This is a genomic window from Myxococcus xanthus (assembly GCF_006402735.1).
Taxonomy (GTDB): domain Bacteria; phylum Myxococcota; class Myxococcia; order Myxococcales; family Myxococcaceae; genus Myxococcus; species Myxococcus xanthus_A.
Window position 1 is genome coordinate 6,844,928 of record NZ_CP017174.1, and the last position, 230,686, is coordinate 7,075,613.

The following is a 230,686-nucleotide window of genomic DNA, read 5'->3' on the forward strand; positions in this document are numbered from 1 at the left end:
CCACGCCGCGGAGCACACGTACCGGTACACCGTATGGGCGGAGACGGCCGCGCCGTACCGCCCGTTCGACGGCCCCCAGGGGTCCGCCGGCTCGCCCTTCCCCCGGCAGGAACTGGACGGCTACGACGCCCCGCTGGACGTGGCGCCGAACGTCGTGGAGCTGCGGAACAGCCCCTTCTCGCGGAACGACCCGTGGCTGCCCGCCAACGCCACGCAGACCGTGGGCAACAACGTGGACGCCTACGTGGACCTGGTGGCGCCGGACGGCTACCAGCCAGGCTCGGACCTGCGCGCGGACATCACCGGTGAGCGCGCCTTCGACTACGTCTACGACCCCCACCGCGCCCCGGGCTCAAGCATCGAGCAGATGAAGGCCTCGGTGGTGAATCTCTTCTTCATCAATAACTTCCTGCACGACTGGTACTACGACGCGGGCTTCGACGAGGCCTCCGGCAACGCGCAGATGCAGAACTTCAACCGTGGCGGCATCGAGGGTGACCCGCTGCGCGTCGAGGGGCAGGACTACAACGGCCGCAACAACGCCAACATGTCCACGCCGGCGGACGGCATCTCGCCCCGCATGCAGATGTATGTCTTCGACGGCATGCCCATCCTCCAGGTGACGGCCCCCGCATCGCTGGCCCGCGGCTACGTGAACGGGGATAGCCGCTTCGGGGCCCAGGAGTACACGCTGGACGGTCCGGTGCAGGTGCTCGCGCCCACGGGACGGACCCTGGGCTGCACGCCCTTCGAGGCGGGCACGTTCGCCGGCCACGTGGCGCTGCTCGACCGCGGCGCCTGCGACTTCATCACCAAGGCGCTGAACGCACAGAACGCCGGCGCCATCGCGGTCCTCGTGGCCAACACCAATGCCGGTGAGGGCCCCCTCTCCATGAGCGGAGACGACGCGCGCGTCACCGTGCCCGTGGCCTCCATCTCCCGGGAGACGGCGGACCTCTGGAGGGCGGAGGTGGCCGCCAACGCGAGCACCCTCCAGGTGCGCATGCACCGCTCCAAGGACCTGGACCGTGACGGCACGCTCGACAACACCATCATCGCCCACGAGTGGGGCCACTACATCAGCAACCGCCTCATCGGTAACGCCAACGGCCTCACCAACAACCAGGGCCGCTCCATGGGCGAAGGCTGGGCGGACGTGCACGCGCTGCTGATGATGGTGCGTGAAGGGGACGACTACGCGCGCGGCGCCTACGCCGTCGGCGGCTACGTTTCGGGTGGTGGCGGCGGCGACGGCTACTACTACGGCGTACGCCGCGCGCCTTACGCCACCGCACCGACGTTGGCGGCGAGCCGCAACGCGCTGACCTTCCGGCACATCGAGAACGGCAATCCCCTGCCGATGAGCCACCCGCTCGCCTACGGCCAGACGGGCCTCGGCAACTCCGCCGTGCACAGCAGCGGCGAGGTGTGGGCCTCCATGCTCTGGGAGTGCTACGTGTCGCTCCTCCAGGCCCACCCCTTCCAGGAGGCCCAGGACCGCATGAAGCGCTACCTGGTCGCCGGGTACAAGGCCACGCCCGTCTCCCCCACCTTCCTCGAGGCGCGCGACGCGCTGCTCGCGGTCACCGCCGCGAGCGACCCGGCCGACTACCAGCGCTTCCTCCATGCCTTCGCCAAGCGCGGCGCCGGCATGGGCGCGAAGGCGCCGGACCGTGACTCCATGGACCACGTGGGCGTGGTGGAGAGCTTCGCGGCGGGCAACTTCATCGAGGTCACCTCCCTGCGGCTCGATGACTCCCTGGTGGGCTGCGACCGGGACGGCGTGCTCGACGTGGGCGAGACGGGCCTGCTGCGCGTGAGCGTGCGCAACGTGGGCAGCGGTTCGCTGAGCAGCTTCTCCGGCACCGTCTCCACCACCAGCAGCACGGCCACGCTGGAGTTCCCGTCGGGCAACACCCTGACCTTCAGCTCAATGGACCGCGCCGGCACGGCCACCGCCACCATCCCGGTGAGGCTGGCCGCCGCGCAGCCGAACGCACACGCCGGCCTGAGCATCACCTTCGACGAGCCCTCGCTCCCCGCCAGCGCGAGGAGCACGACGTTTGACCCACGGGTGAATTACGACGAAGTGCCCGGCGCGACGGCGGAGGACGACTTCGAGGGCGCCCTGTCGTCGTGGACCTCGTCCACGTGGCTCAACCCCTATGGCGAAGCGGACTGGAAGGTCCAGGGTCCGGAGGGCGGGCGCTACATGCACGCGCCCAACCCGGCGGTCCAGGCGGACCTCTTCCTCACCTCCCCGTGGCTGAAGGTGAATGAGACCGGAGCCTTCACGTTCAGCTTCCGCTACCGCCACTCGTTCGAGTCCGAAATCTACACCGGCGGCTCCATCTTCCCGTACTACGACGGCGCCGTCCTCGAGTTCACCCACGACGGCCTGCAGTGGTACGACATCGCCGCGATGGGCGTGACCTCCATCTACTCCATCGACCCGACGGACGGCTCCCCGGGCTACATCGAGCAGGGGCCCAACCCGCTGATGTACCGCAACGCGTGGGTGGGCCAGAACGTCACGCGGGAGAACGGCCAGACGGTGCGCTTCCCGGAGTGGTCCACCGCCGAGCTGCGGCTGGCGGACATGTTCGCCGGCAAGAACGTCCAGTTCCGCTTCCGCATCGGCACGGACACCGCGGTGGGCGCGTACGGCTTCGACCTGGACGACGTGCGCTTCACCAATGTGGAGCGCATGCCCTTCGGCGGCCGGGTGGACGAGCAGGGCGACGGCACCACCTGCAACCAGCAGCCGGTGGCCAACGCCGGGCGAGACCTCGGCAGCCCCATTGCCCCGGTGCTCGAACGCGTGAGGAACGCCGAGACGGGGGCACTGGAGCTCGTGCGCCACACGCTGGACGGCACCGCCAGCTATGACCCGGAGGGACAGCCCCTCACCTACCACTGGACGCAGGTGAGCGGGCCGGCGGTCACCCTGGTGGACGCGGACACGGCCACCCCGTCGTTCACGGCGGATGTGCCCGACGACTCCATCCTGACGTTCCAGCTCGTGGTGCGCGATGGCATGGAGACCAGCGCGGCACGCCAGGTCCAGGCCTGGGTGCTCAACGTCAACCGCGTCCCCACGGCGGTGGTGACCGCGCCGGCGGAGGTGGCGGAGTTCTCCTCGGAGCCCGTGACGCTGGACGCCCGCGGCTCGAGCGACCCGGACGGGGAGCTCATCACCTACAAGTGGGCGCAGACGTCCGGCCCCGCCGTCGCGCTCAAGGCGAGCTCCGGCGCCACGCCGAGCTTCGTGGTGCCCGAGGTGGCCTCCGATACGAAGCTCACCTTCACGCTGGTGGTGAACGACGGCAGGGCCCAGAGCAAGACGGCCACCGTGGCGGTGATGGTGCGCAACGTCGACCGGGCGCCCGTGGCGGATTCGGGCTCGGAGCAGGTGGTGGACCCGCTGGCCACCGCGAGCCTCAGCGCGACGGCGGTGGACCCGGACGGGGATGCCCTCACCTGGACGTGGCGTCAGGTGGAGGGGCCCGCGGTGGAGCTGCAGGGAGCCGACACGGCCACCCCGTCGTTCACCGCCCCTGAGGTGCGGGCGGAGACGGTGCTGCGCTTCGAGGCCATCGCCAGCGCGAACGGGCTGACCAGCGCCCCGATGACGGCGACGGTGACGGTGCGGCACGTCAACAAGGCGCCCCAGGCCCTTCCGCGGCTGGTGGGTGACGCTCGGTCGGGGGCGCAGGTGACGCTCGACGCGTCCGCGTCCAGCGACCCGGATGGCGACGCCCTCACCTTCGGGTGGAAGCAGGTGGCGGGACCGTCCGTCACCCTCTCCGCGTCCGCGGGTGAGCAGGTGACGTTCCGCGCACCCGAAGTGAAGCAGGCCGTGACGCTGCACTTCGAGCTCACCGCGACGGACGCCCGCGGCGGCGCCAGCACGGCGGTGCTCGGGGTGACGGTGCAGCCGTCCTCTAGCGGCTCCTCGGGTGGCTGCTCCAGCACGGGCGGCTCATCGCCAGGGCTGCTGCTCTCCCTGTTCGGGCTGCTCGCGGGAGCCGTTCGCACCCGGCGACGCGCGTAGCGGCATCCGTCCCCCTGTCGCGGTGGAGGGATTCGCTCCTCCGCACAGGGTGCACCGATGAAAGAAGAGGGCCGCGCCCCCTGGACGGGAGCGCGGCCCTCGCTACTTCAGGGGCGCGTCGCCAGCCTGACTACGGCCGGGCCGGGTTCTCCTCGCCGAAGCTGGACGTCTCCGAGAAGGCCCAGTCCACCATCGAGTGGGTGTCGGCCCCCTGATAGCGGAACACGCTCTGGGTGTTCTCCTCCACCACGCCCCAGTCCACCGAGACGTCGAGCGCCGTCAGCGGAGCGCTGTCGTAGGCGCACGGCACCGGGGTGGCCGTCTCACCGCGGCAGTCCACCGGACGCCAGTGGCCCTCCTCCTGGGCGGCCCGGAGGACGACGGGGTAGCTGGGCGGGCGAGTCGTGGTCATGCTCTTGTGGGAGAAAGCCACCACGTCCTGTGTGTCGCCCTGGGGATTCGCGAGGCGCAGCAGACGGTCATTGAAGGTCGGATGGCTGCTGGTCCCTGTCACGACGTCCCACGCCCCCGGGTAGAACGTCTCGTACGTCTTCTCGTCCTTGGCCAGGGTGTCATTGCCCGCCGCGAGCTCGGCCGCGTTCGGACGGAAGTGGATGACGATGAGGTCGCCCGCGGCCACCGTCACGTCCGGCAGGGTCGCCAGCCGGGACACGCTGGTGGCCTCCTCGGTGAGCGTGATGCCCTCGAGGGCGCCCGCCGTCACGGCCTTGAGCTCGATGAGGTCGCGGTTGTTCGTCGCGGAGACGCCCGTGGTGATGTTCGGGTTCACCTCGTTGATGACGAGCAGCGCCGGCACCCGGTACCCCTTGAAGGTGGCCGTCCCACTCACGCTGACGCCGGTGTAGCTCTTCACCGACGGGTCCACGGACAGCGTGTACTGCGTGCCGGGCTCCTGCGCGGTCGTGGTGAGCACCAGGGTCTTCTCGTCGAGGGTGTAGGCCGAGGCGGTCAGCCCGCTGTCGCCGAAGGTGAACTGGGTCGCCACGTCCGCGAGGGTGCCCGGGTCGATGCCGGGCTCGAAGGTCACCCGCAACTGCGTGGGCGACAGCGGGACCACGGTCTGCACCTTCAGGGTGACCGCCGTTCCCGAGCAGTCCACGGAGAAGTCCGACAGCGAGAAGGCCGTCACCAGGGGCATGGGGTAGTACGGCGTCTGGGGGTTGGGGGTGTTGGTCGCGTCGTCGTAGCGCCACATCACGCCCGCCTCGACGGAGACCCGGCAGTTCAGCCCGACGCCGACGAGGTCGGCCAGCCCGGTGGGCATGCGCAGCCGCGGCCCCAACCCGCCCGTGACCGTGGTCCCGTCCATCGCGAACTGCGCGATCTTATAGCCGGTACCCGCCTGCTTGCCGGAGCCCGCCGTGGTGGTCACCCTGCCCGTCACCCGGACGAGCCGGCTCTCGTAGGTGTCGAGGTTCACCACCGCGTCGTCGGTGACGTGCGTCACCAGGCCGCCGTCCGCCGCGAGCTTCCGCACGGGGTGGCCCGAGCTCAGCTTCTGGAAGTCGGAGATGACGCTCGCGGTGTCCAGCTTGTAATCCGCGGCGGCGTTGCCGGACTGGAGGAGCTTCGTGACCACCTTGAAGGAGACCCGGTCCCCCACTGCCACCTGCACCTCGTCGGAGTGGCTGACGAACAACGCGGGGCCTTCCGCCGTGGCCTGCACGAAGAAACCGCGGGGCTCAACGCTATCCGGAGTGATGGCGGTGACGAAGGCGCCGTGGAGGGACAGCGGCTCGGGCAGGTCGCCCGTGGGGGCCGCGTGGAAGGCGGCAATCTGCGCGTTCGCCTCGTCGAGCCCCGTCAGCGTCTCGCACCTTCCAGCGGCGTTGCAGCTCTGCCGCGCGGTGCACTGGCTGTTGTCGATGCACTCGACGCACTCGCCCTGCCCGTTGTCCCGAGCGGTGTCGCACAGTGGCGTCTCACCACCGCACTGCGCGCTCTCGGTGCAGCCGCACACGTTGTTGTCGCTGCACACCGGCTGGGCGCCGTTGGCGCAGTGGCTGTTCTCCAGGCACTCCACGCACACGCCCGGGGTCCCGGGCTTGCACTGCGGCGTGCCCTCGGCACACTCGGCGTTGGTGCCGCAGCCCTCGCACACGCCGAGACCGCCGTTGCCGCCAGCGTTGCAGGCCTGTCCCGGCAGACAGCCCTGGGCGCTGCCCTCGGTGCCCTCGCGACACGTCTTGCAGCTCTTGCTGGTGATGTCACATACAGGTGTATCACCGCCGCACTGCGCGTCGCTCAGGCACTGAACGCACACGCCACGTCCGTTGTCCGCCGCCTCGTCGCACACGGTACCGCTGCCACATCCTGCCGCGCAGGGAGAGTCGTCGGGCACGCATTTCTCCTCGACGCACACGTACGGGGTCGCCCCCGTCGACGCACAGTCCGATGAGGTCTCGCACTCGGGCGAGCAACCCGTCACCCCGAGGGCAACGGCCAGCACGCCGAGTGCAGCCAAGACACTTCGTTGTCTGCTCATGTTGTGTATCTCCAGGTTGGCTGCGTCATTCTCATACGCTCCGCCGCGACGAGCGTCCATGTGCTTGGCCGTTGACGCGAGCCGGCGGACGTGCCCCGCTCCGGAGTCACACCCTTCGTGCACCGGGAACCGCCAGTGAGTGCAGATGGAATGCGTGTCTTTGGCGCCCCTCAGCAGAGGGCACCACCACTGGATGTGTTTAGATTGAGAGTGACGCCAGACTTGCGACTCATGGAAGGCCGGAGCCCTCCAGCGCACGCCGCGTCACGGCCCATGGTCGCCACTTTCGGCCCCTACTTCTGCTTCTTGGGGCCCGCCTCATCGCCCTCCATCCATACGGGAGGCGGTGGCGGCTCGTCATCGCCACTCATGAGCTGGACCTCTTCATCCTCCTCGGCGCTCGCGGGCTCCCCCAGGAGCCTTTGTTTTTTGTTTCTCGACGGCGCAACCTGTCCCGAGCCCGAGAACGCTGCGGTCCCCCAGTCCGCTGGGCTCATCTCATCGGTGGCGTCGTCGTCGTCCTCCTCCTCGTCCTCATGGACGAAGCCGCGCTCCTTGCGCTTGACTCCCCTGGAGTTGTCCTCCAAGGCCTGCCACTCCTCGATGCCCTGCATCGAAGCGTCGTCCTCGACGACCTGCTCCTGCGACGCCACGCTCCGGACGTAGACCTCCGTACAACGCCAGCACAACGCCTCCAGGCGCTCGCGCAGATAATCCAGCGTCCGAGGCGCGTGTTTGTCGAGCTTCCCCAACTCCGTGCCAAGAACGATGCGCCCCTCATCGTCTCGTTCGAGCACGAGCCTGCGGTACTGGCCGCTCTCCACCTTCTGGGTGAGCACGTCCAGGTCCTCGTCGAGCATCGCCTTGTTCTTCTCGTAGTCCTTGTCCGACAGCAGCCCCGTCTCAGGGGAAGTCGCGCCGGAGAAGAGCAGCGTCCTCAACGAGACGACGTTCGGCTGCCCCAGGACGCTCGTGCTGGAGTCATCTCCCATGAAGGCCGCCTGGCTCATCACGACCGAGACCTCTTGCACGTGGAGGTCCGACGCCTGCTGCCGCACCACGGTAGGCACGAGCACGTTCACCTGCGAGACGACCAGCACCGTGCCCAGGTGCTTGTTTGCCCAGTCGATGAGTTCGTCGATCTTCTTCGTCAGGTGCGCCCACGTCCTGGGCGCCTTGCCCGGCAACCCGGCGACTCCCGTCCCGATGTCCACATGGCCCCGCGAGTGGTTCCACGGCACCACCAGCGTGGTGTACTTGCCGCTCTTCAGGAGTTGGACGGCCTCGGCACAGTCCTCATCGATGGCCTGCTGGTTCTTCGCGAGGTCCGTGTCCTCCATCCCCTTGCCCGGCACCCAGCACGTGCGAATCCCGAGCGCGTTCGAGTTCATCCGAATGACGGCCTGAGTGTTCGGCTGGGGGTATCTGGCCTTCTTCGCGACGGCGTTCTCCCCGAAGAGGAAGAGCGCGTGCGGGTGGTGGGTGGGGGTGTCGAACTGGAAGTAGCACGTGTGAGGCCACTTGCAGACCGGGCCCACCGTGTGCGGAGCCGACGCGGCGGTGGCGCTCTGCGTCGACGTCGCCGCTGTCCGCGGAGACTCGACCGTCTTCGAACCAGGCTGGGGTGCCTGCCCCTCGTCGCGGCGGCGGCGCTCGCTGAGCGCTCCCAGTTCGGCGGGGAATGCCGCGGCCGCGGGAAGCGGCGCATCCGCAGGCCCCACCGCCTCGTAGTGTGCGTTGCCCAGGTTCACCAGCCGGAGCAGCGGCCGCGCCGCGTGTCCCTCGGTGCGCGGCACGAAGTCCACCAGGTCCGTCCAGTACGAAGTCGCCCCCGTCCGGGCGAACATCTCGAAGCGAACCTGGAACAGGTGGGACGCCGCCGCCAGCACCACGTGGTCGCCCCAAACCCTGTCCCGGCTCATGGCCCGCAGGTACTGGCGCCAGGGGTCCATGCCCGCCACGCGGCGATAGGCGGGCTCCTGCGGCCAGGCCTCACGGTGCCAGTCGAGCAGCAGCCCCATGTCCTGCCGGAACGTCGCCGCCGTCGCGGGCCCCACCATTCCCCCATTGTCCAGCGACTGCCCGGCGAGCAGGTCCTCCAGGTGGTTGACCACCGCCTGGCGCACCTCGCGGTGGTGCTCCTCGGTGCCGAAGAGCAACTGGGATAGCGAGCGGAACAGACAGTCCCCCCCGCCCGCGTTGTAAACCCGCCCCTGGTGGATGGAGCCTAGGTAGCTGTCCAGCGAGATGCCCTGGCCGCCCCCCTTGTCCTTCCCCATCTCCGACTCCAGCGCGGGCCGATGGTCCCAGTACGCCTCCCGGTCGAAGCCCGCGCTCCGCAGCGCGGCGAACGTCTCCCGCCACTGCATGGCCTCCGCCACCAGCGCGTTGGAGCGGGCATGGTCCGAAGCGGGGACCTTCTCCGCGGCGTCCAGAATCGCGCCGAGCGCCTCCGTGGCTTCGTCATCCGCGACCTGGGACTGCTGATAGGCGGCACACAGTGCTTCCAAGTGGCCCAGCTCGGAGGACGCCGTCTCGGCGGCGACCTCCACCTCCACCTCCTCCACGACCAGCGCCTCCTCGCCGCTGTAGATGAGCCGCAGGTCGGAGACGAGCGGCATGTGGTCGCTCAGCTTCTTCGCGGCGGCCATGACCTCTTCCCAGCGCGCGTCCTCCGAGCCCGTGAGCTTCACGCCCGGGGCACGCAGCTGGTCGAAGATCCGCTTGTCCTCGGGCAGCTCCGCGTCCTCCAGTTGGATGAGCCGCCAGAACGGCTGGAGGTGCTTGGGCAGCAGGTCGCCGTGGATGAAGAAGAGCCCCTTCTCCTTCTCGTCCGCGAGCGCCATGGGAAACGGGATGACGTAGACCGACGACTGCTCCAGCATCCAGCCATCCGTCCGCCGCGAGTACACGAGAATCTTGTCGTAGCCGCTCGCCCCGTAACGCTGCTGCGGAGGAGTGATGAACGACTCGATGTGGGCCAGCACGTCCTCCGCGGACGAAAACATTGGCCGCAGCTCGTGGCCCGTCGACATCTTGAAGGGGGCGAACATCTCCGGCTTCACCCGGCTGTTGACGAAGCTTCGGAGCGTCTTGAGCGAGCCGTCCCCGAACGCATTCTCGCTGTCCACGGCCCAGCTGCCGAACTTGCTCTTGGCGATGGTCGAGAGTTGGGGCGCCATGTCGTACAGGTGGCTCGCATCCGCCTCCGGCCCCAGCAGCGTCTGGAAGAACTGGTGGAACGACAGGCGCTCCACGCAGGTGTCGATGTACGGCGTGCCATCCTTCGCGAGCTCGGCCTTGGGCCGCGCGGTGTCGATGTTCAGGTCCGAGAGCACCACGCCGAGCACCTTCTCCTGGCGCTCGTCCTTGCAGTACTGAAGGAAGGCGCGAAAGTCCGTGCCGCGCGCGTTCTTGTTGCGGTCTCCCGGCGCGGGGGGATGCCACGCCACCACGCTCACCTCGGGCGCGTTCCGCACCTGCGCCAGCCGCACCGGAATCCGGATGGGCTCCCGCTTGCTGTAGAGACTCTTGACGGTCTGCGCCTGCTCTTCCTCCGCTTCGTCCCCCATCGTGGTGTCGACATCCATTGACGAGGATTCGCCACCCGGCGAGCGCTTCGCCACGTAAGCACTGAGGTACGAGATGGCCGATTCGTCCACGTCCAACTTGGACTTGCGCCACAGGACACCGTACGCCTCATCCTGGGTGTAGAGCCCCTTGACGGGCTTGTCGGGCACCTCCGCGGGCCACGACGCATAGACCTCCTCACCGCGCGCCTTGCACTGGTCGTTCAGCGCATCACGGATGCGAAGGAACTCGCGCAGACCCGCGTGCGACTCCGGCGCGTCCTCCACCTCGCCCTTGCGCTCCTGGTACTCGGCGAGCTTCTTTTCGTAGACGCGCTGCAGATGCGCGTCGTTGGAGCGGTGCAGGCAGTTCTCGAGGACCTGCTCCTGCCTGGCTGGGACCTTCTTGGCGCCCAGGCCCGCGATGACCGCCAGGTAGCGGTGGAACAGGATGCCGCAGTGCTCGCGGAGAAGCGCGATGCCAAGCTTCGCCAACTCGTCCCGCTTCTCCTTCTCCTTCGCCTCCGCGCCTCCCTTCTTCGAGTCCTTCTCCTTCGACGTGTAGCGGTTCGCATGGGGCTGGAGCCAATCGTAGTAGCCCTCCTCCACGAGCAGCCGCACGCAGAGCAGGCAGTAGGCATCCAGCTTCGCCTGCTTCTTCCCGTGCACGTCGATCGACGTCGCGACGAGCGCCTCGGGCGGGTCCTCGTCTTCTTCGGCGTCCTCGTCCTTCGCCTTCTTCACCGGAGGCTTGCCAAAGCGCTTCACGAGGTCTGGCTCACAGGCCCCCCAGGCCGCATCGAGCCTGCCCGCGATGATGCCCAGCCTGTCGGGTCCCAGCGCCCGCGAGGTCTCGCTCCACTCGATATGGGAGGGGTCCCACGCCTCGGCGTCCGTGCCCTGTTCGTCACGTGGCCAGATGGTCCGCCGCACGTGCTCCGCGAAGTGCTTCGCCAGGTCGTTGAGGAGCGCCGCCTCCTGCTCCGCAATCTGACCGACCAGTGTGTCGGGGGCGGTCTTGACCTGGTAGCCATTGGGCTCGACGAATGCCGACGCCAGTCGCATCAACACCGGAAGCTTCGTTCCGCTGCCTCCGCGCCCCGTGTGCTGCTTCATCTGGACCGGCGGCTTGGGCTCCACCAGACGGATGCCACCCTTCTTCTTCAGCTCCAGGATGGTGACGATGTCGGCGTTCGCCGTGCGGATGACATGGGCCAGGGCGGCAATGGTCCACGGCTTGCGCACCGGGAGCGTTCCGCTCGGGCCTCCGCCCAGGTCCGCGATGTTCCACAGGAGCGTCCGCAGTGGGAAGCTCGGCGGAACCACGGGCTTGTCGGAGACGGTGGTCTCCGCACCCAACGGGACACAGCGCTCCTCGGCGACGTCGTCGCCCATCGTGTTGGACGGTGGCGACTCCGGAGGCGTGATGTCGTCGGTGACCAGCGATGCCCGGAGCGTCTCATCACGCATCTCGTTGCTGGAGAGCCGGTACGACTCCTCGTCGTCCAGGAAGTCGTCCAGGACGTCGTCGTAGTCGCCGCTCTCCAGCCGCTCGACCTCTTCCTGAGCGTCCTCCTCGAAATCGGCCCCCATCGAGTCGAGGGGGGGCGGAGTGCTGGGAGGGGCCGAGACCAGCACCGCGCCGCATTCCAAGCAGCGCGGCGGCGTCACGGACAGGTCGCGCATCGTGCCGAGCGCGCAGTTGGGGCACTGCATGACGAAAGACCTCCGGTGCTACGAGCGGTGCAACAGGCCCAACGCGGCGCAGGTCGCCTCGTCGGCCTCTCCGCTCGGAGGCAGCCCGAGCGCGTACTGGAACCACTCCACGGCCAGGCGCGTCTTCGGGCCGAACTGGCCACGCTCGCCGCCACAGGAGAACCCCAGGTTCTCCAGTCGCTCCTGCAAGCCCTCCGGAGCGCTCGTCGCACGCAGCGCCGCGAAGCGCAGCGTCACCTTGCGCTCGTCGTCGCGGCCGGGCGACACCGTCACCTCGCCCCGCGCCGCGCGTGCGGGCAGTACCTGCGCCATACGGCCCTCCGCGTCCGTCATGCCCTCGCGCGCGGGCAATTCCTCCTCGTCGTCCAGCCACACCTTCAACAGGTAGGGCTGGTGCGCTCGGGGGTGGTGCGTGCCGTCGCGCAGCACCACCACCAGGGACAGGGGAAGCCCGATGCGGTGAACCACATGCCGGAAGCCGGTCTCCACCGCCGTCCACTCGTGGGAGAACGGCCGCACCTCCACACGCGTTCCCGGCGCAGGGGCCACCTCCGGGGTGAGCGGCTGCCCCGTGCTCGAATCGATGAGCCGCGAGGGACGCACACCCAGCTTCGCCGCCAGCACCGCGAGCGACTCCGTCCCTTCGCACGTCCAGGACAGCGGCTTCGGTCGTGAGACGGAGCCCCAACGAGGCGCTGCGCCCGCGGCGCGCGGAGGCAGGGGAAGCCGGCCGAGCACCCGCCACAGCGCGGGCTCCACGTCGAGCAACCGGAAGCGGTAGCGCCCCACCTCGAGCCCCTCGAACAGCGCGACGCCGTGCTCGTCGGTGCGCGTGCGCAGCGCCGCGTCCGCCGTCTCCTGCGCCAGCTCCACCGCTACGCCGGACAGCGGCGTCTCGCGGTCATCGACGACGACCACCTCCACCTGCCCCTTGCCCGCCTGCAATGGGCATGGAGCAACCGCCGGGTCCTGCCGTGAAGTCGAGGAAGGGGGCATGAGGCATCCAGGGAGAGGAAAAGTCAGCGGCCCTCGCCGGGCGCGGCGTGGCGGAGGCGGAAGGCCGCTTCCTTCCGCTGGTTCTGCGCTGCCACGTCCTCGCGGCGGCGGCGCTCGCGCACCACGCGGTGCAGACGCGCGACAGGGTCCGAAACGGAGGCGTCATCCAGCCACGAGCGCATCCACGCGTGGCGACGCTGTGACTCGAAGTCATCCCCCAGCGACTCGGCGAGCTGCACGTACACGCGCACGTCGTCGAGCGAGAAGATGCCCCGGTCCACCACCCTGCGCACCACCGGCTCGAGCCGCTCGCGGGTCCATCCAGGCTCCGCCGCCGAAGGCTCCGCGAGGAGCGCCGTGACGAGCTGCGCGACGCGGCTGTCCATCGCGGCGCTGCGCAACGAACTCATCTGCGACTCGCGAATCCGCAACAACGTTGAAACCGTCCCGATGGAGTGACGCGAGATTATTTCTGTTTCACGCGAATCAAACAAGGTGCCACGACGCGCTCCGCACCGAGCACCACGGCCTCCTGGAATTCGTCGGATTCACGCGCGAAATACCGGAGTTCGACACCGCGCCGCGCGAAGGTGGCCCCTTCGCGGTTGGGCTACAACCGCGCCGCGCCTTCCTGCCCGCACGTCCGTGCCAGGACCAACGCCCCGTGGAGGAACAGCCGATGACGCCCGTGGACCGGACCTGGAAGTACCCCTCCACACGCAGAGACGCGCGGAGCGGCTACACGCTGCACGGCCAGCGCTTCGACGACCCCTACGCGTGGATGGAACAGCTCGATGCGCCGGAGACGCAGGCGTGGATTTCCGAGCAGGAGGCCCTCACGCAATCGGTGCTCCACGCCCTCCCTGGCCGCGAGGCACTGCGCGAGGCGGTCACCCGCTCCGCGCGGCAGGCACGCAGGTCCCCGCCCATTTCCGCCGGTCCGGGAGGGCGTGAGTTCCTCTGGCAGGCAGAGGCCCGCGACGACAAGCTCAAGCTCCTGCTCCGGCGCCACGAAGGAGCGCCGTTGGAGACGTTGCTCGACCCCAATACGTGGGCGAGCAACGAGGTGCTCGTCTTCGCGGTCCCCTCCCCGGATGGCGCATTCGTCGCGTTCGGCAAGGCCGTGGGAAGCGCCCACGGCGCATTGATTCACGTACTCGAGATCTCAACGGGGAGGCTGCTGCAGGACCGCCCCCGAGGCACCAGCCACGCCTCGGTGGCCTGGCGGCCCGATGCATCCGGGTTCTTCTACGCCGCGAACCCCGACCCCGGCGAGGTGCCCACAGGCGAAGAGGCTCACTGGAACGCCGTCTACGAGCACCGGCTGGGCTCGGGCGCACCCGCCCGGCGCGTCTTCGGTGATGACCACGAGAAGGAATACTGGTGCACCGTCAAAGTGAGCGAGTGCGGCCGCTTCGCCGTGCTCGCGAAGTGGGACTACGTCCACGCCAACGTCATCACCCTGCTGCGCCTCGTGGACGATGCGCGCATCCCCGTGGCCACGGGGATGAAGTCCCTCAATCAGGTGCAGGTCATCGGCGAGTCCCTGCTCATCCACACCGACCTCGAGGCGCCTCGCGGCCGGCTCTGCACCGCGCCGCTGTCGGCGCCCACGCAGTGGCGGACGCTCATCCCTGAAAGCGAGCACACGCTTCAGACGGTCGCGGGCGTCGGCGGCCGGCTCTACGCCGTCTACTCACGCGCGGCGGCGCACCACGTGCGCATCCACGCCGAGGACGGCACCTGGCTGCGCGACCTGAAGCTCCCAGCCCTGGGCGCCGTGAATCGCAACGAGGGCGAGGGAATCGTCAGCGGCGTCAGCGGCCCATGGCGGGGCGACGAGGTGTGGGTGAACTTCATGTCGTACGTGCAGGCACCCTCTGTCTATCGCTACGACTACGACGCAGACCTGCTGACGCCGTACCACGTCCCCGACGTCGGGCTCGACGCGTCCAAATACGTGACGGAGCAGGTCTGGTACCCGTCGCTCGACGGCACCCGGGTGTCCATGTTCCTCGTCCACCGGAAGGACCTGCCGCGCGACGGACAGTGGCCCGTGAGGCTGAGTGGCTACGGCGGCTTCAACATCTCCGTGGAGCCGCGCTTCACGCCGCTCCAAGCCGCCTGGCTGAAGTGGGGCGGCGTGCTGGCCTTCGCCAACGTACGGGGCGGCGGCGAGTACGGCCGCGCCTGGCACGAGGCGGCCCTCAAGACACGTCGGCAGAACGCCTTCGACGACTTCATCGCGGCGGCGCGCTGGCTCGTCTCGGAGGGCTACACGGTGCCCGCCCGACTGGCCTCGCGAGGAAACAGCAACGGTGGGCTGCTGGTCGCCGTCACCGCCCTGCAGGCCCCAGCGTCCTTTGGTGCCGTCTTCTGCCGCGCGCCCACGCTCGACATGCTGCGCTTCCCGAGCTTCGGCTACCTGAGCTCGGCCACCGTCGAATACGGCTCACCCGAGGACCCGGTTGAGGGTGCCTACCTCGCGGGGTACTCGCCCTACCACAATGTCAGAGCCGGGCTCCGTTACCCCCGGATGGCCTTCGTCGCCGCGCTGAACGACCGGACCGCCCCTCCCCACGACCCGCTGAAGATGGTCGCCAGACTTCAGGCAGACGGCACGCAGGGCGGGCCCTTTCTCCTGCTCCCGCTTCGCGACTCCGGGCATGGGGGCGGCACCACCCTGACGGCGCTCATCGAGCAGGACGTCGACGAGCTCTGCTTCTACTGTGGGGCGCTCGGCGTCTCACCGGGTTGAGGCACCTGCGCCGCAGGGCCCGGCCCCCAGAGGCCCCGAGCCCGCAGGAGAATTCTGCGCCCGACGACGTCAAGCGACCCACCACTCCGGGGATTCTTGATTCGAGAATCAACGCGCGTTATGTCGGAAATCCCTAAATTGACAGCCCTCAGGGGAAGTCTGGGGATTCGGGGCAGCCATGCCATCTGACGCATCCACCGTTAGCGATTCTCGCGCCCAGTCCCAGGATTGGCGGGCGCGCACCCAGCGGAGCGTGGTCCAGCTCGTGGGATGCGTGGGCGCCTATGTCCTGCTCGCGGGGGCCAGCTATGTCTTCTTCGCCCAAAGCCTGGTGGGCGGCGTGGCGCTGGCGGTGCTCGCGGGCGTCGTGCTCGTCCGGGTCTTCATCCTCCAGCACGACTGTGCCCACCGCTCGCTGTTCCAGCGTCCGGTGACGAATGACCGGGTGGGCGTGGTGCTGGGCATGCTGACGCTGGCGCCGCACGCGTACTGGCGGGCCATGCACCTGGTCCACCACAGCACCAGCGGCGACCTCGACCGGCGCGGCGTGGGCGACATCGTGACGATGACGGCCCAGGAGTACCTGGCGCTCAAGCCCTCCCAACGCCTGCGCTACCGGCTGTACCGGCACCCCGCGGTCCTCCTGGGCGTGGGGCCCATCTTCCAGTTCCTGCTGCGCTTCCGCATGCCGGGCATCGTCGCCAAGGAGCGCAGGCCCGAGCGCCGCTCCATCCTGGTGACGAACCTTGCGCTGGTGGCCGTCCACCTCGCGTTCCTGGCGCTGGGTGACTGGCCCCGGTGGCTGGTGGTGCACCTCATCATCACCCAGGTGGCCGCGGGCCTGGGCATCTGGCTCTTCTTCGTGCAGCACCAGGTGGAGCGGCCCTACTGGGTTCCCCGGGCGCAGTGGTCCCTGAAGGGCTCGGCGCTCCAGGGCAGCAGTCACCTGGTGCTGCCGCGCGCGTTCGAGTGGCTCTTCGGCGCCATCAACCTGCACCACGTCCATCACCTGAAGCCCCAGATTCCCAACTACCTGCTGCGCGGTTACATGGAGCAGCACGGCCTGGCCGAAGAGGGCGTGAAGCTGGACTTGCGCGACTCGGTGCTCGCCTTCCGCCTCAAGGTGTACGACGAGGCCACCGGCAGGATGACGGGCTTTCCCCCTGTCCACGCGGGCCATGCCAGGACACCGCTGGCCTCCCCGCCCTCCATCGAGCCGACAGGTCAGCTGGTCCGACTGATGACCTGCTCCGGCGAGGAACGCTGAAAATGCCTGATTACGTCCATGTCCTCCTCGGACTCGTGCTGGGGTACGTCATCTCCTCGTACGTCGAGTCCTTCATGCACGAGTACGTGTCCGACGCGCGTCCGAAGGCGGTGCGCTTCTGGAACCGCGCGCCGCGGCTGTTCCGGCCGATGATCAACACGCACTTCTCCCACCACACCATCCACCACGTGAGGACTTTTCGGAGCAACCACGTGACGCAGTTCCGGAGCGAGGAGGAGAAGCAGAAGCTCACCGAGGAGCTGCTCCAGCGGGGCAAGCACGGCCGGACCATCATCAACGGCGCCTTCGCCACCCGGCTGCACGGCGAGGGCGCCTTCGTCTTCGTGGCCCCGCTGGTCATCTTCTTCCCGGTGTTCTACTTCACGCTCAAGCCCATTGCCTTCCTGGCCGGCTGCGTGACGCTGCTGCTGCCGCCCTTCATGAGCCACTTCGTCCACCCGTACCTGCACCTGCCCTTCGAGGAAGGACAGCGCACCGCGCCCCGGTGGCTGGCGTGGCTGCTGCGGACCCGCTACATGCGCGCCGTCTACCGCAACCACTTCCTGCACCACCGCTATGGCGGCGTGTCCAACTTCAACCTGGTGCTGGGGGCGGACATCGTGCGGCGGCGCACCCGCGTGCTGACAGAGAAGGACCTGGCCGTCATGGCCGAGGTGGGCATGCCGCTGCCCGAAGAGGCCCACACGCGGACCGTCCATGGCTGAGCACGCGAACGCCTTCCACGTCCCCTGGTGGCTGCGCTTCTCCCATGTGCAGACCGTCGTCCCCCACCTGGACCGGCGCCGACACGACGTGCTCACCGAGCACATCCGCCACGAGCTGGCGGACGGCGACTTCGTGGACGTGTACTGGCTGAACCGGACGCGGCCAGGGCCCTTGTTCATCCTGCTGCCCGGCATGCAGGGCACGCAGGACTCCACCTACGTCCGCAGCCTCCTGTCGGAGCTGGCCCTGCGCGGCCTGCGCGCGGCGGTGTTGTGCCACCGGGGCGGCGCCGTGCCCAACCGGCGGGCCCCCTTCTATCACGCGGGTTTCACCGACCACCTGGCCTGGCTGGCGCGCTTCGTCCGTGAGCAGGAGCCCCACACGCCACTCTATGGCGTGGGCTTCTCCCTGGGGGGCAGCATGTTGATTCGCTACCTGGCGGAGACGGGCCACGCCAGCCACTTGTCCGCCGCGGCGGCCGTGTCCCTCACGTTCTCCCTGGGCAGCACGGCCCGGCGGGCCTGCGAAGGCATCAACCAGCTCTACCAGCTCCGCGTGTTGAACTCGTACAAGCGCGTCGCGCGGCTCAAGACCCACCTGCCGGAGTTCGCCTCACGCGTTGGGACGCTGAACGGGATGCGCAGCATCCAGGCCTTCGACGAGGCCTTCACCGCGCCCCTCCACGGCTTCAAGGACGCGGAGGACTACTACGAGCGGTGCAGCAGCCAGCAATTCCTGTCGGGCATCGAAGTGCCCTTCCTCGTCCTCAACGCCGAGGACGACCCGCTCGTCGCCCGGGACACGCTCCCTGACGCACGCGCGCTGCGGGAGCACGTGCGGCTGGAGCTGACGCCGCATGGCGGGCACCTGGGTTTCATGTATCAGCGTTCCTCCGGGCTGGGTTACTACCCGCCGGCCCGGCTCATCTCGTTCTTCCTGCAGGAGCCGTCCGAAGCACATGAATCTCTATCTCAGGATGTTGTGGGTCATGCTCTCCTCGCTCTGGAAGCCGGAGATGCGCGTGGACGCGCTGACGAGCACGCTGGAGCAGCGCGTCCTGCCCAATGACCTGGACCTGAACCTGCACATGAACAACGGACGGTTCCTCACCGTCTGTGACTTGAGCCGGGTCGACCTGTTCATCCGGACGGGCCTGCTGGCGCTCATGCTCAAGCAGAAGTGGGCGCCCATCATCGTGCGCCACACCATGGACTACAAAAAGCCGCTTCGCCTGTTCCAGAAGTACACGGTGTCCATGTCGATTACCCGTTGGGACGAGAAGTACTTCTATGCCACCCACCAGTTCCTCTCGCGCGGGAAGGTGGTGGCGGAGGGCGAATCCACCGCGGTGCTGCTCGGGCGCGAGGGCGTCGTCCCTCCAGCGACGGTGCTTGAGGCGGTCACCGCCCGGCAGAACCGGACGGCGGTGGAGAGCCGCTGAGCGGCCCGGGCCTGGGCCCGCTTCACGCCCAGGCCTTGCGGACTTCCGCGTAGTAGTTGCGGAAGAACGGCACCATGGCCGCGCGATTGCTGTCGACGATGGCCAGGAGCTCCGGGGGCATGACGAACTCCTCCTCTCCCAGCGCGTCGTAGAGCGAGTCCAGCATCTGCTGGTAGAAGCGCGGGAAGGCGCGGTGCCAGCCCACCTTGGGCAGCCGGATGCCGTGCTCCCACCCCATGGCCAGGTAGTGCTTGAGCGCCTCCGCGCGCGCCTCCTTCAGCGTGTAGAGGGAGATGGGCTTGCGCTCCGGCAGGAAGTCCTCGGCCACCAGGCCGCTCTGCCCGCACATCCGCCGCGCCATGTGCTGCCCCAGCAGCGGGGAGAGGAACAGCCCGTCGCGGTACGTGCCCGTGAGCAGCCACAGTCCGTCCACGGACGTCGGTCCAATGAGCGGGCACGTGTCCACGGTGACGGGCCGGTTTCCCGCCTGCCAGGCCACGAGCTGCGCGGCGCAGAGGTCCTGGTCAATCTGCTCCAGGACGCACTCCAGCAGGAAGTACATGTCGGCCGGCGTGGTGCGAAGCATCGGCCGAGCCATCAGGATGTTCGTCGCGCCGAAGTAGAGCTGGTCGCCCCCGCGGGGCATGCCATGAAGGCCACAGGCAAAGGCCCGGTTCGGCGTGCGCACCACGTGCTGGAGCGACGGCCGGGGCACCTGGAGCAGCAGCGACGTCCCGCCGCCGCTGAAGATGCGGGGGATTCGCCGCGCCAGCTCCGGCAGCTCGTCGAGGACCGCCTGCGTCCCCACGCCCATGGCGAGCACCACCTGCGCGGCGCTCAGCGCGCGGCCATCCTCCAACCGCACGCCCGTCACGCGGCCCCCCTGGACGTCCAGCGTCTTGACCGCCCCATCCACGACAGACACCTGCGGCGACTGCTCCAGGGACAGAGTGAGCGCCCGCAGCAGGCGGCTCGCGTCCACCGAGCCCTCGCGGGGAAGGAACAGCGCCTGCTTGGGCCGGCAGTCCTCCGCGGGATTCAGGCCCGGCACCTGGTTGGGGTCCAGCAGTTCGTGGGGCTCTTCCTCATCCTTCACCGCCTGCTGGATGGCGATGAAGTTCTCATCCTCAATCGTCCCGGACTTGGCGTTGCTGAAGACAATGGTGCCGGCGCGGACCTGGACGTGCGCGTCCTCGGGCAGCTCGCCATTGAGCTGCTCCAGCCATGAAGGCCAGAGGCGCGCGGCGAGCACGCCCTTGGCATGCTTCGCGCGGCCCGGCGCGGTCCGCAACAAGGGCGCCGTCACTTCCCCATAGCACCCCAGCATCGCCCCAGCGGCGGGGGACGCTCCCGCGGGGCGGCTGACGGGACCGACCACGGCGATGCGCAGACGGGGGTCCACCAGCGTCAAGGCGCGCGCGGTCGCCAGGCCCAGCGCGCCGTTGCCCGCCACCACGATGTCATAGGTGTCCATTCGCTCGCTGTCCTCGGTGGCATGGGGATACGGCACAGCGCCCGCCGCATCCGGCTCGAGAGAGCGCGGACACGGCGGGCAGAACGTCAGGGCTTCAGGCTGACCCGACGGGGGTCAGTCCTCCTTCTTGGACGTGTCGTTGACGACGTAGGGAGGCCACCACTGGCGCTCCGCGCTCGACCCACACGTCACGCTCGGCTCCTGGAGCAGGTCCTTCTCGGCCACCAGGTTCTTCACGGTCTCCAGCCACTGCGATCCGTTGTTCATGCCACGTCTCCTTGCTGCCGTGTTGGCTCTACGAGGGTACTGCGTACTAGTGAGTCGAGCCCCGAACGCAACTGCCGGCGCGCCTCGTCCGGGGCCACTCTCGCGCCGACAACCTCGAGGTAAGCCCGCTCCATGTCGGAGTACGTCCGGCCGTCGCTGAGTTCGAAAATCAGCCACGCATTCAAGTCGAGCCAGTGGATGCGCGGCGCGGCCGGTGAGAACACCATCAAGCACTCGCCCTGCTTCGACGGGCGGACCCGCAGCCCGTTGACCTTGCGGTACGCGGCCCGCTCCTGCTCACAGGCTCGGGGACCGGCGTCCTTGAGGAAAAGCTCGCGGTCCACGGGCGCCAGGGACTCGCGCAGCCACCTGACGAAGTCGCGCCCCTGCGGTGTGAGCAGGTGGGCCCACTCCGTCAGCAACATCTCCCCCAAGTAGCGGGCCCGGTCCACCGAGCGGCCGTAGCGCGAGGCACTGTCGTTGTTCACCACCGACATCGCATGCGGGCGGGACACATACGCCGAGGGGTCCCCGAACCGCTCCGTCAGGGTGCGGTCCGCCGTGAGCGCGGCCGCCTTGAAGAGCGAGAGGTGCACGTAGACGTGGTAGGCGAACACCGTGCGGACGATGGACCAGCGGATGTCACGCCAGGGGACCTGGATGGTCTCCTCCGGGCGGGCCGCGAGCGCCACCGAACGCGTCGCATCGAAGAGCTTCATGTGAAGCCCTTCGTGCAGCAGACATCCGGCGACGTCCCAGGGGTTCCCGAGCTCCTCCAGCGACAGGAAGATGGTGGAGGGCGTCAGGTCTCCCCCCGCGGCGGACAGGACGGTGCCCCCTTCGAGCCGAGCGCTGAGCAGCGCGATGGCCTCGATGTGGGTCAGCGCGCTGGCGCCCGAGTCGGGCAGCAGCAGGGAGAGCAGCTCGATGGAGTCGTTGATCTTCCGCTGCGCGGTGGCGTCCGGGCTCAAGAGCGTGCCGCCGCTCTTGGACTTCGCGCCGAAGACGCCGTCGAACGCGGCATGCAGCGCCCGGGAGTACGGGTCCGCGGGCCGAGCCACATCCCACAGCCACTTCGGCACCTCCGAGCCCACCCGCCAGCGCGACGGCATGCGCGACTCGCACAGGCCCACCGGCAGCGCCTCCAGCGCGCCCGGCAGCATCTCCTCCAGCGGGTGCGGCGACGCCAGGTGGCCCGCCTCCAGGTCGGAGAAGGCCTGCTCCAGCGTCAGGCGCACGAGCGGGTCGAAGAAGACGCGGCGCGCGTCGGCGTCGCTGAGCGACTCCACCGCGGACGCGGCGCGCGCCAGGGACGGCAGCCGCTCCGCGAACAACTCCACGCCAAAGCGGTAACGGGTCAGCACCTTCGCCAGGATTCGCGGCGAGTCCCCGAACACAGAGTGCCTCGACAGCGCCCGGTCCGCGGTCTGAACGACGCCCAGGACACTCGTCACGGTGCACCTCCCTCGGTGACCTGCTCAATCATCCCGCTTGACTCCAGGCCCCTGAGCGTGGGCGCCAGCTGGGCCCAGGCGCGCTCGGCCCCGAGCCCCAGCGACGACGTGTACGAGGTGAGAACCTCTTCCTCCGTCTTGCCGTCACACAGCTCGAAGGCGAGCCACGCCGACAGGTTCAGGGTGACGATCTTCTGCGACGAGGGGTCCAGCGCGAACAACACCTCCGACGCCGGAGAGCGGCGCAACGAGAGGTCCCGCCCCTGCCGGTAACGCACCGAGGACGGCGCCCTGCTGGAGTTGGACGGTGCCGGCGTGGAGGCCGCGGCGCGCGGAGCGGTGTCGCCCGTGGCGACTCCGTCCACCAGGGGACGAACCGTGTCCCAGAGCCACGCGACGAGCTCGCGCCCGTAGGGCGTCACCCGGGGCGACAGCGGGCCCGAGAGCTGCGAGTGCAGGTACGCCAGCCGCTCCTCGGCCCGGGAGTAGGGCTTGACGTCGTTCTTCACCACCGACATCGCGTGGGCCGGAGCGTCGTAGTCACGGGGCGCGCCGAACTCCGCGTAGCAGTCCGGCCCCAGGTGCTTCACCGCCTCGCGGAACACCTGCATGTGCGCGTACGCGTGGTAGGCGAAGACGCTGTTGGACAGGGCCGTCCGCCGTCCCCAGGGCAGCTCCACCGGGTCGTCATCCGTCACGATGGCGCCCGTGCGAATCAGGTCGGAGAGCTTGAGGTGAATCGCCTCATGCAGGATGTGGCCCGCCGTGTCCCACGGGTTCTCCAGCTCGTCCGGGTCGATGAAAATCATGCACGGCGTGCCGTCGCCCCCGGAGCCGGTGAGCATCCGGCCACGCGGGCCCCGGATGTTCGCCACGGCGATGCAGTGCAGGTGCAGGAAGACGCTCTGCGCCATCTCCGGCACCAGCCGCCGGAGCAGCTCACAGGCCCGCTCCAGGCCTTCCACCATGCGTGGCGTCGGACGGATGATTTCGACGCTGCTCTTGGCCCCAGGCATGAACCCGGTGCGGATGCTGTCGCGCAGCAGGTCCCCGACCCGCGACGGTGTGTCCGGGAGGTCCCAGACCCAGGTGCGGCCCGAAGGCCCCACCGTGAAGTCACGCCCCATCGCCTTGCGCGCGACGGACAGCCGACGGCTCTCCTCCAGCGAATCGAGTGCCTCTCCGAGCAGCGCCGGGAAGGTGTCACGCACCGCCCCTACCCGCCCCGTCGTCTCCAGCTTGCTGATGGCCGTCTCCAGCGCGGCGCGCACGAGCAGGTCACCGAACAAGACATTCACAGACGCGGTGTCCAGCGCCTCGACGCGCTCCGTCAGTGCTCGCAACCGCGCGTCCTGGCGCGACAACACCTCTAGAACGAACTTGTAGCGTTCGATGACACGCAACACGATTTTCAATGAGTTCCCAAACGGCTCCTGATGCTGGAACCGATGGTCGAGCTGCCGGATGACCTCAATCTGTTGCACGCTGCTCTCTCCTCGGACGACAGATTCATCAAAAAATCCGTATCCCGGCATAAACAGCATTTCGAAATTTCAAGGTACCAACCCTTGAAGCCTGTCACAAGCACCTGACGACGAAACAGCGTCCTGCCCTCGCTATTTCCCGCAAAAATCAGACAGCTATGTCTGGAAATAAATTGTCTCAGTGAAGTAGTGAAGACGCGTTGCGTTGGCTCGCCCGGAGCACCGCGCCCAACCCCAAAGACAGCCAGCAGCGCATCGACCGCAGGAAGCAGTTGGAGTTGGGCATGGAACGATTGTCGTGCCTACGGCCTCATCCTGCCTTCCCTTTCGCGCCCTCTTCTCGATTTCGGACATAGACGTCCGGGTCATGGCGCTCCATGAAGCGCGCGGGCGCGCCCAATGGCTGAAAGCCGTAACGCGCATAGAGTGAATGGGCATCTCGCGTGGCGAGCAAGAACCGCCGAAGCCCTTGCAGGTCGGGATGCGCGAGCAGCGCCTCCATCATCCACTGGCCCAGACCCCGCCCCTGGTACGACTCCAGGACGAAGACGTCACAAAGATAGGCGAAGCTCGCGCGGTCGGTGACGACGCGGGCGTAGCCCACCTGGCCTCCAGACGAATAGAGCCCAAAGACGAGCGAGTTCCGGGCGGCCCGTTCGACCGTCTCCCGGGGAATGCCCGCGGACCAGTATGAGCGGGACAGGTAGCCATGGACGACGTCCAGGTCGATGCGCGCGGGGTCGTCGGAGGCGACGAACCCGTCATCGCGGTGGACTTCGTAGGGAATGGACTCAGTGTGGGTGCGCATGAGCGTGACGCCATCCTACGTCCTCCCAGCGTGTCGCTCGCTGTGCTGCATCCAGGGAGCAGTACAGTTCGTCGCGCGCGTCAGGGACAGGCCACCACGACCTTGTCCACCTTGGTACGGCAGCGCGTCCGCGTGTGCCGCGCTGCCACACAGCAGCAGTCCCAACGTCAGCCAGTTCGATTTCGGCCTGACGCAGGGTGGTAACACCTGTCACCAGCCGAGGACGGCTGTCACCACCTGTCCGTCATAAAATTGCGAGTGGGGCATACGCCATCACCTCACTCCCCCCTGGAAGGCTCTGCACCCGCGTTGGCATGCCGCATGCTCATGCGGACTCCACATCACGCCAGGGAATCCCTCTCACTCCCACGCGCAGGCGATGTCCCCTGCCCTGGCGTTCGCTCTGCCGCGGGAACACTCCCCATCTACTTCCATGAATCGAATGTCTGATTGGCTTTCTACCGCAGCGATGTTCGCTGGCCTTGCCACCCTGACGGGCCTGCCGATGGCCGCCGAGGCCTCGAACGATGTGTCGCCAGAAATCGTCTCCGCGATGCGCCGGGACCTTGGGCTCACCGAGCAGCAGGTGCATCAGCGCCTGTCCTTCGAGGCGAAGGCGCCCGGGCTGGAGCAGACGATGCGTGAACAACTGGGCGACGCCTTCGGTGGCGCCTGGCTCGACGCGGAGGGCGGCCAGCTCATCGTCGGTGTCACCGACGAGTCCCGCCTCGCCAAGGCCCGGGTCGCCGGCGTGAGGACCGTGCGCGTGGCGCGGAGCCTGGCGCGGCTGGGGCAGGTGAAGGCGGAGCTGGACCAGAACGTCCAGGCGCTCTCGCCCGCCATCCACTCCTGGTACGTCGACCTGCCGACGAACAGCGTCGTTGTCTACGTGGACGCCTCCAGCCAGACGAAGCTACGCGCGGATGCCTTCATCGCGCAGAGCTCGGGCCTGAAGGACGGCAGCCTCCGCGTGGTGGCCTCCACCCACGCGCCCGAGCCCGCCTACGACCTGCGCGGCGGTGACCCGTACTACTTCAGCAACTACCGCTGTTCGGTGGGCTTCCCCGTCAACGGGGGCTTCGTCACCGCCGGCCACTGCGGCGGCGCCGGCACGCCCACCACGGGGCACAACGGCGTGGCCCTGGGCACCATCCGTGGCTCCGTCTGGCCCGGCTCCGACTACGGCTGGGTGGCCACCAATGGCTCGTGGACCCCACAGCCGTGGGTCAACAACTACAGCGGCGGCAACGTCACCGTCGCGGGCTCCCAGGAGGCTCCTGTGAATGCTTCCATCTGCCGCTCCGGCTACACCACCGGCTGGCGGTGCGGCGTGCTCCAGGCGAAGAACATCACCGTCAACTACTCCGTCGGGCCCGTGTACGGCCTGCACAAGACGAACGCGTGCGCGGACGGCGGAGACTCCGGCGGCTCCGTCATCTCCGGCAACCAGGCCCAGGGCGTGACGTCCGGCGTGGCGGGCACGTGTGCCAACGGCAATCCGCCGCAGACGTTCTACCAGCCCGTCAACCCCATCCTGGGCGCCTACGGCCTGACGCTCCGCACGACGGGCGGCGGCAGCAGCGGACGGTCCTTCGTGTCGCGCCTCAACGGCAAGTGCATCGACGTGCCCAACTCCAACTTCTCCGACGGCGTGCAGCTCCAGATGTGGGACTGCAATGGCACGAACGCGCAGCGGTGGACCTTCGTCAACGGCACCGTTCAGGCAGGCGGCAAGTGCATGGACGTGGCCTGGGCCTCCACGGCCAACGGCGCGGCCATCCAGTTGGCCAACTGCAGCGGCAACCCGGCACAGCAGTTCGTGCTGAGCGGCGCGGGTGACCTGGTCAGCGTGCTCGCCAACAAGTGCGTGGACATCGTGAACCACAACACGTCCAGCGGCGCCCGGCTCATCATCTACGAGTGCACGGGCAACCCGAACCAGAAGTGGGACTACCGCTGAACCCTCCGTCGCCTGAACGAGCGACCCGGGTGCCTGGAGGCGATTCAGGCACCGAGGGCCGCGCGGGCGTGACACGCTGAGGTCCTCCAGCGCGCCTGGGCCGGCCAGCCCAGGCGCGCCGTCTCACCAGAGGACATTCCCATGGCCCCCTCTTTGCTCCGCACGCGCCCCCTGCTCGTGCTCGTCCCGCTGCTCCTGGCGGCGGCACCCTCACCCCAAGCCCCAACGCCGCCTCGGCTGGAGGACGCGGTCCCCGACACCTTCACCGGCGTGGAGCGCGTGGTGGCGGTGGGGGACGTGCACGGTGACGTGGACGCCCTGAAGGAGGTGCTCCGGCTCGCCGGCCTCATCGACGCGAAGGACCGGTGGATTGGCGGCAAGACGCACCTGGTCCAGACGGGCGACGTGCCGGACCGGGGCGACCAGACGCGCGCGGCGTTCGACCTGCTCATGCGACTGGAGCAGGAAGCGCTCGCCGCGGGCGGACGGGTCCACGCCCTGCTCGGCAACCATGAAGCCATGAACATGCTGGGTGACCTGCGCTACGTGAGCCCCGGGGAGATGGCTTCGTTCGCCGACCAGAGCCCCGAGCAGGAGAGCGCCGGCTCCCCCCCCGGCCTCAACGGGCACCGCGTCGCGTACAGCCTCCAGGGCCGCTACGGCCAGTGGCTGCGCAAGCACGCCGCCGTGGTGCGCATCAACGACACCCTCTTCGTGCACGGCGGCGTCGCGCCCGGCGTTCCCGGCGGAAACCTGGCCGAGCTCAACCGCTGGGTGCGCCAGGACTTCTTCCCCGACCATCCGCCCGGCGGCGCGCGGGACGCACAGGGCCCCTTGTGGTTCCGAGGCTACGCACTGGGCGAGCCGCAGGACGCCGAACCCGCGCTGGACGCGGTGCTGAAGCGTTATGACGCCAGGCGCATGGTCATGGGGCACACCACGAACCGCGACGGCAAGGTGAAGGTGCGATTCAACGGCAAGGCGCTGCTCATCGACACCGGGCTGAGCACCGGGTACGGGCGGAACCTCGCGGCCCTGGAGCTTCGCGGCGGCAAGGTCAACGCCCTGTACCGCGAAGGCCCCGTCACGCTGGGCACCGTGGAGCCCCCCGCCGCGCCGGCTCGCCCCGCGGCCCCGAAGCCTCGGAAGAAATGAGTGGCTGCACAGGTGCGGCTGCTCAGCGTGCAGGCGCTTGCACACGCCGAAGTGCCGTCACCTCGAGAGGATGCAGGGCCCGGTGGTTGCATCCGGGCGGCCGCATGCGCCTTCCCGTCCCGCTCCTGGCGGCTACCGTGCTCTTCGCCCTGCCCGCGAGGGCGGACATCACGCTGTTCCCCAAAGAAGAGACCTGGCTGTCCGTGGGCCCCCTGTACAGCGCGGCCTTCGGGGCGGACGAGCCCGGCACGGGCGTGGGCGGGGAGTTGACGCTCAATTGGTTCAAGGGCGTGGGCGCCCTGGGCCTCTTCGCGCAGGCACAGAAGATGGAGCGCGGCAGCGCGCGGCTCTGCGCCGGGCTCCAGGGCACCCTGTTCTTCGGGGGCGTGGAGCTGGGCGTCATGCATGAAACGGCGAGCCGGACACGCGTTGCGACGACGGGCCTGCACGTCGCGCCCTACCTGGCCCTCGTGTTCGGCAGCCTGGGCGTGCGCTTCGGGATTCCGCTGGCCGGGGAGCCGGACATCGGCCCCGGCGGCGTGGAGCGGACGCGGCATGCCCGCGAGGTGGGGCTGGTGTTGACACTCAAGCTCCCCATCGCGCTGAGCCGGGACTCCGTCTGGGGCCCCGTCTTCCCCTGGAACTAGCGCTCAATCGAGCGGCATTTCGTCGCGAATCCACGCCGTGACGGAGTCGTGCCGGGGCTTCCACTCCAGCTCGCGGCGCGCGCGCTTGCCACACACCCGGCTGTTGGAGCCGAAGGAGTAGCGCGCGTGGCCTTCACCCCACTCGCGACTGGCTTCCTCCACCGACCAGGATTGGACGGGCCCCAGCCCGAGCCGCTGGGCGATGGCGGTGCCAATCTCCGCGAAGGAGGCCTCACCGTTCTCCACGAAGTAGAAGGCCCCGGCGGGAGCGCGCTCCAAGGCGAGCAGGTACAGCGCCACCACGTCATCGATGTGCACGTTGGACCAGCGGTTGACGCCCTTGCCGACGATGCGCACCACGCCGCTCTTGCGCGCCTGCTTCACCAGCGGGGGAATCTGCACGCTGTCCGGGCTGAGCCCGGTGCCCGTGCCGTAGATCATCGTGTTGCACAGGACGATGCCGCGCATTCCCTCGGCGGCGAGCACGCTGTTGTCGACCGCGTGCCGGGCCTGCTTGTCGGGCTCGACGATGAAGGGGGTGTCCTCGTCGAACACCTTGTCGGAGAGCACGTCGCCCCGGACGTCATCGCCAATCACGCTGGAACCACTGGTGTGGAGCAGCGGCTTGCCGGAGCCGCGCAGTCCCGCCAGGAGCGCCTCGACAGCCTCCGCGTGGTCACTGCTGGCCGCGTTGATGACCGCGTCCGCGCGCCGCGCCTCGGCCGTCAGCAAGGCGTGGTCCTCCAAATCACCCAGCACGGGCTCGATGCCGAGCGCCGCCAGCCGCTCCGCCTTCGCCTTGTCCCGGACCAGCCCCCGGATGGCGTGGCCGCGGGCCTTCAGCGAGTGAGCAAGGGAGCCGCCGATGAAGCCGCTCGCGCCCGTCAGGAACAGTTGCATGGAGGACCTCCAGGTTCAGGGATGCGTGCAGTCTGCGCATTCCTCACTGGAAACGCCGCCCGCCTCAACGGACCGCTGTCAGCTTCGGTGACTTCTGGGCGCGCTGGCCCAGGTAGCTCTCTCCCCAGGCGCGCAGGGCCAGCACCACCTTGCGGAGGGATTCCCCCAGCTCGGTGAGGCGGTACTCGACGCGGGGAGGCACCTCGGCGTGCACCTTGCGGTGCACCAGCCCGCTGGCTTCGAGTTCGCGAAGTTGTTGGGTCAACATGCGCGCGGTGACGCCAGGGATGCGCTTGCGCAGCTCCCCGAAGCGAAGCGTGCCGTCGAGCAAGTGGTAGAGGATGAGCCCCTTCCACTTGCCGCCAATCAAATCGAGCGTGGCCTCCACGGGGCAGCCCGCGGAGCAGTCGTAGGTCTTGTGCCGGGCCATTGGTTACCTTTTTGTACCTACGTGCGAAAATAGTGCGTACTTGTCGTCGAGGTCCACTGGGGCAATGGTGCACGCAAGGAGGCCCCATGCGAGCCGTTGCCCTGCACCAATACCTGCCCGTGGATAATCCAGAAGCACTCATCGACGTGGAACTACCCACGCCGGAGCCCGGTCCCGGAGAGCTGCGCGTCCGCGTCCACGCCATCTCGGTCAATCCCGTGGACGTCAAGGTCCGCGCGCCCAAGTCCCAGGTAGAAACCACGCCTCGCGTGCTCGGCTGGGATGCGGCGGGTGTCGTCGACGCCGTGGGCCCCGGCGTGAAGCTGTTCCGGCCCGGGGACGAGGTCTACTACGCGGGCTCCATTGCCCGGCCGGGGACGAACGCCGAGTTCCACGTCGTGGACGAGCGCATCGTCGGGCGCAAGCCGCGCTCCCTGTCGTTCGCCCAGGCCGCTGCGCTCCCGCTCACGTCCATCACCGCGTGGGAACTGCTGTTCGAGCGGCTGGAGATTCCGCAGGGCAACGCTCCGTCCCAGGATGTCCTGCTCGTCGTCGGCGGCGCCGGAGGCGTGGGCTCCATGGCGCTCCAGCTCGCGCGCAAGCTGGCGGGCGTGACGGTGGTGGCGACCGCGTCGCGCCCGGAGTCGACGGAATGGTGTGAGGCGCAAGGCGCTCACCACGTCATCAATCACAGACAGTCCCTGGTGCCGCAACTCCAGAAACGGGCGCCCCAGGGCGTGCGCTACATCGCGAGCCTGACGGCGACGGACACCCACTTCCCGGAGTTGGTGGAAGTGGCGACGCCCTTCGGGCGGCTGGGGCTCATCGATGACCCGACCAAGCCCCTGGACATCAGCGCCATGAAGCGAAAGAGCCTGTCGCTCCACTGGGAGTTCATGTTCACCCGGCCCCTGTACGAAGCGGCGGACCCGCTCGCGCAGCACCGCATCCTGAACCGGGTCGCCGACCTGGTCGACGCGGGGACGCTGCGGACGACGATGACCCAGGACTTCGGTCCCATCACCGCGGCCAACCTGCGGCGAGCCCACGCCGCCATCGAATCCGGCCGGACCGTGGGGAAGATTGTCCTGAGTGGCTTTCCTTCGTGAGGCACCCGACACGCGGCATTGGTGCTGCACGGATGCTGAGCCAATCATGATGGTTCCGTGAGGATTGCCCCGCCGCGGCTCCCTACCGTCGAGACATGACGGGAAGGCACATGTACAGCGGCGGGGCGTTCACGATTCTGGCCGTCGGTGTCCTCGGGCTGCTCGCTTGGGACGCGCGCTCCACGTCAGAGGCCGTTGGCCGCGGCGCAGACGTCGCTGCATCGTCGCAAGCCACGAACCGCATCGAAGGGACTGGCAACCAAGGCGCGGGGGACCTGGGCTCCACTCCTCGGCCCGAAAGGAGACGGCGCATTCGTGGCACCGTGGTGGATGCGCGAGGAGTGCCCCTCGCGGGCGTGCGCGTATCCGCCATGTCGCGGGATGAGGAGTCCCTGGCCGAACGGCCGTGCCCCGACTGGGCGTCTGGTCCATGGGATTCCCGCCGCGAGGAGAAACCCCGCCGGCTCTTGCAAGACTGCCAGTGGTCAGGCCGGGACATTCTGACTGAGTGGCTTTCCTCCCGACGGGGCGAAGCCATCCTCCAGGCAGAGACGGTCACCGACGGAGGCGGCGCCTACCTCTTGGATGGACTGGACGACGGAGCGCTGTCGATCTGGGCATTGAATGAGGATGGGGCGGCCGTGCAACAAGGCATCCAGGGGACGCACGATGACCTGAGGTTGGTGCTGACCCCGGGATTACGGGTGGAGGGAGCCGTCTCAGGAGAGGACGCGCCGCTTCCAGGCACCCGCATCACCTTGGCCTCCGTGGCAACGGACCGATACTTCGACGGCATCACAGGTCCGGATGGGCGGTTCCGCATCGGCCCGCTGCCGCTTGGGCCTTACGTCCTCATGGCGGTGCAGGATGGCTGGCGATCGGCACTCCTCCATCTCAATGAGGCAAACAGCCTTCCGGAGGAAGGTGTGCAACTCACCCGGCCGCTGAACCATGCAGGCAGGGTCCTCTCCCAGGGGAGCCCCATCGCGGGCGCTCGCGTCGAACTCAGCGCGGAATCTCCAGAGGGCTTTTCCTATCAGGTCGCCACGTCCGACGCGAAAGGACAGTTTCACTTCTCCGGGCTCAGCAAAGTCCACCGTCTCACGCTGTCAGCCTTCCATGGAGGAATGACTGCCAGTGAGCAAGTCACCCTGGACGAACGAGACGGGGCTGAGACGGTTCTCGAACTGAAGCCTGCACCATATCTCGAGGGACTCGTTCAAGACGAGGCGCGCCAGCCCGTTTCAGGCGCCCGTGTCTCCGCCATCATCAAGCGACACGGCAGTTCCCACCCAGACGCGGAGTCGGGCCTGGATGGCCGCTTCCGTCTGGGCCCTTTGGGCCCCGACACGCATGACTTCATGGTGTCGGCACCGGGGTACCTGGACACCCTCGTCAATCTGCGTTCCTCGACGAATACCTCCTCGGCCACCATCACCCTGTTCCGAGCGACGACCATCACCGGCGTGGCAGTCGACGCACACGGGTCGCCCGCCCCAGGTGTCGCGCTCACGTTGATGCGCGAATGCAACCCCGCGGCGCCGTACCATCTCCATGAGACGACGACGGACGAGACGGGCCATTTCGAGCTGAAGGCATGTCGCCCAGGTGAGTGGGAGATCCAAGCCCGTGACGAACGGTTCCTCCCAGAAACCGTTCCGGTGTACGCGCCCAGCAAAGACCTCCGCCTCTCGTTGCGACAAGGCCCGACCGTGCTGGGCACCGTGTCGGATGAACACGGCGCCCCCGTGCCCGATGCGAATGTCGACATCTCCGCGCGCAACGAGGAGGACCTGCCCAGCCGCCACGCGTATTCAGATGCCCAGGGCCGCTTTCAGCTCGGGGCTGTCCAGCCTGGACACTACGTCGTGCGAGTTCGAAAGGAGATTCTGGGTGTCGTGCGGACGGTCTCCCATGACCTTGAGTTGCGTGAAGGCACTCAGTCCCAGGTGGAGTTGCGCTTTCCCGAAGGTGTGACTGTGTCTGGCGTCGTGGTGACAGCGAGTGGCAAGCCGCTGGAGGGCGCGGTTGTCCGAGCGTACCGGGCGTCGCCTGTCGCGGAAACGGAGCCGCCAGCACTCAGCATCCACTGCGGCGGGTCCGGCGGCGCTCGCACAGGTGCGGACGGCCGGTTCATCCTGCGGCATCTGTCCTCCGCCCCGCACGCAGTCGAGGTCACGAAACGGGACCATGCCTTCGTCCCAGCGCAATCCTTGGGAGGAACCACCGACCCGGACGACACGTTTCTCGTGAGCCCCGGGGAGCACCCCATCCGCCTCGTCCTGCAACGATACTCACGGATTCGGGGCTCGCTCCTGAGTGCCGATGGAGCTCCCATTCTAGAGTTCACCCTCAACGGCCGCCTGGTCCGCTCCGAGGACGGCGCTTTCGAGTGGTCGACCACGAAATCAGGAACCCTGACGTTGGCCTTCGGCGCAACAGGGATGGCACCGCGCTCCCTCACGGTGGATGTCCCTCTGGAAGGCGACGTGGACCTGGGCGACCTCCACATGAGTCCGGGTCGTTCCGTCCAGGGCCGGCTGCTGGATGCCGCGACCTCCGCGCCCATCGAGGGCGCGAGGCTGACGCTCTATTTCAGGGCCGGCACCGCAGGACAACGGGTTTCGCATGACAGCGACGTGTCGAATCCGGATGGCACCTTCACCTTGGAGCATGTGAGTGATGCGCCCTCGGAGCTCGTCGTCGACGCCGTGGGCTACCATCGCTACATCGGCACCGTGACAGGAGGAGAGACTCCGCTGATTCGACTTGAGCCTGGCGTTGTCGCCGACGTGACGGTACGGAACCACCAAGGCGCGCCTGTCGAGGCGATGCTCCAGTTCTGGCGGGATGGCGCCCACCAATCAGACACGCTCCTCGTCCGGAACGAAAAAGCAACACATCCAGGCCTGGAGCCCGGATTCTACACCGTCAGAGCCAGCGCGACCTCGGCCGCGGACGGCGCCGTACCCCATTTCGCGCCTCAGCGCGTTCACGTTCCCGACGGCGGCCGACTGACGATTGACTTCGTCGAGCAGACAACAGGCGCGACGGTCACCCTCCTCAATCCCAGCATCAGGGGCGTGTACCTCTCCTTGCATCCCGGGCGGATTCCCGCGCCGACCACCGAGGCCGCCGCTGAGTTCCTCGCAAAGGGGCGGGGATTCATCAATCCCGGCGAGGAAGACGCATCGTTGGAAGAGCACGACGCGCCCAGTCGGACGACGCGCTTCCGCAATGTGCCTCCAGGTCCCGCCACCATCTTCCTGCTGAGCGGATACGTCCCCGTTCATTTCCACCGGGAGGAGTTGACGATTCCGGCCTCCGGAGAAATCGTCCACACGTTGGTTCCCAACTGGCAGCCACTGCCCTCACCTGTGGAATGACGGGACGGTCCATGAACGACTACGAGTTGATTGGCTCACCAGGGTGTGGTTCGGCCATCGTGGAGATGGCGCTGCGAATCACCGGCATCCCGCACCGGCTCACGGACCTGCCCTACCTGGAGCCGGGCCCTGGACGCGACCGGCTGCTGAAGCTCAATCCCCTGGGGCAGGTGCCCACCCTGGTCCTTCCCGATGGCGCGGTGATGACGGAGAGCGCGGCCATCATCCTGCATCTGCACGACCGCTCGCCCCAGAGCGGCCTGGTGCCGGAGCCCACGGCGCCCGAGCGCGCGCGCTTCCTCAACCTCCTGTTCCGCCTCGTGGGCGCGGTGTACCCGACGTTCACGTACGCGGACGACCCGCCCAAGTGGACCCTGGCCGGTCCCGCCGCGGACCGGCTGCGCGACACCGTCATGGAGCGCCGCGCCAACCTCTGGCGCGAAATCGAGGCCCAGGTGGGCAAGCCCCACGTGCTTGGCGAGCGCTTCAGCGCGCTGGACCTCTACGTCACCGTGATGACGAACTGGCGGCCCGGCAAGGACTGGTTCGCCCAGAACTGTCCCACCGTGGCAGCGGCCGCCACGCGGGCAAAGAAGAACCCGCACGTCGCTGCGGTGCTCGCGCGGCACTTCAGCTGACGGCACTGGCGGGCAGTCCACCCGCAGTGGGAGGCATCGAAGCACGTACCGCAGGCGCAGGAGCGCATGCTCAAGCCCCTGCTCCTCCTGCTCTGCCTCGTCCCCGCCACACTCCTCGCGAAGCCACGGCCCGCGGAAGAATGGGTGGTGACCACCCAACTCTACGGCGCTCTCATCCACCAACGGCTCGTCCTCGAAAGGGACGGTCACCGGCTGCGCGGCAGCCTGGACGGAGCCCCACTGGAGGGACAGGCCGCCGAGGGGCACGTCCAATTCGTCATCAGCAAGAACGGCGCGACCTACACGTACCTCGGCACGCAGCAAGGCAACCACCCACGCCTTCACGGCGAGGTCCGGCTCCGCGCGTCCCCCGCGGCCTCCACGCCATCACCGTTTCGAGCCGACGACGTTCTCCAACACCTTCTTCGCGGACCTCCCTCCGATGCTCACCACCCGCACCGTGGACTCCGGCGGCGTGAATGCCCAGGGCGTCACCCGGGCGGTTCGAGGAGACCATCAACCTCTTCGCCCGCCAGCTCCACGCGTCCGTGAAAGAGAACGAGCGGTCCATCCAGAAGCTCGATGCCGCGCGCCGGGAGATGGAGGAGGAGCTCTCCACCATCGAGCAGCAGCGGCTGGCCATCCGGGACTTGTCCACGCCCATCATCGAGCTGCGGGATGACATCCTCACGCTGCCCCTCGTCGGGGGTGATGGACACACAGCGCTCAGTGGACATGACGGAGCGGCTGCTGCACCGCCTCTCCCAGGGTAAGGCCCGCTGCGCCATCATCGACATCACCGGCATGGTGGTGGTGGACACGGCGACGGCCAATCACTGCATCAAGATGGTGAACGAGGCGCGCCTGCTCGGCACCTATTGCGTCGTCACCGGCATCAGCCCCTTCGTGGCGCAGACGCCCCCCAGATTGGCGTCGACCTCCACGACGGAGGCCGTGAAGTCCTTCACCGTCCTCCTCGACGTCCTGTTGGAGACAATGAAGGCGCAGACGCGCGACGCCCACGGCAACCTCACCGTCGACGTCAACGCCTGGTACCCCTTGGAGGACGACCTCAAGGCCTACAGGGAAATCGACAGCTTGCCCGCACCCGCGACACCTCAGCAGGGTGCCGCCGGAAGGGCGCGAATTCCTGCACCTATCTCGTCCACTGGTAGGTCAGCCCTCCCGGCGGCCCTGGGTTCAGCCTTCTGCCTGACCCGGGGTGTGGTCCGGGTCCGGGTAGGGGTGAACACGGTGCGGCGCGTCCTCGTCGTCGCCCTCCGCGCTCCCCGGCGTGTGGCCCGGCTCTTCCTCCATGTAGCGGCCCTGTCGTTCCTGCGCCTCGTCTGGCGGCTCGGACAGCGGCCGCGGCGCTTCCACATCTGGCATGGCGATGTCCTCCTCTTGGAGAACATAGGCAGTCGCCAGCCATGCGATGGTCGCGCCCATATGACGCTCCACCGATTCCTTGGCACCGCCCGGGGACTGCTGCGGAATGCTGTCGGCATTCCCCTGACGCTGTACAGGGTGCTCCGCCCCGGGAAGAAGGAGGCGGAACGCGCGCAACGCAACGCCGAGACGCTCATCGCGGCCTGCCGCGCCTACCAGGCCCGGCACGGACAGCTCCCCGACACCCTGGAACAGCTCGTGCCGGAGTTCCTCCCCCAACTGCCACCCGCCAGGTTCAGCGGCCCTCACTTCGGCTTCACCTACGACGTGAGCGGCCCGGCGGACGCACGCCGTCACGTGCTGGGATGGACGGATAGGATTCCCTTCGGGCGCCCCTACTTCGTCTTCGAGGAGGAGCGCTGGGGCTACCTGGATTGAACGCGCCCCGGGCTCGCGAGCAGGCGGGCGGTCCGCGCTTCGCCCTGGCTCCAAGGCGCGCTCGGGGCGCGTAGCGCCTCATCCGCCGCGTGCCTACCGTTCCCGGTGCGATTCACGGACCGAAGGGGGGCTCGGACGGTGCGCGGTGCAAGCCGTGTCGGAGTGTTGCTGTTCGGTTGGCTGGCCCTGCTCCTGGGGGCCTGTGGCCTTCCACGGGATACCCACGGGACGCAGGAGCGCATCGTTCGAGACGGCGTGCTGCGTGCGGGGCTCGTGCGCCATGAGCCCTGGACGGGCCTCCAGGACGGCAAGCCCATGGGGCCTGAAGCCGAGGCGGTGGCGAAGCTCGCCGAACAGCTGGGGGCGCGCGTGTCCTGGACGGTGGCGCCGGAAGCCGAGCTGATGCACGCCCTGGAGGAGCGAGCGGTGGACGTGGTCGTCGGAGGAATCACCGCGAAGTCCCCCTGGGTGAAGCAGCTGGGCGCGGGACAGCCCTACCTCACCACCCGGATGCGTGTGGGCGCGCCGCCGGGGCAGACCGTTCCGGAGTCCCTGGAGGGTGCTTCCGTCTCCGTGGCGCGGGGCAATGACGCCGGGCCGAAGCTCCAGGCATGGGGCGCCCGGGTTCGCGAGGTGGAGCGGCTGCATGAAGCCCCGGGCCTCCGGGCCGCCTGGGATTGGCAGCTCGATGCATGGGGCTATGTCGCGGGCGAAGACGTGCTTCGCGAGGAGCAGCGCATCTGGGTGGTGCCCGCGGGTGAAAACCGCTGGCTGCTCACCGTGGACCGCTTCGTCCTCGACCACGCGGAGCCCATCCGGCGGCGCCTCCTCGCCTCCGCCAGAGCCGGCGAGACACCCACGGCCCCCGACGAGGACCGGCGATGAGCTGGCGCCAACGACGGCACCGCGACGGACATGCGCGCGGCCCGGTGGACCCGGGAGATTTGCCTGACGACAAGCACCGCGTCCTCAAGCGCGCGCAGCGGCTGGAGGCCTGGTCGCTGGCGTATCTGGTGGGCTCGGTGGCGCTGCTCTTCATGGGGATGTGGCTGTTCGTGGAGTCCGTGCTCAAGCTGGTGCGCGCCGAATACCCTTCCATCGGTACCACGCAGCTGTTTGGCCACACCGTGTGGATGGGCTGGCTGATGCTCGCGGCCCTGCTGTGGTCGGCGGTTCCGTCCGTGTTGCTGGGCCGGGTGAAGCTGCCCTTGGCGGAGTCGCTCCACGACAAGGTGCTTCACGCCGACGCGCTGATGAACAAGGCGGACTGGCTCACCGCGGTCGCCGCCATGTTGGGCATACTGAGCATCGGCATGGGCTGGTGGTGGGCGGACGCGGTGGCGGCGGGAGTCATCGCGCTGGACATCGCCTGGGACGGACAGCGGCACCTGCGCACCGCGCTGGGTGACTTGATGGACCGCACACCGCGCACGCTCGATTCGAAGCACGCCGAGCCGCTGCCGCGCCGCATTCACGAGGCCCTCTGCGGCCTGGACTGGGTGGAGGCCGCCCAGGTGCGCGTGCGAGAGGACGGACACGTCTTCTGCGCGGACGTGCGCCTGGTGCCGAAGGAGCGGGGACCGGAGCTCGTCACCCGGCTGGGCAACGCCGCCGAGGACCTCAAGCGCCTGGACTGGCGCCTGCGCGACGTGCTGCTGGTGCCGGTGGACCGGCTCGGCTGACCCCGCCCGAGCCGCCGAGGGCACACCGTCAGCGCGCCCCGACGCCCGCGTCGCCGAAGGTGTCACAGGCATCCAGCGTGCCCTGCTTCAGCCCGCGCCGGAACCAGGTGACGCGCTGCTCGGACGAGCCGTGGGTGAAGGACTCCGGGACGACGTAGCCCTGGGCGCGCCGCTGCAAGGTGTCATCACCAATGGCGCTCGCCGCGGCCAGTCCCTCCTCGACGTCCCCCGACTCCAGCAACTGCCGCTGACGCTGGGCATGGTGGGCCCAGATGCCGGCGAAGCAGTCCGCCTGCAGCTCCTGGAGGACGGACAGGGCATTGGCCTCTTCCGGAGACAGGCGTCCGCGCAGCGACTGCACCTGCCTTGAGATGCCCAGGAGGTTCTGCACGTGGTGCCCCACCTCGTGCGCCACGACATAGGCCTGCGCGAAGTCGCCGGGCGCTCCGAAGCGCCGGTCCAATTCGTCGAAGAAGCCGAGGTCCAGGTACACGCGCCGGTCCGGAGGACAGTAGAAAGGCCCCACCGCGCTCTCCTGGAAGCCGCACGCGGACTGCACCGCATCCGTGAAGAGCACCAACCGAGGCTGCGCATATTGCACGCCCACGGGCGCGAGGACTTCCGGCCAGGTGTCCTCCGTGTCCGCGAGCACGACGGACACGAAGTCCTTGAGCTCTTCCTGTCGGGGGTCCAACGGCTGGCCCGAACCGCCCGTGCCGTCCACGCTCCGAGGGTCCTCGCCTCCGCCCAGCCCGAGCTCGGAAGGGTCGCCCCCGAGCAGCAGCACCAGCAAGGCCACGACGATGGAGGCCGCGCCGCCTCCCAGCGCCAGCGGGCGGCCCAGGCCACTGCCCCGCCTATCTTCGACATTCGAGCTGCGACGTCCCCCCTGCCACCGCATGCGGCGCTCCCCCTGGCTGGTCCCCGGCGGCCTCAAGATAAGCAGCCAGGGACACGGCGGTGGACGCCAGCCCCTGCCCGGCGGGACGGACAGCAGGCAGGGGGCCGGGGTGGCCTACGGCTGGGACATGGCCTGAATGGCGGACCGCGCCTGGCCCTCGTCGGCGGTGATGGAGACGACGAGCCGCTGGTAGCAGCCTTCGAACTCCTTTCGCAGGGACTCGGCCGTCACCGACTGGAGCAGCGCGGGCCGGCGCGTCACCGTGTCCGGTTCGAAGCCCCGGACGTGCGCGGTCAGCAGCGCGTTCACCCAGGCCTCCGAGCTGATGAAGGAGACCGCCTGAGCCGCCAGCATGCCCCTGCGGGCCCGCTCCAGCGTGTGCTTGGGTACCTCCTTCGCGAAGGACGCGAGAATCTGACGGACGGTGCTGATGCCTTCACCCATGCGCTGCGCATCCACCGCGCCCTCCAGCACCAGGTGGGCCGCGCCGCCGCGCCCCAGCCAGGGCCGCGCGGAGAAGCCGTACGTCGCGCCCCGGCGCGAGCGCATCTCCCCCGAGGCGTGGCCGTGGATCAGCTCCGCCATCAGGGCGTAGCGCGCCTCTGCTTCGGGTGTGGCCGTGGGCAGCCGGCAGGCCAGCTGCACCTGCGCCTGGCTCGCGCCGGGACGCGGCGTGAGCAGGGCCTTCGCGGCCGAAGCCGCCACCGGCAGCTCAGGCGAAGACGGCGTGGCGACGGGCTTCGCCTTCCCCCGGCTCCAACCGCCGAGGTACTTGCGCGCCAGCCCCTCCACTTCCTTCACGTCGAACTCGCCGGCGATGACGACCACCGTGTTGGCCGGCCGGTACACGTCCTTCAGCCACGCCTCGGCCTCCGTCCAGGACACCTGGGCCAGGTCCGCGCTGGTGACCTCCCGCGCATAGGGATGCGTGCCGTACAGCGCCTTCTGGAGGTGGCGCTCGGCCAGGAGCTCCGGATTCGAGTCCACCGCCTGGCGCCAGGGCAGCACCTGCTCGCGGTAGAAGCGCACCACGTCCTCGGAGGTCCGCGTGGAGTCGAGCTGCTCGGCCAGCATCGCCAGCATGTTGCCGACGTTGCCCGCCGTGCCGGAGATGCCGACGCGCAGGTGGTCGCGCTGGAACGACGAGGTCGAATGCAGGCCCCAGTCACTGGGGCGGCCCTCGAACCAGGACTCCCGGAAGGAGCCCCAGTTGGCCAGGTCCGCCACGCCCGGCTTCTCGCCGTAGGACGAACCACCGCCCAGCGCCGCGCCGATACGGACCACCGGGAGGCCCGGACGTGGAGCGAGCAGCACCTCCATGCCATTGTCCAGCTTGAGCACCTGCACGGGCGAGTCGAGCGCCGCTGTCATCGACGGCGTCACCTGCTCGGCGGGCGTGGTCCAGGGCTCCTCGTCCGCCGACAGTGTGGCGGCCGCCGTCGCCGCGCCGGGTACCTCACCCGGACGGACGACAATCATTCGAACCCGGTCCCGCTGCAGCCACTGGTAGGAGAAGTCCGTCACCTTGCCGCCGGCGAGTCCCATCAGCGCCACCTGCGAGCGGGTGTAGGAGCGCACGTCCTGCGTGAAGTGGGTGAGCAGCGCCCGGCGCTCGGTGCGGGACATGAGGTCCTCCGACTCCAGCACCATGCCCGTCACCACCTGCCGGCGCATCGCCTGGAAGTCGAACTCGCGGCCCAGCACGGAGCCGGGCTGAATCTCCTGCACCCACGCGTTCTGCACCTGGTCCAACACCTTCCCCGCCGAGCGCGCCGGGTCGTCTCCCCGGCTGAGCCGCACCCGCACCACCAACAGCGAGGCACGCGTCCCCGGAATCAGGTTGGTGGAGATGTCCGCGATGTCGCCGTCATTGCGCACCGCGCCCCAGAGGTTCTGGCTGAAGCTGGCGCGAACGAAGTCCTGGACCGCGCTGGACTCGTCGAAGCCGCGCGGCAGCACCCAGGACAGATACACCTCCGGGGTGGGCACGGCGGCGGTGAAGACGGGCACCGACTTCTGGGCGGGCGTGGTGGCCGGGGCCGCAGGCTGCGCGGGCAGGCGCGCCTCCAGAGCCAGGGGCGCGCCCGTGCCCACCCAGGCCTCGGGCAGGTTGGTGCGGAGCGTGGCCTCCACGGCCGCCAGGTCCACGTCACCGGCGATGACCAGCGTGACGTTGTCGGGACGGTAGTGCGCCCGGGCGAAGCGCTGCGCGTCCGACAGGCTGAGCGCGGACAGCGACTCGTGCGTCCCGGCGAGAGGACGCGCGTAGGGGTGGCCACCCGGGAAGGCCGCGGCGTTCATCCAGCTGAAGACCTGCCCCACGTAGCCCGTCTCGTTGCGCTGGCGGAGCTCGTTGCGGACCACCTCGCGCTCCACCGCGAACACCTCCGGGCTCACACCCGCGAGCGGCGCGGCCAGGCGCTGGCCCTCCAGCTTCAAGAGGACTGGCAGGGCCTCCTTGGGGGCCAGCGTCTCGTAGGACGTGTAATCCAGGCTGGTGGAGGCGTTGTAGAAGCCCGCGCCCGACGTCTCCAGGCGCCGCCACACCGACGGCCCACCCGCATGGCGGGAACGGAAGGCCAGGTGCTCCACGACGTGCGCCAGGCCCTCCTTGCCGCCCGGGTCACTGGAGCCCCCTGCGCCCACCACCGCGACCACCGCCACCACAGGAGAGCGGGCATCCTGCTCCACCACCACGCGGAGCCCCGAGGGGAAGCGGAAGTCCCGCAACGGGAAGGCCACGTCGCGCATGACGATCTGCCCTCGCTGCGGCAGCGTGGCGCACGCGCTCAGCAGCAGCGCCAGGGCAATGATGGCGGCACCGGGCCGCCAGGCGGGAGGAAGGGCAACACGCGGGGGAGACATCCAGGCTCCAAGGACGAGCCCGGGAGCAGCACGCAGGGGCATGCCCCACCGCCTCCCCCGAGCGGAAGTGATTCCTGGCAGCGACGAGGCGAAGGCAATGCGCGAACCGCGCCGGCCCTGGACTCAAGGCCACACGGACCGAATGCTCATACCATCCACGGGAAGACAGGCCAAGAGCCGGGACTTACAGGCGCGTTTGCCAAATCCAGGCACCTCCGCAATCCTGGCAATTCAAAATCCAGCAGGTCCGTCGTCGCGACGGGAGGCATCATGCGAGCAACGTGGATGGGCGTGGCGCTGGCTGCGATCTTCATGGGGACGGGCTGTGGCGGCATGGACCCGGTACTGAAGGACCCAGCCGGCACGGACGAGACTCACGGAGCCGAAGCCCAGACGCTGACCACCTGTGAAGACTGCCATACCACCTACACCGCCTGCATTCGCCAGGCCCTTGGGGACCCCGAGGAGACGCAGGTCTGCATCGACCAGCGGCACGAGTGCGCGCTGCAATACTGCCCGTGACGGCACGAGCTTGCCGCCAACGTGGCGCTAACGCGCGGGGCGGGAGAAGCGCCGCCCCGCCCCTGCCCTAATCCTACAACTGTAGTTTGAACCGCGCCCCTCGGGTCCAGTAGTGGCACTGCATGGCAACAGCCTGGATGTGGCGACGCCAGCGACCCCTCGCCCAAACCCGCGTGAGCGGTGCGACTGCACTCCATAGGAGAGCCAGGGGTTCCTCATCATTCCGCGAGAAACAGCGGGGACCCAGCTATGCACGGATGGCCTAGGCAAGACGTTCAATGCGGCCACGAGGCCCTACTGCCCCAATGGGGACAGTCGGCCTTCACGTCACGGCGAGGCAGCGCCCAATCGCGGCGACTGCCTGCATCGCGTCTGTATTAGTATTCCCATGCACACCCGCCCCTGAATGCTCCGTGACCATGAACCTTGTCAAAGTCATTTTGATTATCTCCGTCTTTTGGGCTGGCGAAGGACGTGCTCAGGTGTCTACGTCGGGGGCGCAGCCAGTGGCAAATCCGCCTGCTGCCGCGCCTGTACTTGTCGCTAGTTCCAGCACTGCGCACCTTCAAAAGGGGTGGCCGTTGGTCTTGTCGATAGGTCTGCTGCATCCACGCGCAGTCATGCCGGAAGGCCAAGTGCGTTCCGTGGGAGACTTCGTTATCGAGGCGCCTCACGGTGGGTGGGAACAGTATCTATCCATTGAAATTTTCTTTCGACAAAATCGAAATAGCAAACAAGTACAGTTGCCGCTACGGCGGGTGGATGGCCCTGTACGGCGACTGGTCCTGACTTCGGATAAGTCTAGATTCTTCCTGCGCTACACCTTACCACCAGATGAGACGGCGAATTTGACCGCGGGTCAGTATTTCATCGTTGCCAGACTAGATACGACTCGCGGTTCATCTGACAATGGCTGGAGGGGGGTTCTGAACGCCTCTCAGGTATTTTACATGATGGAACAGTCATCCGCCCTGCCATCCAGCGAAGGCTGCCGTCGTGCGCTGGCGCATAGTGACTATTTTGAAACAATCGGAAGCCCTGATGAGACGCTCAAGGCGCTGGACGATTATTTGCCAACGGCTCAGCCAGGGACGGCTGCAATGTGCTTGAATCGGCGGGCATCGTTCGCCGAAGCGGCGGGGGATTTGAAGTTGGCGCGGGACTACTATTGCAAAGCCTCTCATGACTCCACGGTGCATATTTGGGAGTTGGAGAAGTCGCGCAAAAAGGGAGAGCAGGCGCCGCACTATACTCGTTCCATTTTCGATGAAAACTGCGAGAGATTAACCAAGTTGTTCGGCAAGATGAAATAACGCCGCAACGAAGGCACGGGCTTCTTCAGAACTACCACTGTAGGGCCGAGCGCCACCGGCGTCCCGAGCTCCCCACCGTCTTTCCGAGACAGGCGCGGGACGGGCTCTGTTGACCGCTCGTCATCCGCACTCCCAGCGGCATCGAGGCGCGACGGGCACGTCGGGGCAGGCGGGTACATTGCGCCCCGCCCAGCACCACGCCCGTTCCGGCGTGCGCAGGCGAAAGGGAGCAACCATGGCCTTGCAGAATGATTACCAGGACGTGCTCGACGTGGCGAAGAACGTGGGCGCCAAGGTCGAGTCGCGCGAGGAGAACGGCAAGCTCATCATCAAGGGGTCGGTGGACTACGCCTGGGACCGGGACCGGATGTGGGACCAGATCAAGGCCAGACATCCGAACTGGCAGAACGAGGTCATGGTCATGCTCACCGTCACGCACGAGACGCCGTACGGCCTATACACCGTCAAGTCGGGCGACACGCTGAGCAAGCTGGCCAAGGACATCTACGGGGACATGAAGCTGTACCCGAAGATTTTCGAGGCCAACAAGGACCAACTCAAGGACCCGGACAAAATCAAGGTCGGGCAGGTGCTGAAGCTGCCGCCCAAGTCCATCGCGAACGCGTGACCTCGAGCGCGCCAGGCGGGAGCACCGGGACGTGCCCCGCCTCGGCCGTAGCGGCCCAGTGAAGGGGCGCCGCGACGCCTGGACTGCGAGGGAATGTCCCTCAGGTCAGGCGTCGAACGAGCCGGGCAGGAACGCCCGCCACAAATGTGTTCGGAGCGACATCCTCCGTCACCACCGCTCCGGCCCCCACCACCGAGTTCTCGCCCACCGTCACCCCCGGCAATATCGTGACGGCCGCCGCAATCCAGACGTTCCGCTGGAGCACAATGGGCTTCGCGACCGCGAAAGCACGCCGCATGGCGGGCTCCAGGGGATGACTCGACGTGATGATGTTCACCTTCGGGCCGATCATGACGTCGTCAGCGATGTCGATCCCCCCGATATCCATCAACGTGCAACACTGGTTGATGAACACATTCCGCCCGACGCGGATGTTGACTCCATGGTCGGTGTAGAACGGCGGGATGAGCGAAAACGTGCTGTCGACAGTCCTACCGGTCAGCTCACTGAAGAGCGCCCTGATTTCCTCGGCATCATCGAAGGTGCGCTTGTTCAATTCCGCGGTCAGGCGCATCGCTCGCCGGATGTTGCTGAACATGACCTCGGATTCAGGGGTGCCAATCCGCACCTCCCGAGGAAGGAATGGCTTCTCATTCTGCATGGGGCGGTCCTCGTCGGTGCCAGGCAGCCGCTGAACAACTGCGTGCCGTTCAACAGAACCCTAGCCAACGCTACGCGAGGACATCAAACAACTCGATATCCCTGAGACACAACCACTGGTTGTGCCGCCCTCCCCTGGGAGGACGCGAGCGCCGCGATACACTGCCCGGCGACACTGGGGCAACGCAGGCGGGGTGACATGGATTTCGATGGTGTGCGGACCTTCATTGCCGTCGCCGACGCGGGGCAGTTCCAAGAGGCGGCGTCGAGGCTGTCACTCACGCAGCAAGCCGTCTCCAAGCGCATCGCCGCGCTCGAGGCCACCCTCGGGGTACGGCTGTTCGTCCGAACTCCGCGCGGAATTCAGCTCACCATCGACGGCCAGGTATTCCTGCCTCACGCTCGCAGCATCCTCGAAGCGGCAGAGCGGGCAGCCGATTCCGTGCGCCCCGGCCGCCGTCGGCTCCGTGTCGACGTGGTCAAGCCGAACCTCGGGAGCGCACGCATCCTTCGTGACTTCCACAGCGCACATCCTGAGATTGAAATCGATGTCGTCACGCATCTCTTCGACGCGAAGACCGCGTTGGCCGCTGTGCGGGAAGGGAGCATCGACGCGACGTTTCGCGCCATCACCCGGCCCGCGCAACAACTGACCGACGGCGTCGTGGCGACCCGAGTTCTCGACGACGCCGTGGAGCTCCTCACGAGCGATACGCACAGGCTCGCCGCTGCGACTTCGCTGACGCCGGCCGAGCTCGCGAAGCACAAGGTCTGGATGCCCTTCATCGTCCCAGGAACAGAGTGGGCCGCCTATTACGACGAACTCGCCGCGAGATTCGGGCTCACCATCGACACCCTCGGTCCCGACTTCGGCATCGATGCGCTCCTGGAGGTGATTGCCGGCTCCTCCAGCCTGGCCACACTCGTAGGTGAACACATCCGGCTGGTGTGGCCGACCGAGTACAACCTCCGCCGCATTCCCATCCGCAACCCGATGCTCGTCTACCCACATTCCCTGGTCTGGCGTAGCGACAACGCGCACCCCGCGCTCACGAAGCTCCGCGCCTACCTCGACGCCCGGAAGGACCGCTATCGGCATCCCAAGGCGTGGTCCCCCCCATGGACGAACCGCTGAAGGCAGACGCGTCGATGTGAGGCAGGCCCTAGCCCCTACAAGCGCTCAGCGGACCTGCGCCGGCGTCGTCACAGACGCGGGCTTCGGCAGGTCCGCGTCCTTCAGCACCTTGCCCCGCAGCTGCCGCTCCGTCGCGTCCGTGTAGCCCCGGTCCACCAGCCCGCTCAAGTCGAACGGTACGCTCCGAGTACGCTCCAGCTTCTCCGCGCGCGCCTCCAGTGTCTTGGCGGCCACCTTCTCCTCGTACCCCACGCCCACCAGGATGCGGTTCGAGCTCTGCGGCACGATGAACTCATACAGCTGCGTGAAGGCCACCTGCCACGTGTGCACCATGGCGTCGTAGTGGCGGTTGGGCGGAAAGGCCCACACGTTGCCCACCACCGCGCCCTGGGGGCTCAGCTTCGCCCGCACCGCCGCCAGGAACTCCTGCGTGGCCAGGTGCTCGGGGATGCTGTCCGGGCCATAGGCATCCAGGAAGATGAGGTCATACGCGGGCCGCTCGGCTTCGATGAAGCGCCGGCCGTCTCCGACGTGCGCGCGCAGGAGCGGGTCCTCCCGGAATCCGAAGTAGCGCCTGGCCACCGTCACCACATCCGGGTCGATGTCCACCACGTCGATGTGCGCCCGCGGCACCACCTTGCGCAGGAACATGGGCATGGCCCCGCCCCCCAGCCCCACGATGAGGATGCGCTTGGGCGCGGGCACGTAGGCCAGCCCTACCATGGAGACCTGCGTGTACGGCAGCACCAGGTCCAGCGGCTTGCCCGGCCGGACCACGCTCTGCAGCGCCCCCGAGGCATCGAAGCCCAGATACCGGCGCCCCTCCTCGTCCTCCGTCACCGAGATGAGGGTGTAGGGCGATTCCTTCTCGTACAGGACCTTGCGGGACGCGGAGGCCGTACATGCCAGGAACACCAGCCCCACCAGCAGCAGCCGCTGGGTCACACCGCGCATGTCCATCCCTTCCTGGTACAGAGTACCAAAAAGACAGCATTTCTCTCAAGAAAAACAACAGGTTGACGCATACGGCGCCGAGGTTCACCTTGCCGCGCATGAGCCACGTCGAGGCGTCGCTGCCGGACCATGCCCGCGCCATCATCGCCGAGGAAGAGGCCTTGCTGGCCCGTGTTCAGTCCACGCTGGAAGTCGCGCGGCGCAAGTCCGCACGCGGACAGGACGCGCAAGGACTTGTCGCCCAGTTGCAGGTGCTGCGGGACGACGCCTCCACCGCGGCCGTGGCGGACCTGCCGCACATCTTCGCGCAGATGAACCAGATGCGCTCTCTCATGGAACGCCAGGAGGGCGTGAAGCTTCCGGACCCACAGGCCCCCTATTTCGCGCACCTGCGCCTCAATGGCGAAGGCGGCCCGCGCGACTACCTGCTGGGCCGCACCACGTTCGCGGACGTGGGCGCTGGCGTGCGCGTCATCGACTGGCGCTTCGCGCCCGTGGCCCGTGTCTTCTATTGCTACGAGGAAGGCGACGACTACGAGGAGTACTTCGGTGAGCGGCTCGCCGAGGGCAGCGTGGAGACGCGCCGGCTGGTCATCATCGAGCGAGGCGTGTTGACGCGCATCATCTCCGGCGCGCTGGTGCTGGAGCGATTGGCGGACGGCGCGTGGCGCAGCGTGAGCCGCGACTTCTCCACCCTTCAGTCTGGCGGCGCGGGGACGGCAGCGCGGCCGGAGTTCCTGGGCACCGGCAAGGGCGCGCGCCGCATCGAGGATGCCTTTGGCGTCACCGCCATGCTGGACGCCGAGCAGTACGAGGCCGTCAGCACCGGCCCGGACCGGCCGCTGCTGGTGCTGGGCAGCGCGGGCAGTGGGAAGACGACCGTGGCGCTGCACCGGCTGGCGAAGCTGGCCTTCGACGACCCGCGGACGTTCCCCCAGGCCCGCATGAAGCTCATCGTCCCGGAAGAAGGGCTGGCGCGGCTGTCCCGCCGGCTGCTGGCGCCGCTGGGCCTGGGCAACGTGGCCGTGCAGACGCGGGATGCCTGGCTGCTCGCCACCGCGCGCTCCGCCTTCAACGTGCCCGGCATCAAGCTGTGGAATGACACGCCGCCGCTGGTGTCCCGCCTCAAGCGCCACCCCACCCTGCGGCGCGCGTTGGCCGCCCGGGTGGGCGTGCCAAAGACAGACGCGGGCACCACGTTGGAGCGGCTGCGCACGCGGATGGCGGACGCGTACATGGACCGGCGCTTCCTGGAGAGCGTGGTCACCGCCGCCAAGGGTGAGATTCCTCGCACCGCCATCGACGAGACGCTGGAGCACACGCGCCTCCAGCTCGCCACGCCGCTGTCCAAGGTGCTCAAGGACATCACCGACGCGGAGCGGCTCATCACCGTGGATGGGCGCTCCATCGAGGACGACACGCCGGACGCCATGGCCGGCACGGTGGACCTGGACGACCTGCCCGTCCTGATGTTCCTCAAGGCCCAGCACTCCTCGCTGGGCCTGGAGCGGCTGGCGCACGTGGTACTGGACGAGGCCGAGGACTTCTCCCTCTTCGAGCTCTTCGCCGTCCGCCAGTTGCTGGGCAAGGGCAAGAGCTGCACGCTCGCGGGCGACGAGATGCAGCAGACGGACGCGGGCTTCGCGGGCTGGCCCGCCGTCCTCAACGAGCTCGACATCCGCGACGCCGCCACCTGCCGACTCCAGGTCTCCTACCGGTGCCCCCGGCCCGTGGTGGAGCTGGCGCGGCAGGTGCTGGGCGCGCAGGCCCCGGAGGCCGCCGCCACCGGCCGCGCGGGCGCTCCGGTGGGCTTCCACCACTTCCCCGACGAGGCCCAGGCGCAGCTCTTCATCGGCGAGGCGCTCCGGGACCTCGTCGCCCGCGAGCCCCACGCCTCCGTGGGCGTCATCGCCAGCAGCCCGGAGTCCGCGCAGGCCATCTACCGCGTCGTCGCCGACCAGCCCTGGGCGCGGCTGGTGAGCGACGGCGAGTTCACCTTCGAGCCCGGCGTGGACGTCACCGACGTGGGCAGCGTGAAGGGCCTGGAGTTCGACTACGTCATCCTCCCGGACGCGACGGCGCGGGCCTACCCGGTGGACGACGAATCACGCCGCCGCCTGCACGTGGCGGTGACGCGCACCTCCCATCAGCTGTGGGTGGTGTCCTCCGGCGTGCGCTCTCACCTGGTCACGCCGGGTGGCGCGGCAGCTCCACGGTGAAGGTGGAGCCCTGGCCGGGCACGCTCTCCACGAGGATGCGGCCCTCCATGGCGTCCACAATCTGCTTCACGATCCACAGGCCCAGCCCCAGCCCGCCATAGTGCCGCTCGCTGGCCAGCCGCTCGAAGCGCTGGAAGAGGCGCGCGCGCCCCTCCGGCGGAATGCCCACGCCCTGGTCCTTCACCGACAGACAGGCGCGCGACGCATCCGCCCCCACCCGCACTTCAATGGGGCGGCCCCGGCCGTACTTGATGGCGTTGGAGAGCAGGTTCTGCAGCACCTGCTCCAGCCGCAGCCGGTCCCAATGGCCGGTGGCGGCGCCCCCCGCGTCCAGGTGCAGCGCACAGCCCGCGCGCGCCAGGTCCTCGGTGAAGCGGGGCACCACCTCGCGGGTGAGCGCGGCCAGGTCCAGGTCCTCGCGCTCCAGCCGCAGCCGCCCCGCGGTGATGCGGGACACGTCCAGCAGCTCGCGCACCAGGCTCGACAGGCGGGAGACCTGCCGCTGCACCGCCACCACCTTCGTGGAGAGCGCCTCCGGTGACGCGGGGCCATTGCTGGCGCGCGGCTCCATTTCGCGCCGCAACGCCTGGATGTTGAGCATGAGCGAGGTCAGCGGCGTGTTGAGCTCGTGAGACGCCACGGACAGGAACGAGTCACGGGCGCGCACAGCCTCCTGCGCCTCCGTGTAGAGCCGGCCGTTGTCCAGCGAGGTGGCGGCGCGGCGGGCCAGGTCTTCCGCCAGCCGCACGTCCGCCTCCGTGTACCTGCGCCGGGACTCCGAATTGAGCAGCGTGAGCGCCCCCAGCACCCGGCCCCGGCTGATGAGCGGGACGATGATGTACGCGCTGATGCCCAGCGCCTCCACGGCCCGCCGGTACGCCGAGCTGCCCCCCTGGGCGGCGGCGAGCATGGCGGGAAAGTCCGGGGTGAACTCGGTGACGCCGGTACGCAGCACCTTGCCGATACCCGCCGCGTCCTCCAGGCGGATGGGATAGCGCGACTGGAAGTCCTGCGCGGGCGCCACCATCTCCTGCCTGGAGAAGGCGGCGGCGGCGCGGCGCACCTGCCCATCCGGCATGGGGAGGTCCACCGAGCACGCGTCCGCCAGGATGGGAACGGCGAGGTGAGCCATGCGCTGCAGGATGAGGTCGTGCTCCAGGGACGACGCCAGCACCTCGCTGGCCTGGGCCAGGAAGGCCGCGTGCCGCTGCGCCCGGCGCATCTCGTCGTAGAGGGCCCGAAGCGTCGCCTCCTGCTTCTTCTCCGCGCTGATGTCCCGCGAGAACAGGACGACCCGCTCATGGACGCGAAACAACCGTTTCACGAACCAGCGGTCCTGGGGCTCGGTATGGCATTCGAACTCGGCGGATTCGCCCGTCCGGGCCACCTGGCGGAAGCGCTCCTGGAAGGAACGTTCCGTCCACTCCGGGTGCAGTTCCCAGAGCCTCCGGCCGAGCAGCTCCTGGCGCGGCCGGCCCAGGTGCCGCTCCAGCGAGGGATTCACATGGACACAGACTGCGTCCAGCGAGCAGACCACGACCGCTTCCGGCATCTGGTCCAGCAGGGCGGTATCCAGCCCGCTGGCGTCCGACCCGCCGTGGCTGGCGCCACCAGGGTCCTGTCCGGTCGAGAGTGAGTCCACGCGGTCGGTGTGAGAACGGGCCAAGGCGATGTACCTGCCGCTTAACATTTCCGCCGCGCCCACCCCACTGTCACGCGCCGGAAATCTGCAAGGCAGCCGACATTCTCACAGCTCGGGGGAAACGCCCTTCCCGCCCCCGCGGCGTGCCGGGCGCGCTCGCGGAGGCACTGTCCGGAGGTGGACAGTCTCACCGCCCGCCCGGGAGCGCGCTCAGGGCGACTGGAGGCCTTGGCGCCAGGCCTCGCGGCGGCGCTCCTGGGCTTCCCGCCGGTCGAGCGCGTCCTGCTCCTGCGCCGGCAGCTCCGCCAGCCGCGTGCGGTGCATGTTGATGCTCAGCTCGTAGAGCCCGCGGTCCCGCTCCGGCAGCACGTCATTGAACCGGGACAACACCTCGGTGGAGAAGGTGATGAAGTCCTCGGACACCTGACGGCGGTGGCCGTAGTACTCGCGAATCTGCTCCACCGTGGCGTCGGCGGACAGCACCTTGCCGTAGAGCTCGTTCCAGCGGCGGGACTCCGATTCGCGGCGCTCCAGTTCGGCCGGGTCCTGCGTGGGCGCGCCCATCCGCCAGTAGAGGTTGTCGGGCAGCTTCGCGCGAATCACCTGCAGGTCCACCGGGTGCACCTTCGGCGCGTTGTCGTCCGGCACTTCCTCGGGCGGCCGCGTCAGGTCCAACGGCGGCGGCGTGGCCCGCGGAGGAGGAGGCGGCGTTTGCGCCACGGAATGCGGCGCCATGGGCGTGGCGGCCTGCTTGACGACGGCGGGCGACTCCGGCGTCACCGGCTCCGTGTCCTGGCGAAGCGCGTACACCAGCGCCGCCACCACGAGGCCCGTCGCCACGACAAGGCCGGGCAGGCCCTTCCTCCATGCATTCACGGCCATGCTGCTCCGAATACCGCGCACGGCGTGGGCGCGGCAACCATCCACCACGAGATAGCGCAACGCATTACATCAGATGCCGCAATGCGTCGCATCCTTGGCGCAACGCAGCACCCGCGTCCCGCTCGTCGGGAACGTGAAACAACCACAATCCTCCTGACTCTGATGCAACGCCATTGTATACACGGTTTTCCCAACTAAACCCGGAGGTCCCCGAATGAAGAACCTGGTCCTGGCTGGACTCACAGCCGCCGCGCTCGTGCCCGCAGCCGCACGCGCGGAGGTGGTGATGTCCTCCATCGTCGACGTGCTGGTGGACGGTGGCAACAACTACAACTGGCAGAAGGTGGAGCTGCCGGGAACCAAGTGTGGCAATGGCTCCCAGTTCAAGTTCTGGGTGCACCGCACGGGTTCGCCCAACCTGATGTTCCTGTTCGAGGGTGGCGGCGCGTGCTGGGATTATGACACGTGTAGCGGCCGCGCGGGCCAGCTGGGCGCCGCCAATCCGAACGGCATCGCCGACGACTACATCACCCAGTTCACGGCCAAGTACGTGTCGCCGCTCGTCAACGGCGCGGACCCGGGCCTGCCGGGGCGCAGCAAGACGGACCTGGTGACGAAGGGTTGGAACATCGTCTACGTGCCGTACTGCACCGGTGACGTGCACGTGGGCAACAACGTGGCCACCTACGTCGATTCGACGGGGCAGAACCCGCCGCTGACGTGGCACCACAACGGCTACACCAACACGCTGGCGGTGGCGAACTACGCGAAGACGCAGTTCCCCAACGTCCAGAAGATGCTGATGACGGGCTACAGCGCGGGTGGCACGGCGACGGCGGCCGGCTACTACTTCCTGCGCAAGGCCATCAACCCGGCGCGTGGCTACCTGCTCAACGACTCCGGCCCCATCTTCCTGGCGCCCAACGCGAACTTCCGCTCGCGCGCGCTGCACGACAAGATTCGCCAGTCGTGGGACCTGAACTCCGTCTTCTCCCTGCTGCCGGGCACGTTCAGCCAGAGCGACTTCGGCACCATCAACCGCATGGTGGCGCAGGAGTTCCCCAACGACCAGTTGGCCTACACGGGCTACTCGCGCGACTACAACTACTCGCGCTTCTCCTATGAGCGCTTCCACACGCCCAACGACAAGGAGTCCGTGCTGGGCCACTGGAAGCAGGACCAGGACGCGCTGGTCACCGAGCTGAACAAGTACAACAACTTCAGCTATTTCATCCCGCACGAGCGCGCCATCAACGCCAGCCACTGCAGCACCATCATCACCTTCATCGGCGCGCACGCCTGCCAGCAGATGGAGAAGAAGCGCCACTGGTACGAGTACATGGAGTTCCCGTGGAGCCAGACGTACAAGTGCTACAGCGAGTTCGTGGGCATGGACACGTTCCTGTCGCGGTGGATCAACGGCAACCAGCGCATCCGCATCTACGAGCCCGCCAACGGCTACAACGCCGAGGACCCGGGCATGCAGATTGTCGCGCCGCTCATCAACGGCGCGCTGGGCGGGTAGCCACCGTCTGACGCCGGGCCTGGCCCGGTGACGCCACACCTGGAGCGGGACGTCGGGGATTCCCGGCGTCCCGCTTCGCCGTTTCAGGAGCCGGGCGAATGGCGCCTCTCCTGCCGCTGGCCACGCGGCCCGTGGGGCGATAGACGAAGCCACGCCATGGACAACCTCACCCACGGACTGCTCGGGCTCGCCATTGGCGCCATGCGCAGGCCCGACGTGGGCCCCGGCGCCCCGGAGCGCGCCTCCCCCACGGACCGCGCGGTGCTGGTGGCGTCGGTGCTCGCCGCGGAGCTGCCGGACCTGGACACCCTGCTGGCGCGCGGTGACGCGGTGACGGTGGCGCTCCAGGCCCACCGGGGGCTGTCCCACGCGTTGGTCGCCGCGCCGCTGGTGGCGCTCACCGCCACGCTGGCCGCCCGCGCCTGCTTCCGCGGCGCGCGGCTGGCGCCCGTGTTCCTCACCAGCCTGGCCTCCGTCGTCTTCGCGCACCTCTTGCCCGACTTGTGGACGGGCTGGGGGACGCGGGTGCTGCTGCCCTTCTCCGACAGCCGCCTGAGCCTGGACTGGACGATGGTGGTGGACCCCTGGGTGACGCTGCCGCTGCTCGCCGGAGCCATCCTTGCCTGGCGCCGGCGCGCGGACTGGCGACGGACGCTGCTCTGGGGCGCGGCCTGCTCCGTGGCATACGTGGGCTTCCGCGTGGCCACCTGGGCCGTGCTGACGCAGCGGGTAGAAGCGGCCTACCCCGCCGCGCAGGCCGTGCGTGTCTTTCCCCTGCCCTTCTCCGTGGGCACGTGGCGCTACGTGGCCACCCTGCCCGGTGACGTCTTCGCCGCGGGAGATGTCCCCTTGCTGGGTCCACCGTCGGAGGCCCGGCGCGCGCAGGCTTTCGGTAGCATGCTGCCGGAGGACGTGCAGGCCGTGCCGACGGTGCGCGAGGCGCTCGCCTGGGCCCGCTTCCCGCTCGTCCACGTGGAGCCGCTAGCCGAAGGAGGCCGGAAGGTGCGCATCGCCGACCTGCGCTACCACCTGCGCGGCGAGCCGACGCTGGCCTTCGTCATCCACCTGGACGCGTCCAACGCGGTGACCCACGCGCAGTTGGAGCGCGGTGGCAGCGCCAGCGAGCTGCTGCGCAGGTGGCGGGGCACTGACACCGCGGCGCCCTGAAGAAACACGAAGGCCCCGGCGGAGGCACGCAGCGCCCACCGGGGCCCGGACTTCAAGCCCGAGCGCCGCTCAGGTGAGGCCCGGCAGCTCCCCCGTGTAATCGGGGTTGCCGAACGTATTCACATTCACGCCGAAGGCCCGGGCAATGGACACCAGCAGCTTGTTGTGCGCCACGGCGCCACGCAGCGGCGTGCCGGGGCCCGTCCAGCCGCCCAGCGGGTTGGAGCCCGCGGCGCGCACGCGCAGGAAGCGGCCCATGCGGAAGCGGCCGCCCGCCCCGCCCGCGAGCACGGTGGGGACGCGCACGTTCATGTGGCCAGACGCGTCGCCCAGCTCGTTGCCCCAATAGATGAGCGTGTTGTCCAGCGCGGTGCCGCTGCCCTCCGGGATGTTGGCCAACTGCGTCATCAGGTAGGCCAACTGCTCGGCGTACCAGCGCTGAATCAGCACCATCTTTCCGCGGATGGTGCTCCGGCGGGGCTCATCCTGCACGTCGAGCAGGTGGGCGATGTCGTTGTGCGTGTCCTCGTGGATGCGAAGCCAGGGCATGGACGGCCCCGGAATCGTCATGGAGACGACGCGCGTCAGGTCACACGCGAAGGCTCGCGCGATGAGGTCCATGTGCAGCCGCGTCAGCACCGGCATGTTGTTGAGGTCCCCCAGGCCGCCCAGGCCGTAGGACGGCGGCGCGGCGCCGCCACCGCAAGCGGCCTCGCCGGACTGCTGCTTGGGGAGCGGCGCCGGGTCAATGGCCAGCGCCCCCAGACGCCGCTCGATGTCGCGCAGCGCCTCCAGGTGCGTCTCCAGCTTCTGGCGCTCGGCGCCCGCCAGGCGGTTGCGCAGGCGCGTGGCGTCCTTCATCAGGAAGTCCAGCAGGCTCTTGCGGCGCGCCCGGTTGCTCGCCACCTGCGCCGGGTCGGCGGTCGGCGAGGGCGCGTCACCGAAGAGGCGCTGGTACACGTTGGCCGGGTCGCGCTCGAAGGGGACGCGCGAGCCGTTCGCCGTGAAGCTGATGCTGTTGTAGACGTGCTGGCCACCGAACTGCTCCCAGGCGTTGAGCTGCAGGGAGCGGAAGCGCGTGCCACCACCGATGTGGTTGCCCAGCACCTGGTCCAGCGAGGCGCTCTCCGGCAGGTGGTCCCCGCTGCCGGTGTTGACCTTGCTTCCGGTGAGGAACGTCACCGGGCCGCCTTCATGGCCCGTCAGGCCCTGCTCGTAGAGGACCTGGTAGTCCAGGCCGTCCAGCACCAGGAGCTTGTCCCGGTGTTCTTGGAGCGGCGCGAGCATGGAGTTGGGGAAGTCGAGCGTGAAGTTCGTCTCCGAGCCCTGGGGATTCCAGAGCTCCGGGAGGCAGCCGTGCGAGGTGAACAGGGCCACGAAGCGCAGCGGCGGCGTGGTGCCCTGGGCATAGGCGTCGGTGGTGCCGAGCAGGTTGGCCAAGGGGAGCGCCGCCGTCGAGCCGGCCAGCGCCTGGAGCAGGGAGCGTCGGGAAAGTTCGCGGAGCATGGGGGCTACTCGGGGGAAGAGGTACGCCGGTGGACGAAATACGGGGAGCGCACGAGGCCAACGAGTGCATCGCCCATGCGCCACTCCGGGTTGGCCCGGAACATGGACCGCATGTCGGCCAGCATGTGCTCGTCGACGGGGGCCTCGTCACGTCCCATGGCGAAGCGGAAGAGCTGGAGCGGCACGCAGTCCCCCACGTCGTCGCTGGTCGCCAGCACGCGCGCCAGCGCCGCGGCGCCCGTGAAGGGGACCGTCCCCGTGGAGAGCTCCACGGCGCCGGAGGCATCCACCGCCAGGCCGTTCTCCACCGTGCGGTGCTTGCCCAGGCCGTCGAAGTCCTCGAAGCCGAAGCCGATGGGGTCCAGGGTCCGGTGGCAGCCCGCGCACGTCGGATTGTTGGTGTGGGCGGCGAAGCGTTCGCGCGTGGTGCGGTCCAGCACCGGCTCCGGCGGGATGATGGAGATGGTCGCCGGCGGCGGCGGCACCTCGCGGCACAGCAGGCGGTGCATGATGAACTTGCCCCGGCGGATGGGCGAGCTGGAGTCGAAGAGCGCGTAGGTGGCCAGCACGCTGGCGTGGGTGAGGATGCCCGCGCGCTCGGACGGCAGCGGCAGCCGGCCCAGCGTGCCGTCCGGCATGGAGGGCTGGGTGCCGTAGAAGTACGCCATGCGCGCGTCGGCGTAGGTGTAGTCGGCGTTGAGCAGCTCGCGAACCGAGCCGTTGCGCTCCTTCAGGATGTGGTTGATGAAGGCCCGCGTCTCCGCCTGGCTGGAGACCTTGAAGGCCGCGCTGAAGACCGGGAACACCTGGTTGTTCTTGGTGAGGTTGGCCTGGCCGGTGATGCCAATCCACTCCTCGACGAAGCGGTACAGGTGCCTCTGCGCCGCGGGCGTGGCCAGCAGCCGGCGGGCGTGCTTCTCACGCTCGTCCGGAGCGTCGAGCTGGCCCGCCTCGGCCGCGGCCAGCAGCTCCGCGTCGGCGGGGCCGGCGGTGATGGCGAAGGCCAGCGCGGTGGCGACTTCATGCGGCGTCATCCGCACCACCTGATTGGCGCCGGCACCCTCCGCGCCCAGCTCGGTGCGGTACAGGAAGGAGGCCGAGGAGAAGATGCCCTGGAGCACCATGCGGGCCCCGGTGCCCGGGTCCGTCCCCCTGCTCGACTCCTGCCACAGCACCAGGAAGTCGGCGACCTCGTCGTCGGTGACGGGCCGGCGGTAGGCGTGCGAGGCGATGCCGCGGATGAACTTCTCCGCGCACTCCAGCTCCGGAACGTCCGCCGCGCACGTCCAGTCCGCGCGCAGTTGGACCTTGCCGTACTCCGCGAGGTTGTTGGCGGCCACGTCAATCTGGTCCGCCAGCAAGGACGTGACCTGCAGCCGGTCATGGGTGGAGAACCCGAGGATGGTGTCCTCCGGCGCGAAGGCGTACGTCATCACCAGCGGCACCGTCGTGGGGAAGATGGCATTGACGCTGTTGTCGTACTCCGCACGCGTCATGCGCCGCACACGCGTCGCCGAAGCCTCGTCGACTTCAGGAGGCGTCCCCCCTGGCGGGGTTTTGTCGGAAGAGCACGACGCTGCTGACAGCAGCAAGGCCGCGGAAACAGAGAAACGGAAGAGTCGCATACGCAAGGCACCCTCGGACCAGCCACCCCCAGATTGGCCCCCTCTGAAGTGCTGGCTGGCGGACGATTCTAACCGCTTCACCAACACGGTCCGTCACGATTCTAGCGCGGCGCTTCAACGCCCCTGAGCGTCCAGGCGAGCTGCGGGATTGCGCTCGGATTGGCTCCAAACGCCAGCGAATGCAAGGAATGCAGAATATACTGGCCACACAGCCGCCTACGTTGCCGCTGTTTGTCTTCTGGGTGCGAGAGGACTCCGGGTGCGCGAGCACACCGCGTTGACATCAGCGCGCGTGGTGCTCCACGCCCTTCGGACCGGCCACCACCAGGTCCGTGGTGAGGTTCAGGAACAAGCCGTGGCCCACGATTCCCGCGCGCGCGCCCAGGCTCGCGGCCAGCGACGCGGGCGCGTCGATGGGACCGAAGGCACAGTCGAGCACGAGGTTGCCCTGGTCCGTGAGGAAGGGCTCACCGCCAGCGCCGTGCCGGACGGTGACGCGCGCGCCGAGCGATTCGAGGAACCGCGCCTGGGAGCGCCAGCCGAAGGACAGCACCTCCACCGGCACCGGCCAGTGCGTGCCCAGCACGGGGGACAGCTTTCCCGCGTCCACCACGATGACGACGCGCCGGCTTGCTTGCGCGACGATCTTCTCGCGCAGCAGCGCGCCACCACCGCCCTTGATGAGGGACAGGTCCGGCGCCACTTCGTCCGCGCCGTCGATGGTGACGTCCAGCACGGGGTGCGCGTCCAGCGTCGACACGGGCACGCCCAGCGAGCGAGCCAGCGCCTCCGTGGCGCGCGAGGTGGGCACGCCCACGATGTCCAGCAGCCGCCCCTGCGCGCGCAGCGCGGCCAGCCGATGGACGGCGAAGGCCGCGGTGCTGCCCGTGCCCAGCCCCACCACCATGCCCGGCTGGAGGAAGCCGTCCACCGCCCATTCGGCGGCGGCTTGTTTGTAGCGGGCCGTCGCCGCGCCGTCGTCCTGCTGGCTCATGACGAAAGCGTAGCGCGGCGGCGCGCGGTGGCTGCTGGTGTCCCCGCGCGCGATGTCCCGTGCTGGACGGCGAACGGCTCAGAGGCCCTTGGAGTCCCCTCGGGGCCCCCACGGCCCTGGCTCATCCGGCAACGCGGCGCCATCCAGGAAGCGGTACAGCACCGCGTCGTAGCCCCCCGCGCTGGGGAAGCTGGACGTCTGCCCCAAGGTGTAGCCCACCAGATAGACGGCGCCGTCCTCCGCGGTGGCCACGCCCTGGCCACGGTCCGCCGACGCGGAGCCCACCTGCCGGAAATCCAGCCACGTGCCATGGCTGTCGTAGGTGGCCAGGAACATGTCGGTGCTCCCGAGCGACGGTTCGCCGCCCATGGCACCGGAGGTGAATCCCGCCAGGTAGACACGGCCCTCCTTGCCCACCGCCACTGACTGCGCGTAGTCGGTGGTCGCCGTGCCAATCTGCCGCGTCCAATGCCAGTTGCCTTGGGTGTCGTACTTCACCAGCACGGCGTCATAGGAGCCCAGGCGGGCGCTCCCCTCCAGCGCGCCCGACGTGTAGCCCGACACGTAGACGCTGCCATCGTCCGCCACCGCGACGCCGGTGCCGAACTCGTCATGCGAGGAGCCGAGCTGGCGAACCCACTGCGGCTCACCCAGGACGCTGTACTTCGTCAGGAACAGGTCCACCGTGTTGCCCGGGTTCGTCACGCCGTCGAGGCTGCCGTAGGTGTAGCCCGTGACGTAGACGTCCTCGTTGGGGCTCACGGCCACGCCCAGCGCCACGTCACTGCGCGCGGAGCCGAACTGGCGCAGCCAATAGGGATTGCCGCCCGCGTCGAACTTGGCCAGCACCACGTCGTAGTTGCCTTGCGGCGCCGAGCCATCGAAGCGCCCCAGCGAGTAGCCACTGACGAAGACGACGTCGTGCGACGCCAGCCGCGTGGCGGCGATGCCCGTGGCGTAGTCGTCCGTGGCGGTGCCGAACTGCCGGACCCACTGGAAGGCCCCCTTCGCGTCGTACTTCGCCACGAACAAGTCCGTGCCGCCGGCGTTCTCGTAGAAGCTGAAGCTGCCCCACGTGTAGCCCGCGACGTAGACGTTGCCGGCTTCATCCGCGGACACCGCGAGCGCACGGTCATTCGCGGACGTCCCCAGCTGCCGCGTCCACAGCAGCGCGCCCGAGGCGTCGTACTTCGAAACGTAGGCGTCCTGCCCCCCCGCCGAGGGCTCCGCGCCGAGCTGCCCGCTGGTGTAGCCCGCCGTATAGACGGCGTTGCCCGAGGTCGTGACGGCCTGTGCCAGCTCGTCCTGCGGGCCGCCGGACTGGTGCACCCAACTGGTGACCTGCTGCAGCGGAGGCGCCTTCGCGATTGAGGCCCCGGGAAGACTCAGCAGCGCCCATCCACCCAGGACTCCGCACGCGCTCCACCGCTGCCAACCACGAACCATGGGCGACTCCTCGGGATGAAAATCTCGCCCGCACTCTACGCAGCCAGCAGGCGTTGAGAATCCCGAACGACGACGTCCCTGATAGGGAAACATGTGACGCGGCGTGTTGGCACCGCGTCACTTGAGACTGCGCGTGAAACACAAACCCGGCTACTCCGGATTAGAGGTTCCAGGTCCCGCGAACCCCGAGCATGAGCAAGCCATAGGGGCCATCACCCACCTGCTCCAGCGGCGTCTCCTGCGTGAGATTGACGGCGGGGATGTTCACCGTCGTGGTGCCGCTGCGCGTGGTGTAGCGAGCATACGTGCCCGTCAGGTACGGGCCGAATGACAGCGAATCCGACAGCCGCCACTTGCCGCCGATGGTCAGGTTCACGAACTCAGGGCCGCGCGTCTGGCCGTCAATCTCCACCGTTCCGGGCGCGGGCTGGGTGATGGGACCGGAGACCTTGTTGTTGAGCAGGACCATGCCCACGCCCAGCCCCACGAAGGGGTCGAACGCGGCGTCCGGCGCGAAGTGATACTGCACGTGGGGACCGAAGCGGATTTGCGACGTGGAGCAGTCGTAGCCTTCCGGGCACGTGTACGGGTTCGTCTTCGTCAGCACGTGCGAGTACTGGCCGAACGCGCCCACGTACCAGCGCGAGTTGACGCGGTAGCCCGCCTCCAGCAGGAAGGCGATGCCACCATTGGCCGCGTCGCTGAGCTTCAGGTCGCGGACCTGCCGGTCCAGCCCCGCGCCATCCCGGTAGACGTAGCCGGCGCCCACCTGGAAGCCGACACCCACGGTGAGCTCCAGGCCACTGCGCTCATCTCGCGCGGAGGACTCCAGCGCCTGCGCCTCCTCCTGCGCGCTCGCGCTCGTGGAAGCCAGCAGTGACACCACAGCCAGGGCCCAAGACAGCTTTCCCGTCATATACCCCTCCGTCGAAGCGGGTGCTCTCGGAGCACCTCACTGTGAGGGACTGTAGGGCGGCCCGCACACCCGGCATAAGGCGCGCTGCGTCACGCATCATGAAGCAGCCGGCCCAGCGCAGAGGACGCGGCACGAGCACAGAGAACTGCCTGTATCTGTCTGAAGATTGCACAATGTCGGGCATGAACGTCACGTTAGAGCATGCCCGCGCCCTGGACGCCCTCGCCCGCCACGGCACCTTCACCGCCGCGGCGGAGGCCCTGCGAAAGGGACACACGGCGGTGATGTACGCGCTGCGCACGCTCGAGGCGCAGACGGAGCTGACGCTGCTCGACCGGCGCGGCTACCGCACCCGGCTGACGCCCGCCGGGGAACGGATTCTGGAGCACTGCCGCAAGCTGCTGGCCGCCGAGCGCGAGTTGGAGGCCGCGTGCGCGGAGATTCGCGCTGGCTGGGAGCCCGCGCTGCGCATCGTCTTCGACGGCATCTTCCCCGCCGAGCCCCTGCTGCGCGTGGTGAAGGAATTGCGCGCCGAGGGCGCCAGCACCCGCTTCCACGTCTCCGCGGAGTTCCTCTCCGGCGTGGAAGCGGCCTTCGTGCGCGAGGAGGCGGACCTGATGGTGACGCTGCTGCCGCCCACCGTGCCGGGCCTGCGCACGTACCGCCTGCCGGAGCTCAAGGCCATCCTGGTGGCCCACCGGGGCCATCCCCTGGCCCGGCGCCGGGGACCGTTGAAGGACGAGGATTTGGCCGAGCACCTGGTGCTCACGGTGCGCGGCTCGGACCCTCGGCTCCAGCTCAGCACCGGCGAGCTGGAGGCACGCTCCACGGTGCATCTCAATGACTTCGCGGGGAAGAAGGCGGCCATCCTGGAGGGGCTGGGCTTCGGGTGGCTGCCCGAATACATGGCCGCCCGCGAGCTGCGCCGGGGCGAGCTGAAGGCCCTGAAGCTGGCGGGTGACGCCACCCACGCGTTCCGCCCCCAGCTCCACCACCACGCGGGCATCCCCCTGGGACGGGCCGCCCGCCGAATCGTGCAAGCGCTCACGGAGACGGAATCCACCTCTTGAGTGCGCCTGGAATCAGCTCAGGGTGCGCGTGCTAGCTTCGCGCGCATCATGAAAGGCAGTGACCTCCGAGAAGGCGTCGTTCGCGTGTTGAGCCGGGATCGGCAGCGCGTCCTCGGGACAGGGTTCCTCGTCACCGAGCGCCTGGTGGTGACGTGCTGGCACGTGCTCGACACGCTCAGCGACACCGAGCGTGACGCCATCTGCCTGGAGGTGCTGCAGAGCCAAGAGAAGGCCACGGCGCGGCTGCGGCTGGATGCATCGAGCCCCACGGAGGTGGCGGACCTCGCGGTGCTGGCGCTGACGCGCCCGCTCCGAGGGCCGTCCACGCCGCTGCCCCTGGGCAGTGCGGAGCGGAGCGCGGACCACCGCTTCGCCACGTTCGGATTTCCACGGGGCTTCGATGACACGGGCACGTGGGCCCGCGGCACCATCGGCTACGCGACGGGGGACGGCGACTTTCGCAAGCTGCTGCTGCACGGCTCGGACATCCGGGAGGGCTTCAGCGGCAGTCCCCTCTTCGATGAGCAGACGCGGCGCGTGGTGGGTGTGGTGCGCTTCAAGGCCGTGGCCTCGGAGGCGCGGGAGGCGTACGCGACGCCCACGGAGCAGCTGCTCGCGCGCTGTCCGGAGCTGCGTGCTTCGGAGGACTGCCCCTACCGGGACCTGGCGTCGTTCCGTGAATCGGACGCGCGGTTCTGGAAGGGACGCGGGCGGGTGCTGGACGAACAGCTGCTGCCGCTGCTCGCGAGGCTGCCCCGATTCGTGGAGGTCTCCGGCCCTTCGGGCAGCGGCAAGTCGTCGCTGCTCCACGCGGGGCTGATTCCCGCGCTGCGGGACGGAACGTTCATTCCGGGCAGCCAGCACTGGGACGTCCGGACCCTGCGCCCGGGGTTGGAGCCATTCGCCGCGCTGGATGGCGCGGGCCTGCCCGCTGGAGAGGGGTTGGTGGCGCGTGCCCAGGCCTGGCGTGCCGCGAACGCGGAGCCAGGAAAGCGGTTGGTGCTGGTCATCGACCCGTTGGAGGACGTGCTCCTTCGCGGAAGCAGCGCGGAGCTGGCGCAACATCAACGCTTCCTCCAGCAGCTCTCCGCGCTCGCGGATGAGTCGCTGCCCGTGACGTGCGTGGTGGCGCTGCGCGAAGGCTTCGACGCGGTGCTGTCCGAGCGCGCGCCGAGGCTGCGCTCCTTGCTCGGTGAGCACCGGGTGCAGGTGCCATCGGTGCTGACGCCCTCGGAGCTGCGGGACATCATCGCCGGTCCGGCCCGGGAGGTGGGCCTGCGCTTCGACCCACCCGAGGTGGTGGACTCCATCGCCCTGGCCGCGCAGGAGGAGTTCCGCGTGGAGTCCGGCGCGGGCGCTCGCGTCACCGTGCTTCCGTTGCTGGAGGTCGCGCTGACGCAGCTGTGGCAGGCGTCGCGGGATGGCGCGATGACCTTGGAGGCCTTCAACGCCAGCGCGGGGCTGCTCGGTTCGCTGGCGCGCTGGGCGGACAGTGTCTACGAACCGCTGAAGCCCTCGGAGCGCCGGCTGGCGGACCGGCTGCTGCTGGAGCTGGTGCAGTTGGGCGAGGCGGACAGTGGCCTGGAGGACAAGGGGCGCCGGGTGCCGCTGGAGGTGCTGCGCGGGCGCCTGGGTGAGCAGGCCGAGGTGGACGCGGTGCTCCAGGTGCTCGTCAACGGACGGCTCCTGGTGACGGCCCAAGACGGGCACCGGCAGCGGGAGACGGTGGAGCTGATTCACGACGCGCTCCTCACGCACTGGCAGCGCTTCGTGAAGCTGCGCACCGTGGACCGGGCCTTCCGCCGCTGGCACGAAGCCGTGCAGGCCGACGCGGAGCGCTGGTGGGAAGCGGAGCGCGCTCAGCAGCGCCAGGAAGCCGAGCACCGGCTGCTGCGAGGCGAGGCGCTCACCAGCGCGCAGGCGATGATAACGCTCCATCCGCATCAAACGAGCGCGCTGGCCCAACGGTACGTCCTGCGGGGCCAGGAAGTGGAGCGCGGACGGCATGGCCGGGCCCGGAGAAACCTGTGGCTCGCCCTGGGGGCATCCGTCAGCGCGCTGCTGGGCGTGAGCGGGTTCTACCTCCGGGCGGTGGATTCCGAGAAGCAGGCCGTGGCCGCGAAGGATGCGGCCGAGATTGCCATGGCCGCCGAGGCCGCGACCTCGAGACAGCTCTCCCTGCAGTTGCGCATCTCCGAAGCCGACTCCGTGGTGAGCCTGTCGCGCAGCCCTGGCCGCGAGGTGGAGGCGCTCACCCAGGCCATCCAACTCGCGGGAAGCCCGCCGACAGGCGCGGACGCAGCCCAGGACGAAGTGACCGAAGCGCTGACCGAGGCCATCGCCGCGTTCCTCTACTCCGCCCCCTTGTCCACGGAGCTCGAGGCGCGCACCGTCGGCGCGTTCTCTCCAGACTCACGTCATCTCGTCACGCGAGGCATCGTGCTGTCTCCGTCCGTGCGGTTCGTCAGCCGGCTCTGGGACGTCCGCACCGCCAGCCTGCTGCGCGAGTTCGAGTCCGTCGACCTGTGCCCGAAAGGCGCGCTCGTGGAATGCACGGACGCGCTGTACGCCGACATTTCAGGGGAGGACACCCACGCCTTTGGCTTCTCGCCTGGAGATGGAACGCTTTGGCTGGGAGGGCGCCGAGGCACCCTGTTCAGGTGGAGCCACCAGGGCGCTGTGCCCTCCATTCCGGATGCCCACGATGACAGGGTCACAGCCATTTCGTTCTCGGACAGCGGCGACCGTGTGCTGTCCGCCAGTCGCGACCGCATGGTGAAACTCTGGGATGCGAACACCGGACGGACCTTGCGCGAGCTGACCTTCCAGGAGCCCTGCACCCAGGCCGTGCTGTCGGGCGACTCGCGTTACGCATGGGTGGGGGGTGAAGAAAATACGTGCCTCTACGACCTGACCTCCGATGTGCGCCTCATCCGGTGCATCACGACGCATGACCCGGGCCCTTCGGTCGCCTTCTCCCCTGCGAGCAGACTGGCTGTGCTCGGCGACCGGCGCGGCGAAGCCAGCCTCCGTCTGCTGGAGCTGCCCTCTGGTCAGGACCATCATCGCCCGCTCACGAAACTCGAAGGGCACGCGCTCATGCCGTCCTTCGAAGACGAATGCAGCCTCTCGGCCTTCGACGACATCTTCTCCTCGGCGCTCACCGTGCGCTTCTGTGACAGAGGGCATGGCAACGCCACCGGAAGCGCGGCCTCCCCGCGGATGCGAACACGCTGGACGCCCAATCCCCTCCATGGACGCCTCTTCGAAAACGGACGGCGCGCCGTCGAGTTCGCCGAAAATCCCGTGGGCGCCCATCCCTTCATCCGGGTTCCCCAGGCCACCCTGCGTTGGATGTTTCGCCAGGGGCCCCTGGACTCCCGGGCGGAGCGGGCCCTGGTCGCGCCGGATGGACGCACGCTCCTCGTCCAGGCCGAACCCGGCCTCACGCGGAAAACCATCGATATCTCCACCTGGAGCGAGTACGTGCCGGGCGGCTTCGCCGTGTCCAAGGACTTGCGTTGGATGGTGGTGAGGGAGCCGCAAAGCGGCCAGCTCTCACTCCTTGACAGGGACACCTCGCGCCAGACTGCGCTGGGCGCGTGTGACGTCAAGGGCGTGTATCCGCCCCTGGAGGGCGCCTTCTCTCACGACGGGAGGTCCCTCGCCGTCCGCTGCGGCGTGAAGGTCCGGTTCTGGGACGTGGCGCAGGCGAATCTTGGACCGCGCACACAGCCGCCGCCCATCGAAGAAGGAATCAACCTGACCTCGCTCCCCGCGCACTGGCGATGGCGACACGTCACCCTCACGGAGGACCACGCCACCGAGAGCTTCCTGGCGTCGCCTCGCGCCCGTGCGCACCTCCAGCGGACCAAGGTGCCTGGCGAGGACGCGTGCCAGACGCAGAGGACGTTCTCCCAGAGCGCCCTCGTCGAGTTCGCCCCCAGCGGCAGATACTTCGCGATCGAGGACGAGGGCTCCGTCTACCTGGGCGCTGCCCGAGACTGCCGGCTGACGCGGGATGCGCCTCTGGCCACCTCTGCGATTCCTTCCCAGGGCGCCTCGTTTTCACCGGACGGCGAGCGTTTCGTCACCATCTCCAACGTTCCCGAGTCCTCCGCGCTCTGGGAAAGCGCCACGGGGAAGTGGCTGGCGCCACTGCCCACGAGCCTGGGGGCCGCCGTCATGGCGTTCTCACCGGACTCCAAGTACTTCGCGGTCGCCAACCATCCCGACGTCTACTGGATGGGACAGGCCTACCTCTTCGACGCCACCCACGGCGAGAAGAAGCCGCTGGCGGCCATCGACGGGAAGGTCAAGGCGCTCTCCTTCTCTCCTGATACGTCCCGACTCGTCGCGGTGACGGACGATGCCATCCACCTCTTCGACCCGAACTCAGGCGCGCTCGTGCGCAGAATCGACCTGAGCACGGATATCCACGTGAAGGTCCGCCATGCACAAGAGCGCTTCGGTGTCTCGGACACGTCGGGCAAGCTCCACTTCTGGCGAACCTCCGATGGCCGGCACGTGGCCGAGTTGCACCAGGGCCACCGCTCCGGCCTGGAGATGGTGCCCGATGAGGCGGGCACGCGCGTCGCCACCTTCGACTCGGACGGAGCCTATGTCTACTCGCTCCGGCTGGACGACCTGCTGCGACAGGCCTGCACGCTCATGCGCGGACGGCGCGAGTACGCACCGGTCCAGTCCATCTGCGGCACCGTCCTTCTCCCAGCAGCCCCCCTGGCGGGCCGTCCGACGCCGTGAGGCACGACGTCTCCATGAGCACCACCGCGCAAGGCCGTGAGCCGTTGCACCGGGCACGCCGCACCCTCCGCGACCTGCCGAAGGTCCGCGAGTCGCTTCACCCCGAGGGCGTGGAGGCGCTCGTCGCCACGCACTTTCCACCGTCCTGGCGCGTGCCCACCTCCGTCGTCGGCAAGGTGACTGCCGACGCCCTGCGCGACGAACTTCGTGAACTGCTGACGACGGGCGCGCAGGTCCTCGCGCGGCTGGAGCATTCGGGGGAGGACACGGCCCTCTCCGAAACCGAGCGGACGGCGCTGGAAACGGTCGTCGCCTTCTTCGGGCGCCCTGCCCTCGCCATCCGGAACGGCAGCTTTGGTGCGCCGCCCGTGGGGTGGGAGATGTTGGAGCAACACCGCGAGCACATTGAGCGGACCATCGACGCCACCGGGCGCATCGAGCTGGCCGGAAGCGGCATGCTCGGCACGGGCTTCCTGGTGACCGATGAGCTGGTGATGACCAACCGTCACGTCGCGCAGCACTTCTGTCGGCAGGCGACGGACAAGTGGGTGCTGCGGCTCGGCGTGGTGCCTCGGGTGGACTGGCTGGGTGAGCACCAGCGTGATGCCCAGGCCACCTTCCCCATCCAAGGCGTCGCGGCGGTTCACACCGTGCATGACCTGGCGCTGCTGCGACTGGGCGCTCCCAAGGGAGCGGTGCTGCGTCCCGCCCCGCTGCGGCTCGCCACCCAAGCACCGGACGCGACGGACTCCCGCGCCTTGTACTGCGTGGGCTACCCGATGAAGGACCACAGCCGGACGCCGCCCGAGGTGCTGCTGCGCATCTTCGAGGACACCTTCGGCGTGAAGCGGCTCCAGCCAGGAGAGCTGCTCTCGCTCGACCCGGCCCGGCAGCAGCTCTCCCATGACTGCTCCACGTTGGGAGGCAGCTCCGGCTCGCCCATCGTGGATTTGGAGACGCACGCCGTGCTCGGCCTGCACTTCGGTGGCACCCGACAGGAGAACCACGCCGTCGCGCTGTGGCAACTGGCGGACGACCCGCTGCTGAGTCGCGCGGGCGTCCGCTTCGCCAATCCGTGACGGGCCGCTACTGCGTCACCACGCCGCAGTCGCCCGTCATGTTCGTGGCCGGCTGTCCATTCACCGTGTTGCCAGTGAAGACGTTGTCGCGGGTGATGGCCAGCTCGCCGGTGTTCGACCCGCGGTTGCAGGTGATGACACCTCCGGCCCCACCCCGGTTGTTCACGAAGCGGTTGCCTCTCATGACGACGGTCCGGGAGCCACCGATGTCCTCCAACTGGACGGCCGCGCCGGGGCCCAGCGGGATGAAGTTGCCGTCGAACACGTTGCCCTCCAGCAGGTCATTGTCCGGCTGGAAGTAGTGGATGGCGGCACCACCGCCCAGGTCAAAGATGCCCTGCGGGTTGGGCCACGTGAGGATGGGCCGGTCCCAGAGGTCGCTCGTCAGCGAGCCGCCGAAGGCCTGCACGAAGTTGCCCCGGAACGTGTTGTTGCGCAGCACCGTGTTGCGACCGTGGGTGATGCACACCGCGCCACCGCCAGCCATCGAAGATGTGCCCGGCTGCGCGAAGCGGTCGATTTCACGAATGCGGTTGTTCTCGAAGACGGTGTTCTCCACCCGCGAGCCGTCGGTGAACATCAGGTCCAACGCGCCGCAGTTGGCGGAGGACTCGTTGTCACGGAACACCGAGTCCGTAATCGTCACCGCGCCCGGGTAGTAGACCCACAGCGCGCCACGCGTCCAATCGCGGTCGCTGTTGTATTGGTTCTTGCGCACCTTCTCGAAAACCATGTGCTCGAACACCGGGTCGCCCGAGCCCACGGAGTTGGCGCCATAGAAGTTCATCCCCCACCAGCCATAGGGGTTGGTGGACGTCAGCAGCACGGGCGCATCCGCCGTTCCTCGGACCTGGATGGCGCCGTACACGCGGACCTCCACGCGACCCGCCTGGTGGTTCATCACGTTGTCGGGGGCGTCCGAATCCACGTCCCGCTCCGACACCTCCGGCCGGCCACGGAAGTCCAGGATGACGCCCGGCCCCACCGTCAGCACCTGCCCGCGGGGAATGGTGACGACCCCGTTTGAATCCCCCTCCACCCGGTACGGTGAGCCCTCCACCGTGAGCCGTCCCGTCAACGTCCCCCTGACAATCGTGCCGCCATCCTCGGGGACCTCGATGTCCGGCCCCGCGTCCGGCGTGCCCGCATCGGTGCCACTGTCCGGCGTGCCCGCGTCGGTGTCACTGCCCGCGTCACCATCACTGCCCGCATCCGCGCCGCCGTCCGGCACGCCCGCGTCGTCTCTGGGAGCGGGCCTGTCATCCGGCCCCGACGAACAGGCAGCAAGCACCAGGACCACAGGTAGCGCGAACAGCGAACGCGGGAAGCGGAAGGCTTTCATGTCCCTTCGCGCTAGCACGCGCTGCTGGCGGCTCGCAAACCGGGTCCGGACGACCCGGGGACTCATCGCTGGGAGGGACGCGGGTGCCCTGTTACAAGCGCGCGCATGGCGAAAGACGTCCTCGTACTCTCTTACTCGGGCTGTGGCACCTGCAAGAAGGCGCTGAAGTGGTTGCAGGAACAAGGTGTTGCCCACCAGGTGCGCCCCATCGTCGAGATGCCGCCCACCGTGGCGGAGTTGAAGCAATGGATTGCTCGCAGCGGTGTCTCTGTCCGCAAGTGGCTCAACACCAGCGGCCAGAGCTACCGCGCGCTCGGAAAGGCGAAGGTGGATGCCGCCAGCGACGCGGAGCTGGTCGAGTGGCTGTCCGCGGATGGAAAGCTGGTGAAGCGTCCCGTGCTCGTCACCGGTGACACCGTCCTCGTGGGCTTCAAGGCCGAGGCCTACGAGCAGCTCTTCGTCTCGCGCGGCTGAGCCCCGCCAGCAAGGCAGGCGACCTGGCGAGCCCACGGTGGGCTGCCTCTCGCCGGCCGGGGCGTCGAGTGAAGACTTCATGTCTTCATGGAGACTGGCTCACGACGTCTGCTCGGCGAGATTCTCCTGGAACAGGGAGTGCTCAACCGCGCCCAGCTCCGGGTGGGATTGGTGCATCACCATGAGGTGCATGTCCCGCTCGGGCGGGCCCTGGTGCGAGAGGGCCTCTGCTCCGAAGCCGACGTGCTTCGCGGACTCGCCGAGCAGTTTGGCGTGGACGCGGTGGACCTGGACCGGACCCCGCCAGACTCCAGGCTGCTGAACCACATCCCCGCTCGCGTGGCGCGCCAGTATCAGGTCGTCCCGCTGCGCATCGAAAAGGTGCTGCTGGACCAGGGCGAGCGGGAAGTGCTCCACATCGCGCTGCCCGCCCCCGTGTCGCTGGATGCGGTGGACGCCGTCCGCGCCGTGTCCGGAATGCCACGCGTCGAGGCGCACATCGCCTCGGACGCGGCGCTGACCCGTGCGCTGGCCGACCTCTATGGCATCGAGCCGCCCGCCGAGCCGCCCGCGCCCCCCTCACTCGCGCCCGGGGGCCCCCTGCTGCTCTATGGATGGCCGCCCGTCACGGCGGTGCTCATCACCCGGCTGCTGGCGAGGAACGGCCTCCAGGCCCGCACCGCCACCCCCTTGGAGGTGCTGCACACCGGGCCGGAGGACGTCGTGCTCGCGCCCCTCCAGGCCATGGAGGGCCTGCTGGCCGGGGAGGTCCACATCGAGGGCGCCCTCATCGTCCACGGCAGCGATGACGAGAGCTTCGACCGGGTCCGCGAGCTCGGCGCACGCGGCTTCCTGGCCAGCCCCCGGGACGAGGAGCTCCTGCTGCGCGCCGTCCGCCGGCTGAGGCCCCACCCGGGCTCGCCCGACTCGGTCCCACACTCACACTGAGTCCTACCCAGGCGCTCATGTGGTCACATTCACGCGCTGGGTGGGGCGAAAACTCACCCAGTTCGAGAAAACTCCGGGCCTCGATTCTCAAAAAATGAAGGGGCCAGGCAACTGGGGAATCGGATCACGGAAAATGGGGACAGATGGCGTCCTTCCGGGCGCCCCTGAATCTCGCTGGAGCCCCCATGTCCCCCCGCATTGGCAACCGTCCGCCGCCGCCCCCGCCGCCGCCCCCGCCGCCGGCTCGCGACACCCGGCCCCCTGCCCAGGGCGGACGTAACGGCCCGCGCGTTGACACCCAGGCTTCCGCGTCCGGTTCGGTGGAGCAGTCGCGGCACAATGCGCTGAGCGGCCAGTCCAGCTTCACGGCCGGCGGTGCCCGCGCCGATGTGAGCGGCACCGGTCCCGGTGGCATCGACACGCGCGCCCACGTCCAGGGTCCCACGTTCTCCGCGGATGCGCAGGTGGACGCGGACATCGGCCTGTCCGGCATCGACGTGAGCGTCGACATCGACATCGAGGCCAACCTCATCGAGGCGGGCGCCGGGGCCTCCAAGACAGTCGAATTCGAGATTGCCGGCGAGGAGTACTCCGTCGAGCTGGACCTGGAGGCGCTGGGCAAGATTGGCGCCGAGGGCAGCATCGAGCTGGACCTGCACGTGGGCACCGACGGCAACGTGTCCATCAACGCCGCGGCCTCCGGCTTCGCGGGTGCGCAGGCGAGCCTCACGGGCTCCATCGAGCTGAAGCACGAGGACAACACGCTCGCGTCCGGCAGCATCACCGCCAGCGCCAGCGCGGGTGTCAGCGGCGACGCGCACGCCAACATCGGCATCGAGAACGGCAACCTGGAGTTCGACGTCGGCGTGGAGGCCACCGCGGGCCTGGGCCTGGGTGTGGAGATTGAAGGTTCCGTCAATCCCGGCAACGTGCTGAAGGCCGTGGGTGAGACGGCCGCCGCCGCCGGTGGCGAAATCCTGGAGAACGTGGTCGACGGCGCCATCAACGCGGGCGGCGCGGTGGCCGAAGCGGCGGGCCAGGTCTTCTCCAACGCGGCGGACGCCGTGACGGACTTCGCGGGCGACGTGGGCAACGGCATCAAGAACGCCTGGGAGTCGGTCTTCTAGAGGTACCCACCTCGCGCCCCCCACCGCTAGAATCGGTGCCCATGGCCGTTTCCAAGCTGGCAGCCTCCGCCGCGCGTCTGATGAAGCAGGGCCTGCTGAAGGAGGCGGCCCGCGACTTCGAGCGCGCCATCGAACAGGACCCGAAGGATGCCAGCGCGTTGCTGGGACTGGCCCGGTTGCGGCTGGCCCAGCACGACGAAACGGCGGCCCGCGCGGTGCTCCAGCGGCTGGTGGCGCTGCACCCCACCCACCCGGAGGCGCTGAGCCACCTGGCCCGGTTGGACGCGGAGAAGGGTGATGCGCGCCAGTTGGACCTGCTGGCAGCGCTCGCCGCGCAACCCAAGGCGGGCTTCTTCGAGGTCATCAACTACGGCCGCGCCCTGCTGGGGCATGACCGGTACGCCGCCGCCATCCCGGAGCTGGAGCGCGCGCTGGCACTGCAGCCCGGCAATGCCCAGACGCTGACGTACCTGGGCATGGCCCTCCAGGGTGACAAGCAGTTGGACCGGGCACTACGGCGCTATCAAGAGGCCGCGGAGGCCAACAAGACGGAGCACCTGCCGCTCCAGCTCGCCGCGCGTGTGCAACTGCTGCAAGGGCACGTGGGCGCGGCCATCGTCACGCTTCGGCAGGCCATCCTGCGCAGCCCTCGGGAGACGGCCCTCTTCCGGGAGTTCGCTTCACTGTGCTTGATGGCCGGCGCGCCCGAAGCGGCGATGCGCGCCGCCATCGAGCTGCGCCTCCAGCTCCCCGACAGCGCGGACGCCATCTACCTGCACGGCATCTCCGCCTTCGTGGCCGGCAAGGACGAGGACGCGGACCGCATCCTCCGCGAGGCGCTGGCCAAGGCCCCGGAGTCCGTGCCCGTGCGCGTGGCGCTGGCCAAGGTGCGCCGCAAGCTGGGTGACGACGCGGAGGCCCAGAAACTGCTCGAGGCCGCCATGGCGACGGACCCGTCCGAGGCCGGCGCCGCCAACGATTTGGCGGTGCTGCACCTGTCGCGTCCCAGTGGTGCCGCCGCCGCGCGCGCCATCCTCACCGAGGCCTTGAAGCACCACCCGGATGACGCGGGCGTCCACCTCAACCTGGCGCTGGCCCTGGCGGACAGCGACAAGGCCCAGGCGCTCACGCACGCCAGGCGCGCCCAGGCGAGCACCCACCGCGACATCCGCGAGCAGGCCGAGCGGCTCGTCACCGCCCTGAGCCCGCGCTGACGCGGCCTTCACCGCGCCGCTAGCCCTGCTGGAGCAGGCCCAGCACGCCCAGCACCTCGGGGTACACCTTGTTGGCGAAGTAACGGCCGCCCGCGACGGTGAAGTGCACGCCGTCCTCCATGCGCAGGCGCATGGGCTTGCGGAAGCCATCCACCCGGGCCTGACGCAGCGCTCGCCCCTTCGCGTCGGTGAAGAAGGGGCGCGTGTCCAGGTGCACCGCATCCTGCCGGGAGGAGATGACCTCGCGCTGGAGGGCGCGGATGATGCTCAGCTTCTGCTCGAAGCGCTTGAGCCCCGTGGCCGGCAGCTCCAACCAGACAATCTTCCGGCCGGGCGAGGAGAGCACGGCCAGGAAGTCATTGATGCGCTGACGGTAGCCGGCCTCCCACTCCGCATGTCCCCAGTGGATGGCCTTGCCGCCCTTGGTGTCCTGGAGCGACTGTCCGTCGTTGCCCCCGAGGATGACGACGACGACGTCCGGCTGGTGACGCTCCACCTCCTCGCGGCCCACGTCCATCCAGTCGAAGAAGTCCGGACGGGCCAGGCCCGTGGAGGACTTGGCGCGGCGGGCCGACTGGATGCGCGGGTGCGCGTCCAACTGGGCCTGGAGGTACTCCCCGAAGCCGGTGGCGATGAGGCTGTCCCCCAGCAGCAGCACCTTGTGCTTGCGCGCCACTTCGGGCGACGGAGCGGGAGCCTCCGGTGCCGCGGCGGCCGGCGGTACGGCCGTGGGCGCCACGGTGGAGGGCGACGGCTCCTGCACGGAGGCAGCGGGCGCGGGCGTCGCGGAGACAACGAAGAGGGTGACGAGCAATCGCGTGAGGCGGTTCTGCATTGGCGCCCGAAAGGTAGCGATCCCGGCGCCATCCGTACATCCCCCATGTTGGCCCGACGGAGCCCCGCACCGCCCCTGCCGGGCTGCGTCAGGCGGCGCTGCTCTCCACTTCGGGCGCCGCCGCCGCGTCCAGGGCCGCCAACCAGGGCCGCAGGAGCCCCGCGCACGCCTCCGGGTGCGTGAAGTAGGGCACATGCCCCGCGCCCCGCAGCAGGTGCCGGGGCGTTCCCGGCGGCAGCGACGCGGCCAGGCGCTCCACCGTGGACGGCGGCACCAGCACGTCCCGAGTGCCCTGGATACAGACGCAGGACACGGGCAGCCTGCGCAGCTCCGGTGGGGGCGCCTCGCCCCGGATGGCCAGGGCGCGATGCCAGGTGGAGCTGCGCTCCAGCGCCGTGGTGGGAACGACTTCGGGCACACGGGCGAAGGACACCGGCGTCCAGGCCGCGAGCCCCGCAGCCACCGCGCCCGGCCGGGCCCACCGGGCGATGGGGCCCATCATGCCAATGGCGAGCCCGCGCACGCCCAGGTGCTCGGTGCGGGTAAAGGCGCCCAGGAAGGCCACGCCTCGCGCCGCGCCAGCCGCCGCCAGGTGCGCGGCCACCATGCCCCCGAAGGAGCTGGCCACCACCGCGTCCACCTCCCCCACGGCCCGCAGCACCTGCCGCGCCAAGGCGCCCGCGCCGCACGCGGCCGCCTCGCCTTCGGGGTACTCCACCAGGATGGGACGGGCCCAGGGTAATAACTGGTGGGCCAGCGCCTGGAAGCCGGAGCCACGCGCGCCCAGTCCGGGCAGCAGCAGCACCCGAGGCACCCGCCCCTGCCCCCACTCCATCCACTGGACCTCTCGACGCATGCCACTCCTTCGCGGGACGCGGCGAGGAACACCGCCGGTGCGCCGGTTCTGCCCGGCCCGTCCGTCAGCATGCCCGGCGGGCGGGCCGCGATGCCAGTGAGGCGCTCAGGCCCCCAGGGTGCGCAGCGCGGGGACTCGGCCCAGGCCCAGGAAGGCGCGCGTGCGCTCATGGTGTGGATTGGCGAGCACCCGGGCGGGCGGGCCCTCTTCGATGATGTGCCCACCGTGCAGCACCAACACGCGCGAGGCCAACTCGTACGCGAAGCGCATCTCGTGGGTCACCGCCACCAGGGTGAGGCCGTCCGCGCGCAACTGCTCCAACAAGTCAATCAGCGCCCCCACCCGCTCCGGATCCAACGCGCTGGTGGGCTCGTCCATCAGCAGCACCTCCGGCTCCATGGCCAGGGCCCGGGCAATGGCCACCCGCTGCTGCTCGCCGCCGGAGAGTTCGGAGGGGTACGCGTCCTCGCGGTGGGACAGGCCGACCTTCGCCAACAACGCCCGGCCCCGCTCGTTGGCCTCTTGCCGGCCCACGCCCTTCACGTGCATGGGGGCCTCCGTCACATTGCCCAACGCCGTGCGATGCGCGAACAGGTGCCACTGCTGGAAGACGAAGCCGACGCGGCGGCGGATGCGGCGCACCTTCTCGCCCTGCGCGCGGACGTCGCCCGGTGCCAGCGTGTCCGGCCCCACGCGCACCACGCCCCCGTCGAAGGACTCCAGCCCGTTGAGGCACCGCAGCAGCGTGCTCTTGCCTCCACCAGAGGGGCCCACCAACGCCGTCACCTCGCCCGGGGAGAAGACGGCGTTGATGCCCTCCAGCACCGGCCGTCCCTCGTAGCGCTTGCTCAGCTTCTCGACTTCAATCATCCGCGCTCCAGCCTCGCTTCCAGGTGCCTCGCCAGCCGGGACAAGGGATAGCTCATTGCCAGGTACATCAATGCGCACAACGCGCCAGGTATCAGCCAGCTTCGAACATCCACCGCGGTAATCGTCATCCGCTTCGTGAGCTCCACCACGGAGATGACGGATACCAGAGAGCTGTCCTTGAGCAGCGCGATGAAGTCGTTCGTCACACCCGGCAGCGCCACCCGGAAGGCCTGGGGGAGGATGACCCGCCGCAGCGCCAGCCGCAGGGGCATTCCCAGTGCCATCGCCGCCTCCAGCTGCCCTCGCGGCACGGCCAGCACGCCCGCCCGGTAGACCTCTGACTCGTAGGCCGCGTAGTTCAGGCCCAGCCCGAGGATGGCCGCGCTGATGGGGTCCAACCGGAGCACTCCGGCCAGCCCGTAGTAGAGGATGTAGAGCTGAAGCAGCACCGGCGTGCCGCGAAACAATTCCACGTAGCCGGTGGACAGCCGGGCCGCCCAGCCAGGCCCGTACAACCGCGTCAGCGCCAGCCCCACGCCCAGGGGAATGGCCAGCACCATGGCGCCCACGGACACCAGCAGCGTCACGCCCGCGGCCTGGAGGAACAGCACCAGCTGTCCCCAGCCCATGCGCGCCGTCTGCGAGGGCGCCAGCACCTCGCGGGTCTGCGCGTCCGTCCAGTCGACCATGCGCTGCTGTTCGGCGTTGTCGATGCCCCAGCGCTGGAAGATGGCGCGCAGCTCGCCCGAGCGAGCGATGTTCCCCAGCGCCGTGTCCAGCGCCTCCCGCAGGTCCTCCTCACCTGGCCGCACGGCGATGGCGTAGTAGCCTTCCCCCACGTCGCCCGCCACCCGGAGCCCTGGACGTGGCTGCCCGTAGCGCTGCGCGATGATGTCGTCCATCAATACGGCGCGCACCCGCCCCTGCCCCAGGTCGATGTAGGGCTCCTCCACGCCTTCGTAAGGAACCGCCTCCACGCCGCTGCGCTGGAGCAGGTCCCACGCCAGGGAGTTGGCCAGCGTCCCCACCCGCTGGCCCTTCAGCGCATCCAGCCCGGTGACGGCCGCATCGTCCCGCCGCGCCAGCAAGCGCAGGTGGAAGACGTAGTAGGGCCGCGTGAAGAGGATGCGCCCGGAGCGCGACGGCGTGACTTCGAGGCCGTTGAGCGCCACGTCGAACGAGCCGCGCTCCAACGAGGGGACCAGGCTGGACCAGTCGTTCTGGACGAACCGGGCCCGAACCCCCAGCTCACGCGCCAGGGCCTCCGCCAATTCCACCTCGAAGCCTCGCATGCCCCCGGGTGCGTCCGGGTCCTCCATGGCGTAGGGCTCTCCCCCTTGGGCATCCGCGCCCCAACGCAGCTCCCCCGTGCGGCGCACCCGCGCCAGTCCCGAGTCCTGTTCCGCGCCACACGCGCTCAGCAGCGCCAGCAGCACCAGCACGGAGGGCAGGAGGAATGAAGGCCTTCTTGCCTGGGACAGTGACGGGCTCCTTCTGGCGTGTGTGAAGCCCCCCGACATATGCCAGGAGCCGCCCCACCGCCAGTCGCTCCTGACAGCGCCGCCCCGCACTGGTAGGTCGATGACCATGAGCGGCATTCCGCCGGCTCCCGTACCTGGGGATTTCGATGGCGTGGTGGGTCTATGCACTGCTCTCCGCGGGCTTCGCGGCACTGACGGCGGTGCTGGCGAAGGTGGGCGTGGAAGGCATTCCGTCCACGCTCGCCACCGCCATCCGCACCGTCGTGATTCTGGTGTTCGCCTGGAGCATCTCCCTGGCGCGCGGGGAGCATCACGCCCTGCCTTCCATCAGCCGCAAGACACTCCTCTTCCTGGTGCTCTCCGGCGTGGCCACGGGCCTGTCGTGGCTGGCCTACTTCCGCGCGCTCCAGCTCGGGCCCGCCTCCCGCGTGGCGCCCCTGGACAAGCTCAGCCTGCCGCTCACCCTCCTGCTGGCGTTCCTCATCCTCCACGAACCCCTCACGTGGCGGATGGGTGTGGGCGTGACGCTCATGGCCGTGGGTGCATTGCTGACGTTGAAATGAACCCCAGGTGCAATGCGGCGAAGCAATCACACCCACCCTGTCGCAGGTGCGCGCATGACCCGGCATTCATTTTCCAGACCCTGGGATTTTCCGTAGGTGCCCGGTCTAGAGTGCGCGCCCGAGGAGCGACGTTGTCATGGATGCGTTCAAGGTTCTGGTGGTCGACGATGAGCAGCCCATCGCACGCGCGCTGCAGCGTCTGTTGAAGCGAGAGGGATTCGAGGTCCAGATTGCCTTCAATGGCAACGAGGCGCTGGAGCGGCTGGAAGGATTCAGCCCGGACATCGTCCTGACGGATTTCCGGATGCCAGGAATGACGGGCAGCGAACTGCTCCAGCGCCTCAAACGCAGCCATCCGCTGGCCCTGCGCCTCATCATCTCCGGCTATGCGGACTTCAAGTCCGTGGTGGCCTCCGTGAACGAGGGCGAAATCTGCCGGTTCATCAGCAAGCCCTGGGACGACGCGGAGCTGGTGACGTACCTCAAGGGCCTGCTGCGGCACCGCGAGACGATGGCGTGCCTCTACGCCCCCTTCCGGGAAGCGCCGGACGGAGTGAACGCGGAGGTGGGTATGTCGGCCGCGTCCATGGTGCTCAAGGTGCAGGTGGCCGACCCGTCCTTCCCGGCGGACCAGGCCGTTTCGCTCATCGAGCGCTTCGCGGGCCTGCTGGCCGACGACCGCCTCAAGGTGGTGGGTGGATTGCTCGAGCGCTACGGCGGGCGCCTGTCCTTCATGGCGGACGTCGGTGGTCCCCAGCGGCTCCGGCTGGAGGTGCCGGTGCCCACCCTGGAAACCGTCAACGCCCTCCGCCCTGGCGCGAGCGACGCCTGACAGCGACACCATCCGCCCGACATCCACACACCAACCTCGCCCGATAACGCATCGCGCCGTCCGATTTCACCGAAGGGAATCTCCCCGGCCCGTTCTCACCGTGCGCAGGGGGCAGCCCACCGGTGGAACGACACGAGAGCAGGACAACAGAGGGCCCCGCCGCGCCGGGCGATGGGCACCGCCGTCAATTCGACGCGTTCGCGCGAGCACGGCGGCCGGCGTTGGTTCGAATCGCCCGGCGATTGTGCTCGGGTGGAGCCATCGACCCGGAGGACCTGGTGCAGGAGACGCTGGAGCGCGCCTACCGCCACTTCGACAAGCTGGTGGAGGAGAACACGGGGGCGGTGAGCGTCTGGTTGAGCACCACGATGAGCAACCGCTTCCTGGACCACTGCCGGCGGCGGCGGACCGAGGTCATGGGCGCGCCCATGCTGCGCCTGGTGCAGGACCTGGACGCCGAAAGCGAAGCGGCGCCCCAGGAGCGGTGGGAACGCGTGTCTCGCGACGAGTTCCAGCGGGCCATCGACCAGCTGCGCCCGCCGCACCTGCGCGACGCCTATCGCCTGCACGTCGCGGGGTTGCGGTACCGGGCCATTGCCCAGCAACTCCGCTCGACGGAAGGGACGGTGGGACGGTGGCTCACGGAGGCGCGGCAGGCGCTGCGCGAGCTGCTGGGCGGCAAGGACGCCTCGCACGAAGGCATGGCTGAATCATGAGCAGCGTCTGCGACAACCTGGAGCGTTTCGTCGACGGGGAGATGCTCCCCGCGGACGCGGAGAACTTCCGCCACCACCTGGCCCGCTGCGCGGCGTGCGAGTCGCGGATGAAGGAGCTGCTCGCCCTGGAGTTGCTCTCCGACGACGCGCTGAACAGCCCGGGGCCGGAGCGCCTCGGCGCGACTTCGCGCTGGAGGAACAAGTCCTGGCTCATGGTGGTGCCGCTCGCGCTCGCCGCGGGCCTGGCCGCGCTCGTGCTGGTCCCCCAGACGCAGCCCACCGACGCCGCCCCCGAGCTCTGGCTGGCGGAAGCGGCCACCCGGCCCCTCGAAGTCCGCCTCACCCATCCCGGCGCGGACGGACACCGGCCCTACCAGGTGATGCGCAGCGGCACGGGCGCCCGGCCCCAGGCCCTGGCGCTGCGCGAGCTGGCCCGGCTGGAGGAAGCGGCGGACCACCGGGGCATCGCCTCGGCCTTCCTGCTGCGCGGTGACCTGGCCCAGGCCTCCGCGTTCCTCGACAAGCTGCCCGCCTCCGCCGACCTGGACACGGACCGCGCGGCCCTGGCGCTCCAACAGGATGAACCGGAGAAGGCGCTCGTCCTGCTGGAGCGCGCGCTGAAGCGGAAGCCTCGCCATGCCCAGGCGCTCTGGAACCAGGCGCTGGCGCTCCAGCGGCTCGGCCTGTCACTGCGCGCCGCGGAGTCCTTCGAACAGGTGGCGCAGCTCGGCGAGCGCGGTTGGAGCGACGAGGCCGCCCAGCGCGCCCAGGCGCTGCGAAACGCGGCGGAGCAGGAGCGGAAGGACTGGAAGGGCATGCGGCAGGACTGCCAACGCATGGTGGATGGCGGCGCGCCACTCTCCACCGCGCAGGCGGAGACACTGCCAGGCATGGCGCGCGTGTGCCTCTACAACGCCCTGCGCGCCGCTGCCTCGCCCGAGCGCGTGGAGTCCCTGCATCCCCTGGCGGTGGTGCTGGACCGCAAGGAGGACGGCACGCACCTGGAAGATGCCCTGCGTCGCACCGCGCGGCGGGACTTCTCCGCACGCACGCCCCTGGCCAGTGAGTACGCACGCCTCACCCGGGGCGAGGTGAAGGGCGCCGCGCTGGAGTCCTTCCTGTCGCGGCTGCGCGAAGCCCGGCAAGAGGACCTGCTGCTGGGCGCGCTCGCCTATGCGGACCCGCGCCAGTTCCCGGACGAGTACCGGGCGCTCGCGTTGGAGACGAAGGACCCGTGGTTCGCGCTGCTGGCCGAGGAGCGGCAGGCCCGGGCGGACGCCCTGGCGGATGCCCCGCAGCGCGCGCGGGAGCGGCTCCAGGCCGCGGTGAAGACGTGCACGGCCTCCGGGAGGCAGCTGTACCGGTGCATGTTGATGCAGCGGGAGCTGGGGCTGGTGATGGCGCGGCTGCACCGCCCCGTCGATGCACGCGCCCGCTTCGTGGGCGCCCTGCGCGCCGCGCGCGACAGCCGGGAGTGGGGTTCTCAGCGGAACCTGCTCCAGGACTTGGGACAGGTAGCCCGGACGCAGGGAGACCTGGTGCTGGCCCGGGCCTACGTGGAGGAGCTGCTGCTCCAGACGCCCGAGGGCTGCGCGGACTCCGAGGTGGCGCTCACCAGCCTGGCGCTCGCGCACCACCGCGCGCTGGATGTCGCGGGTGCCCGGGAGCTGCTCGACCGGGCCATCCAGTGCAGTCAAAAGCCCTCCATGGCGCGGCTGGCCCTGCTGGCCGACCTGGCCCGCACGCCCTTCCGTAAGCCGGAGGACGCGCGGCTGCTGGAGCAGGGCCTGGGGGCGCTGCGCGATTCGGGCACGCAGGACGCGGGGGACCTCGCGCTGCTGCGCCACATCGAGGGACGCTTCTACCTGGAGCAGGACGCGCACAGGGGGCAGGCGCTGTTACGGCAGGCGCTGGCCGACACAACCAAGCTGCCGGCGGCGAACGTGAGCGCGCGCAAGGCCCGCGTCTACAGCTACACGTCACTCATCTTCGACGCGGGCCGGACGGGCGAACTGGCGCAGGGGCTGGCCCTCTTCTCCGAGGAGCACGCCATGCCCGCACCGGAGCGCTGCGTGCTGGGCGTCACGGTGGACGACGAGCGGACCTTCGTCGTGGCCCGGGACGCGGAGGGACGCCTCCTCGGCCACCACGACACCGGCCGGACGGCGCCGCTGGAAGGCGTCGAAGGCCTGGTGCCCGGCGCGGTGGTGAAGGCCCTGCGCGCCTGCCCCAGCGTGGACATCCTCGCGAGGCCGCCGGTGCAGGGGCGCGCGGGGCTGCTGCCGTCCGATATCGCCTGGTCCTACCGGGTGGGCGGCCTGCCCAATACGCCGCCGTCCCAAGCGAAGGCCCAGCGGCTCATCGTGACGGACGTGCTGGCGCCCGCGTCGCTGCACCTGCCCACGCTGCGCGCGTGGAACCCGGCCAGCGACACGGGCGAGGGCCGCACCCTGCTCCGCGGAGCCGAGGCCACGCCGCCGCGCGTCCTCGCCGCCATGCGGGATGCAACCGAGGTGCAGGTCCACGCGCACGGCATCATCGACCCGTCGGTGGCGGATGCCTCCGTCCTCGTGCTCTCACCGGAGGCCACGGGCGGGCGCTTCGCGCTCACCACGGGCGACCTGAAGGGACAGCGGCTGCGGGGCCGGCCGGTGGTGCTGCTCGCGGCCTGCTACGCGGGCCATACCAGCGCGTACCTGCATGAGAACTTCGGACTGCCGCTGGCCTTCATCGAATCCGGAGCGCGGGCCGTCCTCGCCGCCACGCAGGAGATTCCCGACGACGAAGCGCACGCCTTCTTCGAGCCCGTCCTCGCGCGGATTCGCGAAGGCGTCCCCGCGACCGTGGCCCTGCGCGACGAACGTCAGGCATGGTTGCGGCGACACGCCAGCTCCTGGGTCCAGCAGGTGCTCCTCTTCGAGTAGTCCCCTCCCCTCATCCATCGAGTGAGTTCATCCCCATGAAGAAGTACCTGCTCCCCCTCTCGTGTCTGTTCCTGGCCTCGGCCTGCCGGCACATCGGCAACACGCCGGACTGGAACCCCTCGGAGGACATCCCGGCGGGCACCGATGTCCGCATCACCCTGCAAGACGTCCGCAATCCCCAACGGCGCTCCACCTACGTGGTGGACCCGCGCACGGGCACCGTGGTGGAGCGACGGGATGGCAAGCGTGCATACGCGGTCGCGGACCCCCAGTCGCTCGACACCGAGTCCACGGGCGAGGCCACGCAGGCGGCCCTCGCGCCCACCAGCAGCGTCACCGTTGCCATGTCCGTCAACTGCCGGGACTCCCTGACGTCGCCGGATGGCTGTGTGGACCTGGCCATCGACCCCAAGCATGAGACGTCCGGCGACCCGAACCCCATCAAGGAGGAGAAGCGGCGCATCGCCATCACGGAGCGCTACGTGAAGCAACTGGCCGTGAACGTCCTGCAGACGGCGCACCGCGCCGGCGTCCAGGTGCACGTGCCCGCGCCCCGGCGCATCTCGAAGTAACGGTCCACGCGGGGCTACCGCGCGTCCGCCCCCGAGGCTCCCTCGGGGGATGGAGCCGCCGGCACGAGCCCGCTCAACGTCTCCACGTAGGTGGCGGCCACGCGGAGGAAGCGCGCGCCCTTCACTCCGGTGAGATACTGCCGCTTCATCGCGCGCGTCGCGCCCACGTAGAACATGGCGCGGCGGATGCGCTCGTTCTCCCGGGCCGAGCGCTCGCGGGCACCGGCCATCCACTGCTCCGCGGTGTCCAGCGCGTCCAGGCCCGCGAAGAAGACGATGGGGCATTCGTGCCCCTTGCAGGAGAACACCGTGGTGGCGCGCACGTGGTCCACGCCGCTGACGCGGAAGTCCGTCACGTTGCGCCCACCCTTGCCGCCGTAGGCCTCCGCGGGCACGCCCGCGCGCTTGAGCGCCTCCGTGTACTGGGAGGGCATGACGGGGGCCACCACGAGAATGTCACTGGGGTGGACACCCTCCTCGCGGATGAGGCGGGCCACCTCGCGAGCCACCTGCCGCGCCTCGCTGGCGCTGGAAGCGAAGCCGCGCACCTGGGGCAGCACGCCGCCGCGCTCGGTGGACTGCACGCGGAAGAGGCCTTCCAGCGTCTCCTCCGGAAGCCAGACGAGCCCCTCGCGCGCCAGTTCGCCCACCTTCATGTATTCGCGCATGCCGGGCTCGGCCGCGGCGTGCTGGCGCAGCGGGTCCAGCACCACGTTGAAGGCCACGTCGAGGATGTCCCGGGTGGCGCGGAACGTCTCCTTGAGGACGCGGGTGCGGCCACGGAACGACAGCCCTTCAGGCAGCTGCTCCTTGAGCGCGTCGATGGGCACCTGGCCATAGACGTTCTGCGAGTCGTCCATGAAGAGCTGGAAGCAGCGCACCTCGCGCCCGTCCGGCAGCGTGTCCGGACGCACCAGCGCGTGGAGCATGGCCAGCGCCTTGGCGTCCATGTCCTGCGCCTCGTCCACGAAGACGCCGTCGAAGGAGGCGGGCGCATGACGGCGCAGCGCCCCCACGTGCCGCACCGTCACCCGCGCGCGCAGCTCGCGCACCCGCAAGCGGCCCGCGCGCTGGGCCAGCGCCTCCACCAACAACTTGTCCACCAGCGGGGCCAGCGCACGGTTGAAGAAGGACACCAGCACCTGCGCTTCGGAGTGCTCCAGCAGGTAGCGCGCCACCCAATGCGCCAGCACGTACGTCTTGCCGCTGCCCGCCACGCCCCGCACCAGGTGGTGCCCGTCGTCGAAGCGGCGCTCGAAGAGGGACACCTGCTCGTGTGTGAAGAGGGGCTTGCCAGGCCGCGCGCCCGAGATTTCCGCGCCCAGGTCCACCGGCACCGGCGGGGGTGGTGGCGGCGGCGCGCGCTGCGGCACGGGCAGCGGCTCCAGGCGCAGCGGCTCACCGGGGTGCACGCGAAGGCGCGGCAGCAGCGACAGGAAGCGCTGGGGAATGGTGGCGGCGCGGGCCTCGTCGCGCGAGGCCAGGACCAGCAGATAGTCCTTCGCGCGGCTGGCGGCCACGTTGAGCATGGGCACCAGCGTGTGGGGAGGAAAGGGCCTCCCTCCGGCGACGGTGTCCACCAGCACCACGTCATACTGGGTGCCCTGCTGGCGATGGATGGTGGACGCGCTGAAGACGTCCCCGCGCAGACCCGCGGCATTGCCCAGCCGGCGCAGCAGCGCGGCCTGCGCGCGGTAGGGCGTGACACACAAGACGCTGAGGCCGGAGCGCACCGCCTCGCGCGCCAGGGACACGGCGAGGTTGGCGGACAGCTCGCGCTGGTAGCCGGAGCCCGTCTCCCCGCGTCCGTGCGTAAGGCGCTTCGAATCTCGCGTGAGCCCGTCCAGCACCACCCAGCCCGCGCGCACCGCGGGGAACGAGGCCACCGGGGCGGGCCGCTCCGCGCGCTGCTTGACGACGTCGCCATCCTCCAGCGCGCCGCCGTAGCAGAAGTGGCTCACCACCTTCGCGATGTCCGGGTGCATGCGGTGCTGGGTGCGCAGCAGCAATACGTCCGCGCGCGCCGCGTCCTTCACCGCGTCTTCCAGGTGCGACAGCCCGCTGCCGCGAAGCCACTTCTGCGTGCCCTTGCCCGCGCCCTCCGCGGCGCGGCTCACCGGGCCAATCTGCTTCGGGTCACCCGCCAGCGTCACCCGCTCCGCCAGCGGCCCCATCAACGCGGTGGCCGCGCGGGTCACCATGCCGGCCTCGTCCACCACCAGCCGCGCGAAGTGCCGCTTTCCCTCCAGCTCCGACACCAGACGCAGCGCGCGGTGCACGGTGACCACCACCAGCGGGCAGTCCCCCTTCTCCACTTCCTTGAGCGTGGGGTCCTTCACCTTGCCGCGCAGCCCGCGCAGCTCCGCCTGGAGCTTGGCCAGCTCATGGGCGGGACCGCCTCGCACCCGCTGGAGGATGAGCTCCCGCTCCCGCTCCTCGATGCTGGCGCGCAGCTTGCCGCCCTTGGTGTCCTCCAGCATGACGGTGGGCAGCTTCACCAGCGCCTCGCTCGCGCCGGTGCCGCCACGGAAGATGCTGCGCGCCAGGGGCCGCAGCGGAATGGGCTCGCGCTCCAACAGCGCGCTGACGCGGAGGACCAGCTCGTCCGCGGCGCGGTTGGTGGGCGCCACGGCGAGGATGCGCTCACCCGGGAAGGCGCGCAGCGCCCGCGCGATGAGGTCCGCCACGGCCGTCGTCTTACCCGTACCGGGAGGTCCCCAGATGCAGCCCCAGGGCTGGCGCCACAGCCGGTCGGCCGGAATCAGGGCCTCGTCCCGAGGCGTCAGAGAGACCGGAGGCGCCTCCCCACAGGCGCGGCTCAGAGACTCAGCGAGGGCGTCCTGCCGCTCTTCGTAAGCGGAGGCCGCCGCGCACAAAGCCTCTGCGAAGTCATAGGGCCGGTAGCACCAGCGGTCCGCGGTCAGCGCGCGGCGGTCCACGTCATCACCGTGGCTGGGCGCGGCGAACACCCGCCCCGATTCGAAATCCAGGTGGACGACGTCTCCGCCGAAGACGCACTCCTCCCCCAGGAAGCCGAGCACCGAACCTCCCGACCAGTCCGGGTCCGCCGCCGGTCGCGGGATGAGCGACAGCACCCCCGGCCCCTGGAGGCTGACCTCGCGCACGTCCTGCAGCAGCTGCGCTCGGTATTGGCTGCGCTCGGACAGCAGCGCCTCCCGCAGGTCCTCCGGAAGATACGCGGGCGGAGCCCAGAGCTCGCGGCGCTTCCCGGTGGCCACCGCGGCGCGCATCGCCTCGCGCTCCGCGGGGCTGACGTCCTCTGGCGCGGAGACATCCCGGGACGGAACGTCCTCTCCGCCTTCCCGTCCTCGCGCCATCCGGGAAACGAGCAGCAACGGATTCGGGGCCCGGGCCACGTCCGCCTTCTCCTCGGTGGGCTCGGGTGCCTGGGGTGGCTCCACACGCACCGCGGTCTCGGTGCGCCGCAGCGCCACCTCCTCCTCACGACGCGGCTCGGGTGCCTGGAACGTGTTGCGCCAGCGCGGCACTGAACCTACCCGCTGGGGCGGAGCGGCTTCGGGCGGAGGCGCATCGTCGTACTCGACATGCAACTCACGCGTGGACGATGGCGCCTGCGAGTCCCCGTCTCCGGGCTCCGCCGCCTCGCCCGCCCGTCCCGCCTCCGGCCCACGCATCATCGGACGCGCGGCCTCCACACCTCGCCTCGCACCGGCCCTGGGCCACCGGTGCCATGCGGGGCCGTTACATCCGGCAGGGCTGGAGAAGACGCTGCGGCTGCCATGGCGAACATTCGCAAAACCTACACTTCATGACCTGCCCACCCGAACAGGTCGCCACATGTAAGAGGCCGGCCAAGGTAGGGGAGGCTTGGATCGCCGTCAATGCGCCATACCCAGGGTGCATGCGCGGTGGGTAGGAAGGCAGGCCGCCCCGGTGTACACCCTCTCCAGCCGGGCTTGCTTCCGCGTCCTCCCGATGTTCTGGGTGGAAGCCCCCCCGCCCCCTCACTGACATGGCCTATTCGACGCGCTACGCCCATCCCTTCCTGCCCACCACCCGTGCCGACATGCAGGCGCGCGGCTGGGAGCAGTGCGACATCATCATCGTGACGGGGGACGCGTACGTGGACCACCCGGCCTTCGGGCCGGTGCTCATCGCGCGCTTCCTGGAGGGGCGCGGCTTCAAGGTGGGCCTCCTCCCCCAGCCGGACTGGCACTCGGCCGAGCCCTTCAAGGCGCTGGGGCCGCCGCGCATGTTCTTCGGCGTGGCCGCGGGCAACCTGGACTCGATGCTCAACCGGCTGACGGCCCAGAAGAAGAACCGCTCGGAGGACCAGTACAGCCCCGGCGGGCAGACGAACTGCCGGCCGGACCGGGCCACCATCGTCTACGCGCAGCGCTGCCGTGAGGCCTACCCCGACGTCCCCATCATCCTGGGTGGCATCGAGGCCAGCCTCCGCCGCATCGCCCACTTCGACTACTGGAGCGAGAAGGTGCGCCGCTCCATCCTCTTCGACGCCAAGGCGGACCTGCTCGTCTTCGGCATGGGCGAGCGCCCCATCATGGAAGTCGCGGACCGCATGCGCCAGGGCGAGCGCATCCAGGACATCCGCGACGTGCGCGGCACCGCGTACACCATCAACGACGAGGAGATGCGCGCCCTGGAGGCGGACCCGGCCAGGCGCGCCGCGGACCGCAAGACGGTGGTGCTGCCATCCTACGAGCAGGTCATCGAGGACAAGCACGCCTTCGCGGTGATGAGCCGCGACTTCCAGATGGAGACCAACCCGGGCAACGCGCGTCCGCTGGCGCAGCGCCACGGCAACCGCGCCATCTACATGAACCCGCCCGCGCTCCCGCTGGAGGACGGCGTGGGCACCGCGGGCGCCGAAGGCAAGTCCGTGGCCATGGACGAGCTGTATGACCTGCCCTTCAACCGCGTGCCGCACCCGATGTACCGGGAGCGCATCCCCGCCTACGAGACGGTGAAGCACTCCATCGTCCTCATGCGCGGGTGCTTTGGCGGCTGCACCTTCTGCTCCATCACCGAGCACGAGGGCCGCGTCATCCAGAGCCGCTCCGCGGAGAGCGTGCTGCGCGAGGTCCGCGCCCTGCGCCGCATGGGCGACTTCCGGGGCACCATCACCGACCTGGGGGGCCCCACCGCCAACATGTACAAGCTCAAGTGCAAGAGCGAGGACATCGAGAAGCGGTGCCGCAAGCTGTCCTGCGTCCACCCGGGCGTGTGTGAGAACCTCCAGACGGACCACGGCCCCCTCATCAGCCTCATGCAGGACGTGCGCAAGGAGGACGGCGTCAAGCACGTCTTCATCGCCAGCGGCGTGCGGTACGACCTGGCGGAGCGCTCGCCGGAGTACGTGAAGGAGCTGGCCGCGCACCACGTGGGTGGGCAGCTGTCCGTGGCGCCGGAGCACGTATCCCCGCGCGTGCTGGAGAAGATGAAGAAGCCCGGCATCGAGAGCTTCGAGCGCTTCCAGCAGATGTTCGCGTGCGCCAGCGAAGAGGCCGGCAAGGAGCAGTACGACATCCCCTACTTCATCAGCGGCCACCCGGGCTCCACGTTGGAGGACATGGTGGAGCTGGCGCTGTGGCTGAAGCAGAACGGGAAGCGGCCCCGGCAGGTGCAGGACTTCATCCCCACCCCCATGGCCATGGCCACCGCCATGTACTTCACGGGCCTGGACCCGCTGAAGATGGAGCCCGTCTACACGGCCCAGGGCCTGCGCGAGAAGCGGCTCCAGAAGGCGCTGCTGCTCTACTGGAACCCGGAGCAGTGGCCGCTGGCGCGAGAGGCGCTGAAGCTGGCCGGCCGCGAGGACCTCATCGGCCGCGGGCCCCACGCGCTCGTCCCGCCGGAGTCGCCCGGGGAGGCCGCGCGCCGGCAGCGTACCGAGCGCGACACCGGCGCTGGTGCTTCCGCGCCGCGTCACGAGGCCGCGCCCCGGCCCGGACCGCAGGGAACCGCGCGTCCCCGGGCGCGCCGTCCCGGTGGGCCTCGCGCCCGCTGAGCGCCCTGGGACATGGGAGCCCGAACGCGCGGTTTGAATAAACCGCCGCGATTTTCGTCGGGCCTCCCACCATGCTCAGCCTCCTCTCCGCGTTGTGGCTCGCCACGGCTCCCGTGACGACCTCGGAACAGCCCGTGGTCCGCCCCCCGCCTCCGCAGTGTGTCTTCTCCCAGGGACGCTCGGTGTGCGGCTACCAGTGCAAAACGACCGGAACACAAACAGCCTGTGCCCGGACGCCCTACGGCATCTGCGAGGTCCTGGTGGGAAGCGTGCACTGTTGGGACCCGCCCCTGGTCGCCATCCAGCACCCGCCCACCACGAGCGCGAAGCCGGAGTGCAAGGAGAGCCGGGGCCAGGTGGCCTGCGGCTACAACTGCCGTCAGTTCAACGGCGAGGTGGCCTGCAACCGGACGCCCTACGGCGTCTGCTCCACGAACTTCAACAAGCTGACCTGTTGGGACCCGCCGGACGCCGTCATCCACCAGTACGGCGCGGAGACGCCCGCGCCCCGCTGCCTCAACGCCTCCGAGGACATGGCCTGCGGCTATGACTGCAAGGCCACGCGCACCGAGGTGCAGTGCGCCAACACGCCGGACGGCGTGTGCCGGCTCGACAACCAGCGCTTCACCTGCTTCGACCCGCCGTCGTTGCTGCACTGCGACCACAGCGCGCCGCCGCCGCCCCGGCACTGAGACCACACGTCCAGCACGTGTGCCTCGGCACGCGAGTCATGCCCGCGAAGGGGAGGCCCAGACCCCCTTTGCGGCACTACACGGCTCCGGATAGGGTGCGCCGCCTTTCGCAACATCGCGACACACCCAGGAGCACGTAGACGATGGCCAGGACAACCCAGGAGCAGACCCAGGAGCGCCACGCGTTTCTGCTCGACCTCTTCCGCCAGCAGCCGGACATCAGCAGCAAGGAGGCGCTGGAGTCCTTCAAGGATAAGTTTGGCGGCACCATCAACATGAAGACGTTCAACCAGCTCCGAGAGCAGGCCGAGGACGAAGCCGCGACGGCCGTCGCCGCCGCGCCCGCGCCCGCCCCCGCCCCGGAAGTGGAGGCCGAGCCCGAAGCCGAGGAGACCGAGGCGACGGGGGACGACGCCGCCTCCCGCCTGAAGGCCGCCGCCGCGGCCCCCGAGGCCATCAATGGCGCGGCCGGCGCCCCCGCCAAGAAGGCCAAGGCGAAGGGCAACGGCCCGAAGAACATCTTCGTGGACGCGCCCAAGGAGCACCTCACCTTCCTGGAGGGCATCATCCAGCAGTTCCAGGAGGCCGGTGCCGCCAACATCCGCATCGACCACGCCACGGACCGGTGGATGGTCGTCGTGGTGGACTCGAAGTAGCAGGACCGCTCCCGGGCCAGGCGGAGTGCCCGCCTGGCTGGGAGGCGCGCCGTCAGCGCTCGGCGGACGGCGCCAGCATCTCCAGAGGAAGCAGCGCGGAACCTGACAGGCGACTCACCTCCAGCGCCTGGCCCGCCCCACTCACGCGCGCCCCCTGGAATCCCGTGGCGTCAGCGGCGCCCTCTTCCCACGCCACGAACCAGGCCGCCCCGTCCCACACCACCACGGGCGCGCGTGACGTCGCCCCGGCGGGCAACACGACGGGCACATCGAGCAACTGTCCATCCAGGCTCACCCGAGCGGCCAGCATGCCCGGCGTGCCGGAGAGATTCTCACTCCAGACCGCCAGATAGGCATCGGGGCCCCGCGAGGCGGCGACCGGAGGCTTGTGGCCCCACGGGCGCGTGAGGCGCAGCGCCGGCCTGTCCTTCACCGTGTCATCGTGCGTCACACGGGTCGCCAGGATTTCGTGCGGGCCGAATTCGTCCGTGCCTGTCGTCGTGCCCGCGTAGGTGACGAGGAACTTGTGGTCTCCGGCCGCCACGGCGGGCGCGATCTCCTGCTGGAAGTCCCCCGTGGAGATGGTGAAGCCCGACTTCGAGCCCAGGATGCTTCCGTTGTCCCCCACCCGGACACCGCGTACGCGGTGGATACCCTGCCGGGTGGCATCCCAGACGACGAGCGACTTGTTGCCACTGGGCGCCACCCGAGGCCCCGTCTGCTCGCCCTCGCCCGTGGCGATTCCGAAGGCCGCGGGCCCGTCCAACGCGAGGTTCTTTCGGAAACGGGCGCCGTAGACATCGGCGGTATCGTTCTTGTCGTCCTGCCACACGACGAAGAAGTGGTTGCCCGTCCACGTCACGTCGGGGACGGTTTGAGCGCCCTCACGGACGACGAGCGGGACACCGCCAGCCCCATCCAGCCGGATGCCGTCTTTCGTCACCCGGTTCCCAAAGATGTCCGGTGTGAGGACTCCACCGCGCTGGTCGCTCCAGACGACCAGGAACTGCTTGCCATCCCAGGCCACCGCCGGCTTGATGGCCATGTTGGATTCGGAAACGGAGAGCTGCGTGCGCTCGGACACGTCTCCGTCGGACGTCACACGGATGGCGTTGATGATGCTCTCCACATCGCCGATGAAGGGGAAGGCGAGCAGACACAGCTTATGCGCGCAGGCGATGCCTGGAGGCCCTCCCACCTCATCGGAGCCGAAGACGACGAACCGGCGGCGCACATCCCCGTCGCGCTCCACATGGGCGGCCACCAGACCGGAAGCGCTGACCCAGGTGACCAGGAAGAACTTTCCGTCCCAGGCCACTCGAGGCTGCCCGCCATCCAACCCGCTGCCCGCGTTGATGGGAAAGCCCCCCGGGTCCAGCACCTTCCCCTTGGGTGTCACCCGCGCGCCGAAGACGCCCCCCTCGCGTTCGTCCTGCCAGACGACCAGGAACTGTTTTCCATCAAAGGCCACGCCTTCTCCCGGCCGCCCCGTGGGCTGCTTCTTCCACACGGGCTTGCTCTCATCGGACGCGTTGGACGTTTCGGCACGACGGGCCAGCGCATCCAGGACCGCCTCTGGCACGGCTTCGGGCACTTCCTCCATCGCCCCACCGCAGGCAGACAGCAGCATTCCCAGAAACACGCCACCCCACCGCGCCGCCCGCGCGGGCTTCCACTTCCCCTGACGCATACGTTGCTCCCCTTTGGTTCGACAGGTGGCAACGTCATGCGCGGGAGGTGGCGCAACAATCCTCCCGGTGGGGAGGGAAACGCATCCGTCACGGCGCCCTATCCATCCCGTCGGGTCCCTCCCGGGGCGTCCCTCGCTCCAGCGGCTGTCACCGGTCCACCACCTCGCCAACCCGGGAGTAGTCCACGAGGCCTGCCTTGTGGATGAATGGCGCGCGTGATGCGCACGCTCCTCATCGCCTCCGTCCTGCTGGTCGCCACCGCCTGCTCGCGCGCCAGCGCCACGCGTCCTGATTCCGCCGTGGAGCAGCTTGGCGTCCAGGCGCCGCTTCCCAACGAGTGGTCCTCTCCGCTGCACCGAGAGCATCCGCTCACGGGCCGCATCTGGGACGTGAAGGCGGCCCGATTCGTGGACGCGGACACCCTGCGCCGCTCGCTCGCCCAGGCCCGCTTCGTGGTGCTGGGAGAGCGGCATGACCAGCCCGACCACCACCAACTCCAGGCGTGGCTCGTCCAGGCTCTGACCGAGGGAGGCCGGAAGCCCGCGCTGGCCTTCGAGATGCTCGACGTGGGGCAACAAGCAGCGGTGGACGCCTCACTGGCCCAGGCCCCGCGGGACGCGGAGGCGCTCGCGCTCGCGGTCAACTGGGCGGGCAGTGGCTGGCCGGACTGGGCCCTGTATCGGCCCGTGTTCGCGGCCGGGCTGGAGGCGGGGCTTCCCATCGTCGCCGCCAACCTGCCGCGCTCGCAGGTGCGCGAACTGGTGATGCGCGGTCCGGAGGCCCTGGCTCCCGAGCTGCGCCAGCGCCTGTCCTTGGACACGCCGCTGCCCGAGCCGGTGGAGCAGGCGATGCGCCAGGAGCAGGACGAGGCGCACTGCGGTCATCTGCCCAAGGAGATGCTCGGCCCCATGGTGCAGGCCCAGCGTGCGCGGGACGCGCGCCTGGCGGACCGGCTGTCGAACGCGGACACCGGCCAGGGCGGCGTGCTTATCACAGGCAACGGCCATGCACGGACGGACCGAGGCGTTCCCGCGCAGCTCGCGGCCCGTGCGCCCGGCAAGGACGTGCGCTCCGTGGGATTGCTGGAGGTCGACCCGAAGCTGCCCGAGCCGGCGGACTACGCGGCCTCTTTCGGCGCGCAATCCCTGCCCTTCGACTATGTCTGGTTCACGCCGGCGATGCCCATGGAGGACCCGTGCGCGGCGCTCCTCAAGCGCCCCAAAAAGTAACTCCCGGGGCGCGTGGCGTGACATAGCCAATATGTCAGCAATTGGGCTATGTCGGCGCGCCCATGACGTCCTCGCTCCTCGCCGCCTCGCTCATCATCGCTCTGGGACAGAGCCCGGAGTCCGTCTCCACGGAGCCCGCTGCGCCAGAAGGCTCCTTCCTCCAGACGCGCCTGTCCTTCCTCGCGGGAGACACCGACTTCGGCGCCCCTGATGCCACCACGCGGTTCCACGTCGCGCTGGACGCGCGCACGGCGGAGCTGGCGTCCGGCCTGCGTGCCGAAGCAGGACTGTCGTTGTTCCTCAATCCGGTCGCCGTCGCCGGCACCACGCTTCAGGACAACGCCAGCTTCTTCGGCCTCCGGTACCAGCCTTCCTCCTGGGCACCCGATGAGCGTCTGGCAATGACGGTGTTCCCGGTGAGAGCCAACCGGCTGTACATGGGCTACGAGAACCCGGTGGCCTGGGCACGCATTTCGACCATGACACGCACGGGCCTTGGCGGCGAACCGGGCATGGAGCTGCGCCTGTCGCGGCGGCGATGGGACGCCTTTGTCGCCGCCAAGATCCCCAGCCTGCAGAACGGCGTGACCACGGAGCGGGAGCGGCGCCTCATGCTCCTGGCGGGTGCCGGGGTAAACCTCTCCCAAGCCTTCCGGATGGAAGCCGCTGCGGCCAACCTCGACCTGGGCCCCGCGAGCGTGCCCTACGCGGATGCCCGGGAGCGCGACATCTACACGCGCGGCGTGTCCGGGCGGATGATGTGGCGCCATGGCGTCCCCGTCGGAGCGAACGTCGACCTGGAGCTCTACGAGGGAGACCCGACCTTCTTCGAGCACTTCTTCGCCCCCGACGTCTACCCCGGTGGCTTTGGAGCCCACGTCGCGCTGGAAGGGAGCTACGTCACCCAGCAACTCCTCGACAGTGAGTCGACCGTGTTGGAGGCCACGCGAAAGCAGGCCGCGCACGCCGCGGCGCTGGTGACCCGGGTCAAGTGGAACCAGCTCCGGCTTCACGCGCTCGCGTACTACAGGACGCCCTCGTTCATGGTGCTTTCGCAACCGGGCTTCTTCCCGGCGGAAAGCGCCCTGTTCGAACGGACGGAGGCGCTTGCCGAGCTGTCCGCGACGGTGGGGGCGGACTACTTCCTCCAGGACTGGGGGCTCACGCCCGGCTTCCTCGTCCGCGTCACCGCCCCGGCCACACTGAAGTCGCCGGTTCCGCGGCCGATGTGGCCGCTCATCACCCCCCTCATCGTTCGGGGCAACAATGGGTATTCCGCGCTGCCCGTGGGCGAAGAGCGGAGCCCCATCCTCACCGCGAAGGCCACGGCGCGGTGGGACCTGGGCGAGGTCGCGGGCGTCCTGGCCGAGCTCTTCTACACACGCGACCCGAACCGGACCACCTATGCCAACGACGACACGGGCGTGGCCACGGTCGTCTGGGATTCGCCGGACATCGTGGGCGGCAACCTGTTGCTCCAGGTGCGCTTCTAGGAACGGAGCCCCGGTAACGCGGCCCCGTGCGCGTCACCCGCCGCGCAGCGTCACCAGTGCTCGCTGGAAGTCCTCGGGCAATGGCGCCTCGACGCGGACGGGCTGGCCGGTAGCGGGGCTTGGCAGTTCCAAGGTGAAGGCATGCAGCGCCTGCCGTCCCAGCGCCCGCGCCGCGGCATGCGCGCGTGCCTCCGGGGGACCGTAGAGTGAATCCGCCAGCACGGGGAAGCCAGCCTCGGAGAGCTGCACACGAATCTGGTGCGTGCGGCCCGTGTCCAGGTCGACCTCCAACAAGGCGGCATCCGCGAAGCGCTCGCGGACCTCGAAGGAGAGCGCCGCGCGACGCGCGGATGGAACGCGGGTGGTGAAGCGCCGAGGGTCCGCCGGATCTCTGGAATAGGGCCCCTCCAGGCGCCCCTGTGAGGGAGGCTGCCCCAGCACCAGCGTCCAGTAGCGCTTGTCCACGCGCTTCTCCTGGAAGGCGCGCAGCAGCGCGGCGGCGGCCGTATCCGTGCGCGCGAAGGCCAGACAGCCACTCGTCTCCCGGTCCAGGCGGTGCACCACGCCGGGCTGAGCCAGGCCCTCCACGTCGAAGGGCGGACGCTGGGCGGCGAGCAGCCCCACCACCGAGGCCGCGCGCCCTTCCGGCTCCACCACGATGCCCGGGGGCTTGTTCACGATGACCAGGGCCGCATCGTCATGAAGCACCGGCAGCACCGGCCCTTCAGCAGAGGCCACCGGCGCGGCGCGAGGCTCAGGCCTTTCGAGCTCAATCTCCTCACCGCCCCACAGCTTGCGCGTGGGCTGGCACTTCTTGCCCCGGATGCGAACCGCTCCCGAATCAATCAGGGCACGGGCCCGCTCCAGGTTGAGGCCTGGGACCTGCTTCGACAGGAAGCGGTCGAGCCGCTCACCGGCGGCCTCACGAGGAACCTGGACCTTCTGCTGTGCCATGCGCTTCCCGTCCCTCAACGCGGGGGGCGAGTCAACGTCCTTGGGCGGCGTCCCCGCCACGCCACACGGGAGCATGGCTTGCGGACGACGAGGACGACCCGGAAGATGGCGAAGAATCGACCCGGCCCGGCCCCGTGAATCCGACCTGCCCCACATGTCATACGCCCCACCCTGGTGCCGAGGCAGGTCCGCGACGCACCTGCGCCGCCTGCGGTGCGGACCTCACGCACGGCGCACAGACGCGAAGCACACCGCCGGAGCCGGACCTCACGGGTGAATCCCTGGCGGGCTTCCAGCTGAACTCCCGCCTGGGCACCGACGCCACGGGCCGGCTGTACGCAGCGGAAGGCCATGTGGGTCCATGCGTGGTGAAGGTGATGTCTCCCTCGGTGACAGCGGATGCGGAGGCGCGGGCGCGCTTCCACCGGGAGGCGGAGACACTGCGGAGCCTCCGCCACCCGGACATCGTCCGCGTCCTGGCGGTGGGCGAGGAGCGCGGCCACTGCTGGTACGCCCTGGAGCCCGTGATTGCGCCCGGCCTGGAGACGCGGCTGGACCGGGTGAACGCCCTGCCCTTCCAAGAGGTGGAGCAACTGGCGCTGCGGCTGCTCGATGCGCTCGGCGCCGCGCACGACGCGGGCCTCGTCCACGGAGACGTGCGGCCCCAGAACATCCTGCTCGCGAAGGACGGCGCGATGCTGACGAACTTCGGCCTGTCGCTCGTGCCTCCTGGTGCCCATGGCTACCAGGCCCCCGAGCAACGACAGCGGGGCCGCGCCATCCCGCAGTCAGACCTGCATGCGCTGGGACGCGTCCTGCACGAGGCGCTCACGGGAGGCTTGCCGGAGACTCAGCCACTCCCCCGGGGCGTGCCCCGGCACCTGCGCCGGTTGCTGAAATGCCTGCTCTCGGAGGCCATCCAGGACCGCCCCGACAGCGCCATCTCCGCGCGGCGACTGCTGACCCAGCGTGCGCCGCTGGGCCCCTTGGCCGTGGGCATCGCGGCGCTGCTGGCGATGCTGATGTTCCTGCTGCTGCGCGCGGCGTGAGCGACCCCCGCTCAGATCCGCTGGAGCTGGTCGCTGGACATGCGGTGCTTGGGCTTGCGGCGGATGAAGCGGTTCGCATCGCCGCGCCGGTAGCAGGTGATGAGGCGCTCCTCGTCGTTGAGCAGGACAATCCACCCACGCGCCTGCCGCGCCACATCCAGGCTCCGCCATGCACGAGGCAGCTCCCGCTCCAGCACCGTGACGTGCGTCATACCGGTCGCCCGGGTCCGGATGCCAAACTCCAGGATGAAGTCGAGCACATCGTCACGAAGCTGCCGAAGCGAGCTGCGCTCGACGAAGTGACGCGTGGCGGAAAACCCAGGGGAAACGGGCGGACGGCAAACGGGCATGGCGTGGACCTCCTGTTGCCGGGAAGCCATTACACATGCCGTTCCAACGCTTCATTCCCAAGATTCCGCGCACTTGGTCGGCTCCGGCACGGCGGACGAATGACATTCCGTCAATTTCCGTGCAGGCGTGTGACAGCAAGGCGCGGACACCCGGCGCCGGCCCTCCCTGGCCGCTCCGGACACATGGTGTAGAAGGCCCGCCATGCGTTCCGTGCCGAAGCCGCCCCCCGGTGAATTGCTCCAGGATGCCACCCGCGCCTACGTGCGCGGATATCGCACGGCGTCCCTCTGCGCCGGCATCACCCAGGGAGGCGTGCATCACGTCGAGACGCTGCGGAGCAAGGGCGCGCCGCCCTCTGAAAGCGCCATCTTCGCGCTGGGCGAGCTGACCCCGGTCTTCACGGGGGCCCTCCTCGCGTTGCTCGTGGACCAGGGCAAGGCGCGGCTCGACATGCCCCTGTCCGAGGTGATTCCCCGGTCGCTGCTCGCGGATGCCACGGCGGGCCGCATCACCCTGGAGCAGTTGGCGACACACACGTCGGGCATGCCCCACCTGCCTCCCAACCTGGAGCAGAGCGCCCAGACGATGGAGGACCCCTTCGGCCATTACGACGCGAGACACTTCGGAGAATTCCTCCAGACCTATCAGCCGGAATGGCCGCCGCCGCGCCGCTACGCGCCCTCCATCCTGGGCATGGGTGTGCTGGGCCACGCCCTCTCCCGGCGCGCGGGACTCAACTACGGACACGCGTTGAGGGACCTGCTCTTCAAGCCCCTGGGCATGGCCGACACCACGCTGCGCTTGTCCGAGGAACAGGAGCCGCGCCTGACGGCCGGCCACACGGCGCGAGGCAAACCGGTCCCCCAATGGACCTTCCCCGCCCTGCCGGGAGCGGGCGCCGCCTACTCCACCGCGCCCGACCTGCTCCGCTTCCTCGACGCGAACCTCGGCCGGGGCGACGCGGGCGTCATGCGTGCCCTGCAGATGACACATGTGCCGCGCGCGGAGGCGAACCTTGGGAAGGTGGGGCTCGGGTGGAGCGTGACGCAGGTGCGCGGTCAGCCGGTGGTGTGGCGCTCCTCCGTCATCCGGGGCTACACCGGCTTCATGGGCTTCGCCGCCGGGGCGGACGCGGGCGTGGTGCTGCTGGCGAACCATGGCTGGTCCTTCTTCTCCGCGCTCCGTGGGCGCATCCCCCTGCAAGCCCCAGGGCTCGAGCTGCTTTCCCGTCTCCTCCCGACGGAGGCACAGGTTCGGCGCCCGATGCCGGGGTGAGTCCGCCACACGCGATTGTCTTTCTCTCGTCGGACGCGGCGAAGCTGAACGCGGTGCTGGACTTCGTGGGTTCTCGCGACACGCGTGCGTTCGTCATCCTCCATGAAGGATGACCAGAAGGTCTACGTGGCCCCAGAAGCCGGCGGGCGCCCGGAAAATGAGCGCCCGCCCTCAGACAACGAAAGCCTGCCTCCAGGAGAGGAACCGTTGCGCGTGCTCAGGGCAAGCGGCGCAGGGGCAGCAAGGCCCGGAGACGTGCGTCCCGCAGGAAAAGCCCCGCCCAGGCGAAAACGGCCACGAGGATGGGGGCGATGAACGGCTCGGACAGGCGCACGTGCGTCGAGGTGGCGCCGCCGAGGTAGCCCGTGACGAGGATGGCGCCCAATACGGCCGTCTGCGGCACCGCGTAGATCACCAGGCAGATGAGCTCGGCGATTCCAATGGCCAGCAACACCGAGCCAGGGTAGCCAGACTTCTCGATTCCCTGGATGGCTTCGGGTGACTGACCCAGCTTCATCGACGCGCTGAAGGCCAGCGTGGCGACGACGAGTCCGGTGAAGATGCGTCCCAGCCAGAGCATCCATCCCTTGGTGGCAGGGGCGGACTGCGTGGAGGCCGGAGAGACGGCGGAGGAAGTGCTCGACATGAGAGAGACGCCCTAGGTGGAAGTGGGACCTGGAAGCCTCGCCGATCTAACGGCCCCCCACACTTCTCGACAAGGGAGAGGGCGCAGCGAACAGGCCCATTCGGGGATGGATGCGCTGTTGACGGAGAGGTTGGCCGCGCGCTCCAATGGCCGTCACCGGGGGTTGTTCCATGACGGTGCTGTACGAATTGCGCCAGCGCATTGACTCACGCTTTCCACTCACCGCCTATGCGGACCCAGCGCCACGCGCATTCCAGCCCGCCGCCCTGCTGGCGTTCGCCACCCGGGTGACGGATGCCTATGCGGCCGACGCCCGGCACCTCGATGAGGGATGCAGCGGCTCCTGGCGAGCCCTGCTGGCCCACGCCTTCGACGTCTACGAAGCCGTCCGGCCCTGCCTGTCCATCCGCTATTCGACGCGCACCGTCTACTCCGGCCCGGAGGACATCGTCGCGGACCTGGAGCGGGGACAGCTCGAAATCAACACCGAGCACTGCGAGCATCCCTTGTGGACGCCGGAGGAGAACTGCGTCTTCCGCATCGTCCATGACGTGATTCCCCACGCCATGTACGCACGGCCCTTCTCGCTGGAGGGAGAAGTGCTCGCCTTCCATGACCACGTCCGCCGGGCCCCCGCGGAGGCGAAGCTGGCGCTGTTCACGGAAATCTTCGGCTATGCCGCCATCCGCTACTCCACCGGCGTGTATCCTGAAACGCAGAAGTGCATTGCCTTCCCGGAGCTGCTCGCGGACTACGAAGCGGGCTTCCTCCCGCCCGCGGGCAATCCCTCCACGCATCCCGGGACGTAAGCCCTTCGAACGTCAGCGGCGGGTCGTCTTCTTGCGCGCGGTCCGCGCCGCCGCCGTGTTGCGCACGAACTGCTTGCCGCGCCGGGCCCCTTCGCGCTTCTTGCGTTCCGTCGCGTGCTTCTGCGCGGGGCTCAGCTGCGCCCAGGCTTTCTTCGGCAGATAGCGGGACGTGGTGCCGCCTTTGCGCGCACGAGCGTCACCTTCTTGTGTCTGCCATTCCTCCTGCGTCCAGGACGTGAGCGACTTCTGCGTTCCGCCACGGCCGCCCCGGTAGCCCCCACCGGCCTTCTTGTATTCGGCCGCCACGAGCTGCGCCTTGCGAGCACTCCACTCCCCTGCCTGCCCCCCCTTGCTGCCCCGGAGGATGCGCGCCTTGATGCGCTCGCGCAGCTCCGGCTCCGTGTACCGGCCGCGGGAAGCGGCCTTCCGAGCGGTGGAACGGGAGGCGGTCTCCGTCTTGCGGGTGGTACGGCCACGCGATGACGAGCGGGCCGTCTTCACGGCAGGGGTGCGTGAGCGCTTCCGGGTGGCCATGTCGTCCTCCTCGCGGTCCGAATACCCGCTCAGGGTGGGAGCGGCGCGAGCCATCCGCAAGCGCGCCGGCCCTCTGCCCCCCTCAGCGCGGCAACGCCACCATGTCCTCTGGATTCACCGGGACGCCCAGCCGTGAGTACGAGAACACCAGGGACGTCTCGATGCGGCTCACCTCGGGACGGCCGGTGAAGGACAGGATGGTCAGCCGCCGGAGGTGTTCGGTATCGCGACACAAAGGCCACCGCGCGCCTGCATCAGCACATCCTCTCCGTGGGAAACACCGTGGACCCTTACGAGGGCTACCGAGCCTTTCGCGGCCAGAACGCGGACGCCCCCGCGTTGATGCGTGAGCGTGCCTTTCCGTTGAGCATGGATTCCACAGCCAATGAGTCACCCGTGACACAGTGACTCAAGATTTCACCCCGCAGGAGCGACCAACGCACTGCGACACAGAGGCTCACGACGTGAATCAGCGCACTGCGTCGCGAGCCCTTGACGCAATACAGCAAGAGCATGTGACGACTGACCTCACTCGTTTTGCCGATAATGCAGGAGGCGCCTTGATTCTGGTCTGTGATTGGCCTACGCGTTGATTCGCGGGTCAATCCGCAGTGGACCCGTCCCCCGAACAGGAGCCCCTCCTCATGCGAAACGCTGTCCGGACACTGGTTCTGGCTGTCGCGGCACTTGGCTTGTGGGCGCACCCCGCGCTCGCGAATACCCAAACACAGACCCGCTATCCCATCGTGCTGGCGCACGGCATGGCGGGCTTCGACTCGCTGTTTGGCGTCTACGACTACTTCTACGGCATTGGCTCCGACCTGCGCTCGGGCGGGGCGACGGTGTACGTGACGAGCGTTCCGCAGTTCAACACCACGGAGCAGCGTGGCGAGGCGCTGCTGGCGCAGGTGAAGGACATCGTCGCGCGCTCGGGCAAGGGCAAGGTGAACCTCATTGGCCACAGCCACGGCGGCCTGGACGTGCGCTACGTGGCGGCGGTGCGCCCGGACCTGGTGGCGTCCGTGACGACGGTGGGCTCTCCGCACAAGGGCGCGGACCTGGCGGACTACCTGCGCGGCAACCTCCGGGGCGGCTCCTTCACGGAGAGCGTGCTGGCCTACTTCGCCAACAACCTGGGCACTGTCCTGGGGCTGCTGTCGGGGAAGACGAACCCGCAGGACGCCATTGGCGCGCTGGCGGCGCTCAGCAAGTCTGGCACGGCGGCGTTCAACCAGAAGTACCCGGCGGGCATCCCCTCCAGCAGCTGTGGCCAGGGCGCCGCGACGGGCACGCAGGGCCAGCGCTACTACTCCTGGTCCGGCACGGACCCCTTCACCAACCTGCTCGACGTGTCCGACTACCCGATGAAGCTGAGCTCGTTCTTCTACAGCGAGGCGAACGACGGCCTGGTCGGCAAGTGCAGCTCGCACTTCGGCACGGTGCTGCGTGACAACTACGACATGAACCACCTGGACGAGGTGAACCAGGTGCTGGGCCTCACCGCCTTCTTCACCAACCCGAAGACGGTGTTCCGCAACCACGCCAACCGCCTGAAGGGGCTCGGCCTCTAGACGGCCGCGCGCGAAGGACCGCCATGAAGAACCGCGCCGTCATTCCCGTAGCCGCGCTGTGCGCCCTGCTGGGTGCGGGCGTGTTCTCATGGTGGAAGGCCCAGGCGACGCCCACGCCGCCTGGGCCCGCTGTCGCCGCTGTCTCAGCGCCGGTGCCCTCCGCGCCGCGCGTGGGCACACCGGCGCCGCAACGTGCCGTGCCCACCGCGTCGCCCGCGGACACGACGTCCGCCGCGCCCGCCCTGCCCCCCATGCCGGGCTCGCTCCAGGACACGGAGGAGGATGGCTCGGTGCAGGTGGATGCGTCGGGTCACCTGGTGGTGTCGGCGGACCTGCGGCGCCTGTTCGACTACTACCTTTCCGCGATGGGCGAGGAAGGGCTGCCTGTCATCCGCGAGCGCATCCTCGCCTCGCTGCGGGCCAAGAATCTGCCAGCCGCGGCGATGGAGGAAGCCGTGCGTGTGCTCGATGACTACCTGGCGTATCGCGACGCGGCGCGCACCTTCGCGGCGAACCACCGGGGCGCGGAGCTGGACGTGGGCGCGCGGCTGGAGTCCCTGCGCGAGCTGCGCCGCGAGCACCTGGGCCCCTGGGCGGAGGGACTCTTCGGTGACGAGGAGCGGGTGGATGCGGTGTCGGTGGAGCGGATGAAGCTCCAGCAGGACACCACGCTGTCGCCCGAGGAGCGCGAGCGCCGCATCGCCGCGCTGGATGAACAACTCCCCGCGGAATACCGCGCCAGCCGCGACGAGGCGCTGCGCCCCCTGCGGCAGCAGGCGGTGGAACGGGAGCTGGTGGAATCCGGTGCGTCGGCCGAGGACCTGCGCCAGCACCGGCTGGCCACCGTGGGCCCGGAGGTCACCGAGCGACTGGAGGCCATGGACCGCGAGGAGGCCGAGTGGAAGCGGCGACTGGCGGAGTTCCGTTCCCGCCGGGAGGCGCTGGGCCAGTCCGAGCCGAACCCCGCCGCGCGTCAGGCCGCCGTGCAGCGGCTGCTGTTCGACTCCTTCACCCCGGAGGAGCGCTTGCGGGTGGAGGCCCTGGACGCCATCGACGCGGCGGCCAAAGCTCCCTGAGCCTCACAGCGCCGGGTAGTCCACGTAGCCCTGTGGGCCCGGCGTGTAGAAGCTCTGGAATTGAGGCGCCGTGAGGTCGGCGCCCTTCCGCATGCGCGACACCAGGTCCGGGTTGGAGATGAAGGGCCGGCCGAAGGAGACCAGGTCGGCCTGCCCCGCGTCGACCGCCGTCTGCGCGCTTTCGCGTGTGAAGCCTCCGTTGACGATGATGGGCCCGCCGAACCCTTCCCGGATGGCCCGCGCCGTCGCCTCGAAGCCTTCGTGGGGATTGGACACCAGGTGCACATAGAGCAGCCCCTTCAGTGACTGGGCCAGTGTCGCGTACTGCTCCGCCACCGCGTCATGTGGCGGGAGGTCGTTGAACGTGTTGTAGGGCGACAACCGGATGCCCACGCGCTCGGCGCCAATGGCGTCCGCGCTGGCCCGCGCCACCTCCGCGACGAAACGCGCCCGGTTCTCGGCGCTGCCCCCATAGGCATCCGTGCGCCGGTTGGTGTGCGGATGAAGGAACTGCTCCAGGAGGTAGCCATTCGCGCCGTGCAGCTCGATGGCGTCGAAGCCCGCCTCCACGGCGTTGCGTGCGGCCTGGACGAGCTCCTCGCGCGTGGCGCGCAGGTCCGCGTCCGTCATCGCCTCCGGCACCGGATACGGCTGCAGCCCTTCCGGGTCCGTGTACATCTGCCCTTCGGGACGGACGGCACTGGGCGCGACGATGCGGGCGCCCGCTGGCAGGTTGAGGGGGTGCGCGATGCGGCCCACGTGCATGAACTGGGCGACGATGCGGCCCCCCGCGGCGTGGACGCTCCGGGTGATGCCGCGCCAGCCTTCGACCTGCTCCTCCGAGAAGATTCCCGGGATGCGCGCGTAGCCCAGCCCATTGGGAGAGGGCGCGATGCCTTCGGTGATGATGAGTCCCGCGGACGCGCGCTGCGTGTAGTACTCCCGCATCAAGTCGTTGGGTACGCCGCCCACCGCGCGGCTCCGCGTCATGGGCGCCATCACGATGCGGTTCGACAGGGCGATATTTCCGAGCCGGTAGGAAGAGAAAAGGGCCATGGGGTTGCTCCGCGGAATGGGGACACCGACAATCTGCGCCCGCCAAGGCTGTTGGCCAATGTCATGATTTCGGAAGTACTGTCCGGTCATACGGACAATGCGCCAGGCAGACCCCAACGCTGTCATCGCCTTCGTCGAGGTCGCCGACCGGAAGAGCTTTCGCGCCGCGGCGCTCGCCCTGGGAGTGCCGAAGTCCACGCTGAGCCAGCGCGTGGCGGCGCTCGAAACGCACCTGGGCGTCCGGCTCTTCTCACGCACCACGCGCAGCGTGACGCTCACCGACATCGGCGCCAGCTACCTGCACGAAGTCGCGCCTGCCATCACCGCGCTGCGGGACGCCGAGGCCCTGGTCGGGAAGCTCCAGTCCCACCCGAGCGGACGCTTGCGGATGACCACGCCCTTCGAACTGGGACAAAGCGTGCTCGGCGAGGTGCTCTCCACCTACGCATCCCGCTATCCCGAGGTGCGAATCGAGGCCGACTGCACGGACCGCCGGGTGAACCTGGTCGAGGAGGGCTATGACCTCGCGGTACGCATCGGCCCCATGGATGACTCACGCCTCATCGCGCGCAAGCTCGGGGAGCCTCACCGGCTGGGGGTGTTCGCGAGCCGAGCCTATCTCCAGCGCATGGGCGTTCCAGGCAAGCCGCGCGACCTGGTGAAGCACCGCTGCCTGGCGATGACGGGCTCCCTCACGCCCACCACCTGGAACTTTCGCGGAGACACGCGCGCGACCTCCGTGGGCATCGTCCCCAGCCTGTCCGTCAACAGCTTCCGGGTGCTGGTGGCACTGGCGGAGGCGGACCAGGGACTCGTCCGCCTGTCGAGGATTCACGCCTCCGCCGCCGTCGCCGAGGGCAGGCTCGTCGAGGTGCTCCAGCGGTTCGCGCCGCCGCCCTTGCCCCTCTTCGCCATCTACCCAAGCGCCCGCAACGTCTCACCCGCGGTTCGCGCCATGCTCCAGGTGCTCACGGACTACTTCAAGCAGCCCCCCTGGTCAGAGTAGCGAGCCAGCGCTCACTTCCCAGGGAAGGTGTCGTACTCCACGAGGCCCGGAGTGATGTCGTAGTAGTCCCCCTTGCTGCCCAGGTAGATGTGCGCCTTCTCGCGAATGCCGGTGGGCGACTCCAACGTCCCGGCGCAAATCGACATCTTCGCGGAAGGCGCTTCATCGAACAGCACACTGGAACCGCACTCGACGCAGAAGCCGCGCCGCACCGTGGGCGAGACGGTGTGCCATTTGAGGCCGTGCTCCTCCGTGAGCCGGAAGCCATCCCGGTCCACGGCCGCGTAGGCCCCGACGTGCCCATGCCATTTTCGGCACTTCGAGCAGTGGCAGTACGTCACCGCCGTCAGCGGCGCGCTCACCTCATACCGCACCGCTCCGCAAAAGCAGCCACCCGTGTTCTTGTTCATGCACTCGTTCTACGACACACGCCACGAGCGAGCGCGTGCAATCCACGAGTCGGGTTCAATCGTCATCATCATCGTCATCGTAGTCCCCGCCCAAGAAGCCAGCGGCCCGCTCCGGCGACGGCACGTTGAAGGTGCAGGTCAGCTCACTGCCATCCCTGTAACGATAGACGTAGCGGCCCGCGGCGAAGTCATCATTCACCGCGTCCAGGGTCACCGAGCCCGCCACCGGCGCGCCCGTCGTTTCGGGAAAGCCCGTCGTCGAGCGTGTCGCCACGCTGGCGAGCCAGTCCACCACCAGCGAGTCCGCCGCCGGCACCAGCCGCCGCCCGTCCTCGTTGGCCAACGCCACCGTCACCGGCCCGCCGCTGACGACGGCTCCACTCACGAGCCGGATGTCCACGCCGAACTGCGTCATGCCCACGGCGCCCTTGGGGTCGTAGCTCAGGTCAATCCAGGTGCCGTGCTGCCCATTCCCGCCGGAGCCATTGCGGATCCACCGGGACATTTCTCCATCGATGGGCCATTTCACACGGGTGCCCAGGAGAGTGCCTTGGCATTCCCCCGTGGCTTCGGTACCGCAAGCCGTGGTGAGCAGGGTGATGGCAATGATTGGAATGACGACACGCATTGAAAATAGAGGCATGGGCGCCATCATAGATGCGACCGCCAGTCCTTCCGAAAAGCGGCCCCCAGCCGCCGTCTTCCATCCGGGATGACGCATTGCATCCTGACGACCGCAAGGGATTGCCTCTCACGGTTTGTCCCCGTCGGCGTGCAAGGCATCCCTGTCGCCCGGTAGCCTTTCACGCCATGCACGAGCAGGAACCCGCAAGGCCCACCGAGGTCGCGCCCCTTCCAGCGTGGGCCGTGTGGCTGGGCGCCACCGGATGGTGGCTGGCGGACGCCCTCTTCTCCGTGAGCCAGGTGCAGCTCCTGCAACGCATTGGCGAGGCGGAGGTCTCCGGGGGCGAGTTGTGGCGCATGTCCCTGGCCAGCGCGCTGCTGCTGGTCGTGGTGGGCCGTGCCACCTTCGTGGTGCTGACCCAGGACCTCATCGGCTCGGCGCGCCGTGGGTGAGTCCGCGCGCGAATCCTGAGATAGTCGTCCCGTATGAAAATCTGGGTCGATGCCGACGCCTGCCCGGGCCCTGTCCGGGACATCATCCTGCGTGCTGGCCAGCGCGTGAAGGTCCACACCGTCTTCGTGGCCAACCGCGCGCTCTCCCTGCCACGGCTGGCCTATGTCTCCAGCGTGCAGGTGGGCGCGGGCCTCGACGTCGCGGACCAGCACATCGCCCAGCAGGCACAGCCGGGAGACCTGGCCGTCACCCAGGACATTCCGCTCGCCGCGCTGCTGGTGCCCAAGGGCGTCGTGGTGCTGGACCCGCGCGGAGAGGTCTTCACCGAGGAGAACGTCGCCGAGCGGCTCTCCGTCCGGAACTTCATGCAGGAGCTTCGGGAGAGCGGCGTGACGACCGGCGGCCCTGACGGCTACTCGGCCCAGGACCGGCAGCAGTTCGCCGCCGCCCTGGACCGCGAGCTGACCCGGCTGGTGAAAGCGGTGCCCAAGTAAAATTCATCCAACCCCTCCGAGCGCGGCGGAGGCATCCTCCTGGCATCCACACCCACCCAGAAAGGTGCTCGATGAACGACAAGAACCCGTCCGCCTCCGCAGCCGCGACGCTCCCCGAAGGCCCCCGCCTCTCCCTGGCCCTGGTGACGAAGGACGCGCCCGCCGCGCTCGACTTCTACACACGGGCCTTCGGCGCCCGGGAGAAGTACCGGCTCACCGAGCCGAGCGGGCGCGTGGGCCACGCGGAGATGGACCTGGGCGGCGTGACGCTGATGCTCGCGGACGAATACCCGGAGTACGACATCCTGAGCCCCCAGAGCCGCGGGGGCACGACGTGCTCGCTGAACCTCCGGGTGGATGACGTGGACGCCGCCGCCCAGCGCGCCATCGACGCGGGCGCCACCCTGGAGCGCCCCATCCAGAACGAGTTCTACGGCGAACGCTCGGCGCACCTGAGAGATCCGTTCGGCCATCGCTGGGCCCTCAACGCCCGCATCGAGGATGTCTCCCCCGAGGAGATACAGCGCCGCTTCACGCAGATGCTCCAGGGCTGAGGCGCCGGCCTACTTCCCCAGCGACTTCACGAAGTCCGCGCGCTTCTGCACGGAGTCCTCGTTGTCCAGGCTGAAGCTGCGCGCGAGGCTGAAGTCCTCTCGAAGGAACGTGGCCGTGTCCTCGGCCAGGGCCAGCACGGCCTTGCGCCGCTTGGGCGCCAGCGGCTCGAAGGTGTGGAACACCACGTCGTCCGCCTTCGGGTCGAACTCCCACAGCCCCACCAGCCGCTCCGCGTCCAGCACGGGGCGGACGAAGATGTGGGCGGCCTCGCCCAGGGTGCCGCCCTTCGCGGAGCCCCACGTTGGAACCTCGATGCCATGGTGCTTGGGGTCCGTCACCCAGGCGGGCCCGCCATGCGACGAGACATACAGGTCATGCGCGGGCAGCAGGGACACGGACGTGGCCGCGGGGACCTTCTCTCGCAAGGCAGCCAGGACGTCCTCGGGCACATAGGCCGCCTCCGAGTACCCCTCCACGGCCACCCGCACCAGCCCCGCCCGCGCCACGGCCGCCTTCGCGTCCCGCTGCGAGAAGGCCGACCACGCCGCGAAGTCCTCCACCGTCGCCGGACCGAACTGGCGGAAGAAGATGGCCGCCAGCCGCGCGTTGCGCTCCTCCGCCGCGGCGGGCACCTTGGCCCCGGTGAAGGGGTTGCGAGCCGTCAGCCGCCAGAGGTAGCGCTCCGTGTCCAGCCGCCCCCCCTCCGTGCGGCGCTCCACCTTGCCCTCGAACTCCAGGTGGCGCAGCGCGGGCGGCAGCGTCGAGGACAGGCCCACCTTCTTGCCCACCTCGCCCAGGCTGCGCACCACGCCCGCGGGCATCGCCTTGCGCAGCGCGTCCGTGGACAGCGGCCCCTTGCGCAGCGCCACCAGCGCGGCCTCGGCCACGTCCGCCAGCTCCTTCGCGTCCAGGCCCACCTTCTCGTGCTCGCGGTCGGCCCGCTTGCGGTACGCCTCCTCGGCCACGCGCAGCACCAGGGGCACGTGGGCGCGAGGCACCAGGTAGATGCAGCCACGCACCGCGGGAACCACCTGGAGCTGGGACGCCTCCGCCGCCGCGTCCAGGTCCGCCCGCCGCAGCCCCGGCGCTCGGGCCCTCACCGCCAGGTACACGTCCACGCCACCCAGCGTCCGCACCCAGCCGGTCGCGGCGACCACCTCCTCCAGGCTCCCCTTCAGCGGCTCCGCGAGCCCCTGCGTCCGCAGCCAGTGCGCACGGGCGCGGGCCAGGGTGATGCTCAGAGCGGAATCAGCGGATGCGGCGGCCTTGCGAGCCATGGTGTCTCCTCCTCCGTCCCCTCTAGTGCGATGGGCCCCGGCTCCACCAGGGGCACCGCGTGCGAAACCAGCCTGAACGGAGCGCGAGACTGTAGAGCCAGGAACGCCCGGCCCCGGGTGGACGCGTACACCCCTGGCCGCCCCAGGGCTTCCGGATTACCTGGAGGCCATGCCTACCCTCGTCCTCGTCCGACACGGTCAGTCGCTGTGGAATCAAGAGAACCGCTTCACCGGCTTAGTCGACGTCCCCCTCACCGACCAGGGTCGCCAGGAGGCCCGGCGCGCGGCGGAGGCGCTGAAAGGCATGGAGTTCGACGTCGCCTATACGTCAGCGCTCATCCGGGCGCAGGAGACGCTGTCCATCCTCCTGGACTCGTTGGGACAGCAGGTACCCACCATCCGGGACGCCGCCCTCAACGAGCGCAACTACGGCGACCTGCAGGGGCTCAACAAGGCGGACGCCGCGAAGCGTTGGGGGGACGCGCAAATCAAGAAGTGGCGCCGCTCCTTCGACGTGCCGCCCCCCAACGGCGAGTCCCTGGAGATGACGGCGAAGCGCGTGTTGCCCTTCTATGAGCGCGCCATCGCCGGGGACCTGCGCCAGGGGAAGAACGTGCTGGTGGTGGCCCACGGCAACTCCAACCGTTCCCTGGTGATGAAGCTGGACAACCTCACGGGGGAGCAGGTGGTGGGGCTGGAGCTGGCCACCGGGGTGCCGCTCGTCTACGAGATGTCGCCGGACGGAGAGGTGCTATCCAAGCGCACCGCGTCCCCCTGACTCAGGTGAAGGCACAGGGGGCTACCCATCCCCCCTGGAGTCATGGGATACGCACGGCGGCGCGAGGACGGCTCAGGCCGCTCCAGGGGGAACTTCCGTGGTCCGGAGGCAGGCTGCACGCCCTACCGCGTCCGGTTGAATGTAACCGGCCCCGGCGCGTCAGATGCTCCGAGCACATGAAAGGACGCTCCCCCATGAAGGCCCTGATCACCTCCCTCGCTCTCCTCTTCGCCCTTCCCTCCCTTGATGCCCACGCCCAGGCGGAGATGCGCCGTCCGCACGGTCCGCCGCCGGGCCAGCCCATGCCGCAGCCGCACCATCCGAACCAGCCCAGCTACCCGCCGCAGCACTCCGGCAGCCAGGTGGTGGTGGACCGGCGGGAGTTGAACGAGCGCCTGGACCGGCTGGAGAAGCTGCTGAAGGAAGCCGAGCAGCGGATGAACCGGCAGGAGCGCAACAAGTTCCGCAACGCCAAGGAGACGCTGAACTCCGTGCAGGACCTGGTGAACAGGGCGCCGCTGCTGGCCACCGTCCTCCCGCCGCCGCCGCCCATGCCGCCCCCGCAGCCGGCGGTGCGGCCCATCTCGGACAGCGAGCTGCGCCGCATCCACTCTTCCATCTCCCTGCAGACCTTCGCCGAGGACAAGATGCGCGTGCTCGTCTCGGCGGCCCAGCACCACTACTTCCTGGTCTCCCAGGTGGGCCAGCTCCTGGGCAACTTCCAGTTCACCCAGGACAAGCTGGCGGTGGTGCGCGAGCTGAAGCCGTACATCCTGGACCCGCAGAACAGCCACATGCTCTACAGCCACTTCTCCTTCTCCAGCGACAAGAAGCGGCTGGACGAGATTCTCTCGCAGCGCTGAGCCGCGCGGGCCGACACGTAGACAGCAGGACTCCGGGCGTCGCGGGAAGTGCTCCCGCGGCGCCCGTCGCGTTCTAGAATGAGCACACCGGTCCGCGCGGGAAGAGACGTCCCGCCGGGACGGGCGTGAAGGCGCGCTCCATGGCCTCCGCGGCCTCCGCCAGCGAGCCATGCGACGCCTCGATTCGGGCGAAGCGCGTCCGCATCCGGTCCAGGATTCCCGCGGGCAGCAGCCGCCGCGCCATGGGGAACACCTGCGCCTCCTCCACCCCGGTGTGCCCCCGGTACAACCGCAGCCAGTCGTCGGCCGCGTCGAGCATGCGCGAGGGGTCCGTCTCCCCGCCACGCAGCATCGTCTCCGCCGCGCAGAGCATGGCCACCGCGTGCTCGCTGCCGGTGCCGTGCTCGCCGGACACCTGGGCCAGCAGCCCGGGCGCCAGCGGCAGCCGGTGCGCCACCATCGTCTGGAAGAGCACCATCTCCTTCGCGTGGTGGCTGCCATCAACGAAGGTGAGGAAGAAGTTCGCGGCGCGCAGGAAGAGCGAGGCCGAGACGAACTCCCCATCGCGGCCCTTCGCCACCGCCCGCTCCAGGACCTCCAGCACGCGCTGGATATGGCGGTGCTCCTGGTTCAACACGTCCAATGCATCCATGACCGACCCCTTCACACCGTGCGGGAAAAGCGGGGGCGCTCCGTCCCCGCGAGATACGCGTCGAACACCATGGCCACGTTGCGGACGAAGAGCCGCCCCATGGGCGTCAGCTCCAGCTGCGAGCCCGTGCGCGTCACCAGGCCGTCGTCCTCGAACGCGCGCAGCCGAGCCAGCTCCGGCGCGAAGTAGTCGGCGCCGTCCGGCCCCAAATCCACCCAGAAGTTGCACATGAGCCGGGTGATGACCGCGCGGCGGCGCTGGTCGTCCGCTGTCAGCGACAGGCCGCGCTCCGTGGCCAGGCAGCCCTGGGAGACGCGCTCGTAGTAGCGCGGCAGCGCGCGGACGTTCTGCGCATATGCGCCGTCCACGTCGCTGATGCCAGTGCTGCCAATGGCCACCACGTCCAAGGCGGCCTTGATGGTGTAGCCCTGGAAGTTGCGGCCCAGCCGGCGCTCGGCCTGCGCGCGCGCCAGCTCGTCCTCTGGCACCGCGAAGTGGTCCATGCCAATGGGCCGGTAGCCCGCGGAGACGAACGCCGCGTAGGCGGAGCGGAACAACTCCAGCTTGGCGCGCCCGCTTGGAATGGCCTCCGCGGGCATGCGCCGCTGGTGCTTCAGCACGTCGGGCATGAACGCGAAGGAGTAGACGGCCAGCCGGTCCGGCCGCATCGACAACACCGTGTCCAGCGTGCGGGCCCACCCTTCGGCGTCCTGGTGCGGCAGGCCGTAGATGAGGTCGAAGTTCACGCCCTTGAAGCCCAGCAGCCGCGCGTGCTCCAGCAGCGCCCGCGTCTCTTCCGGGGACTGGATGCGGTTGGTGACCTCCTGCACGCGCGCGTCGAAGTCCTGCAGGCCCATGGACACGCGGTTGAAGCCCAGGCTCCGAAGCAGCGTGAGCTGGCCGGGCGTCGTCACGGCCGGGTGGATTTCGATGGCCACCTCCGCGTCCTGCGCGATGCGGAAGCGGCGGGTGAGCACCGTCCACAGCCGTTCGAGCTGCCGCTCATCCAGGAAGGTGGGCGTGCCTCCGCCCCAGTGAATCTGGGACAGGGAGCGCCGCCAGCCGAGCCGCTGCACCACCAGGTCCAGCTCCATCTCCAGATGGTCGATGTACTGGTCCGCCGCAGCCCGGTCACGGCTGATGACGACGTTGCAGCCGCAGTACCAGCAGAGGCTGCGGCAGAAGGGCAAGTGCACGTAGAGCGACAGCGGCTCGGCGCGCTCCCGGTTGCCTGCATGCTCGAGCCGCTCCACCAGATGCTCCGGACCGAAGTCCTTCCGCCACTCGGGCGCCGTGGGGTAGCTGGTGTAACGAGGGCCGGAGACGTCGTACCGGCTCAGCAGGGCTTCGGGCGGCGTGGGGACTTCCTGGCGGGGGGGCTCCATCTCACCGCGTCACCATTCCAAGCCTCGTGCCAGGATCATCCAAGGCGGGGGGAGGAGGAAGTCGCGCAGGCCTTGCGGCCCCATCCACCCACGGCGCAACGCCTGCGCCGTGGCGCCCCTGAGCGGGGGCACCTTGCCCTAACCTCCCGTGGGGGCAGGTCCCAGGAAACGGGCTTCCATGCGCTTCACTTCACCGGAGGCCGAGTCCGCCACCTCGACGGTGAAGTGGAATGGAAGCTCCGTTCCGCTGCGGTCCACGGTGATGAACAGCGGCACCCGGAAGCTCTCCAGCGAGGCGAGCGTCACCTGCGCCTGTGGCACCACCACCTTCGCGGGCACGGGACTGTCCACGCGGATGGTGAGCACCGTCTCGGAGGGGTTCTTGTTCACCAGGTGCAGCTCGAACTGGTTGCGCACCGTGCCCTGCTCGACGACGTAGGGCATGCCCTGGAAGCGCAGCAGGTTCGCCTCGAAGGGCACGCGCCGCACGAGGCTCAGCGTGAGGCCCACCACCGCCACCAGCATCAACGCGCCGTAGATGAACAAGCGGGGCCGGAGCACCCGCCGTGGCTGCCCGTCCAATCCGTTGAGCGAGTCATAGCGGATGAGCCCACGCGGCCGGCCCAGCTTGTCCATGACGCCGTCGCACGCATCCACGCACTGCGCGCACGCAAGGCAGTCCATCTGCAAGCCATTGCGGATGTCGATGCCCGTGGGGCACACGGCCACGCACTTGAAGCAGTCCACGCAGTCGCCGCGCGGAGGTGCTGCCGCACCAGGAGGCACCTTGAGCAGCCGCCCCCGGGGCTCACCGCGCCGCGTGTCGTAGCCGACGATGAGCGAGTCCCGGTCCTGCATCGCGGACTGGAGGCGGCCATAGGGGCACACCACCACGCAGAGCTGCTCACGAAACCACGCGAAGTTGAAGTACAGCGAGCCCGTCACGGCCATGGCCCAGGTGAAGGCCACCGGCGAAGCCACCGGGCCATCGGCCACCATCGCGACGAGCCCTCCCGCCGAGACGAAGAGGCTCAACGCCGCGTGGGAGATGAGCAGCGACACCGCGACGTACGCGCCATGCTTGAGCACCGCCCGCGCCACGCGCACGGGCGTCCACGGCTCCTTCGCGGCCTTCAGCCGGCGCTCCCGGGGCCCATCGAAGAACCGCTCGATGGGGCGATAGAGCGCCTCCAGGAACACCGTCTGGGGACACGCCCAGCCGCACCACACGCGCCCCAGCCATGCGGTGAAGAACAGCAGGCCGAAGCCCACCGACGTCAGCAGGAACAGGACGCGCCAGAAGTCCTGCGCGTTGTACGTGCCACCGAAGAGGTAGAAGCGGCGCGCCGCCACGTCCAGGTGCACCGCCGGGTGGCCCCCCACCTCCACCAGTGGCAGGGCCAGGTAGATGGCGATGAGGACCGCGAAGCCCACCCGCCGCCGGGTGATGAACCGGCCGCGAACGTCCGCCGGGTGGAGCGCCAGCCGCGAACCATCCGCGTGGATGGACGTGAGCTGGTCGATACGCGGGCCATCCCGCTGCGGTGCCGCCGACATGACTGCATCCTCTCCGTGAGCTACGGCTGCTCGGGCTCGCCCTGCGGCTCCTTGCCGCCGGGCGCATTGGTACCTTTGAGCGTGAGCAGGTAGGCAGTGACGGCCTTGACGCGCTCGGCGCCCAGGGTGCGCTCCCACGCGGGCATGCCCTTGGCCACCACGCCGTCCGCCACGACCTTGTGGATGGCCATGGGCCCACCACCGTGCATCCAGTACGCGTCCGTCAGGTTGGGACCGATGGAGCCCTGTCCCTGCGCGCCGTGACAGGCCGCGCAGTTCGCCTGGAACACCTGCTTGCCGCTGTCCAGGGAGGCCGGGTCCTTGGCCAGCGCGAGCAGCATGTCGTCGGACGCCGGGGTGTTCCCGGACGCGCGCTTCGCCACCTCCGCGGACTCGGCGGCGTACTCACCGAGCTGCCCGGGCCCCGCCTCTGCGATGTGGTACCAGAACCAGTACCCCGCGCTGAAGATGATGGACGTCCAGAGGATGAACAGCCACCAGTTGGGCAGGTGGTTGTCGTGTTCCTCGATGCCGTCATAGACGGAGTGCAACAGCGGCTTGTCACTGCTCATGGCCGCCCTCCCCCTTCTCGCTCAGCGGCATCCGCGCGAGCGTGTCGAAGTCCCCGCTGCGCCGCGCCACGAACACCCAGGCGACGACGCCGAGGAACACCGCGATGAACAGGACCAAGGCGAAGAGGGGCAGCTCGGTGAGCGACATCCCCTGATAGAATTGCTTGTACATCAGCGGCCCTCCTCACTGGCGATGGTGGCGGCAGGCAAACGGTCCGGCGGCGCGGGCGACTTCTCCGACGGCGCGGGCAGGTCCTGCGGCCCACGTCCCAGGCGCTGGAGGTAGGAGATGATGGCCACCATCTCCGAATCCCACGCCACCTGGACGCCCTGCGCCGCCAGGTCCGCGGTGATGCCCTCCGCCTGTGTCTTCTGTCGCGCCTCGGCGCTGTCCACGTCCGCGTTGCTGTACGGCACGCCCAGCCGCTGCATCAGCGCGAGCTTCTTCGGCGCGTCCTTCACGACGATGCGCTGCTCAGCCAGCCACGGGTACGGCGGCATGTTGGAGCCGGGGCTCGTCGCCCGGGGGTCCATCATGTGCGTGTAGTGCCAGAGGTTCGGGTACTTGCCGCCCAGCCGGTGCAGGTCCGGGCCGGTGCGCTTGCTGCCCCACTGGAAGGGGTGGTCGTAGATGAACTCCTCCGCGCGGGACACGTCGCCGTAGCGCTGCGTCTCCGCCACGAAGGGGCGAATCATTTGCGAGTGGCAGGTGTAGCAACCCTCGCGGACGTAGAGGTCACGCCCCTGGAGCTCCAGCGGCGAGTACGGCTCCTGCGCCTGGCCGTGCGCCGGCACGGCCTGCTTGAGCATGATGGTGGGCAGCAGCTCCGCCACACCGCCAATCAGGATGGCGATGAGCGTGAGCACCGTGAACGCCAGCGGCTTGCCCTCGATGAGGCCAAACCACGACGGCCGGCCCGCTTCACGGTCCCTGCGGGTGACAATCCAGGCGAACTCGCCCAACGCGATGATGGCGCCCATCAGCACCACCGCGCGGACCGGCTTCGCCCAGCCGAGGAACATCGTCACGGTGAGGATGGCGATGGCGAACACCAGCGGCCGGCCGGTGACGACCTGCACCCAGCCAGGCGTCGGGGCCTTGGCGGGGACGGGCTCGGCGACGGGCGTGGGCGCGGGTGGCTCCACGACGACGGTGGTCTCCCCGTCCACGGCCTTGCCAGCGCGGGCCGTCTTCCACAGGTTCCACGCCATCATGATGAAGCCCACCAGGTACATGGACCCGCCGACGAAGCGGACGATGTACATGGGCCGGATGGCCAGCAGCGTCTCCACGAAGTTCGGGTAGAGCAGCGTGCCGTCGGGGTTCGCCGCGCGCCACATGAGGCCCTGCGTGACGCCGCTGATCCACATGGAGACCATGTAGAGGAGGATGCCCACCGTCCCGAGCCAGAAGTGCGCGTCCGCCGCCTTGGGCGAGTGCAGCTTCGTGCCGTACAGCCTGGGCACCAGCCAGTAGAACATGCCGGCCGCCATGAAGCCGTTCCAGCCCAGCGCGCCGCTGTGGACGTGGCCGACAATCCAGTCCGTGTAGTGGCCCAGCGCGCTCACCGACTTGATGGACAGCAGCGGCCCTTCGAAGGTGGCCATGCCGTAGAAGGTGACGCCCGCGATGAGGAACTTGAGGACGGGGTCCTCGCGCAGCTTGTACCAGGCGCCCTTCAGCGTGAGCAGGCCGTTGAGCATGCCGCCCCACGACGGCGCCCACAGCATGACGCTGAAAATCATGCCCAGCGACTGCGCCCAGTCCGGCAGCGCCGTGTAGAGCAGGTGGTGCGGACCGGCCCAGATGTAGATGAAGACCAGGGCCCAGAAGTGGATGATGGACAGCCGGTACGAGTACACCGGCCGCTCCGCCGCCTTGGGCAGGAAGTAATACATGATGCCCAGGATGGGCGTGGTGAGGAAGAAGGCGACGGCGTTGTGGCCGTACCACCACTGCACCAGCGCGTCCTGGACACCCGCGAAGACGGAGTAGCTCTTCATCCCCGACAGCGGCAGCGCCAGGCTGTTGACGATGTGCAGCACCGCCACCGTGACGATGGTCGCGATGTAGAACCAGATGGCGACGTAGAGGTTCTTCTCGTGGCGCTTCGCCAGCGTCCAGAAGAAGTTGATGGCGAAGACGACCCAGATGACGGCGATGGCCACGTCGATGGGCCACTCCAGCTCCGCGTACTCCTTGGAGGTGGTGAAACCCAGGGGCAGCGAAATCGCCGCCGCGACGATGATGAGCTGCCAGCCCCAGAAGTGGATTTTCGAGAGCAGGTCCGACGCCATGCGCGTCTTCAACAGACGCTGCGTGGAGTAGTAGATGCCCGCGAACATCATGTTGCCCACGAAGGCGAAGATGACCGCGTTCGTGTGCAGCGGGCGCAGGCGGGAGTAGGTCGTGTAGGGGATGCCCAGGTTCGCCTGCCACCAGGCGAGCTGACTGGCCACCAGCGCCCCTACCGCCATGCCCACGATGCCGAACAGCACCGACGCGATGATGAAGCGCCGGACCGTGGTGTCGTCATAGATGATTCGTTGCTGATGCACGGCTTCACTCCTGGGAAGCGGAGGGCGGAGGCTCGGGAGCGCCAGGCGCCGGAGCGGCGCTGTCGTCTTCGAGCGGGAAGAGCGAGAGCCGGTCGGCGTGCTCGTGGTCGCGGTGGCGCACGCTGTAGACGAACAGCAGCACCGAGCTGGCGACGAGCATCAGGCTCACGAAGACCTGGAGGACGAGGACGTTCATGCCGGCACCTCCCGCAGCGGCGGCGTGGGCGTGGCGGCGGCGCGCTCGCGTGAGGCGGACAGCCACCACACCGTGAAGAGCACGGTGGCCAGACTGGTGGCGGGCATGGCCACGGCGGCGCGCAGGGGCGTCATCCAACCCGCGAGGCACACGGCGACGGCCACCACGTTGTAGCCCACCGCCAAGGCCAGCAGCCGGCGCACCACCTGGCGCAACCGGGCCGACAACCGCAGTGCCTCGCGGATGGCGCCCAGGCCTTCGCCCAGGAGGAAGAAGTCGCTCTTGCCCGGCATCACCGGCCGGTCGATGGCGGGTGTACCCGCGCAGAGGGCTCGCTCGAAGGCGAGGCTGTCGTTGACGCCGTCGCCCAGGTACAGCGTGTCCGCCGCGTCCAGCTTCGCGACGGCCTCGGCCTTCTCCTCTGGACGCTGACCACTCAGGGTGTGCTGGGTGGGGATGCCCAGCGCGGCGGCCATGTCATTCACGCGCCCCTGGCTGTCCCCCGAGATGAGCCACACCTCGCGGCCTTCATCCTGGAGCGCCTGGACCTCGCGGCGCGCGTCGGGACGTACCGACTCCCGGAGCTGGAAGAAGGCCACCGGCACGCCGTCCCGCGTGAGGACCGGGCCCGCAGCGAGGCCCGAGCCGGAGAGGAGGACCTCCATACGTCCGCTCGGCCTGGGGTGGCGGCTCGCGGCATTGCCCCACTCCCCCGACACGCCATCCGTGGGCTCGCGCTCCGGCAGCCATGTTTCCACCGTACGCGCCTCGGTGGCCCAGTCCGCGCGGCCCAGCCGCCAGCGCACGCCGTCTCGATTCAGCTCCAGCCCCTGGCCCGCGAGCTCCGACACTCGCGCCTCGGGGTTGAAACGCGCGCCTTCCCGAGCCAGCGCGGCCGCGAGGCAGCGGCTGGCGGGGTGGTTGCTGCGCGACACCAGGTCGAAGGCGATGTCGCGCGACGCGGGCGTCAACCCCGCCACGGCGGCGCGGTCCACCAACTCCAGCCGCCCCAGCGTCAGCGTCCCCGTCTTGTCGAAGAGCACCTTTCGCACGCGGGGCAGCCGGTCCAGCAGGTCCGTGCTCCGGATGAAGAAGCCGCCACGGCGCAGGCGCGCCTGGACCAACTCGTAGGCCAGCGGCGTGGCGATGCCGATGGCGCACGGGCACGTCACCACCAGCAGCGCCACCGCCACCTCCAGCGCCTTGTCCGGCCCGGCGGGCCACCACAGCGCGAGCCCCAACGCGGAGACGAAGAGCACCGTGACGACCCAGCGGCGCGACACGCGGTCCCAGAAGCGGGTGTGCAGCGCGGGGCCTCCCGCCTCGGTGGGCGCCCGGCGAAGCAACGCCACCAGCGGCGAGTCGGTGAAGGCCTGCTTCGCCTGGACACGCACGGCCTCGCGCCCGGCGTTGAACGCGCCGGCGGGCAGCGCACCACCCTGCCCCACCGCGCGCTCACCGGGCTCGCCCGTAATCCAATCCGTGGACACTCGGGCGCCCGAATCGAGCAGCAGCGCGTCCACCGGCACCAGGTCCCCCGGCGCAATCACCAGCACGTCGCCGTCGGCCACCTCGGCGGCGCGCACGGTGGCGAGCCGTGCGCCCTCTTCCCTGCGCACGAAGAGCCCTTCCGCCCCGTCGTCATCCAGCAGGAAGCGTCGGTTGCGCTCCAACACACGCTGCTGGAGCCACCGCCCCACCAGCATCAACGTGACGAAGGTGTTGAGCGTGTCGAAGTACGCCAGGTCGCCGCGCCCTCCGCGCGCCTGCGCCAGCGACATGCCGAACACCAGCAGGATGCCCAGGGCAATGGGCAGGTCCAGGTGGAGCACGCCGCGCCGGAGTCCCTGGAGCGCGGAGCGGAAGAAGGGCCAGCCGCCCACCACCACGACGGCGGACGACAGCCACAGGCTCAGCCGCGTGAAGAGGCGGAAGACATCACCATCCTCCGGCGTGAGCCCCACGTAGAAGCTCACCGAGAACAGCATCACGTTCATCGACAGCGCGGCGCAGATGCCCAGACGGATGGGCAGGTCCAGGCTCGTGCGTTCCGGGCGCTTGCGGCTGGGTCCGAAGAGGTAGCCAAAGCCCTCCACGCCGCGAAGGAACTCCGCCACGTCGAAGGCGCCGCGCCGCCACAGCATTCGCACCTTGCCCAGGGCCGGGTCCACCGTCAGGCCTGCCCCGCCCTGTTGCCGGCGGAACAGCTCGTTCATCAGCCACACGCATGCGGCACAGTGGATGCCCTGCACGTCCAACTCGAGCGCGCACAGTGGACCGGGAATGGCCTCGGCGCGGCTGATGAGCGGCTCCAGCCACGCGAACGCGCGTTCCTTGCGCGGCTCAGGCGCCGGCGCCGTCTTTCCTTGCGCGAGTTGGTAGTAGCGCGTGAGCCCCTGCCCCACGAGCAGACCGTGCACGGCTTCGCACCCCACACAGCAGAAGTCGCGCGCCGCGCTCCCAGGAGGAACGGGACTGCCGCAGTGGAGACAGGCGGCCGGAGCAGGCTCCGATGGCGTGGAGGCAGGCATTCACGATGTCACCTTGCGAACGGCATGCCTGTTGCGATGCACCGCGTTCATGTCGCCCGAACCGGCCGCACTCGCCTCGCTGCTGCACACCACCGCCCCCACCGTCATCGCCGGCGCACTGGGCGCCTTCGTGGTGGGGCTCACGGGAAGCGTGCATTGCCTCCTCATGTGCGGACCGCTGGCCTGCGCGGGCCTGCCCGGTGTTCCAGGCCCGGAGCGGCGCCGGGCCGTCGTCGCCTACCAGGGAGCGCGCCTGGGCGCCTATGCCCTCGTGGGCGGCGCACTGGGCCTGCTGGGCGGAGGCGTCACCCAGGCCCTGGCGGTCTCCACGCGCCCCTACCTTCCCTGGCTGATGGCGGTGGCGCTGGTCGCGTCCGCGCTGGAGCTGGGCAAGCGCCTGCGCCCGCTGCCAGGCATGGCGAACCTCGCGCGGTACGTGACGCGCTGGGGCGCAAAGTTTTCGTGGACGGGCCGCGCGAGCGCAATGGGTGCGGTCACACCGCTGCTGCCCTGCGGCCTCCTCTATGGCGTCTTCGCGGTGGCGCTGGCGACGGGTTCCTTTGGAGGTGGAGCGCTGGTGCTCGCCGCGTTCGCGCTCGGCGGCCTGCCCGCCCTGCTGGGGGCGCAGCTTCAGGCGGCCCTGTGGAAGCACCGCCCGAAGTGGATGTCGCTGCTGCTCCAACGGGCGGTACCGCTGGCGGCGGCGGCGGTGCTCGTCTACCGCGCTGTAGGCACCACCAGCGGCGACCCGAGCTGCCATTGAGCGCCCTGCCACGGTCCCGCGCGCCACACCACGGCCGGTCTCAACCGCCGCGTCGTTTCGAGCCGCGCCGCCCACTCGAAGCAGCCGGCTCCTTCGGCAGGTGCCGCAATCCCATCCACCCGAGCGCCGCGACGTGGCGCGCGACGTGGTCAATGGTGAAGGAGCGCCCGTCCTCCGCCCACCACTGCCCCACCTGCGTCACCATGCCCACCAGCGCGTTCGCATAGATGGGCGCGACCTTGGGGTTGTAGCCGGCGTGCTCGAACTCGCTCTTGAAGATGTCCGCGACCCGCAGCGCGAGGTCGTCGATGACGCGCGTCAGGCCTCGCCGTCCAGCCGCGAGCGGTGAATCGCGCGTCATCACCGCGAAGCCCGCGGGCTCCTCCTTCGCGTACGTCATGAAGGCCAGCACCGCCCGTTCGAACCGTTCGCGAGGCGTACCCGTGGCGATGCTCTCCGACACGCGCGTCACCAGGTCATCCATCTCCCGGTCCACGATGGCCGCGTAGAGCCCCTCCTTCGCACCGAAGTGCTCGTAGACGATGGGCTTCGACACGCCCGCCTGGTGGGCGACCTCCTCGATGGAGGTCGCTTCGTAACCCTTCGAGGCGAACACACCTCGCCCCACCGCCATCAACTGGACCCGGCGGTCGGCACCCGACAGTCGCTTCTTCGTCGCCACGTTGACCTCTAACCTACCCAACAGTAACTTACTCAACCGGAACCTACCAACTGGTAACTCTCCGGTGGAGTTGGAGCCCCTCATGTATCCCGTCTCTCGCCGAGCCGTCTTGCCCGACGCAGCCGAGTTCAACGTCCTCGCCGTCCTCGAATCGCAGGTCCGGTCCTGAGCGCCCAGGCCGCGGAGAAGCCGAAGCTGCGGGGTGTCCTGCATCAGTTCGCCGCCACGGGTGCGCTTGGAGCGGGCCTGGTGCTGGTCTCGATGGCCCCGACCGACCGGGCCGCGACTGCCGCCGCCGTGTTCGCCGTCAGCCTGGTGGTGTTGTTCGCGGTCAGCGCGACCTACCACCGGGTGAACTGGTCCACGCGCGGGAGGACGTGGATGCGGCGCATGGACCATGCCTCCATCTTCATTCTCATCGCGGGCACCTATACGCCCGTCGCGCTGCTGGGCATCTCCGGGGCCGCGGGCAACCGCCTGCTGCTCCTCATCTGGGCGGGCGCGCTCGCCGGCGTCCTTCAGTCGCTGTTCTGGATACAGGCCCCCAAGGTGGTGACGGCGGCGTTGGCCGTCGCGGTCGGCTGGACGCTGGTGCCGTACTTCGATGAAGCACGGCAAGCCCTCACGGGCAGCAACCTGACGCTCATCCTCGCGGGAGGCGTCGCCTACACGGCAGGCGCCCTCGCCTATGCCCTGAAGCGGCCGAACCTCCGGCCCGGCGTCTTCGGCTACCACGAGATGTTCCACGCGTTGACACTGGTCGGTGCCGCGCTCCACTTCACGGTCGTCCTGCGACTCGTCCGCGCCGCGACCCTGTAGACAGAGGAATGTCGGGGCCAGGGCGCTGGTCACCAGACAACTCGAGCCGGCTCGCCCGGCCGCTTGACTAGAATCTGGCTCTAGAATCAGATTCTAGTCATGGAGCGAAAACGTCGCAGCGCGACCGGCGAACAGAGCCGTCGTGCCATCCTGGATGCCGCGCTGGATTGCTTCTCCCGGCTTGGCTGGGCGGCGACGACCATCGAGGATATCCGTAAGGTCAGCGGCGCCAGCGTGGGCAGCGTCTACCACCACTTCGGTGCGAAGGAAGGCATCGCGGTGGCGCTCTATATCGACTGCCTGCGCCTCCATCAGGAGTCGTTGCGGGCTCGGCTGGAGCGCAAGCACGACGCGGAAGCCTTCGTGCGAACCATCGTCACCCACCACATCGCCTGGTCCCGGGAGCACCCGGAGGCCGCCCGCTATCTCCTGCGCATGCGCCGTGAGGAAGCCGTGGCCGCGGCCGAACAGGAGATTCAATCCGCGACGGGCGACTTCATCCGGGAAGGCTTCAGCCGGCTGAAGACCTACGCACAGTCGGGCGAGCTGCTGCCACTGCCTCCGTCCGTCTACATGCCGCTGATGCTTGGCCCCGCCCAGGAGCTGCTGCGTGCCTGGGCCAACGGCCACGTGGAGCTCAAGGCAGGCATCGAGAAGGTCCTCGCCGATGCCGCCTGGCGATGCCTGCGTCCGGAGACAGCCCCCTCCAGGAAGGTGCCGTGATGCGGGATGACGCCCTGCCCTCTCCCGTCGCGACGTCCTCACCGGAGGTCGTCCAGATTCCCGCCCGGGATGGGCTTCCCCTCGCCGCGACGGTGTACCAGGGGCGCCAGGACAATGGCGTCGTCGTCCAGATCAATCCCGCGACGGCCGTGCCACGCAGGTACTACGACGCCTTCGCCCGGTTCCTCGCGGGCCGTGGCTTCACGGTCGTCACGTATGACTACCGGACCATGGGGGACTCGGTCGTCGACGCGGCCCTGCGCAACCAGGCCCGCTTCCAGGACTGGGGCGAGTTGGACACGCCAGCCGTCGTGGACTGGGTGACAGCCCGGTTTCCCGCGCACCGGCTCGCCGTCGTGGGCCATTCGGCGGGCGGACAGATGCTGGGGCTTGCGGAGAATGCCTCGCGCATCCAGGCCGTGTTGCTGATTGGCTCACAGCACGGCTGGTGGCGGCACTGGCCTCTCCACCAGGCGCTGCCCCTGGCGGCCATCTGGTACGTCGCGCTGCCCGTCTCCGTCGCGGTGCTGGGCTACTTCCCGGGCCGCGCCGTGGGCTCGCAGGACGTTCCGGGAGGCATCGCCAATCAGTGGGCGCGCTGGTGCCGCAACCCGAACTACGTCTCCGACGACAATGGCGCGCCGCTGCGGCCGTACAACGACCGAGTCCGGGCACGGATACGGCTCTATAGCTTCTCCGACGACGCCATCGCGCCGGAGGCAGCCGCGCGTGCGTTGCTCGACTACTACCCGAACGCGACACGCGAGCACCTGCACCGCACGCCCGCGGAGCTCGGGATGAAGCGAATCGGCCACTTCGGCTGGTTCCGCGCCAGCACGCCCGAGGCCGTCTGGGTGGAAGCGGCGGATTGGCTTGAACAGACGAAGTGACTCCACCACCCAATGAGGGACTCATGAGCAACTTCATCACGGAAGAGACCGAAGGGTTCGTGCGGAAGATTGGACTGAACCGCCCCGAGAAGCGGAACGCGATGAACATCGCGCTCATCGAGCAACTCTCAGGTGCGCTGGGGCGGGCCGAGGCCGACGAGAGCATTCGCGTGTGCGTGCTCTTCGCTCACGGCACCGTATTCACGGCGGGGCTGGACCTCATGGATGTGTTTCCCAGGCTCGGTGACGCCCAGACGCTGTTCAGCGCGGCGGGCATCGACCCATGGGCGACGCATGGCCCCGCGAGAACGAAGCCGCTCATCGTCGCGGTGCATGGCAAGTGTCTCACGCTCGGCATCGAACTGATGCTCGCGGCCGACATCACGGTGGCTTCCGAGGACGCCTCCTTCGAGCAGATTGAAATCGACCGCGGCATCTTCCCCTTCGGCGGGGGCACGGCCCGCTGGGTGCGGACCATGGGTTGGGGCAACGCGATGCAGTACCTGCTGACGGGCGATGCGCTCGACGCGCGTGAAGCGCACCGGTTGGGGCTCGTGCAGCGTGTCGTCTCGCGCGAGGCGCTGATGGAGACGGCGATGGGCATCGCGGCCCGCATCGCGTCGAAGCCACCGCTCGCCATCAAGGCGACCATCGAAAGCGCGAGGACGGCCGTCCTCGAAGGGGAGCGCGCCGCGGCGGCGAAGCTCCTGCCGGCCATCCAGCAGCTCGCGACGACCGAGGACGTACAGGAGGCGCTCTCCGCCCACTTCGAACGCCGGCCCGCGACCTTCCGAGGCCGATGACTCTCTCAGGAGGCCCGGAGCATGCCAGCGCATCCAGAGCCTCATCACGGGGAGCCCACCTCGCTCCGCGCGTCCGACGGATTCTCGCTCGGCGCGAGCCGCTTTGCCGCCACACCGCCCCTTCGCGGACGCGGCCGGCGTTCCGCAGACCTTCTCCCGCCTCAGGCCTGCTCGGTGCGCAGCGTCACCGGATGCTCCTTGAGCCACGCCTGGCAGCGCTCGATGCGCGCGGCGGCGGCAGGCAGGCCCATGCTCAGCAGCAGTTCGCGATAGGGATCGAAGGCCTCCGGCGTCCACGCGGTGAGCGCCTTGAGGTCGGCCAGCGCCACCATCTCCTCGGGCGTGCGCCCCTCCGCTTCCTTCCGCGCCGTGAGCAGCGCGGCGAGCGTCATCCGCGCGGGCTCCGCCTCGAAAGCGATGGCGGCATCCATGTACGCCGTGCGGGTGGCGTCATCCGCCGCCGCATCCTTCGCCTTCTCCCGCAGCCGGTCGAGCAGCCCCACGAGGAAGTCCTCGTCGAGCGCGTCCTTCACCGCCCGCATCAGCCCCGTCACCGCTTCCCGCCGCACCGCGGGCTCCGTGCCCGTGGGCAGGGACTTCAGCGCCTGCATCGGGTCCCAGAGCGCGCAGGTGAGCCACAGCTCCTCTTCGGGAGAGAAGACGGCCGGCGTCGTCGAGGCCCGCAGCCACGCCTCCACGCGGGCGGCGCGCTCCTTGGCCTCGCGGGCGATGCGCTCGGCCAGCTCCGGGTCCTCCTGCACGTACTTGAGCAACGCGCCCACGTCGCCGCCGCGCGCCTGCTGCAGGGCGGCCTTCGCCTCGTCGGAGAGGGACTCCTCCTCCAGCCCCTTCACCAGCGCCTCGTACTTCTGGGACAGCTCCTTGTGCCTGGCGCTCCACTCGCGGAACTGCACGTCGAAGACGACGTCCAGGACGGGGATGTCCTCCGGCCGGGCCTTGCCCATCCGCTTGGACGCGGAGGCCAGCAGCGTGCCCACGCCAATCGCCCTCCGGTCCTCGGCGGACAGTCCAGGCGTGGACATCTTGGACATCAGCGCGGCGCCGAGCGCCTCCAGGAACGCGGGCGTGCCCAGCGCGCGCACCGTTCCCACCAGCAGCTCGCGTCGGGCGCTGGAGGCGTCCTGGTCCGCGTTCTCCGACAGCCGGGCCAGTTCCTTCCCCACGTGCTCGGAGAAGTCCTTCACGTCGAAGCGCAGGCCGGGCACCGGGCCCCAGCCCGTCATCAGGTCCGCCAGCCGCTCCAGGGCACCGGACAGCTTGGACACATCGGGGTCGCCCAGCACTTCCATCGCCGCTTCCAGGTCGACCCTCAGGGGCGCGGCGGGGGCGGCGGGCGGCGAGGCCCGGGCCCGGTCCTCGGAGGCATGGCAGACCTTGTACTTCTTGCCACTGCCACAGGGACACGGGTCGTTACGGCCGGGCTTCTTCGAGCTCAAGGGGTCCTCAGGGGGTCGCGTGTGCGACAAGGAGAGTCCACGACGACGCTAGGAGTAGGCATCCCACCGGGCGGGAATCAAGCAGCGCCTGCGTCGAAGGCGACACGCTCCGCCTCCGTAAGCCCCAAACCCTGTGAGCAGCCACGCTCCTTCGCGCGGATGCCCGCTTCCAGCACGGCCTGGACGGCGACGGCCTGGATGGGCGTCACGGGGTTGCGCGCCCCTCCCAGCAGGGCATCCCGAATGCCCGCGTAGTACTGACGGTAGTCTCCTGCTGAAGCGACGGTGGGGGCGCCATCCCGCCCAGGAGCCTCACCCCACGCCGAGCCTTCCGGGGACTCACCCGTCACCAGACGCGGCACCTGCGGCTCCCTACCCAACGTGAGCCACGACCCTCGTGAGCCATGCACGGCGAAGCGAGGCATCGTGGCCGCGATGAGCATGGACGCCTGGAGCACCACCTGCCGCCGTGGATAGACGAGCGTGTACTGGAACCAGTCATCCACGAAAGCGCCCTCTCGCAGCGTCTCGCGCGTACCCGACACGGACTCCGGCAATCCAAACAGTTGCAGCGCCTGGTCAACGAGGTGCGGCCCCAGGTCGAACCACACGCCCGCCCCAGGACCTATCTGTTCCCGCCACTGGCTGCGAACCTCGGGACGGAATCGGTCGAAGCGTGACTCGACGTGCGCCACGTGTCCCAGGGTGCCTTCCGCTAGCAGTGCCCTCAATGCCAGGAAGTCGGTGTCCCAACGCCGGTTGTGGAACACCGAGAGCAGCAGGCCGCGCGACTCCGCCACGGCGCGCAGCGCGCGGGCTTCCTCCAGGGTGATGGTGAAGGGCTTGTCGACGACGACGTGCTTCCCTGCCCGGAGCGCGGCCTCCGCCAGTGGCACGTGGAGTTCATTCGCCGTGGCGATGACGACCAGGTCCACATCGGGGTGCGTCGCCCCGGCTTCATGGGAGCCGCAGAAGGTGACGTTCGGCAGCGTGGAGCGCACCGCCTCTTCCTGGCGCGAGGCGACGACCTGGAGCACCAGCCCGTCCACACCTTGAATCAGCGGGGTGTGGATGTACCTGCCCGCGATGCCGAAGCCCAGCAAGGCCACTCGGAGAGGTGCTCGTCCAGGAGAGGAATCGGCCATGGCGCACCCTACCCTGGAAAGGGCAACGCCGCCCGTCGAGGAGGACGGGCGGCGTCGCGGTGGGGGAGCGGGCTTCCGGGGAGGCCTCGGCGCCGAGGCTTCCACCGCTCCCTTTCTCTGGAACAGGCTCAGGTGTGGTGGTGCAGGCTCTCCACCAGGTACGGGTCACCCACCGGCACCATGGGCGTGGAGCGCACGGTGCGCGTCACCGCCAGCGTGAAGAGCGCGGCCATGCCCACGAAGCCGGCCAGCTCGAACACGCCCAGGGCCACGCCGTCCGGCTGCAGGCCGGGCACCACCATCAGGTACAAGTCCAACCAGCGTCCCACCAGGAGGATGGCCGCCACGCGCAGCAGATGCGACGGATTGCGCTTCGCCGGCCGGGGCAGCAGCAGCACGAAGGGCAACGCCCAGTTGAGCGCCACGTTCACATAGAAGGCCACGGCCCAGGTGCCGTGTAGCCGCGTGACGAAGTAGACCGTCTCCTCCGGGATGTTCGCGTACCAGATGAGCAGGAATTGCGAGAACCACAGATAAGCCCACAGCGTGGCGAAGCCGAACATCAGCTTGCCCAAGTCGTGCAGGTGGCTGGTGTTGAGCTGCGGCAGCGCACCCGCGCGGTGGAGCAGAATCGCCGTCACGGTGATGGCACACACGCTGGAGCTGAGCAGGCCGGCCACGTTGTAGAGCGCGTAGATGGTGCTGAACCAGTGCGGCTCCAGCGTCATCAGCCAGTCGAACGCGGCCAGACAGAAGGTCAGCGCGAAGAGAACCAGGAACACGGCCGACACCGTCACGTTGCGCCCGGCCAGCTCCGGGGAGCGCTCCGCGTCCTGCCGCAGGGAGATGCGCCGCAGCATCCACGTGAAGCCCACCCACAGCGCCAGCATCACCACCATGCGCACCGCGAAGAAGGGCACGTTGAGGAAGGCGGCCTTCTCGTGCAGCAGGTGGTCCGTCTCCATGACGCCCGGCCTGGCCCACGGGTACAGCGAGGACACGAAGGGCAGCAGCGCCAGAATCGTCACCGCGCCCCAAGGCACGTAGGCCGCGAAGGCCTCGGGGATGCGCTTGAACACGGTGAACCAGCCCGCGTTGGCCACGTACATCAGCGCCAGGAACACCGCCCCGCCCAGGCCCAGGCAGAGGAAGTAGAAGCCGCTGGTGAGCAGGCTCGTCAGGGCACGCTCACGCGCGATGGCCAACCCCGCCACCAGGATGCCCAGGCCCACGCCGGCCAACACCTGCGCCGCGCGGTGCACGGCGGGAGGAACCTCGAAGCCGCTGGTCGAAACAGCGGCCTCCTCATGCGTCGAAGCACTCATGGCACGTCCTTCCGCGCCGTCCGCGCGGGGTCCTGCAAGGTCCGGACGTAGTGGACAATCTTCCACCGGTCCTCCGGAGCCACCTGCGAGCCATGGGCCGGCATCAGCCCCTGCCCGTGGGTGATGATGTGAAACATCTGTCCGTCCGGAAGCTGCCTCGCGTGCTCCGCCAGCAGCGACGGCGGCATGGGGAAGCGCGCGGTGACGAGCCCGTCTCCCAGGCCCTCCGTGCCGTGGCACGGCCCGCAGTAGCGCGAGAAGGTCACCTTCCCCCGCGCCAGCACCTCCGGCGATGCCGGGTACGGGTTCTGGAGCTCCCGCCCCGCGCGTGCCGCCTCCTCGGTGCCCGCGGCCAGGTGCAGCGGCTGATGCCCACGCGGCACCGTCCCCTTCACCGGCGCCAGCAGCGTCTTGCCGTCCACGGTGACGGGGTTGGCCGAGAAGGTGTCGAACGGCACGGACGACACCATGTCCGGCGCGTATTCGAAGTTGGGCCGCGTCTCGTCCTGCTCGCAGCCCGCGACGGTCAGACTCAGGACCACCACGCCCAGGTGCAGCCTTCTCACGACGCCACCTCCTCCAGCAGGTCCGTCGCCACCGCGCCATGGCGGCGCATCAGGTCCTCGGCCGCGTCCAGCTCCGAGGGTGCCTCGCGCGGCGCCACCGCGATGGCGAACCGGTCATCCGTGACACGCGGGAGCACCGCGCGGCGGCTCCCCGGGAAGAGCTTCGCCCGCGCCAGGAAGGCCGCCACCGTCGCCAGCGCCGCGAACAGCACCGTCAGCTCGAAGGTCACCGGGATGAACGCGGGGAACGAGTTGAAGGGCTTGCCGCCCACGTTGAGCGGCCAGCTCACCACGCTGGTGTAGTACTGGAGAGACAGCGCCAGCGTGCAGCCCAGCAAGCCCGCGCCGAAGCACACCCACGTGAGGCGGCTGGGCTTGAGGCCCATGGCGTCGTCCAGGCCGTGCACCGCGTACGGTGTGTACACGTCGTGGAGGACGAAGCCCGCCTCGCGCACCGCGCGGGTGGCGTCGAGCACCTGCGCCTCACTGTCGAAGTAGCCGATGAGAACCGGGGCACTCATACAGGTACATCCTTTCGGGTGGCGATGGCCAGCGGCACCGGCGACACGGGCCGGTGGGCCACGGGGTGCGGCTCCTCGGCGACCGGCTTCGCGGGCGGGCGCGGCTGCGTTTCATGACCTTCGCGAGCGAAGCCCAGCACGCTCTTCACCTCGCCGATGGAGATGATGGGCAGCACGCGGACGAAGAGCAGGAACAGCGTGAAGAAGAGGCCGAAGGTGCCGATGAAGGTCCCCACCTCCACCATCGTCGGCGTGTACATGGCCCAGCTCGACGGCAGGAAGTCGCGGTGGAGGCTGGTGACGATGATGACGAAGCGCTCGAACCACATGCCCACGTTGATGACCAGCGACAGGACGAAGATGGCTGCGGGCGAGGTACGTATCTTCTTGAACCAGAAGAGGTGCGGCGACACCACGTTGCACGTCACCATGATCCAGTAGGCCCAGGCGTAGGGGCCGAAGGCGCGGTTCATGAAGGCGAAGCGCTCGTAGGGGTTGCCCGAGTACCAGGCGATGAAGAACTCCGTCGCGTACGCCAGCGACACCAGGCCACCCGTGACGATGATGATTTTCGTCATGTTCTCCAGGTGGCGCAGGGTGATGAGGTGCTCGTAGCCCAGCACTACGCGGGTGATGATCATCAGCGTCAGCACCATGGCGAAGCCGCTGAACACCGCGCCCGCGACGAAGTACGGCGGGAAGATGGTGGTGTGCCAGCCAGGGATGACCGACGTGGCGAAGTCCATGGAGACGATGGTGTGCACGCTGAGCACCAGCGGCGTCGCCAGGCCCGCCAGCAGCAGGTACACCGTCTCGTAGCGGCTCCACGTCCGGTTCGAGCCCGTCCACCCCAGCGACATCACCTTGAAGACGGCCTTGCGAATCCCCGCCTTCGCCCTGTCGCGCACCGTGGCCAGGTCCGGAATCAGGCCCACGTACCAGAACACCGCCGACACGGTGAAGTACGTGGAGATGGCGAACACGTCCCACAAGAGCGGCGAGCGGAAGTTCACCCACAAGCTGCCGCGGTCGTTCGGATACGGCATCACCCAGAAGGCCAGCCACGGCCGGCCCATGTGGATGAGGGGGAAGAGCGCCGCGCACATGACGGCGAACAACGTCATCGCCTCCGCCGCGCGGTTGATGCTGGTGCGCCACTTCTGCCGGAAGAGGAAGAGGATGGCGGAGATGAGCGTGCCGGCGTGGCCGATGCCCACCCAGAACACGAAGTTGGTGATGTCGAAGGCCCAGCCAATCGTCTTGTTGAGGCCCCACACTCCGATGCCCGTCGCCACCTGGTAGCCGACGATGCCGGCGCCCGTGCCGAGCACGGACACCGCGATGCCGAAGGCCACCCACCACTTCCACGTGGGGGCCCGCTCCATGGGGGCGCAGATCTCCTCGGTGAGCTGGCCCAGGGAGCGCGGCTCGGTGACGAGCGGTTCGCGCAGCGGGGACAGATGCTGGTTGCTCATGTGCCGCTTCCCGACCCGGTGTTCCGGATCTTCGTGAGGTAGGTGATGGACGACCCGATGTTCAGCTCCTCCAGCAGCCGGAACGCGCGCCCGTCCTTCGCCAGTCGCGCCACCTGGCTGTCCGGGTCGTTCACGTCACCGAAGTGGATGGCCTTCGCGGGGCAGCTCTGCTGGCACGCCGTCTGGATGTCCCCGTCACGCAGCGGGCGGCCTTCCCGGTTCGCGGCGGCCTTGGACTCCTGGATGCGCTGCACGCACATCGAGCACTTCTCCATGACGCCCCGGCTGCGCACCACGACGTCCGGGTTGAGCACCATCCGCTCCAACGGCTCGGCGTGCTCGTAGTCGAACCAGTTGAAGCGGCGGACCTTCGTGGGGCAGTTGTTGGCGCAGTACCGGGTCCCCACGCAGCGGTTGTAGACCTGCTGATTGAGGCCCTCGCTGGAGTGCACCGTGGCCAGAACCGGGCACACCGTCTCGCACGGCGCATTCTCACAGTGCTGGCACATCATCGGCTGGTGGACGACCTGGGGATTGGCTTCGTCACCCTGGTAGTACCGATCGATGCGCATCCAGTGCATGTCCCGCCGGCGCAGCACCTCCTCGCGCCCCACGCTGGGGATGTTGTTCTCCGCCTGGCACGACACCACGCAGGCCGAGCACCCCGTGCAGGCGCTCAGGTCCACCGCCAGCGCCCACCGGTGCCCCTTGTACTCGTGGCCGGACCACAGGGAGAGCGAGTGCCCTCCCCCGCCGTGCCCCGCCTGCACCTCGTTGCCCGCGCGCGGGTTGGCCAGGAAGGCGGCCAGCTCCGCTTCGCGCACGTGCGGCCGTCCCTCCAGCCGGTGGTGCGTCTGCGTCAGCGCCAGGGGCTGCTGCTCGCCCGTGGCCTGCACCGTGACGCCGGGGACCATGCGCCGCGCCCGTCCGTCCACCACCGCCGACAGCGGGTAGCCGTTGACGCCGATGCCGTCCGCGACGCGCCCGGCCTGCGTGCGGCCGTAGCCCACCGCCACCGCGATGACGGAGGGGTGCGTTCCCGCCTGCACCAGCACTGGCAGCGACAGCGTCGTGCTCCCCGCCCGGACCTGGACGACGTCGCCGTCCTTCAACCCCAGCGCCGTCGCGCGGGCCGGGGCGATGCACGCCGGGTTGCCCCACGTCACCTTGGTGATGGGGTCCGCCACCTCCTGGAGCCAGGCGTTGTTCGCGGGCGCGCCATCACGCAGCGCCACCGTGGGGTACAGCACCAGCTCCCACTCCGCGGCATGACGGGCCACGCCGGCCAGCGCCTTCGCCAGCCCTTCCTCGCGGAAGGCGGGTGCTTCCGGCGCGGCGTCGCTGAGCGTCACCACGCCCCGGCGGAGGGCATCGTCCCAGAAGGCGCCGAAGCCCTGCCCCAGGCCGCTGGCCCGGGGGAAGACCTCTGACTCCCAGCGCGCGCGGAGGAAGTCGTAGTGCGGCTGGGGTGCTCCCGCCCACTGGAGGAGCGACTCCACACCGCCGCGCGTCTCGTGCAGCGGCGCCACAGCGGGCTGACGCAGGGACACGACGCCCCGGCGCACCTCCGCGTCGCCCCACGACTCCAGCGCGGTGGACTCAGGTGCATGGAGGCCCACGTGCACGGCCGTCTCGTCCCGCCGGTCGCTGGTGGACAGCGTGAGCGGCACGCCCTTCAGCAGCGCCGCCAGCTCCGCGCCGCGCGGGTCGCTGTAGACGGGATTGGCGCCCATGAAGAGCACCGCGCCCACGCTGCCGGCGCGCAGCTCGGTCAGCAGCGTCCCCAAGGACAGCGCGTCCGCGTCCAGCGTAGTGCCGTCCGCCAGCGACACCGTGTGGCCCTCGTTGCCCAGCAGTGCGTTGGCGGTGTTGGCCAGCACCTGCGTGGCCACGTCATCACCGCCCGCCACCACCAGGGCTTCCTGGCGCTGGGCCCACAGCGAGTCCGCGAGCTCCACCCTCGCGGCCTCGTCCAGCGCGGGCGGCGGCAGCGACGGCAGTCCGGGCACCTCGCGGCCCGCCTTCACCGCCAGCCGCCGCACCAGGTCCGCCAGCACCAGCGCCACATCGGAAGGCGCCACCACGAAGCGGCGGTCCGCGGCGGCACCGGTGAGAGTCATCACCGGCTCCACCTGGAAGTGCCGCGACATCGTCCGGCGCCGGGCCGCGTCGCGCGACTCCGCGTACTGCCGGGTGAAGGCCACGGGCGACACCCACGTCCCCAGGAAGTCCGCGCCGAAGCTGGCGATGACGGCGGCCTTGTCGAAGCGGTAGTCCGGCACGGCGCGCACGCCGTGCGTGACGCGGTGGGCGTCGGCGATGGCGGCCAGCTCGCCCAGAGCTTCATCGCGCACGGTGCGCGCGGTGGGGTACGCGGTCAGGAAGCGCTTCACGGCCGCCTCCGCCGTGGGCCCCAGGTGCCAGGGCAACACCACGCGGATTCCCTTCCCCACCTCGGTGGCCTTGCGCAGGGCCTGCGTGACGTCCGCGTCCAGGTCCGTCCAGGACACGCGCGTGGCGCCGCGAGTGGGGTAACGGGCGCGGCTCGCGTCATAGAGGGACAGCACCGACGCCTGGCCCACCGCGCACACGCCGCCGCGAGACACGGGGTGCTCGTCGTTGCCTTCCACCTTGATGGGGCGGCCATCGCGCGTCTTCAGCAGCAGGCCGCACCGGGCGCTGCACCCGTTGCAGGTGGACGCGTACCAGAGCGCCAGCCCCGGCGTGACTTCATCCGGGCGCGCCACGTAGGGAATGATTTGCTGCACCGGCGCGCGCTGGCAGGCCACCATGGCCGCCGCGGCGCTCAGGCCCATCAGCTTGAAGAAGTCACGGCGGCTGTTCGCATCCGGAGGCGTGGCGGCGACGCCCACCGGGAGCGGCTCCGCGAATTCATCCTGCGTCTGTGCGAGAGCGCCAAGGTCGCCAGCGCGCTCCGCCAGGCTCTGCCAGTACTTGGGAAGTGGGTCGGACATGGATGGGACTCCTCAGCGGTGGCAGCTCGAGCAGTCCGTGGGGGGCTGCAGGATTCGAGGGGCCTTCAACGGCTCCGGCGCGGGCGCACCGGACGACAAGGCCAACAGCTCTCCAGCGCGGGGCGCGGAAGGCGGCGGCGCGGACACCTGCTTCGCCGCCGTGTCGCGGTGGCAGTCCAGGCACCAGCCCATCGTCATGGGCTCCTTCTGCTCCACGCGCACCATCTCCTGCACGGGCCCGTGGCACGTCTGGCAGTCCAGGCCCGCGCTCACGTGGCTGGCATGGTTGAAGTACGCGTGGTCTGGCAGACGGTGGATGCGAACCCACGCCAGCGGCTTGTTCTCCGCCACCGCGGCCGCGACCTTCTTGATTTCGGGCGAGTCCGTCTTCACCTGCGTGTGGCAGTTCATGCACACGCTGGTGGAGGGCACGCCGGCGTGGCGGCTCTTCTCCGCGCCCACGTGGCAGTACTGACAATCCAGGCCGTACTGCCCGGCGTGGACGGCGTGGGAGAAGGCCACGGGCTGCTCGGGCATGTAGCCCTGCTGGTTGTTCACCGGGCCGCTGCATGCCGTCAGGGACAGGGCCAGCCAGCCAGCGGTCAGGGCACGACAAGGGAAGCGAGTCGAGGCGTCTTTCATGACGGGTGTGCCGCCGCGTCAGCGGGCGGTCTCCTCCCGAGGCGTGACGAGCAGGGGCGCGGTGATGGGCTCGGGCCGCGCGCGGATGAAGAGAGCCAGCGCCAGCACCACCATCCCGAACAGGGTGTGGAACTGGACGATGAAGGGCGCCTGCGCCAGCAGCGACGCGTCCGGCTGGAAGGCCAGCACCGAGCGCAGGTACGGCACCACCACGTGGACGTACCAGGCAGAGCCCCAGCGCACCGCCACCGCCAGGTAGATGCCGGAGAGGGACTGCGCGAACAGCAACCCCAGCAGCGCGGCGGTGCTCCACTGCCCTTCCCGGACGCGGCGCACCGTCAGGCCCGCCAGGCCCCAGGCGAGCAGCAGCGCGCCGATGAGACTCACCGCCTCCAGCGTGAAGAGGCGGCCCGGCGACGCATTGAAGGCCTGCATCACGCGCGGCGCCAGCAGCCCCAGCAGATGGTTCAGGCCCACGATGGCGGCCCCCGCCAGCACGGCCCGTCCCGATTGCGTCCAGGGCGTGGGGGCACTCGCGGGTGCGCGTGCCATCAGCCGGCGCGCAACTCCCGCCACGGCCGCGCCCGCCGCCACGTAGGGGATGGCGGAGAAGAGGGCTTCACTCACGGCTGACCTCGCTTGGTGTGCGCGTTGAAGGCAACGCCCATGAACCCGAGCACCGCGAGCATTCCGACGAGGCCCAGGTAGAAGAAATCCCTGTCCGTGCGAGGCTTGCTGCCGTCGCGCGACACGTCCGCGAGGTACGCCTTGAGGGCGTATTGCTCCTCCTCCTCCAGCGGGGCCTTCGCGTACAGCGCGGCCATCATCGGCGTGTCCAGCTTCGCCAGCAGAGGCCGCATGCCGCGCTCGCCCATGCGCGCGAAGGCGAAGGTGAGGTTGGGCCCCAGCGTGCCGCCGCCCGCCACGCCCAGCCCGCGCACGTCATGACAGCCGAAGCAGGCGGGACCGCCCTTCGCCAGGGCTTCCGTGCCCTCGAAGAGCCGGCGGCCGCGCGCAATCTCTTCCGAAGTCGCGTCCGTGCCCATCTTCGCCGCGGGCGATGGCTTGCAGCCGCCCATCCCCTTCTGCGTGCAGTCGCGGAAGAAGGCGTAGAGGGCGCCGAGCTCCTCGGGAGCGAGCTGCTGGTCCGGCATGCGGATGCCGTTGAACTGCTTCAGCAGCGCGTTGGCCACCGGGTCGCCTTCGTCGATGACGGCGCCGGGGCTGGTGATGAAGCGGGTGACCCATGCTTCGTCGCGCCGCTCCATGACGCCGTGCAGGTCCGGCCCCACGCGGTCGCCCTCGCCCACCGTGTGACAGGTGGCGCAGCGCTGCGTGAAGAGCGTGGCCCCTTGCGAGGCGCTCTGCGCTCCCGCCACTGGCGCCGCCACCAGGGCCAGAAGCTGAATGACGGGGACGAGCCCCCGCGCCATGCGCGGTCGTCCTTCCTGGGCATGTGTCCGCATCGCCGCGTGCCCCTCCTCGAAGGGAGGCCGGGCTCACTGCCCGGCACGCACGACACGAATTGCAATGCGAGGGCCAGAATGACGAAAGGCCAACACCCAGGCGAACATGCGTGGGGGTTGGCCTGATGCGCGCAGCATTTGCGCCGCGCGCCGTGATTCAGCGCAGCATTTACCCGGCGCGGCTCACATCGCCGTCGTGGTGAACACGCCACGGCCAATGGCCATGATGCCGCCGATGATGAAGACGATGGACACCACCACGCCCACCAGCGGCAGCACGAAGGCCGGCTGCGGCTTGCGGCGGTTGATGGACAGCGTCGCCTGCGCCACACCGGCGGCGAGCACCATCATCACGATGTGCCCGATGAGCGCCGGGTAATAGAAGCGCGTCACCAGCACGCCGACGCCCAGCAGTACCTGGAGCTGGAGCAGCCCGGAGTAGGCCGAGCCCAGGATGCGCCCCAGCTTGTCGAAGGGCTTCCGGGTGGCGAGCCCGTAGGCGAAGTACGCGAGGGCCAGGATGCCAGCCAGCAGCACCAGATAACGGAGCCCGGAGTGGGCGTAGAAGAGCATTCGGTCCATGGACCTTGCTGCTTAGCAACGCGCGGGGCGCCGCGCACCTTTCAAGACGGGTCCGGCTTGGGCGTCTTCGCGGTACTGGGCGGCAGTTGGGGCCGAGCGATGAACTCCGCGGGGGGCAGCTCCCCCGTGAGGCTCTTGAGGAAGGCGACCAGGTCGTCCACCTCGGGGTCCGTCAGCGTGCGCGCCAGTTGGTGCTTCGCCATCAGCCGCACCATCTGCGGCAACTCCACCACGCTGCCGTCGTGCAGGTACGGCCCCGTCTTGTCTACGTTGAGGAGCGTGGGCACGCGGAACTTGCCCCGGTCATCCTCGTTCTTCGTGGCGTCGAAGCGGCCCGCGTCCTTCAGGCCCGGGTAGTCCTCGATGAGGCCCAGCTTCTGGAAGGAGGTACCGCCCACGGCGGGGCCGTTGTGGCAGGTGGTGCACCCGGTGGTGGCGAAGAGCTGCAGGCCCCGCTGCTCCTGCTCCGTCAGCGCGTCGTGCTTGCCGCCCACGAAGGAATCGAAGCGCGAGGTCGTGACGAGCTTGCGCTCAAAGGCGGCGATGGCGCGCGCGGTGTTGGCCATGGTCACCGGCTTCTTGTCGCCCGGGAAGGCCTCACGGAAACGCTTCGTGTACTCCGGGATGGAAGTCAGCGTGGCCAACACGCGCTTCTCATCCGGCATGGCCATCTCCACCGGATTGAGGATGGGGCCCGTGGCCTGCGCCTCCAGCGTGTCCGCGCGCCCGTCCCAGAACTGCGCGATGTGCCCGGCCGCGTTGTACACGGTGGGCGAGTTGCGCGTGCCCTTCAGCCCCTTGTGGCCATCCGACAGCGCCTTGTTGTCCACGCCGAAGGTCGTCAGGCCATGGCAGGTGCTGCAGGACACGTCGTGGTTCTTCGACAGGCGCGGCTCGAAGTAGAGCATCCGCCCCAGCGTCACCTGGGCGTCGGTGTCCTCAGGGGGAGGCGGCGCGTCCTTGCGCATGGGCAGCGGCTTGAAGAAGTGCGCGAGCTGCTCGGCCGTCATCGGCTTGGGCGCCGGCAGCTTCTGGGCTTCCGGCGCGGCCACGGGCGCCTCAGCGGGCGGCGGCGTCCGCTCACACCCCGTGAGCGCACTGACGCCCAGGGCGGACAGCGACAGCAGCGAGACCCACCGGTTCTGAATCATGGAAGCCCTCCATGGCCACTTCGATAGCGCGGCGCAACCTAGCAGCAAGCAGCCTGGGAGGAATGCCGCGTCGTGACATCCCTGCACGTCCGCTTTCAGGACCCATCAGCCACCGGGCTGCCTTCCCGCTCTGGAAGCACTCGAACAACCAGGGCGGCCTGCGGGATTCCTGACAGCGCGCTACCTCCCAGTCTCAGGCCGCCGTGCGTGCTTCGGCCAACAGGGCCCCTGTGCTTCAGGGCCGGGCGCGTGGCGCATCGAGCGGCATCGACGAGACGACGGAGGACGGATGCGGGACGACAGCGGCGGTGGACCGGTGGAGGACGTGGAGGTGCTCGTCTGCCGGAAGTGCCTGATGAAGGGCGGCGCGCGTGCCGGAGGACTGGACCTGCCGCGCTGGCTCCAAGGCACGCTCACCGAACGCGGCCTGGGGGAACAGGTCCGCGTGCTCCCCTCCGGCTGCATGAACCAGTGCCCGCGCGGCAAGGTCACCGTGCTCGTCTCCAGCGCCTCCGGCCGCGGCGGCGCCCTGGTGACGGTGGACCCGAGGCTGCATCGAGAGGATCTGGTACAGCTCGTCGAACGCCATGCGCGTGGCGAGCCCGCTCGGGAGGCCCCCGTCCCCAGCGACGCGGAGGCGGAGCGCGACGGGGCGACGTAGCCGCGCCCGGCGGGCCACCTCGGATGGCGTGTCGTCACGGCGGAAGACGAGCCGGTCCACCACGTACGACACCGCGAGCCCGGACGCCGTGCCCACCGCGTCCCACGCCAGGTCCTTCATCGAGAACGTCGTCCCGCGCCCCAAGTCATAGAGTTCCTTGCCCACTCCCGCGCCCATCGCGAGCCCCGCGCCGGTGAGCCAGCGCGCGTGGGGATTGTCGAAGAGCAGCGCGCCACCGGCGTACCCCGCGCCCGCGAACATGAAACACGCCGCGAAGTGCTTGGGCTTGTCCGGCCCCAGCCACTCATCACCCGACGCGGCGCGCGCACCGAGAGGAGCCAGGAGGACAAGCATCAGCAAGCTGGGAAGCAGGGCGTGCAGGCGCATGTCCTTCCCTGTAGCACCACACGACCCGTCAGGGCGCCCTGTCTCTCCGTGAAGTGGGGGCTGGCGGGTTCATGCGTTTTCGAGACGTGGCCCGAGTCACGGCCTATGCTGGGGACCTCGTGAGTCAACTCGGCCCTACCTTCACCTTCCAGAAACGAGACACCCGACACCCCGGGCTCGACTGCGCGCGCGGGCTCGCGGTGATGGCGATGGTCATTGGCCACACGCTGGACGCGGTGTTGTCGCCGGCCGTGCGTGCGGACGTGTGGGTCCAACATTACTGGGCCTGCCGAGGCATCACCGCCCCGCTGTTCCTGATGGTCGCCGGGTGGGCCGTGGTCGCGGCGCTGGGTTCGAAACCCACGGCGGCCCGGGACACCTACGGTAAACGGGTGCGGCGCGCGCTGTTGCTCATCTTCCTGGGCTACCTCGTCCACTGGCCCGGGTGGTCCACGGTCATCCAGATGGGGCTGACTGAGCAGATGCTGTCCAAGGTGCTCGTCTTCGACGCGCTCCAGTGCATCGGCTTCGCCCTCCTGGCGGGCGCCACCCTGCTGGCGGTGACGCCGGGACGCTGGGGACGCACGGTGATGCTGGCGGTGGTCGCGGTGGGCTTGCCGCTGGTGAGCGCGACCATGTGGACCCTGGGCGAAGGGTTGCCCGGGCCGCTGACCCAGCTCATCGGCAGTGGCGGCGCCAGCCGCTTCCCCTTCTTCCCGTGGGCCAGCTACTTCTTCGCGGGCGCCCTGGCCGCGAGCCTGCTGGGCACCCTGCGCCCCGGCGTGCCCCAGGGGCTGGCGCTGCTGATTCTGGGCGGCGGCCTCTTCTGGTTCATGCGCGGGCAGAACCAGGACTGGGGCACCGCCAGCGCGTGGCTGGTGGCCTACCGCGTGGCCCAGGGAATGATGGTGCTGGGCGTGGTCAACCTGCTGCCGCGGAAGGTCAGCGGCCTGCTGGCGCCCCTGGGCCGCCTGTCGCTGTGGGTCTACGTGATGCACCTGCCCATCGTGTACGGCTGGTCCAGCTACGCGGGCCTGTCCAGCCGCGTGGGTCCCACCCTGACGCTCCCGGAGGGACTGGGCATTGGCGTGTCGCTGCTGGTGGCCTGCGGCCTGCTGGCCCGCATCGGGACGTGGCTGAGGGACCAGGCCCGGCCGTGGCGCACCGGCTCCACCACGCTGGAAGCCAGCGTGGGCAGCCTGGGCTCGCGCGGGAGCTGACGTCCGGGCGGCGCGTCAGCTCCGCCGGGGCTCCTCCTCGGTGAACTCGGCGTCCACCTCCGACTGCGGGCCCTGAGGCCTACGGGCCACGGTGCCGCCGGCGTCCGGCTCCAGGACACCGGTTTGCGGCGAACGCGGCACGGGGCCTCCAGGAAAGGGGCTTCCCACGGAGGCGTGGAAGCCGCCACCAAACGCCCCGCCACCGAAGGTCGTGACGTGCATCGAGCCATCACGCACCTTGCGCTCCAGGGTGCGGCGCACGCGCGCGGAGATGAGGCGCCGCACGGGCGGCAGCAGGAGCAGCAGCCCCACGACGTCGGTGATGATGCCGGGGATGACGAGCAGCACGCCGCCGGCCAGCACCAGCACGCCACTGAGGATGCCTTCCTCAGGCACCTGGCCGCGCGCCATGGACTCACGCCAGTGGCGCAGCACCCGCCTGCCCTCCCGCCGGGAGAGCGCGGTGCCCACCAGGCCGGACACCAGCACCCAGGCAAGCGTGGGCATGGGCCCTATCTGCCGGCCAATGGCCAGGAGCAGGTAGAGCTCGAGGAAGGGCACCACGATGAGGGCGAGGAGGAGGTAGCGGAACACGCTCCCAAGGTAACTCTTCGAGGGGGGCCGTGCTCGTCTTCCGCCGCGTCAGCGCCCGCCGAGCTGCCCCACCAGGGAGTCCACCACCAGGTACAGGGCCACGAAGACGCCAATGGCGATGAGGACCATGCGCGTGGAGAGCTGGAAGCCGCGGGAGCCTTCCGTCTCCAGCGCGTAGCTGCCCGCGCCCATCGCCTCGGGCACGCCGGCAACCTCGCCCGCGTAGCGCGCCGTGCGGACGTACTGTTCCATCACTCCGGCGTCGTCATTGCCGGTCAGCGAGCGGCCCAGCTGCGGGTCCACCAGCCGGACACCGGCCTCGGAGGCCAGGGCCGCCGCGGCCTCCACGGCCTCGCGCATCAGGTCGGGGCGGTCCGACAGCGGCACGCGCAGCTCGGTGGCCACCACCTGGCCGCCCTCGCGCAGCTCGCCGATGTCGACGTCGCCGTTCTTGAAGGACCACCTGCGCACGCCGTCCGGCCGAGCGACCACACCCCGCTCGGAAAGGAGGGCATCCACCCGCGCCGCCTCATAAGGCGAACCCGGCGTCATCGTCTGGAGGAGCAACTCGTATCTCACGCGGGTTGCGAGTATACGCCGCGAACGCCATGTCCACCTCTTCCAAGCCCCCCTACCCGCGCCGAAGCGGAAACCGGCCCTCGGGCCCCTCCTCTCAGCAGCAGGGCCGGGGCCGCCCCCACGCCCGCCCCGAGAAGCCCGCCCCGGACCGCACCTCGCCCGAGCTGGGCCCAGACGGCCTCCCCCAGGTGTCGCTGCTGCGCCGCGGCGTGGAGCGCTGGCAGGGCGGCCACCCGTGGATCTACCGCGCGGACCTGAATGGCGACCCCGGGCTGCCCGGCGGCGAGGTGGTGCGCGTGACGGACACCCGGGGATGGTTCCTGGGCAAGGCCTTCTATTCGAAGCACTCGAAGATTTCCCTGCGCTGGCTCTCCTTCGACGACGTCGCGGTGGACGCGGACTTCTTCCGGGAGCGGCTCCTGGCCGCGGAGCGGCTGCGCCAGCTGGCGCTCCCGGGGGAGAAGACGTACCGGCTGGTGCATGGCGAGGCGGACGGCCTGCCCGGGCTCGTGGTGGACCGCTACGGCGACTTCCTCAGCGCGCAGTTCCTGGTCCCCGCCATGGAGCAGCGCAAGGCGCTCATCGCCGACCTGCTCCAGGCGCAGTTCAACCCGCGCGGCATCATCAACCGCTCCGACGTGGGCGTGCGCAACCTGGAGGGCCTCACCCCGGAAAAGGGCGTGCTGCGCGGTGAACACCCCGGACCGGTGTCCTTCGACGAGGGACTGGTGAAGATGCGCGCGGACCTGCTGGAGGGCCAGAAGACGGGCGCCTTCCTGGACCAGCGCGAGAATCACGTCATGGCCGCGCACTACGCCCACGGCGAGGCGCTGGACTGCTTCTCCTACGTCGGCGGCTTCGCGCTCCAGCTCGCCACGCGGGCCAGGCACGTCACGGCGATTGAAATCTCCGAAGCGGCCTCCGCGCAGCTGCGGGAGAACGCCGCGGCCAACAAGCTGAGCAACCTGGACGTGGTGGTGGCCAACGCCTTCGACTTCCTCCGCGACGCGGTGGACGACGGCAAGCGCTTCGACACCATCGTCCTGGACCCGCCATCCTTCGCGAAGAACAAGGACGCCATCCCCGCCGCGGTGCGCGGGTACAAGGAAATCAACCTCCGCGCCATGCAGCTGTTGCGGCCCGGCGGCATCCTCATCTCCGCCAGTTGCACGTACCACGTGGACGAGCAGGCCTTCGAGGACATGCTCGCCTCCGCCGCCGCGGACGCCCGCCGTCGTGTGCAAATCATCGAGCGCCGCGGCGCCAGCAGGGACCACCCCGTGCTGCTCAACCTGCGCGAGACGCGTTACCTGAAGTGCTTCGTGCTCCGGGTGCTCTGAGGACACGCCCATGCGGACGCGGGACTGGGACGACGAGGAGGACGACGCGCCCCTGGGTGGCACCCGCGAACGGGAGCGCGCGCTGAAGGAAGTGCGCGCTGTCTACCGCCAGGCGGACGCGGCCTACGCCCCCTACTCCTGCCCGGCCAGCGGCGAGTGCTGCCAACTGGCCATCACGAAGCGCCAGCCCTGGCTGTGGCAGCCCGAATGGGAGCTGCTGTCCCGAGGACACCCGCTGCCGCCACCTCGCCCGGACGGCGGCTGTCCCTACCTGGACGCCACGGGCCTGCGCTGCTCGGTGTACGCGGACCGGCCCTTCGGCTGCCGGACCTTCTTCTGCCAGCGCATCCAAGGCCCCTCACGCCAACCAGCGGAGACGGTGGCCACGCTGCTGGAGCGGCTGGAGCGTGTGTCTCAGCGCGTGGCCCCTTCACTGAAGGCTCCGCGCCCTTTGCTGGACTGGCATGCGGAGGCCTGGCGCGCGGCAACGAAAGCTTGAATTGCCACTTTTCAATTCAAGTCTTTGTAGGAATTCGCGGCGCCAACGTCCGGTTGATACACAGAAGTGATGAAACACGCATCACCCCAGGAGTGGGAATGACGCTGGGAGTGGTATGCCAGGGGTGGGGGCTCTCGCAGGTGGAGGACGCGGTACAGGTCCCCTGGCCTTCTGGAGTTCCCTGGACACCTCAGAAAGCGCCAAGCCCTTCACCGTGATTTCTCCTCGCTGGCTCGTCGCACCGCAAGAATTCAAGGGAACGCTGTCCGCCGCGGAAGCGGCTGAAGCCATGGCTCGCGGCCTCCGCGAGTCCTCGCCGGAAGTGGTGCTGGACGTGGCGCCGCTCGCGGATGGCGGGCCTGGGACCGTGGAAGCGCTGCTGACGGGCCTGCGCGGCGAGCGTCGTCAGCAGGTGGTGCGTGGACCGCTGGGCGCGCCCGTGGAAGCGCACTGGGCCCTGGTGGAGGACGGACGCACCGCAGTGGTGGAGATGGCCGCCGCGTCCGGACTGTCGCTGCTGGCGCCCGAGGCTCGCGATGCGTTGAAGGCGTCCACCTATGGCACCGGCGAGCTGATGCACGCGGCGCTGGAGTCGGGCTGCGAACGCCTCATCGTCTGCCTGGGTGGCAGCGCCACCACGGACGCGGGCACCGGCGCGCTCAGCGCCCTGGGCTTCCGCTTCCTGGACGCGCGGGGACAGCCGCTTCCCCCGGGAGGCGCGGCGCTGGCCCAGCTCGCCCGCGTGGACGCGAGCGGCCGTCATCCCCGTCTGGGCGCCGTGGAGCTGCTGGGTGCCACGGACGTCACCTCGCCCCTGTTGGGGCCGGACGGAGCCGCGCGGCTCTTCGGTCCGCAGAAGGGCGCGGACGCGGCCGGCGTGGAAGCATTGGAGGCGGCGTTGGCACACGCGGCAACGGTGCTGGGGGATACGTCCGCGGGCTGGCCCGGCGCGGGGGCGGCGGGAGGCTTCGGCTTTGGCCTGCTGACTCTCGCTGGCGCGCGACTGGTGCCCGGCTACGAGTTGGTGTCACGCGCGCTGGGCCTGGAGCGGCGCGTGCTGATGGCGGACGTGGTGCTTACCGGTGAGGGGCGCTTCGACCGTCAGACGGCGCTGGGCAAAGGCCCGGGCGGCATCGCGAGGCTGGCCCGCGAGCACGGCACGCCGGTGGTGCTCTTCGCCGGACAGGTGCAGCGGGACGAAGGCCTGGCGCTGGACCTCTTCCACGAGGTGGTGGAGCTGAGCGCCCACGCCCAGCCAGGCGAAGCGGCCTCGAAGGTGCTGTGCGAAGCCGCCGCGCGGTGGGCGGCCCAGCGCCTCAAGGGACGCTGAGCCGGGCCGTCACTTCCCGTCTGGCTTGGGCGGCGACGCGGGAGGCTTCGCCGGTGCCGCCGCGCCCGCCAGCTTCCAGTGAACCAGCGCGTCCTTCGTCCCGTCATACATGACGAGCGACGGCGCCCCGCCCGTCCACAGCAGCGCCGCGCCCTTCTCCGGAACAGCGCCCAGTGACAGGGGCGGCTTGAAGGCCGCGCCCACCTGCTGCACGTAGAGCTGCGGGTTGCGGCCCTCGCTGTTCAGGACGCGGTAGTAGAGCCAGTCACCCTCGGGCGACAGCGAGCCCAGCGTCACCGACTCCCCGGAGGCATGACGCGCCACCCGCACCGTCACCGCGGGCGCGCCTTCCCACGACACGCGCCAGATGCCAGGGTCCTCGGGCTTCTCCTTCCCCTCCTCCCGCTTCGGCGCCACGTCACGGCCCAGGGCCACGAGCGCCACCGGCAACGAGGGATGCAAACGCAGCGACTGCAACGTGAGGCCATCCACCGCCAGCTTGCGCAGCGCGAGCGCCAGCGGGTGCTCCGGCTGGGGCCTGGTCAGGTCAGGTCCGTAGAGTTCCAGCGGCACGCCGGGCTTCTGCACCGCGACCAGCCCCGCCCCCGCGTCCCACTTCACCGCGCCGACGACGGAGCCCAGCTCCAGGGAGCCCAACTTCGCGCGCTTTTCGCCCTCCAGCCGCCAGGTGCGCAGTCGGAAGGAGATGCGGGAGGTGCGGGCATAATTCGTGGTGTCCTCCAGCTCCGCCGCCACCACCAGCGGGGCGTGAGAAATCCACGCGCCGCGGATGGCGACCTCCTCCAGTCGCTCGACCATGAACCACGTCTTGGCCAGTTGCCACTTGAGGTCGTACATCACCAGGCTTCGAGTCTGGAGGTACGCCAGGTGCGTGGGTGACGGAGGCAGCATCCCTTGCAGTTCGCCTCCGGAGACCTGCTCCAGGTACTCGTCATCCACCTCGACGCGGCGCACCTCGGAGCCGGACAGCTCCAGCCGCCAGAGCTTGTCGTTCAGCGTGAGCACCGACACCGAATCCGGCGCCGGCGATGGAAACACGAGCGCCACCTGATTCCAGGGGAACGGCGAGGGATGACGCACGGGCGCCGCGGCCGCGGGCAGTTGAGGCGTCAGCAGGAAGGGGTCCTTGTTGGGCTCCATGGGCGGGGCTCCTACTTCGCCTTCGTCGTCGCGGTGAACAACATGGGACCGCTGGCCAGGCCGCCCGCCTTGTCAATCTGTTCCAGCGGGTGCTGCAGCCGCATCAGCGTCGTGAAGTTGTCCTCGAGCTTGTCCACCGCGGCGCCCGTCACGTTGAGGTCCGTTTGAAGCTTCTTGAGGCCCTCCTTCATCTTCGGGGCGACCTCCATCATGCGGTAGTAGCGCATGGGATTGACGATGGCGAACTGGGTGAAGAGGTTCACCTGCGTCGGCAGCTCCTTCTGGATGAACTCCAGCCCGCGGATGGTGCGGCTGTACCAGGCCGCGTACGCCACGGGCTCGGCGGTAATCATGTACCAGTCGGTGCCGAACATGACCTTCTTCAACATCCACGGACTGGACTTGAGGATTTCAGCCAGCAGCTTCCACTTCTGCTTCTCCATCAGGTCCAGATAGGAGATGTCCGTGTAGAAGTTGGGGAACTCGTTGCACAGCTCGACAATGGAGCCAATCCAGCTCTTGTCGTATTGGACCTTCTGGCCATCCTCCTTGACGGTGAGCCCCTTGCGGAAGTTCCAGAAGGTGCCGTCGCTGGCGAAGTGCGCCAGGCACAAGCGCAGCTTCGGATTGTCATTGAGCACCGGGCGCCACGCTTCCGGGTGCACGTAGTTCTCATAGAAGTAACGCATCCGGCCCGGGTTCAGCAGCTTCTCCTTGGCCTCGATGGCGTCCTCCACGCCATTGCGCGCGCGGCGGAGCACGAGCGGGATGTGGCTCTTCCAGCTCGCCTCCAGCTCCGTCACATGGTCGCGCGCCTTGGTGATGTTCGCGTCCGCGGTGGCGATGGATTCCTTCGAGGGCCAGTACTTCGGGTCGTTGCGGATGGCCTCGTCCGGCTCATGGTCCAGGTAGAAGCGCCGCTCGTGCGTGTAGAAGCCCGACGGCGTGCAGTGGGTCATCAGCGGGATGTCGTTCGCCGCGCACTCGGAGAAGAACCAGCTCAGGATGTCCTTCACCGGCGCATGGCGCTCCTTGGGCATGTAGCCCTGGGGCGTGTACATCTTGAAGCCGATGTAGGGAGCCGCCTTGGAGGCCGTCACCACCTTCTCGAAGGGGAACGACTTGTCCTCGTTCTTGATGAAGCGGCGCGGTTCGAAGTGATACATGGGCAGCAGCCGGAAGGGATTCTCCGCGACCACCTGCTCGGTGTGCCGGAGCTGCCGGTCCCACGTCTCGTGGAGCCGTATCTCATCGGACTTCGCTTCAATCAGCTCGCCAGGGTCGTCGGACTTCGTGCGCCAGCGGTAGGTGAAGCGGGGCTCGGCCCCATCAAAATCCGAGCTGTAGATAGGGTCCCCCTGGTAGCCAGCCAGGTGGCAGTAATCCATGTCCATGGTGAGGACGATGGACATGCCCATGTAGGAAGCGCTGGCCTCCGCGTGGCCCTGCGTGGACGCATAGGCTCGCAGGGGCGCGGGGATGGTGTACTCCTCCACGTTGCCCATTCCATCCGCGGCGTATCCCGTCCGGTCCTGGGCGAGGCTGTCATTGGAGCGCACGGCCTCTTCGCCAATGCGGTGCGTGTCGCGGTGGGACACATCACCAATGTCGGGCGCGAACGGGATTTTCGCCGCCCAGAAGCCCAGGCGGTTGATCTTCGTGCGGCTGGTGCCCGTGCCGATGAGAAAGCCCAGGCCCTTGTCCTTCATCATCTGCACCAGCGCGGGCATCGGCGTGCAGTTGCCGCTCATGATGTGCATGTGCGCGTCGAAGTGGACGGGCGGCAAGGTGAGCGGCGTTCCCGGCGTGGCGATGAGGTTCTGCGGCCCGCCGGCGGACACCTGGTTCTCAGGCAGGTCCGGGATGATGACCCGGTCATCGGCCTTCACTTCGTTGGCGCTACGCGTGGCGCGCAAGCCACCGTTGTCCGGATGTTCGTAGATGAGCTTCCATTCCTTGAACCCGTACTTCTGCGCGATTGAGTCGGGGGAGTCCCCGTCCTTGACGACGTACGTTTCCATCGCTGGCCTATCCGAAATGGCGCGTGTGCCCGCGCGGGCGGGTACGGCTCAAGAACCCTTGTTGATGCGGCCTGACATCTCCGGGAAGACGACGCGGTAGTCGCCGGGCGGAACCTTCTCCACCACGCCCTTCCCGCTCCCGTCCACGCGGCCCTTCTTGATGGTGCCGTCGGGCATGTGCAGCTCGAAGGGCTGGTCCTTGATGGGCTTGCCGTCCATGCCCTTGAGGTTGAACTCGACGTTGACGGGGTCTGGGTCCTTGAAGTGCTCCAGCTCCTTCGCCTTGCGCGAGTCGCTCTTGAGCGAACCGGCCGCCTCCATCTTCACCTTGCCGCCCTTGATCTTCACGTCCTTGCCATCGACGGTGAGCGTCTTGAGGGCGAAGGTCACCTTGCCGGACTTCTCCATCTTCAGGATGAGGTTGTCACCGACGAGCAGCGAGAAGGTGTCTGCCTTCAGCTCGAACTTCTTGGCCAGACCCGCCATGGCCTCGGTGATGTAGAGGCTGGTGGTCTTCCCGATGTCCTCTTCCCAGTCCTTGCCCACGGTCAGCGTGAGCTGGCCCTTGGTGCGCAAGTCCCAGTCCAAACCGACGTCCACCGACTTGTCCTTGCCGACCGTCTCCTGCCGCATGCCCAGCACGTGCTCGGTGTGCGCGCCGGCGACCTGGAGGGCGCGCGCGCCGCCGGTGGCCTCGTTGTAGGCCAGCGCCACGTTGACGCTGTAGGCGCCGCCAATGGTGGTGGCCTTCGCGGCCCCCACGTTCTCCATGGCGCCCTGGAGCACCAGCGCGGTGAGGTTGCCGCCCACCGTCATCGTCTGGTTGCCCTCCACTTCCTCGTCGTGGGACAGCGTCGTCCGAGTGGAGCGGTTGCCCTGCACCAGCAACGTCTGGTTCTGCTCGACGACGCCCACGTCGTCCAAGCCCACGCGCAGCTCCTGGTTGCCCTCCACCGTGCGCTTGCGGTCCTTCTTCACCAGCAGGTCCTCGAAGCCCGTCACCTGCTGGTCTTTGTCGTTCTCCGTGAGCAGGTCCTCGTCCTTCTGCGCGTGGGTGAAGACCTCCTCCTGGCCCGTCGCGTCCTCGATGCGGACCTCGTTGAAGCCGTCACTGCCCAGGCTGGAGGCGCTCTTGCGCGTGGACTTCGTCTTCTCCCCCGGCAGGCCATACGGCACCGTGTTGGTGCCGTTGTAGACGGCCCCCGCCACCAGCGGCCGGTCCGGGTCGCCTTCCAGGAAGCGCACCACCACCTCCTGGCCGATGCGCGGCAGCCACACGTCACCCCAGGCCGGGCCGCCCCACGGCTGGCCCACGCGCACCCAGCACGAGGCCTTCTCGTCGCGCTTGCCCTCGCGGTCCCAGTGGAACTGCACCTTGATGCGCCCGTGCTCGTCGGTGTGAATCTCCTCGCCCGCGGGGCCCACCACCGTGGCCGTCTGCGGGCCCGCCAGCTGCGGCAGTGGCGTCAGGCGCCGGGGCCGGAAGGGAATGGCCTTGGGCAGCAACTGGTACTGGTTGCGGTACAGGCCCTGAATCGCCTCGCTGCCCGCGCTGACGTCCGGCTGCGTGCCCGAATGCACCACCTCCGTCACCAGGTATTCGCCCGCGAAGGTGCCGTCCTCCGGGGACATCACCTCCAACAGGTACCCGGGCGTCAGGCGCGGCGCCACGCCCTGCCCCATCAGCGTGCGCCCGCCCATGCTGGCCGCTTCCGTGCGCACGTTGGTCGCGGCCTTGCCCACTCCCGGCGCCACGTAGCCCGCCGGATAGTCGTAGAGCTCCAGCTCCGTGACACCTTCGGGCGCCTGCGCCTTGCCGGAGATGTCCAGGCCGGGCTTCTCGAAGTCGAAGTCCTTCAGGTGCACGGCGCCGGGGCGCAGCCGGTGCACCACTTCCAGCGCGGAGAGGTACTCGCCCTCCACGGCCTCCTTGCCCAGGCTGGGACGCAGCGGGAGCTGCAACCCCTGCGGCAGGGGCGCATGCGCGCTGGGCTTGTCTCCCAGCACCAGGGTGTGCCCGTCCTCGGTGTGCTCGAAGAAGTAGAAGATGCCTTCCCACTCCATGAGGCGGCTGAGGAAGGCGAAGTCGCTCTCCCGGTACTGCACGCAGTACTCGCGGGGGGCATAGCTGCCGGACAGGGCCAGCCGCGTCTTCACGCCCGCCGCGTCCAGGACGTCCTTGAGGATGTCCGGCACGGACTTCTGCTGGAAGATGCGGCTGCGGTGGTGTTGGGTGAGCCGCCACAGCCGGGGCACCACGTGCGCCCGGTAGCGGCGGCGCCCCGTCTTCATGCCCAGCGATTCCACCTCGCGGACCCAGCCATGCACGTAGCGGGGCGCGCTGTCGCGGATGGAGAGGGTGAGCAACGCGTCCTGCTCCAGCAGCTCGCTGGTGGCGATGGGGTTGCCATCCTTGGCGAAGAAATCCACCCGGAAGTCGTACAGGTGGCTCAACGCCTCGGTGCCGGAAATGCTCGAGACACTCAGCGCTTCCGCGCCGTGTGAGCCGACCTGCACCGTGAACGCAGGCGGATTGAATTGAGCGGCCATGACTCCCCCTTCACCGACGCGGAGGTCCCCAGCCTCGCCGGGAACGAACGGGAGATTCTACCACACGCGGGGTACGTGGGCGCACTCGCTCGGAATGCCGCCCGGCTACCCTTCCATCGGGTCCGAGGTCCGGACCACCCGCATGCCGGCCGCCTGGAAGTCCCGGAGGGCCTCCTTCGCCAGCCGGGGGAAGTCCAGCGAGGCGGGCAGCGGCTCCAGGGGGGGCGCCGGCACCGGACTCATGGCGTCCTCCAGGATGTGGATGCGGCCCATCTTCGACGGGTCCGTCCGCTCGATGTGACGCCGCAGGTCCAGCAGCGTGTTCAGCACGCAGTGCGAGCTGGCCTGGCCGAACACGTAGACGCGGTCGAAGGACATCAGGTGCTCGAAGAGGCGCGTATTGAAGGCCCCTACCTGCTGCCCCTTCACCTCCGTCACCTCGGGTGAGAGCACGGAGTAGTTCTCCGTGAGCGGGTGCTCCCCCTTCAGCTCGAAGTGCGTGGGCACGTCGCGCACCAGGGCGTGGAAGAGGCTCGCCTCGAAGACGGACGGCACCAGCGCGTGACTCAGGCCGCCCAGCATCGCGTGGAAGGGCCAGACGGTGAGCACGTACCGGCCGCTGGCCTCCAGTTGCTCGCAGTAGGCCAGGCTCTCCTCGTGGAAGCGCGTGGCCCGCCAGCGGCCGGAGCGCACCTCCGCCGCGGTGATAGCCGTCAATGGCGGCGGCGGCCGGCCTTCCGCGTCACGCCACCAGGACGGATGGAACACGTGGTACGCGCGGTGGGTGTCCAGCGAGAACACCAGCTCCGTCACCCGGTCCAGGTTCGCGTAGAGCCAGCGCAGCGTGCGCTGGGTGTCCTCCACCGCGCCGGGCACGAAGAGGCTGGCGCCCGGCGTGCAGAAGGCCACCTGCACGTCGATGCCAAAGGCGGCGATGCGCGTCGCGTCCTCACGCGCGGGGCGGATGCGGTGCTCCGCTACGTAGCGGAGGGCCTCCTCAGCGACCTCCGCGCCACGCTCCAGGTAGAGCTGGCTGACGCGGGCGTCCTCGTGGAAGCGGGGAATGGGTAAGGGCATGTCGGACTCAGCGGTGCTGCTGGGGGAAGTGACGGCGGTGCAGCGCATCCACCAGCGCCTGCGTCGCGGCGGTGTAGGCGACACGCGCCTCGGCCGCCGCCTCCTGCGCGCCCACCAGCGATGGGGCTTCCGGCGCGCTCTCCATGAGCGGGAAGTAGCCGTCCGGGACGGACTCTCCCACCTGGCCGACCAGTCCGATGGGACCCGAGCCATGGCGGCGGCGGAAGAGGACGGGCTCGCCGGGGATGCTCTTCTTGCCCTCGGCCAGCTCGTTGCCGAACTTCATCACCGGCGTGTTGCCCGTGCGCGACAGCTTGTAGATGGCGGCGACTTTGTCCCGGGTGAGCGGGCAGTCCATGGTCCGCGCGATGATGTGGCCGCCGTAGCCGTAGAACTGGGCCGACGGCTCCCAGCCCACCTGCCGCCGCAGCTCCTCGAACTCCCGCGTGGCCTCCGCGTCCAGTCCGTCCTCCAGGATGTTGACGGGCCGAATCCCCAGGTCCCGCGCCCGCGTCACCGCGTAGAGGTACTGGAGCTTCTTGTTGCCGGAGTCGAAGCGGATGGAGTCGTTGTTGCCGGGCTCCTCCTGGATGAGCTGGAAGGCCGCGGGGATTCCGGACGTGAGCGTGTCGAAGGTGTCCAGCAGGTAGCTGGAGCGCTGCGGCCGGCGCTCGCGCATGGCCCGGAACGCGGCCTCATCCGAGCCATAGCGCTGGATGTGCTCGTGCCCCATGGTGCCCACGGGGACCATTCCCAGCTTCGCCGCCCCGGCTACGTTGGAGGTGCGCGTGACGCCCGCGTCCTTGCAGCTTCGCAGCGCCAGCTCGTGCTGCTCCAGACAGGTGGCGGCGCGCAGGCCCACCTCGAAGATGCGGGACGGGTCCTCGACGATGTCCACCAACTCCTTGACGGTGGCGAAGACGCGCTTGGCGTAGCCCTCCGCGTCCACGGTGATGGGCACCGCCTTCACGCCCACCGAGTCGAGCGTCTCCAGCGCGATGGCCTTCTGCTCGTCGCACGTCACGGTGGCCAGCGCGCGGGCCAGCGCGTCCCGGTCCGACAGCGCCAGGGTGGCGACCTGGATGCGGAAGTTGAGCTGGAGCAGCAGCGGCTCCACCCAGGACACCAGGGCGGACGGGCCTGTCAGCGTGAGGATGGGCTCGCGCGGATAGAAGAGCGCGCCCTTGGGGATGGCGCGGATGCTGAGTTTCTCACGGCGGAGGACGGCCGCCTTGAACCCCACGCCCATCTCATAGTCGTACCGGCTGAGGTAGTCGTAGTCCTCCGCCTTGGGCTCCGGGATGAGCGACTTGACGAAGGCCGCCACGTCGAGCGGCATCACCTGGAGACCACCCCGCCGGTGCGAGTAGTAGAACGTTTCCCGACGAAGCGGCCAGCCGGCCTCCGCCATGCTGAACTTGTAGCCATCCGTCGCGAGCAGCGAGGTCGACATCTTGGGGTCCTTCCTCCGATGTCGCGAAGAGTAAACGCGTCAGGGTTGCGTTTCCTATCCTCCCCTCGCGGATTCCCAGGGCATGACGTGAAAGCGGGGTTAAATGGAGGCAGCATGCCCCGGGAGCCCACCAGACGCCTGCTGCCAGCGCTCGCCGCCAGCATGGGCGTGCATGGGCTCTTGTGGCTGGCCCTGGAGCGCGGGGAGCCGGTCGCGAGGCCCCCTCCGGCGACCTCGCCGCCTGCCCTGGAATGGGTCGATGTGGAGGTGGCGGAGGCCCGTGTATCGAGGGACACGCTGATACTGGACGAGGGCTCGGTCGCCGAAGCCGCCCAGCGGGTGTCGCCGACGCCTTCGGACAGCGCCCATGCGCCCCCTGTGCATGAAACGGCTGCGAAGCACCGGTCTCCGTCGGGGCAGGCAGCGCCTGATGACACGACACGCGTCCCTGGTATTTCCCAGACACCGTCACCTCGGCGTTCCCAGGAGGCACTCCCCTCGACGCCGGCTGTGCCGTCTTCAGGGACGCCGCCAGCTCGGGCTGAAACAACGCCCCCCGAGGCCCCGGACCGACGTATCGCGGAGGCACCGCCGGCGCTGGCTTCTGAGTCCCCGACGGAACCAGCCTCGCCGCCCATGGCCGCCGGCACCACGCCGCCTGAGCGCGACGCCGCGCCCGCCCACGACACGCAAGTCGCCCAAGCGGACGCGCGGCCTGAACGTCACGCGGAGGTCCTGGACTCGGCTCCGGCGCTCCCCCGCTTCGCGGACGCGCCCCTGGCGGGGACACCCCCCACGGACATGCCCCGCGCGGAGCACGGCGCCAACGCCGTCCCGGGCTCGCGGCTGTTGCTCGCGGCCCGTCAGGTCACCGCGCTTTCAGGAACGCATCGCGGTGTGGCGGCGGAGCTCGACGGCGGCGCCGTGGACCCGCATGCGCCTCCGTCAGCCCAGGGCCTGGTGGAAGAGCTGGTATCCGAAAGCGTGGGCCGAGGCCGGGTTGAACGCGGGCTGGTGCACCCGTATTACGGCCAGCTCGGCAAGGCGTTGATGAAGGCGTGGGACGCCGACCGCTCCGTGAAGGAGCACGGCCTCCAGGGCTACTTCGACATGGGCATGGAGCGCGGCCGCGCGTACTCGCGCATCTGGATGGAGCGCGCGGCGGACTACGGCGCGTCAGGCTCGTTCGCCGCGAAGAATGGCCCGGGCGAGGACCGGCGCAGGCCGCTCAGCACCGCCGGAGACCCCACGCTCAATGCCCGCCGCGAGATGCGCCAGCAGATGCGTCAGGAGTTCCGCACCACGCGCCGCGCCCTCATCCGCGTCGTCCAGGACGCACAGGGCCAGCTCGTGGACGTGCAGCTCCTGGAGCCCAGCCATCAGCCCGAGGTCGACAAGGAGGCCCTCAAGGACGTGCGCGCCATGGCGGAGAAGCTGCCCCCGCCGCCGGATGAGGCCGTGGGCGGCCGCTCGCGGCTCTCCAGTGTCTGGGAGTTCGAGCTGCTCATCTCCATCAGTCCGCCCATCCCCACCTTCAGCTTCGAGTTCGACGAAGCGCTCGGCTTCATCGACACCCGCCTGCCGCTGGACCGCCGCATCTACAAGCGCGTGCGGCTGGTCGAGGTCCGCTGAGCCGGCTCAGGACGCGCGCGACTTGCGCGCCGCCTTCGTCTTGGCCTTCGCGGGCTTGGCGTTCTTCGCCTCCACCGCCGCGCCACGCGCGCGGCCGGAGCGCGCCGTCGTGGTGACCTGCGGGCCGTAGATGCGCTCGTAGTCCTTCATGCTGCGCTTGATGACCTCGAGCGCCTCCGGCTGGTCGTAGACCTCGGCGATCTCCACGCTGCGCTTCCCCTCACCGGGAATCTGCTTGTAGGTGAGGAAGTAGTGCTTGAGGCGGTCGAGCAGCGCGCGCGGAAGCTGCGCGAGGTGCTGCAGCTCGCCGTACACCAGGTCGGACTCCAGCACCGCGATGATCTTGTCGTCGGCCTCGTCGCCGTCGACCATCCGGAAGCCGCCAATGGGAATCGCGCGCACCAGCAGGTTGCCGCTGGAGATGACCTTCTCCGTCAGCACGCAGATGTCGATGGGGTCGCCGTCGCCCTTGATGTCCTTCAGGCCCGTGCGCTCGGCGCAGCGCTTCGCCACCAGCTCGTCGCAGTACGTCTGCGGAATGAAGCCGTAGAGCGTGGGGCACTGGCTGCTGAAGCGCTGCGGACGGTCCAGCTTGAGGATGCCGGATTCCTTGTCCAGTTCGTACTTCACCGCATCGGTGGGGACGATTTCGATGTACGCGGTGACGATTTCGGGGGCGTCCTCACCCGGGGTGATGCCGTGCCACGGGTGCGCCTGGGATGTGGTCTGGATTGGCTTCTTCATGGCGTGTCTCCCGAGCGCTTGCAGGCCTCGGCATAGAGTTCTGCGACCGCGTCCTCCAGTTGGCGCGTGAGCGCGTCGCGGTCCTTCATCGTCAGTCCCTGGGTGGGGATGGGCTTTCCCACCACCAGCGCCACGCGCTGTCCCCACCGCACGGCCCGGCCCCCCTTGGGAAGAATGAGGCGCGTCCCTGACACAGCCAGGGGCACCACCGGAACGCCCGCCTGGATGGCCAGCGTCGCGGCTCCCTTCTTGAACGGCCGCAGCCGCCCATCCGTGCTGCGCGTGCCTTCCGCGAAGAAGAGCACGCTCACCCGTTCCCGCAGCGCCGTGACGGCTTCCGACAGGCGGGCCCTGTCTCCCCCACCACCGGTGCGCTCCACCGGGATGTTGCCCGCGCGCCGGAGAGCGGGCCCGAAGACGGGGATGCGGAACAGCTCCGCCTTCGCGACGTAACGCGTGTGCTTGCGGATGTGGGCGAAGTTCACCAGCGCGTCGTAGTGCGACTGGTGGTTGCTCACGAAGACGACGTGGGTGTCGGTCGGGACGTTCTCGACGCCCACCGCCTCGTGCCGCACCCCCGCGGACGCCAGCAGCGAGCGCGCCCACAGCACCAGCACGCCGTCCGCGTCCTTGGCGTCTCGCAGCGACAGCGCCGACACCACGGGAGACAGCACACCGGTGATGCCCACCGCCGCCGTTCCAGCAAAGACCGTCTGCAGGAGCTTGCGAATCAAACGAACTCGTGGGCGGGGAAAAGGAGCACGTCCGAGATGCGCTGGACCCCGAGCAGCAGCATCAGGATTCTATCGAGCCCGACGGCGATGCCCGCCGAGGGTGGCATTCGCCCTACCGCGTCAAGGAACCGCTCGTCCAGAGGATACACGGCCCGGCCCAGTTGGCGCCTGAGCTCCTGTTCTTCTGTCAATCGTGCACGCTGTTCCACGGGGTCCGTCAGCTCGGAAAACCCGTTCGCCAGCTCCAACCCCTTGGCGTACAACTCCACCCGCTCCGCCACCGTCGCGTCGCCAGGCTTCAGCCGGGACAGCGCCGCCATGGACGCCGGGTACTCGATGAGGAAGGTGGGCCGCTCGTGGCCCAAGCCGGTCTCCACCTTCTGGAGGAAGAGGTGGAAGAAGACGTCGTCGAACGTCTCCGCGTTCCCGGTGCGCACCCCGGCCGCCTCCGCTGCCCGCTTCAATGACGGGCCGTCCGAATGCTGGCGGATGTCCACGCCGGTGGCGCGCAGCACCGCGTCACGCACCGTCAGCCGCTCGTAGGGGGTGCGTGTGAAGAAGGCCGGGTCCGCCCCAGGCTCCCCTTCCGTCGCGCCGCGGCCGGCCTCCGCCAGCGCCCCTTCCAGGTCATCCATGATGGCGTGGTAGTCCGCGTGGGGCCGGTAGAACTCCAGCATCGTGAATTCCGGATTGTGGGTCGGGGAGACCTCCCCATTCCGGAACACCTTGCACAGCTGGAACAACGGCCCGGCCCCGTCCGCGAGCAGCCGCTTCATGGCGTACTCGGGGCTGGTGTGCAGGTAGAGCGTCCGCGCGGAGCCCACATCGGTCTCCGGGATGAAGCCGGCCTCGAACGCGTTGATGTGCGGCTCCATCCCCGGGGTGGGGATGAGCAGCGGCGTCTCCACTTCCAGGTAGCCGTGGGCGGCGAAGAAACGTCGCAGGGCGGAGTAGAGGGACTGGCGTCCCCGGGCGGCCCGCCATTGAGAAAGATTGGGCATGGGCAGCGCGCAAGTAACATGAGGAGCCACATGCACCCAAGGATTCCCCTGCTGCTGGCCTTCGCCTGCTGCCTCACCGCCTGCCCCAAGGGCCCGCCCGCCGATGGCCGGCAGGTCCTTTCTGAAAAGCAGCAGCTCGAGGCGGATGTCAGCGCCATGTCCTCGAAGGCTGAAACCCTCCTCGAAGCCCAGAGCCGCCTGGTGTGGGACTTCTGGACGGAGGGCCGCCACGTGGACGTCGCCGCCACCTACGCCGGCCAGGAGGCGCTCTTCACCATCGAGAACATCCGCAGAATCGACCGGCTGCGCCAGCTCACGGACGACGCCCGCGAGGTGCGCGCCCTCACCGCGCTGCACTCGCACTTCGCCGGCGAGTACCTGTCCCACGCGCTGGCCGAGTTCAACGACGCGGCCGCCAATCTGGAAGCGTCCCTCACCTTCCCCGTGGACGGGAAGGACGTGCGCTACCGGGACTTGGAGCGGCTGCTCGCCAACGAACGCACGGTGGCGCGACGCCGGGCCCTGTACACCGCGGCCACGCCCGCGATTGAACGCCTCAACCAGACGCTGCGCCGCCGCGAGGAGCGCGCGGACGAACTGGTGCGGGAGCTGGGCTTCGCCTCCTACGAGGCCTTCGGCAGCGAGCTGCGGCAGTCGGACCTGGGACGGCTGAGCGTGCTGGCGGAGGAAATCCTCCAGGCCACGCAGGCCCCCTACCGCGTGGTGATGGAGCGGCTAAGCCAGCGCGAGTTGGGCATGCCCTTCAAGGACATCACCCGCGCGGACATCCCCCGGCTGTTCCGCTCGCGAGAGGTGGAGGACGCCTTCCCCAAGGGAGAATCCCTGCTCAAGGCCCATGGCACGCTGGCGGGCATGGGCCTGGACCTGGGGGAGTTGACCCACGTCACCATCGACGCGCGGGACGTAAAGGGCAAGAGCTCACGTCCCCTGGCGCTGGCGGTGCGCGTCCCCTCCGACGTGCGCATCTCCTTCAAGCCGGGCACGGGCGTGCTGCACCAGGCGCGCGTGCTCCACGAGTTCGGCCACGCCCTGCACGCGGCCTTCACCACGGAGACGCGCTTCGAGCTGGCGCGCCTGGGAAACCCCACCGTGGGCGAAGCCTACTCCGCCCTCTTCGAGGACCTGGCCGAGGACCCGGTGTGGCTGGAGGAGCACGCGGGCGTCAGCGGCGAGCAGCGCGCGCAGTACCTGGCCGCGTCCAGCGCGCACAAGCTGTACCTCATCCGCCATGCCGCGGGCCGGCTGCTCTACCAGTTGGAGCTGCACCGCCGCGTGGAGGCCGATCCGAAGGCGCTGTACCGCGAAGTCATGTCGCGCACCGACGACATCCCGATGACGGACGTGGACACCGAGCGCTACCTCGTGGACCAGGAGGACTTCTTCCAATCCGCGGACAGCTTCCGCGCATGGTTCCTGGCGGGTCAGCTGCAGGCGCAGCTCAAGGCGCGCTTCGGCCCCGCGTGGTGGCGCACGTCGCAGGCGGGCGAGTTCCTCAAGACGCTGTGGGCCAAGGGCAACGCAATGTCCGCGCGCGAGGTGGCCCAGGCCATTGGTGAGAAGGGCATCGAGCCGGACGTGCTGCTGCTGCGGCTGGGCACCACGCTCCAGGTGCCCATGAAGCTCAACCTCGAAGGCGTGGAGGACGCCATCCTCCCCGCCGCGCCGGGGCTGGAGGACTTCACCCAGCCCCCGCCCGCGCCGGGGCTGGAGGACTTCAGCGCACCCCCCACCCCGCCCGCGCCCTAGAAAGGACCGAAGCTCGCTTCCAGGTGCTGGCGCACGTGCGTGGGCCGCTGCGTGGCGAAGTCACGCATCGCGTCCACGTAGTAGCGCCACGACTCCACGGACACCGGATAGCCCCAACGCTCGATGTGCGCGGGAATCTCCGCGGCGACCAGGTCGGCCAGCGACTCCAGCTGCGCCGTCACGCGCTCCTCGCGGAAGGTGTTGTCCAGGTGCCACTGGAAGCGCGACACGAAGCGGCTCTTGAAGTCCGCGTTCGTCATCAGCTGGCGGATGAGCAGCACGGACCACTCCGGGAGTGCCTCGTCCGTCATCACCCGGGCCAGCGAGTCGTAGCCCGGGTCACCGAGGAAGGCGTTGTCCAGGTCGTAGAGCAGCCAGCGCCAGCGGCCGTCCTTCGCCGTGGCTCCGCCGGACTCCGGCTGGACGTAGCGCCAGAACTTGACGTTGTTGTGGGGCCAGTCTGTGTTCGCGAAGAAGATCTCCGCGATTTGATAGTCGATGAAGTCGTCCACATCCATCATCGACTCCACGTGGGCCAGGTTCTCCGGCAGCGAGAGGTCGTTGTTCCGGACGAAGTCCAGCAGCGCCAGGTAGTGCGACTCGTCGCCTTCCGCGCCCGTGTCGAGCACCCCGTCCAACTCCAGGATGGCCACCTTCTTGCGGTCGATGCCGTGGCGCGACGCGAGGTAGTACTCGTCATACCGCTCGCGCAGCTCGTGCAGGCCCCAGTACTCACCGTTGAGGTACAAGACGGTGGGGCGGCAGGCCTGCACGTTCAGCGCCGTCTCCCGCAGCAGTCCCTGGAGCGCACAGTCGCGAATCTTGGAGTACAGCAGGTCCTGGCCCGACGTGCGGACGATGAGCCGCGTGTACTCGTCCAGCGCCTGGTCGGGGAACACCGCCGCGCGGAACGTCTTCGGCCCGTAGTCCTCCTTCGCGTACAGGCGCAGGCTCTTGTGCGGCAGCGCCGCGCTGCCCGAGCCGTGGATGCGCACGCCCGCCCCCTGCGAAATCACCGGCTGGCCTTCCACTTCGAACCACTCCACGTGGAGGGGGCGCTCCCAGTCCTTGCCACTCTGGTGATAGTTGCCGTTGCCCCACATCCAATCCGGCAAGGGGTCCTCCGCGTGAATGCGCCCGGGGACGTAGATGCCGTGCTCGAAGCCAAAGAAGTGCTCCGCGTCCACCGTCAGGGACATCACCGGCAACGAACCATGTGACTTGTCGATGAGATAACTCCGCGTGCCGGAGGCTCCCACGGGCGTGGCGTCCTGGAATTGCTGGAACCGCACCACGGCGGCGCGACCCACCGGCCCGCGAGGCGGCAGCCACCGCCACTCCTCCGGCGTCTCCGGCGGATTCGTGGGGATGAGGGACAGAGGCGCGGGCTCGCCCTGTGAACGCATCAGGACCAACGGCGAGGTGTAGATGGGCGAGTCGGCCGTCGGCGTCGAGCCATCCAGCGTGTAGCGCGTCGTCGCGGACTCGCTCGTGGGCAGCGTCAGCAGGGACGGGGGCTGGTAGAGCGCGTGCTGCGTGTCGAAGTCCAATGGCTGGAGCGCCAGCGACGCGCGGGCCGGAGTGCCGGAGCCGTCATGCGCCACCACCTCGATGGAGTGCATTCTCGCGCCTGGCTGCCATTGGATGCTCCACTGGTCACCATGCACCTCGGCCCAGCCGAGCAGCACGCCGTCCACGTGGACTTCCACGGCCCTGATGTCGCCCTGCCCCTGGATGGTCCCCCGCAGGAAACCGGACGCGTTGTCCATGCCATCGATGGACACGTACGGAACGGACTGCTCTTCCCGCGGGTCGTCAATGGGCGGAACGACCGGAGCCGGCGGAACATCCTCACGGCAGGCGGACAGTGAAAGGGTGAGCCACAACAACGCCGAGCGGGACTTGAAACGAAGGGGCATCAACGCCTGTCTCCCTGGGAACGAGCGGCCAGCGCATGGCTGGCACGGGGACGTCCGGCCCGCAGGATTACGAACCTCCTGCGACACGTCCCACACGCGCCCGTGCACGGCGCACGCCATCTGAGTCCCCAGGTGGGGCGCCCTGAAACGCACACCGAATGACGACCGCGGCGCCCCCTATGTAGCGCAGGGAACGTTTGAGGTCCATCCAACCCCAGTGCATGTCAGGGAAAGCACGAGAGCCCCCGCCCGGTGTCGGACGGAGGCTCTGGGTACCGCAGGGGTACACGAAGGGAACTACAGGAGCTTCATCAGCTCCGCGCGCTTCGCATTGTACTCCTCGTCACTGAGGACGCCCGCGTCCTTCAGCTCCTTGATTTCCTTCAGGCGCTGCGCGGGGCTGCGCGTATCCGCCGGGGGCGCCGCGGGCGCGGGCTCCGGGGGCCGCTGCTGGTTCATGAACTGCTGGGCCATGCCGAAGCCCATGCCCATGCCCATGCCACCCAGCGCGTTGCCCGCGCCGCCGCCGCCGTCACCGCCCTTGGCCATGCCCTCGGCCGCGCCGAGCATCGCCTGGCCCTGCGCGTACTGCTGGAAGCCACCGGCCAGACGCGAGTACGCCACGTCCTTGCCCAGCTTCTTCAGCGTCGCCTCGTCCTCCTCCTTGATGGAGACGTGGAAGTTGCCCATCCGCACCACGGTGAGGCCGTAGCCGTCCACGTGGGGCTTGAGCCCGGAGATGACCTCGGTCTCGATCTCCTCGGTGTACGCGCCGCTCGTCACGTCGAGCAGCGGCCAGCGCTTCTTGACGAGCAGCTCCGCGATGCGGTCGCGCGTCACCTTCAGCACCTGGTTCTTGAACCAGCCGAGCAGTTCCTCGTTGCCGGTGCGGCCCATGCCCACCAGGCCCACCACCAGGCGCTCCGGGTCCGTCACGCGGATGGAGAAGTCGCCGTACACCATGGTGCCGATGCCCAGGCCCGTCTCCGGGTCGCGCACGTCACCGATGGGGCCGCCGAACTTCACGCCGGCGAACTCCCGGGTGGAGACGAAGAAGATTTCGGAGATGAAGAGGTTGCCGCCCGTGAAGCCTTCGATGAGGCGGGACAGGAACGGGATGTTGTTCGTGTCCAGCGAGTGACGGCCAGGCCCCAGCTTGCCCTCCACCTTGCCGTCCTTCACGAAGAGGGCGACCTCGTCCGCATCGACGGTGAGCTGGGTCAGCATCCGGACGTTGTTCTCCGGATACTTGTAGATGATGTCGCCCTTCGCCGAGTCCGCCCGGGCGATGAAGTTGCGCTTCGTCTCACCCTTGATGCTGTCGAAGATACCCATTGCCGTCAGCGCCTCCGTGGCCGCGTTGGCAGCCGGTCAACCCGCGCCGCCACCCCAACCCTTTTAAGAGCATGGCATCCCGGACGAAAGCGCGCGCGCTCGCGTACCGGCACCTGCTCGCAACATGCCAGTTTCACTGGCGAAAGCCTAGCCGCTCGGCAGGCTGGATGCCCTGGAAAGCGACGGCCGGCGTCCGCGCTAGCCCCAACGGCTCACCAGCCGCTCGCGGTCCAACAAGCGGATACTGGCCCACAGCAGGAGGGCGTCCAGCACCAGCACCACCGCGCCCTGGAGCAGGTAGTAGCCGAAGCCCGCCTTGAGCACGCCCGCCACCTGTCCACCCACCATGCCCACGATGGGCAGCACCACCAGCGCGGACAGCTGCTGGGCCATGCGCGCCTCGCTTACCCGGGCGGAGATGAGCACCGCCACCCCGTTGCCGAAGAAGGCGAACAGTGGCGCGATGACGAACACGCCGAAGGTCCACAGCGCGTTGGGCATCAGCGGCATCTTCACCAGCGGCCACGCGACGATGTCCACGCCCACACAGAACAGGACGAAGGCCGTCCACGTAATCGCCACGGAGGGCACCAGCGCCGCCAGGCTCTTGCCCGTCACCAGCTCCGCCGCCGTCACGGGCGAGGCCAGGAGCGGCTCCAGCGTGCGCCGCTCCTTCTCCCCCGCCACGCTCTGGGACGCGATGAGGATGGGCACGAACACCGGCATCACCAGGAACATGCCGAACCAGTCGGTGAGCGTCTTGTCGATGAGGAAGCGCGCGGCGCTGGCGCCCAGCGGCAGCGTGGGGTCGTAGAAGAGCGCCACGCTGCGCAGGTCCGCGTGGTCCGGCGTGCGCACGTACGTCCACACCACGCCAATGGGCACCAGCACCATGACGGCCGGGAGCACCATCATGGACACCAGCAGGCCCACGTTCTTTCGCAGGTCCAGGAAGTCCTTCCAGAACACCGCCAGGGCCCGCTTCGGACGGAATGCCATGGGCTACCCCCTCCCCTCGCGCAGCAGCTCCAAATAGACCTCTTCCAGGGGACGCTGCGTGGGCACCGCGCTGTGCACGCGCGCGCCCGCTCCCACCAGGCACGCCACCACGTCGGGCGCCTGCGCATCGTCCGCCAGCATCACGCGCAGCTTCGGCCCTTCGGCCAGCACGTTGGGCGCGAAGGGGAGCAGGGCCAGCGCGCCGCGAAAGCGCTCCGCCTCCCCTTCCACGCGCACCTCCAGCGCCTGCCCCGCGTGCCGCAGCTCGCGGACCGGGCCCATGGCCAGCAGGCGGCGCTTCACCACCGCCACGCGCTCACACAGGCGCTCCACCTCCGCCAGGTTGTGCGAGCACAGGACGATGGTGCGCCCCTCCGACGCCAGCTCCGCCACGGCGTCGCGCACGGTGCGCGCGGACTCCGGATCCAGGCCGCTGGTGGGCTCGTCCAGGAAGATGACCTTCGGGTCGTGCACCAGCGTCCGGACGATGGCCAGCTTCTGCCGCATCCCCTTGGAGAAGCCGCCCACCGGCTCCTCCTCGCGCCCACCCAACCCGAAGCGCTCCAGGTAGTGCCGGGCCCGAGGCCAGGCCGCGGCTTCATCCAACTCATGCAGCTTCATGAAGAAGCGCAGGTTCTCCCGCGCGGTGAGCCTGTCGTAGAGGCCGGGCTGCTCGGTGAGCAGGCCCACCACCTTGCGCAGCGGCTCGCCGTCGCGGTCCACCCGGTGGCCCCACACGGTGGCCTCGCCCTCGGTGGGCTGAAGCAGCCCCGTGAGCATGCGCACCGTGGTCGTCTTCCCCGCGCCGTTGGGCCCCAGCAGGCCGAATACCTCGCCGGGCCGCACGTGGAAGGACAACGCCTCCACGGCCACCCGGTCTCCGAAGCGCTTGCCCAGGTCCTGGACGTGGATGCCGCTCAATCGATGGTCACCAGGAGGAACTTGTTGTTGATGTCGCGGTCCACCGGCGTCACGACCTTGTCCGAGCCCACCGCGGTGCGCAGCAGGTTGAGCCGGTTGTGCTCCACCAGTGCCCACTCACGCCCCGGCCGCTGCGCCAGGGCGCGCATGCGCGCGTTCGCGTCCGACACGCGGTACTGCTCCACCGTGTTCTGCGAGTAGAGCGTCTCGCCGCGCCAGTTCATCATGTACGCGACGATGGGCTCGCCCGCCTGACGCTGCGCGTAGTAGCGCCAGAAGAGGTCGCGCTGCGTCCATTGGTGGGACAGGTCCACCCAGTGGCTCCAGTTGAACCAGAGGGCCATGCCCGCCGCGAGCACCCAGAAGGTGCCGAACAGCATCGCCCGCGCCCGCATCAGCGACGCCACCACCGCCATGCCGCCCGCCACCGCGAAGGTGAAGCCCAGCGTCTTCTTGATGTTGACGGGCTCCGACAGCGCCTTGAGCAGCGAGTCCTCCGCCGCCGGCTGGCGGAAGCCCCGCACCGCGAACGCGATGCCCACCACCGCCAGCACGCCGGCCAGTGTCTGGAGCGACGCGCGGCCTTCCGCGCCCGGCCGCATGGACTCCCACGCCAGGTAGCCAGCCACCGCCAGCACCGCCACGCCCACCAGCGCCTTGGCGGACACCTGGGCCTGGGCGCTCACCGCGCCCAGCGTCGCCACGCCGCCCAGGAGCAGCATCAGCGCCACGGCGCGTGCGCTCGGCGTCGTCCGGGCCCGCCCCTTCGCGGAGAAGGCGTCGAAGGACAGGTAGACGCCGAAGGCCAGCAGCACCAGCGTCACCAAATCTCCCGTCCACAGCGGACGCGAGGTGAAGAACGCGATGGGCTTCGTCACCAGGTCCTGCGGATAGGCTCGGTCGTAGTTGTAGACGAACAGGTCGGTGAAGATCTTCGGGTTCTCCGCGATGTTCTTCCCCACCAGGACGAAGAGCATGAGCCCGAAGATGAGGCTCACCGCGTGCGCGGAGATGCCCTCCTCCCACAGCCGGTCGATGAAGAGCGCCAGGAGGACGGCCACGCCCGGCAGCACCGGGAAGACGTAGTGGTGGAACTTGGTGGCGCTGGACGACAGCAACCAGAAGGAGAAGGCCACCCACAGCACCGCGATGATGGCCAGGTGGTCCGCCGCCTTCTCCGAGCGCAGCTTCAGCCGCGCCACCACCGAGAAGGCGCCAGGCAGCAGCGCTACCCAGGGGAAGATGGCGAAGCCACCCTGCTCGATGAAGTAGATGAACGTGCCGCCCGGCGTGGTGGTGTGCACGCCCGCCGTGAGGCGGTTGAGGTGGTCGTGGACGAAGAAGCGGTACCAGAAGAGCTTGCCCTCATCGTCCACGGAGCCGAAGAGGGACAGCGTCAGGTACCAGGGGCCCGCCACCGCGAAGAACACCAGGATGCCCGTGCCCAGGTGCATCTTGAACATCTGCCCCCACAGCACGGGCATGGGCTGACGGCCCTCGCGCACGTCCTTGCGGAAACGGGCCTGCGTGAGCCACTTCAGGTGCGCGTCCAGGCTGTCGCTGTCCCAAGGGATGACGGACAGGGCCGCGTACAGCACCAGGATGACGGCGGGCAGCCCCACGCCCAACAGGCCCTTGGCCAGCGCGGACAGGCCGGCGAAGAAATAGAAGCCGTACCACCAGGCGGCGCGGTGCTTCGTCGTCGCATCCAGCTGACCGATGAGCGCGCACGCCATGGCGCAGATGAAGGTGGTGACGAAGGGCGTGTCCGTCACCGTCTGCCGCGTGAGCAGGAAGTACAGCGGCATGGTGGCCAGCACGAAGCCGGTGGCCAACCCCGCGCGCCGGGACACCACGCGCGCCACCGCCAGTGACAACAGCGCCACCGCGGTGATGCTCAGGAGCGCGAAGGGCATCCGCATGCCCCACTCCGTGTAGAGGCCCAGCATCCCACCCGGATTCGCCGCACCCACCACGTTCATCCCCAGCGCCTGCATCCACATCGTGAGCGGCGGCTTGGAGAAGAACCACGAGCCTTCCCAGAAGGGATACACGTAGTCCTGGCGGACAACCATCATCCGCGCGACTTCGCCGTAGTGCGTCTCCCAGGGGTCCCAGAGCCCCACCGCGCCCAGGTAGGGAATGAAGAGCAGGGCCGCGAAGCCCGCCGTGGCCGTCACGACGCGCAGACTGAAGGACAGCTCCAGCCACCGCTTCGCCCACTTCGCCTGGAAGAAGTCCTTGCCGAGGATGGCCTCGGTGAAGGTCTGCTCCCGCTGCTGTTCGACTTCGCTCTCCACGGACTGAAGCTCCTTGAGTCGTTCCGGGCGGTGGGCGGCCCACCCTCGGCAGGACGCGGCGTTATATCCCCGCGGCCCCCTCCGGTCGACCACCGCCGCCGGCCTCTGCCGTGAGCCTGACTGCGCGTCGCTGTGCAGGAGAATGTACACGGCGGGGCCGCCAACCCCGCGAAAGCACGGCTCCTTGGCAGAGGCACGGCGCTTGAAACGCCCGGGCCCGGCGGTGCTTCCCGAGGCCGACGGGAAGTGACCGCCGAGGAGACATCATGCTCGCCCCCGCAGTGTCCCTGGCTTGCGCCTTCTTGCTCGCACAGCCAGGGAACGAGGCCCCCGTCCTTCAGCCGCCCACCACCCCGCTTCCTTCCCAGACCTGGCACGCCCCCACGGTGTGCTTGCGGCTGCCACCAACGAAGGATGTTCCATCCGGCGAGTGGCGAGCCCAGTGTGACGACACCGCCCAGGTGTGCCGGGTGTCCCCGCTGCGGGAGTTGGACGACGAGGGCGTGGAGACGGACCGGCAGCAAGCGCGGGTGACGACCTGCTCCATCGCGTTCGACGAGGAGATGGCGGAGCGGGTGAAGGGTTATCGAATGGAGCCGGCCCGCGCGGCGGCCCCACCCGGCTGGTACCGGGACGAGCGCGGGCGGGTGATGCAGTTCAACTTCGACCTGAACCGGCGCGTCTGGCTCGGCGGCGCTTGGGCTCCACTGTGGCAGGACGGCCAGGTGCAGGGCCGCATGCGCGCTGACTTCGGCATCGCGGTGGAGGCACCATCCAGCCAGGGGAAGCGGCTGCACCGGCTCCGATTCCTGGAGACGGAACTGCACCTGGGTGTGCCCTCGCTCGACCTGACGGTGGGGCGCTACGACTTCAGCGTCGAGCGTGACGACCCGCTCTTCCGCGTGACGACCTTCTTCGGCAAGCCGCGGCGGCATGACCTCCACCTCAACCTGGGCTTGTGGATGGAGACGCTCCGCGTGGAGGAGCTCGAACGCGGCGGCGAAGTGGGGCGCTTCCTCACCTGGGGCACGCTCCACGCCACGGTGGACCTGTGGCATTCGAAGGACCTGGTGTCCTACGTGCGCGTGCGCGCTGGTCCATCCTTCGAGCGGGACTATGAGAATGGCTTCAACACCTTCGTCCCCGGCGCGGCGCTCGAAGCAGACCTGACGCTGGACCGGGACGGCTTCCACCACCTGCGGCTGGGGGTGGAGGCGGAGAAGGTGTTGCTGGCCCCGGCCGTCGCGGGCCGCCCGCTGAGGCCGGAGCGGCTGCGGCTCCAGGCCGGCTACGAGGTCATCATCCTGGCCATCAACGACCAGCCGTTAAGCCTGCTCGTGGATGGCCGCGGCATGAAGCGTGGCGACATCGCGGGCGTCCCCGAGCAGTGGGAATGGTCCGCGTCCGCGGGCCTGCGCTTCTCCCTCTGGGCTCCCGCGCGTCGCTCCGCGCCCATGGCCACGTCCGTGAAGGAGTAGGCCACCATGCTGATGCTCGGACTGGCGCTGCTGCTGGCCACCGCCGCGGACGTGCCGCGGGGCGTGCCCGATGACGAAGCCTGCGTGGCCCTGGACGAACGCGGTGAGCCCTACCCCATCTGCTTCGACCCGGGCGACGGCTTCGTGGTGGGCACGCGCATGCGGCTCAGCCGCTCGGCGATGGCGCAGGCGGTGCGCACGGGCGTGCACATCCGAAGCGGACGCAGCAGCCGGAGCAAGGGCTCGCCCTGGTTCAACAACCACCGGCTGCTCGGGCTGGAGGCGTGGGATGGGGAGCAGCGTGGGCTCACCTTCACCGCGTATGACGGGACACTGCGCCGGCACCTGGAGGAAGGATTCATCCTGGTGCCCACGGCGCGGCCGGCGCGCATTCCCTTCCCCTTCGACGTGACGGTGGCGCTGCGACTGGGGCACCTGGAGCGCCGCGTCTGGGAGGGCCCCGGTTGGACCTTGGAAACGGGACGGCTGGGCCTGCTGTTGGACCCGGTGCGCTCGGAGACGGAGCGGGTGTGGTTCGGCGTGGGGCCCGTCGCCGGGCACGCAGTGCGGCGCTCCCGGGAGGGCGTCTCGCACACGGTGGCGCCCTTCACCGAGCTGATGTTCGACGCGGGCGTGGAGTCACGGGACGGGCTGTGGGCCCTGCGCGCATCGGGGCTCGCGGGTTGGAGCATCGGAATCGAGCGAGGGCTGTACTTCCGCGCCAGGACGGACGTGGGCATGGAGCGCGTCGTGCTCGCGGTGGCGGACCAGCCCGTGGTGCTCCAGGTGAGCGGGGCCTATGTCCACCGGGACGCGGGGCTGGACCGGCGCAGTGAGTGGACCGCGAACGTAGGGCTCGCGGTCCGCGTTTTCGGCGCCCGGTGATGCGCGGAAAGAGCCCCTGTCAGTCCACCCGAAGGCCAGCGTCTCCAGGGCCCCGGCCTGTCGCAGTGGGAAGGAGGGCACATGGAGAGAAAGCTTGTTTCGATTCAGCGCATCGACCACCTGGAGCCCGTTCCTGGAGCGGACACGATCCTCAAGGCGCGGGTCATGGGCTGGGACGTCGTCGTGAAGAAGGGCGAGTTCGCCGTGGGTGACGCCTGTGTCTTCTTCGAAATCGACAGCCTCCTGCCCGAGGGACGGCCGTGGGCCGAGTTCCTCCGGCCCCGGGGCTTCCGCGTGAAGACGGCACGGCTCCGGGGGGTGCTGTCCCAGGGGCTCGCCCTGCCGACATCCATCCTCCCCGGCGAGGTTCCCCCCGTCGGAACGGACGTGCGCGACGTGATTGGCGTCGTGAAGTTCGAGCCGGCGCTGCCTGACACACGAGAGGTCGCCGGGCCCTTTCCGGGCCAGGTGCCGAAGACGGACGAAATCCGGCTGCAGTCGGCCCTCGGAGTCCTGGACGAAATTCGCGGCCACGACTTCTTCGTGACGACGAAGCTCGACGGGACATCCGGGACCTTCTTCCGCACGCTCGAGGGCAAGCTGGTGGCGTGCTCGCGCAACTGGGCCTTGAAGCGGGGGCCGAACCCGGTCTGGCGGATGGCCGAACGGTACTCGCTCGACACCGTGCTGCCCCCGGGCTTCGCGGTGCAGGGCGAGCTGTGCGGTCCCGGTATCCAGAAGAACCGCCTGGGCCTGGACGCGCTGGAGTTGTTCGTGTTCAGCGTGCATGACACGCGAACGGGCTGCTTCCTCGCGTACGCGGACTTCATCGCGTTCTGCGCGGAGCACGGCCTGCGCACGGTGCCGGTGGAGCACGTCGTCACCGGCGAGGCGGCGCGCACTTTCGACCACGGTCTGGCGAACTACCTGAAGCTCGCGCAGGGCCACTACGCGGGCACGAAGCACCGGAAGGAAGGCATCGTGGTGAGGCCGCTCGTCGAGCGGCCCTCGCCCACGCTCGGCGGCAGGCTGTCGTTCAAGGTCATCAACAACGACTTCCTGCTCAAGGACGAGGACTGAAGCCCGGCGCCCGGGCGCTCCCCCCAAGGAGCGCCCGGCGCTGGCTCACTTCGGCTCTGTCGGAGTGACGGCGCCGTTCAACACGTTCACGAGCGTCGCCCCCAGGGCCACAGGCGGGTAAGGCACTGCGGAGAGCACGGAGGTCGCCGAGTCGATGACCGCGTGCGCCTTCTGCGACGGCGTGGACGTGGGGTTGGTGAACACGTCCCGCGTGTTGGACAACGAGGACAGCGCACCGAAGACGTTCAGGAACGGCACGGCCTTGCCCACCGTCTTCGCGACGGTCGTCGAGGGCATCGACGAAGGCATGTTGCCCTGCAGCCCATCCTTGATGACGCAGACGCCCGACTCGAAGGTGTCCGCCACGTTGATGGCGTTGTTCGCCGTGCTACATTTTCCGACCTGATTTTCAGCGGGGCGGCGCAGCCTCCAGCACCGTCCGAAGCGCGAGTTCCGCCGCGCGCAGCCGGGCATCCTGAGGGTCCACCCGGCGCGCCTCCACCAGTCGCTCCAGGGCCCGCGCGACGTTGCCGCGAGACAGCTCGCAGCGCACGCCGGCCTCCAGCGCGCCCGTGTCCCAAGGCCCGTACACCCGCGCCTCCGCGGCCGCGTGACACCCTTCCTCCACTCGCGAGGCATCCAGGAGTGCGCGCGCCAGCTCCACGCGCGTCTCCACATGGGCGGGCGCCAGCCGCACGGACTCGCTCAACGGCGCCACCGCTTCCTTCGGAAGGCCCAGGCGGCGCAGCACGCCGCCCAGTGCGCGCAGCGGCCCCGGCGCCCCCGGAACGAGCAGCGCCCGAGCCCGCGCCTCGCGCAGGACGGACGGCTCGTCGAAGCGCAACTCCGCCACCATCCGGTCCACCACCTCGCGGTAGGCGGGGTACGTCGCGGGCCAGGTGAACACCAACCGGTACACCCACTCCCCCCGTGGCACGAAGAGCGCCATCAGATGAGTGGGCCCCCCTGGCCCCTCCAACTCCGCATGCAGCCGCTGCGCGCTCCGCCCGCCCACGCGCGCCGCCACCAGCCCCGTCACCTTCAGCGTCCGCCCCTCGGGGCCCGGAGCGCCCTGCACCAGCACTTCCTGCTGGAACTGCCGCGCCTGGACCGAGCCGTCTCCCGGCTCTCCCGTCTCGATGGCCTCCGCCGAGAAGGTCGCGCGGCCACGCCCCGGCAGTCCGTTGGAGAAGGCCCGCCGGCCCTGCCCGTCCACGTCGCCCCGCCAGTCGCGTGGCAGCGCCACGGAGATGCCAAAGCCGTCATCCCGCTCCGTGCGCCAGACGGAGCGCTCCGCCACCACGCCCCCCGCCAGCACCACCGCCGCCACCACCATCCCCACCGGGCGCAGCCAGCCCGTGTCCGGGTGCCAGCGCGGCTCCAGGAAGACGCCGGCCAGCAGCCCCGCGAGCAATCCGCCCAGGTGCCCCGCGTTGTCCACGCCCACCGACGTCCACCCCATCCATAGGAAGACGAGCACCGTGGGCACCGCGGCCTCGCCGGACATCCACCGCGCCGGCAGCTTCGCCCGGTGACGCCGGCCGAGGACAAGCAGTGCCCCTACACAGGCGTACACGAGCCCGGAGGCCCCCACGCTCACCGCCCCGGAGCTGCCGAGCGAGCCCGCCATGGTGGCCAGCCCCGCCGCCACCAGCAGCGCCGCGTAGTCCCGGCGCCGGCACAGGCGCTCCAGGCCGCTTCCCGCCGCCAGCAGCACCAGGACATTGAGGGCCAGGTGGAGCAAGTCCCGGTGCAGGAAGTTGGCGGTGACGAGCCGCCAGACCTGGCCCGCGTCCACCACCAGAGGCCCCGCCTTCGCGCCCCACCGCAGCAGGGTGTCCAGCCCCACCGGCCCCGCCGCTCGCGCCGCGCCGTGGATGCCCACCAGCACGGTCGCGAGGATCAAGGTGAGCCAGGGCGCCCCCCCAAGTCGCATCCCACCGGCCGATTGACCGATGGACAACAGCCTCGCCTGCCCCTCTTCCTCGGGAGAAAGTCGTGTCTTTTGAGGGGGATACATGGCTTGTACAGGGAAAGGCCGTTCTGCTATGACTGTACGCGGATCGGACCCGTGCTGAAGCTCATCATCGAAGACGACGAGGGGCGCAAGACCGTTGTTCCCTTCGTGCGTGACGAGATCACCATCGGCCGTCAGGAGGGAAACACCATCCGCCTGACGGAACGGAATGTGTCTCGGCGTCACGCACGATTGGTGCGACTCAATGGCCACGTCGTAGTGGAAGACCTGGGGAGCTATAACGGCACCCGGATCAACGGCGAGCGAATCGCGGGTCAGTCGCCCCTGAAAGAGGGCGACCTGGTCCAGATTGGCGACTACGACCTCGCGCTCCAAGCGGAGGGCGTGGCCAATGCCGTAGGCCCCATCACCACCAAGGTGCCCGCCCGCCGGCCGGAACCCGAGCCGGAGGAGGACGACTCCGACGACGAGGAGCCGGAGGAGAGCGAGCACACCCCGCCCTCCCTCAGCGCCGCGGACGCGCGCCGTCACTCCACCTCCATCATCCGGTTGGATCAGGTGGAGGCGGATCGACCGCGCAAGGTGGTGGACGTGCCCGCCGAGGACGCTCCCCGCCTGCTCGTGCTGTCCCCGGACGAGCTCAAGGGCCAGGAGTTCGCCTGCATCCGCACGGAGCTGCGGATCGGCCGCACCGACGACAACGACATCACCTTGGATCATCGGTCGCTGTCGCGCACCCACGCCAAGCTCGTCCGCGAGGACGCTGGCGAGTGGCGCGTCATCGACATGCAGTCCGCCAACGGGATGACGGTCAACGGTGAGAGCTACGCGCAGGCCACGCTCGCCACCGGTGACATCATCGAGCTGGGGCACGTGAAGCTGCGCTTCGTCAACGCCGGTGACGCGTCGGACGACGTGGCCGCGGGTGGCGGCTCGCGCTCGAAGCTGCCCCTGGTGGCGGGCCTCGCGGCCCTGCTGCTCGGCGGAGGCGGCGGAGCCTTCTGGTACATGAACCAGCAGGGCACCCAGCCGACGGCGCCCCCGGTCATCGCGCAGACGCCCACGCCCCCTCTGGACGAGGATCCGCAGCCGACCATCGACGAACAGGCCGCGGCCAACGCCCCCTCGCCCACGACGGCAGCGGCGACGCAGACACCTGAAACGCCTCCGCCCCCGCGTGGCCCCTCCATGGAGGAGCAGCGCGCGGTCGCCGACAAGGCGATTGCGGCGCGTGACTTCGACACAGCCGTGGACGCGCTGGAGCGCATCAAGGATGCCAACGGCCAGCGCCCCCGCGACGTGGAGACCCGGCTCGACGAGGCGCGCGCCGAGCAGTTGATGAAGCGGCGGCTCGACGACGTCCGCAAGGCCCTGGGCGACGGCAAGCTGCCGGAGGCCGAGGAAGCCCTGCGCGAGAGTGCCGCCACCAAGGCGTTCGCCAAGGAGTACGCGGCGCTGAAGACGCAGGTCGCCGAGGCTCAGAAGAAGGCGGCTCCGCCCGTCACGGTTCCCACCTCCGGCACGGAGAAGGCGCCGCCCGCCGCGCAGTCCGCGGCGGCCAAGGCCCAGGCGGACGGCTTCGAGCACATCAAGGGTCTGCGCTACCGGCAGGCCATCGAGCAGCTGAACAAGTGCCTCGACCTGGACCCCACCCGCGCCGAGTGCCACCTCTACCTCGGGTCCGCCTACGCGAATGACAACCAGCCCGAGAAGGGCGCGGTTCACTACAAGCGATTCCTGGAACTTGCGCCCAATCACGCGTACTACGAGCGCGTGAAGGGTTTGGTCGAGAGTTACGAGAATCCCAAGAAGTAGTGGTCTGCCGGAATCACCCTCGCCCCCCGGGGGTATTCCGGTCCCATGGCACTGAACTGCAGCGAGGAGACGCTGTGCAGATTCGCATCCTGGTAGTTGATGATGAGCAGGACAACTGCGACTACCTCAAGCTGGTCCTGACCCGTGAAGGCTACGAGGTCGTGACCACGACGGACCCCACCCAGACGGTGGAAATCCTCCGGGGCTCCGACTTCCACCTCGTCATCCTCGACATGATGATGCCGCAGATGTCGGGCACCGAGGTGCTGGAGCAGATTCGCAAGTACGACACGGACGTGGCCGTCATCGTCGCCACCGCGTACCCCACGGTGGACACGGCAGTGGCCTCGCTCAAGGCGCAGGCTTCCGACTACGTCAAGAAGCCCATGGAGCCGGAGCAGTTCATCACCGCGGTCCGCAACGCCCTCCAGAAGAAGGGATTGTCCCAGGACCCGGAGGCGGACCTGCACCGCGCCATTGGCCGCACCATCCGCGACGCACGCAAGACGCAGGAGCTCACGCTCAAGCAGCTGGCGCGGCGCACGGGCCTGTCGGTGTCGCTGCTGTCGCAGATTGAGCGCGCGGAGTCCTCCGCCTCCATCTCCTCGCTGTACAAGATTGCCTCGGCGCTGCAGCTGCGCATGGGCGAGCTCTTCGGCGATACCTGATGTCGCCGTGGCAGTGCCCCGCCGGCCGCCCTGACTAGCGGCCGGAGAAGCGGGGCGGGCGCTTTTCAAGGAAGGCCGCCCGCCCCTCCTTCGCGTCCTCGCTCCCGAAGGCCGCCGCGCGCAAGCCGCGCAGCCGCGCCCGGTCCGCCTCCTCCAACGGGGCCCGAGCCAGACGCCCGAAGGACTCCTTCATCCCCGACACCGCCAGCGGTGCATGGCTGGCCAGGGTGGCACACAGCGCCAGCGCGCGCGTCTCCGCGTCCGCCAGGCAGTCATCCAGCAGCCCCCACTCCAGCGCCTCCCGCGCGCTCAGCTTCCGCGCCGCGAGGAAGAGCTGCTTGGCGCGCGACACGCCCACCAGGCGCGCGGCCCGGGCCAGCCCTTCCGGGGAGTAGACGATGCCCAGGCGCGCGGGGGGCATGAGGAAGACGGCGTTGGGCGTGCCGATGCGGAAGTCGCACGAGGCCGCCAGGTCGAAGCCGGCGCCCACCGCGGGGCCCTCCACCAGCGCCACACTGGGCGCGGGGTGGGACTCCAGCTTCAGCAGGCACTCCACCAGCAAGTCATCCGGCAGCCGCCCGTCCGCGCCCGGGGGGCCCAGGTGCGTCAAGTCATAGCCGGAACAGAAGGCCCCGCCCGCGCCGCGCACCAGCAAGGCGCGCACATGCGGGGCCGGTTCCAGCGCCGCGTCCAGCCGCGCCAGAAGGCCGTCATCGAGCGCGTTGCGGCGGGCCGGGTTGGACAGCGTCAACACCCGGACCCCGTCGTCGCGGTCCTCGACGTTCAGCGAAGCACCTGTCGCGACGACGGGCTCCACTGCTAGCCGAGCACCACGAGGACATCGCCCTCGTTGACCGACTGCGCCTCCTTCACCCGAATCTCCTTCACCGTCCCGCCATCCTCTGCCTCCACGGGCATCTCCATCTTCATGGATTCGAGGATGACGAGCGTGTCGCCCGCGTTGACCTGCTGGCCGACCTGAACCTCAATCTTCCACACCGTGCCGGTGATGTGCGCCGCTACGTCCGCCATGAATCCGTGCCTCCTCAGGGGTGGGTGGGGCTGGAGCGGGCCCCGCTACGCCGGCTTGGCGTGGTGCTCCAGGAAGTGCGTGTCCAGCTCGCCGGCCTGGAAGGCCGCATCCTGCACGATGCGCAGGTGGAGCGGGATGTTCGTCTTGATGCCTTCGATGCGGAACGACTGGAGCGCCGTCACGGAGCGCTCAATCGCCTGCGCCCGTGTCTCACCGGTGACGATGAGCTTGGCAATCATCGGGTCGTAGTTGGGCGTGACGGTGTTGCCCTCGCCGTAGCCCGCGTCCAGCCGGACGCCCTCGCCCGTGGGCGGCTGGAACACCTTCAGCGGCCCGGGGGACGGGAAGAACTTCACCGGGTCCTCGGCGTAGATGCGGAACTCCAGCGCCGCCCCGCGCCGCTTCACGTCCTCTTGCTTCACCGTGAGGCGCTCGCCCGCGGCGATGCGCAGCTGCCAGCCGATGAGGTCCAGCCCCGTGGTCAGCTCCGTCACCGGGTGCTCCACCTGGAGGCGGGCGTTCATCTCGATGAAGTAGACCTCACCGTCCGAGTACAGGAACTCCACCGTGCCGGCGTTGGCGTAGCCGAAGGCCTTCGCCGCGGCCACGGCGGCCGTGAAGAGCTTCTGCGCCAGCTCCGGGTTGCGCCCGTCCGCGAACAGCACGGAGGGGGCTTCCTCCACCACCTTCTGGTGGCGCCGCTGGATGGAGCATTCCCGCTCCAGGCAGTGGATGAGGTGGCCGTGCTGGTCCCCCAGAATCTGGACCTCGATGTGCCGCGGCGCCGGGAAGTAGCGCTCCACGTACACGCCTTCCTTGCCGAAGGCGGCCTTCGCCCGGTCCGTGCACTGGCGGTAGACCTTCTCCATCTCCGCGGGATTCCTGGCCACCGCCATGCCAATGCCGCCGCCGCCGCTGGCCGCCTTGACGAGCACCGGGTAGCCGATGCGCTCGGCCTCCGCCAGCGCGCTGGCCACGTCGGGCACCACGCCCTCGCTGCCGGGCACCACGGGAACCCCCGCGGCGGACACCAACTTGCGGGCCTGGCTCTTGTCCTTCATCCGCGCCATGGCCTCCGGCGGCGGTCCCACGAAGATGAGCCCCGCGTCCGCGCAGGCCTGGGCGAACTCGCCGTTCTCCGACAGGAAGCCGTAGCCCGGGTGGATGGCCTGCGCACCCGTCTGCTTCGCGGCCTCCAGGATGGCGGCGGTGTTGAGATAGCTGTCCTTGGCCGGTGCGGGGCCGATGCGCACCGCCTCGTCGGCCTCCTTCACGAAGGGCAGCTCGGCGTCCGCGTCCGAATAAACGGCGACCGTCTTGAGCCCCATGCCCCGGGCCACCACGCCGATGCGGCGGGCAATCTCTCCCCGGTTGGCGATGAGCAGCTTCTGGAACATGGCGAAACCCCTGGGGTGCGGGTGCGAAAGGGCGGCGAACCTAACCCTCGCTCCCTCCCAAGACAAGGGTGCGGACGGACGTGCAACAGGTCCCTACAGTCCAGTAAATTTGCGGGTCTACGAGGCGGTGTCGTACCTTGCTCCCCGTGACGCCCCCCTCTTCCTCAAGCCCTGGCGGCGTGGTCAATCTGCACCACGCGCGGCGCGCCAAGCGCCTGGACCTCTACCGTGGCCGGCACACGGACCGCGTGCGCTTCGTGCGTACCACGCTCGAGACTTTGACGCAGAGCGGAACCCTCTTCACCGAGGAGGGCACGCGCCGCGGCCTCTCCTTGCTGAAGGCGCTCCAACTGCTGCAGCGGGCCCACGCGCGCCTGGAGGAAGTGTCCGGCGACGGCGTGCTGCCCGCGGCCCGGCTCCCGGAGCGCGTGGACGCGCTCTATTCGGAAGTCGACGGCCTCTTCGCCCGCGCGGACACCCTGTCCGCACGCGACGAAGCCAGCGTGGCCCAGCTTCCCGCTCGCTGAGCTCCGCTTCTCCCCTGCCCCTTACGGCAGTTCCGTCTGGCCCTGCCGCCGCAGGAAGGTGGGGATGTCGAACTGGTCCTCGTCCAGCGGCAGCGGCGCGTCCTTCACCACCGCGGTGCGGGCGCTCACAGACTTGCTGCTCTCCACGGTGAGCGGCCGCGAGCCGCTGCCCTTCGCGGGCACCAGGCTGGCGACTTCCTCACGCGCGTTGGCGAGCACGGACGGAGCCGGTCGCGACAGCGGCACCTGCACCACCGGCGTCACCGTGCGGACCTTGGGCGCGTCGCGGTGGACGAAGCCCGTGGCGATGATGGTGATCTTCACCTCGTCAGCGATGTTCTCGTCGATGAGCGAGCCGAAGATGATTTCCGCCTCGCTGTCGGCGGCGTCGTGCACCAGCGTCAGGGCCTCGTTGACCTCCTGCAGGGTCATGTCGCGGCCACCGGTGATGTTGATGAGCAGGCCCGTGGCGCCGTCGATGGAGACATCCTCCAGCAGCGGGCTGGCGATGGCCTGCTGCATGGCAATCAGCGCGCGCTTGTCTCCGGTCGAGTGGCCCGTGCCCATGAGCGCGATGCCCTTGTCGCTCATGATGGTCTTCACGTCGGCGAAGTCGACATTGATGTAGCCGTGGTACTGGATGAGGTCGCTGATGCCCTGCACGGCGTTCAGCAGGACCTCGTCCGCGCGCTTGAAGGTCTCCAGCAGCGGCATCGGCTCGTTGGAGAGCGACAGCAGGCGCTGGTTCGGAATCGTGATGAGCGTGTCCACCGCGGCCTTGAGCTCCACGATGCCCTGCTCGGCCTGCTTGCGGCGCTTGTTGCCCTCGAAGAGGAAGGGCTTGGTGACGACGCCCACCGTGAGGCAACCCAGGCTCTTGGCGATGTCCGCGATGATGGGCGCGGCGCCCGTGCCGGTGCCGCCGCCCATGCCGGCGGTGACGAACACCATGTCGGCGCCCTCGAGCACCGCGGCAATCTGGTCACGCGACTCCAGGGCGGCCTCGCGGCCCATCTCCGGGTTGGCGCCCGCGCCCAGGCCCTTCGTCAGCGTCTGGCCCAACTGAAGCCGGGTGGGCGCCTTGCTCGCGGCGAGCGCCTGGACATCGGTGTTGGCGGCGATGAAGTCCACCCGGTCCAGCTTGGACAGGATCATCGTATTGACGGCGTTGCAGCCGGCCCCACCCGCCCCGACGACCCGAATCTTGGCGGCCTGCTTGTTCTGATCGAACTGGTCCATGGTGGTCCTCTCGCCCGGAGTGGCGCGATGCAGCGCGCCTGCTCCCAACCTCCACAATCATCAGCAAGTCCCACGCTTTGGCAAGTATTCCGCTACGAGCCTGTAGCGGGATGCTGCGCGTCCGAGTCCTGACGCGCACTTACGCCAACGCCAGGACGTGCAGGCGTGCGGCGCGGTGGGTGAACTTCGCCCCTTGACTCGCGATACACGGCACTGCTTAGCGGGTGGGACGCAGCATGCCCCAAAAAACGACGGGTGGCCCCGAAATCTCTTTCGGAGCCACCCTCGCTGAAATCACCCGGTGTGTTTCACCGGGGATTCAGAGCCCGTGGGTCAGCGCGCCTCGCGTTCCACTTCCACCTTCCCCACGCGGAGGATGGTGAATCCCACGCGGCGGTTGTTCTCACGGCCCGTCGCCGTCTTGTTGGTGTCCACCGGCTTCGTCTCACCGTAGCCCACCGCCTCCATGCGGCCCTCGGCGATGCCCTCCTTCACCAGGAAGGCCCGCACGTTGTTCGCGCGGCGCTGCGACAGGTCCAGGTTCTTCGCGTCGTTGCCCTGGTCGTCGGTGTGGCCCTCGATGCGGAGCAACTCCACCTGCGGGTTGGCGCGCAGCACCGCGGCCGCCTGCTTCAGCAGCGGAAACGAGCGGGCCAGGATGACGTCCTTTCCGGTCGCGAAGTAGACCTTCTCCAGGATGACGATGCGCTCGCCTTCCACGAGCACCTTCACCGTGCCCTTGTCGGGGCAGCCGTCCTCGTCCTGGAAGCCGTTGATGGTCTCTGGCTCGTTCGGGCACTTGTCCGCCGTGTCGGGAATGCCGTCCCGGTCGTTGTCCGGGTCGGGGCAGCCGTCCTCATCCTGGAAGCCGTCCTTGTCCTCCGGGTCGTTGGGGCAGCGATCATCCGGGTCCATGATGCCGTCGCCATCCGTGTCCACCGGCGGCGGAGGCGGCGCCACATCCGGGCAGCCATCCGAGTCCTCGAAGCCGTTGACCGTCTCCGGCTCGTTCGGGCACGTGTCCGCCGTGTCGGGGATGCCGTCCGCGTCGTTGTCCGGGTCGGGGCAGCCGTCCTCATCCTGGAAGCCGTCCTTGTCCTCGGGCTCCGTCGGGCAGGCGTCGTCGATGTCCAGGATGCCGTCGCCGTCCGTGTCCACCGGCGCGGCCTGCTTGGGCTCACGGGACGGCTCCGGGCTGTAGCTGAAGCCCGCGAGCAGCCGGAAGCCCGGCGTGCCGTAGCCGCGGGTGAGCCCCGGCCCACCGCCGACGTGCGCGGAGAATCCGCCCAGCGCGCGGTACTTCAGCGCCGCCAACAGCTCCAGCGGGCGCTCCTCGGTGTCCTGCTGCTCCAGGTTCACCGCGCCCACCAGCGTGGCCGCGAGCGCCAGCGGCACCTCGCTCACCGTGAAGGGCAGCTCGGCGCCCACGCCGTAGGACACCGCGTTGCCCAGGTTCAGGTTGCGCAGCTGCTGCTTCTCCCGGAAGTCCACGCCCACGTTGGCGGCCACGCGAAACCGCTCGCCGTATTCGGCCACCAGGCGCGGCTGCACGCCCACACCCGAGCCCCCGAGGAAGTCGGAGCCGCCGCCCGTGGGCAGCACCACCGGCACCGTCAGGGCCAGGCCGAAGGAGCCCTCCTCCAGGAGGCGGGCCTTGGGCACCAGGCGCAGGTCACCGATGCCGCCCGAGCCCACGCCCTGGGCGAAGGACGGGTCCACCATGGGCGCCGCCTGCGAACGCTGGAGCGTCACCGGCAGCAGCACGCCGAGCTCGAAGCGGTCGAAGAGGCCCACCGAGCCCATCAGGTCCACACCCACCTGGCTGCGCACCAGCGCGGTGATGAACCGGCCCGAGCGCGGGTCCATGAAGTTGAGCGGCTTGTCCGCGTAGTTGACGGACATGCCCACGTTCCAACCCAGGTGGGAATGCACCTGGGCGCTCTGGACGCCCAGGATGTCCTTCGAGCTCGGCCCCGGCTTGTACTGCTGCACATCGATGGACTGGGACGCGGACAGCGTGGGCACCTGCGCCACGGCCGGCCGCGACACCATCAGGACCGCCAGCGCCAGCACGGCGGCGGCGGCCACAGGGGCCCCACCGGCCCGCCCCGCCGAGCGGCGGAAGCGGCCCAGCAGGGGCAGCCCGAGCAGCAGCAGCGCCAGCGGAGCGAAGGTGCCCGCCCCACTCGTGCTGCACCCACGGCCGGAGATGACGAAGTCGTCGTTGCCGTCCAGCGGGTTGGTCCCACCGGTGACTTCCTCGCCGTCATTCACGCCGCCGCCGTCCGTGTCGGCGTTGTTCGGGTCCGTCTCGCCGTTGTCGAAGGAGCCGTTGCGGTTGGCATCCTCCGCGCCGTCCAGCAGGCCGTCACCGTCCGTGTCCGGGTCGAGCGGGTTGGTGGGGTTGTTACCGCGCACCTCCACGCCGTCCGTCAGGCCGTCATCGTCCGTGTCAGCGTTGTTCGGGTCCGTCTCCGTGGAGTCGACGCGACCGTCATGGTTGGCGTCCTCCTCGCCGTCGCGCAGGCCGTCACCGTCCGTGTCCGGGTTCTTCGGGTCGGTGGTGGTGCTCGGGTCCGCGTCCGGACGGAAGTTGGGCGAGTTGCGGTCCGTATCCGCCGGAGCGCTCTCCAGCGTCACGCCCATCTCCGTGCCGTCCAGGATGCCGTCGTTGTCGCTGTCCGGATCCAACGCGTCGATGAGGCCGTCACCATCCGTGTCGGTGATGCCGTCGATGCCGTCCGGCACGCCGTCGTCGTCGCTGTCCGCGTCGTTGGGGTCCAGGCCCAGCGCGATTTCGGTCGCATCATCGATGCCGTCACCGTCGGAGTCGACGTCGTCCGCGGGGTTGAGCGGATCCGTCTCGTCCGGGTCCACCCGTCCGTTGCGGTTGGCGTCCTCGATGCCGTCACGCACGCTGCCGCCGTCCGTGTCGGGGTTGAGCGGGTCCGTCGTCGTGGTCGGGTCGGAGTCCGCCACGAAGCGCGTCATGTCCGTATCGGTGCCCTGGGGCTCGGTGAGGCCCAGCTCCAGACCGTCCGACAGCAGGTCGCCATCGGTATCCCTGTTGTTCGGGTCCGTCTCACCCTCGTCGACGATGCCGTTGTGGTTGGCGTCCTCGTTGCCATCCAGGATGCCGTCGTCATCCGAGTCATCGTCGAGCGGATCCGTCCCAGCGACATTCACCTCGATGCCGTCCGGCAGTCCGTCACCGTCCGTGTCGGGGTTCTCCGGGTCGGTGCCCAGCACAACCTCCTCGGCGTCCGTCAGGCCGTCGCCATCCGTGTCGACCGCGACCGACCAGGTGTAGGTCGCCGGCGTGTCGTCCACGTTGCCCGCCTCATCCACCGCGCGGACGCTCAGCGTGTGGCTGCCTTCCGCCAGGCTCGTGAAGGTGACCGGGTCCGTGCACGGCACGTACGCCGCGCCGTCCAGGCTGCACTCGTACGTCACCGGGGACTCGTCCGAATCGAAGTCGAACGTCGCGGTGCCGGGCGCGTCTGCCAGCGGCGGGCCCGAGATGATGAGGGTGTCCGGCGCGGAGGTGTCCACCGTCCAGGTGTAGCTGGCCGGCGTCGGATCCACGTTGCCTTCCCCATCCACCGCACGGACCTCCAGGGTGTGCTCTCCGTCATCCAGCCCCGTGAAGGTGACCGGGTCCGTGCACGCCGTGAAGGCCGCGCCGTCCAGGCTGCACTCGTACGTCACCGGGGATTCGTCCGAGTCGAAGTCGAACGTCGCCGAGTCGCTGTTGGACAACGCGGGCGGCGTCGAGGTGAACATCGTCTCCGGCGGCTCCGCGTCCACGGTGAAGGTGTGCGTCACCGTCGTGCCGGTATTGCCCGCCTCGTCCTCCGCCGTGACGGACACCGTGTGGGGGCCCTCCGACAGCGTGTCGCCCACGGGGAGCGACCAGTTGCCGGACGGGTCGGCCACCACCGTCCCCACCGTGACGCCATCCACCACCACCGTCACCGTGCTGCCCGGCTCCGTCGTACCGGAGTACGTCACCACCGGCACATCGAGCACCGCGCCGTCCGCGGGCGTGGTGATGACCACCACCGGCGCCTCCGTATCCACCGTCCAGGTGTACTCGGCGGGCGTCGGGTCCACGTTGCCCGCCGCGTCCACCGCGCGCACCGCCAGCGTCTGGGCGCCGTCCGGCAGCGGGCCGAACTGCGCCTGGGCCGGGCACGCCGTGAAGGGCGCGCCGTTCAGCGAGCACTCGTACGTCACCGGAGACTCGTTCGAGGAGAAGACGAAGTCCGCGGTAGCCACGTTCGTCAGCACCGCCGGGCCACTGTCGATGGCGGTATCCGGCGCCGCCGTGTCCACCGTGAAGGTGGAACTCGTCGGAGCGCTGGTGTTGCCTGCCTCATCCGTCGCCGTGACAACAACCGTGTACGGGCCGTCCGCCAGCGTCACCGGCGGCGTGAAGGTCCAGTTGCCACCCGCATCGACCGGGATGGGGCCGTAGGTCGTCCCATCCAGCGTCAGCGTCACGAACTCGGCGCCATCCGCCGTGCCGGTGATGGTCACCACCCCATCATCCAGCACCGCGCCATTCGCGGGCGAGGTGATGAGCGGCGCCACCGGCGGCGTGAGGTCCACCGTCCAGGTGTGCTCGGCGGGCGTCGGGTCCACGTTGCCCGCCGCGTCCACCGCGCGCACCAGGAGCGTGTGATCCCCTTCCGCGAAGCCTTCGAACGTCACCGTCTCCGTGCACGGCACGTAGGCCGTACCGTCCAGGCTGCACTCGTAGGTGGAGCCCGGCTCGGAGGCCGCGAACTCGAACGAGGCCGACGTCTCCGAGGTCACCGCCGACGGGCCGCTCACGACGAGCGTGTCCGGCGACGTCGTGTCCACCGTCCACGCGTACTGCGCGGGCGTCGGGTCCACGTTGCCCGCCGCATCCACCGCGCGCACCAGGAGCAAGTGGTCCCCATCCGCCAAGCCCGTGAAAATCGCGGGGTTGGTGCAGGCCACGTAGGCGCCCCCATCCAGGCTGCACTCGTAGGCCACGCCGCCGCCCTCCGAGCGGAGTTCGAAGGTGGCGGACGTCGCGTTGGTGACCAGCGCCGGCCCCGAGTCGATGAAGGTATCAGGTGCCGACAGGTCGACGATGAAGGTGCTCGTCACCGGTCCCGCGGAGTTGCCGGCCGGGTCGACGCTGGTGATGCTCACCGTGTGCGGGCCCTCGTCGAGCGGCTCAGGCACGGTGAAGGTCCAGTTGCCGTCCTCGTCGACGGCGATGGGACCGTGCGTCGCACCACCGACCTCCAGGTAGATGCTGCTACCCGGCTCCCCCGTTCCCGTCAGCGTCGGCGTCGCGGTGGAGACCTCCTCCTGGTCCGCGGGCGAGTCGATGGTCGGCAGCGTCGGGGGTGTGAGGTCCACCGTCCAGGTGTACTCGGCGGGCGTCGGGTCCACGTTGCCCGCCGCGTCCACCGCGCGCACCGCCAGCGCCTGGGCGCCCTCGCTCAGGCCCGTGAGCATCTGCGGATCCGTGCAGGCCACGAACGGCGTGCCGTTCAGCGAGCACTCGTACGTCACCGGGATCTCGTTCGAGTCGAAGTCGAACGTGGCGCTGGTGGCGTTCGTCACCGCTGGCGGGCCACTCACGATGGTGGTGTCCGGCGCGGTGGCATCCACCGTCCACGTCCGGGTGGCGGGCGTCGAGTCCACGTTGCCCGCCGCGTCCACCGCGCGCACCGCAAGGGTGTGCGCACCGTCCGCCAGGCCCGTGAACGTCTGCGGGTCCGTGCAGGCCACGAACGGCGCGCCGTCCAGCGAGCACTGGTACGTCACCGGGCTCTCATTCGAGCTGAAGTCGAACGTCGCGCTGCTGGACGTCGTCGTCCCCGAAGGGCCGCTGACAATCGTCGTCTCCGGCGCCGTCGTGTCCACCGTCCACGCATACGTCGCGGGCGTCGGGTCCACGTTGCCCGCCGCATCCACCGCGCGCACCGCCAGGGTGTGGTTGCCCTGGCTCAAGCCGGTGAACGTTTGCGGGTCCGTGCAGGCCACGAACGGCGCGCCGTCCAGCGAGCACTGGTACGTCACCGGGCTCTCGTTGGAGCTGAAGTCGAACGTCGCGCTGGTGGAATTCGTCACCGCTGGCGGGCCACTCACGATGGTGGTGTCCGGCGCGGTGGCATCCACCGTCCACGTCCGGGTGGCGGGCGTCGAGTCCACGTTGCCCGCCGCGTCCACCGCGCGCACCGCAAGGGTGTGCGCACCGTCCGCCAGGCCCGTGAACGTCTGCGGGTCCGTGCAGGCCACGAACGGCGCGCCGTCCAGCGAGCACTGGTACGTCACCGGGCTCTCGTTGGAGCTGAAGTCGAACGTCGCGCTGCTGGACGTCGTCGTCCCCGAAGGGCCGCTGACAATCGTCGTCTCCGGCGCCGTCGTGTCCACCGTCCACGCATACGTCGCGGGCGTCGGGTCCACGTTGCCCGCCGCATCCCGCGCGCGTACCGCCAGCGTTTGATTGCCCTCGCTCAGCCCCGTGAACGTCTGCGGGTCGGTGCAGGCCACGAACGGGCCGCCGTTCAGCGAGCACTCGTACGTCACCGGGCTCTCGTTGGAGCTGAAGTCGAACGTCGCGCTGGCGGAATTCGTCACCGCCGGCGGTCCACTCACGATGGTGGTATCCGGAGGCGTGGTGTCAGTGACCACGGTGAAGGAATTGGTGTTGCTCAGCACGGACGACACGCCCTGGAGCTGGGCGTAGGCATTCACCGTGTGCGCGCCGACGGACAGATCCGCGGTCGGCGTGAAGCTGAAGCTCCCCAAGGCGTCCGCCGTCGCGCGGCCCACTTCAACGCCATCCACGAAGATGACCACCGTGGAGTTCGCGGGGGCCGTGCCGGTGATGACCGGGCGAACGCCGGTGGTAGAGCCGTTGGCCGGCGTCGTCACCACGGGGGCCGCCACGCTCGCCGGGAAGGCACCCGGCAGGATGGCGACGACACCGGGGTTGCCAGGGGCGGCACCATACGTGAGCCCGTCCGGAGCGCTGGCCGTCGGCTGCGTGCCCGCGACGCCGCCCGTGACGACCGGCGTGCATCCGACCGTCGCGCCCTGAATCAGCACACGACCACCACCGCCACCGCCACCCGTTCCGTGCTGGTCGTACGTGGTGCTGCCACCAGCGCCACCACGGGCCGTCACCGTATTGGCCGAACAGGCCAAGCCTCCGGTGACGCGCAGGTACACAGTACCGCCAGCGCCAGCGCCGCCCGCGGCGTCATTGCCGATCCCCACGGCGTTGACTCCCGCCAACCCGTTCGCCGACACGCGACCGGCCCCCGAGAGCGAGGCCGCGCGGAAGAACACGACACCGCCACCCGCGCTGCCCCCGCCCGCCGCGTCGTCGTTGCCGTGCCCCGCGCCGCCACCGCCGCCGAACACCGCATAGGACACCGCATCGAAGCTCAGCGCGGCGCCACCGAGACCGCCCATCGCGCGGGATGCGGGAGGCTCTTCACCCACCCACGTCCGTCCGCCGATGCCGCCCGCACCCGCGTTGCTGCCGCCACCGCCACCCGAGTTATGGCAGACGCCGCCACCACCGGCGTTCGCGATGTTGCCCCGGCCCGTCGTCCCAGAGGCAGGCGGGAAGGCCCCATTGCCAAAGCGCCCAGGCACCAGGCCTTCACCCTTCTCCGTTCCACCCGGCCAGGCCTGGTCCATGGCCGTGCAGCCGTCTCCGTCACCGTTCCAGGCGAAGCCACCGCGGAACCCCTGGCCATCCGCGTGGATGGCGCCCGCGTTGCTCACCGGCCCCTGCGACAGGAAGGCCAGCACACCGCCCGTCGCCCCATTCCAGGGCTGCGCCACGATGCTGCCCGCGGCGTTCACCGTTACGCTGGTGTACTCGGGCACCCGAATCGCCTGCGTCCCGGTGACCGCGAAGGCCACCGTGAGCGGCTGCGTGAAATTGAGCCGCGTCGCCGTGAGGCTCTGAATCCGCGCGAACTCCCAGCGGCCCACCGGGCCTCCCGCCAGGTTGATGGGCGTCTGACTCCCAGACACGGGCGCCGCGAGCCCCGTGGCCTGGTGCACCATCACCAGATTCCCCACCGCGAAGCCCGTGGTCGAGGCCACCGTCACGAAGCTCTGCCCCGCGGGCACCGCGGCCGTCACGGGCGTGTAGGTATTGATGGGCGTATTGGCGATGTTGACGGTCAGCGCGCCGCTGCTCCCGTTCCCCAGGCCGACGGTGTCCACCGCGGCCATCGCCACGGGTCCCAGCAGCGCCGCGCACAGCAGCACCAGGGGTGCGACGGCCAAGCCGAGGCGTCCTCGGGAAACCCGACTAAGCAGGGGGACGTAAAAGGTCTTTCGAGTCATAAACCTGGGGTCGCTGGGGGGTGTGGGCCCAACGGCAAATGCCGCACATAGCAATCCGAGAGCCAGCCTCTGTCCAATCTACGACCCTCGGTATTCCGAGGATTTCAGCGCCCAGCTCGAGGGGTAGAGCCCGCCCCATCCGAACCACGGATCCAGATTCCGGAAACTGGACCGACTCGCGCATTCGAGAGGGCAACCCACCAGGTCGGCTGACGCGTCAAACCAGGACGCTGACGCGTCAGTCGGGACGCAGGGTGTGGCCCACGGCCAACAAAAAAGGGCCCTCCTTTCGGAGAGCCCTTTGGCAACGCGGTGGGCGCTCGGCCCGGCGCGTCAGAAGATTTCCTCGAGCCACTCACGCATGCGGCCCTTCACCTTCTTGTACACGTTCTCCTCGCGGATGCGGAACATGCGCCGGTCCAGGTGGCGGGCACCGTAGACGACCAGACCCACGCCGGTGGCGTACATGGGGCTCTTCACCACATCCACCAGACCGCCAATGCCGCGCGGCATACCGCGGCGAACGGGCAGGCCCAGGACTTCTTCCGCCAGCTCCGGCATGCCGGCCAGCAGCGTGGAGCCACCCGTAATCACCACGCCCGAGGCCAGCAGGTCCTCGTAGCCGCACTTCTGGATTTCGCGGTGCACGAGCTGGAAGATCTCCTCCACGCGCGGCTCCAGGATTTCGCAGAGAATCTGCCGCCCGAGCACGCGGGGCTGACGGCCCCCGACGCTGGGCACTTCAATGGTGTCGTCCTTGTTGATGAGCGACGACAGCGCGCAGCCGTACTTCTGCTTGATGCGCTCGGCCTCGTGCGCGGGGGTGCGCAGGCCAATGGCGATGTCGCTGGTGAGGTTGTTGCCGCCCAGCGCAATCACCGCCGTGTGGACGATGGAGCCGCCGGAGAAGATGGCGATGTCCGTGGTGCCGCCGCCGATGTCGACGAGGCACACGCCCAGCTCCTTCTCGTCCTCACCCAGCACCGCCTCCGCGCTGGCCAGCGGCTGGAGAACGATGTCGGAGACGTTGAGCCCGGTGCGGTTGGCGCACTTGACGATGTTCTGCGCGCTGGACACGGCGCCGGTGACGATATGGACCTTGGCCTCCAGACGAACGCCGGCCATGCCCAGGGGCTCCTTGATGCCGCCCTGGTCGTCGATGATGAACTCCTGCGGGAGGACGTGGATGACCTCCCGGTCCAGCGGAATCGCCACGGCCTTGGCCGCATCAATGACCCGGGCGATGTCCGCCTCGCGGACCTCCTTGTCCTTGACGGCGACGATGCCCTGGGAATTGAAGCCCTTGATGTGGCCTCCGGCGATGCCCGTGTAGACGTGGGAAATCTCCGCCCCCGCCATGAGCTCCGCTTCTTCCACCGCGCGGCGGATGGAAGAGACGGTCGCCTCGATGTTCACCACCACGCCCTTGCGCAGACCCTTCGACGGATGCGTACCGATACCGATGATGTCGATGCCGCTGTCGGTCAGCTCTCCGACGATGGCGCAGATCTTCGTCGTGCCGATGTCGAGGCCGACGATGATCTCCCCCGACTTCTGCTTCGCCATGACAACCCTCCCAGGCCCCCCACTCTCGTGAAAGGGGCGCGTCCTCTTACCGCATCGAAGCCCCGCTCCTCTCGGACGCGGGGCTCGAAATCTTCACCGCCACCCAGCCGGGCCGGGCACGGTTATCCAGGTGAATGATCTCCGCTGCAAGCCCCCTCGCACCCAGTTCGCGCCGGACACGGGCAAGACGTTGCAGCTTGACCTCGGAATCTCCTTCACCCAGGCGCACTTCCTGCCCGGACGCCGTCACCAGCGCCAGGCTCTGCGCCTCCAGGCGGACCTCCGACAACTGTTCGGCCTTCTCGGGTGACAGCCGCGCGTACGCGCTGGCCACCGTCAGCGCCGAACGGAGGCGCTCCCGCGCCGCCGCCGGGTCCGCTACATAACCCTCCCGGTCCAGGCCTGTCACCAGGGGCAAATCCAGTCCGTCCCCGGGTGTCACCCGCTTGAAGGGCTCGCCTTCGTCGTCCAGGACGTACAGCTCCCCCAGCACGGCCATGGCCACCGGCACGTGCTCCGTCACCTCCACCGACACGCGGTTGGGGAAGCGCCGCGTCACCTCCACCGTGCGCAGCCAGGGGTGCTGGTGCATGGCGCGCTCCAGTGCGTCCACGTCCAGCATCCACAGATTCTGGCCCTTCGTCAGCGCCGCCAGCCGCAGCAGCTCCACGCGGGAGGCGCGCTGGAGGCCGGAGAAGGACACCGCCTCCAGTTCGAAGCGCGGCGACGTCAGCGCCCACTCCCGCAGCGCCACCCCACCCCACACCAGCAGTCCGGTGCCCAGGGTCAACCCCAGCATCTTGAGCACCCCCGGCCCGTGCGAACGCACCGCGCCCCGGACCGCCTCTTTCTGCTGGGCGGCGTCCTGACGGCGGCGGTTCTTGGATTTACCGAAGGCCATGGGGAGAAAAGGGTTGACGCATGCTGTGCGCGGATGCGGCGTCACGCCAGTTTTTGGCTACAGGCACGTCGCTGTAGCGGGCGCGTTCGTCCATCGGGTCCGGGGCTGGTTGTTTCTCACGGGGCTCGCGAAAGGCGCAGCGCACATTCCTTCTCCCTCCCCCCTAATTTCAAGGGTGTTCCCCTCGAGTTGAGGGAGCGGGCCTCCTTCCTTGCCGCCGCGCGGGCGCTTCATCCCGGTGGGCCATGGGCTCGGACAGGCGCACCAGCGACGCCCCAGCCCCTGCCGAGCACCGTTTTGGATGAACGGCATCGCGAAATGGAATCTTCAATTTCAGGAATTCCGAAATTATCCATGATTAGATGAAAATTGGCGAGAGGCTTCACTGCAGGAAGGGTGTTGGCCGTGTAACCCGCGGGCCATGCAGCCCTGGACGTCACAGCCGGCGGGTTGACACATTCACTGAGTTGCAAAAGTCATCCACATGCACGTCGTGCACCGTGGGACGCAGCCACGGGCTGCGAGAGGGAAGTATGCAGAAGCTGACCATGACGGTCGTCATGCTGTGCGGAGCACTGGTGTCAGGGTGCCAAGGCGAAGAGGGGGAGCAACCCGCCCACGAGCAGCCCGGAGTCACCGTCACAGAGGAGGCCATCGCGTCCTCCAGGCAGGCGGTCGTCTCATCGTCGCTGGAAGCGGCGCTCTCGTGCATCGCGACGTACGTGAACACGGGGACCTGTGACTGGGAGCACTGGAGCGAGATGGAGGACACATGCAGGTTCTACGAGCACCCGGAGCTCGATGACGGCACCTTCCTCGATGAGGTTCAGTCCGGAAACTGCACGGCGGCCAACTGGCCCACGCTGCGCGCGCAGCTCATCGGCGTGAACACGCCGCTCGTCCGCATGCGTGAAAACTGCGACGGCGCCTCCCAGGTGATCCAGGAGACCGAAGCCAGCGGCTGCCACACACTCCCGGAAACCATCGGCGCATCCTACGTCGACGTGCCTTTCGGGAAGACCGTGACACTCCATGCCGGAGCGAACTGCACCGGAGACTCCGTCTTCGTCGCTAGCGACACGAACCTCTGCGAGACCTCGTTCGCGAGCGGCGCCAGCGCGAACGACAACGTGCGCTCGTTCCAGATTCAGGGCTTCGCGGCGCGCCCCTCTCCGTTCGACTACGACTGCGCCCCCAACGAGTTGACCTGCGTCAAGAACTTCAACGCCAGGGTGGGCGACGTCAACCAGGCGCACAGCGTCAAGGTCGTCCGCGTCTCGCTCGCTGGCAAGACGACGCCCAGTTGGGGGTCCATCCAGAATGCCCTGGACGTCCTGCAAGCCAAGACATCCGTCATGTCTCGAAACCGGCTGCACCTGGGATTCATCAGGCAGAACGTGACCGTGACCAGGACTGCCTGCAGCGCGGTGAAGAACGATGCCGCGCTGCGAGCCGGACATAAAGCGAGCGACTTCCTGACCATCTTTGTGCTGCCCAAAGGGGTGTGCCCCTCCTCGAACGCCGGCTCGAACAGGGCCAACCTCATCAGCACCGTGCCCCGGGACTTCATCCACGAGGTCGGGCACGTCCTCGGCCTCGCGCACAGCAGCGTGCTCAACTCCGCGACCGGCAAGATCAACTCGTCCGGCGACGCGAGCTCGTACATGAGCATCTTCGCGTCGGACAACTACAGCCTCGCGCAGCTCCACTGGCTCGGGTGGACGAAGAAGGAGGATCTCTTCAAGGTCAACTCGGCCCTCGACAACACGGGCTTCACCACTGTCACGCTCCGTCCGCTGGACAACAACGAGGACAGCACCAGCCCCCTCCCGCTGGGGGCAGTCTGGGAGATGCCCTTGAGCGGCAAGCCGGATGAGAAGCCTCAGCAGTTGTTCATCTCGGTACCGAAGCGGAAGACCAATGGGACGAACCAGATTGAGGGCGGCACGGTGTTCGTGCACCTCGCACCCATCTGCCAAAACTGCACGGGCATGGCCATGCACACGACGCAGTTGGCGAGATTTGGCCCCAGGTCCACCAGTGAGCACCGGGCGAACGCCCTCTACATCAAACCGGTGAGCTTCGAGAGCACCCGCGTCCAGGAGAACGGGCAGACCGTCGAGGTGTTCACCTCCGTCACGGTGCAAATCAGGAAGTAAAGAGGCCCGCCAGCCGAAAGCGCCGCGGCGTCTTCATCCGCCGCGGCACCTTCCCGAAACCCGGTCGCGGTGTCATGGGCGCGTCTCGCAGGTGAGCGCGAGGTTCGCAGTCCCCCAAGACGCTCAGGCCTTGAGACACGCGCCCAACAGCAGGCGCTCGCACAGGGAGGGGAAGTCGATGCCGCGCCCCGCGGCGATCTTGGGCAGCAGGCTCGAGGCCGTCATGCCCGGCAGCGTGTTCGTCTCCAGCAGGAACACCTCGCCTCCGTCGGTGACGATGACGTCCGACCGCGAGCCCCCGCTACAACCCAGGGCCTGGTGCGCGGCCAGGCACACCTCGTTCACCCGCGCATACTGATCCGGAGGCAGGGGCGCGGGGAAGAGGTACTGCGTGCCGGTGCCCGCTTTGTACTTCGCGTCATAGTCGTAGAACTCGCGCGCGGCGCGGACCTCGATGACGCCCAGGGCCTCATCGTCCAGCACTCCACCCTGCACTTCGCGTCCCTTGACGAACTGCTCCACCAGCAGGGTGCCCGCGTACTTCGCCGCGTCCGTCACGGCGGCCTCGTAGGCGTCCCGCGTCTTGCAGATGTGCACGCCCACGCTGCTGCCTTCGCGGCTGGGCTTCACCACCACTGGAAACGGGAAGGGCAGGCTGTCCGCCGCCGCCAGCGCCGACGCGGCGTCCCGGAAGGAACGGTACGCGGGCGTGGGGATGCCGTGGGCCACGAAGACCTGCTTGGCGTACACCTTGTCCATGCCCAGCGCGGAGGCCAGCACGCCGCTGCCGGTATAAGGAATGAAGAGCGACTCCAGCAGTCCCTGGAGGCAGCCGTCCTCGCCATAACGCCCGTGGACGGCCAGCCACGCCACGTCCACCTTCTCCGCCGCCAGGCGCGCGGGCAAGTCCCGGCCCACGTCAATCTCCACCACGTCATAGCCCAGCCCGCGCAGCGCCCCGGAGACGGCCTCACCGGTGCGCAGGGACACGTCGCGCTCCGCGGACATTCCGCCCAACAGCACGCCGACACGCTTCTGCTTGAGCTCGTCCTTCGTGAAGGCACCGCGGTTTGGAGTCACAGGAAGTCTCCCAGGCGCTTGACTTCGGGTTTCATGTCGACGCCGGACTGCTCGCGCACCCGCTGCTGCATGAGGGTGACGAGTCCCAGCACGTCGCGGGCGGTGGCACCGCCCAGGTTCACAATCCAGTTGGCGTGCAGGGTGGACACCTGCGCGCGCCCCAGCGAGTACCCTTTCAGGCCCGCCAGTTCAATGAGTCGCCCGGCATGGTCACCTGGCGGGTTGGTGAAGACGCTGCCGAAGTTGGGCTGACTGAGCGGCTGTGTCCGTTTCCGGTAACCCAGGTCCGCGTCCATGACGGCCTTGGAGGCCCCTACGTCCCCCTTGCGCAGTGCGAAACGCACCCGGGTGACGACGCCGCCCGGCGGCAATTCGGAGTGACGGTAGGCGTGCGGCACCTGCGCCTTCGTCAGCCACCCCACCCCATCCGCCGTGGCCACCTCCACCGCCTCGATGACGCGGAAGGCCTCGCCATTCTTGGTGCCGGCGTTCATCGCCACCGCGCCGCCCAGCGTGCCGGGGATGCCGGCCAGGAACTCCGCGCCGACCAGGGCGTGGGCCCGCATGACGTTGATGAGACGAACGATGGCCGCCCCCGCGCCCAGGGTAAGCCGCCCTTCCTCGGGGCCCACGTCGGCCACCTCCGGGAAGAGGTCTCCGGGCAGCTTCAGCGTCAGGCCGGGCACCCCGCCGTCACCCACCAGCGTGTTGGCGCCGCCGCCCAGAATCGAGACGGGGATGCCTTCCTCGCGCGCCAGCTTCAGCAGCGCCACCAGGGCGTCCGGCGAGCGCGGGCGCACCAGGGCCTCCGCGGCGCCGCCGGCCCGGACGCTGGTGAGGGGCGCCAGCGGTTCACCCGCCTTCACCTCGCAGCCGCCCAGCGACTCCACGCGCGCCGCCAGCGCCGTCTTCACGCCCGCTTCCACCATGGCGCTAGTCCTTCGACAGGGGGGTGGTGCGCAGCAGCTCGAGCAACTCCGGCCCCACGTGGGTGATGTCACCCGCGCCCAGCGTCAGCACCAGGTCACCCTCGCGCAGACGCGGCAGCAGCGCCGCCGGCAGGTCGGTGCGCTTCTCCACGAACGTGACGTCGCGGTGGCCGTGGGCGCGGACGGCGTCCGCCAGCGCGTCGCCCGTGGCGCCATCGATGCGCTCCTCACCCGCCGCGTAGACGCTGGTGACGAAGAGCACATCCGAATCATTGAAGGAGGTGGTGAACTCCTTCATCAGGTCATGCGTGCGCGTGTAGCGGTGCGGCTGGAAGGCCACCACCACCCGGCGTCCGAAGGCCCGACGCGCGCCGGCCAGCGTGGCCAGCACTTCCGTGGGGTGGTGCCCGTAGTCGTCCACCACGGTGATGCCCTGGGCCTCGCCGCGCACGGTGAAGCGCCGCTGCACGCCGCCGAACTCGGCCAGCGACTCGCGGACCGTCTCCAGCGGGATGTCCATCTCCTCCGCCACGGCGATGACGGCCAGCGCGTTGAAGGCGTTGTGCGCGCCCACCATCCGCACGCTGAACTCGCCCAGCGACTCCTCCCGGCGGTAGGCGTGGAAGCGCGTGGTGAAGCCGTCCAACTGGATGTTCTCCAGCCGGTAGTCCGCCATGTGCGAGCTGCCGTAGGTGACGAAGCGCTTCTCGATGCGCGGCAGCAGCGCCTGGACGTTGGGGTTGTCCAGGCACAGCACGTTGAGGCCGTAGAAAGGCACCCGGTTGCAGAACTCCACGAAGGCGGACTGGAGCGTGTCCAGGTTGCCGTAGTGGTCCATGTGCTCCGGGTCGATGTTGGTGACGATGGCGATGGACGGGTGCAGGTGGAGGAAGCTGCCGTCGCTCTCGTCGGCCTCCACCACCATCAGCTCGCTCTTGCCCAGCTTGGCGTTGGAGTCGAGCACGTTCACCTTGCCGCCCACCACCGCCGTCGGGTCCAGGCCCGCCGCGCTCAGCACGGTGGCCACCATGGACGTCGTCGTCGTCTTCCCGTGGCTGCCGGCCACGGCGACCGCGTACTTCAGGCGCATCAACTCCGCGAGCATCTCCGCGCGGGGGATGACAGGAATCTTCCGCTGCCGGGCGGCGACCACCTCCGGGTTGTCCTTGCGCACCGCGGAGGAGATGACCACCACGTCCGCCTGGACCAGGTTCTGCGCGCGGTGGCCTTCGAAGAAGGTCGCGCCCATGCGCGCCAGGCGCCGGGTGATGTCGCTCTCACGTAGGTCGGAACCGGACACCCGGTAGCCCAGGTTCAGCAGCACCTCGGCGATGCCACTCATGCCGATACCACCGAGCCCCACGAAGTGGACCTGCGCCGCGTGGCGCGTCTTGAAGAGGCTGGGGGGCTTGTTACGCGTCACGAATGGCTCCTGGGGGCCTTCTTCTCGGCTTCGATGGGGGTGCGCTCGCGGCCGTTGGGGCCCCACGTCTGGACCATCAGGTCCACACACACGTCCGCCAGCTCCTTGGCGGCTTCCGGACGGCCCAACAGGCCCGCCTTCTTCTCCATGCTCTTGAGGCGCTCGGGGTGGCCCTTCAGCTCACGAATCGTCTGCGCCAGCTTCTCGCCGGTGAGCTCCGACTCGCGGAACATCAGCGCCGCGCCCGCGTCCACCAACGCCCGCGCGTTGACGGCCTGGTGGTCGTCGGTGGCGTGCGGGAAGGGAATCAGGATGCTGGCCTTCTTACAGACGGTCAGCTCCGCGAGGGTCGTCGCGCCGGCGCGACATACGACGAGGTCCGCGCGGGCATAGGCGCTGGACATGTCGTCGATGAACTCCACCACCTCCGCCTGGAAGCCCTTGTCCGCGTAGCCCTTGCGCACCGACTCCAGGTCGTTCTTCCCCGTCTGGTGGACGAAGTGCAGGCTGTCCTTCAGGTCGCCCAGCGAGTCCAGCGCATCCGTCATCCGCTGGTTGATGCCCCGCGCGCCCAGGCTGCCGCCGAAGACGAGCACGGAGAAGCGCTCGTGCGCGACGTGGCTGCGCAGGTAGTTGTCCATCAGCTTGCGGCGGATGGGGTTGCCGATGAGCTGGACCTTCTTCTCCGGGAAGAAGGCGCGCGCCTCCTCGAAGGCGATGAACACCACGCGGACAATCCGGCCCAGCACCTTGTTGGTGAAGCCGGGCAGCGCGTTCTGCTCCTGGATGGCGGTGGGGATGCCCATCAGCCACGCGGCCAGCACCACCGGCCCGCTGGCGTAGCCGCCCACGCCCACCACCACGTCCGGCTTCTGCCGGGCGAGGATGCGAAAGGACTCGATGAAGGCCAGCGGCAGCGCGAAGAGCGCCTTGAGCAGGGACAGGAAGCCCTTGCCCTTGAGTCCCTGCACCTTCACCAGTTCCAGCGGATAGCCCTCCTTCGGAACCACGCGCGACTCGATACCGCGCTCGGTGCCCACGAAGACGACCTCGTTGCGGTGATGCCGTGTCACCACCTCTTCCGCCAGGGCGATGCCCGGAAAGAGGTGTCCGCCCGTGCCCCCACCCGCGATGAGCACTTTCATCATGCCGCCACCTCCCGCATGTCTGTTCCCACCCGGCTGGGCCTCGCGGCCCCCTGGGTGTTCGCGCTCAACGACAACAGCACTCCAGCCGCGCCCATCAGCACCACCAGCGATGAACCTCCGTACGACACGAAGGGCAGCGTCAGCCCCTTCGTCGGCAACAACCCCATGGCCACGCACATGTTGACCGCGGCCTGGAACGCGATGATGGAGCTGATGCCCAGCCCCAGGTACGTGCCGAACGTCTCCCCCGCCGCCAGGCTGGCCCGGACGCCGCGCCACAGCACGACGCCGTACAGCACCACCAGAAGGCCCACGCCAATCAGGCCCGTCTCCTCGGCGATGATGGAGAAGATGAAGTCGGTGTGGGCCTCTGGCAGGAAGAAGAGCTTCTGCCGTCCGTCGCCCAGCCCCAGGCCGACCACGCCGCCCGAACCGATGGACATCAGCGATTCGGCCACCTGGTAGCCCACGTCATGCCGGTGCGCCCACGGGTCCATGAAAGCCAGGATGCGCTTCATCCGGTACGGACTGGAGGCAATGGCCACATAGGCCAGGGGCAACGCCAGCAGCACCATGCCCACCAGGTAGCTCAGCTTCGCGCCGGCCGCGAACAGCAGCACGAAGAGCATGAACACCAGCAGCACGCTGCTGCCGAAGTCCGGCTGCATCATGCAAAGCAACACCAGGATGCCACACAGCGCGAGGTGCGGAACGAAGCCCACGGAGAACTTCGCCACCTTCTCCCGCTTCTTCGCCAGCGAGTAGGACAGGTAGACGACCCAGGCGAACTTCGCCACCTCCGCCGGCTGCAGGCCGAAGCCCGGCAGGCGAATCCACCGCCGCGCGCCACCCGCCGTGCTGCCGATGCCGGGGATGTTCACCAGCACCAGCAGGACGATGGCCGCCAGCAGCAGCGGATAGGCCCAGCGCGCCAGCCGGCGCCAGCCGACCTTCATGGCCACGGCCATGGCGCCCAGCCCCAGGCCCGCGGCGACGAGCTGACGCTTGAGGAAGTAGAGGCTGTCGCCCAGCTTGTCCTGCGCCAGCACCGCGCTGGCCGAGTACACCATCACCAGCCCGAAGCTCACGAGCCCGAGCACCGCACAAAGCAACACCGGGTCGAAGCGCACGAGGGCGGAGGACGGAGGAAAAGGGTTCTTCATACCGTCACAGCGCCTCCACCAGGCGCTTGAACGAATCGCCCCGGTCCTCGAAGTTCTTGAACTGGTCGAAGGACGCGCACGCGGGCGACAGCAGCACCGTGTCACCCCGCGCCGCCAACTCCCGCGCCCGCGCCACCGCCTGGGCCAGGGTGCCGCACGCGTGGACCTGCGCCACGCCAGCGTAGGCCCGGGCCAGCGTGTCCGCGTCGTCGCCAATGGTGAGCACGCCCTTCACCTTGCCCTGCCCCGCTTCCACCATGGGCGCGTACGGCGCGCCCTTGCCCTTGCCGCCGGCAATCAGCCACACGCCGCTGGAGAACGCGCGCAGCGCCACCAGCACCGAATCCACGTTGGTGGCCTTCGAGTCGTTCACCCACTCCACGCCATCCAGCACGCGCACGCTCTCCAGCCGGTGCGGCAGGCCCGGGTAGCCGTCCAGCCCCGCCTGCACCGCGCCGGAAGTGACGCCGCCCAGGCGCGCCAGCAGCGCCGCCGCCATCGCGTTCTGCGCGTTATGGGCGCCGCGCAGCGCGCGGTTCGTCAACGTGTAGTGCTCGCCCAGGAACTCCAGCCGGAAGCCGCCCGGCTCCGCCACCGCCAGGCCCGCCAGCGCCGGGGCGTCCGCCACCGGCTTGCCCGTGAGGCTGAAGCCGTACACCGACGACTTCGCGCCGCGCGCCAGGCCCAGCACGTCCGCGTCGTCCGCGTTGACCACCGCGAAGTCACCGGCCTGCTGCTGCTGGAAGATGCGCGCCTTCGCCTCGCCGTACGCCGCGTGGCTGGGGTACCGGTCGATGTGGTCCGGCGTCAGGTTGAGGATGGCCGCGCCCCGGGGGCGCAGCGTGCGGATGCCCTCCAACTGGTAGCTGGACAGCTCCACCACCAGCGCGTCCCAGTCGCCCGGGGCCATGGCCGCCTCGCTGAAGGGCCGGCCCAGGTTTCCGCCCACGAAGGTGCGCTTGCCGCCGCTGGCGAAGAGCGTGCCCGTGAGCGCCGTGGTGGTGCTCTTCCCGTTGGTGCCGGTGATGCCGAACAGCGGCACACCAGACAGCAGGCGGCCCGCCAGCTCGACCTCGCCCCACACCGAGACACCGGCCGCGCGCGCGGCTTGGATTTCCGGCAGCGCCAGCGGCACGCCCGGGCTCACCACCACCAGGTCCTGCGACGCGAGCAGCCCCGGCGGCGTGGGTCCGGACACCAGCGTGGCGCCCAGCGACTTCACCTCGTGGGCCACCGCGCCCAGCACGTCGTCGCCCCGTGCGTCCAGCGCCGTGACGTCCGCGCCCTGCCGACGCAGCAGACGCAGCGCGGCCACGCCGCTCTTCGCGAGCCCGAACACCAGCACCTTCTGACCGGACAGCGCCAACGTCATGGCCGTGCCACCTCCGGGTTCAGCGGAGCTTCAGGGACAGGAGCGCCACGCCACCACAGAGGATGGAGACGATCCAGAAACGGACGATGATCTTCGGCTCGGCCATTCCTTTGAGCTCGAAGTGATGGTGCACCGGCGCCATCTTGAAGACGCGCTTGCCCGTCATCTTGAAGGACGTGACTTGAATCATCACGCTCAGGATTTCGGCGAAGAAGATGCCGTGGATGATGGCGGACACCACCTCGTTCTTGGACAGCACCGCCAGCCCGCCCAGCGCGCCCCCCAGCGCCAGCGAACCGATGTCGCCCATGAAGACGGAGGCCGGGTAGGTGTTGAACCACAGGAAGGAGATGCCCGCGCCGACGATGGCCGCGCAGAACACGGCCAGCTCCGCGCCGCCCGGCACCTGGAGGATGCCCAGGTACTGGTACAGCGGCGTGGCCACCAGCTTCGACACGCCGCCCACCGTCTCCGAGTCCGCGATGCTCAGCGTGGTGCCCGCCACGTAGCAGAGCACCGCGAAGGTGATGGCGGACACGATGGTGGGGACGATGGCCAGGCCGTCCAGGCCGTCCGTGAGGTTCACCGCGTTGGAGGTGCCCACGACGACAATCCACGCGAAGAAGACGTAGAACCAGCCCAGGTCCGGGTTGAACCAGCGCGTGGGGATGAAGGGCAGCGTCAGCTTGGTGTTGATGAGCAGCGTGGGCCCGAACGAGCCGTCCGGCAGCGTCCACGTCGTCAGCAGGCCGAACACGGCGACGAGGAAGAAGAAGGTCTGCAGCACCATCTTCTTGCGCCCGGCCAGGCCCTTGGAGTTGCGCTTGGACAGCTTGAGCCAGTCATCCAGGAAGCCGATGAAGCCGTAGCCCAGCGTCAGCAGCAGCATCACCCACACCGCGCGGCTCTTCAGGTCCGCGAACAGCAGCGTGCCCGCCGCGATGCACAGCAGGATGAGCGCGCCGCCCATGGTGGGCGTGCCCTTCTTCTTCTGGTGCGAATCCGGCGTGTCCTCGCGCACGTTGCTCTGGCCGTGCTGCTTCAGCCGCAGCCGGGCGATGAGCTTGGGCCCGATGAGCATGCCCAGGAGGAGCGCGAAGACGCCCGCGGCGATGATGCGGAAAGTGGGGTAGCGCAGGAAGTTGAGGACGCGCCCCGCCTCGGAGTTCTGGATGACCTCGTAGAGGAGGTACAGCACTAGTGGTTTCCTCCGGGGACGGCCGTGCCCGTCAGGGCGGCCACCACCCGCTCCAGCCGCATGCCGCGGCTGCCCTTCACCAGCACCACGTCACCTTCGCGAAGCCGGGGCGCCAACCACGCCATCAGCGGCTCCACGTCGGTGAAGTGGGCGGCGGATTCACCCATGGAAGCGGCCTCCCACCCCTTCACGGAGCGGGGACCGAAAAATGCCGCCAGCGTCGCGTGCGAGGGAATCTGGCCGCCCAGGCGCGCGTGCTCCTCGAGCTCGCTCGGCCCCAGCTCCAGCATGTCCCCCAGCACCACCACGGCCCGGCCACCCGCGGGCACCAGCGTGCCCAGCGTCTCCAGCGCGGCGTCCATGGAGGCCGGGTTGGCGTTGTAGCAGTCGTCGATGACCGTCACGCCGTGCTGCCCGTCCACCACGTTGAGGCGCCGCGAGTACGGCCGCGCCGTCTCCAGGCCGCGCACGCACTCCTCCGGCGTGTAGCCCAGCGCCAGCGCCACCGCGAAGGCCGCCGTCGCGTTCTGCGCGTTGTGCGGCCCCACGAAGTGCAGCCGCACCGGCCACTCGCGGCCCAGGTGCCGCACCGTGGCCACCATGCCCTCGCGGCCCAGCGTCTTCACGTCCGCAAGCCGCACGTCCGCGTGCTCCGCCCGGCCGAACGTCAGCCGCTGCGCTCCGCTGCGCTCCGCCTGCGCGGGGATGAGCGCGTCGTCCACGTTCACCACGATGGTGGTGCCGTGCCCCATCTCCTGGAACAGCTCGCCCTCCGCCGCCGCCACGCCCTCGATGCTGCCCAGCCCTTCCAGGTGCTCGGGCTGGACCACTGTGATGACGCCAGCGTCCGGCTGGACAATGCGCGCCAGCCGCTCGATTTCCCCCGGCTGGTTCATCCCCACTTCGATGACCGCCGCGACGTGGCGCGGCTCCAGCCGGAAGAGCGTCAGCGGGACGCCAATCTCATTGTTGAGGTTGCCCTCGGTCTTCAGCGCCGGCCCGCGCGTGGCCAGGATGGCGCCCACCATCTCCTTGGTGGTCGTCTTCCCGTTGGAGCCACCCACCGCGCACACCGGAATCCGGAAGCGCTGACGGTGGTGCCGTCCCAGCGCGCCCAGGGCCCGCAGGGTGTCATCCACTTCATAGAGAACCAGCCCAGCGGGCAGCTCGGGCAACGGGCGCCCGCGCGCCACCACCGCGCCGGCCGCCCCGCCCTTCGCCGCGGCGTCCACGAAAGCGTGGGCGTCGAAGCGCTCACCCACCAGGGCCACGAAGAGGCACCCGGGGGTGAGTGCCCGCGTGTCGGTACAGACGGTAGCGTAGGCGGCCCGGGCCGGGCCGCCACGCCGGGTTGCCCCGGTCGCCTGCACCACCTCTTCGTCGCTGAAGGAAGCTGCCATGGTGTGAGAGATGGGCGGGTCGACGGGGCTCGGGAGGCTCAGCCAGCGGTGCGGTTGGCCAGCGCCTTCGCGGCCACCTGCCGGTCGTCGAACGCGTGCTTCTCCGCGCCGACCTGCTGGTACGTCTCGTGGCCCTTGCCCGCGATGAGGACGACGTCGTCCGCGGACGCCAGGCTGATGGCCTGCTCGATGGCCGCGCGGCGGTCCGCGTCGACCAGGTAGCCCTTCTCACCGCTCTTCGCCTTGCCGGCGGAGATGCGGCGCAGGCCGCTCTTCTCGATGCCCGCGGTCACCTGGGAGATGATCTCCTCCGGATCCTCGGTGCGGGGGTTGTCGCTGGTGATGACGGCCAGGTCTGCGCCCTCACCCGCCACCGCGCCCATCAGCGGACGCTTGCCCTTGTCGCGGTCCCCGCCGCAGCCGAACACCGCGATGACGCGGCCCTTGGCCAGCGAGCGCGCCGCCTCGATGGAGCGCTTGAGCGCGTCATCCGTGTGCGCGTAGTCCACCAGCACCGCGGGGGCGCCGGACGGACCGTAGTTCTCCACGCGCTCCATGCGGCCGGCCACCGGCATCATCCGCTCGATGCCTTCCTGCACGTCGCGCCGCGCGAAGCCCGCGCCCAGGCCAATGCCCACCGCCAGGAGGATGTTCTCCAGGTTGTGGGGCCCCAGGAGCTTGCTCTTGAGCGGGATGTCACCGGCGGGCGTCTTCAGCACGCCCTTGATGCCCTGGAGCGAGAAGCTCACGTCGGCCGCGGAAATCTCCCCGGAGCCCTGACGGCTGAACTTCCACGCCATGCGCTTCTGGCCGCGCTGCTCGTTGTAGATGCGGCTGGCGTAGGTGTCGTCGCCGTTCACCACCGCCACGCCCGTCGCGGACAGGTTCTCCGCGAAGAGCTTCCGCTTGGACTGGAAGTAGTCCTCCATGTCCTTGTGGTAATCGAGGTGGTCGCGGCTCAGGTTGGAGAAGCCCGCGGCCTTGAAGGTCAGCCCGTGCACGCGCTCCTGCGCGAGCGCATGGCTGGACACCTCCATGATGACCGTCTCCACGCCCGCCTCCACCATCTCCCGGAGGATGCGGTGCAACTCCAGCGGATCCGGCGTGGTGTTGGCGCACTCCACCGTGCGGCCAGCGAACTTGTAGCCCAGCGTCCCGATGACGCCGGTGGACGCGTACGTCGCGGTGCTCATGGCCTCCAGCAGGTAGCTGGTGGTCGTCTTCCCGTTCGTACCGGTGATGCCCAGCAACGTCAGCTGGTCCGCCGGGCGGCCGTAGAAGTTGGCCGCGATGAGCGCCAGCGCCTTGCGAGCGCTGCCCACCTTGAAGAAGGGCACCTGCGAGGATGGCACCGGCTTCTCCGACACCACCGCCACGGCGCCACGGGACACGGCCTCACCGATGAACTGGGCCCCATCCTCCTTCGTGCCAGGAATGGCGACGAACAGGTCTCCCGGCTTCACGCGCCGCGAGTCCTGCGTCACACCGGTGACGTCAACCGCGGAACGGCCGCCCGAGGTCTGCTCGGCACCACATCCTGCGAGGACATCCGTCAGCTTCATCTCTTCCCCTTCACACGCATTGCAAGAGCGGGGCCTGGAGCGGACGCGGCCTTATTGCCGCGCGGCGAGCTCCAGCGTCACCCGGGCCCCCTTCTCCACCAGTGAACCGGCGGCGGGGGTTTGAGATACCACGCGTCCACTGCCCAATACCTGTGGCTCCAGCGCCGCGGCGAGCAGCTTCACCACGGCCTCACGTCCTACTTCTCCCTGAAGGTCCGGCACACGCACCGTGCCGGGTTCAGGGGTCTCCGTCACCGCGTCCACCAGCGCCGTCCGGGCGGCGCCGGAGGCATTCGCCCCCGGCTTCGCCGCGGCAGGCGCGGGGGACTCGGCGGCCACGGCCACCTCGGGTGCCACCGTCCGGGACGGGGGCACGGCCAGGTGAGCCATGGCGGCGGTCGCAATCTCCTTGAAAGCAGGGGCAGCCACGGTCCCCCCGTATACGTCCGTCTTGGGTTCGTCCACTACGACAAGAATCACTGCTCGCGGAGACTCGGCCGGTACCACCCCAACAAAGGAGGCAATCCGCTTGTCCGAATACCCCCGCGCCACCGGGTCTGCCTTCTGCGAGGTGCCCGTCTTTCCGGCCACCCGGTAGTCCTCCATGGCGGCCCTGGTGGCCGTCCCTCCCTTGACCACCACGCTTTCGAGCATGCCCACGACCTGCCGGGCGACCTTCGCGGAGACCGCCCTGCGCAGCTCCGTGGGACGGTTTTCCAGCAGAACGACACCGTCCGGGTCCACCACCTTCGATACCAGATAGGGCCGCATCAGCACCCCATCGTTGGCCAGCGCACCATAGGCGGCCGCAATCTGCACCGCCGTGGCCGTCATCCCCTGTCCGAAGGACTGGTTGGCCAGGGAGATCTCCGCCTTCGGGAACGGCAGGACGCCGCGCCCCTCGCCCGGCAGGGACAGGCCGGTGCGCTCGGCGAAGCCGAAGGTCTGGTAGCCCTTCACGAACTTCTCCCGTCCCATGGCCTGGGCAATCTTCGCCATGCAGATGTTGGAGGACTTCTGGAGGATGCCCTGCGGGGTGAGCCAGCCGTAGGAATGGGTGTCGTTGATGGTGTGGCGGCCCACCCGCCAGGCGCCGTTCTCACAGAAGAAGAGGCTGTCGGCGGTGATGGCCTTCTCTTCCATCGCCGCGGCCACCACGAAGGCCTTCAGCGTGGAGCCCGGCTCGAAGGTGTCCAGGGCGGCGCGGTTGCGCATGCCCGAGCGCGAGCTGGACTCCGGCGTGTTGGGGTTGAAGCGCGGGTGGTTGGCGACGGCGAGCAGCTCGCCCGTGCGCGGATCCAACACCACCGCCATGCCGGCCACGGCCTTGGCGTCCTCCACCGCGCGGCTCAGCGCCTTCTCCGCGACGTACTGGAGGTGGCGGTCCAACGTGAGGGTGACCGCGGCGCCCTGGCGCTGGAGCGGATCCAACGCGCCCTGCACCAGCAGCTTGCGGCCCTTGGCGTCACGGAAGCCGGACGTGGAGGAGTTCTGCCCGGACAGCTCGTCCTGGAAGGCCAGCTCCAGGCCCTCCAGGCCGCGGCCGTCCATGCCCACCGTGCCCACCACGTGGGCGCCCAGCTCGCGCTGGGGGTAGAAGCGCTTGGGCTCCTTGGAGAAGCCCATGCCCGGCAGCGCCAGCGCCTTCACCGCGGCGACCTCGGCGGGCTTGGCCTGGCGCTTCACCCAGGCGAAGCGCCTGGCCCGGGCCAGGCGCGCGCCCAGCTCGTCCGGGTCCAGCTTCAGCGCCTTGGCCAGCGCCCGGGACGCGGCCTTCACGTCGGGCAGCATGGAAGGGTCCACCCAGATGGAGTCCACCTCCACGCTCTGGGCCAGCGGCGCGCCGCGCCGGTCGAAGATGTCGCCGCGGCGGGCCGGAATCTCGATGTGCCGGACGTACTGGTCCTGCGCCATGCCGCGCAGCTTCTCCTGCTCGAAGACCTGGAGCTGCACCGCACGACCAAAGGCGACGCCGAGCAGCATCAGGAACAGCCCGAACAGCAGCCGTACCCGCAGCTTCAGCCACTTCGCGTTGGGCTCGGGAGCCCGCGCCGCCTTGAAGTCTCTCACCGGCCCGCTCCGGCGCGGCCCGCCACGCGGACGGTGGGCTGCGTGGCGTCCGGGACTTCCGCGCGCGCCCCGCTGTCACGCGCCGGCTTCTCCGCCGACAGCGACACCACGGCGCCGCCGCGCGGCATGGCCATGTTCAGCTGCTCGCGCGCCACGCGCTCCAGCCGGCCCGGCGCCTTGAGCGTGGCCAGCTCCAGCTTCAACCGGTCATTCTCGCGCGTGAGGATGCGGCTCTCCGCCTCCTCGCGCGACAGGCGGTAGCCCATGTCCACCACCAGAACCCGGCTGGTGACGTGGAGAATGCCCACCGCGACGAAGAGGGCGAAGAGGCACACGGCCGGCAACAGGTGCAGCAGCACGCCGCCCACCGTCACGGAAGAACGCAACGCCGATACCCGGGAGTGCACCTTGCTCATCGGAGTTTCTCCACCACGCGCAGATGCGCGCTGCGTGAACGGGGATTGGCCTCGACCTCCGCCTCGGAGGCGGCCACGGCCTTCTTCGTCACCAGGGCGAAATCACCCACCCCGCGGCATACGCACACGGGCAGGCCCGGCGGACAGGTGCAGCGCCCCGCGAGCGCGCGGAACGCCTCCTTCACCTTCCGGTCCTCCAGGGAGTGGAAGGCGATGACGGCGGCGCGGCCCCCCACCTTGAGGAGCCCGGGGATGGCGGCCAGCAGCGCGTCCAGCGCCTCCAGTTCACCGTTGACGGCCATGCGCAGCGCCTGGAAGGTCCGGGTGGCCACGTGGATGCGGTTGGGCCACGCCTTGCGCGGCACCGCCCGCTTCACGACCTCCGCGGCCTCCAGCGTGCGCGTGGGCAGGGCCTTCTTCAGCTCGCGGGCAATGGGCCGGGCGAAGGGCTCTTCACCGTAGTCCTTGAGGATGCGGACCAGCTCGCGCTCATCGGTGGTGGCGATCAACTCCGCCGCCGTCGGGCCGTCCGGCCCCATGCGCATGTCCAGCGGGCCATCCTTGGAGAAGGAGAAGCCGCGCTCGGCCACGTCCAGCTGCGGCGACGACACGCCCAGGTCCACCAGCACGCCATCCACAGGCAGCAGGTCCGCGGCGACGCGGGGCAGCTCGGCGAAATTGCCGGCGCGGCCCTGGAAGCGCGGGTTGGCGCCCAGGCGCGCGGTGGCCGCGGCGAGCGCCACCGGATCCCGGTCCACGCCGACCACCGTGGCGCCCGAGGCCAGCAGCGCCTCCGAGTGGCCACCGCCACCCAGCGTCCCGTCAATGATGACCCGCCCATCCGCCGGCCGGAGCAGTTCCACTGCTTCCCGCAGGAGGACGGTCTGGTGCTGGAAGTCCGAAGCCGTCACGGGCCGTCAGACGAAGGGTGCCCGTGCCAGCGCGAAGGCGGCTCGGGCATCGTTCATGTGCGGGTAGATTTCGAAACAGTCGTGCGCGCCGGCCGCGCGGAAGATGGCGGCCAGGTACGGCGACAGTCCGGACAGCTTCACGTCCCCGCCGGCGCGGCGGAAGGCATCCGTGCGCGCCATCAGCGGCTTGACGCCGCGGTAGTTCAGGTGCCCCACGTCCCCGAAGTCCAGCACCACCTGACGCGTGCCGCGCTGCAGCTTGCGGCCCAGGTCGTCGCACAGCTCGAGCAGGTCCTGCTCGCTCAGCTCGCCCTCCAGCATGAGCGTCTCGACACGGCCGGCGGCAATCGCCGCGCCCGCCAACCCTGGCCGAACCTCCAGAACCTGGTTCATACGCTTGCCACCCTCCCGGTACTTCGGGGTCCTGTCGACTTTCCCGTCACGCTTGCCGCAGCTCGGCGAGCACCTTCATCACGTCCGCGGAGGTCGCTTCCTGGCGCGCTTCTTCCTGCGCCTTCGCCCACCCCTCGCAGCTCCACAGCTCGATGACCTTCACCATCCCCGCCCACACCACGTCCTTCTCCAGCCCCGCATAGGAGCGGAGCGTCGGAGGGATGAGCAGGCGTCCCAGCTTGTCCAGCGGACACTCCTGCGCGCTGGCCACGTACAAGCGCATCAGCGTCTTCACCCCAGGCTCCATCGGGTTGCGCTTGGCCAACGACAGCTCCAGCGCTTCCCACTCCCGCACCGGGTAGGCGTGGAGGCATCGGTCGAGCGCCGTCGTGAGGATGAGCCTCTCGTCGTAGGCGCCCACCAGCGTGTCCCGGAGCTTCGCCGGGAGGCTCGTCCGCCCCTTCGCGTCGATCTGGTGCTCATAGACGCCTCGGAACACTCGGGACGATCCACCTTTTCAACCCACTGAGGGATGAAGCTCCACTCCTTCCCACTCCTTGCCACTTCCGGGCGGCATACATACGCGCCCCACCTGGGGGGGTCAAGAAACCGCAACAGGTTGAAACAGCGGTTTGTCCGCGCCCGACGTCCGGAAAGGCCGTCACACCTGGAAGGTCCAGTGGTTGGCGCCGTACGACGCCCTACCTATTGCGCTGGGGTAAACTTGAGTTCCCCCCTGACCCAGGCGCAAAGTGTCAGTCGCGTGAACACGAACGTTCGGCTGAAGGTGGCCTACAAGACGCTGCAGTCCCTGGTGGGGGAGTACACGCGCAGTGTCGGACTGGGGGGTGTCACCCTGGAGACGCGCCGCAGCCTGCCGCTGGGGACTCGCTTCACCTTCGAGCTTCATGCGGGCGGTGTGCCTCGGCCCGTGGAAGTGCTGGGGGAAGTGGTCCAGGTCGTCCCACACGAGGAGTCCCAGCGCTTCCTCCTCACCGTCCGCTACGGGGTCGGCGAGGACCGCAGCGCGTTGGACGCCATCCTCCAGCGCATCTACTCCGCCGATGAGCACGCCGGCCTGCGCCGCTTCCCGCGGCTGCCCCTGTACCTGCGCGCCATCGAGGCGGCGCCCCTGTCCCCGGGCTTCGTCGTCCGGGACATCTCCCGGGGCGGCGTGGGCCTGGAGGTACAGGCCCCTGCCCTGCCGCGACAGGTGAAGGTGGGCACGCCCTTCCTCCTGGAGATGGACTTCCGGGAGGGGCCCATGATGCTGCACGGCGAGGTGGTGTGGACCTCCACGGTGCCCCGGAAGAACTCGGGGACGGTGACGCCGGGCTTCGGCGCCACCTTCGGCCGCCTCCGGCCGGACATGCAGCAGCGGCTGGACGGACTGCTGTCCCTGGCAACGCTGCCGCCCGTCCCCTGGAAGGCCCGGGTGAGCTTCGGCATGGAGGCCGTCGCGCGGATGCCGTGACGGCCCGGGCCCCCCGCGGGCTACACCGCGCCCAGGGGGTAGCCGCCCGCGGACTCCAGGGCCGCCACCACCGTCTCCCGCAGCGCCGCCGGGTCATACGGCGTGAAGACGTCCAGCGTGCCCAGGCGCTTCAGCTCCTGGTCGAGCGCGTCCCCCTTCAACGTGGAGCACAGCGCGCGGCGCGTCCTATCGTAGGCGCGGGGAATGGCGTCCAGCGCGTAGAGCTGCGTCATCGCCACGCGCACTGGGTCCAACGCGCCGGACGTGGCGGCCTGGCGCGTGCGCGTCACCATGGAGTCCAGGGCGAAGGCGTCCATCACCACGTCCGACAGGGCCGCGAGCACCTCCTGGTGCTGCTCCAGCTCCGTGCCGAACGTCTCCGCCGCCACGCGCAGGCCGTGCAGCGCCAGGTGCTTGGCGGCCTCGGCGGCGACCTCCTGCGGGGCCAGGGCATCCTTCACGCGGGCCGTGGGCCGCTCACCCCGGGCCAGTTCCTCCGCCACGTCGCCGGCCATGGCGAACAGCGGCAGGTCTCCCTTCACCGCGCGCTTGAGGAGCATGCCCGTAATCAGCATGCGGTTGATTTCGTTGGTGCCCTCGAAGATGCGGTTGATGCGCGCGTCGCGGTACGAGCGCTCCACCGGGTACTCCTCGATGTAGCCCGCGCCGCCGTGGAGCTGGACGGCGTCATCCACCAGGTGGCCGAAGGACTCCGAGCCGTGCACCTTCATGATGGAGGACTCGATGGCGTACTCCTCCACCGCCGCCAGGAGGCGTGCCTCGTGGTCCGGCGCGCTCTTGTCCCCCTGCCCCAGGCGCGTGTCCACCAGCCCCGCGGTGCGGTACGTCATGCTCTCCACCGCGTAGACGAGCGCGGCCATGCGGGCCAGCTTCTCGCGCGACAGCGGGAACTGGACGATGGGCGCGCCGAACTGCTTGCGCTCCTGCGTGAAGCGCAGCGCGTTCTGGAGCTGGAGCTTCATGCCGCCCAGCACGCCCGCGCCCAGCTTGAGGCGGCCGTAGTTGAGGATGTTGAAGGCAATCTTGTGCCCCTTGCCCACCTCGCCCAGCTGGTTCTCCACCGGGACGCGCGCGTCCTCGAAGTAGAGCGGGCAGGTGGAGGAGCCACGGATGCCCATCTTGTGCTCCTCCGGCCCCACGGTGAGGCCGGGCGTGTCCTTGTCCACGATGAAGCCGGTGAACTTGTCCCCGTCCACCTTGGCGAAGACGACGAACACGTCCGCGAAGGCCGCGTTGGTGATGTAGAGCTTGGAGCCGTTGAGAATCCAGTGCTTGCCGTCGGGGGACAGCACCGCCTTCGTCTTGGCGCCCAGCGCGTCACTGCCGCTGCCCTGCTCCGTGAGCGCGTAGGCCGCCACCCACTCACCGGTGGCCAGCTTCGGCAGGTACTTCGCCTTCTGCTCGGCGTTGCCGAACCAGACGATGGGCAGCGTGCCGATGCCGGTGTGCGCGCCGAACGTCACCGACCATGAGCCGTTGAGGCTCATGGCCTCCGCCAGCAGCAGCGACGTCGTCTTGTCCAGGCCGGTGCCGCCGTAGGCCTCGGGGATGTCCACGCTCAGCAGGCCCAGCTCCCCGGCCTGTCGCAGCAACTGGCGCAGGAGCGCGTTGTCCTTGGCCTCGATATGCTCGGACCGGGGGAGGACCTGCTCGCGGGAGAACTGGAGCGCCGTCTTGAAGAAGAGGCGCTGCTCCTCCGTGAAGGTCTCCGGAGTGAGGATGCGGGCCGAGCCCACCTCCTCGAAGAGGAACGCGCCACCGGGAGCAAGCCCCTGCTGCGAAGCGGCCTTGGATGCGGCATCCATGAGTATCCCTCCAGCGGGCGAGCGCACCCGCCCTGGGGCCTGAATCTAATCCTCCGACTGGAAGTCGCCTGCGAAGACCCGGCGAGTCCTCGCCAGCCCACTGCCCTGCCTCGCTTCAGATGAGGCCCGCTGTCCGGTAGGCAGCGCCTTCCCGTAAGCGAAGGGGCGAGCGGTGCCCTTCAAGTCAGCCGAAGCAGGCGGTCCTGGACACCGCGCACGCCAGGCTACGGACCGCCGCCTTCGTTGTCGGCCTTGGCCCGAGCCCGCTTGCCCCGCGCCACCTCGGTGGCGAGCGCCTCCAGGCGCGGTGTCCAGAACACGCGAAACTGTTCCAGCCACGCGTCGACCTGCTGCAACGGCGCCGGGTCGACGCGATAGAGGCGGCGGGTCCCTTCGGCGCGAACCTCCGCGAAACCGCTGTCGCGCAGCACCTTCAGGTGTTGGCTGACCGCCGGCTGACTGATGCCGAACTCCGCCTGGATGGACTCGGTCACCTCGCCAGAGGGGCGTTCCCCCTCGGCCAGGAGCTCGAGAATCCGTCTGCGCACCGGATCACCCAGGACGTCGAAGGCATGCATCGTGGCTATCAGGTCCCTGGATGCCGCACGTCGGGCGGCGGCGCTCCAGTATAGAAGGCCGTCGTCCGCGCCGCGCGAGCCTTCGCCGCCGCGGCGTCCTCTCCCCGCGTCACATCCGCTTGCCCCCAGCCCTCGCTGCTGGCCGTGATGAACGCCTTGCCTTCATCCGAGGTCGTCCAGGCTTCCACCGCCGCGCTGTCGACAGCGGCGCCGCCTGACTCCAAGTGCATGCCCAGGCCCATCAGCCCCAGCTCCCAGCCGACTCCGGTCGCGCCAGGGCCGTAGTCGTCCCAGAAGGGGCTCACGTGGGCCATGTGCTCCAGCCGCAGCCGGGTGCCACCGCCAGGCGCGTTGGCCAGGATGACCTCCAACCAGCTCACGGCCCCTCCGAACTCCCACGTCAGCCCCAGGTGCCGGGGAGCCTCGCAACGGGTGACCGTGCCGCTGGCATTGCCCTTGAGCTCGTAACGCCCACCCAGCTTCAGGTCGCCGGACACCGGAAGGAACCAGCGGGGGATGCGCTCGGGGTTGGTCAGCGCGTCCCAGAGGTCCTCCACCGTCGTGTCGTAATCGCGCGTGGCGACGACGACGCGTGCGGGCTTGCCCTCATGCTCACGGCTCTCCACCTCCCGCACGACGGCCCCCAGGTACCGCTTCACATCAATCATGTCGCCTCCAAAAATAAGTGCGAACTTATATAAACGGCGACTTATTGAAGATGTCAACGCTCAAGGCGGTGACATGAGAGCGCGGCCACGGTGGATTCCACGGTGTGTTCGCCAGGACGCCGGGCACTCACGGGGCGTGGGCACGCGGATCCTCCACACAGCTGGTTCACCCTCCGTCCGGGGCCTTGTGCGGCGTGGGATAGACGAAGCACAGGGTGTCGAACACCGCCTCACCCGGCGCGGTGTAGTTTCCGCCGAGCGCCCGCGCCGCCTGCGCCACCTCCGTGCCGAACGAGGGCACGAGGCAGATGTCCTCGGACGTCTTGAAGCGCCCCTTGAGCAGGCCCAGCCCCCGGCGGAGCGTGACGATGTCCTGCCGCCCCGCCCGTACCGGCACCGAGGGACCATTCGGATCCGGCCCCGGCAACTTGCCCACGCTGGTGGTCAGCTCGAAGCCGTCCGCGCGCATGATGATGCGCAGCTTGCCTGGCGCGACCTCCTCCAGCCACGCGCGGAAGCCCGCTTCGTCCCGCAGCACCACGGGATAGGCCACGGGCCCATCCGGATGCGCCAGCCACACGGACTCCGCCGAGTCCCGCAGCACGGTGAACAGCTCCGACGTCTGCACCAGGAACGTGTCCGCGTCCGGCACCACCAACACGGCGTGCCCTTTCACGCGCTGCGCCAGCCGCGCGGCGTCATCCGGGCGCGCCGGCTCGAAGGTCTCCTCGCCCACGCGCACGCGCTCCCCCGCCAGCGCCACCCGGAGCGCGGAGGCCGGAAGCGGCTCTCCATGGATGGGGCCCGCCACCTCCACTTCGGACGGCGACGCGGGTCGCGGTGCTTCCGGCGTCGCTTCGCCCGGCACGGCGAGCGAGGGCAAGGGCTCGGGCTTCAATGACTTGAGCGGCTCGGCCTGCTTCTCCTCACGACAGCCGGCGCCCACCACGACGAGCAGCACCACGGCGAGCGCCTGGGTGGCCGCATACATGCCCCGCACCGTCCTCACGTGACTTTCCACCCAAGTGGCCGCCATCCAACGTCGCTGGTGATGACGCATCGATACGTGGCGCGCCGAGCGGGCATCCTTCGGCGCCCGGCCCTGCCCCCCGGCACCCACAACACCTCGGGCACCGCCATGGCGGTGGCTGTCACGAGACGTAGGAAGAGGCACACCCACCACCCAATCACAATCAACGGATTTTTCCCGTAATGGCGTTTTGCCTACCCCATGATACATTCAGGTGCCCCTGCCAGGACAGCGCGGGCCCCCTTGGCGCAGCGGCCACCTGCACCCGAAGGAGCCGGAACAAACGTGCAGCAGCCTTCCGAAAGGCTTCATTTCGGTAAATACAAGCTGCTCGAGCGCATCGCGACGGGCGGGATGGCGGAGATCTACCGCGCTCGGATGACAGCGGCGGCGGGTGTCACCAAACCGGTGGTCATCAAGAAAATCCTCCCGGGCTATGCGGGCAACAGCGCCTTCCTGTCGATGTTCGTCAACGAGGCCCGCATCGCCGCGGGGCTGAGCCACGGCAACATCGCCCAGGTCTTCGACTTCGGCGAGGTGGACGGCGAGTACTTCATCGCCATGGAGTGGGTGGACGGCCGCACCCTGTCGAGCGTCATGCGGCGCGCGCGGGAGAAGGGAATGTACACCCTGCCCCAGCCGCTGGCGCTGCTCATCGCCGTGGAGATGCTGGAAGGGCTGGCCTACGCGCACACGCGGCTGGATGAACGCGGCCGGCCGCTCCACATCGTCCACCGCGACGTCAGCCCGCAGAACGTGCTGCTCAGCTACGAAGGCCAGGTGAAGCTGGTCGACTTCGGCATCGCGCGGGCGCGGCTGGCCGGCAGCGCCGAGCCGGTGGAGCATGACCTCAAGGGCAAGTACACCTACTTCGCGCCGGAGCAGGTCCGCGGGCGCGAGCCCGACGCACGCTCGGACATCTTCGCCGCGGGCGTCGTCATCTACGAGATGCTGTGCGGCCGCCTCCCCTTCGAAGGGAAGATGCCGGACGTGCTGCGCAAGCTCGCCCTGGGCGACTTCCCGCGGCCCCGCGACCTCAACCCCGGAATCCCCACCGCACTGGAGCGAATCCTGCTCACCGCGCTGGCCGTGGAGCGGGAGCAGCGCTACGCCACCGCGGAGGCCTTCGCCGAGGCCCTCACGCGCCACCTCCACACGGCCGCGCCCGACGTGTCCTCCAGCGCGCGCGCCCACTTCATGGGCTACCTCTTCGAGGCGGAGCTGGTCGGCGAAGGCCGCCCCGTGCTGCTGCCCCGCGAGTTCCTGGCGCAGATGGCCCGGTGGATCCAGTCCCCCGTGGAGCGCCGCGCCCTCCGGGAGATGGCGCCGCCCGTCCGCGAGCCGGCCGGTGACGAGGAGGAGCGGACCCCCATCGCCGAGTTCGAGCTGCCCCCCTCCCAGGCCTCCGCGCCCGTCGAAGGGCGGATGGAGCGCACCACGCTGCCGCTCCCCGCGCTGCCCGGCCCCGGAGCGCCACCCGAGCCCGGTGTCCCGCCCCTGGACGCGGCGGCATCGCGGACGAGGGGCATGCCCCGGGCCGTCACCCTGGGCGCGCCCATCATCGTGGCGCTGACGGCCACGCTGGCCCTGCTGGTGTCGAACAGCACGGGCACCTTCTCCGTGGAGCTGAGTTCGTCCCCTCCTGGCGCCGCCATCCGGGTGAACGGCCAGCAGCAGACCGCGCGCACGCCGGCCCTGCTCACGCAGCTCCCCGCGGACGCGGAGCACCTGCTGGAGGTCCAGGTCCCGGGCATGGTGGCGTGGAGTCAGACGGTGCGCGCCGAGCGCGGCACCACCCTGGCCGTCCATGCCCGCCTGCTCCCCAAGCGGATTCAAGGCCCCGCCCAGCAGCCACACCGCGCCCCGCCTCCTCATGAGGTGCGGATGCCCGCCGAGCGGATGTCCCTGTCCAGCGTGGTGCACGCCTTCCGCGTGCCCTACCTCTCCACCGCGCAGATGCGGCTGGACCCGTCGCGCACCTACAGCGTCCGGGTGGAGGGCTGGGCCTCGCTGGGCCACGCCAGCAGGGTGGAGCACGCCGGCTACTTCCTGGAGGGTGACTCCCGGCTGGCGGCGCATGAGTCCTTCGGCGTGCTGGACGGCGAGGAGCGGCTGGTGCGCCACGCCTCGCGCCTCCACGTCTTCCTGCTGGACGCGAACCGCACGGACAACCACGGCACGCTGCTGGTCCGCGTGCGCGAATGGGACAACGACGGCGCCGTCACCACCCTGCGGGTGGACGCCCGGACGCACGCGGTGAAGCTGTCGCGCGTCGACCGCTTCCTGCTGCGCGGGCTGGAGCCGGACACGCACTACGACGTCGTGCTGCGGGACACCGCCGAGTCCGCGCGCACACGGGGCTTCGACGGGGGGCCGGTGGGCCGCGTGCTGGGCCTGTACGGCGCCGGCGAGGGCCCGGAGAGCGCGTCCGGCCTGCTGACGCTGCTGGAGGTGGGCCGCCCCCTGCGCCTGCGGGGCGCCACCTGGCTGCAGCTCGCCTTCCCCGACGACCACCTGGCCGACAACACCGGCAGCCTGGTGCTTGAGGTATCGCCCGTGGCGGCGCCCGGCACCTCGCCCGCTCCCCCGCCGGGGCCTCCCTCTCCCGCTCCCAACCGGTAACGGGCCGCTACAGCGGTGCAGCGACCTGTTGCCGAAAAGTTGATCACCGGAGGCTGCCCCCTACCCTGGGCGCCACGGAGGACTCACCATGAAGAAGCTGGTGGCGGTGGCCGTGTTCGGCCTGATGGGAACCTTGGGAATGGCCGCGCGCGTGGACGCCCGGCCGGGAGTGGACGGGATGGAGCCAACGGATGCACAGGTCGAGGCGGCGCTGGACGCGCGGCAGAAGCTGGTGCTGGGCAACCTCCTCAGGGTTCAGCAGACGGACGCACGTACGGCGGCAATCCACCGGTAAACTCGTGGCGTCCGACGTGGCTCGGTGCTAAGCCCGGGCCTGTTCCGACGTTCAGCCCACCAACCTCACCCGTGAGGGGGACATGCCTGAAGGGTCCGCGTCACTCCAGCTCGCGGTTGGCGACCGGGTCGTCTATCCGAACCAGGGGGTCTGCCGAGTCTCCGCCATTGATGTGAAGGAAGTGGCGGGACAGAAGCTCACCTTCGTCACGATGCGCCGCGAAGAAGATGGCGCCGTCGTGATGGTGCCCGAGGGCAAGGTGCTCGCCATCGGCGTGCGCAAGGTCGCATCCGCCGAGGACGTGGAGGCCATCTTCGCCTTCCTCCGCTCGGACAGCGACAAGGCCGACCTCGACTGGAAGCAGCGAGCCCGCACCAACCTGGACCGGATGACCCAAGGCGGCATCATGGGTCTGGCCGAGGTGGTGAAAGGGCTCCAGGTTCTCAGTGAGTTGCGCCCGTTGCCGACCAAGGAGCGCGAGCTCTACGACAATGCCCGGCACCTGCTGGTGACGGAGGTCGCCGCCGCGCTGGGCACCGCCGAGGTCAACGCCGAGGACGCCATCGACATCGTCCTCTTCCCGCCCGGCCGCGAGCGCCCCAAGCGCACCGCCGCCGAATTCCAGCGCGAGGAAGGCGACCTGGACCTGGACAGCGACCTGCTGGGCCTGGACAGCGACCTGGACCTGCCGTCCGACGAGGAGCCCTCCGAGCCGTCCGAGGAGGAATCCAGCGAGGAAGGCGAGTCCGAGGAGGCCGAGTCCTCCGAGGAAGGCGCCCCCAAGAAGCGCGGCCGTCCGCCCAAGGCCAAGACGGAGGTGCCCGAGGGCGCCGAACCCGCGGCTCCGAAGAAGCGCGGCCGGCCGCCCAAGCCCAAGCCGGAAGCCACGGCCGAGGGCGCCGAGCCCCCTGCTCCGAAGAAACGCGGCCGTCCGCCCAAGCCCAAGCCGCCCGAGGCGGAAGGCGCCGCGCCCGCCGCGCCGAAGAAGCGCGGCCGTCCGCCCAAGGTCAAACCGCCCGAGGGTGAGAGCTGACAGCCCCATGGACCGACGGGCCCCTGCACATGGGGCCCTTCCGCCGAGGTGACGCCCCGTGATTCGCGTCGTGACGCTGGACCCCTTCGACGACAAGCAGCTCGCGAAGTTCAACCGCACGCTCTACACGGCGTTCGGCGTGGGCAGTGAGCACTCCGGCAGCGCGGAGGTGCCCGCGGGCATGTCCGAGCCGCTGGATGCGGAGAAGCTGATTGATGAGGTGAAGGGCATCCGTTCCTACAAGGACGACAAGGTGCTGCTCCTCACCACGCGCAAGCTGAAGGACCGCGAGCTTCCCAGCGGCGTGGCGCCCACGACGGGCTTCGCGCGCCAGGGGAAGGACCGCGCCATCCTCACCATCGCGTCCCACAAGGATTTGGAGAGCGCCTTCAAGGCCGTCACCCGCCACGCGCTCCACCAGCTGGGCCACCTCTGGGAGCTGCACCACTGCCTGGACCCGCGCTGCTCGATGTACCCGCCCTGGACGCCGTCCTTCGCCCAGGGTGAAGCCATCTTCTGCACCTTCTGCCGCGAAAAGAGCGAGCAGAAGATTCGCCTTGCGAAGTCCTAGCATCACGCGCGCGCTGCCCCTCATGGAGCTGGGGGGCCTGCTCCTGGTCGCGCTCCTGTGCCTGCTCTTCCACCTGCGCCTGCCGGGCCGACTCCCGTCGGAGGCGGACTACCGCGCGGTGACGGAGCGCCTCCAGGCGGAAGCGCAGCCCGGCGACGCGGTGCTGCTCTTCCCATGGTGGACGGAGCGCGCCCGCATCTTCGTCCCCTCCACGCTGCCGGTGTACGGCTACCTCGGCTCGGACCAGGATGACTTGTCCGCGCACCCGCGGGTCTGGGTGCTGGGCCAGCCGGAGCTGCCCCGCTCGGACGAGGCGGGCTTCCTCGAAACCTTCCTGCGTGGCCGCCGCGCGGTGGGCGCCACGTCGCGGCATGGCACGCTGACGCTGACGCTCTATGAGAACGGCCGGCACCGGCCCCGGCGCTTCACCGCCACGGAGGCCTACGCCCGTGCCCGCGTGTACCTGGAGCAGCCGGATGGCACGCGCCGCGACTGTCCCTTCGACGGCAAGGTGCACCGCTGCCCCGGGCCCGCGCACCTGTACGTGGCGCCGGAGTGGCACGAAATCCTCTACGAGCCGCGCCGCTGCCTGTGGATGCACGCGCCGGGCGGCAAACAGCGGCTGGTGGCGGAGCTGGACGGCGTGCCCGGTGGCCTGGGCCTGCGCCTGGAAGGCGGCATCATCTTCGAGCACGCCTTCCCCAAGGACTCGCGCTTCTCCACCACGCACCTGGGCGTGGATGACGCGGCGAACGGCGCGCGTCTGCTGTCGCTGGCGATACCGCCGGGCCTGGAGGGCGTGCAGAAGGCCGAGGTCCGGCTCCCCGAGGGCGCGCCACACACGGTGAAAGTCTGGGTGCAGGCGGACAACGCGGACCGGCGGCAGGTGTGCCTGGACGTGCTGGCCGTGGAGCCCGAAGTGGGAGTGCGGGGATGATGCAAGGACGCGCCCCCACGCGCGACGAGAAGTACCTGGCCTGGGCCCTCTGGGTGCTGGCCTTCGCGGCGCTGTGGCTGACGGAGTCCGCGGTGGGCTACACGCGCGACGAAAGCGTCTACTTCATCGCGGCGGAGGGCTACTCGAGCTGGTTCCGGCAGCTCTTCAACGCACCGACCCGGGCGCTGACGGACGCGGCCATCGTGCGCGCGTGGGACTACAACCACGAGCACCCGGTGCTGATGAAGACGCTGTTCGGCCTGAGCCACCTGCTCTTCCACACGGGCCTGGGGTGGGTGCGCTCGGCGACGGCGTTCCGCATCCCCGCCTTCGCCATGGCGGCGCTGATTCCCGCGCTGTCCTTCCTGCTGGGCAGCGCCATGTACGGCCGCCTCGCGGGGCTGTTCGCCGCCTTCGCCTTCATGCTGGTGCCGCGGCAGTACTTCAACGCGGAGATGGCGTGCTTCGACGTCCCCGTGGCCGCCATGTGGCTGCTCGTCGTGTACTGCTTCTGGCGCGCCTTGGAGGACGTGCGCTGGGGCCTGTGGTGCGGCGTGGCCTTCGGCCTGACGCTGGCCACCAAGCACAACGCCCTGTTCCTCCCCTTCGTGCTCACGCCCTTCGCGCTGTGGCGCGCCTACAGCGCCAGCGAAGGTCAGCCGGAGGCCCGTGCCTGGCTGGGCCGCTTCGTGGGCGTGTTCACGGCGGTGGCCGTGTTCTACGGCCTGCTGGTGCTGTCGCTGGGCGGCGGTGAGGGCTTCCAGCGGAAGTTCCTGCTGCTCAGTCCGCACACCCTGCTGTTCGCCGGGCTCGCGGTGGGCGGCGCCTGGGTGCTCAAGGGCGTGGACAAGGTGAACGCGCAGGTGACGCGCGCGCTGGTGCCCATCGCCGCCATGGCGGTGCTGGGGCCTGTCATCTTCTACCTGCACTGGCCCTACCTGTGGCACCAGCCGGTGGACCGCACCGCGTGGTACCTGGCCTTCCACGCCAAGCACAACCACTACGCCTGGTTCTATCTGAACCAGCTGCTGCGCGAGCCGCCCTTCCCGCTCGCCTATGTCGTCGTGAAGACGGCGCTGACGGTGCCCACCAGCATCTTCGTCCCCATGGTGACGGGCCTGGCGGCGCTGGTGGCGCGCATGGTGCTGGGTGCCTTCGCGCGGACGCGCGCGTGGGTGGAGCGCCCGGTGACGATGACGGAGGCGCTGGTGTGCGTGAACGCGGTGGCCTCCATCCTCATCATCAGCCACCCGCAGGTGCCGCACTTCGGCGGGGTGAAGCACTGGTTCCCGTCCATGGTGTTCCTGGGCATCCTCGCGGGCGCCGCGGTGGCCCGGGGCTGCACGGCGCTGTGGGAGCGGCTGAAGGTGAAGTGGCCCTCACTCCCCCAGGCCGCGGTGGCCGTGCCGGTGTTCGCCGTGCTGCTGGCCCCCGCGCTGGTGTACTCGGTGCGCGTGTTCCCCTACGGGACGGCGGCGTATTCGGAGCTGGCGGGAGGACTGCCAGGCGCGGCCACGCTGGGCATGCAGCGCCAGTTCTGGTCCAGCCACGTCACCGGCGTGCTGCCGTGGATCAACGCGAACGCGAAGCAGGGCGCGCGCCTGTTCCTGCACGAGGTACACGGCGGCTCGTTCCGCGACTACCAGCGCAACGGCATGCTGCGGAAGGACCTGCGCGCGGTGGGCAGCCCGGCGGACGCGGACATCGTCGCGTACCAGTACCACCAGGAGTTCCGCGAGCACGAGTTCCTCACGTGGCAGGCCTTCGGCACGCGCACGCCGGTGACGGGCCTCTACCTGGATGAGACGCCCCAGGTGGTCGTCTACGTCCGGCCGGAGACGCGGTAGCCCCTCGAGGCCACCGCGTCCGCCGGGACGCGGGGCTCAGGTGTCGCCGCTGCTCCCCGCCTTCTTGCTGAAGTTCATCAAGTGGGCGGCCCCGCGCAGGAGCTCCGCGTCACTGAGCGGCGCCACCTGTTCCTTCAGCTGTTTGTACTCGCTCTGGGTGACCTTGGGCCGGTCCCCGTCGATGCGCTGCTGGAAGAAGGGCTGGTCGGGGAAGTCCTTGTGGAAGAAGCGCTGGTCCACGTACTCGGCGCGCTGCGTGCCCGGGCGCATGGCGAACTTCGTGTCCACGATGACGTCCGGGTTGCCGGAGATGGCCTTGTCCGGAGGAATCATGGCCGTGTTCGCGCCATGGGACGCCGAGGCCAGGTTGTTGGGCGACTGCGTCTTCTTGCCACCCTCGCCGTGGCCCATGCCGTGGAGGATTTCGTAGTCCGTTCGCGGCTCCGCCGTGCCGAGCTTCTGCTGGTACTTCGTGGAGCTCGTCTCCCCGCCCGTCATCTTCCCGAAGACCTTGGTGTGCTCGCCCTTGTCGCGGTCCGGCACCGAGGCCTGCACCTGCTGCGGCCCCAGGCCCCTGGGGTCGAGCGGCCCCGACGCGAAGATGCCCTTCTTGTCCGCCGCCTGGCTCCCGTAGTGCGCCAGCATGTTCAGGTTGTCATTGGGACCGTCCTTCTCCGTCCGGAGCGCCTCCATGTTGGCCGGGCGCGCCGCGTGCGTGTCCTGGAGTCCCGCCGCCTGCGACTGCTTGAAGATGTCCGCGGCGGAGGGGGGTGGCCCGCCCGTCGCCGCCGCGCGCTGGGGCCGCGTTCTCACCGGCCCTCCGTCGAAGCTGTCCGCCTGCGACGGCGACTGCGTGCGATTCGAGGACGAGGGCGATGGCGAGGCAGACGTCCGCTGCGTGGGGCTGGCGTACGGCGAGAAACGATTCGTGGGGGTGCTGGGCTTGGGACTCCGGGAGCCGACTTTCTTCATGGAGAACTCCTTCGGGGGGATGAGGAATTGAATCCCAATCCCTGACGCCGTCGAGCCCGTCTTGCAGAAAGGCTGCTCAGCGGGCCGCAACCAGGGGAGGTGTCTATCACTCATCACTCACCCCCCCTTTTCGACAAGCCCGCACAACCGCTCACTTGCCTTCTCAAATCCTGTCAATTCGTATCGCGCGATGCGAATCCCACTTCATGCCTTCATCGCAGCGACGCTCGTGACCTCGGCTTGTGGAGGCGAGGCTCCGTCCCAGGACGCATCCGGTCCGGACGAAACCTTCACTTCACAGGAGCAGACGGCGTTCTCCGGTGTGAACGGCACCTACTGCCTGGTCAGCCCCTACAACTGCAAGCTGCAAGCGTCTGGAGGAAACCGCGTCCCCACCAACGCGCCCGAGGACGACAACTGGGGCCTGGTGACAGGCGTTCCCATCCGGGACGGCCATGGCACGGTGGTAGGCACCAACACGCGGACGAGCGCCGCCTTCAACTACGGCCAGACGCGCACCTTCGCGGGTGAGAAGCATGCCTTCGCGGTATCGACGTCCAACTCCAGCGCCGGGTGGCTGCCCATCTCCAGCATCCTGGGGAGCACTTCCTTCGAGCAGAAGGTCGGCCACGTCTCCGCGCTGGGCGCCGGCCTGGGCAAGCTGGGGTGCTACGCCGTGCGCGACTGGCACGACACCACGCTCGAATTCAAGAAGGTCGTCTACGACAGCACGGCGACGCACGAGCGCGCGGGGGACTACCTGCCGTTGGTGCGCGCCAATGGCCTGCGCTCGGCGAACCTCATCTTCAACGTGCCGGGCTTCGCGCTGGGCGGCCCCGCGGTGGACCACTTCCCGGTGGGCACGAAGTTCCAGCGCCTGGACGTCCCCACCGACCACGGCGTGCCGTCCATCGACATTCCCCTGTGGGTCCAGGACAGCGCGGGACGCTACCGCCAGCAGTCCGGCACCATGAAATTCCTCTACGGTTACGTCATCGCCGCCACGGGAACGAAGCGCAACGGGTGGATGGCCTATGACGCCCTCCAGGTCAGCTCCGGCTGTCCCTGAGTCCCGTCAGGAGCGCGCCCACGTCGCGCGCGGAGGACATGACGCCGTGCATGCGCGCGCCCGCCCGGTCGCGGTGTGCACTGGCGGTCGTTGCAGTTGGCGCGACCTGTCACAGGACAACCCCTGACCTCCCCTCAGGACGAAGCTCCGAAGTAGGCTGGGGGTGGCAGGTGAAGGCTCTTCCACACCCCGGGAGGGACACATGAGGCGCTGGACTGGGTTGTTGGCGGTGGCCGCGCTGTGTGGCGCGGCTTGTGACGGGAAGAAGTCGACGGACAGGCCCACGCGGGCCCAGTTGCGGAAGACGGGCGGGGCCACGGTGGAGGTCATCCCCTCCGACGGCCAGCTTCCCTACTGCATGCTGTACACAGTGTCGGAGAAGGGCGTCATCCGGCAGCTCACGCTGACGCGGGAGAACCGCTCCATCCGCTGTGATGCGAACAAGCCCGTGGCGCACACGAGCTTCCGCATCCCCGTGCAGGAGGGGAAGGTCCGCATGTACATCTTCTTCTCCGACGACCGCATCCCCGCGGGCCCGGTGGCGCAGCAGCTCTACGAGCTTCGGAGCCAGGAGCGCATCAACGCCATGGACCTGCGCCTGCCCGGCCGCGTGTTCGTGGAGACGCTGGAGTTCACCCCCGAGGAAGGCGGCACGCCCGTGACGGGCACCGTGGTGGGCGCGGGGGGCGACACCGAACCGGAAGGCACGGGTGCCCCGGTGCTGTCGGATGGTGGCACCGAGGGCGGCGGCATGGGCGCCATGGACGAAGCGCCCTGAACCATGAAGCGGCGCGCCGGGGGAATCCCCTCCCCCGGCGGGCGGCGGCTCAGTAAGCCTCGCGCGCCATGGCCAGGAGGTCCGCCTGCGACACCTTCCGCGGGTTGCTCAGGTGCGAGGCATCCTGGAAGGCCTTTTCAGCAATCCGCTCCAGGTCCTTCTCCTGGACGCCCGCGTCGCGCAGCCGCGCGGGAATGCCCACCGCCGCGTTGAGCTTGCGCACCCGGTCGATGGCGTTGCCCGCGAGCACCTCTTCGCGCGCCTGCGTCGTGTCCCCCAGCGCCACGGCGACCCGGGCCAGCCGCGCCGTGCAGACCGCGCGGTTGAACTCCATCACCACGGGCAGGACGATGGCATTCGCCAGGCCGTGGTGCACGTTGGACACGGGTGTGAGCGCGTGGGCCAGCGCGTGGCAGGCCCCCAGGCCCTTCTGGAAGGCCATGGCGCCCTCCATCGCCGCCACCATCATGTCCGTGCGTGCGGCCAGGTCCTTGCCGTCGCGCACCGCCGTCTCCAGCGAGCGGCCCACGCGGTAGATGCCGTCAATGGCCACCGCGTCCGCTAGCGGGTGGAAGCCATTGGCCAGGTAGGCCTCCAGGCAGTGGGTGAAGGCATCCATGCCCGTGGCCGCGGTGACGCCCGGCGGCAGCCCCAGCGTCAGCTCCGGGTCGCAGATGGCGGCGCGCGGCAGCAGGTGCGGACTGAAGATGACCGTCTTGCGGCCCGTGTCCTCCAGCGTCACCACGCCCGAGCGCCCCACCTCGGAGCCCGTGCCCGCGGTGGTGGGAATCGCGATGAGCGGTGGCAGGTCGTCGCGCACGTACTGGTCGCCGCCCTTCGCGTCGTCGTAGCGACTGAGCGGCGGCTCGTGCGTGGTGAGGAGCTGAATCAGCTTTCCCGCGTCCAGGGCGCTGCCGCCCCCCAGCGCGACGATGCCGTCGCAGGAGTGGCTCCGGTACGCCTCCAGACCCGCGAAGACGTCGCGCTCGGTGGGATTGGGCTCCACGCGGTCGAAGACTTCACAGGCCAGTCCCGCCGTCTTGAGCACGTCCGCCACGCGCGCGGCCAGTCCCGCCTTCACCACACCCGCGTCCGTCACCAGCAGCGGACGCTGGATGCCAAGACGCTGGGCCTGCGCCGGCAGGCGCAGCAGCGCGCCGGCGCCGAACACGATGCGCGTGGGCCAGGCCATCTCGGTGACGCGCGGCTCGGAGGGAATGTCGAACGGCTTCATGGCGGCTGCCTCATTTGCGCTCATCAGATGAGCTCCAGGTAACGCTCCAACTCCCAGTTGGTGACGGCGCGCTCGTACTGACGCACCTCCCACTCGCGCGTGCGCACGAAGTGGTCCACGAAGCCGTCGCCCAGCAACTCCCGCGCGCGCTCGCTGCCCTTCAGCAGCGCCACCGCGTCCTTGAGGTTGCGGGGCAAGGGCGGCGCGTCGTTCTTCGCGTAGGCGTTGGCCTCACAGGGCGCGGGGGGCTCCACCTCGTTCTCGATGCCCCACAGGCCCGCGGCCAGGCTGACCGCCATGCCGATGTACGCGTTCATGTCCGCGCCCAGCTGCCGGTACTCCACGCGCATCGCCTTGGCGCTCTCACCGATGACGCGGATGGCGGTGGTGCGGTTCTCCAGGCCCCACGTCACGGTGGTGGGCGCCCAGGTGTTCTCCACGCTGCGCTTGTAGCTGTTGATGGTGGGCCAGTAGAGCGCGGTGAGCTCCGGCATCAGCGCCACCTGCCCGCCGATGTAGTGGCGCAGCTGCTTGCTCATGCCGTGTGGCGCCTTCGCGTCGTGGAAGAGGTTCTGCTCCCCGTCCAAGTCCCACAGCGACTGGTGGACGTGCCCCGAGCACCCCGGCAGCTTCGCGTTCACCTTCGCCATGAAGCACGCGGTGACGCCGTGGCGGGCGCAAATCTCCTTCACCACCGTCTTGAAGAGCGCGGCCTTGTCCGCCGACTGCTCGATGTCGTCGTAGCGGATGGCCGCCTCGAAGACGCCCGGCCCCGTCTCCGTGTGGAAGCCCTCGATGTCCAGGCCGAAGGCGTTGCACCCGTCGATGAGCGCATGCACCAGCGGCGCGTTGAGCGACGTGCGCAGCCACGAATAGCCGAACATGCCCGGCGTCAGCGGCGTCAGCCCCTGGAAGTCCTTGTCGCGCAGGCTCTGCGGCTGCTCTTTGAAGATGAAGAACTCGTACTCCGCGCCGAAGCGCGGCAGGTACCCCAGCGCGCGCGCGCGGGCGGCCACCTTCTGGAGCAGCTGCCGGGGGCTCGCCTCGAAGGGCGTGCCGTCGGGGTTCTCGAAGTCGAGCAGGAACGCCGCGGTGTCCGGCTCCCAGGGAATGACGCGGCCGGTGGCCAGGTCCACCTTCGCGTGGGCATCCGGGTAACCGGTGTGCCAGCCTGTCACCTGGGTGTTGTCGAGCAGGTCGTCGCTCAAGTCCCAGCCGAAGACGACGTCACAGAAGCCCAGGCCGCCCTTGGCGGCGCTGAGGAACTTCTCCAGGGAGATGTACTTGCCGCGCCAGACGCCATCGACGTCCACCGCGCCCACCTTCACCTTCTGGATGCCCTTTTCGTCCAGCCACCGGCGCAGCGAGTCCACGCTCGCCGCGTCCCGCACCGCCGGGCCTCGCGCCGGTGCACGCGATGCCTTGCCGCGAACCCGGCGAGCCATGGCAGGGTGGGTCAGGACCTTCGCCTTGGGTCGGGTCGGCATCGATTCACTCCCCTCTCTTGCTGGAAACGCCCGACACCTGGGGCTCCACCCGCCGCCCGGCCATGCCCAGACTGGGGACGATGAATGAGAAGGTGAGCCAACGGGCGCCGGTCATGTGGGTACCTCGAAGCACACGGGCGCGTTCCACTGCGACTGGCCAGGAACGGACACGCGGGGCACGACACGGTAGGAATGGGGATGCAATGCGGCAACCTACGGCGGTGAAGAACGTCCTCTTGCTGAAAGCCGGTGACGCGGCCGAGCCCGTGCGCGTCTCCGTCGGCGATTACGACCGGTGGTTTCTGCAAACCATTGGACTGTCCGGCTACCACTTCGACATCGTGCTGGCGCACCGGGGCGCCCCCTTGCCCACGCGCGCGGATGGCTACGACGCGGTGATGATGACGGGCTCGCCGCTGTCGGTGACGGCGCTCGATCCGTGGATGAAGCGCGCCGCGGACTTCATGGTGGAGGCCGGTGAGCGGGGCACGCCCGTGCTGGGCGTGTGCTTCGGCCAGCAACTCCTGGCGCATGCGTATGGCGGCCGCGTCTCGCGCAATCCCCAGGGGCGGGAGACGGGCAGCGTCGAGGTGACGCTCACCGAGGCCGGAAAGCAGGACCCGCTCTTCGACGGCGTGCCGGAGCGCTTCATCGCGCAGGCGACGCACGAGGACATCGTCTCGCACATCCCCGACGGCGCGCAGGTGCTGGCGGGCAACGCGAACACGGCAGCGCAGGCGCTGGCCTTCCGCCCCAACGTGCGCGGCGTGCAGTTCCATCCAGAGGCCGGCGTGGACACCCTTCGCGCCGTCATCGAGGCCCGCCGGGAGGGCCTGGAGCGGGCCTCCGTTGCGCGAGGCGCCGCGCCCGGCGAATACGTCCGTCAGCTGCTGGCGGGCCTCACGCCCTCTCCCGCGGGCCGCAGAATCCTGCTGAACTTCCTCGAGCGCTTCACCTGACCTGACAGAGGCCTTCCGTGTCCCGTCTTGCCCTGCCGACCCTGCTCCTCGCCCTGCTCACCACCGCGTGCTCGGAAGACCTCTGCACCCAGGCGCCCCGCTGTGACGACTCGGAAGCGCTCAACTGCGAGCCGGAGTGCACCGTGGGCCCGTGCTCCAGCGGCCCCATCCTCCAGGCGTGCACCGAGCGCACGACGTGCACCGTCGTCCCCGGAGACCGCAACGACGCGCGCTTCTACCGCTCCCGCGCCGTGTGCGCCGTCACCCTGGAGGCCTGCGACCCAACGACCGCGGCCCCGCCCACCTGCGGGAGCGACCGCTTCGTCACCGGCTGCAGCGCCTACCGCCGCGACATCCGCGTATCCTGCTCCCAGTCGGCGCTCTACTTCGCGCAGGTGCCCGCCTGCTGCCAGGGCCTGGGCACGGACGACGGCGGCACCGACGCGGGTACGGCCGACTCCGGCATTTGAGGTAGAGAAGAAGCCATGGCGTCGCGCTGGGACCACCTCTTCGACCTCAAACCGGTTTCCCTGCTGGAGCACCTCCTGGAAGAGGTGGCGAAGCTGCTGCACAAGGACCTGCAGCAGTGGCCACCGCCCGTCGAGGAGCTGGACCTGGACACCGGTGGCCACTTCGCGCCGCTCTTCACGGAGCCACGGCCACGGCCGTCCCGAGCCGTCTACACGGAGGCGTTCCGGCTGGCGCAGTGGGAGCTGGCGCGCGAAACGGACGCCTACGACGACTACATGCGCAACAAGCGTTACCTGGAACGGGGCCTGGTGCCGGGCGACCGGCTGCCCCTGCTGTTCCTCAGCCGCTGGCTCACCGAGCAGATGCTGGGCCTGGGCGAGTCCACCCAGGGCCGGGTCAAACGCAAGCACATGCGCGACTGCCTGGAGCGGCTCCAGTCGAAGCTCGGTGCCTTCCAGGTGCCCAGCGCCTGAGCCGCCGCCGGGTGGCCCGGTGAAATGTTGAACGGGCACCATCCCCTCCCGGGACGGGGGCGGGGCACTCACGTGGCAGCCCTTGTCACCGGGAAGGCACTGCCGTAAGCCAGACCGCATGTCGCAGCAGCCTTCGGACTCCACCGCCTCCGCCAACCGACGCAAGCGCCTGCTCCTCCTGGGAGTGCTGTGGCTGAGCATGGCGCTGGTCCTGTTGGCCTTCCGCTCGGTGGTGATGCCCTTCGCGGGCGCCGCGCTCATCGCCTATCTGGTGCAGCCGCTGGTGGGACGCATCTCCCGGGTGAAGGTGGCCGGCCGTCCGGTGCCGCGCTGGGCGGCGCTTCTGCTCATCTACGCCGGCTTCTTCGTGGGCGTGTACCTCTTCATCGTCGCGCTGGCGCCGCAGCTCTACCGCGAGCTGTCACGCGTCAGCCGTGAGGCGGTGACGTTCGCCAACACGCTCACCCCGGAGCACGTCCAGGAGCTCGCGCAGCGCGCGGAGACGTGGCTCAGCACGCGAGGCATTCCGGTGGCGCTCTCCAACCGCGCGCTGGAGGGCGCGGACGCGGGGAGCAGCAACGGAACCTTCGGCTTCGCGCTGGATTTGGAGCAGTTCCTGGGGGACGCGGTGAAGCGCGTGTCCATCCTGGTGCAGGAGAACCTGGGCGACATCGTCAACGTGTCCCGCAGCATCGTCACCAGCGTGGCCGCGGGCGTCTTCATGCTCTTCTTCGTGCTGATGGTGGCCGCGTTCTTCTCCATCGACGCGCACGCCATCCGCCACTACTTCGGCACACTGATTCCGCCGGAGTACGCCACCGACGCGCGGCAACTCCTGGAGCGCATCGACCGCTCGCTGTCCGGCGTGGTGCGCGGGCAGGTCACCATCTGCATCGTCAACGGCATCCTGACGTTCATGGGGCTGCTGCTGTTCGGCGTGAAGTTCGCGTTCCTGCTGGCGACCATCGCCACCTTCTTCAGCCTCATCCCGATTTTCGGCACCATCCTCAGCTCGGTGCCCATCGTCCTCATCGCGCTGGCGGACGGCTTCCAGAAGGGGCTGGCGATTCTGGCGTGGATCATCGGCATCCACGCCCTGGAGGCGTACTTCCTCAACCCCAAAATCATGGGGCAGGCGGCGCACCTGCACCCCGTCATCGTCGCCTTCTCCCTCATCGCCGGAGAGCGGCTCTTCGGGCTGATGGGCGCCCTCTTCGCGGTGCCCGTGGCGTCCGTCCTGGTGGCGTGCTTCGACTACGCGAGGCTCAAGGCCCAGCCCGCGCCCGCGGTGGCCCTGGCCACGCCCGGCCCGCTGCCCGCTGAACGTCAGCCGCCCGCCGCCTGAGCCCTACTGGCAGGCGGCGGCGCAGCGCGCTTCACGGCAGGTGGGGATGCAACGCCCACAGTCGATGGAACCCTCCGGGCAGCCACTGGTACAGGGGGCGCGGCAGGTCGGACCTTCGTCCGCGTGCGTGACGGCGGTTCCCAGCCCACAGCACGCGTTGGCCACGCAGTCGTCGTCCGTGTAACACGTCTGGTCGGACAGCACCGGGGGCACGTCCCCCAGCGGCAGGTCTCCCAAACCGTCACACCCCACTCCACCACCGCCCAGCGTCACCCCCAGCACGAGGGTGAGCAGGCGGAAACGTCCGTGTCTGAGCAATGGACACTCCTTGCTCAGACAATCTCTACCGGTTCATCGACCCGAGGAAGTCCGCATTCGACGCGGTGGGCCGCATGTGTTTGAGCACGAACTCCATCGCGTCGATGGGGGTGAACGGGTGGAGCACCTGCCGCAGGGCGGTGATGCGCACCAGGTCGCCCGGACCGAGCAGCAGCTCCTCCTTGCGCGTACCGGACTTGTTGATGTCCAGCGTCGGGAAGATGCGCTTCTCCATCAGCTTCCGGTCCAGGACGATTTCGGAGTTACCCGTGCCCTTGAACTCCTCGAAGATGACTTCGTCCATACGGCTGCCGGTGTCGATGAGCGCGGTGCCGATGATGGTCAGCGAGCCCCCCTCTTCGATGTTGCGCGCGGCGCCGAAGAAGCGCTTGGGCTTGTGGAGCGCGTTGGCGTCCACGCCGCCGGACAGAATCTTGCCGGACGCGGGCACCACCGTGTTGTAGGCGCGCGCCAGACGGGTGATGGAGTCCAGCAGGATGCAGACGTCGTACTTCTGCTCGACCAGGCGCTTGGCCTTGTCGATGACCATCTCCGCCACCTGCACGTGGCGCGTGGCGGGCTCGTCGAAGGTGGAGGAGACCACCTCGCCGCGCACGCTGCGCTCCATGTCCGTCACCTCTTCCGGGCGCTCGTCCACGAGCAGCACGATGAGGTACACGTCCGGGTGGTTGCGGCTGATGGCGTGCGCGATGTTCTGCAGCAGCACCGTCTTACCGGCCTTCGGCGGCGCCACGATGAGGCAGCGCTGGCCCAGGCCGATGGGGCAGAACATGTCGATGATGCGCGTGGTCATCTCCGACGACTCATGCTCCAGCTTGAGCTTGCGCGTCGGATAGAGCGGCGTGAGGTTGTCGAACAGGATGCGCTCGCGCGCCGCGTCCGACATCGGGTCCGTGAAGTTGACCTTGTCCACCTTCTGGAGCGCGAAGAAGCGCTCGCCCTCGCGGGGCTGGCGGATGGGGCCCGTCACCGTGTCGCCAGGGCGCAGGTTGAAGCGGCGCACCTGCGACGGGGACACGTAGATGTCGTCCGGGCTGGGCTGGTAGTCGCTGTCCGCGCTGCGCAGGAAGCCGAAGCCGTCGCTGAGCAGCTCCAGCACGCCCTCCGCGTGGACCTCGAAGCGCTTGTCGGCGATGCCGCCCAGCAGCGCGAAGATGAGGTCCTGCTTCTTCAGTCCCTGGTACCCCTCGATGCCCACGTCGTGGGCCATCTTCGAGAGGTCCGTGATTTTCATCCGCTTCAGGTCATTGAGCTTGATGACCTGCATGGGCTCGCCGTCCCGGGTGACTTCCGTGATGGCGGGAGTCTCAGGGGGCTCCGGAGCAGGCGGCAGGGAGGCGGCCGGCTCTTCGGACTCGCCGGAGATGCGAGCCTCCTGGAGGTCGTCGTCCCGCACCGGGCGGGAGATGGGGGTGAGCACCGGACGGGGCGGCTCGGCGGGGGCCTCCTCGACCTCGGCGCCGGACTCTTCGTCGCGGCGGGCGGCGCTGCGGCGAGCGCGCGGGGCGGGCTTCTCAGCCTCGTCCCGCTCCACCGTCTTCGCGGCGCGCTTGCGGCGTGGCTTCTCCGTGTCGGCCTCGACGGCGACATCGGTGTCGGCAGCCTTCTCTCTCGAAGTACGGGCTTTACGCATGTCTGTAACGCTTGGGAGGAATGAAGCGCCCGAGGACTCGGACGGGTGAAATGGCGGGGGGAGATGTCCGCGCTGCCCTCGGAAGCACCTTCCAGGAGGACGGCCCCGCCGGAATCCCAGGAAGGGACTGCGCGGGCGTGAGCCTTGTGGTTGGGAGAAGAGTCGGCGCCGTCGGATACGCCTGCGCCATGAACCGCGAGGGACGTTATTGACCCCCTCCTGGCCTGTCAAGGCATCTTGAGGGCCACGGTTGCAACGCTTCCAGCTGAGCAACACGCGCCCCCGGGGCCCCATTTCCAGTCGGCCGTGCGGGCCTTCTGGAGTCCCCTGCCCCGGACTTGAGGACCCGGCGGGTCGGCGCGCGGACAACGCCACTGCCAGCGACAACACCGGACCCTCCAGGTCCGCTTCCCCTCAGGGCGGGGTTCACGCGGAGACGACGACCGACCTTGTCAGTCGGGAACCGTAGAGTGGCCGCCTTTCGAGGCACGCGCCGCCGCGCCGTGTTTTGGAGTAAGGACCGCGAACCGTGGACGACTTCCAGAAAGCCGCAGCCCGAGCCCGTGAGCTCCACCGTGAGCTGGCGCACCACAACTACCGTTACTACGTCCTCGACTCGCCCGAGGTCAGCGACGCGCAATACGACAAGTTGATGCGCGAGCTACAGGACCTGGAGGCGAAGCATCCGAGCCTCCAGACGCCGGATTCGCCCACCCAGCGCGTGGGCGGCGCGGCGGCCGAGGAGTTCGGCGAGGTGGTGCACCGGGCGCCCATGCTCTCGCTGGCCAACATCTTCGAGGACCAGGGCCTCATCGAGTTCGACGAGCGCATCCGCAAGCTGGTGGGCCTGCCGGGCATCACCTA

General features: G+C 69.2%; 190 protein-coding genes (2 of these 190 cut by a window edge). 83 read left to right on the forward strand and 107 right to left on the reverse strand.

The window, feature by feature from the left end; translation table 11 throughout:
• Positions 1-4,054, forward strand: the 3' portion of a protein-coding gene (locus tag BHS09_RS28010; protein ID WP_140799572.1) for a myxosortase-dependent M36 family metallopeptidase. It extends 857 nt beyond the left edge of the window; only the last 4,054 of its 4,911 coding nucleotides appear in the window; the start codon falls outside the window, past its left edge; its stop codon occupies positions 4,052-4,054.
• Between the two features lie 130 nt (positions 4,055-4,184).
• On the opposite strand, the gene BHS09_RS28015 is transcribed toward BHS09_RS28010, so the two are convergent.
• The 4 genes from BHS09_RS28015 to BHS09_RS28030 all read right to left on the reverse strand — a co-directional run bounded on the left by BHS09_RS28015 (position 4,185) and on the right by BHS09_RS28030 (position 13,251).
• Positions 4,185-6,416 carry an Ig-like domain-containing domain gene (locus tag BHS09_RS28015; RefSeq protein WP_140799573.1) on the reverse strand — a complete coding sequence of 744 codons (2,232 nt, stop codon included), beginning with the start codon at positions 6,414-6,416 and terminating at the stop codon, positions 4,185-4,187.
• A gap of 437 nt (positions 6,417-6,853) precedes the next feature.
• Positions 6,854-11,845, reverse strand: a complete 4,992-nt coding sequence (locus BHS09_RS28020; protein ID WP_140799574.1) for an OTU domain-containing protein — start codon at positions 11,843-11,845, stop codon at positions 6,854-6,856.
• An 18-nt stretch (positions 11,846-11,863) separates the two neighbouring features.
• Positions 11,864-12,841, reverse strand: coding sequence for a peptidoglycan-binding domain-containing protein (locus tag BHS09_RS28025; protein ID WP_237077508.1), 978 nt, complete (start codon positions 12,839-12,841; stop codon positions 11,864-11,866).
• Between the two features lie 23 nt (positions 12,842-12,864).
• The gene (locus BHS09_RS28030; protein ID WP_237079878.1) at positions 12,865-13,251 is read right to left on the reverse strand and encodes a hypothetical protein; all 387 of its coding nucleotides are present in this window, start codon (positions 13,249-13,251) and stop codon (positions 12,865-12,867) included.
• 269 nt (positions 13,252-13,520) lie between these two features.
• On the opposite strand from BHS09_RS28030, the gene BHS09_RS28035 reads away from it, so the two are divergent.
• From BHS09_RS28035 to BHS09_RS28055, 5 genes are all read left to right on the forward strand, one after another.
• Positions 13,521-15,599, forward strand: coding sequence for a prolyl oligopeptidase family serine peptidase (locus tag BHS09_RS28035; protein ID WP_140799575.1), 2,079 nt, complete (start codon positions 13,521-13,523; stop codon positions 15,597-15,599).
• Between the two features lie 178 nt (positions 15,600-15,777).
• A complete protein-coding gene (locus BHS09_RS28040) occupies positions 15,778-16,866 on the forward strand; it encodes a fatty acid desaturase (RefSeq protein WP_140799576.1) in 1,089 nt (362 codons plus the stop codon).
• Positions 16,867-16,868: 2 nt separating this feature from the next.
• Positions 16,869-17,591, forward strand: coding sequence for a hypothetical protein (locus tag BHS09_RS28045; RefSeq protein WP_140794514.1), 723 nt, complete (start codon positions 16,869-16,871; stop codon positions 17,589-17,591).
• The gene (locus tag BHS09_RS28050) at positions 17,584-18,660 is read left to right on the forward strand and encodes a YheT family hydrolase (protein ID WP_140799577.1); all 1,077 of its coding nucleotides are present in this window, start codon (positions 17,584-17,586) and stop codon (positions 18,658-18,660) included. The genes BHS09_RS28045 and BHS09_RS28050 overlap by 8 nt, the downstream gene beginning before the upstream one ends.
• Positions 18,581-19,033, forward strand: coding sequence for an acyl-CoA thioesterase (locus tag BHS09_RS28055; protein ID WP_237077510.1), 453 nt, complete (start codon positions 18,581-18,583; stop codon positions 19,031-19,033). The genes BHS09_RS28050 and BHS09_RS28055 overlap by 80 nt, the downstream gene beginning before the upstream one ends.
• A gap of 22 nt (positions 19,034-19,055) precedes the next feature.
• On the opposite strand, the gene BHS09_RS28060 is transcribed toward BHS09_RS28055, so the two are convergent.
• The 5 genes from BHS09_RS28060 to BHS09_RS28075 all read right to left on the reverse strand — a co-directional run bounded on the left by BHS09_RS28060 (position 19,056) and on the right by BHS09_RS28075 (position 24,520).
• On the reverse strand, positions 19,056-20,507 hold the full coding sequence (locus BHS09_RS28060; RefSeq protein ID WP_140799578.1) for an NAD(P)/FAD-dependent oxidoreductase: 1,452 nt from the start codon (positions 20,505-20,507) through the stop codon (positions 19,056-19,058).
• A 114-nt stretch (positions 20,508-20,621) separates the two neighbouring features.
• Positions 20,622-20,774 carry a hypothetical protein gene (locus BHS09_RS38925; RefSeq protein WP_163884630.1) on the reverse strand — a complete coding sequence of 51 codons (153 nt, stop codon included), beginning with the start codon at positions 20,772-20,774 and terminating at the stop codon, positions 20,622-20,624.
• Complete coding sequence (locus tag BHS09_RS28065) at positions 20,771-22,228, reverse strand: aKG-HExxH-type peptide beta-hydroxylase (RefSeq protein ID WP_140794517.1); 1,458 nt, start codon at positions 22,226-22,228, stop codon at positions 20,771-20,773. The genes BHS09_RS38925 and BHS09_RS28065 overlap by 4 nt, the downstream gene beginning before the upstream one ends.
• A complete protein-coding gene (locus BHS09_RS28070) occupies positions 22,225-23,712 on the reverse strand; it encodes an aKG-HExxH-type peptide beta-hydroxylase (protein WP_140799579.1) in 1,488 nt (495 codons plus the stop codon). Before BHS09_RS28070 ends, BHS09_RS28065 begins: the two co-directional genes overlap by 4 nt.
• Positions 23,713-24,022: 310 nt before the next feature.
• Positions 24,023-24,520 carry a GNAT family N-acetyltransferase gene (locus tag BHS09_RS28075; RefSeq protein WP_140794519.1) on the reverse strand — a complete coding sequence of 166 codons (498 nt, stop codon included), beginning with the start codon at positions 24,518-24,520 and terminating at the stop codon, positions 24,023-24,025.
• Between the two features lie 469 nt (positions 24,521-24,989).
• On the opposite strand from BHS09_RS28075, the gene BHS09_RS28080 reads away from it, so the two are divergent.
• The 3 genes from BHS09_RS28080 to BHS09_RS28090 all read left to right on the forward strand — a co-directional run bounded on the left by BHS09_RS28080 (position 24,990) and on the right by BHS09_RS28090 (position 28,282).
• Positions 24,990-26,480 carry a ricin-type beta-trefoil lectin domain protein gene (locus tag BHS09_RS28080; RefSeq protein WP_140796632.1) on the forward strand — a complete coding sequence of 497 codons (1,491 nt, stop codon included), beginning with the start codon at positions 24,990-24,992 and terminating at the stop codon, positions 26,478-26,480.
• A 141-nt stretch (positions 26,481-26,621) separates the two neighbouring features.
• Complete coding sequence (locus BHS09_RS28085; RefSeq protein ID WP_174259347.1) at positions 26,622-27,635, forward strand: metallophosphoesterase; 1,014 nt, start codon at positions 26,622-26,624, stop codon at positions 27,633-27,635.
• 104 nt (positions 27,636-27,739) lie between these two features.
• Entirely contained in the window at positions 27,740-28,282 is a 543-nt protein-coding gene (locus BHS09_RS28090) for a hypothetical protein (protein ID WP_140794521.1), read from the forward strand.
• Positions 28,283-28,285: 3 nt separating this feature from the next.
• Here the strand turns inward: BHS09_RS28090 and BHS09_RS28095 are convergent, their stop codons facing one another.
• Together BHS09_RS28095 and BHS09_RS28100 are read right to left on the reverse strand one after the other, a co-directional pair.
• A complete protein-coding gene (locus BHS09_RS28095) occupies positions 28,286-29,182 on the reverse strand; it encodes an NAD-dependent epimerase/dehydratase family protein (protein ID WP_140799580.1) in 897 nt (298 codons plus the stop codon).
• Between the two features lie 64 nt (positions 29,183-29,246).
• Complete coding sequence (locus tag BHS09_RS28100) at positions 29,247-29,612, reverse strand: winged helix-turn-helix transcriptional regulator (RefSeq protein WP_140794523.1); 366 nt, start codon at positions 29,610-29,612, stop codon at positions 29,247-29,249.
• Between the two features lie 86 nt (positions 29,613-29,698).
• Between BHS09_RS28100 and BHS09_RS28105 the strand changes: the two genes are divergently transcribed.
• The 7 genes from BHS09_RS28105 to BHS09_RS28140 all read left to right on the forward strand — a co-directional run bounded on the left by BHS09_RS28105 (position 29,699) and on the right by BHS09_RS28140 (position 38,254).
• Entirely contained in the window at positions 29,699-30,721 is a 1,023-nt protein-coding gene (locus BHS09_RS28105) for a zinc-binding alcohol dehydrogenase family protein (RefSeq protein ID WP_140799581.1), read from the forward strand.
• A gap of 341 nt (positions 30,722-31,062) precedes the next feature.
• Positions 31,063-34,107 (forward strand): carboxypeptidase-like regulatory domain-containing protein, encoded by a 3,045-nt coding sequence (locus BHS09_RS28110; protein ID WP_237079879.1) that lies wholly within the window; start codon positions 31,063-31,065, stop codon positions 34,105-34,107.
• An 11-nt stretch (positions 34,108-34,118) separates the two neighbouring features.
• On the forward strand, positions 34,119-34,745 hold the full coding sequence (locus tag BHS09_RS28115) for a glutathione S-transferase family protein (protein ID WP_174258915.1): 627 nt from the start codon (positions 34,119-34,121) through the stop codon (positions 34,743-34,745).
• 479 nt (positions 34,746-35,224) lie between these two features.
• Positions 35,225-35,518 carry a hypothetical protein gene (locus BHS09_RS39650; RefSeq protein ID WP_237077513.1) on the forward strand — a complete coding sequence of 98 codons (294 nt, stop codon included), beginning with the start codon at positions 35,225-35,227 and terminating at the stop codon, positions 35,516-35,518.
• A complete protein-coding gene (locus tag BHS09_RS39655) occupies positions 35,481-36,572 on the forward strand; it encodes an STAS domain-containing protein (protein WP_237077514.1) in 1,092 nt (363 codons plus the stop codon). Before BHS09_RS39650 ends, BHS09_RS39655 begins: the two co-directional genes overlap by 38 nt.
• 162 nt (positions 36,573-36,734) lie before the next feature.
• Positions 36,735-37,457, forward strand: coding sequence for a substrate-binding periplasmic protein (locus tag BHS09_RS28135; protein ID WP_140794527.1), 723 nt, complete (start codon positions 36,735-36,737; stop codon positions 37,455-37,457).
• Entirely contained in the window at positions 37,454-38,254 is an 801-nt protein-coding gene (locus BHS09_RS28140) for a cation efflux transmembrane domain-containing protein (RefSeq protein WP_140794528.1), read from the forward strand. Before BHS09_RS28135 ends, BHS09_RS28140 begins: the two co-directional genes overlap by 4 nt.
• A gap of 28 nt (positions 38,255-38,282) precedes the next feature.
• On the opposite strand, the gene ypfJ is transcribed toward BHS09_RS28140, so the two are convergent.
• On the reverse strand, positions 38,283-39,155 hold the full coding sequence (ypfJ, locus tag BHS09_RS28145) for a KPN_02809 family neutral zinc metallopeptidase (RefSeq protein ID WP_140794529.1): 873 nt from the start codon (positions 39,153-39,155) through the stop codon (positions 38,283-38,285).
• A 114-nt stretch (positions 39,156-39,269) separates the two neighbouring features.
• Positions 39,270-42,020, reverse strand: a complete 2,751-nt coding sequence (locus tag BHS09_RS28150; RefSeq protein ID WP_140799582.1) for a M16 family metallopeptidase — start codon at positions 42,018-42,020, stop codon at positions 39,270-39,272.
• A 270-nt stretch (positions 42,021-42,290) separates the two neighbouring features.
• Here BHS09_RS28150 and BHS09_RS28155 point away from each other — a divergent pair, with 270 nt between their 5' ends.
• The 3 genes from BHS09_RS28155 to BHS09_RS28165 all read left to right on the forward strand — a co-directional run bounded on the left by BHS09_RS28155 (position 42,291) and on the right by BHS09_RS28165 (position 44,483).
• Positions 42,291-42,542 carry a hypothetical protein gene (locus BHS09_RS28155; protein ID WP_237079880.1) on the forward strand — a complete coding sequence of 84 codons (252 nt, stop codon included), beginning with the start codon at positions 42,291-42,293 and terminating at the stop codon, positions 42,540-42,542.
• Between the two features lie 419 nt (positions 42,543-42,961).
• Positions 42,962-43,855, forward strand: coding sequence for a hypothetical protein (locus tag BHS09_RS28160; RefSeq protein ID WP_140799583.1), 894 nt, complete (start codon positions 42,962-42,964; stop codon positions 43,853-43,855).
• A 235-nt stretch (positions 43,856-44,090) separates the two neighbouring features.
• On the forward strand, positions 44,091-44,483 hold the full coding sequence (locus tag BHS09_RS28165) for a LysM peptidoglycan-binding domain-containing protein (protein ID WP_140794531.1): 393 nt from the start codon (positions 44,091-44,093) through the stop codon (positions 44,481-44,483).
• Positions 44,484-44,583: 100 nt separating this feature from the next.
• Here the strand turns inward: BHS09_RS28165 and BHS09_RS40080 are convergent, their stop codons facing one another.
• The gene (locus tag BHS09_RS40080; RefSeq protein WP_140794532.1) at positions 44,584-45,144 is read right to left on the reverse strand and encodes a sugar O-acetyltransferase; all 561 of its coding nucleotides are present in this window, start codon (positions 45,142-45,144) and stop codon (positions 44,584-44,586) included.
• A gap of 198 nt (positions 45,145-45,342) precedes the next feature.
• On the opposite strand from BHS09_RS40080, the gene BHS09_RS28175 reads away from it, so the two are divergent.
• Entirely contained in the window at positions 45,343-46,278 is a 936-nt protein-coding gene (locus BHS09_RS28175; protein WP_140799584.1) for a LysR family transcriptional regulator, read from the forward strand.
• A 45-nt stretch (positions 46,279-46,323) separates the two neighbouring features.
• Here the strand turns inward: BHS09_RS28175 and BHS09_RS28180 are convergent, their stop codons facing one another.
• Positions 46,324-47,238, reverse strand: coding sequence for a spermidine synthase (locus BHS09_RS28180; RefSeq protein ID WP_140794534.1), 915 nt, complete (start codon positions 47,236-47,238; stop codon positions 46,324-46,326).
• A 92-nt stretch (positions 47,239-47,330) separates the two neighbouring features.
• Between BHS09_RS28180 and BHS09_RS28185 the strand changes: the two genes are divergently transcribed.
• Positions 47,331-49,451 carry an ATP-binding domain-containing protein gene (locus BHS09_RS28185; RefSeq protein ID WP_140794535.1) on the forward strand — a complete coding sequence of 707 codons (2,121 nt, stop codon included), beginning with the start codon at positions 47,331-47,333 and terminating at the stop codon, positions 49,449-49,451.
• Here the strand turns inward: BHS09_RS28185 and BHS09_RS28190 are convergent.
• Together BHS09_RS28190 and BHS09_RS28195 are read right to left on the reverse strand one after the other, a co-directional pair.
• A complete protein-coding gene (locus tag BHS09_RS28190; protein ID WP_335929548.1) occupies positions 49,420-51,141 on the reverse strand; it encodes a PAS domain-containing sensor histidine kinase in 1,722 nt (573 codons plus the stop codon). The two genes, BHS09_RS28185 and BHS09_RS28190, sit on opposite strands and share 32 nt — an antisense overlap.
• 162 nt (positions 51,142-51,303) lie before the next feature.
• The gene (locus tag BHS09_RS28195) at positions 51,304-51,975 is read right to left on the reverse strand and encodes a hypothetical protein (RefSeq protein ID WP_140794537.1); all 672 of its coding nucleotides are present in this window, start codon (positions 51,973-51,975) and stop codon (positions 51,304-51,306) included.
• Positions 51,976-52,189: 214 nt separating this feature from the next.
• Between BHS09_RS28195 and BHS09_RS28200 the strand changes: the two genes are divergently transcribed.
• Together BHS09_RS28200 and BHS09_RS28205 are read left to right on the forward strand one after the other, a co-directional pair.
• Positions 52,190-53,500 (forward strand): pectin acetylesterase-family hydrolase, encoded by a 1,311-nt coding sequence (locus tag BHS09_RS28200; protein ID WP_140794538.1) that lies wholly within the window; start codon positions 52,190-52,192, stop codon positions 53,498-53,500.
• Between the two features lie 156 nt (positions 53,501-53,656).
• Positions 53,657-54,667, forward strand: coding sequence for a metal-dependent hydrolase (locus tag BHS09_RS28205; RefSeq protein ID WP_140799585.1), 1,011 nt, complete (start codon positions 53,657-53,659; stop codon positions 54,665-54,667).
• A 69-nt stretch (positions 54,668-54,736) separates the two neighbouring features.
• Here the strand turns inward: BHS09_RS28205 and BHS09_RS28210 are convergent, their stop codons facing one another.
• The 5 genes from BHS09_RS28210 to BHS09_RS28230 all read right to left on the reverse strand — a co-directional run bounded on the left by BHS09_RS28210 (position 54,737) and on the right by BHS09_RS28230 (position 61,154).
• Positions 54,737-56,173 (reverse strand): DUF1552 domain-containing protein, encoded by a 1,437-nt coding sequence (locus BHS09_RS28210; RefSeq protein ID WP_140794540.1) that lies wholly within the window; start codon positions 56,171-56,173, stop codon positions 54,737-54,739.
• 5 nt (positions 56,174-56,178) lie between these two features.
• Complete coding sequence (locus BHS09_RS28215; protein ID WP_140794541.1) at positions 56,179-57,885, reverse strand: DUF1592 domain-containing protein; 1,707 nt, start codon at positions 57,883-57,885, stop codon at positions 56,179-56,181.
• Positions 57,886-58,081: 196 nt separating this feature from the next.
• On the reverse strand, positions 58,082-58,792 hold the full coding sequence (rpiA, locus tag BHS09_RS28220) for a ribose-5-phosphate isomerase RpiA (protein ID WP_140799586.1): 711 nt from the start codon (positions 58,790-58,792) through the stop codon (positions 58,082-58,084).
• 78 nt (positions 58,793-58,870) lie between these two features.
• Entirely contained in the window at positions 58,871-60,238 is a 1,368-nt protein-coding gene (locus BHS09_RS28225; RefSeq protein ID WP_237079881.1) for an SBBP repeat-containing protein, read from the reverse strand.
• A gap of 160 nt (positions 60,239-60,398) precedes the next feature.
• A complete protein-coding gene (locus tag BHS09_RS28230) occupies positions 60,399-61,154 on the reverse strand; it encodes an outer membrane beta-barrel protein (RefSeq protein WP_140799587.1) in 756 nt (251 codons plus the stop codon).
• A gap of 182 nt (positions 61,155-61,336) precedes the next feature.
• On the opposite strand from BHS09_RS28230, the gene BHS09_RS28235 reads away from it, so the two are divergent.
• From BHS09_RS28235 to BHS09_RS28245, 3 genes are all read left to right on the forward strand, one after another.
• Positions 61,337-62,224, forward strand: a complete 888-nt coding sequence (locus BHS09_RS28235) for a LysR family transcriptional regulator (protein WP_237077520.1) — start codon at positions 61,337-61,339, stop codon at positions 62,222-62,224.
• 84 nt (positions 62,225-62,308) lie between these two features.
• Positions 62,309-66,988, forward strand: a complete 4,680-nt coding sequence (locus tag BHS09_RS28240) for an nSTAND1 domain-containing NTPase (protein WP_237079882.1) — start codon at positions 62,309-62,311, stop codon at positions 66,986-66,988.
• Between the two features lie 14 nt (positions 66,989-67,002).
• Positions 67,003-68,067 (forward strand): trypsin-like serine peptidase, encoded by a 1,065-nt coding sequence (locus BHS09_RS28245; protein WP_140799589.1) that lies wholly within the window; start codon positions 67,003-67,005, stop codon positions 68,065-68,067.
• 7 nt (positions 68,068-68,074) lie between these two features.
• Here BHS09_RS28245 and BHS09_RS28250 read toward each other — a convergent pair whose 3' ends face one another.
• On the reverse strand, positions 68,075-69,409 hold the full coding sequence (locus tag BHS09_RS28250) for a right-handed parallel beta-helix repeat-containing protein (RefSeq protein ID WP_140799590.1): 1,335 nt from the start codon (positions 69,407-69,409) through the stop codon (positions 68,075-68,077).
• A 105-nt stretch (positions 69,410-69,514) separates the two neighbouring features.
• On the opposite strand from BHS09_RS28250, the gene BHS09_RS28255 reads away from it, so the two are divergent.
• The 4 genes from BHS09_RS28255 (at position 69,515) to BHS09_RS28270 (ending at position 73,172) form a co-directional block, all read left to right on the forward strand.
• Positions 69,515-69,883: an arsenate reductase family protein gene (locus BHS09_RS28255; protein ID WP_140799591.1), complete on the forward strand. Its 369-nt coding sequence runs from the start codon at positions 69,515-69,517 to the stop codon at positions 69,881-69,883.
• Positions 69,884-69,970: 87 nt separating this feature from the next.
• Positions 69,971-70,831 carry a GspE/PulE/PilB domain-containing protein gene (locus tag BHS09_RS28260; RefSeq protein WP_140794549.1) on the forward strand — a complete coding sequence of 287 codons (861 nt, stop codon included), beginning with the start codon at positions 69,971-69,973 and terminating at the stop codon, positions 70,829-70,831.
• 185 nt (positions 70,832-71,016) lie between these two features.
• Entirely contained in the window at positions 71,017-71,958 is a 942-nt protein-coding gene (locus BHS09_RS28265; RefSeq protein WP_237079883.1) for a Circumsporozoite protein, read from the forward strand.
• A 41-nt stretch (positions 71,959-71,999) separates the two neighbouring features.
• Entirely contained in the window at positions 72,000-73,172 is a 1,173-nt protein-coding gene (locus BHS09_RS28270; RefSeq protein ID WP_140799593.1) for a tetratricopeptide repeat protein, read from the forward strand.
• Positions 73,173-73,191: 19 nt separating this feature from the next.
• Here BHS09_RS28270 and BHS09_RS28275 read toward each other — a convergent pair whose 3' ends face one another.
• From BHS09_RS28275 to BHS09_RS28290, 4 genes are all read right to left on the reverse strand, one after another.
• A complete protein-coding gene (locus BHS09_RS28275) occupies positions 73,192-74,007 on the reverse strand; it encodes an SGNH/GDSL hydrolase family protein (protein WP_237077523.1) in 816 nt (271 codons plus the stop codon).
• A gap of 88 nt (positions 74,008-74,095) precedes the next feature.
• Positions 74,096-74,863 carry an alpha/beta fold hydrolase gene (locus BHS09_RS28280; protein ID WP_140799594.1) on the reverse strand — a complete coding sequence of 256 codons (768 nt, stop codon included), beginning with the start codon at positions 74,861-74,863 and terminating at the stop codon, positions 74,096-74,098.
• Between the two features lie 105 nt (positions 74,864-74,968).
• Positions 74,969-75,733 carry an amino acid ABC transporter ATP-binding protein gene (locus tag BHS09_RS28285; RefSeq protein WP_140794553.1) on the reverse strand — a complete coding sequence of 255 codons (765 nt, stop codon included), beginning with the start codon at positions 75,731-75,733 and terminating at the stop codon, positions 74,969-74,971.
• The gene (locus BHS09_RS28290) at positions 75,730-77,175 is read right to left on the reverse strand and encodes an ABC transporter substrate-binding protein/permease (protein WP_140799595.1); all 1,446 of its coding nucleotides are present in this window, start codon (positions 77,173-77,175) and stop codon (positions 75,730-75,732) included. Before BHS09_RS28290 ends, BHS09_RS28285 begins: the two co-directional genes overlap by 4 nt.
• Positions 77,176-77,360: 185 nt before the next feature.
• Between BHS09_RS28290 and BHS09_RS28295 the strand changes: the two genes are divergently transcribed.
• From BHS09_RS28295 to BHS09_RS28315, 5 genes are all read left to right on the forward strand, one after another.
• Positions 77,361-77,777, forward strand: coding sequence for an EamA family transporter (locus BHS09_RS28295; RefSeq protein WP_140794555.1), 417 nt, complete (start codon positions 77,361-77,363; stop codon positions 77,775-77,777).
• Positions 77,778-77,913: 136 nt separating this feature from the next.
• Positions 77,914-78,609, forward strand: coding sequence for a response regulator (locus tag BHS09_RS28300; RefSeq protein WP_140794556.1), 696 nt, complete (start codon positions 77,914-77,916; stop codon positions 78,607-78,609).
• Between the two features lie 122 nt (positions 78,610-78,731).
• The gene (locus BHS09_RS28305; protein ID WP_140799596.1) at positions 78,732-79,325 is read left to right on the forward strand and encodes an RNA polymerase sigma factor; all 594 of its coding nucleotides are present in this window, start codon (positions 78,732-78,734) and stop codon (positions 79,323-79,325) included.
• Entirely contained in the window at positions 79,322-82,249 is a 2,928-nt protein-coding gene (locus BHS09_RS28310; RefSeq protein WP_140799597.1) for a CHAT domain-containing protein, read from the forward strand. Before BHS09_RS28305 ends, BHS09_RS28310 begins: the two co-directional genes overlap by 4 nt.
• Before the next feature lie 35 nt (positions 82,250-82,284).
• Complete coding sequence (locus BHS09_RS28315; RefSeq protein WP_140799598.1) at positions 82,285-82,821, forward strand: hypothetical protein; 537 nt, start codon at positions 82,285-82,287, stop codon at positions 82,819-82,821.
• A gap of 14 nt (positions 82,822-82,835) precedes the next feature.
• Here the strand turns inward: BHS09_RS28315 and BHS09_RS28320 are convergent, their stop codons facing one another.
• The gene (locus BHS09_RS28320; RefSeq protein ID WP_140799599.1) at positions 82,836-86,480 is read right to left on the reverse strand and encodes an AAA family ATPase; all 3,645 of its coding nucleotides are present in this window, start codon (positions 86,478-86,480) and stop codon (positions 82,836-82,838) included.
• Positions 86,481-86,815: 335 nt separating this feature from the next.
• On the opposite strand from BHS09_RS28320, the gene BHS09_RS28325 reads away from it, so the two are divergent.
• From BHS09_RS28325 to BHS09_RS28335, 3 genes are all read left to right on the forward strand, one after another.
• Positions 86,816-88,831 carry a YgiQ family radical SAM protein gene (locus BHS09_RS28325; RefSeq protein ID WP_140794561.1) on the forward strand — a complete coding sequence of 672 codons (2,016 nt, stop codon included), beginning with the start codon at positions 86,816-86,818 and terminating at the stop codon, positions 88,829-88,831.
• Between the two features lie 71 nt (positions 88,832-88,902).
• A complete protein-coding gene (locus tag BHS09_RS28330; RefSeq protein ID WP_140794562.1) occupies positions 88,903-89,523 on the forward strand; it encodes a hypothetical protein in 621 nt (206 codons plus the stop codon).
• Between the two features lie 143 nt (positions 89,524-89,666).
• The gene (locus tag BHS09_RS28335; protein WP_140794563.1) at positions 89,667-90,179 is read left to right on the forward strand and encodes a hypothetical protein; all 513 of its coding nucleotides are present in this window, start codon (positions 89,667-89,669) and stop codon (positions 90,177-90,179) included.
• Positions 90,180-90,231: 52 nt separating this feature from the next.
• On the opposite strand, the gene BHS09_RS28340 is transcribed toward BHS09_RS28335, so the two are convergent.
• On the reverse strand, positions 90,232-91,869 hold the full coding sequence (locus BHS09_RS28340) for a hypothetical protein (RefSeq protein ID WP_140794564.1): 1,638 nt from the start codon (positions 91,867-91,869) through the stop codon (positions 90,232-90,234).
• Between the two features lie 219 nt (positions 91,870-92,088).
• Here BHS09_RS28340 and BHS09_RS28345 point away from each other — a divergent pair, with 219 nt between their 5' ends.
• Both BHS09_RS28345 and BHS09_RS28350 read left to right on the forward strand, forming a co-directional pair.
• On the forward strand, positions 92,089-93,099 hold the full coding sequence (locus tag BHS09_RS28345; protein WP_140800784.1) for a ChaN family lipoprotein: 1,011 nt from the start codon (positions 92,089-92,091) through the stop codon (positions 93,097-93,099).
• Between the two features lie 62 nt (positions 93,100-93,161).
• Positions 93,162-94,592, forward strand: coding sequence for a hypothetical protein (locus BHS09_RS28350; RefSeq protein WP_140799600.1), 1,431 nt, complete (start codon positions 93,162-93,164; stop codon positions 94,590-94,592).
• 33 nt (positions 94,593-94,625) lie between these two features.
• On the opposite strand, the gene BHS09_RS28355 is transcribed toward BHS09_RS28350, so the two are convergent.
• The gene (locus tag BHS09_RS28355; RefSeq protein ID WP_140799601.1) at positions 94,626-95,546 is read right to left on the reverse strand and encodes an RluA family pseudouridine synthase; all 921 of its coding nucleotides are present in this window, start codon (positions 95,544-95,546) and stop codon (positions 94,626-94,628) included.
• A 308-nt stretch (positions 95,547-95,854) separates the two neighbouring features.
• Here BHS09_RS28355 and BHS09_RS28360 point away from each other — a divergent pair, with 308 nt between their 5' ends.
• Positions 95,855-96,595, forward strand: a complete 741-nt coding sequence (locus tag BHS09_RS28360) for a serine/threonine-protein kinase (RefSeq protein ID WP_257792162.1) — start codon at positions 95,855-95,857, stop codon at positions 96,593-96,595.
• Positions 96,596-96,606: 11 nt separating this feature from the next.
• Here the strand turns inward: BHS09_RS28360 and BHS09_RS28365 are convergent, their stop codons facing one another.
• The gene (locus BHS09_RS28365; protein WP_237079884.1) at positions 96,607-96,945 is read right to left on the reverse strand and encodes a hypothetical protein; all 339 of its coding nucleotides are present in this window, start codon (positions 96,943-96,945) and stop codon (positions 96,607-96,609) included.
• Between the two features lie 202 nt (positions 96,946-97,147).
• Here BHS09_RS28365 and BHS09_RS28370 point away from each other — a divergent pair, with 202 nt between their 5' ends.
• Positions 97,148-98,221 carry a serine hydrolase domain-containing protein gene (locus tag BHS09_RS28370; protein WP_174260596.1) on the forward strand — a complete coding sequence of 358 codons (1,074 nt, stop codon included), beginning with the start codon at positions 97,148-97,150 and terminating at the stop codon, positions 98,219-98,221.
• 217 nt (positions 98,222-98,438) lie between these two features.
• On the opposite strand, the gene BHS09_RS28375 is transcribed toward BHS09_RS28370, so the two are convergent.
• Positions 98,439-98,801: a DoxX family protein gene (locus tag BHS09_RS28375; protein WP_140796638.1), complete on the reverse strand. Its 363-nt coding sequence runs from the start codon at positions 98,799-98,801 to the stop codon at positions 98,439-98,441.
• A gap of 236 nt (positions 98,802-99,037) precedes the next feature.
• Between BHS09_RS28375 and BHS09_RS28380 the strand changes: the two genes are divergently transcribed.
• On the forward strand, positions 99,038-99,676 hold the full coding sequence (locus BHS09_RS28380) for a hypothetical protein (RefSeq protein WP_237077528.1): 639 nt from the start codon (positions 99,038-99,040) through the stop codon (positions 99,674-99,676).
• A gap of 12 nt (positions 99,677-99,688) precedes the next feature.
• Here the strand turns inward: BHS09_RS28380 and BHS09_RS28385 are convergent, their stop codons facing one another.
• Positions 99,689-100,210, reverse strand: a complete 522-nt coding sequence (locus tag BHS09_RS28385) for a DUF5872 domain-containing protein (RefSeq protein ID WP_140799604.1) — start codon at positions 100,208-100,210, stop codon at positions 99,689-99,691.
• An 82-nt stretch (positions 100,211-100,292) separates the two neighbouring features.
• Positions 100,293-100,445, reverse strand: a complete 153-nt coding sequence (locus tag BHS09_RS28390) for a hypothetical protein (RefSeq protein WP_237077529.1) — start codon at positions 100,443-100,445, stop codon at positions 100,293-100,295.
• A 409-nt stretch (positions 100,446-100,854) separates the two neighbouring features.
• On the opposite strand from BHS09_RS28390, the gene BHS09_RS28400 reads away from it, so the two are divergent.
• Positions 100,855-101,781 (forward strand): lipase family alpha/beta hydrolase, encoded by a 927-nt coding sequence (locus BHS09_RS28400; protein WP_174258918.1) that lies wholly within the window; start codon positions 100,855-100,857, stop codon positions 101,779-101,781.
• 23 nt (positions 101,782-101,804) lie between these two features.
• A complete protein-coding gene (locus BHS09_RS28405) occupies positions 101,805-102,857 on the forward strand; it encodes a lipase secretion chaperone (protein WP_140799605.1) in 1,053 nt (350 codons plus the stop codon).
• Positions 102,858-102,860: 3 nt separating this feature from the next.
• Here BHS09_RS28405 and BHS09_RS28410 read toward each other — a convergent pair whose 3' ends face one another.
• Entirely contained in the window at positions 102,861-103,913 is a 1,053-nt protein-coding gene (locus BHS09_RS28410; RefSeq protein ID WP_140799606.1) for an alkene reductase, read from the reverse strand.
• 97 nt (positions 103,914-104,010) lie between these two features.
• Here BHS09_RS28410 and BHS09_RS28415 point away from each other — a divergent pair, with 97 nt between their 5' ends.
• Positions 104,011-104,919 (forward strand): LysR family transcriptional regulator, encoded by a 909-nt coding sequence (locus tag BHS09_RS28415; protein ID WP_237079885.1) that lies wholly within the window; start codon positions 104,011-104,013, stop codon positions 104,917-104,919.
• Positions 104,920-104,930: 11 nt separating this feature from the next.
• Here BHS09_RS28415 and BHS09_RS28420 read toward each other — a convergent pair whose 3' ends face one another.
• Positions 104,931-105,329: a GFA family protein gene (locus tag BHS09_RS28420; RefSeq protein ID WP_090490125.1), complete on the reverse strand. Its 399-nt coding sequence runs from the start codon at positions 105,327-105,329 to the stop codon at positions 104,931-104,933.
• Between the two features lie 55 nt (positions 105,330-105,384).
• Positions 105,385-105,834, reverse strand: coding sequence for a hypothetical protein (locus BHS09_RS28425; protein WP_237077530.1), 450 nt, complete (start codon positions 105,832-105,834; stop codon positions 105,385-105,387).
• Positions 105,835-106,139: 305 nt separating this feature from the next.
• On the opposite strand from BHS09_RS28425, the gene BHS09_RS28430 reads away from it, so the two are divergent.
• The 3 genes from BHS09_RS28430 (at position 106,140) to BHS09_RS28440 (ending at position 107,455) form a co-directional block, all read left to right on the forward strand.
• Positions 106,140-106,406 (forward strand): hypothetical protein, encoded by a 267-nt coding sequence (locus BHS09_RS28430; RefSeq protein WP_201800542.1) that lies wholly within the window; start codon positions 106,140-106,142, stop codon positions 106,404-106,406.
• Positions 106,407-106,439: 33 nt separating this feature from the next.
• A complete protein-coding gene (locus BHS09_RS28435) occupies positions 106,440-106,901 on the forward strand; it encodes a YaiI/YqxD family protein (RefSeq protein ID WP_140794574.1) in 462 nt (153 codons plus the stop codon).
• A gap of 71 nt (positions 106,902-106,972) precedes the next feature.
• Positions 106,973-107,455, forward strand: a complete 483-nt coding sequence (locus BHS09_RS28440) for a VOC family protein (RefSeq protein ID WP_140794575.1) — start codon at positions 106,973-106,975, stop codon at positions 107,453-107,455.
• 9 nt (positions 107,456-107,464) lie between these two features.
• Here BHS09_RS28440 and BHS09_RS28445 read toward each other — a convergent pair whose 3' ends face one another.
• Complete coding sequence (locus BHS09_RS28445; protein ID WP_140799608.1) at positions 107,465-108,733, reverse strand: DNA glycosylase AlkZ-like family protein; 1,269 nt, start codon at positions 108,731-108,733, stop codon at positions 107,465-107,467.
• A 169-nt stretch (positions 108,734-108,902) separates the two neighbouring features.
• On the opposite strand from BHS09_RS28445, the gene BHS09_RS28450 reads away from it, so the two are divergent.
• Entirely contained in the window at positions 108,903-109,511 is a 609-nt protein-coding gene (locus BHS09_RS28450; protein WP_140799609.1) for a 2,3-bisphosphoglycerate-dependent phosphoglycerate mutase, read from the forward strand.
• 194 nt (positions 109,512-109,705) lie between these two features.
• The gene (locus BHS09_RS28455) at positions 109,706-110,374 is read left to right on the forward strand and encodes a DUF4476 domain-containing protein (RefSeq protein ID WP_140794578.1); all 669 of its coding nucleotides are present in this window, start codon (positions 109,706-109,708) and stop codon (positions 110,372-110,374) included.
• A gap of 73 nt (positions 110,375-110,447) precedes the next feature.
• Here the strand turns inward: BHS09_RS28455 and BHS09_RS28460 are convergent, their stop codons facing one another.
• From BHS09_RS28460 to BHS09_RS28495, 8 genes are all read right to left on the reverse strand, one after another.
• Positions 110,448-111,026 (reverse strand): hemerythrin domain-containing protein, encoded by a 579-nt coding sequence (locus tag BHS09_RS28460; protein WP_174258919.1) that lies wholly within the window; start codon positions 111,024-111,026, stop codon positions 110,448-110,450.
• An 11-nt stretch (positions 111,027-111,037) separates the two neighbouring features.
• The gene (gene hemN / locus BHS09_RS28465) at positions 111,038-112,411 is read right to left on the reverse strand and encodes an oxygen-independent coproporphyrinogen III oxidase (protein ID WP_140799610.1); all 1,374 of its coding nucleotides are present in this window, start codon (positions 112,409-112,411) and stop codon (positions 111,038-111,040) included.
• Positions 112,412-112,549: 138 nt separating this feature from the next.
• The gene (ccoG, locus tag BHS09_RS28470; protein WP_140799611.1) at positions 112,550-113,968 is read right to left on the reverse strand and encodes a cytochrome c oxidase accessory protein CcoG; all 1,419 of its coding nucleotides are present in this window, start codon (positions 113,966-113,968) and stop codon (positions 112,550-112,552) included.
• A 20-nt stretch (positions 113,969-113,988) separates the two neighbouring features.
• Positions 113,989-114,540 carry a c-type cytochrome gene (locus BHS09_RS28475; protein WP_140794582.1) on the reverse strand — a complete coding sequence of 184 codons (552 nt, stop codon included), beginning with the start codon at positions 114,538-114,540 and terminating at the stop codon, positions 113,989-113,991.
• Positions 114,530-114,712: a cbb3-type cytochrome oxidase subunit 3 gene (locus BHS09_RS28480; protein ID WP_140794583.1), complete on the reverse strand. Its 183-nt coding sequence runs from the start codon at positions 114,710-114,712 to the stop codon at positions 114,530-114,532. Before BHS09_RS28480 ends, BHS09_RS28475 begins: the two co-directional genes overlap by 11 nt.
• Positions 114,712-117,099 (reverse strand): cytochrome-c oxidase, cbb3-type subunit I, encoded by a 2,388-nt coding sequence (ccoN, locus tag BHS09_RS28485; RefSeq protein WP_140794584.1) that lies wholly within the window; start codon positions 117,097-117,099, stop codon positions 114,712-114,714. The genes BHS09_RS28480 and ccoN overlap by 1 nt, the downstream gene beginning before the upstream one ends.
• Before the next feature lie 4 nt (positions 117,100-117,103).
• Positions 117,104-117,295 (reverse strand): cytochrome oxidase, encoded by a 192-nt coding sequence (locus BHS09_RS28490; protein WP_140794585.1) that lies wholly within the window; start codon positions 117,293-117,295, stop codon positions 117,104-117,106.
• Positions 117,292-119,826, reverse strand: a complete 2,535-nt coding sequence (locus BHS09_RS28495; protein WP_140794586.1) for a heavy metal translocating P-type ATPase — start codon at positions 119,824-119,826, stop codon at positions 117,292-117,294. Before BHS09_RS28495 ends, BHS09_RS28490 begins: the two co-directional genes overlap by 4 nt.
• A 49-nt stretch (positions 119,827-119,875) precedes the next feature.
• Between BHS09_RS28495 and BHS09_RS28500 the strand changes: the two genes are divergently transcribed.
• Entirely contained in the window at positions 119,876-120,589 is a 714-nt protein-coding gene (locus BHS09_RS28500) for a sulfite exporter TauE/SafE family protein (protein WP_140799612.1), read from the forward strand.
• Between the two features lie 40 nt (positions 120,590-120,629).
• Here BHS09_RS28500 and BHS09_RS28505 read toward each other — a convergent pair whose 3' ends face one another.
• Positions 120,630-121,271: a TetR/AcrR family transcriptional regulator gene (locus tag BHS09_RS28505; RefSeq protein WP_228559401.1), complete on the reverse strand. Its 642-nt coding sequence runs from the start codon at positions 121,269-121,271 to the stop codon at positions 120,630-120,632.
• 207 nt (positions 121,272-121,478) lie between these two features.
• On the opposite strand from BHS09_RS28505, the gene trhA reads away from it, so the two are divergent.
• The 4 genes from trhA to BHS09_RS28525 all read left to right on the forward strand — a co-directional run bounded on the left by trhA (position 121,479) and on the right by BHS09_RS28525 (position 124,506).
• A complete protein-coding gene (gene trhA, locus BHS09_RS28510) occupies positions 121,479-122,090 on the forward strand; it encodes a PAQR family membrane homeostasis protein TrhA (protein WP_237080472.1) in 612 nt (203 codons plus the stop codon).
• A gap of 99 nt (positions 122,091-122,189) precedes the next feature.
• A complete protein-coding gene (locus BHS09_RS28515) occupies positions 122,190-122,813 on the forward strand; it encodes a TetR/AcrR family transcriptional regulator (protein ID WP_140794590.1) in 624 nt (207 codons plus the stop codon).
• Entirely contained in the window at positions 122,813-123,703 is an 891-nt protein-coding gene (locus BHS09_RS28520; protein ID WP_140799615.1) for an alpha/beta hydrolase family protein, read from the forward strand. The genes BHS09_RS28515 and BHS09_RS28520 overlap by 1 nt, the downstream gene beginning before the upstream one ends.
• A 23-nt stretch (positions 123,704-123,726) precedes the next feature.
• Complete coding sequence (locus BHS09_RS28525) at positions 123,727-124,506, forward strand: crotonase/enoyl-CoA hydratase family protein (protein ID WP_140799616.1); 780 nt, start codon at positions 123,727-123,729, stop codon at positions 124,504-124,506.
• A gap of 161 nt (positions 124,507-124,667) precedes the next feature.
• Here the strand turns inward: BHS09_RS28525 and BHS09_RS28535 are convergent, their stop codons facing one another.
• The 13 genes from BHS09_RS28535 to BHS09_RS28595 form a co-directional block, all read right to left on the reverse strand.
• Positions 124,668-125,963 carry a YecA family protein gene (locus tag BHS09_RS28535; protein WP_237079886.1) on the reverse strand — a complete coding sequence of 432 codons (1,296 nt, stop codon included), beginning with the start codon at positions 125,961-125,963 and terminating at the stop codon, positions 124,668-124,670.
• Positions 125,964-126,040: 77 nt separating this feature from the next.
• Positions 126,041-127,108, reverse strand: a complete 1,068-nt coding sequence (locus BHS09_RS28540) for an oxidoreductase (protein WP_140799619.1) — start codon at positions 127,106-127,108, stop codon at positions 126,041-126,043.
• 128 nt (positions 127,109-127,236) lie between these two features.
• A complete protein-coding gene (locus tag BHS09_RS28545) occupies positions 127,237-128,433 on the reverse strand; it encodes a hypothetical protein (RefSeq protein ID WP_140799620.1) in 1,197 nt (398 codons plus the stop codon).
• Positions 128,430-128,999 (reverse strand): c-type cytochrome, encoded by a 570-nt coding sequence (locus tag BHS09_RS28550; RefSeq protein WP_140799621.1) that lies wholly within the window; start codon positions 128,997-128,999, stop codon positions 128,430-128,432. The genes BHS09_RS28545 and BHS09_RS28550 overlap by 4 nt, the downstream gene beginning before the upstream one ends.
• Positions 128,996-129,520, reverse strand: a complete 525-nt coding sequence (locus BHS09_RS28555; protein WP_140799622.1) for a DUF3341 domain-containing protein — start codon at positions 129,518-129,520, stop codon at positions 128,996-128,998. Before BHS09_RS28555 ends, BHS09_RS28550 begins: the two co-directional genes overlap by 4 nt.
• A complete protein-coding gene (gene nrfD / locus BHS09_RS28560; RefSeq protein WP_140799623.1) occupies positions 129,517-130,995 on the reverse strand; it encodes an NrfD/PsrC family molybdoenzyme membrane anchor subunit in 1,479 nt (492 codons plus the stop codon). The genes BHS09_RS28555 and nrfD overlap by 4 nt, the downstream gene beginning before the upstream one ends.
• Positions 130,992-133,970 carry a TAT-variant-translocated molybdopterin oxidoreductase gene (locus BHS09_RS28565; RefSeq protein WP_140799624.1) on the reverse strand — a complete coding sequence of 993 codons (2,979 nt, stop codon included), beginning with the start codon at positions 133,968-133,970 and terminating at the stop codon, positions 130,992-130,994. Before BHS09_RS28565 ends, nrfD begins: the two co-directional genes overlap by 4 nt.
• Positions 133,971-133,982: 12 nt before the next feature.
• Positions 133,983-134,612, reverse strand: a complete 630-nt coding sequence (locus tag BHS09_RS28570) for a cytochrome c3 family protein (protein WP_140794600.1) — start codon at positions 134,610-134,612, stop codon at positions 133,983-133,985.
• Positions 134,613-134,630: 18 nt separating this feature from the next.
• On the reverse strand, positions 134,631-135,239 hold the full coding sequence (locus BHS09_RS28575; protein WP_140799625.1) for a respiratory nitrate reductase subunit gamma: 609 nt from the start codon (positions 135,237-135,239) through the stop codon (positions 134,631-134,633).
• Complete coding sequence (locus BHS09_RS28580; protein ID WP_140794602.1) at positions 135,236-136,045, reverse strand: c-type cytochrome; 810 nt, start codon at positions 136,043-136,045, stop codon at positions 135,236-135,238. Before BHS09_RS28580 ends, BHS09_RS28575 begins: the two co-directional genes overlap by 4 nt.
• A gap of 216 nt (positions 136,046-136,261) precedes the next feature.
• Positions 136,262-136,660: a hypothetical protein gene (locus BHS09_RS28585; protein ID WP_090490155.1), complete on the reverse strand. Its 399-nt coding sequence runs from the start codon at positions 136,658-136,660 to the stop codon at positions 136,262-136,264.
• A gap of 41 nt (positions 136,661-136,701) precedes the next feature.
• Complete coding sequence (locus tag BHS09_RS28590; protein ID WP_140799626.1) at positions 136,702-137,811, reverse strand: cytochrome-c peroxidase; 1,110 nt, start codon at positions 137,809-137,811, stop codon at positions 136,702-136,704.
• A gap of 235 nt (positions 137,812-138,046) precedes the next feature.
• The gene (locus BHS09_RS28595; protein WP_140799627.1) at positions 138,047-138,859 is read right to left on the reverse strand and encodes a YfiM family lipoprotein; all 813 of its coding nucleotides are present in this window, start codon (positions 138,857-138,859) and stop codon (positions 138,047-138,049) included.
• A gap of 71 nt (positions 138,860-138,930) precedes the next feature.
• Between BHS09_RS28595 and BHS09_RS28600 the strand changes: the two genes are divergently transcribed.
• Positions 138,931-140,079, forward strand: coding sequence for an acyltransferase family protein (locus BHS09_RS28600; protein ID WP_237077533.1), 1,149 nt, complete (start codon positions 138,931-138,933; stop codon positions 140,077-140,079).
• A 15-nt stretch (positions 140,080-140,094) separates the two neighbouring features.
• Here BHS09_RS28600 and BHS09_RS28605 read toward each other — a convergent pair whose 3' ends face one another.
• Positions 140,095-140,673: an FxsA family protein gene (locus tag BHS09_RS28605; RefSeq protein ID WP_140794606.1), complete on the reverse strand. Its 579-nt coding sequence runs from the start codon at positions 140,671-140,673 to the stop codon at positions 140,095-140,097.
• 48 nt (positions 140,674-140,721) lie between these two features.
• Positions 140,722-141,252 carry a hypothetical protein gene (locus tag BHS09_RS28610; RefSeq protein WP_140794607.1) on the reverse strand — a complete coding sequence of 177 codons (531 nt, stop codon included), beginning with the start codon at positions 141,250-141,252 and terminating at the stop codon, positions 140,722-140,724.
• Positions 141,253-141,281: 29 nt separating this feature from the next.
• Between BHS09_RS28610 and BHS09_RS28615 the strand changes: the two genes are divergently transcribed.
• From BHS09_RS28615 to BHS09_RS28625, 3 genes are all read left to right on the forward strand, one after another.
• The gene (locus BHS09_RS28615; RefSeq protein ID WP_171410265.1) at positions 141,282-142,592 is read left to right on the forward strand and encodes a class I SAM-dependent rRNA methyltransferase; all 1,311 of its coding nucleotides are present in this window, start codon (positions 141,282-141,284) and stop codon (positions 142,590-142,592) included.
• Positions 142,593-142,602: 10 nt separating this feature from the next.
• On the forward strand, positions 142,603-143,091 hold the full coding sequence (locus BHS09_RS28620; protein ID WP_140794608.1) for a YkgJ family cysteine cluster protein: 489 nt from the start codon (positions 142,603-142,605) through the stop codon (positions 143,089-143,091).
• Between the two features lie 214 nt (positions 143,092-143,305).
• On the forward strand, positions 143,306-144,421 hold the full coding sequence (locus BHS09_RS28625) for a glycerate kinase (protein WP_140794609.1): 1,116 nt from the start codon (positions 143,306-143,308) through the stop codon (positions 144,419-144,421).
• A 9-nt stretch (positions 144,422-144,430) separates the two neighbouring features.
• On the opposite strand, the gene BHS09_RS28630 is transcribed toward BHS09_RS28625, so the two are convergent.
• The 5 genes from BHS09_RS28630 to BHS09_RS28650 form a co-directional block, all read right to left on the reverse strand.
• Positions 144,431-145,582, reverse strand: a complete 1,152-nt coding sequence (locus BHS09_RS28630) for a hypothetical protein (protein ID WP_140794610.1) — start codon at positions 145,580-145,582, stop codon at positions 144,431-144,433.
• Positions 145,583-145,593: 11 nt separating this feature from the next.
• Positions 145,594-147,603 (reverse strand): amidohydrolase family protein, encoded by a 2,010-nt coding sequence (locus BHS09_RS28635; protein ID WP_140799628.1) that lies wholly within the window; start codon positions 147,601-147,603, stop codon positions 145,594-145,596.
• 48 nt (positions 147,604-147,651) lie between these two features.
• Positions 147,652-150,153: a type VI secretion system Vgr family protein gene (locus BHS09_RS28640; protein WP_140794612.1), complete on the reverse strand. Its 2,502-nt coding sequence runs from the start codon at positions 150,151-150,153 to the stop codon at positions 147,652-147,654.
• 105 nt (positions 150,154-150,258) lie between these two features.
• Positions 150,259-151,230, reverse strand: a complete 972-nt coding sequence (locus tag BHS09_RS28645) for a cysteine hydrolase family protein (protein WP_140799629.1) — start codon at positions 151,228-151,230, stop codon at positions 150,259-150,261.
• Positions 151,231-151,237: 7 nt separating this feature from the next.
• Positions 151,238-152,683: a nicotinate phosphoribosyltransferase gene (locus BHS09_RS28650; protein ID WP_140799630.1), complete on the reverse strand. Its 1,446-nt coding sequence runs from the start codon at positions 152,681-152,683 to the stop codon at positions 151,238-151,240.
• A gap of 636 nt (positions 152,684-153,319) precedes the next feature.
• On the opposite strand from BHS09_RS28650, the gene BHS09_RS28655 reads away from it, so the two are divergent.
• Positions 153,320-154,315, forward strand: a complete 996-nt coding sequence (locus tag BHS09_RS28655) for an energy transducer TonB family protein (protein ID WP_237079888.1) — start codon at positions 153,320-153,322, stop codon at positions 154,313-154,315.
• A gap of 6 nt (positions 154,316-154,321) precedes the next feature.
• On the opposite strand, the gene BHS09_RS28660 is transcribed toward BHS09_RS28655, so the two are convergent.
• From BHS09_RS28660 to epmA, 3 genes are read right to left on the reverse strand one after another with little or no spacing between them, the layout of a single operon-like run.
• Positions 154,322-155,059, reverse strand: coding sequence for an inorganic pyrophosphatase (locus tag BHS09_RS28660; protein WP_140799631.1), 738 nt, complete (start codon positions 155,057-155,059; stop codon positions 154,322-154,324).
• Positions 155,056-155,793, reverse strand: a complete 738-nt coding sequence (locus tag BHS09_RS28665; protein WP_140794616.1) for a lysophospholipid acyltransferase family protein — start codon at positions 155,791-155,793, stop codon at positions 155,056-155,058. The genes BHS09_RS28660 and BHS09_RS28665 overlap by 4 nt, the downstream gene beginning before the upstream one ends.
• Positions 155,790-156,794, reverse strand: a complete 1,005-nt coding sequence (gene epmA, locus BHS09_RS28670) for an EF-P lysine aminoacylase EpmA (RefSeq protein ID WP_140799632.1) — start codon at positions 156,792-156,794, stop codon at positions 155,790-155,792. Before epmA ends, BHS09_RS28665 begins: the two co-directional genes overlap by 4 nt.
• A gap of 30 nt (positions 156,795-156,824) precedes the next feature.
• Here epmA and BHS09_RS28675 point away from each other — a divergent pair, with 30 nt between their 5' ends.
• Positions 156,825-158,561 carry a gluzincin family metallopeptidase gene (locus BHS09_RS28675; RefSeq protein ID WP_174260096.1) on the forward strand — a complete coding sequence of 579 codons (1,737 nt, stop codon included), beginning with the start codon at positions 156,825-156,827 and terminating at the stop codon, positions 158,559-158,561.
• Here the strand turns inward: BHS09_RS28675 and BHS09_RS28680 are convergent.
• The 5 genes from BHS09_RS28680 to BHS09_RS28700 form a co-directional block, all read right to left on the reverse strand.
• Positions 158,558-160,480, reverse strand: a complete 1,923-nt coding sequence (locus BHS09_RS28680) for a CotH kinase family protein (RefSeq protein WP_237077535.1) — start codon at positions 160,478-160,480, stop codon at positions 158,558-158,560. The genes BHS09_RS28675 and BHS09_RS28680 overlap by 4 nt on opposite strands.
• Positions 160,481-160,777: 297 nt before the next feature.
• Positions 160,778-161,815, reverse strand: a complete 1,038-nt coding sequence (locus BHS09_RS28685; protein WP_140794620.1) for an SPFH domain-containing protein — start codon at positions 161,813-161,815, stop codon at positions 160,778-160,780.
• Between the two features lie 198 nt (positions 161,816-162,013).
• A complete protein-coding gene (locus BHS09_RS28690; RefSeq protein ID WP_011555537.1) occupies positions 162,014-162,814 on the reverse strand; it encodes an ABC transporter permease subunit in 801 nt (266 codons plus the stop codon).
• 3 nt (positions 162,815-162,817) lie between these two features.
• Positions 162,818-163,735: an ABC transporter ATP-binding protein gene (locus BHS09_RS28695; RefSeq protein ID WP_140794621.1), complete on the reverse strand. Its 918-nt coding sequence runs from the start codon at positions 163,733-163,735 to the stop codon at positions 162,818-162,820.
• Positions 163,732-166,035: an ArnT family glycosyltransferase gene (locus BHS09_RS28700; RefSeq protein ID WP_140794622.1), complete on the reverse strand. Its 2,304-nt coding sequence runs from the start codon at positions 166,033-166,035 to the stop codon at positions 163,732-163,734. Before BHS09_RS28700 ends, BHS09_RS28695 begins: the two co-directional genes overlap by 4 nt.
• A gap of 266 nt (positions 166,036-166,301) precedes the next feature.
• Between BHS09_RS28700 and BHS09_RS28705 the strand changes: the two genes are divergently transcribed.
• From BHS09_RS28705 to BHS09_RS28715, 3 genes are all read left to right on the forward strand, one after another.
• Positions 166,302-167,513, forward strand: coding sequence for a hypothetical protein (locus tag BHS09_RS28705; RefSeq protein WP_140794623.1), 1,212 nt, complete (start codon positions 166,302-166,304; stop codon positions 167,511-167,513).
• A gap of 6 nt (positions 167,514-167,519) precedes the next feature.
• Positions 167,520-168,398 (forward strand): hypothetical protein, encoded by an 879-nt coding sequence (locus BHS09_RS28710; protein ID WP_140794624.1) that lies wholly within the window; start codon positions 167,520-167,522, stop codon positions 168,396-168,398.
• An 81-nt stretch (positions 168,399-168,479) separates the two neighbouring features.
• Entirely contained in the window at positions 168,480-169,478 is a 999-nt protein-coding gene (locus BHS09_RS28715) for an RNA ligase (ATP) (protein ID WP_140794625.1), read from the forward strand.
• A 45-nt stretch (positions 169,479-169,523) separates the two neighbouring features.
• On the opposite strand, the gene BHS09_RS28720 is transcribed toward BHS09_RS28715, so the two are convergent.
• Positions 169,524-169,844 carry a hypothetical protein gene (locus BHS09_RS28720; RefSeq protein ID WP_237077536.1) on the reverse strand — a complete coding sequence of 107 codons (321 nt, stop codon included), beginning with the start codon at positions 169,842-169,844 and terminating at the stop codon, positions 169,524-169,526.
• 43 nt (positions 169,845-169,887) lie between these two features.
• Positions 169,888-171,414 carry a rhomboid family intramembrane serine protease gene (locus tag BHS09_RS28725; protein WP_140794626.1) on the reverse strand — a complete coding sequence of 509 codons (1,527 nt, stop codon included), beginning with the start codon at positions 171,412-171,414 and terminating at the stop codon, positions 169,888-169,890.
• Positions 171,415-171,549: 135 nt separating this feature from the next.
• Here BHS09_RS28725 and BHS09_RS28730 point away from each other — a divergent pair, with 135 nt between their 5' ends.
• Both BHS09_RS28730 and BHS09_RS28735 read left to right on the forward strand, forming a co-directional pair.
• Complete coding sequence (locus BHS09_RS28730) at positions 171,550-173,271, forward strand: FHA domain-containing protein (RefSeq protein WP_140794627.1); 1,722 nt, start codon at positions 171,550-171,552, stop codon at positions 173,269-173,271.
• A gap of 74 nt (positions 173,272-173,345) precedes the next feature.
• Positions 173,346-173,939 carry a response regulator gene (locus tag BHS09_RS28735; protein ID WP_002634367.1) on the forward strand — a complete coding sequence of 198 codons (594 nt, stop codon included), beginning with the start codon at positions 173,346-173,348 and terminating at the stop codon, positions 173,937-173,939.
• A gap of 34 nt (positions 173,940-173,973) precedes the next feature.
• Here BHS09_RS28735 and BHS09_RS28740 read toward each other — a convergent pair whose 3' ends face one another.
• Genes BHS09_RS28740 through BHS09_RS28750 form a run of 3 tightly spaced genes read right to left on the reverse strand, consistent with a single transcriptional unit; the run spans position 173,974 to position 176,369 of the window.
• Entirely contained in the window at positions 173,974-174,756 is a 783-nt protein-coding gene (locus tag BHS09_RS28740) for an enoyl-CoA hydratase/isomerase family protein (protein ID WP_140794628.1), read from the reverse strand.
• Positions 174,757-174,758: 2 nt separating this feature from the next.
• Positions 174,759-174,971 carry a biotin/lipoyl-binding carrier protein gene (locus BHS09_RS28745; RefSeq protein ID WP_011555548.1) on the reverse strand — a complete coding sequence of 71 codons (213 nt, stop codon included), beginning with the start codon at positions 174,969-174,971 and terminating at the stop codon, positions 174,759-174,761.
• Positions 174,972-175,016: 45 nt separating this feature from the next.
• A complete protein-coding gene (locus tag BHS09_RS28750) occupies positions 175,017-176,369 on the reverse strand; it encodes an acetyl-CoA carboxylase biotin carboxylase subunit (RefSeq protein WP_140794629.1) in 1,353 nt (450 codons plus the stop codon).
• Between the two features lie 137 nt (positions 176,370-176,506).
• On the opposite strand from BHS09_RS28750, the gene BHS09_RS28755 reads away from it, so the two are divergent.
• On the forward strand, positions 176,507-176,896 hold the full coding sequence (locus tag BHS09_RS28755; RefSeq protein ID WP_140794630.1) for a hypothetical protein: 390 nt from the start codon (positions 176,507-176,509) through the stop codon (positions 176,894-176,896).
• A 21-nt stretch (positions 176,897-176,917) separates the two neighbouring features.
• Here BHS09_RS28755 and ftsZ read toward each other — a convergent pair whose 3' ends face one another.
• The 4 genes from ftsZ to BHS09_RS28775 all read right to left on the reverse strand — a co-directional run bounded on the left by ftsZ (position 176,918) and on the right by BHS09_RS28775 (position 188,957).
• Entirely contained in the window at positions 176,918-178,135 is a 1,218-nt protein-coding gene (ftsZ, locus tag BHS09_RS28760) for a cell division protein FtsZ (RefSeq protein WP_140794631.1), read from the reverse strand.
• A 333-nt stretch (positions 178,136-178,468) separates the two neighbouring features.
• Positions 178,469-186,430: an adventurous gliding motility protein AgmC gene (agmC, locus tag BHS09_RS28765; RefSeq protein WP_237079889.1), complete on the reverse strand. Its 7,962-nt coding sequence runs from the start codon at positions 186,428-186,430 to the stop codon at positions 178,469-178,471.
• A gap of 393 nt (positions 186,431-186,823) precedes the next feature.
• Positions 186,824-188,056, reverse strand: a complete 1,233-nt coding sequence (gene ftsA, locus BHS09_RS28770; RefSeq protein ID WP_002634374.1) for a cell division protein FtsA — start codon at positions 188,054-188,056, stop codon at positions 186,824-186,826.
• A 46-nt stretch (positions 188,057-188,102) separates the two neighbouring features.
• Entirely contained in the window at positions 188,103-188,957 is an 855-nt protein-coding gene (locus BHS09_RS28775) for a cell division protein FtsQ/DivIB (RefSeq protein WP_174260097.1), read from the reverse strand.
• A 533-nt stretch (positions 188,958-189,490) separates the two neighbouring features.
• Between BHS09_RS28775 and BHS09_RS28780 the strand changes: the two genes are divergently transcribed.
• A complete protein-coding gene (locus tag BHS09_RS28780) occupies positions 189,491-191,116 on the forward strand; it encodes a zinc metalloprotease (protein ID WP_237079890.1) in 1,626 nt (541 codons plus the stop codon).
• A gap of 123 nt (positions 191,117-191,239) precedes the next feature.
• On the opposite strand, the gene BHS09_RS28785 is transcribed toward BHS09_RS28780, so the two are convergent.
• From BHS09_RS28785 to mraZ, 14 genes are read right to left on the reverse strand one after another with little or no spacing between them, the layout of a single operon-like run.
• Positions 191,240-192,196, reverse strand: coding sequence for a D-alanine--D-alanine ligase (locus tag BHS09_RS28785; RefSeq protein WP_140794634.1), 957 nt, complete (start codon positions 192,194-192,196; stop codon positions 191,240-191,242).
• Positions 192,193-193,125 (reverse strand): UDP-N-acetylmuramate dehydrogenase, encoded by a 933-nt coding sequence (gene murB, locus BHS09_RS28790; RefSeq protein WP_140794635.1) that lies wholly within the window; start codon positions 193,123-193,125, stop codon positions 192,193-192,195. Before murB ends, BHS09_RS28785 begins: the two co-directional genes overlap by 4 nt.
• 4 nt (positions 193,126-193,129) lie before the next feature.
• Positions 193,130-194,548, reverse strand: a complete 1,419-nt coding sequence (gene murC, locus BHS09_RS28795; protein WP_140794636.1) for a UDP-N-acetylmuramate--L-alanine ligase — start codon at positions 194,546-194,548, stop codon at positions 193,130-193,132.
• Positions 194,545-195,696, reverse strand: a complete 1,152-nt coding sequence (murG, locus tag BHS09_RS28800) for an undecaprenyldiphospho-muramoylpentapeptide beta-N-acetylglucosaminyltransferase (protein ID WP_140799634.1) — start codon at positions 195,694-195,696, stop codon at positions 194,545-194,547. The genes murC and murG overlap by 4 nt, the downstream gene beginning before the upstream one ends.
• Complete coding sequence (gene ftsW / locus BHS09_RS28805; RefSeq protein WP_140794638.1) at positions 195,693-196,859, reverse strand: putative lipid II flippase FtsW; 1,167 nt, start codon at positions 196,857-196,859, stop codon at positions 195,693-195,695. Before ftsW ends, murG begins: the two co-directional genes overlap by 4 nt.
• A gap of 4 nt (positions 196,860-196,863) precedes the next feature.
• Positions 196,864-198,231 carry a UDP-N-acetylmuramoyl-L-alanine--D-glutamate ligase gene (gene murD, locus BHS09_RS28810; protein WP_140794639.1) on the reverse strand — a complete coding sequence of 456 codons (1,368 nt, stop codon included), beginning with the start codon at positions 198,229-198,231 and terminating at the stop codon, positions 196,864-196,866.
• Positions 198,232-198,250: 19 nt separating this feature from the next.
• Entirely contained in the window at positions 198,251-199,429 is a 1,179-nt protein-coding gene (gene mraY / locus BHS09_RS28815; protein WP_140794640.1) for a phospho-N-acetylmuramoyl-pentapeptide-transferase, read from the reverse strand.
• Entirely contained in the window at positions 199,429-200,829 is a 1,401-nt protein-coding gene (locus BHS09_RS28820) for a UDP-N-acetylmuramoyl-tripeptide--D-alanyl-D-alanine ligase (protein ID WP_140794641.1), read from the reverse strand. Before BHS09_RS28820 ends, mraY begins: the two co-directional genes overlap by 1 nt.
• 38 nt (positions 200,830-200,867) lie before the next feature.
• Positions 200,868-202,391 carry a UDP-N-acetylmuramoyl-L-alanyl-D-glutamate--2,6-diaminopimelate ligase gene (locus BHS09_RS28825; protein WP_140794642.1) on the reverse strand — a complete coding sequence of 508 codons (1,524 nt, stop codon included), beginning with the start codon at positions 202,389-202,391 and terminating at the stop codon, positions 200,868-200,870.
• Positions 202,392-202,442: 51 nt separating this feature from the next.
• Entirely contained in the window at positions 202,443-204,461 is a 2,019-nt protein-coding gene (locus tag BHS09_RS28830; protein ID WP_140794643.1) for a penicillin-binding protein, read from the reverse strand.
• Positions 204,458-204,877 carry a cell division protein FtsL gene (ftsL, locus tag BHS09_RS28835; RefSeq protein WP_140794644.1) on the reverse strand — a complete coding sequence of 140 codons (420 nt, stop codon included), beginning with the start codon at positions 204,875-204,877 and terminating at the stop codon, positions 204,458-204,460. The genes BHS09_RS28830 and ftsL overlap by 4 nt, the downstream gene beginning before the upstream one ends.
• Positions 204,874-205,788 (reverse strand): 16S rRNA (cytosine(1402)-N(4))-methyltransferase RsmH, encoded by a 915-nt coding sequence (gene rsmH / locus BHS09_RS28840; RefSeq protein ID WP_140794645.1) that lies wholly within the window; start codon positions 205,786-205,788, stop codon positions 204,874-204,876. Before rsmH ends, ftsL begins: the two co-directional genes overlap by 4 nt.
• 6 nt (positions 205,789-205,794) lie before the next feature.
• Entirely contained in the window at positions 205,795-206,181 is a 387-nt protein-coding gene (locus BHS09_RS28845) for an STAS domain-containing protein (RefSeq protein ID WP_011555567.1), read from the reverse strand.
• A 46-nt stretch (positions 206,182-206,227) separates the two neighbouring features.
• On the reverse strand, positions 206,228-206,680 hold the full coding sequence (gene mraZ / locus BHS09_RS28850) for a division/cell wall cluster transcriptional repressor MraZ (RefSeq protein WP_140794646.1): 453 nt from the start codon (positions 206,678-206,680) through the stop codon (positions 206,228-206,230).
• Between the two features lie 264 nt (positions 206,681-206,944).
• Here mraZ and BHS09_RS28855 point away from each other — a divergent pair, with 264 nt between their 5' ends.
• On the forward strand, positions 206,945-207,655 hold the full coding sequence (locus BHS09_RS28855) for a PilZ domain-containing protein (RefSeq protein WP_174259349.1): 711 nt from the start codon (positions 206,945-206,947) through the stop codon (positions 207,653-207,655).
• A 20-nt stretch (positions 207,656-207,675) separates the two neighbouring features.
• Here the strand turns inward: BHS09_RS28855 and BHS09_RS28860 are convergent, their stop codons facing one another.
• The 4 genes from BHS09_RS28860 to BHS09_RS28875 all read right to left on the reverse strand — a co-directional run bounded on the left by BHS09_RS28860 (position 207,676) and on the right by BHS09_RS28875 (position 211,718).
• Positions 207,676-209,481 carry an acyl-CoA dehydrogenase family protein gene (locus BHS09_RS28860; RefSeq protein WP_140794648.1) on the reverse strand — a complete coding sequence of 602 codons (1,806 nt, stop codon included), beginning with the start codon at positions 209,479-209,481 and terminating at the stop codon, positions 207,676-207,678.
• A gap of 224 nt (positions 209,482-209,705) precedes the next feature.
• Complete coding sequence (locus BHS09_RS28865) at positions 209,706-210,059, reverse strand: ArsR/SmtB family transcription factor (RefSeq protein WP_140794649.1); 354 nt, start codon at positions 210,057-210,059, stop codon at positions 209,706-209,708.
• Positions 210,060-210,067: 8 nt separating this feature from the next.
• The gene (locus BHS09_RS28870; RefSeq protein ID WP_140799635.1) at positions 210,068-210,727 is read right to left on the reverse strand and encodes an SRPBCC family protein; all 660 of its coding nucleotides are present in this window, start codon (positions 210,725-210,727) and stop codon (positions 210,068-210,070) included.
• A 166-nt stretch (positions 210,728-210,893) separates the two neighbouring features.
• The gene (locus BHS09_RS28875) at positions 210,894-211,718 is read right to left on the reverse strand and encodes a hypothetical protein (protein WP_140796644.1); all 825 of its coding nucleotides are present in this window, start codon (positions 211,716-211,718) and stop codon (positions 210,894-210,896) included.
• Between the two features lie 324 nt (positions 211,719-212,042).
• Here BHS09_RS28875 and BHS09_RS28880 point away from each other — a divergent pair, with 324 nt between their 5' ends.
• From BHS09_RS28880 to BHS09_RS28905, 6 genes are all read left to right on the forward strand, one after another.
• Complete coding sequence (locus BHS09_RS28880; RefSeq protein ID WP_140794651.1) at positions 212,043-214,379, forward strand: serine/threonine-protein kinase; 2,337 nt, start codon at positions 212,043-212,045, stop codon at positions 214,377-214,379.
• A gap of 88 nt (positions 214,380-214,467) precedes the next feature.
• Positions 214,468-214,674 carry a hypothetical protein gene (locus tag BHS09_RS28885; protein ID WP_011555575.1) on the forward strand — a complete coding sequence of 69 codons (207 nt, stop codon included), beginning with the start codon at positions 214,468-214,470 and terminating at the stop codon, positions 214,672-214,674.
• Between the two features lie 82 nt (positions 214,675-214,756).
• Positions 214,757-215,707, forward strand: a complete 951-nt coding sequence (locus tag BHS09_RS28890) for a CarD family transcriptional regulator (RefSeq protein WP_140799636.1) — start codon at positions 214,757-214,759, stop codon at positions 215,705-215,707.
• Positions 215,708-215,765: 58 nt separating this feature from the next.
• On the forward strand, positions 215,766-216,278 hold the full coding sequence (locus tag BHS09_RS28895; protein WP_140799637.1) for a zinc metalloprotease: 513 nt from the start codon (positions 215,766-215,768) through the stop codon (positions 216,276-216,278).
• Positions 216,265-217,215: a hypothetical protein gene (locus BHS09_RS28900; protein ID WP_140794654.1), complete on the forward strand. Its 951-nt coding sequence runs from the start codon at positions 216,265-216,267 to the stop codon at positions 217,213-217,215. The genes BHS09_RS28895 and BHS09_RS28900 overlap by 14 nt, the downstream gene beginning before the upstream one ends.
• The gene (locus BHS09_RS28905) at positions 217,212-219,062 is read left to right on the forward strand and encodes an ArnT family glycosyltransferase (RefSeq protein ID WP_140799638.1); all 1,851 of its coding nucleotides are present in this window, start codon (positions 217,212-217,214) and stop codon (positions 219,060-219,062) included. Before BHS09_RS28900 ends, BHS09_RS28905 begins: the two co-directional genes overlap by 4 nt.
• A 36-nt stretch (positions 219,063-219,098) precedes the next feature.
• Here the strand turns inward: BHS09_RS28905 and BHS09_RS28910 are convergent, their stop codons facing one another.
• On the reverse strand, positions 219,099-220,034 hold the full coding sequence (locus BHS09_RS28910; protein ID WP_237079891.1) for a hypothetical protein: 936 nt from the start codon (positions 220,032-220,034) through the stop codon (positions 219,099-219,101).
• A gap of 190 nt (positions 220,035-220,224) precedes the next feature.
• Between BHS09_RS28910 and BHS09_RS28915 the strand changes: the two genes are divergently transcribed.
• Together BHS09_RS28915 and BHS09_RS28920 are read left to right on the forward strand one after the other, a co-directional pair.
• On the forward strand, positions 220,225-221,103 hold the full coding sequence (locus BHS09_RS28915) for a hypothetical protein (RefSeq protein ID WP_140799639.1): 879 nt from the start codon (positions 220,225-220,227) through the stop codon (positions 221,101-221,103).
• 202 nt (positions 221,104-221,305) lie between these two features.
• Positions 221,306-221,881 carry a hypothetical protein gene (locus BHS09_RS28920; protein WP_140794657.1) on the forward strand — a complete coding sequence of 192 codons (576 nt, stop codon included), beginning with the start codon at positions 221,306-221,308 and terminating at the stop codon, positions 221,879-221,881.
• A gap of 49 nt (positions 221,882-221,930) precedes the next feature.
• On the opposite strand, the gene BHS09_RS28925 is transcribed toward BHS09_RS28920, so the two are convergent.
• Positions 221,931-223,115, reverse strand: coding sequence for an iron-containing alcohol dehydrogenase (locus tag BHS09_RS28925; protein WP_140799640.1), 1,185 nt, complete (start codon positions 223,113-223,115; stop codon positions 221,931-221,933).
• Positions 223,116-223,138: 23 nt separating this feature from the next.
• Positions 223,139-224,602, reverse strand: a complete 1,464-nt coding sequence (locus BHS09_RS28930) for a glutamine synthetase family protein (RefSeq protein ID WP_237079892.1) — start codon at positions 224,600-224,602, stop codon at positions 223,139-223,141.
• A gap of 203 nt (positions 224,603-224,805) precedes the next feature.
• Here BHS09_RS28930 and BHS09_RS28935 point away from each other — a divergent pair, with 203 nt between their 5' ends.
• From BHS09_RS28935 to BHS09_RS28950, 4 genes are all read left to right on the forward strand, one after another.
• The gene (locus BHS09_RS28935) at positions 224,806-225,561 is read left to right on the forward strand and encodes a glutamine amidotransferase (RefSeq protein WP_140799641.1); all 756 of its coding nucleotides are present in this window, start codon (positions 224,806-224,808) and stop codon (positions 225,559-225,561) included.
• Between the two features lie 17 nt (positions 225,562-225,578).
• The gene (locus BHS09_RS28940) at positions 225,579-226,031 is read left to right on the forward strand and encodes a hypothetical protein (RefSeq protein WP_140799642.1); all 453 of its coding nucleotides are present in this window, start codon (positions 225,579-225,581) and stop codon (positions 226,029-226,031) included.
• A gap of 15 nt (positions 226,032-226,046) precedes the next feature.
• Entirely contained in the window at positions 226,047-226,505 is a 459-nt protein-coding gene (locus BHS09_RS28945) for a hypothetical protein (protein ID WP_140794661.1), read from the forward strand.
• A gap of 118 nt (positions 226,506-226,623) precedes the next feature.
• Positions 226,624-227,850, forward strand: coding sequence for an AI-2E family transporter (locus BHS09_RS28950; RefSeq protein WP_140794662.1), 1,227 nt, complete (start codon positions 226,624-226,626; stop codon positions 227,848-227,850).
• A 3-nt stretch (positions 227,851-227,853) separates the two neighbouring features.
• Here BHS09_RS28950 and BHS09_RS28955 read toward each other — a convergent pair whose 3' ends face one another.
• Together BHS09_RS28955 and rho are read right to left on the reverse strand one after the other, a co-directional pair.
• Positions 227,854-228,168, reverse strand: coding sequence for a hypothetical protein (locus tag BHS09_RS28955; protein WP_140794663.1), 315 nt, complete (start codon positions 228,166-228,168; stop codon positions 227,854-227,856).
• Positions 228,169-228,193: 25 nt separating this feature from the next.
• A complete protein-coding gene (gene rho, locus BHS09_RS28960) occupies positions 228,194-229,822 on the reverse strand; it encodes a transcription termination factor Rho (protein ID WP_174258923.1) in 1,629 nt (542 codons plus the stop codon).
• 529 nt (positions 229,823-230,351) lie between these two features.
• Here rho and ligA point away from each other — a divergent pair.
• On the forward strand, positions 230,352-230,686 hold the 5' end (the start) of the coding sequence (ligA, locus tag BHS09_RS28965) for an NAD-dependent DNA ligase LigA (RefSeq protein ID WP_140799643.1). Its footprint extends 1,684 nt past the window's final position; 335 of the gene's 2,019 nt are visible here — the first part of the coding sequence; the start codon lies at positions 230,352-230,354; its stop codon lies off the right edge, out of view.

Excerpts from the sequence above, each read along its gene's own strand:
- BHS09_RS28595 (WP_140799627.1), bottom strand. The coding sequence starts at position 138,859 with ATGCGCCTGCACGCCCTGCTTCCCAGCTTGCTGATGCTTGTCCTCCTG.
- BHS09_RS28365 (WP_237079884.1), bottom strand. The coding sequence starts at position 96,945 with ATGCCCGTTTGCCGTCCGCCCGTTTCCCCTGGGTTTTCCGCCACGCGT.
- BHS09_RS28635 (WP_140799628.1), bottom strand. The coding sequence starts at position 147,603 with ATGGAAACGTACGTCGTCAAGGACGGGGACTCCCCCGACTCAATCGCG.
- BHS09_RS28285 (WP_140794553.1), bottom strand. The coding sequence starts at position 75,733 with ATGATTGAAGTCGAGAAGCTGAGCAAGCGCTACGAGGGACGGCCGGTG.
- BHS09_RS28415 (WP_237079885.1), top strand. The coding sequence starts at position 104,011 with ATGCGCCAGGCAGACCCCAACGCTGTCATCGCCTTCGTCGAGGTCGCC.
- BHS09_RS28555 (WP_140799622.1), bottom strand. The coding sequence starts at position 129,520 with ATGAGTGCCCCGGTTCTCATCGGCTACTTCGACAGTGAGGCGCAGGTG.
- BHS09_RS38925 (WP_163884630.1), bottom strand. The coding sequence starts at position 20,774 with ATGAACAACGGATCGCAGTGGCTGGAGACCGTGAAGAACCTGGTGGCC.
- BHS09_RS28490 (WP_140794585.1), bottom strand. The coding sequence starts at position 117,295 with ATGAACGTCCTCGTCCTCCAGGTCTTCGTGAGCCTGATGCTCGTCGCC.
- BHS09_RS40080 (WP_140794532.1), bottom strand. The coding sequence starts at position 45,144 with ATGCAGAATGAGAAGCCATTCCTTCCTCGGGAGGTGCGGATTGGCACC.
- BHS09_RS28630 (WP_140794610.1), bottom strand. The coding sequence starts at position 145,582 with ATGGAGCCCAACAAGGACCCCTTCCTGCTGACGCCTCAACTGCCCGCG.
- BHS09_RS28225 (WP_237079881.1), bottom strand. The coding sequence starts at position 60,238 with ATGGTTCGTGGTTGGCAGCGGTGGAGCGCGTGCGGAGTCCTGGGTGGA.
- BHS09_RS28275 (WP_237077523.1), bottom strand. The coding sequence starts at position 74,007 with ATGCAGAACCGCCTCACGCGATTGCTCGTCACCCTCTTCGTTGTCTCC.
- BHS09_RS28325 (WP_140794561.1), top strand. The coding sequence starts at position 86,816 with ATGGCCTATTCGACGCGCTACGCCCATCCCTTCCTGCCCACCACCCGT.
- BHS09_RS39655 (WP_237077514.1), top strand. The coding sequence starts at position 35,481 with ATGACGGAGCGGCTGCTGCACCGCCTCTCCCAGGGTAAGGCCCGCTGC.
- BHS09_RS28140 (WP_140794528.1), top strand. The coding sequence starts at position 37,454 with ATGAGCTGGCGCCAACGACGGCACCGCGACGGACATGCGCGCGGCCCG.
- BHS09_RS28945 (WP_140794661.1), top strand. The coding sequence starts at position 226,047 with ATGGCGTCGCGCTGGGACCACCTCTTCGACCTCAAACCGGTTTCCCTG.
- BHS09_RS28450 (WP_140799609.1), top strand. The coding sequence starts at position 108,903 with ATGCCTACCCTCGTCCTCGTCCGACACGGTCAGTCGCTGTGGAATCAA.
- BHS09_RS28340 (WP_140794564.1), bottom strand. The coding sequence starts at position 91,869 with ATGCGTCAGGGGAAGTGGAAGCCCGCGCGGGCGGCGCGGTGGGGTGGC.
- BHS09_RS28600 (WP_237077533.1), top strand. The coding sequence starts at position 138,931 with ATGCGTTTTCGAGACGTGGCCCGAGTCACGGCCTATGCTGGGGACCTC.
- BHS09_RS28105 (WP_140799581.1), top strand. The coding sequence starts at position 29,699 with ATGCGAGCCGTTGCCCTGCACCAATACCTGCCCGTGGATAATCCAGAA.
- BHS09_RS28920 (WP_140794657.1), top strand. The coding sequence starts at position 221,306 with ATGAGGCGCTGGACTGGGTTGTTGGCGGTGGCCGCGCTGTGTGGCGCG.
- BHS09_RS28385 (WP_140799604.1), bottom strand. The coding sequence starts at position 100,210 with ATGGCCACCCGGAAGCGCTCACGCACCCCTGCCGTGAAGACGGCCCGC.
- BHS09_RS28545 (WP_140799620.1), bottom strand. The coding sequence starts at position 128,433 with ATGAGTGCTTCGACGCATGAGGAGGCCGCTGTTTCGACCAGCGGCTTC.
- BHS09_RS28845 (WP_011555567.1), bottom strand. The coding sequence starts at position 206,181 with ATGAACCAGGTTCTGGAGGTTCGGCCAGGGTTGGCGGGCGCGGCGATT.
- BHS09_RS28675 (WP_174260096.1), top strand. The coding sequence starts at position 156,825 with ATGCACCCAAGGATTCCCCTGCTGCTGGCCTTCGCCTGCTGCCTCACC.
- BHS09_RS28580 (WP_140794602.1), bottom strand. The coding sequence starts at position 136,045 with ATGGCGCGGGGGCTCGTCCCCGTCATTCAGCTTCTGGCCCTGGTGGCG.
- ypfJ (WP_140794529.1), bottom strand. The coding sequence starts at position 39,155 with ATGCGGTGGCAGGGGGGACGTCGCAGCTCGAATGTCGAAGATAGGCGG.
- epmA (WP_140799632.1), bottom strand. The coding sequence starts at position 156,794 with ATGCCCAATCTTTCTCAATGGCGGGCCGCCCGGGGACGCCAGTCCCTC.
- BHS09_RS28620 (WP_140794608.1), top strand. The coding sequence starts at position 142,603 with ATGCGGACGCGGGACTGGGACGACGAGGAGGACGACGCGCCCCTGGGT.
- BHS09_RS28370 (WP_174260596.1), top strand. The coding sequence starts at position 97,148 with ATGCGTTCCGTGCCGAAGCCGCCCCCCGGTGAATTGCTCCAGGATGCC.
- BHS09_RS28660 (WP_140799631.1), bottom strand. The coding sequence starts at position 155,059 with ATGAAGAAGCCAATCCAGACCACATCCCAGGCGCACCCGTGGCACGGC.
- BHS09_RS28950 (WP_140794662.1), top strand. The coding sequence starts at position 226,624 with ATGTCGCAGCAGCCTTCGGACTCCACCGCCTCCGCCAACCGACGCAAG.
- BHS09_RS28295 (WP_140794555.1), top strand. The coding sequence starts at position 77,361 with ATGGCGTGGTGGGTCTATGCACTGCTCTCCGCGGGCTTCGCGGCACTG.
- BHS09_RS28650 (WP_140799630.1), bottom strand. The coding sequence starts at position 152,683 with ATGTCGACCTCGCTGCTCGCGACGGATGGCTACAAGTTCAGCATGGCG.
- BHS09_RS28865 (WP_140794649.1), bottom strand. The coding sequence starts at position 210,059 with ATGCATGCCTTCGACGTCCTGGGTGATCCGGTGCGCAGACGGATTCTC.
- BHS09_RS28260 (WP_140794549.1), top strand. The coding sequence starts at position 69,971 with ATGGAGACTGGCTCACGACGTCTGCTCGGCGAGATTCTCCTGGAACAG.
- BHS09_RS28910 (WP_237079891.1), bottom strand. The coding sequence starts at position 220,034 with ATGAAGAAAGTCGGCTCCCGGAGTCCCAAGCCCAGCACCCCCACGAAT.
- BHS09_RS28190 (WP_335929548.1), bottom strand. The coding sequence starts at position 51,141 with ATGTTAAGCGGCAGGTACATCGCCTTGGCCCGTTCTCACACCGACCGC.
- BHS09_RS28710 (WP_140794624.1), top strand. The coding sequence starts at position 167,520 with ATGCTGATGCTCGGACTGGCGCTGCTGCTGGCCACCGCCGCGGACGTG.
- BHS09_RS28185 (WP_140794535.1), top strand. The coding sequence starts at position 47,331 with ATGAGCCACGTCGAGGCGTCGCTGCCGGACCATGCCCGCGCCATCATC.
- BHS09_RS28705 (WP_140794623.1), top strand. The coding sequence starts at position 166,302 with ATGCTCGCCCCCGCAGTGTCCCTGGCTTGCGCCTTCTTGCTCGCACAG.
- BHS09_RS28915 (WP_140799639.1), top strand. The coding sequence starts at position 220,225 with ATGCGAATCCCACTTCATGCCTTCATCGCAGCGACGCTCGTGACCTCG.
- BHS09_RS28905 (WP_140799638.1), top strand. The coding sequence starts at position 217,212 with ATGATGCAAGGACGCGCCCCCACGCGCGACGAGAAGTACCTGGCCTGG.
- BHS09_RS28400 (WP_174258918.1), top strand. The coding sequence starts at position 100,855 with ATGCGAAACGCTGTCCGGACACTGGTTCTGGCTGTCGCGGCACTTGGC.
- BHS09_RS28715 (WP_140794625.1), top strand. The coding sequence starts at position 168,480 with ATGGAGAGAAAGCTTGTTTCGATTCAGCGCATCGACCACCTGGAGCCC.
- BHS09_RS28780 (WP_237079890.1), top strand. The coding sequence starts at position 189,491 with ATGCAGAAGCTGACCATGACGGTCGTCATGCTGTGCGGAGCACTGGTG.
- BHS09_RS28375 (WP_140796638.1), bottom strand. The coding sequence starts at position 98,801 with ATGCTCTGGCTGGGACGCATCTTCACCGGACTCGTCGTCGCCACGCTG.
- BHS09_RS28100 (WP_140794523.1), bottom strand. The coding sequence starts at position 29,612 with ATGGCCCGGCACAAGACCTACGACTGCTCCGCGGGCTGCCCCGTGGAG.
- BHS09_RS28420 (WP_090490125.1), bottom strand. The coding sequence starts at position 105,329 with ATGAACAAGAACACGGGTGGCTGCTTTTGCGGAGCGGTGCGGTATGAG.
- BHS09_RS28040 (WP_140799576.1), top strand. The coding sequence starts at position 15,778 with ATGCCATCTGACGCATCCACCGTTAGCGATTCTCGCGCCCAGTCCCAG.
- BHS09_RS28825 (WP_140794642.1), bottom strand. The coding sequence starts at position 202,391 with ATGAAGCTGACGGATGTCCTCGCAGGATGTGGTGCCGAGCAGACCTCG.
- rpiA (WP_140799586.1), bottom strand. The coding sequence starts at position 58,792 with ATGAGCCAGCAGGACGACGGCGCGGCGACGGCCCGCTACAAACAAGCC.
- BHS09_RS28495 (WP_140794586.1), bottom strand. The coding sequence starts at position 119,826 with ATGCCTGCCTCCACGCCATCGGAGCCTGCTCCGGCCGCCTGTCTCCAC.
- BHS09_RS28775 (WP_174260097.1), bottom strand. The coding sequence starts at position 188,957 with ATGGCCTTCGGTAAATCCAAGAACCGCCGCCGTCAGGACGCCGCCCAG.
- BHS09_RS28405 (WP_140799605.1), top strand. The coding sequence starts at position 101,805 with ATGAAGAACCGCGCCGTCATTCCCGTAGCCGCGCTGTGCGCCCTGCTG.
- BHS09_RS28095 (WP_140799580.1), bottom strand. The coding sequence starts at position 29,182 with ATGCAACTGTTCCTGACGGGCGCGAGCGGCTTCATCGGCGGCTCCCTT.
- BHS09_RS28160 (WP_140799583.1), top strand. The coding sequence starts at position 42,962 with ATGAACCTTGTCAAAGTCATTTTGATTATCTCCGTCTTTTGGGCTGGC.
- BHS09_RS28515 (WP_140794590.1), top strand. The coding sequence starts at position 122,190 with ATGGAGCGAAAACGTCGCAGCGCGACCGGCGAACAGAGCCGTCGTGCC.
- hemN (WP_140799610.1), bottom strand. The coding sequence starts at position 112,411 with ATGGAGCCCCCCCGCCAGGAAGTCCCCACGCCGCCCGAAGCCCTGCTG.
- BHS09_RS28030 (WP_237079878.1), bottom strand. The coding sequence starts at position 13,251 with ATGAGTTCGTTGCGCAGCGCCGCGATGGACAGCCGCGTCGCGCAGCTC.
- BHS09_RS28680 (WP_237077535.1), bottom strand. The coding sequence starts at position 160,480 with ATGCCCCTTCGTTTCAAGTCCCGCTCGGCGTTGTTGTGGCTCACCCTT.
- BHS09_RS28205 (WP_140799585.1), top strand. The coding sequence starts at position 53,657 with ATGGACAACCTCACCCACGGACTGCTCGGGCTCGCCATTGGCGCCATG.
- BHS09_RS28455 (WP_140794578.1), top strand. The coding sequence starts at position 109,706 with ATGAAGGCCCTGATCACCTCCCTCGCTCTCCTCTTCGCCCTTCCCTCC.
- BHS09_RS28165 (WP_140794531.1), top strand. The coding sequence starts at position 44,091 with ATGGCCTTGCAGAATGATTACCAGGACGTGCTCGACGTGGCGAAGAAC.
- BHS09_RS28890 (WP_140799636.1), top strand. The coding sequence starts at position 214,757 with ATGCCTGAAGGGTCCGCGTCACTCCAGCTCGCGGTTGGCGACCGGGTC.
- BHS09_RS28885 (WP_011555575.1), top strand. The coding sequence starts at position 214,468 with ATGAAGAAGCTGGTGGCGGTGGCCGTGTTCGGCCTGATGGGAACCTTG.
- BHS09_RS28925 (WP_140799640.1), bottom strand. The coding sequence starts at position 223,115 with ATGAAGCCGTTCGACATTCCCTCCGAGCCGCGCGTCACCGAGATGGCC.
- BHS09_RS28685 (WP_140794620.1), bottom strand. The coding sequence starts at position 161,815 with ATGGGTATCTTCGACAGCATCAAGGGTGAGACGAAGCGCAACTTCATC.
- BHS09_RS28410 (WP_140799606.1), bottom strand. The coding sequence starts at position 103,913 with ATGGCCCTTTTCTCTTCCTACCGGCTCGGAAATATCGCCCTGTCGAAC.
- BHS09_RS28025 (WP_237077508.1), bottom strand. The coding sequence starts at position 12,841 with ATGCCCCCTTCCTCGACTTCACGGCAGGACCCGGCGGTTGCTCCATGC.
- BHS09_RS28045 (WP_140794514.1), top strand. The coding sequence starts at position 16,869 with ATGCCTGATTACGTCCATGTCCTCCTCGGACTCGTGCTGGGGTACGTC.
- ccoG (WP_140799611.1), bottom strand. The coding sequence starts at position 113,968 with ATGTCGGCGGCACCGCAGCGGGATGGCCCGCGTATCGACCAGCTCACG.
- BHS09_RS28330 (WP_140794562.1), top strand. The coding sequence starts at position 88,903 with ATGCTCAGCCTCCTCTCCGCGTTGTGGCTCGCCACGGCTCCCGTGACG.
- BHS09_RS28250 (WP_140799590.1), bottom strand. The coding sequence starts at position 69,409 with ATGAAAGCCTTCCGCTTCCCGCGTTCGCTGTTCGCGCTACCTGTGGTC.
- BHS09_RS28210 (WP_140794540.1), bottom strand. The coding sequence starts at position 56,173 with ATGCTCCGCGAACTTTCCCGACGCTCCCTGCTCCAGGCGCTGGCCGGC.
- BHS09_RS28615 (WP_171410265.1), top strand. The coding sequence starts at position 141,282 with ATGTCCACCTCTTCCAAGCCCCCCTACCCGCGCCGAAGCGGAAACCGG.
- BHS09_RS28235 (WP_237077520.1), top strand. The coding sequence starts at position 61,337 with ATGAACGTCACGTTAGAGCATGCCCGCGCCCTGGACGCCCTCGCCCGC.
- BHS09_RS28380 (WP_237077528.1), top strand. The coding sequence starts at position 99,038 with ATGACGGTGCTGTACGAATTGCGCCAGCGCATTGACTCACGCTTTCCA.
- BHS09_RS28315 (WP_140799598.1), top strand. The coding sequence starts at position 82,285 with ATGAAGAAGTACCTGCTCCCCCTCTCGTGTCTGTTCCTGGCCTCGGCC.
- BHS09_RS28345 (WP_140800784.1), top strand. The coding sequence starts at position 92,089 with ATGCGCACGCTCCTCATCGCCTCCGTCCTGCTGGTCGCCACCGCCTGC.
- BHS09_RS28820 (WP_140794641.1), bottom strand. The coding sequence starts at position 200,829 with ATGGCAGCTTCCTTCAGCGACGAAGAGGTGGTGCAGGCGACCGGGGCA.
- BHS09_RS28055 (WP_237077510.1), top strand. The coding sequence starts at position 18,581 with ATGCTCTCCTCGCTCTGGAAGCCGGAGATGCGCGTGGACGCGCTGACG.
- BHS09_RS28930 (WP_237079892.1), bottom strand. The coding sequence starts at position 224,602 with ATGCCGACCCGACCCAAGGCGAAGGTCCTGACCCACCCTGCCATGGCT.
- BHS09_RS28270 (WP_140799593.1), top strand. The coding sequence starts at position 72,000 with ATGGCCGTTTCCAAGCTGGCAGCCTCCGCCGCGCGTCTGATGAAGCAG.
- BHS09_RS28245 (WP_140799589.1), top strand. The coding sequence starts at position 67,003 with ATGAGCACCACCGCGCAAGGCCGTGAGCCGTTGCACCGGGCACGCCGC.
- BHS09_RS28935 (WP_140799641.1), top strand. The coding sequence starts at position 224,806 with ATGCGGCAACCTACGGCGGTGAAGAACGTCCTCTTGCTGAAAGCCGGT.
- BHS09_RS28645 (WP_140799629.1), bottom strand. The coding sequence starts at position 151,230 with ATGCCCTTACCCATTCCCCGCTTCCACGAGGACGCCCGCGTCAGCCAG.
- BHS09_RS28265 (WP_237079883.1), top strand. The coding sequence starts at position 71,017 with ATGTCCCCCCGCATTGGCAACCGTCCGCCGCCGCCCCCGCCGCCGCCC.
- BHS09_RS28500 (WP_140799612.1), top strand. The coding sequence starts at position 119,876 with ATGTCGCCCGAACCGGCCGCACTCGCCTCGCTGCTGCACACCACCGCC.
- BHS09_RS28155 (WP_237079880.1), top strand. The coding sequence starts at position 42,291 with ATGCGAGCAACGTGGATGGGCGTGGCGCTGGCTGCGATCTTCATGGGG.
- BHS09_RS28150 (WP_140799582.1), bottom strand. The coding sequence starts at position 42,020 with ATGTCTCCCCCGCGTGTTGCCCTTCCTCCCGCCTGGCGGCCCGGTGCC.
- BHS09_RS28655 (WP_237079888.1), top strand. The coding sequence starts at position 153,320 with ATGGCCGCCGGCACCACGCCGCCTGAGCGCGACGCCGCGCCCGCCCAC.
- rho (WP_174258923.1), bottom strand. The coding sequence starts at position 229,822 with ATGCGTAAAGCCCGTACTTCGAGAGAGAAGGCTGCCGACACCGATGTC.
- BHS09_RS28745 (WP_011555548.1), bottom strand. The coding sequence starts at position 174,971 with ATGGCGGACGTAGCGGCGCACATCACCGGCACGGTGTGGAAGATTGAG.
- murG (WP_140799634.1), bottom strand. The coding sequence starts at position 195,696 with ATGATGAAAGTGCTCATCGCGGGTGGGGGCACGGGCGGACACCTCTTT.
- BHS09_RS28445 (WP_140799608.1), bottom strand. The coding sequence starts at position 108,733 with ATGGCTCGCAAGGCCGCCGCATCCGCTGATTCCGCTCTGAGCATCACC.
- BHS09_RS28310 (WP_140799597.1), top strand. The coding sequence starts at position 79,322 with ATGAGCAGCGTCTGCGACAACCTGGAGCGTTTCGTCGACGGGGAGATG.
- BHS09_RS28335 (WP_140794563.1), top strand. The coding sequence starts at position 89,667 with ATGGCCAGGACAACCCAGGAGCAGACCCAGGAGCGCCACGCGTTTCTG.
- BHS09_RS28570 (WP_140794600.1), bottom strand. The coding sequence starts at position 134,612 with ATGAAAGACGCCTCGACTCGCTTCCCTTGTCGTGCCCTGACCGCTGGC.
- BHS09_RS28725 (WP_140794626.1), bottom strand. The coding sequence starts at position 171,414 with ATGCGACTTGGGGGGGCGCCCTGGCTCACCTTGATCCTCGCGACCGTG.
- BHS09_RS28540 (WP_140799619.1), bottom strand. The coding sequence starts at position 127,108 with ATGGCCGATTCCTCTCCTGGACGAGCACCTCTCCGAGTGGCCTTGCTG.
- murB (WP_140794635.1), bottom strand. The coding sequence starts at position 193,125 with ATGGTGGAAGCGGGCGTGAAGACGGCGCTGGCGGCGCGCGTGGAGTCG.
- ftsZ (WP_140794631.1), bottom strand. The coding sequence starts at position 178,135 with ATGGACCAGTTCGATCAGAACAAGCAGGCCGCCAAGATTCGGGTCGTC.
- BHS09_RS28035 (WP_140799575.1), top strand. The coding sequence starts at position 13,521 with ATGACGCCCGTGGACCGGACCTGGAAGTACCCCTCCACACGCAGAGAC.
- BHS09_RS28115 (WP_174258915.1), top strand. The coding sequence starts at position 34,119 with ATGAACGACTACGAGTTGATTGGCTCACCAGGGTGTGGTTCGGCCATC.
- BHS09_RS28435 (WP_140794574.1), top strand. The coding sequence starts at position 106,440 with ATGAAAATCTGGGTCGATGCCGACGCCTGCCCGGGCCCTGTCCGGGAC.
- BHS09_RS28075 (WP_140794519.1), bottom strand. The coding sequence starts at position 24,520 with ATGCGCACCCACACTGAGTCCATTCCCTACGAAGTCCACCGCGATGAC.
- BHS09_RS28280 (WP_140799594.1), bottom strand. The coding sequence starts at position 74,863 with ATGCGTCGAGAGGTCCAGTGGATGGAGTGGGGGCAGGGGCGGGTGCCT.
- BHS09_RS28085 (WP_174259347.1), top strand. The coding sequence starts at position 26,622 with ATGGCCCCCTCTTTGCTCCGCACGCGCCCCCTGCTCGTGCTCGTCCCG.
- BHS09_RS28080 (WP_140796632.1), top strand. The coding sequence starts at position 24,990 with ATGTTCGCTGGCCTTGCCACCCTGACGGGCCTGCCGATGGCCGCCGAG.
- BHS09_RS28320 (WP_140799599.1), bottom strand. The coding sequence starts at position 86,480 with ATGATGCGTGGGCCGGAGGCGGGACGGGCGGGCGAGGCGGCGGAGCCC.
- BHS09_RS28520 (WP_140799615.1), top strand. The coding sequence starts at position 122,813 with ATGCGGGATGACGCCCTGCCCTCTCCCGTCGCGACGTCCTCACCGGAG.
- BHS09_RS28480 (WP_140794583.1), bottom strand. The coding sequence starts at position 114,712 with ATGTACAAGCAATTCTATCAGGGGATGTCGCTCACCGAGCTGCCCCTC.
- BHS09_RS28475 (WP_140794582.1), bottom strand. The coding sequence starts at position 114,540 with ATGAGCAGTGACAAGCCGCTGTTGCACTCCGTCTATGACGGCATCGAG.
- BHS09_RS28300 (WP_140794556.1), top strand. The coding sequence starts at position 77,914 with ATGGATGCGTTCAAGGTTCTGGTGGTCGACGATGAGCAGCCCATCGCA.
- BHS09_RS28200 (WP_140794538.1), top strand. The coding sequence starts at position 52,190 with ATGAAGAACCTGGTCCTGGCTGGACTCACAGCCGCCGCGCTCGTGCCC.
- BHS09_RS28175 (WP_140799584.1), top strand. The coding sequence starts at position 45,343 with ATGGATTTCGATGGTGTGCGGACCTTCATTGCCGTCGCCGACGCGGGG.
- ftsA (WP_002634374.1), bottom strand. The coding sequence starts at position 188,056 with ATGGCGAAGCAGAAGTCGGGGGAGATCATCGTCGGCCTCGACATCGGC.
- BHS09_RS28430 (WP_201800542.1), top strand. The coding sequence starts at position 106,140 with ATGCACGAGCAGGAACCCGCAAGGCCCACCGAGGTCGCGCCCCTTCCA.
- BHS09_RS28640 (WP_140794612.1), bottom strand. The coding sequence starts at position 150,153 with ATGGCCGCTCAATTCAATCCGCCTGCGTTCACGGTGCAGGTCGGCTCA.
- BHS09_RS28585 (WP_090490155.1), bottom strand. The coding sequence starts at position 136,660 with ATGGACCGAATGCTCTTCTACGCCCACTCCGGGCTCCGTTATCTGGTG.
- BHS09_RS28690 (WP_011555537.1), bottom strand. The coding sequence starts at position 162,814 with ATGGCATTCCGTCCGAAGCGGGCCCTGGCGGTGTTCTGGAAGGACTTC.
- BHS09_RS28750 (WP_140794629.1), bottom strand. The coding sequence starts at position 176,369 with ATGTTCCAGAAGCTGCTCATCGCCAACCGGGGAGAGATTGCCCGCCGC.
- ftsL (WP_140794644.1), bottom strand. The coding sequence starts at position 204,877 with ATGAGCAAGGTGCACTCCCGGGTATCGGCGTTGCGTTCTTCCGTGACG.
- BHS09_RS28440 (WP_140794575.1), top strand. The coding sequence starts at position 106,973 with ATGAACGACAAGAACCCGTCCGCCTCCGCAGCCGCGACGCTCCCCGAA.
- BHS09_RS28020 (WP_140799574.1), bottom strand. The coding sequence starts at position 11,845 with ATGCAGTGCCCCAACTGCGCGCTCGGCACGATGCGCGACCTGTCCGTG.
- BHS09_RS28860 (WP_140794648.1), bottom strand. The coding sequence starts at position 209,481 with ATGGATGCCGCATCCAAGGCCGCTTCGCAGCAGGGGCTTGCTCCCGGT.
- BHS09_RS28425 (WP_237077530.1), bottom strand. The coding sequence starts at position 105,834 with ATGTCCCGGTGGATCCGCAATGGCTCCGGCGGGAATGGGCAGCACGGC.
- BHS09_RS28255 (WP_140799591.1), top strand. The coding sequence starts at position 69,515 with ATGGCGAAAGACGTCCTCGTACTCTCTTACTCGGGCTGTGGCACCTGC.
- BHS09_RS39650 (WP_237077513.1), top strand. The coding sequence starts at position 35,225 with ATGCCCAGGGCGTCACCCGGGCGGTTCGAGGAGACCATCAACCTCTTC.
- nrfD (WP_140799623.1), bottom strand. The coding sequence starts at position 130,995 with ATGAGCAACCAGCATCTGTCCCCGCTGCGCGAACCGCTCGTCACCGAG.
- BHS09_RS28195 (WP_140794537.1), bottom strand. The coding sequence starts at position 51,975 with ATGGCCGTGAATGCATGGAGGAAGGGCCTGCCCGGCCTTGTCGTGGCG.
- BHS09_RS28350 (WP_140799600.1), top strand. The coding sequence starts at position 93,162 with ATGACGTCCTCGCTCCTCGCCGCCTCGCTCATCATCGCTCTGGGACAG.
- BHS09_RS28060 (WP_140799578.1), bottom strand. The coding sequence starts at position 20,507 with ATGGACACCTATGACATCGTGGTGGCGGGCAACGGCGCGCTGGGCCTG.
- BHS09_RS28870 (WP_140799635.1), bottom strand. The coding sequence starts at position 210,727 with ATGATTGATGTGAAGCGGTACCTGGGGGCCGTCGTGCGGGAGGTGGAG.
- BHS09_RS28460 (WP_174258919.1), bottom strand. The coding sequence starts at position 111,026 with ATGGATGCATTGGACGTGTTGAACCAGGAGCACCGCCATATCCAGCGC.
- BHS09_RS28875 (WP_140796644.1), bottom strand. The coding sequence starts at position 211,718 with ATGTATGCGGCCACCCAGGCGCTCGCCGTGGTGCTGCTCGTCGTGGTG.
- BHS09_RS28355 (WP_140799601.1), bottom strand. The coding sequence starts at position 95,546 with ATGGCACAGCAGAAGGTCCAGGTTCCTCGTGAGGCCGCCGGTGAGCGG.
- BHS09_RS28090 (WP_140794521.1), top strand. The coding sequence starts at position 27,740 with ATGCGCCTTCCCGTCCCGCTCCTGGCGGCTACCGTGCTCTTCGCCCTG.
- BHS09_RS28180 (WP_140794534.1), bottom strand. The coding sequence starts at position 47,238 with ATGGACATGCGCGGTGTGACCCAGCGGCTGCTGCTGGTGGGGCTGGTG.
- ftsW (WP_140794638.1), bottom strand. The coding sequence starts at position 196,859 with ATGAAGAACCCTTTTCCTCCGTCCTCCGCCCTCGTGCGCTTCGACCCG.
- BHS09_RS28590 (WP_140799626.1), bottom strand. The coding sequence starts at position 137,811 with ATGATTCAGAACCGGTGGGTCTCGCTGCTGTCGCTGTCCGCCCTGGGC.
- murD (WP_140794639.1), bottom strand. The coding sequence starts at position 198,231 with ATGACGTTGGCGCTGTCCGGTCAGAAGGTGCTGGTGTTCGGGCTCGCG.
- BHS09_RS28525 (WP_140799616.1), top strand. The coding sequence starts at position 123,727 with ATGAGCAACTTCATCACGGAAGAGACCGAAGGGTTCGTGCGGAAGATT.
- BHS09_RS28050 (WP_140799577.1), top strand. The coding sequence starts at position 17,584 with ATGGCTGAGCACGCGAACGCCTTCCACGTCCCCTGGTGGCTGCGCTTC.
- BHS09_RS28230 (WP_140799587.1), bottom strand. The coding sequence starts at position 61,154 with ATGACGGGAAAGCTGTCTTGGGCCCTGGCTGTGGTGTCACTGCTGGCT.
- BHS09_RS28565 (WP_140799624.1), bottom strand. The coding sequence starts at position 133,970 with ATGTCCGACCCACTTCCCAAGTACTGGCAGAGCCTGGCGGAGCGCGCT.